Genomic DNA, 225767 nt, shown 5'->3' on the forward strand with positions numbered 1-225767 from the left:
AAGATGCTCGAGAGCGCCGACGTGCTGATCGAGAATTTCAAGCCGGGCACGCTCGACAAATGGGGCATCGGCAACGACGTGCTGCGCGCGAAGTTTCCGCGCCTCGTGCATTGCCGGATCTCCGGCTTCGGCGCCGACGGCCCGCGCGGCGGCAATCCCGGCTATGACGCGATCATTCAGGCGATGACCGGCATGATCGCAGCGACCGGCTCGCCGGAGAGCGGCCCGATGCGGATCGGCGTGCCGCTGGTCGATATCACGACTGGTCTTTATGCCGCGATCGGCATCCTGATGGCGCTGTCGGAGCGGCAGCGCTCCGGGCTCGGCCAGTTCATCGAGACCACGCTGTACGAGACCGGGCTTGCGATCATGCATCCGCACACCGCGAACTACTTCATGCATGGCAAGCCCCCGTCGCTCACCGGCAACGAGCATCCGAACCTCGTGCCTTACGCGATCTTCCCGACCAAGACCGACAACATCTTCATCGGCGTCGGCAATGACGGCACCTTCCGCAAGCTCGCCAAGGAAGTCGGCAAGCCTGAGCTCGGCACCGATCCGCGCTTTGCCCGCAACAAGGACCGCATCGCCAACCGCGATGCGCTGCGCCTCGAGCTGGCTGCTGTGTTCAGCCAGCACGAGGCCGAGCCGCTCTGCAACCGGCTGCTCGCCGCCGGCTTGCCGGCCGGCCCGGTGCAGAAGATCGACCAGGCGCTGACCAACCCGCACACGATCCATCGCGGCGATGTCATCGAGAAGGATTGGTACAAGGGCGTCGCCTCGCCGATCCGCCTCGAGCGCACCAAGCCGAGCCTGCGCCGCACGCCGCCGAAATTCAGCCAGCACGCTGCGGAGGTGCTCGGCGAGTTCGGCTACTCCAGGGATGAGATCAATGGCCTGGTCGACAAGGGCGTGGTCTGCGGTCCGCAGCGCAAGCGCTGACGCGTCCATCCGTTAACCCTGCGGTGCAGCGACGCGTCTGGCGCTGCACCGCACGACGCCGGCTGCGATCTTCGCCTTTTTTACCGCTTCCCTTTGTCGCGGCTTCCCCCCTACGATGGCTTTCGTTTATACGGTCATTTGAACGTCATCCGGCGCTGATAACGCGCGCAACGAAAGATGACGTTCCAACCGGGAGGGGCTTTGATGATTTTTCGACGATTGGGCGCTGCTGCTGTCGCCGCTGCTACGCTTGCATTCGCGTCGCCTGCATTTGCGGTGACCGAGATTCAGTGGTGGCACGCGATGACCGGCGCCAACAATGACGTCATCGTCAAGCTGGCCAACGACTTCAACGCCTCGCAGTCCGACTACAAGGTGATCCCGACCTACAAGGGCGGCTATGCCGACACCATGAATGCCGGCATCGCGGCATTCCGCGCCGGCAACGCGCCGCACATCATGCAGGTGTTCGAGGTCGGCACCGCGACGATGATGGCCGCCACCGGTGCCGTGAAACCGGTCTACAAGCTGATGGCCGATGCCGGCGAGAAATTCGATCCGAGCGTCTATCTGCCCGCGATCACCGGCTACTACTCGACCTCGAAGGGCGAGATGCTGTCGTTCCCCTTCAACTCGTCGTCGACCGTGATGTGGGTCAATCTCGACGCGCTGAAGAAGGCCAACATCGCGGAGATTCCGAAGACCTGGCCGCAAGTGTTCGAGGACGCCAAGAAGCTCAAGGCGGCCGGCTACACCACCTGCGGCTTCTCCGGCTCGTGGGTCACCTGGGTCAATCTCGAGCAGCTGTCGGCCTGGCACAACGTGCCGCTCGCCAGCAAGGCCAACGGCCTCGACGGCTTCGACACCGTGCTCGAATTCAACGGCCCGCTGCAGATCAAGCATCTCGAGAACCTGGTCGAGCTGCAAAAGGACAAGACCTACGACTATGCCGGCCGCACCAACACCGGCGAAGGCCGCTTCACCTCGGGCGAATGCCCGATCTACCTGACCTCGTCGGCGTTCTTCGGTAACGTCAAGGCGCAGGCCAAGTTCAACTTCACCGCGGCGCCGATGCCGTATTATCCCGACGTCAAGGGCGCACCGCAGAACTCGATCATCGGCGGCGCCTCGCTCTGGGTGATGGGCGGCAAGTCGGCCGAGGAATACAAGGGCGTGGCCAAGTTCCTGACCTTCCTGTCGGACACCGACCGCCAGGTCTGGATCCACAAGGCCTCGGGCTATCTGCCGATCACCAAGGCCGCCTACGCCAAGGCCAAGGCAGAGGGCTTCTACAAGGACCAGCCCTACCTCGAGACCCCGCTGCTCGAGCTCACCAACAAGGAGCCGACCGAGAACTCCCGTGGTCTGCGCCTCGGCAACATGGTGCAGCTGCGCGACATGTGGTCGGAGGAGATCGAGCAGGCACTGGCCGGCAAGAAGACCGCCAAGCAGGCGCTGGACTCCGCCGTCGAGCGCGGCAACCAGATGCTGCGGCAGTTTGAAAAGACCGCCGTCCACTGACATGATGTCGTGAGACTTCAACCGGCAGGCCGCACGCGCGGCCTGCCCTTTCTTCCGAGATCATGCAAAAGCAAGCGATTTTCCAATCAAAGCTGTTGCCTTACGCGCTGGTTGCCCCGCAACTCGCGATCGTCCTGATCTTTTTCTACTGGCCGGCCGCGCAGGCGGTGATCCAGTCGTTCCTGCTGCAGGACGCCTTCGGCCTGTCCACCAGCTTTGTGTGGTTCGACAACTATCTCGAGCTGTTCAAGGACCCGGCGTATTTCGCCGCGATCATCCGGACCTTCGCATTCTCGTTTGCGATCGCGGTGTCCTCGCTGTCGTTCGCGTTGCTGCTCGCGGTCATGGCCGACAAGCCGCTGCGCGGCTCGACGCTCTACCGCACGCTGCTGATCTGGCCCTATGCCGTCGCCCCGCCGGTGGTCGGCGTGCTCTGGGTGTTCATGCTGCATCCCTCGCTCGGCGTGCTGTCGCGCTATCTGCGCGCCATGGGCGTTGACTGGAATCCGCTGCTCAACGGCGACCAGGCGGCGGCCCTGATCATCCTCGCCGCGGCGTGGAAGCAGATCTCCTACAATTTCCTGTTCTTCCTCGCCGGCCTGCAGAGCATCCCGAAGAGCGTGATCGAAGCCGCGGCGATCGACGGCGCCCGCCCGATGCGGCGGTTCTGGACCGTGATCTTCCCGCTGCTGTCGCCGACCATCTTCTTCCTGCTGGTCATCAACATCGTCTACGCCTTCTTCGACACTTTCGGCATCATCGACACCATGACCCGCGGCGGCCCCGGCAAGGCGACCGAAACGCTGGTCTACAAGGTCTATACGGATGGCCTGCTCGGCGGGAACCTCGGCTCGTCGGCGGCGCAGTCGGTCATCCTGATGGTCATCGTCATCGTGCTGACGGGCATTCAGTTCCGCTTCGTCGAACGCAAGGTGACCTACTGATGGTCGAGGAGGAGGGCTTCCAGCGCTATCTGGCTCACGCCATCCTGTGGATCGGGATCGCGATCGTCGCCTTCCCGGTGTATCTGGCGATCGTCGCCTCGACCCAGGACAACGCCGTCATCGCCAACGGCCAGATGTCGCTGTTGCCCGGCGGCCATTTCTTCGAGACCTACTACCAGACGCTGTTTGTCGGCACGAGCGGCTCGACCCGCGAGCCGGTGCTCAACATGATGCTGAACTCGCTGGTCATGGCGCTGTTGATCGCGGTCGGCAAGATCGCGATCTCGATCATCTCGGCCTATGCGATCGTGTATTTCCGCTTTCCGTTCCGGATGGCGATCTTCTGGATCATCTTCATCACCCTGATGCTGCCGGTCGAGGTGCGCATCTATCCGACCTACAAGATCGTCGCCGATCTGCATCTGCTCGACAGTTACGCAGGCCTGTCGCTGCCGCTGATTGCATCCGCCACCGCGACGCTGCTGTTCCGGCAGTTCTTCATGACGGTGCCAGATGAATTGCTGGAGGCCTCGCGGATCGACGGCGCCGGCCCGTTCCGCTTCTTCTGGGATACGCTGCTGCCGCTGTCGCGGACCAACATGGCCGCGCTCTTCGTGATCCTGTTCATCCTCGGCTGGAATCAATATCTCTGGCCGCTGTTGATCACCACGCGTGACGACATGCAGACCATCCAGGTCGGCATCCGCAAGATGATCACCACGACCGATGCGCTGACCGAATGGCCGATCGTGATGGCGACCGCGCTGCTCGCGATGCTGCCGCCGGTGTTCGTCGTCGTCGTGATGCAGAAACTGTTCGTGCGCGGATTGGTGGAGACGGAGAAGTAATGGCCAACGTCACGCTGCGCAGCGTCCGCAAGACCTATCCCGGCGGCTTCGAGGCCATCAAGGGCGTCGATGTCGACGTCGGCGACGGCCAGTTCTGCGTGCTGGTCGGGCCCTCCGGCTGCGGCAAGTCCACCTTGCTGCGCATGGTCGCCGGACTCGAGACCATCACCGGCGGCGAGATCGACATCGGCGGCCGCGTGGTCAACCAGGTCGAGCCCGCCGATCGCGACATCGCGATGGTGTTCCAGAACTACGCGCTCTATCCGCATATGAGCGTCTACAACAACATGGCCTACGGCCTGCGCAACCGCGGCATGGCCGAGGCCGAGATCAGGACCCGGGTCGAGGAAGCCGCGCGCGTGCTCGAGCTGTCGCCGATGCTGGAGCGCAAGCCGCGGCAGCTCTCCGGCGGCCAGCGTCAGCGCGTCGCGATGGGCCGCGCCATCGTGCGCCAACCGAAAGTGTTTCTATTCGACGAGCCGCTGTCGAACCTCGACGCCAAGCTGCGCATCGCGATGCGAGTCGAGATCCGCAAGCTGCAGCGTCGGCTCAACACCACATCGATCTACGTCACCCACGACCAACTCGAGGCGATGACGCTGGCCGACATCCTGGTGGTCATGAATGGCGGCCAGGTCGAGCAGATCGGCAATCCGCTCGACATCTACCAGAAGCCGGCGACCACCTTCGTTGCCTCCTTCATCGGCGCGCCGCCGATGAACCTGATGCCGCTGCGCTCGGACGAGCTGACCTCCCAGATATCGGGCGCCGACGGCGCCGGCATCGTCGGGATCCGGCCGGAGGACTTCGTCATCACCAGCGAGACCGCCTCCGGCGGTGTCGCGCTCGACCTGACGGTCGAGGCGATCGAGCATGTCGGCGCCGAGACCTTCGTCTATGGCAGCCGCCAGCGCGAGGAGCAGGGCATCGCCGCCAATCCGGGCGAGCTGCCGCCGGGCGAGGTGATCGTCCGGGTTCCCGGCGCCACCGGCCCCGCCATCGGTGAGCGGATCCGGGCAGTGGCCCCGCGGGACAAACTGCATCTTTTTACCGCCGATGGCCGGAAGCGGGTCGCGGGGTAACCGATCGAGAAGAATTTGCCCTCATGTTGCGGGCGTTTAGGCTGGTTTCGGGGCTGCTTGAACGCTATCCAGTTCGCCCCCATATCCCTCACTGACCGGAGGCCAGACGGCCCGCCGGTTGCATGGGGCGCCGCAAGGGCCCCTCAAAGTCGCTTCGAGAGGACTTTGTAATGTCTCGTGTTCCATCGTTGTCCAGTCCGTTCCTTCTGGGATTCGACGAGATCGAGCGTGCGCTCGACCGCGTCGTAAAGGGCGCCGACGGCTATCCTCCGTACAATATCGAGCGGTGCGACCGGTCCAACGGGCAGCCTGAAAAGCTGCGCATCACGTTGGCGGTGGCGGGCTTCACCCGTGACCAACTCGATGTAACTATTGAGGAAAATCAGCTCGTCATCCGCGGCCGCCAGCAGGACGACAAGGCTCGGCAATACATCCATCGCGGCATTGCCGCGCGCCACTTCCAGCGCACTTTCGTGCTGGCGGAGGGGATGCAGGTGCTGGGCGCGGATCTGAAGAACGGGCTGTTGTCGATCGACCTGGCCAGGCCAGAACCTGAACGGGTCATTAAGACAATCGCTATCAATGAGCACGAATAATAGAAACAACGAGCGGACTCGACCGCTTATCTGACTGAGGAGTCGAGACCATGAGTGAAGCGAGTATCATCTACCAATCCGACAGCGTCACGCCGGAAGCACTGGCTCATCTGGGCGAGGGTCATATCGCCTATGTGAAGCAGGTCCGTTCCGAGGACGTGCCCGACCTCTTTCCGCAGGCGCCCAAGATCGCGCCCGGCCTCAAGCTGTTTGCACTGCATGCCGCCGACGGCACGCCGATCATGCTGACCGACAGCCGCGAAGCCGCGATCGCCAACGCCTGGAGCAACGAGTTGCAGGCCGTCAGCGTCCACTGACGCACGGCTGAAGCATCCGCGAATACAGATGCGCGGGCATGCCTCGACACCGAGGCGGCCCGCGCATTTTTTTATGACGATGTTGTCGATGGAGTGAGCAGCGGCCCCATGCTGAGCTGCACCTCGCCGGGAACGCCATAGTCGCGCATCAACATGCGGTTGTTGCGCAGCCCGCAAGCCTCCCGCTGCACCACGAACATCCAGAGCGCGTGACCGGCTTCCCGCACCAGGGTGCGCCGCGCCTGCTGCCTTGCTTCGGCGTTCGGGTGAGCAGCATCGAACTCGCGCAATTTGGCGAGCGCCTGTTCCAGTGCGCGGCCCATGCGCCCGAGCGCGCTCGCACTTTCTTCGGCGAGCTCGTAAGCAAGAACGTCGACTGGAACGCGATCGAGACGAAAATCGCGGGACATCGGTTATCCCCTGGGTCGCATGCGCAACATGCGCCCACTGTCTTCGTCGGCGCTCCAATGTCAATGGACGCCCGATCATTCGATCACGGTCTGTCGTGCTCCTCGGAAATGTCCTTGTTGGTGTAGTCGGGCATCAACGCGGTTGCGACAATGCTGACCACCGCGCAGAACAGAATGTAGAGCGCGATCACGTAGCCGGAACCGGTCGCGGCCAGCAGCGCCGTGGCGATCAAAGGTGCCGGTCCGCCCGATATGACCGAGGAGAGCTGGTAGCCGATCGAGCAGCCGCTGTAGCGCAGCCGCGGCGTGAAGCATTCGGCGATCAGCGCCGCTTGCGGGCCATACATCAGGTCGTGCGGCACGAATGACAGCACGATGGCGATGAAGATCAGCGCGGGCGCAGCCGTGTTCAGCATGCCGAAATAGGCGAAGCCGAACAGCCCGGTCAGGACCGAGCCGATCAGATACATCCGCTTGCGCCCGATGCGATCCGACAAATGCCCGGCCAACGGGATGGTAACGAGCGAGACGAGACCGGCACAGATCAGGCAGATCAGCAGGAAGTCGCGGTCTTGATGGATGACCTGGGTGCCGTAAGCGAACACGAAGGCGAGATAGATATAAGCCGGCGCCTGTTCGGCCATCCGCGCCAGTGCCGCGAGGATGATCGATCGCGGCTGCCTCCTGATCACCTCGATGACCGGAACGCGCGCGACGCGATTCTCGGCCACGATCCGGCGGAACGTCGGCGTCTCCATGATGCCGAGTCGGATGTAGAGCCCGATCGCGATCATCACGAGGCTGAGCAGGAACGGAATGCGCCAACCCCAAACCAGGAACTGGTCGCCGGATATCCGGCTGAACACCAGCACCGCGATGTTTGCCAGCAGCAACCCGGCGGGGCCGCCGAGTTGCGGCCACGAGGTGATGAAGCCGCGGTGCTGATTGGTTCGCGCCCACTCCATTGAGAGCAGCACCGAGCCGCCCCACTCACCGCCAACGCCCACACCCTGGAGGAAGCGAATGACGGTCAGGATGACGGCACCCCAGATACCGATCTGGTTATAGGTGGGGACGAGGCCGACCGCCGCGGTGGCAAGCCCGGTCAACAGCAGCGTGGCGATCAGCGTCGCCTTGCGGCCGATCCGATCGCCATAGTGGCCGAAGATCGCGGCGCCGATCGGCCGTGCGATGAAGCCGACCGTGTAGATGGCGAATGCCTCCAGCACGCCAACCAGGGGATCGGACTTCGGAAAGAACAGCTTGCCGAAGACCAGACCGGTCACCGTGCTGTAGAGCAGAAAGTCGTACCATTCGATGGTCGTGCCGACCGTGCTGGCGATCAACGCGCGACGCAATTGCGCCTGGTGCTCGGCTTCCGGCAGCGGGGCGATTGCAATGTCCAATGTCGTCATTGTGCATCTCCCTGGCCGACATATTCGGCCTTCTGGAATGCGTTGCGTCACCGTCCACGGCGATGGACGATGCTATCGATGCCCGTTTGCTAGTTTGGTTGGGGCGGCGCCGCTCATGCGCGGGTCGTACCCATGCAGGGCCTCAGGAAGCCGGTCCCTGGATTGCGAGCGGCACAACCGATCGCCATCGCGGGAGTACGACATCCCTTATGACACGGTCTTGCAAGCCGAAATCTAGCCCTCCGGTCCGCCCGGTAAATTCGACCTTGGTCTGCCTCAACTCCCTGAAAGCTCAGGTCAGCCGCGCGCGGATGTCCGGCTTCAGCACCTTGCCGACCTTGGAGCGCGGCAGGTCGTCCCAGACCTCGATCTGCTTCGGGGTCTTGATGCTGCCGATCTGCTGCTTGACGAACGCTGCCAACGCCGTCGCATCGACGGTGTGGCCGGCGCGCGGCTGCACCACGGCAACGATGCGCTCGCCCCATTTGTCGTCGGGTAGACCTATGACCGCGCAATCCTGCACCGCTGCGTGGGCGCGCAACGCATTCTCGACCTCGATCGAGTAAACGTTGAAACCGCCGGTGATGATCATGTCCTTGGCGCGGTCGACGATATAGAGGTAGCCGTCGCTGTCGATGTAACCGATGTCGCCGGTGTGGTGCCAGCCATGCGCCGAGGCTTCGCGCGTGGCCTCCGGGTTCTTGTAATAGCCTTCCATCACCAGCGAACCGCGCACCACGATCTCGCCGCGCGATCCCGCCGGCAGCAGCTTGCCGTCGCCGTCCATGATGCCGGCCTGCACCAGCGGGCCGATCCGCCCCGCGGACGCAAGACGCTCCATCGCGATGCTGCCGTCCGCATTGTAGTGATCGGCCGGCGCCATCATCGAGATCATCATCGGCGCCTCGGTCTGACCGAACAGCTGCGCCATCGGCCCGATCCGTTTCAAGGCTTCCGCAAGCCGCGTCGCCGAGATCGGCGCCGCGCCGTACCAGAAGCATTGCAATGAGCTGCGATCGGCCGCGTCGAGCCCGGGATGATCGAGCAGCATGTAGATCACGGTCGGCGGCAGGAACGTGTGCGTGACGCGGTAGCGCTCGATCAGCGTCAGGAACTCGCCGATGTCAGGGTGGTGCATGATCACGACGCGGCCGCCCAGCGTCATGATCGGAAAACACAGCACGCCGGCGGCGTGCGTCAGCGGTGCCAGCGCGAGATAGATCGGGCGACCCTTGAAGGGGTAGCCCATCAAGGTCAGCGCGGTCATCGCCTCGATGTTGCGGCCCGAGAGCATGACACCCTTGGGCTTGCCGGTGGTGCCGCCGGTGCCCGGGATCATCGCGAGATCGTCGATCGTGTCGCGCTGATAGAGATCGTCGGCGAGCCCAGAGAGCCAGCGGTCGAACGACGGCGCGAACGGCAGCTCGGCATCGAGACAGACCAGCGCGCGCAGTTTCGGCAGATCCTGCCTGACGGCCTCGACCATCGAGGCGAAGCTCGAATGAAACAGCAGCAGGTTGCAATCGAACTGATCGAGGATGAACTTGTTCTCGGCCGCCTCGTTGCGCGGATTGATCGGACACCATACCGCGGCGGCGCGCGAGATCCCGAACACGCAGGCAAACGCGAGCGGATCGTTGCCGGAGAGGATCGCGACCTTGTCGCCGGGCGCGATGCCCGATCGCTCGAGCCCGCGCGCGATCCGGTAGCTCAGCTTTTGCACGTCGCCATAGCTGAGGTCGCGTCCGTCCATGGTGAGGCACGGCGCGTCGGCACCGAGCGAGGCACCCTTGTCGAGATAATCGATGAAGCGCATGGCGGGTCTCGCGAGAGGGGGCGGGTGACGCGCGACTGCGTCACCCGCGGGTAGAGCGTTTTCGAGCAAATTGGATGCGGGCCCGTTTGACGAAAACGCTTCAGGGAACGGAGTGTCGAGCCCCGACCCGATCGGGGCTCGAGCTCAATCGTGCACGGTCAGGACCGGCTTGCCGACCAGGCCGAAGCTGCGCAATTGACCGAGCAGCTCGTGATGGCCGAACGCCTGGCAACCGGAAGCGAAGCCGACGCGCTTGGGCGGCTGCTGCAGCAGATACGCTGCGGCAAAAGCCTGCATCAAGCCGGTCTGCTTGTAGTTGCTGTTGCCGTAGATGACGCAGTGCGCGCGCCCGAGCGGGCCGGAGGCATACACCGAATCCATCGACTTGTTGACGCGCGGGTTCTCGCGCGGCGGCATGGTGTTCATCACGCCGGCAGCGGTCTGTGCCAAGGCGGCGTAGCGTTCGTCGGGCTTCATGTCCTTGGTCGCCTCCAGCGCGGCAGCGACGATCTGCGGCACGCCCAGCATCAGCGCGCGGTTGAACACGCCGCCGAGCACCTTGACGTTGGCGACGCGCGGATCGCGCTTGAACCACACCGGGTGCGAGGTGCCGCCCCAGGGCAGCGCCAGCGCCAGCTCGTGCTGGCCGGGGATCGCGAGGTTGTAGAGTCCTGCATCGGGCTGATGCTCGACGTACTTGTTCTGCTCGAGATAGTAGGCCTTGGCCATCGCAGCGTTGACCAGGATGGTCTGCGTCGAGGCGATAGTCGGGCTGCCGCCCCAGAACACGGCGATATCCAGGGTGTCGAGGCCGGGCGTTTCCAAGCACAGCTGCGCGGCGATCTCACCGGTGGTGTACATCTGTGCGATGCCCGGCGCGAGCAGCAGGCCGGCATTGGCGAACTTGGTGCCGAACTCCTGTTCGAGCGTGATCAGCCAGTCCTGCTCGCCGGTCGTGTCGGTGTAGTGGCACTTGGCCGCGAGGCAGGCCTGCACCACCTCGACTCCGAACTTGGCGAACGGGCCGACGGTGTTGAGCACCACCGAGGCGCCCTTGAACAATTCGGTCAGCGCGGCCGTGGTGTGCGGCACCGTCACCACCTCATAATCGGCAGTCTCGATGCCGGCCACGTTCGACTTCATCGCGGCGTTGAGCTTGTCGGCGCTGCGGCCGGCGGCGATGAAGGGGATGTTGTACTCGCGCAGATATTCGCAGACCAGCCGGCCGGTGTAGCCGGACGCGCCATAGACGATGACGGGCTTCTTCTCGCTCATTGCGTTCCTCCGAAATGCTTGTTGTCGGCGTTGTTGCTACATGCCCATGCCGCCATCGACCGGCAGGCCGATGCCGGTGATGAAGCGGGCATCGTTCGAGCACAGGAACACCGCGGCGTCGGCGATGTCGGTGACCTCCGCGAGCTTGCCGAGCGGCGTCTGCTCCACCACCGAACCGACCGCGGCATTGACGTCGGGCGCGAGGCCAATCTTCACGATGTCATTGGCGAGCTGCAGGCCCATGTCGGTCGGAATCAGGCCGGGATAGATGCAGTTGACGCGCACGCCATAGCCGAGCTTGCCGGCTTCCATCGCGCCGACACGGGTCATGCGGTCGACCGCGGATTTGGTGCCGGAATAGACGGCTATGCTCGGGAAGGCGATCGTCGCAGCAACCGAGGCGATGTTGACCACAGCACCACCCTTGCCTGCGGCGCCGCCGGGACGCATCGCGCGGAAGGCGTGCTTCATGCCGAGCACGGTGCCGACGATGTTGACGTCGCACATCCGCCGCGCGTCCTCGGCCTTGATGTCGGCGACCAGCGAGGTGATCTCGATGCCGGCATTGTTGATCAGGATGTCGAAGCCGCCGAGGGTTTCAACGGTCGCGGCGGCGGCGCGCTCCCATTGCGCATCGTCGGTGACGTCGAGTTTGGCAAAGCCGGTCTTCACACCGGCCTTGGCGATCTCGGCGGCGGTGGCCTTGCCGGCATCGTCGAGAATATCGCCGATCATGACCGCGGCGCCGGAGCGCGCCAGTGCCTGCGCGATCGCCGCGCCAATCCCCCGGGCGCCGCCGGTGACCAGGGCTTTCCTGCCTTCAAGGCTCTTCCCACTCATGACGTAGTCCTCCCTTTGCTTGCTGATTGATGGTGCTGCGGACTGGAGGCAGCGCGGCCCGGGGCGCTTTGCGCATTTGGAGCGCATTGGTGGTCGCGGCCGGCGTCGGCGGGGCGCAGCATGAGCGCGCCCGGCGGTGCATTTCCTCCTGTTTTATCGATAGGTCAGCCGTCTTGACGGTTGTCCAAATTATTGAGCCAACCCTCGTCCAGGAACTTGACACTTGTCAAGCCTGAATTTGACAAGTGTCAAAGAGGATGCTGTGAAGGGATGGAGCACGCCGCGGTCGCCGCGGTATAAGTTGCTGAAGGGAAGAAGCAGAGGATAGGCACCGGATGGCGCGGCAAGCGACAGGAGCGGCCCAGCGTGTCGCCGTAGCGGCCGAGACGCTGCGCGACGAGAAGTTCAACGCACGGCGCATCGAGCTTGCGGAGGCCGCGCTTGAGACGCTTGGCGAACTCGGCTTCGCGCGCACCAGCCTGCGCGAGATCGCGCAGAACTCCGCCTTCACGCACGGCGTGTTTCACTACTACTTCAGCGACAAGCTCGATCTGATCTGCTGCTGCGTGCGTCACTACAAGGCGAAATGCGTGACGCGCTATGACGAGGTGGTGACGACGGCACGAAGCCGCGACGAATTGACCGAAGGCTTCCTCGCCAAGCTCGCGGCCACGCTCGAGACCGAAGCGCGCATGCACCGGCTCTGGTACGATCTGCGCTCGCAGGCGATGTTCGAGCCGGCGTTTCGCAAGGACGTGCTCGAGATCGACAAGAGCCTGGAAGCGATGATCTGGCGCATCGCCACGCGCTACGCCGAACTCGGCAACAAGCGGCCGGCATCGTCACCGGCGGCGCTCTACGCGTTGTTCGACGGCCTGTTCCAGAGCGCGCTGCTCAGGTATCTCGCAGATGACAAGAAAGCCGTTCCGGACCTGCTCGACGAGGTTCGTCGTTTGCTGCCGACGATCTGCTGAAGCGTTCGACGGCATCGACAGCGCGTTGGCGTGCGCCATCGCGTGACGAGCAGGCTATATCTTGATGACAGTTGCGCGAACGATTTCGCTGACGCCGATGATTACGCCGCGCTCGCCGGCGGCAGCGCGAGCACCGAGTAGATCGCTTGAGCGTCGCGCGAGGCGCGCAGCTTCTTGGCGACGTCCTGGTCACGCAGCAGGCGGGCAATGCGCGCCAGCGCCTTGAGGTGGTCGGCGCCGGCGCCTTCGGGCGCCAGCAGCAGGAAGATCAGATCGACCGGCTGGCCGTCCATCGCTTCGAAATCGATCGGGCGCTCGAGGCGGGCGAAGAAGCCGAACAGCTTCTCGAGCTTCGGCAGCTTGCCGTGCGGAATGGCAACGCCATAGCCGACCGCGGTGGTGCCGAGCTTCTCGCGCTGCAGCAGCACTTCAAAAACGGCGCGCTCGTTCTGCCCGGTCAACGCCGATGCGCGCGCGGCGAGTTCCTGCAGCGCCTGCTTCTTGCTGATGACTTTCAAAGCCGGCAGTATCGCCTCGGGTGCGACCAAATCGGTAATCGGCATTGGGACGTTCCGAGGTGAATGACCGTCAGGTTGCGAAATGAGCTTTACAGCGGCGGCGTCAAGAAGTTGAGGTGGGATGCGGGCTTAGCCCGGGTCCAGCTGGCAGGGCTTCTACTCCAACGTATCGGCGGTGCCAACACCTGCGAACCCTGTTCCGCCCCCCTTATTCCCGGAGGCGGCGGACCATAAGCAGGGCTGGCTTCTAACGTCAATGCCATCGGACAACTATCCTCAGGGGCTCACCGCGGGCGGATCGACCCAGCCGACATTGCCGTCCGTGCGGCGGTATATGATGTTCAACCGGCCACTGCCGCCATGCTGGAACACCAGGCAGGAGGCGCCGGACAGATCGAGCTCCATCACGGCTTCGCTGACCGACAGCCGCTTCAGCGCGGTGGTTGCCTCGGCAATGATCACGGGGCTGTATTCGGTGACCTCGTCCTCGTTCTCGGGCGCCTCGATCACGTAGCTCGGCGCGTCGAGCCCTGCGCCGTTCAATTCGGCAAGTGCTGCGGTCGCAGCGTAAGTCTTGCGGGCGGAGCGGTCCTTGAGCCGGCTCTTGTAGCGGCGCAGGCGCTTCTCGATCATCAGGAGCGCAGCATCGGCGCTGGCATAGGCGTCGGCGGCGTTGGATTCGGCTTCCAGCGTGATGCCGGAATCCAGATGCAGCGCGCAGTCGGTTCGGAAGCCGAAGCCATCCTTGCTCAGCGTGATGTGACCGGAATAGTTGCCATCAAAATACTTTCGCAGGACCTCGTCGGTGCGGTCGCTGACGCGCGCCCGAAGCGCCTCGCCGATGCTGATGCTCTTTCCCGAGATACGAAGGGTCATTTGATGCCTCAATTGCTGGATGCCTCGATCACTCTTGCAGGAGCATGATGTTTGCTGGGCTTCCGGTCACCTCCCTGTCTGGACGACGCTTTACCTGGAGATTGAGACTATTCCGATTTGGCGCGAACGCAACGAGCGCATGGCCCGCTCCGTACTCCGACGGGGGATGCTCAAGAAGTAACCTAAACGGGGGCTGTATCGCGCGAGCGGTCGGGCGAGGAGGCAGGAGCCGAGAGGGCATTACCGAGCATGCTCTGTTTGTCACGGCGGCGCTGCACCGAGGATGGTATCCGCATCGCCTCGCGATATTTCGCGACGGTGCGGCGGGCAATATCAATGCCCGAGGCGCGCAAACGTTCCACGATCGTGTCGTCGGACAGGATCGCCGACGGCGCCTCGCCGTCGATCAACTGCTTGATGTGGTGACGCACCGCTTCGGCCGAATGCGCCTCGCCGCCGTCGGCGGACGCGATCGACGCGGTGAAAAAATACTTCAATTCAAAACTGCCGCGATTGGTCGCCATGTATTTGTTGGCGGTGACGCGCGACACCGTCGATTCATGCATCTGGATCGCGTCCGCGACCGCTTTCAGATTGAGCGGCCGCAAATGCGCGACGCCATAGGTGAAGAAGCCGTCCTGCTGGCGCACGATTTCGGTCGCGACCTTCAGGATGGTGCGGGCGCGCTGATCGAGCGCGCGCACCAGCCAGGTCGCGTTCTGCAGGCAGTCGGTGAAGTAGGATTTATCACCGTCCTTGCGGATCGTCTTCGACAGCTCAGAGTAATAGGTCTGGTTGACCAGCACGCGCGGCAGAGTGTCGCTGTTGAGTTCGACATGCCAGCCACCGTCGGGACCCGGACGCACATAGACGTCGGGCACCATGGTCTGTGTCCGCGAGGTGCCGAACTTCAGCCCGGGTTTCGGATCGAGCCGGCGGATCTCCGCGATCATATCGGTGATGTCTTCGTCGTCGACCCCGCAGAGCTTTCGCAGGGCCGCGATGTCGCGCTTGGCGAGCAGGTCGAGATGCTCGACCAGCGCCTGCATTGCCGGATCGTAGCGATCGAGCTCGCGCAGCTGGATCGCCAGGCACTCGCTCAAATTACGCGCGCACACGCCCGGCGGATCGAATTTCTGCAGCACCGCGACGACCTCGTCGACCGCCTGCTGCGATGCACCGAGCCGTTCGGCGGCCTGGCCGAGATCGGCCGGCAGATAGCCGGCGTCATCGACCAGGTCGATCAGGTACTGCCCGATCATGCGCTGCGCCGGCGCCGAGAACGCCACCGCGAGCTGTTCGGCGAGGTGATCGGTGAGCGTCAGCTCGGCGGCCACGAAGGCTTCGAGATTGTACTCGTCGTCGCTGGAGGCGCCACCGCCCCATTCGGTATAGACCGACGGGGGCGCATCCTGCGCGGCGCGCGCGGCGGCTTCCGCTGGCTCCTCGGAGAATACGTTGTCGAGACCGGTATCGAGCGTCTGCTCGATCTCGGCGCGGGTGCCGAGGTCGCGGTTCAGCCACTCCTCCTGGCCGGGTTCGAAGGCGGCCTCGCCGCCCGAACCTGCGGCCATGTCGGACGAGTCGCCCTCATCCCCGTAGCTGCTGGAACCGTCGGAATCGCCGTAGTCCGCCCGCTCCATGGTCGGCTCGCCGGCCACAGGGGGCTCCGGCCCGTCGGCCGCCCGCTCGAGCAGCGGATTGCGCTCCAGCTCTTCCTCGACAAAGGTCGACAGATCCAGGTTCGACAGTTGCAGCAGCTTGATCGCCTGCATCAGCTGCGGCGTCATCACCAGCGACTGCGACTGGCGGAACTCTAGTCTTTGCGTCAGTGCCATGGAGGCAAGATCGACCCTGAAAGTTGGCTCGATTCTTGCTTATCTTAGTCCGTGAAGCTTGTACACGGCTTGACTGATGCAATTTTTGGGCTAGAGGCGGAATTCCTCGCCAAGGTAAAGCCGGCGTACATCGGGATCGTTAACGATCTCCTCCGGGCTGCCCTCAGTCAAGATCTCACCGGCATAGACGATGTAGGCGCGGTCGGTCAGGCCGAGCGTCTCGCGGACATTGTGGTCGGTGATGAGCACGCCGATGCCGCGGTTGGTGAGATGGCGGACCAGGTCCTGGATGTCGCCGACCGCGATCGGATCGATGCCGGCGAACGGCTCGTCGAGCAGCATGTAATTGGGCCGCGTCGCCAGCGCGCGCGCGATTTCGACGCGGCGGCGCTCGCCGCCGGACAGCGCGATCGACGGGCTCTTGCGCAGCCGCGTGATGTTGAACTCGTCGAGCAGCGAATCCAGCTCGTGCTCGCGCTTCTTCTTCGAGGGCTCGACGACCTCGAGCACGGCGCGGATGTTCTGCTCCACCGTCAGGCCGCGGAAGATCGAGGCTTCCTGCGGCAGATAGCCGATGCCGAGCCGTGCGCGCTGGTACATCGGCAGCTTGGTGACGTCGTGGCCGTCGAGCTCGATCGCGCCCCGATCGGCCTTGATCAGGCCGGTGATCATGTAGAACACGGTGGTCTTGCCCGCGCCGTTCGGCCCGAGCAGGCCGACTGCCTCGCCGCGGCGCACATAGATGCTGACGCCGCGCACGACCTGGCGGCTGCCGAAACTCTTTTCCACGCTATGTACAGCCAGATAGCCCGGCCGCTTGATCAGCTGGGGCGCCGCTGCGGCGTTGTTGCGGGCGGGCCGCGCACGCGCCGGGGCGGGCGCTGCAGCCGGTTGGGGTCGCAGCTCGACCGCGGGGGCCGACGCGGCGCGCGCCATCGGCGGCGCATCGCGCACCGGCGACGCCAGCATTTCGCCGAACTGGTCGTCGAGTGCCGTGATGTCGTCATGCGAGCGCGCAAATCCGGAACTGCGTTTCGCAGGGCGCCGCCGGAACATGCCGAGAAAATCCACCATCCCCGCTTCGCTTCAGCCTTTCACGGATTCCGCGACTTTTGCCTGCGGACCAATCGATTCGCACGCGAAGGCGCAAGCATGAGCCGGAAAACTGAACACCGGCCTTCCTTCGCAACAAAAGCGGACGCGTTTGCGGCGGAGATCATGCTCAAACAACACGGCAAAGCGCGATCACCCGCGCCTTGAATGAATGGATGCCCCTCCGGCCGACAAGACTCCCCCTCAAGACGCATCGTTCGGCCGGGCCGCAGCAGTAGATACAGTCTCGCCCCGCGCGCTTCAACCTCGCGGCCGCAAAATATTATCTAATGCATTGATTTATCTTGTCTTTGGTGGCTTGGCGAAAGCTGACGGGGAGCTTACGGGCCTGTTCGCGGCCAGAAGCCCTCATGGCAATCTCACTACCGGTCGTTATTTCGGCTTGCTGCCGGGAATCAGCTGAAGCGGCGCGGGGGCCGCGCCGGGGGCGGCCGGCGTTCCGCAGCCGCCCTTGCCGTTCTGCCCACCCTGCGACTGGATGAACAGGCCCTGCACCTTGCCGCTGTCGGATTCCACCCGCGAGACGCCGGTGGTCATATCGACCAGCAGACGATCGCCGCGCAGCACGTTTTGGCACTGGGTCAGCACCACCTGGCTCCCGCCGCCGCCGAGCATGGTGATCAAATTGGTCTTGGTGTCAAAGATCGCGGTCTCGCCGGTGACGACCTGATCCTTCTGGGTGACGACGACATTGCCCTTCGCCTCCAGCCGCTTGATCGAGGACGCGCCGCCGGGGCCGGGCGTCGCCGACTGCATCGGCGCCGCGCCTTTGGCGGAAGCGGCCTTGGTGCCGGCCGGCGCAGGCGCCGGCGTCTGGGTCGATTTGTCCTCGTAGAACACGACCAGGATCTTCGAGGTCATGGTGGTGTCGCCCTGCACGACCTTCACATTGCCGGAGAAGGTCGCCTCCTTCTTCTTGTCGCGCATTTCGAGCGCCGCGGCCTCGATCTGGATCGGCTGGTCGCGGTTCTGCGAAAAGCCCTGCATGGCGTTGGGAACGCCGCTCATCGTGCCCTGCGCAGATGCCGCGCCGGCTGCGAGCAGCGCAAGCAGGAAGGCCGCAATGACCGTGCCGTACGGAAAACGTCTCATCATCAAAATCATTTCGGGTTGGCGGATTTGCGCACCTTCGGCGTCGCCGGAGGAGGAGGTGGCGGTGCGGGCTCGGCTTGCGGGCTCGGATTGTTGTCGCCGAGCTTGTCGAGATACATCACGACATTGCCTTCGAAGCGCACGAGCTCGCCGCTGTTGTAGATCCTGAGCCGGTCGGATGTCAGCGTCCCCTGGAGCAGCTTGACATCAACGTGCTCGTCCGACGACACGTTGCCCTTGTTGATGTCGACGAAGGCCTGCGTCAGCTTCGCTTCATAGCCGGTGGACGACTGCAGGAAGATATCCTGGCGCAAATCGAGAAGCTGCTTCTTGTTGTCGAAGAAGCCGGTGCGCGCATCCATCGTGACCGTCGACTCGTCCTGCTGCGCCACCTTGGCGCGGATCGTCTTCAGCTCGACATGGTCGGGATCGGTGACGTCCTGGATCGCCGCCTTGGCCCACATCTCATAAGGCCGGCCGTCGGTGGAGAAGCCGGCGATGTGCGGCGATTCCATCGTGATCTTGGTGCCGGACACCACGAGGTTGTCCATCTCGACCGGCAGCTTGGGGATCATTTCGCGGAATGGATTGTAGACCGAGACGAAGATGATCGAGGCCATCGCCAGCCCGACCACCGCGGGCACCGCGACGCGCAGGATCCGCACCATGCGGCTGTGCCGCGCGGCGGCGGCAAAGCGCGCCTCGAGGCCCGTCACATAGGCTGGATTCTGAACCGAATTCACCTGAGCTCCAGAGGCACGAAATTGCCCCTATTCTAGCCGGAGCCGCCCAATTATGCAGCCCGGACCTCGCGTCGCGCCCCTGCGGGAGACCACGCGTGAACAGTTTGGCCGAAACGGGGCGGAACCGGCCCCGCCGCGAACGAATTCGCGCCTCATCATTAATAGGCGAAATCACGAATGGGCGAAGATGTCCTCGGCCTCCCAGCCATCGAGATCGAGCCTGGCGCGAGCGGGCAAGAAATCGAAGCAGGCCTGAGCGAGGTCGGAGCGTCCTTCGCGCGCCAGCATGACGTTCAACTTTTCGCGCAACGCATGCAAATGCAGCACGTCGGACGCGGCATAGGCGAGCTGGGCTTCGCTGAGGCTCTGCGCGCCCCAGTCGCTTGACTGCTGCTGCTTCGAAAGTTCGACGTTCAACACCTCGCGCACCAGATCCTTGAGGCCGTGGCGGTCGGTATAGGTGCGTGCCAGCCGCGAGGCGATCTTGGTGCAATAGACCGGCGTCGGCATCACGCCGAAGGTGTTGTAGAGCACCGCGACGTCGAACCGCGCGAAATGGAAGATCTTGGTGATCTTGGGATTGGCGAGCAGCGCCTTCAGATTCGGCGAATCGGTATGGCCCTTCGGAATCTGGATCACGTCGGCGGTGCCGTCGCCGTTCGACATCTGTACCACGCAGAGCCGGTCGCGATGCGGATGCAGCCCCATGGTCTCGGTGTCGATCGCAACGGAATCGGTGTAGCGCGTGAGATCGGGCAGGTCGCCGCGATGCAGGCGGATGGTCATGAAATAAGGCCTCGGGTCTCGGTTCGATTCGACGGGCGACACTAGCCCCCAAACGCCCGGGATGCGAGCGGATAGGCGGGCACCGGGCCGCTCAGTGGGGGTTGCGCCCGCTCTTGCCATATCCTGACAGGACTGCCCAGCACCGCGTGAACCCTGTTGCATTTGGATCACGCTGCAATTCAAACGATTGGCGACTGGATGATCCGAAGCCCCGCAATACCCATATGGAGGAACGGGTTTCTCGCGGTTCTCGATCACACTTCCGCGCATTTTTTTTGCACGTCCGCGCCGATGAAATCGACGAACGGGCGCCCCATCTGAGCCCAGCCGCTCGCACGTCCTACTCATCTTCAGAAATGAGCCTCATGTCGGAACAGACCATCGCCGCGCCGATCGATGACCAGCAGGAGCGCGGCTTTTCGCGCTATCAAACGTTTCTGATCGCGCTGCTCGCCTTCACGCAATTCACCCTGATCCTCGACTTCATCATCATGTCGCCGCTCGGCGCCATCCTGATGCCGTCGCTCAACATCACGGCCGGGCAGTTCGGCGTCGCCGTGTCGGCCTATGCGTTCGCGGCCGGCATCTCCGGCATCCTCGCCGCCGGCTTTGCCGATCGCTTCGACCGCAAGCGGATGCTGCTGTTCTTCTATGTCGGCTTCACCTTCGGCACCGTGCTGTGCGCATTGGCGCAGAATTTCCACGTGCTGCTGCTCGGCCGCATCGTCACCGGCCTGTTCGGCGGCGTGATCGGCTCCGTGGTGCTCGCGATCGTCACCGACCTGTTCCCGCTGCAGCTGCGCGGCCGGGTGATGGGCTTCATCCAGACCGCGTTCGCAGCGAGCCAGGTGCTCGGCGTGCCCGCCGGACTTTTCCTGGCCAATCACTGGAACTGGCACATCTGCTTCGTCGCCATCGTCGGCCTGTCGATCGCTGCGATCGCCACCATCGTGCTGTTCATGGAGCCGGTCGACGGCCATCTCAAGCTGCAGCACGACCGCAACCCGTTCCAGCATTTGATCGCGACCGTAGCGCAGCCGCGCTACACGCTGGCCTTCATGGTGACGACGCTGCTGGCGACCGGCGGCTTCATGCTGATGCCGTTCGGCAGCGCCTTCACCGTGCACAATCTCGGCATCGACATCGTCCATCTGCCGACGATCTACCTGGTCTCCGGCCTGTTCAGCATCCTGATGGGGCCGCTGGTCGGCCGCGCCAGCGATGCGTTCGGCAAATACCCGACCTTCATCTTCGGCTGCGTGGTGTCGGCCATCATGGTGCTGATCTACACCCATCTCGGCCACGTCTCGCTGCTGACTGCGATCATCGTCAATGTGCTGATGTTCGTCGGCATCTTCTCGCGCATGATCCCGTCGCAGGCGCTGATGTCGGCGATCCCCGACGCCAGCCAGCGCGGCGCATTCAGCGCGGTCTCAGCCTCGGTGCAGCAGCTCTCGGGCGGACTGGGCTCGGTGGTCGCCGCCGCGATCGTCGCCGAGAATGCGGACGGCTCGCTGCTGCATTTCGACCGGATCGGCTACGTCGTCGTGGCGAGCTCGATGATCTCGATGATCGCGATGTACTTCGTGCAGAAGCCGATCGCGCGGCGGAGCGGCAAGCGGGTGGTGTGAGGTAAACTCGCCCGTACTCCGCCACCTCATCCTCAGCGGGCCACGGCTTCGCCGCACCCACCCTCCGGATGCTGAGCGATTTCAATCGCTTAAAAAGGGGGTGGTGCCCAGGAAAGGACTCGAACCTTCACGGCCGTTAAGCCACTGGCACCTGAAGCCAGCGCGTCTACCAATTCCGCCACCTGGGCATGTGGAGCGGCTTAGTAAGGATCGGTTACGCGCTTGTCAAATTCGCGATCGAAAATTCAAATAGCCTGTACAGGATTGGGCTGATGGCGTATCGCGAGAAGCGCTAAATGCGCTCAATCGCTCTCGAATCCGGCAGGAATGGACCTCATGGCATCGAACCTGGAAACGCTCGTCACGGTCTTCGGCGGATCGGGTTTTCTGGGACGCAACGTGGTCCGGGCGCTGTGCAAGCGCGATTATCGCGTGCGAGTCGCGGTGCGGCGGCCCGAACTGGCCTTCCACCTGCAGCCGCTCGGCCGCGTCGGGCAGATTCATGCCGTCCAGGCCAATGTGCGCTACCCGGCCTCGGTCGAGGCGGCGATGCGTGATTCGCATATTGCCATCAACCTGGTCGGCATTCTGGCCGAGGGCGGCGGGCAGAGCTTTGACGCCGTGCAGGTGAAGGGCGCCGAGGCGATCGCCAAGGCCGCAACTGCGGCCGGTGCCCGGATGGTCCATGTCTCGGCGATCGGCGCCGATAAGGATTCGGCCTCTGGCTATTACCGCGCCAAGGCGGACGGCGAGCAGGCGGTGCTGGCGGCCCTGCCGCAGGCCACCATCATGCGGCCGTCGCTGCTGTTCGGGCCCGAGGATCAATTCACCAACCGCTTTGCGGCGCTAGCGCGGATGTCGCCGGTGCTGCCGCTGGTCGGCGGCGGGGCCAACAAGTTGCAGCCGGCCTATGTCGCCGATGTCGCCGACGCCGTGGCCGATGCCGTGGACGGCAAAGCGAAGGCCGGCGCCACCTACGAGCTCGGCGGGCCTGAGGTGCTGACCATGCGCGAGGTGATGGAGATCATCCTCCAGATCACTCAGCGCGATCGCATGCTGGCGCCGCTGCCGTTCGGCCTCGCCAAGCTGCAATCCTATGTCCTGCAATTCGCGCCGGGCCCGTTCACGCTGACGCCGGACCAGGTCGCGATGCTGCGGTCGGACAATGTGGTGTCGGACGCCGCCAAGGCCGCCGGCCTGACATTTGCCGGCCTCGGCATCACGCCGGATTCGATGGAAGCGGTGGCCCCGCAGTATCTGTGGCGCTTCCGCGCGACGGGGCAATTCCAGAAGAAGAGCGCTTAAGCAGCTCTTTCCCGTCGTCCCGGCCAAGCCAACGGGTCGCGCGAACGCGCGCCCGATGACAGGCTCCGCGCGAGCCGGGACCCATAACCACCGCTATTCAAGATGGGCGCGCTGTAGTCCAAGCTTGTTCTAACAACACAGGCCTGTGGTTATAGGTCCCTGCTTACGCAGGGACGACAGCGGAGAATGCTTACCTTCCCATCGCCAGCGCGATCAGGCCGAGGGTGCCGACGATCACGCGCCACCAGGCAAAGAAGGTGAAGCCGCGGCGGGTCACGAAGTTGAGGAACGCCCGCACCACGATCATCGCGGTGATGAACGACACCACGAAGCCGACCGCGATCACGCTGAGACCATCGGACGTGAAGTCGCCGCGGTTCTTGTAGAAGTCATAGGCGAACGCGCCGACCATGGTCGGGATCGCTAGGAAGAACGAGAACTCCGCCGCCGAGCGCTTGTCGGCGCCGAGCAGCATCGCAGCCACGATGCTGGCGCCGGAGCGCGACACGCCGGGAACCATCGCCAGGCACTGCGCGACGCCGATCCAGAAATACATCAGCAGCGGGAACCGGGTCGCATCGTCCTCGTACACTTTGAGATCGAGCTGATCGACCCAGAGCAACACGGCGCCGCCCACGATCAGCGTGAAGCAGACCACCCACGGATTGAACAGGAATTCCTTGATGTACTTGCCGGCGATCAGGCCGATCACGACTGCGGGCAGGAACGCCACCAGCACGCCGATCACGAAGCGGCGGTCGTCGGGATTGGAGAACATGCCGAGCGCGACGCGCCACAGTTTGGTGAAGTACAGCACGAGGATCGCCAGGATCGCGCCGAGCTGAATCAGGATCGCGAAGCTCTTCCAGAAATTGCCTTCGCCGAGATTGAAGAAGCGTTCTGCAAGCAGCAGGTGGCCCGTGGACGAGACCGGCAGGAACTCGGTGACGCCCTCCACGATGCCGAGAATCACCGCCCGCAGCATATCCGTCATCATGATGTGGCCTGTCCTGTGTGGAAAACGGGATTCTTCTCGCTTATTCGCACATTGGCCGCAATCGCAAAAAATCGTCAAACAATGGGTTACCCGGCCGATTTGCTGGGCTATAGCGTTTTTGTGACCCGCACCATCTGCGGGGGTGACTACCGGTTTGTGTGCTGACGCGACATAGAGACGACCGGAACTGGTCTGGCCAAGGGCACAGGTCCTGACCGCACAGGTTGATGGTTTCTTAATCGCCGTGAATCTACCAAGGGCTTCATGTACACGCTGTATCACCATCCGTTCTGTCCGCATTCGCGCTTCATTCGCCTCGTGCTCGGCGAGTACGGTCTCGATCTGCGCCTGGTGGAGGAACGGGTGTGGGAGCGGCGCGAGGCGTACCTTGCGCTCAATCCGGCGGCGACCACGCCGGTGTTGATCGCCGAGGGTTTTCCGCCGATTCCGGGCGCGCCGATCATCGCCGAATATGTCGACGAGACGCATGGGCTGGATGCCGGCGAGCGGCGGCTGTTGCCGACATCGTCGGCCGAACGCGTCGAGGTGCGCCGGCTGATGGCGTGGTTCAACGAGAAATTCTTCGAGGAAGCCTCCAACCCGCTGGTGACCGAGCGGATCTACAAGCGCTTCATGAGCGAGGACAATGGCGGCGGCCCGCCCGCGCCGGACATCATGCGCGCCGCCAAGGTCAATGTGCGCTATCATCTGAGCTATATCGGCTGGCTGGCGAAGACGCGGAACTATCTCGCCGGCGACCGCCTGACCTACGCGGATCTCGCCGCCGCGGCGCATCTCTCGGCGATCGACTATCTGGGCGACGTGCCATGGAGCGAGGACGACGCGGCAAAGGCGTGGTACGCGCGGGTGAAGTCCCGCCCGTCGTTCCGCCCGCTGCTCAGCGAGTGGCTGGCGGGGGTGCCGGCGTCGCGGACCTATGTGGATCTCGACTTCTGAACCCGGCAGTCCGGCTCTCGCCATCCGATCTCAAGGCGGCGCTTGTGCGCGAGGCGCGCGCGCTCGGCTTCGATGCCATCGGCTTCACCGCGCCTGGTGCGACCGGCGCAGCCGGAAAATACTTTCTCGAATTCCTCGGCTCCGGCGGCCATGGCGACATGGACTGGCTCGCAGCCAATCCGGAGCGGCGCGCCGACCCGCGCGTGCTGTGGTCTGGCGTGCGCTCGATCATCATGCTCGGCGTCAATTACGGTCCCGACGACAGTCCACTCGATATTCTCGGGCGCCGCTCGCACGGCGCGATCTCGGTCTATGCGCAGGGCGACGACTATCACGACGTCATCAAGAAGCGGCTCAAGATCCTCGCACGATGGCTGGCTGCGATGACCGGCGACGAGGTGAAGGTGTTCGTCGACACCGCCGCCGTGATGGAGAAGCCGCTGGCGCAGGCGGCCGGGATCGGCTGGCAGGGCAAGCACACCAATCTGGTGTCGCGCGAATTCGGCTCCTGGCTGTTTCTCGGCGCGATCTATTCGGCGACCGAGCTGCCGCACGACGAGGGCGAAGCCGATCATTGCGGCAGCTGCAACGCCTGCCAGGATATCTGCCCGACCGCGGCGTTTCCCGCCCCCTACAAGCTCGATGCGCGGCGCTGCATCTCGTATCTCACGATCGAGAACAAGGGCCCGATCCCGCACGAATTCCGCAAGGCCATCGGCAACCGCATCTATGGCTGCGACGATTGCCTCGCAGTGTGTCCGTGGAACAAGTTCGCGCAAGAAAGCCGCGAGCAGAAGCTCGCCGCGCGCGATGCGTTGCGTGCGCCTGCGCTCGCAGAGCTCGCGCGGCTCGACGACGCCGCGTTTCGCGCGCTCTTCACGAAATCGCCGGTCAAGCGCATCGGTCGCGACCGCTTCCTCCGCAATGTGCTGATCGCGATCGGCAACTCCGGCGATGCCAACCTTGCCGACGAAGCGCGACGCCTGCTCGACGATGCCAGCCCGCTGGTGCGCGGCGCGGCGGTGTGGGCGCTCGCGCAGCTGCTCGCGCGCGACGCGTTCACGGCATTGGCGTCACGGGCCGGCGCTGAGCCCGACATCACCGTGCAGCAGGAGTGGCGCGCGGCGGCCTCTTGATTTCAGCGCGCCGTTCCCGTCATGGTCGGAGGCCATGACAAACCAGCCATTTTTCACCCGGCACGGCGACGGCTTCATGCCGACATCAGTTGCCAACGGACCGTGGAGTCCGGAATCCCTGCACGGCCGCGTCGTGATCGGCCTGCTCGCCTTCGCCATCGAGGAGCGCCACGGCTCTGACGAGTTCGTGCCCGCGCGGCTGACCGTCGACATGTTCCGGCTGCCCAACATCACGACACCGATCGAGGTGACGACCAGGCTCGTCCGCGACGGCATGCGCATCAAGATGATCGAGGCCGAATTTCTCTCCGGCGGCACCAGCATGGCGCGCGCTACCTGCCAGCTGTTGCGCAGGACGGAAAATGCGCCCGGCAATGTGTGGTCGCCGCCGAACTGGCAGGTGCCTGCGCCGGCAGACATTCCGAAGCCGACCGATCCCCGGCTCGGCATGAACGGCAAATGGGAAACGCGGCCGATTATCGGCCACATGGGATCGCTCGGCGAGCGGCGGCTCTGGATGAGCGAGGTGCGCGAACTCGTCGAAGGCGTGAGGATGACGCCGTTCGTCCATGTCGCGACCGGTGCGGACTTCGCCAGCCCCTTTGCGAACGCCGGCGACCAGGGCCTCGGCTACATCAACAGCGACGTCACGATCTATCTGCACCGTTTGCCGGTGACCAACTGGATCGGCTTCGAGGTCGTCAACCACCACGCCACCGACGGCATCGCGATCGGCGAATGCTGGCTCTATGACGAGCAAGGCCCGATCGGCACCTCGACTGTGGCCGCGCTGGCACAGCGCAAGCCGATGACCAATCCGCCGCCACCGTAACCGTCATTCCGGGGCGCAGCTCACACGAGATGCCGCTGCATCTCCGGCCGCGCCTTCAGGGCAACGCCCTGCTTGCCGACGATCTTGGCGATCCGCTCCGGCGCGAAGTTCAGATCGACGAAGGCGGGCGCGGTGTTGGCGACCTCGTGGTACTCCGTGATCTTGCCGTCGCGCAGCCGCATGATCGCGACGCCCTCGAACATCGCACGCGCGCCCTTGGCTTCCGGCAGGATCGAGCGGTAGCTGAACGTGTAGCGCGCGTAGAGCGTTTTGCCGTCGCTGACGGGATCGTGCATCACCCAGCGGAAATCGGTCGCGGTCCGGTAGAACCAGTCGTCGATCATCTCGGCGATTTTGGCGTGGCCCGCGAACGCGCCGTAGAACACGTCGTGATACACGCCGTCCTCGGTGAAGAGACCGGCAAAGGCCTTGCCGTTGCGCTGCTCGACCGCGTCGCAGAACGCGCGCAGCATCGTTGTCGTGTCCATTGGTTTCTCCCTGTACAGGGATCTTAGCCGATCTCCGCCACTGCGGCGATGATGCGCGCGATGTCTTGCGGCCGCGACAGCCGGTGGTCGCCGTCCTGGATCATGGTCAGCACCACGTCCTCGGCCGGCAGGCGGTGCACCAGCGCGAAGGCGTGCTTCCACGGCACGTCGGGATCCTGCGCGCCCTGCAGGATGCGCACGGGACAGCCGACGTCGATCTTGCTGCCGAGCAGCAGGTGGTTGCGGCCCTCCTCGATCAGATTGCGGGTGATCGGATAGGGCGTGCCGTCGCCATATTCCGACGGCCTGAGCCACATGCCCTTGGTCTCGATCTCGGCGCGGATCTCCGGGGAGAAGCCCTTCCACATCAACTCCTCGGTGAAGTCGGGCGCCGGCGCGATCAGCACCAGGCCGGCGAGCTTGTCCTTGCCGCGCCTTGCGATCTCGCGCGCCAGCAGCAGCGCCATCCAGCCGCCCATCGAGGAGCCGATCACGACCTGCGGCCCGCGGCAGAACTGCGAGAACACAGCCAAGCTCTCCTCGAGCCAGCGGCCGATGGTGCCGTCGACGAATTCGCCGCCGGATTCGCCATGGCCGGAATAGTCGAACCGGACCGAGCTACGGCCGTGCTCGCCCGCCCACGCGTCGAGCGCGATCGCCTTGGTGCCGGACATGTCGGACTTGAAGCCGCCGAGCCAGAAAAGCCCCGGCGCGGCGCCGGCGCGGGCGCGCACCGCGATCCGGCGCGCCGCACTGCCCTCGCCGACCTCGATGAAGGCTGGTTCCTGTCCGGTTGCGGCGGTTTGGCTCATGGTTCGGTCACTCGCGTGTCAGAGATCTGGTTTTCAATCGTCGCGCGGCAGCGGTCAACGGCGGCAAGCCCGCCTTGCGGAGCAGAGGCACCCGCCATATGTGCCGGGCGTGGCTAAAATGCCTCGCAATTGACGGTTTTGCCGCTTAAAGGAGCGAGTTCGCTTGCCCGCCGCAGCGTCTTGCTTCAAAATATCCGCCTTCCCTTTCACAACTTTGGAGAGTTACCCATTCGCCGTCCCAATAGAGCCCCGCCCACAGTCGCAAAAGACGGGCCGCGCACCAATGATGAGATTCGCAACGCGCAGATCCAGCTGATCGATGCCGATGGTGTCAACAAGGGCACCGTCGAGACCATGGTTGCCATCAAGATGGCCATGGAAGCCGGCATGGACCTCGTCGAGATTTCGCCGAATGTCAGTCCTCCGGTCTGCAAGATCATGGACTACGGCAAGTACAAATATTCCGCGCAGAAAAAGGCCGCCGAGGCCCGCAAGAAGCAGAAGGTCGTCGAGATCAAGGAGATCAAGCTCCGCCCGATGATCGACGATCACGACTATGACGTGAAGATGCGCGCGATGCAGCGCTTCTTCGAGGAAGGCGACAAGGTCAAGATCACCTTGCGCTACCGCGGTCGTGAGATGGCGCACCAGGAGATCGGCACCAAGCTGCTCGACAAGGTGAAGGCCGACGTGGCCGAGTTCGCCAAGGTTGAGCAGGACGCGAAGTTCGAAGGCCGCCAGGTCGTGATGGTGCTGGCGCCACGCTAATTCGAATTAATTTGTAGGCCCTGTGACACGGCCCGTCAGTCGATCTGGCGGGCCGTTTCCTTTGGTAGCCGGATGTCCCGTAATCCGGTTCCGGCCCCGATTCCCGGCCTTCAAACGTTGCAAAACTGCCGATCCTCTGTCATAAGCCGGGCCTTCGCCGCCCGGCTGATCAAGGGCTGCCGTGGCGACGTTCAGTGCAGGTTCTTTCAATTCGGAAAAAACCCTAGCACTTTCAACGCTCTAACGAGCATTTTAGCCGGCCGAACGCCTCTCGGGGCGATATTCGTGCTGTGCGACAGGAGAGCCAAATGCCCAAGTTGAAGACCAAGTCGGGCGCCAAAAAGCGCTTCAAGGTGACTGCCACTGGCAAGGTCATGCACGCTCAGCGCGGCAAGCGCCACGGCATGATCAAGCGGACGAAGAAGCAGATTCGTCAGCTCCGCGGCACCCGCGTGCTGTTCAAGACCGACGGCGACAACGTCAAGAAGTACTTCTTGCCGAACGCCTGATCGCTCCGATCCGCTTGAACCCTCGCCGCGACTGCGCGGCGCCCCGTCACCTCTTCCAGATCAAGGATTTCCGTCATGTCTCGCGTCAAACGCGGTGTGACCGCTCACGCCAAGCACAAGAAAGTCTACAAGGCCGCCAAGGGCTATTACGGCCGCCGCAAGAACACCATCCGCGTCGCCAAGCAGGCGGTCGAAAAGGCCGGCCAGTACGCCTTCCGCGACCGCAAGCGCAAGAAGCGCACCTTCCGCGCGCTCTGGATCCAGCGCATCAACGCCGCGGTCCGTCCGTTCGGCATGACCTACAGCGTCTTCATCAACGGCCTGTCCAAGTCGGGTGTCGTGGTCGACCGCAAGGTGCTGTCGGATCTCGCGATCCACGAGCCGGTGGCGTTCCAGGCGATCGCCGAGAAGGCCAAGGCTGCCCTCGCAGCCTGATCCTGACCGCCGCTTCTAGCGGGCCTTCTAGCGAGTCTTGGGGCCCGCTTTCAGCGCCTTCTGCGAAAGTCGCTGGGCGACGATCGCCCGGCAGAACGCTGTGAACGAGCGGTACATGGTGCCGCTTTCGTTGTCGTATTTGTGGTCACAGCGCTTGAGCTGGCCGGCATAGGCCTTCTTCTGCGACGCTCCGAGGCCGGACAGGAAGTCCGCCTCGCATTTCTTCTCGACCACTTCGCCGAACTGGACGTCTCCGCTGGCGCCGTATTCGCACGCCTCGAAGATCTTCATCGCGCGGTTGCAGCTCGGTGCCTTCTCGAGCTCAGCGATGATGTCGTCCATCTGGGTCGATTTGGCGGGACATTCCTCGGTCGCGGCCTGCGCCGTTCCGAGCATCAACAGGACCGCCGGCACGGCCAGGCAAGATCGCAGCAACATCGCGTGGGTCTCCTCCAGCTCCCCTTGGGTAGCCCAGCCTCCGCGCGGGGTTCAATGCAGCTGGCCATAAGCCCGAAAACGACCTGGGCCCGAAATGACCGGCTTTTTGCTTGACGTTACGGCCTTCGGGCGGCGACAACCCAGCCGAATTTTCGCGCATGGTCCGCAAGGCTGGCCCCGGTCCGCTTCCCGGTTCTTTCCATCAGATCATGCTCCGCTCAAGCGCAGGAATTGACCGTGTCCGACCTCGCAACGCTCGAAACATCCATCCTCGACCAGATCGCCTCGGCCGCAGACGAGGCCGCGCTCGAGGCAGTGCGCGTCGCAGCGCTCGGCAAGAAGGGCTCGATCTCGGCCCTGCTCGCCACCCTCGGCAAGATGTCGCCGGAGGAGCGCAAGACCGAGGGCGCGAAGATCAACCTCGCCAAGGATGCGGTGACGCAGGCGCTCGCGGCCAGGCGCGACGTGCTGAAAGCCGCCGCGCTCGACGCGCGCCTCGCCGCAGAGACCATCGACGTCACGCTGCCGCTGCGCGATGCGCCGGCGGAGACCGGCCGCATCCATCCGCTGAGCCAGGTGTGGGACGAGCTCACCACGATCTTCGCCGACATGGGCTTTGCGGTCGCCGAAGGTCCCGACATCGAGACCGACGACTACAACTTCACCAAGTTGAACTTCCCCGAAGGCCATCCGGCCCGCGAGATGCACGACACCTTCTTCTTCAATCCGAAGGAGGATGGCTCGCGCATGCTGTTGCGCACCCACACCTCGCCGGTGCAGGTGCGCACGATGCTGAGCCAGAAGCCACCGATCCGCGTGATCTGCCCCGGCCGCACCTATCGCATCGACTCGGACGCGACGCACACGCCGCAATTCCACCAGGTCGAAGGCCTCGTGATCGACAAGGGCTCGCATCTCGGCCACCTCAAATGGATCCTGCATGAGTTCTGCAAGGCGTTCTTCGAGGTCGACCACATCAACATGCGGTTCCGGCCGTCGTTCTTCCCGTTCACCGAGCCGTCGCTCGAGGTCGACATCCAGTGCCGCCGCGACAAGGGCGAGATTCGCTTCGGTGAGGGCCAGGACTGGATGGAGATCCTCGGCTGCGGCATGGTGCACCCCAACGTGCTGCGCGCCTGCGGCATCGATCCCGACGTCTACCAGGGCTTTGCCTGGGGCATGGGCATCGATCGCATCGCGATGCTGAAATACGGCATCGCCGATCTCCGTCAGCTGTTCGAAAACGACATCCGCTGGCTCAACCACTACGGCTTCAAGCCGCTCGATATCCCGACCATTGCGGGCGGGCTGAGCACGTAACGTCTGCTCATGCGCGCGACATTGCGAAACGAGCGACCAAGATAACCTAGTCAACACCAACAAGAACCGAGGCATGCAGCCGTGAAGTTCACCCTCTCCTGGCTGAAGGAACATCTCGAGACCGACGAACCACTCGAGAAGCTCGCCGACAAGCTCACCATGATCGGGCTCGAGGTCGAGAACATCGAGGACAAGGCGAAGGCGCTCGCGCCGTTCACCATCGCGCGCGTGATCTCGGCCGAGCAGCATCCGAATGCCGACCGTTTGCGCGTCTGCATGGTCGACACCGGCGACGGCGGCGCGCCGGTGCAGGTGGTGTGCGGTGCCCCGAATGCGCGGGCCGGGCTGGTCAGCGTGTTCTCGCCGCCCGGCACCTACATCCCCGGCAAGAACATCACGCTCGGCATCGGCACCATCCGCGGCGTCGAGAGTCGCGGCATGCTGTGCTCGGCGGCCGAGCTGCAAATCTCGGAAGACCATGACGGCATCATGGAGCTGCCGCCCGACGCGCCGCTCGGCAAGGGCTATGCCGACTGGGCCGGACTCGGCGATCCCACGATCGAGATCAATCTGACGCCGAACCGGCAGGACTGCACCGGCGTGCACGGCATCGCGCGCGATCTCGCCGCCGCCGACATGGGCAAGTTCAAGGATCCCGGCATCAAGCAGATCAAGGGTGAATTCCCCTGCCCGGTCCAGGTCAAGGTGGAAGACGCCGCGCTGTGCCCGGGCTTCGCGCTGCGGCTGGTGCGCGGCGTGAAGAACGGCCCGTCGCCGGAATGGCTGCAGAAGCGCCTGACCTCGATCGGCCTGCGCCCGATCAATGCGCTGGTCGACATCACCAATTTCATGACCTACGACCGCGCCCGTCCGCTGCACGTGTTCGACGCCAAGAAGGTGCAGGGCAACCTCACCGTCCGCCGCGCCAAAGACGGCGAGACGCTGCTCGCGCTCGACGGCCGCACCTACACGCTCGACAGCAATGTCTGCGTGATCGCCGATGAGCACGGCGTCGAATCGCTCGCCGGCATCATGGGCGGCGAGGCCTCGGGCTGCGACGACAACACCACGGATGTGCTGATCGAATCGGCGCTGTGGAACGAGATCAACATCGCGCAAACCGGCCGCAAGCTCGGCATCAATTCGGATGCGCGCTATCGCTTCGAGCGCGGCGTCGATCCGGCCTTCATGGTGCCCGGGCTCGAGCTCGCGACCAAGATGGTGCTGGATCTCTGCGGCGGCACGCCGTCCGAGAACGTCGTGGTCGGCAAGCAGTTCGGCGAGGATCGCGTCATCGACTTCCCGCTCACCGAAGTGAAGCGCCTCGCGGGCATCGAGGTGCCGCTGGTCGAAGTGAAGCTGATCCTCACCCGGCTCGGCTTCATGCTGGCCGGCAATGGTCCCGTCGTGAAGGTCGCGGTCCCGTCCTGGCGCACCGACGTGCAGGGCAAGGCCGACATCGTCGAGGAGATCGTGCGCATCGTCGGCGTCGACAAGGTGCCGATGACGCCGTTCGAGCGGGGCGAGGAGCCGCGCAAGCCGGTGCTGACGCCGATGCAGTTGCGCACCCGCCGCGCCAAGCGCGCGCTCGGCGTCCGCGGCATGGTGGAGGCCGTGACCTGGTCGTTCATCACCAATGACGCGGCAAAGCTGTTCGGCGGCGGCCAGAGCGAGCTCGTGCTCGCCAACCCGATCGCAGCCGATCTCTCCGACATGCGGCCGAGCCTGCTGCCCGGCCTCGTCGCCGCCACTCAGGCCAACATCAACCGCGGTTATCCCGACGTCGCGCTGTTCGAGGTCGGCCAGGTGTTCCGCGGCGACAAGCCCGAGGATCAGTTGGTAGCCGCCTCCGGCGTGCGCCATGGCTTCGCCTCGTCGAAGGGGATCGGACGGCATTGGGCCGGCTCGGCTGTAGCGGATGCGATGGATGCCAAGGCCGACGCCTTCGCCGTGCTGGCCGCGGCGGGCGCGCCGATGCAAGCATTGCAGATCGTCCCTGGCGGCCCGGCATGGCTGCATCCGGGGCGTTCCGGCACCATCCAGATCGGTCCGCAGAATGTGCTCGGATATTTCGGCGAGCTGCATCCGCGTGCAGCCGAGGCGCTCGGCGCCGGCGGCCCGATGATCGTGTTCGAGGTGATCCTCGAGCGGATTCCGGCAGGCAAGCAGCGGGCGACGCGCGCCAAGCCGGTGCTGGAGCTCTCCGCATTCCAGCCGGTGTCGCGCGACTTCGCCTTCATCGTCGATCGCGGCGTCAAGGCTGGCGACATCGTCCGCGCGGCGCAGACTGTCGACAAGAAGCTGATCACCGATGTGACCGTGTTCGATGTCTACGAAGGCAAGGGCATCGATCCCGACAAGAAGTCGATCGCGATCGCGGTGACGATCCAACCGCGTGAGAAGACGATGACCGACCAGGAAATCGACGCTGTTGCGGCCAAGGTCGTCGCCGAGGTGACGAAGAAGACCGGCGGCACGCTGCGGGCGTAGTCGGGGCCGCGTGCGATGGACTGCTCCCTCGCCCCGTTCTTACGGGGAGAGGGTTGGGGTGAGGGGCTTTCTCCACGTGCACGGTGATAGTTGTTTTGCGGAGACTCCCCCTCACCCGAAATCCAAGCTCCGCTTGAATTTCGACCTCTCCCCGCCAGCGGGGCGAGGTAAGGGGCCCCTCCCATGACCTCCGTCAGCCTGATCCCCTCCGACATCTCGACCAGCATCGCACTTGCGATCTGTGCGATCGCGTTCGTGTCGGGCACGGCGCGGGGCTTCTCCGGCTTCGGTTCGGCACTGATCTTCATGCCGCTGGCGAGCAGCGTCGCGGCGCCGCGGCTGGTGGCGGCGTTGCTACTGGTCATCGACTTCATCGCCGCCACGCCGCTGCTGCCGAACGCCTGGACCCACGCCGACCGCAAGGCGACCGCAGTGATGGTCGCCGGCGCGCTGGTCGGCGTTCCCATCGGCACCTATTTCCTGACCGTGCTCGAGCCCGTGACCACGCGCTGGATCATCTCCTGCTTTGTCGCGGCGTTGCTGGTGCTGCTGCTGTCGGGCTGGCGTTATCACGGCAAGGATCACGCCGCGCTCTCGATCGGGGTCGGCGGCCTCTCCGGCTTCTGCAGCGGCCTTGCGCAGACCGGCGGCCCGCCGATCGTCGCCTACTGGCTGGGACGCCCGATCTCGTCGGTGATCTCGCGCGCCAACATCGTGCTGTTCTTCGGCGCCTCGGATTTCTTCTCGCTGGTCAGCTACTGGTTCACCGGGCTGATCACGATCGAATCGATCAAGTTCTCGCTGATCGTGGGTCCCGTCTACGGCATCGGCGTCTGGTTCGGCGCCTCGCTGTTCGGCAAGGCCAGCGAGCAGGTGTTTCGCGCGATCTGCTACGCGCTGATCGCCGCCGCCGTCATCGTCGGCCTGCCGGCGCTTGATGGCATCTTGCGCGGCGGTTAGGGTCGCCTAAAGAGTTCAGGGAGGAACCGATGATCGATCGCCGCAATGCCTTGAAACTGACGCTCGGCAGCGCCGCCGTGCTCGCGGCGCCCAGCGTCCGCGCGCAAGATGCAAAACCGCGCACCCGCATCGTGTTCCTCGGCACCAAGGGCGGCCCGCGCGTCGGCATCGGTGCCTCCAATCCTGCCAACCTCGTCGTCGTCAACGACACGCCTTTTGTCATTGATTGCGGCATGGGCGTCAGCCGCCAGCTGGTCCGCGCTGGCGTGCCGATCCCGTCGGTGAAGTACATCCTCATCAGCCACCACCATTCCGATCACAATCTGGAATACGGCAATCTGTTCTACAACGCTTGGGCGGCCGGCCTCTCGACGCCGATCCATTCGTTCGGCCCCAAGGGCATCGAGGCGATGACCAAGGAATATTGGGAGCTCAACAAGTTCGACGTCGAGACCCGGATCGAGGACGAAGGCCGCCCCGACCCGCGCAAATTGCTGATCGCGAAAGACATCACCGACGACGGCGTGGTGCTGAAGACGCCTGACGTCACCATCACCGCGTTCCGCACGCCGCATCCGCCGATCACAGACAATTTCGCCTACAAGTTCGAGACGCCGGATGGCGTGATCGTGTTCTCCAGCGACACCGCCTACAATCCGAAGCTTGCCGAGTTTGCCAGGGGTGCCGACGTGCTGGTGCACGAGTGTCTCTACGTCCCCGCGGTCGATCGCCTGGTGGCAAAGACCAAGAACGGCGCGACGCTGAAGAAGCACCTGCTCGACAGCCACACCTCGACCGAAGACGTCGGCCGCATCGCCGCCGCCGCCGGCGTCAAGACGCTGGTGCTCAGCCACTTCGTCCCCGGCGACGATCCTGATGTCACCGACGACGACTGGACGCGGGACGTGAAGACGAATTTCAAAGGCCGGATCGTGGTGGCGAAGGACCTGATGGAGCTGCGGCTGCCGGTGTGAGGGGGGCGCTCCAAACTCACCGTCGTCCCTGCCTAGTGCGCAATTGCGCACTAGGCAGGGACGACACCTGTAGTGGGGTATGCTTCAGTCGCCTTAGCGCAACGAGAAGCCTGATCTCACCCGACCATCAATTCATCGGTCTGGCGGATCGCGGTGCGCGGCGCTTGTGTTTGGCAGCGGGCGCGGCGGGCTCCGGCGTTGCCTCCCTGACGCCGCCGATCCTGCGCAGCGCGGCGTCGGCGGCGCGCTCGCCGCTTTCCCAGGCGCCGTCGACGGTCCCCCACAGCGTCTCGTGCGTGGCTTCGCCCGCAAGATACATCGCGCCGATCGGCTCGCCCAGAATTTTGCGCGAGAATTGCGCGCCGGGTACCGCTGCCGACATCGCACCCTGAATGAAGGGCTGTGCATTCCAGCGCGTCACGCTGGTCTTCTTCACGGCGCCGCTGACCTCGCTGCCGTAGAGCCTGGTCAGCCATTCCACTGCAAACGCAGCCATCGCCTGCTCGCCCTGCGCGGACAGGTCGCGGCCGAACGAGCCGGCAACGTCGATCGTGCACAGCGAGAAGCCTGCGATATTGCCGTAGAGCAATGCCGTCCTGGTCGAATTGCTCTGCTCGATGATGACGTCATCGCGCGACAGCCCGAGCGGATTGCCGGGGATCTGCAGCGCGATGCGATCGTAGCTGCCGAGGGTCAGCTTGGCGGCGGCGTCGAGCGCGCGCTTCGGCAGCTCGGGCCCGAACTTGATATTACCGCTCGCGAGCACGTTGCTCGACACGGTGACGATGGCGGCGCGCGCGGTGATCTTGCCGGATGCCGTCTCGACCATCACGTCGCGATTGCTCCACAGGATGCGCTGCGCCGGTGTCGACAGCACGAGCGGCAGCCCCTCACTAAGCTTTGCGATCAGCGCACCGAGCCCCTGCCGGCAGGCGATCGCGGTGTTGCGATCCTGCGCACGCACCTTGTCGACGGCGGAGAGATCCTTCAGATCCTTGCCGCTGAAATTGGCGCCGAGCAGGAATTCCGCGGTGCCGGCCCAATCGCCGAGATCCTTCGGCATGGCCGCGGCGCAGGCGATATCGGCCTTGCGTGAGGCATCGTCGATGGCGCGATTGGCGCGCACCAGCGCCGCCAGAAACTCCTCGGTCTCGCCGGGACGGGCGTAGCGGCGACCGATGCGAATCTTCTGGCCTGCCGGCGCGGTGACGATGTCGAGGCCGGCCGCGCGCGCCAGCCGGATCATCGGATTGGTCTCGGGATTGTGCATCCAGCGCGCGCCGCGGTCGAACGGCACGTCGAAAGTCGACGCATCGGTCTGGCAGCGGCCACCGACCTGGCCGGACGCTTCCACCACGATCACCTTGCGGTTCGCGGCGGCGATCCGCCGCGCCGCGGCGATGCCTGCGGCACCGGCGCCGATCACGACGATGTCGGCCTCGCGCGGCGGCGCCGCGGCAGCGGCCCGGCTACCCAGCACCGGCGCCAGCGCCAGTCCTGCGGACGCCGACAGGAAATCGCGGCGGGTCACTGTCATGACTTAGCTTCTGGCATGGTTTCCGGGGACTTGCAGGGAATGGGAACGCTTCGCGAACTGTGCCGCATCTCACCGACCGCAGCAACACTCATGGTAAATCAATCATGATTGATCGGTTGCAGGCATGAACCAAATTGCAACGGCTTACGACCATGATTAAGTCAAACGAAGCGGTCGTAGAACCGCTGGGGGGAATCCATGGGCGTAATGCTCGATACCGTCGGTAAATGGATTGCGGGGTACCTGCAGAAGGAGGTCCCCGGTTACGAACCGTTCACGCCGAGCGACCCGGACCATCTGCGGAGCATCATGCAGCCCGGCGATGTGCTGCTGGTCGAAGGCAACAACCGCATTTCCGGCATCATCAAGTACCTCACGCAATCGACCTGGTCGCATGCCGCGCTGTTCGTCGGACCGATCGACGGTGCGTTCGAGCCTGACGGCGAACAGCATGTGCTGATCGAGGCCAATATCGGCGAAGGCGTGACCTCCGCGCCGCTGTCGAAATATCTGGCCTATCATACCCGCCTCTGCCGCCCCGTCGGACTGTCGTTCGAGGACCGCACCACGGTGTGCCGCTACGCCATCAACCGCATCGGCTTCGGCTACGACACCAAGAACATCGTCGATCTCGCGCGCTTCCTGTTTCCGCTGCCGATCCCACAGCGTTGGCGGCGCCGCATGATCGCATTCGGCTCCGGCGATCCGACCAAGATCATCTGCTCGGCGCTGATCGCGCAGGCGTTCGACGCCGTGCGCTATCCGATCTTGCCCAAGATCACGCGGGCCGCCAGCCGCAAGGCGCGCCGCGAGATTCTGCATATCCGCGACTCCTCGCTCTACATGCCGCGCGACTTCGACATCTCGCCCTATTTCGAAGTCGTCAAACCCACCATCGTGCACGGTTTCGACTACACGGCCCTGCACTGGGCCGACAAGCAGAAGCCGCTCCAGGAGGTAGCCGGCGAATTCGGTGTGTTTCCAGAACCGCCGCCGCTTGTTCCTGAAGCGATTGACGAAGAGACGGCGCTTCCGGTTGCGGAAGTGACGACAGAGACCGCGCCGGCGTAAGAGCTCTAGAACGTCGCCGCCAGCGTCAGGCGGACGGCGAGCGGCTCGGCGGGATGGACATGGCGGTCGGCGACGCCGTCGATCGGTTCGCCCGGTAGCCGCGACAGATAGTAGTATTCGATCTGGTTGGTCTGGGCGTTGAAGAGATTGAGGACGTCGAGCTGCAGCCGCATCCCGTTGTCGAATTTGTAGCCGGCGCGGGCGTTGACGATGAACGACGACAGTGAACGGACGCTGTCGTCCTCGATCAGCGGGCGCGGCCCGAAGTAACGGGCGCGCAGGCTGCCGAACCAGCCGGTGTCGTGGCCAAAGCTGACGCCGCCGCTCGCGACCCAGCTAGGTGCGCCCGGAATGAAATTGCCGACCGGATCATAGTCGGTGAAGCGGGCGCGGGTATAGGCGAGGTCGAAGTCGAGGCTCATCCACGGCAGCAGTTTGTACTGATTGGTCCACTCGACGCCGACCCGCCGGCTCGACCGGCTCGGCTCGGTGGTGCCGGCATCACCGACGAACAGCAGCTCGGAATCGAAGTCGAGCACGAACACCGAAAGCGAGGAGGTGAGCCCGTCGACCGCCCTGGTGCGGATGCCGAGCTCGGCACCCTTCGAGCGCACCAACAGCGGCACGCGATCGAGCGGCGTAACCTTGTCGTTGGGATCGACCGTGATGGTCGCGCCACGGATATCGTTGGAATGCAGGCCGAAGCCGGCATTGCCGTAGAACTCGGTCTTGGCCCAGGGACCAAGCACGATGCCGGCCTTCGGGCTCGTCATCGCCGCCTGCGCGTTGCCGGAATTCTGCGGCGTGTCGCTCAGCACATGGCCGGCGAAATAATCCTCGCGCAGACCGACCGTGGTGCGCAGCCAGTCGGTCCAGCGCGCTGTGGTATCGGCCCAGAGCGCGACGCTGCCCTCCTGCACCTGGTCGTTGCGCACGGTGGACAGGATCTCGCGCTGCATGGTCTTGAACAGGCCGACATTGATGTCGTCGTAGCGGGTCTGCACCCCGAACCGGGTCTGGGTATCGATGCCGGCGATGCGGACATCGGCGGCGTGGCTGGCATCGAAGCCGTACACGGTACGCTTGTCGGTCTGGCTGAACTGATCGCCATTGACCGGGTCGTCGAGAAAATAGGTGAAGTCGTTGTAGAGCTGCAGCGACGAGCGGATCACATAGGCGTTGAGCTTGGTCTGCCCATAGTCGCTCGATTGCGCCCAATTGCCGGACAGGCTGAAGCGGCTGGAGGTGCCGCCATCGGTCGGATCGAGAGAACCGTAACGGTCGATCAGCCCCTGATCGATCGCGCGCTGCGCAACCTGGTCGGTCGAGTTCCAGCCGTTGGAATAGGCCATCGCAGTCAGCGAGAAGCCGTCGGTCGCGGTGCCCTGGCTGTAGCGCAGCACGCCGTTGAGCTTGCGGATATCGTCCGGCACGTCCCACGGGCCGTTGTATTTGTTGGCCTCGAAGGCCGCGAGCAGCGTTCCGTCTCCGACGCGCGTCGAGCCCGCGGCCATCGCGCGCCGATAGCCGAAGCTGCCGGCGGTCAGCTCCACGATGTTCTTCGAAAGCCGATCGAGATAATTGATGTCGACCGCGCCGGCGGAGGCGAAGTCGCCCTTGTCCGCATAGTAAGGACCCTTGCGGACATCCATCGACTGGATCAGCTCCGGGACGAGGAAGTTGATGTCGGCATAGCCCTGGCCGTGGCCATGGGTCGGCATGTTGACCGGCATGCCGTCGACCGTGATCGCGAGATCGGTGCCGTGGTCGAGATTGAAGCCGCGCAGAAAATACTGGTTGGCTTTACCTTCGCCGGAATGCTGGGTGACGATCAATCCGGGCACCGCCTCCAGCACTTCGCCGACGCGCGAGACCGGCCGTGCATTCACCTCGTCGCCGCTGATCTGCCGCGCGCTGGCGGCGGTCGGTTGCAGATTGGAATCAGACCCAGTCGCAGAGCTGCCGGTGACACCGTTGGTCACAATACTGGGCTGGCTCGCTCGCGGCGCGGCGGGCTTGCGGCCACCGGCGACGGCATGGCGCGAAGGCTGCGACGGCTTGGCACGCCTCGGCGGCGCCTGATCGGGCGACGTCACTGTCACCGGTGGGAGTTGCCCGGGTGCCGCAGCAAGTGTCTGCGCCTCGGTGGCCGGTGCGAATGCGGCAATGGATGCGGCGGCGGGAAATATCCGCCATGCAGTACGACGCAACGCCCATGCCCCCGCACGATACCTGTTACAGTCTCGCGACGACCGCACCAGTCCAACCAATCCCGGCCAGCGAACGCTAGCAAGCACAGTATGATGTTACAAGAAAAATATCATACTGACGCCCCGCAACACGGATAGTCCATGCAACGCATCACCATCACCATCGAGGATGATCTGCTCGCGGAGATCGACGCCGCCGCCGAGGCGCGCGGCTATCAGAACCGTTCCGAGATCATCCGCGACCTTGCGCGCGCCGGTCTGCAGCAGAGCGCGGAGGAAGCCCCGTCAGGGCAATGCGTCGCGGCGCTGGTCTATGTCTACGACCACGCCGCGCGCGACCTGTCGAAGCGGCTGGTGCAGAATTTTCACGGCCATCACGATTTGTCGCTGGCGACGCTGCACGTCCATCTCGACGACGACAGCTGCATGGAAGTGACGGCGCTGAAGGGGCCGAGCGGCGAGGTCCGCCACCTCGCCGACCACGTCATCGCCGAGCGCGGCGTACGCTATGGCCGCGTCGTGATGATCCCGACCGGCCCGGAGAATAAGCCGCGCAAGCGGGGGCGTGGGCACAGGCATGATTGACGGTGCTTCCCTCGCCCCGCTTGCGGGGAGAGGTCGGATTGCATCGTCAGATGCAATCCGGGTGAGGGGGTACAGGTCGTTCCCAGGAGATTGCTCGCGGAGAGAGCCCCTCACCCCGACCCTCTTCCCGCAAGAGCGGGGCGAGGGAGAAGAAAGTTACGCCGCTTTCGCCTTGGTGCCGCGCGGCAGACCGGCGCGGGCAAGGCCGCCATAGAGCTGCTCGTTCGGCATCTCGGACTTCAGGATCGCGCGCACCTCGACGAGGCGATCGAGATCGATGCCGGTCGGAAATCCCTTGCTCTCACACAGGAAGACGAGGTCCTCGAACACGACATTGCCGGTCGCGCCCGGCGCGAACGGGCAGCCGCCGAGGCCGCCGAGCGAGCCGTCGAGCACACGAGCACCCTCATCGAGCGCCGCGGAAGCGTTGGCGATGCCCATGCCGCGGGTGTCGTGCAGGTGGACGCAGACCGGCTTGGAGCCCGCGATCCTCACCGCGCCGCGCGTCAACTCGCCGACCGCCTTCGGCCCGGCATAGCCGACGGTATCGGCGATCGCGACCATGTCGACGCCGACCTCGTAGAGCTTTTCGGTGAGGCGCAGCACCTCCTTCGGATCGACGGCACCTACGATCGAGCAGCCCAGCCCCATCGAGATCGCGGCATTGACCAGCGGCTTGTGCGTGCTGGCATCGCGCAGCTCGCAGAGCCGCTTGATGTTCTCGATCGCGGATTCGCGCGAGCGGTTGGCATTGGCCTGGCTGTGCTCCTCGGTCGCCGACACCACCGAGGCGATCTCGGCGACGCCGGAGGCCAGCGCCTCGTTGACGCCGCGCTCGTTCAGCGCCAGCGCAACGCCATGCGCGCCGGGCAGCGCGGCAATGGTTGCGACGACATCGCGGACATCGACGAATTGCGGGAAGGTTTTCGCCGGCAGGAACGAGCCGACCTCGAAATGCCTGACGCCGGCGGCATATTCGTCGCGCACCCAGCGCTGCTTCGCCGCGGTCGACGGGAACGTCTTCACCAGCTGCAGGCCGTCGCGCAGACCGACTTCGCGCAGGCTCACTCTGTCGTTGGGATAGATATCGTGGACACGGGTCATGGCAGCCTCACGCAGCGTTTCCGGTTGATGACATCTTCTGATGGGAGAGCTCGGCACGCACCGCATCGGTATCGGCGCCAAGCACCGGCACTTTCAGGCCTTCGCCGATATTGCTGCCGTTCCACTCGACCGGCAACGCCGGGACGCGAAACGGCTTGCCGTCGGCGTTGACATTGTTGACCAGACCGCCGGGGCGCAGCACATGCGGGTCCCTGAGCAGATCCTCGGGCCGATTGATCGGCGAGAAGCAGATGTTGAGCGCGTCGAGCCGCGCCGAGAGGTCGGCCACGTTCCAGCCTTTGATCACCTCGGCGACGCGCGGAATGATCCGGTCGCGCGCCATGATGCGGTCGGTGGTTGAGCGCAGCGTCGGATCGTCGGCGAACTCCGTCAGACCAAACTCGCGGCAGAAGCTCTGCCAATGACCTTCGGTGACGACGCCGATGAAGATGCGATCGCCATTGGCGGCATCGAAGATATCGTAGATCGGCCAGGCATGCTCGCGCTCCGGCATCGAGCGCGGCTTGCGTCCGGTCATCTCGTACTCGACCATGTGCTGGGCAACCAGGAACAGGCAGTTCTCGAACAGGCCGATGCGGATGTCCGCGCCATCCTTGTTGCCGCCCCGTTTCTGGTAGAGCGCGGCGAGGATCGAGATCACCCCGAACATGCCGCCCATGATGTCGTTGGCGGAAGAGCCGACGCGCTGCGGCTTGTCGCTTGTCCCGGTCATCGCAGCGAGGCCCGACATCATCTGCACGACCTCGTCGAGCGCCGGGCGATGATCGTAGGGGCCGGACAGAAAGCCCTTGTGGCCGGCGATGATCAGATGCGGATATTTCGCGCGCAGCTGATCTGCGCCAAGCCCCTGCTTGTCGAGCTGGCCATCGCGAAAATTCTCCAGGAACACGTCGGCGCCGGCGAGTAGCTGGTGCATCGTGTCGCGATCTTCCGCCTTGGCGAAATCCAGCACGACGCTGCGCTTGCCGCGGTTGAACAGCGGGAAGAACGAGACGCCCATGCCGCCGAGCGAGCGGGTCTTGTCACCTGCGGGAGGTTCGACCTTGATCACCTCGGCGCCGAGTTGCGCCAGGATCATGCCGCAGGTCGGCCCCATCACCATGTGGGTCATCTCGACGACCCTTACGCCCTCCAGCGGCAGTCCGCTCCCGGTCATCGGTTTCTCCGTGCTCATGCGCTCTTGTTCAGACGCGTTTTCTTCACGCGAACCGGTACCCACTTCGCTCGAAAACGCTTTGTGATCGGCGCAGGTTAGGCTTCCGCACGCTATCTGAAAAATATAATCTGTCGAATAGTGCATTCGTCGTTCTAGAACGCTGAACAGTCATGGATTCGCGCCAGCTTCGCTATTTCATCGCGGTCTACGAGCAGCGCAACCTGTCGCGGGCGGCAGATCAGGCCAATGTCGCGCAATCCGCGCTGAGCCACCACATCGCCAATCTGGAAGCGGAATTCGCCACGCCGCTGTTCGAGCGCAAGCCGCGCGGCATGGAACCGACCGCCGCGGGCGAGCGGCTCTACGAGCATGCCCGCATCATCCTGCGCGCGATGGCGGCGGCCGAGCGCGAGATCAAGGAAGGCGGCGGCGCCATTGCCGGCGACATCTCGATCGGCATGGCCAATTCGGCGATGAAGGCGATCGGCGTACCGCTGATGCGGACCGTGCTGACGAAATATCCGAACCTGAAGCTGTCGCTGACCGAGAGCCTGTCCGGCGCGACGCTGCTGCACCTGATGAGTTCCGAGGTCGATCTCGCGCTGGTCTATAACCCCCCGTCGGAAAAGGACCTGATCGCCGAGCCCGTGCTGGAGGAGCAGATGTTCTGCGTCGGCACCGAGCAGCTGATCGGCAAGAAGGCGCCGATCAGCTTCGAGGAGGTCGCGCGGCTGCCGCTGATCCTGCTGCGGCATGGGCTGTCGGCGCGTGCGCTACTGGACGATCCGGTGCCGCTGAAGCGGCTTGAAGCCAATGCGATCATGCATCTCAATTCCACCAGCGGCATGATCGGCGCACTCACCGCGGGCCTCGGCTGCACGATCGCGACGACGCACTTCGTCAAGGAGCCGCTGAAGGCCCGGCTGCTGGTCGCCCGCGAGGTGATCGAACCGAAACTGACCCGCACGCTCTATCTCTGCCGCCTGCGCAACCGCCCGATGACCTATGTCATGGAGGAAATGTGCCGGCTGATCCGCGCGCTGATCGCCGACCAGGTCGGCCGCGGCGCGTGGGAGGCGACGCTGTTGATCTGAGATCGAAAATATCGAACGATCCCTTCGATATGTTCGTCTGGATTTCTGGCTCCCGGCTGCCAAACATGGCCTGACCGGCACGCTTTCCCAAGAAAGGCTGCCGCCAGCGCATCCGGGGAGGAGCAAGATGAGCGCCGTCGATGTCGGCTCTGCGGTCGATCTCGCCACGACGACAAGCAGGCCCGACGAGATCTCGCGGCGGCTCGAGGCGCTGCCCACGTCCGGCTATGTCTGGCGGCTGGTGGTCCTGCTCTCGCTCGGCGGCTGCTTCGAAATCTACGATCTGTTCTTCACCGGCTATATCGCGCCGGGTCTCGCCCGCAGCGGGCTGATGACCACGACGACGCAGGCCTTCTTCGGGTTCTCCGGGATCGGCGCCTTCGTCGCGGCGACCTTCGCCGGCCTGTTCATCGGCACTTTCTGCCTCGGCTTCCTCGCCGATCGCTACGGGCGCAAGGCGGTCTTCACCTGGTCGCTGCTGTTCTACAGCGCAGCATCGGTGATCATGGCGTGCCAGACCACGCCTGGCGGTCTGCTGCTTTGGCGCTTCATTGCCGGTATCGGCATCGGCATCGAGGTGATTACCATCGACGCCTACATCACCGAGCTGGTGCCGAGCTGGATGCGCGGCCGGGCCTTTGCGATCAACCAGGCCGTGATGCTGTCGGCAGTCCCAATCGTCGCCGCGCTGTCGTGGTGGCTGGTGCCGCTCTCGCCGCACGGCATCGACGGCTGGCGCTGGGTGGTGCTTATCGGTGCTGCCGCCAGCATGATCATCTGGGTGCTGCGGCTTTACGTGCCGGAAAGCCCGCTCTGGCTCGCCCGCCACGGCCGCGTAGCCGAGGCTGAAAAAATCATGCGGACCCTCGAGGCCGCATCGCCTACGGCCGCGCCGCGCCCTGCCCCGGCAGCCACGATGGCGCCGACACGCGCGGTGGTCGAGACCGGCTATGCCGACCTGTTCCGGCCGCCTTATGTGTCGCTCGTCGTTCTGTTCATGATCTTCAACCTCTGCCAGGCATTCGGCGTCTACGGCTTCTCCAACTGGGTTCCGGCGCTGCTGGTCGAAAAGGGCATCAACGTCACCAAGAGCCTGCAATATTCGTTCATCATCGCGGTCGCCTATCCGCTGGCGCCGCTGCTGGCTGCAACCTTCGCCGATCGCTTCGAGCGCAAATGGATCATCTGCGGCGCGGCCGCCGCGATCTCGGTGTTCGGTCTCGCCTTCGCGCAGCTCACCGAACCTGTGCTGCTGATTGCCAGCGGCGTGATGGTGACCGGCGCCAACATGACGCTGTCCTACGCCTATCACGCCTACCAGACCGAAGTGTTCCCGACCGCGATCCGCGCCCGCGCCGCGGGGCTGGTCTATTCGATGAGCCGGCTCAGCGCGACCTTCTCCGGTTTCATCGTGGCGTTCATGTTGAGGGAGGCCGGCGTCATCGGGGTGTTCGGCCTGATCACCGCGGCGATGGTGATCGTGATCATTGCCATTGGTGTCTGGGGACCCAACGTCCGTGGCAAGCCACTCGACGCCTAAAGCGCGATGAGATTGGGTTGAATCGTCATCGCGCTTTAGCGCCTCGTTTGAGCATGATCTTTCCGGAAAACCGCTTCGCACGTTTCCGGATCATGCTTTAGCTCGAAAACCCTGTTACCGCGACACAAGCGGCACTTGCCGAAGCCATAATGGGTGGCTACCTCTCGCACGTGAATTTGTAGAGGTAACCCGGTCATGTTCGACGCCGCCGTCAAGGCGCTTTCGCAAATCCTGTCGCCGCCGATGCGCAGCATCCTGTGGCGCTCGATCGGGCTTGCGCTGGTGCTGATCACCGTGCTGGCAATCGGGTTGCAGCGGCTGCTGAGCTGGCTTGCCGACACCGGCGAGGTCTGGGCCGAAGGCATGCTCGGCCCCAACTTCCATTCCACGCTGCACGTACTGTCGTGGGTCATCTCGATCTCGGCCGGCCTCGGCGTCGTGCTCGGCGGCATCTTCCTGATGCCGGCGATCACCTCGCTGGTGGCGAGCCTGTTTGTCGATGACGTCGCCGACCACGTCGAGCGCGAGCATTATCCGGCCGATCATCCCGGCACCGCACTGCCGGTCACGCTCGCGACCATTGAGGGCGTCAAGACCGCGCTGCTCACGATCCTGGTCTATCTGGTCGCGCTGCCGTTCGTGCTGTTCGCAGGCGCAGGCTTCATCATCTTCTTCATCGCGACCGCCTGGCTGCTCGGCCGCGAATACTTCGAGCTCGCGGCAATGCGGTTCCGCTCGCCTGATGATGCCAAGGCGATGCGCAAGGAGAACGCGGCGACCGTGTTCACCGCCGGCCTGTTCATCGCGGCCTTCGTCTCGATCCCGATCGTCAATCTGGCGACGCCGCTGTTCGGCATGGCTTTCATGGTCCACATGTACAAGCGGCTGTCGGGCCCGCGCCGCGAATTGATCGAGCCGGCGCGGCGAAGCAACGTCCGGTCCGTCTAGGGTCCGTCCGGTGGCACCTGCAGTGATGCGGGCGCACGGTCGCGTGCGAATGGCACCAGAAGCAATCCGACGATCGCGACGCAGGCAAGCATCGCCCATGCCTCGTTGACGGTGAGCGCGAGCGATGCTCGCTCCACCAGTGACCGAATGAACACCACCGTGGCATCGTCCGGCGGCCCCGGCAGACGGTTGATCAGCAACATCGGATCGAGCCCGATCGCTTGCGCCGCGCTGACGTCGCCCGCCAGCAGGCGTGCACGAAAATCCTCGCCATAGATCGGGCTGCGGCCGTAGAGGATGGTGTCGATCAAGGCGATCCCGATCGCGCCCCCCAGATTGCGCATCAGATTGAACAACCCGCTGGCGTCGGCAACCTCCGCCTCCGGCAGGGTGCCCAAGGCAATGCGTGTCGGCGGCAGCAAACAGAACATGATCGCGACGCCGCGCACGATCTGCGGCCAGAACATCTCGCCGAAATCAGCTGTACGCGGCTGAAATGCGCTCAATCCGAGACCGAGCGCGAATAAGGCAAAGCCTGTAGCAGTCAACGAAAGCGCACCTAGGCGGCTCTCAAGGATTGCCGCAAGCGGCGCGGCGACGAGCTGCGCAACCCCCGTGACCAGCATGATGGTGCCGATCTCGAAGGCATCATGGCGGCGGACGAAGCCGAGGAACACCGGCATCAGGTAGGTCGATCCATAGAGGCCGACACCGAGGCAAAAACTCAACGCACAACCGACCGCGAACGAACGCCGCCTAAACAAGGTCAGTCGCGCGATCGGATGCGCCGCACGGAGCGTCCGCCGGATCAGCAGCGCCATCCCGGCCATGCTGCCGATCAGCAAGCTCAGACAAAGCATCGAGAACCAGCCGCGTTGCGGCGCTTCCTTCAGCCCCATCATGAAGCTTGCGAGCGCGGCTGCGAGCAGGACAAGCGAGCATTTGTCCAGTCTGGCGAATGCGCTGAGATTCACGCCCTCCTTCGGAAGCAGCAACGGCGTGATCGAGGCGGCAATCGCTCCCGGAACCAGATTGATCAGGAACAACCAGGGCCACGACCAGGTCTGCGTGATCCAGCCGCCGACGAACGGTCCAACGGTCGGCGCGAGCACCGCGACGACGCCACCGACCGTGGTCGCGACCGCATGGAGCCGTGGCGGAAACAGCACGAATACTGCCGAGAACACCGCGGGGATCAGGACGCCGCCGGAAAATCCCTGCAGTACGCGGAACACGAGCAGCACCGCAAAGCCGCCGCTGAAGGCGCACGCGACCGAGGCTATGGTGAACAGGCTCACGGCGATCGTGAACAGCCAGCGCAGCGACAGCACATGGGTGAACAGTCCGGTCAGCGGGATCGCGATCACCTCCGCGATCAGATAGGCGGTCTGGATCCAGCTCATCGCGGAAGGCGAGATCGCAAGCGCACGCTGGATCGTCGGCAACGAGGTCGCGACGACCTGGATGTCGAGGATCGCCATGAACATGCCAAGGCACATCAGGAGGAAGCCGGCCCAAATCGCGGCCGATGGACGATCGGTTCGATGCTCCGCCCCGTCGCTCATGGCGTGCTGATGCGCGGCCAGTCGGAAACGGAGAGCGCGCGGGTCTCGGCGCGAATTCGGATTGCGAGCACCGCGAGATTGAGCACGGTGAAGATCAGCGCCAACGCGGGCAGATGCAGCGCGAGTGGGAGCAGAGCGATTTCGCCGACGACGACGGCGTAGTTCGGATGCGGGAAATATCGGTACGGCCCGGACGCCACCAGCGGCGCACCCGGCAACACGATGATCCGCGTGGTCCATCGCGGCCCGAGCGCGGCCAAGATCCACAGCCGCAAGCCCTGCAACATCACAAAGGCCGCCAGCGCCGCCAGGTTGACTTGCTGGTCGCGGCCCCAGATCCACAGCGCGATCAGCCAGCCGGCGTGAAGCAGCACGATGAGCGGGTAGTGATCGGCGCCGACCTCGATTGCACCCCGCGCCAGAAGCCGCTCCGTGTTACGGCGAGAGAGCACGAGCTCGCCGAGACGCTGCAGCGTGACCAGCGCAAGGATGACCGAGGCGAGGCTCATGCCACGTTCCTCAGCACCACGCAGCTCAGCGTGAAGCCGGGCCCGAGCGCCGTAAGCAGCGAACGCTGTGGCAATCCCTTGGCGAGGGCGCGTTCGAGGACAAAGAGAACCGTCGGGGCCGACATGTTGCCGCAAGCCGCGATAACATCGCGTTCGTGATCGAGCGTGCCCTGATCGAGCGCGAGCGCCCGCTCCAGCGCGGTGATGACCTTGGAGCCGCCGGGATGGCAGAGAAAGCGATCGATGTCATCGGTCGTCAATTGCATCCGAGCGAGGATTTCGGCAACGGCCGGCCCAAGATGATCGCGGACGAAATCCGGAATGGTTCGTTGAAAGACGACGCCGAAGCCTTCCGGATCGACCGTCCATCCCATGATGTCGAGCGTATCCGGCCAGAGCTTTTCGCCGGCCGACTCGATTCGCGTTGTACCGCCGTCGCCGGCACGCAGCACGATTGCGGCGGCGCCATCGCTGAACAGGCTGGCGGCAACGATGTTCGCCTTGGTCAGTTCATCGTGCCGGACCGCGAGCGTGCAGAGCTCGAGCGCAACCAGCAGCACGTTCGCTCCGGGTTGCGCTTGCGCCAGCCGCGAGGCGATCGACAGGCCCGACACGCCGCCTGCGCAGCCCAGGCCGAACACCGGCACGCGCGACACATCCGTCCGCAAACCGAGCTTGCCAGCGACGCGCGCCTCCAGCGTCGGCGTCGCGATGCCCGTCGAGCACACCGTGACGACGACATCGATGTCGTTGCCGCTCAGATCAGCACGCGCAATCGCCTTGCGGGCGGCATCGACGAATAACGCCTCCGCGCCTTCGAGGAACGCCTGCGTCCGCTCCGGCCAACCGCGCCGTTCGAGGTACCATTCGATCGGCTTCACGCCATAGCGATGCTGAATGCCGGTGTTGGCGAACAGGCTGGAGAGCGTCTCGAACTCGGGATAGCGGTCGGCCAGGAGACCACGCGCGGCCTGCAGGACTTGTCCCTGATGGAATAGATGCGGTGGCACCGCCGTCGCCATGGAAACAAGCGCGGCCGTCTGCTTGATCTCGGTCATCGTGGCTCCAGTTCCCCCGGTTGTGGAACCACGCGATGTGCAAAATATTTCAGATGTCCGCGACATCAGTCGCGCGCCGCATTCACTATAAATTGACCCAATCTGTGGGGCGCCCGTCAGGAAGCTGCGACGTCTCGCTTGCGTAGCACGTTCTTCAAAAGGCCGAACGGCACTGGCGACAGCGGACCTTGCGGCGCGCGCGTAATCAAGGCGACCAAGAATAACGCAAGGATCGCGAGCCAGAAGCACAGCCAGAAGCCGTCGATATAGGCGAGCGTATTGGCCTCGCGCTGCACCAGCGCCGCGAGCGTTCCGACGGCCCGGCCCATCGCCGCCCCGATGCCGTGGCCGGAGAATTCACCCGCCAGCCGCTTCAGCAGGTTCACGACGTCGACATCGCCGTTCCGGACGTGCTGTCCGAGATAGTTCGAATGGATCTGCTCGCGGACGCGCAGCCAGGTGCCCATCAATGCGATGCCGAATTCGGCGCCGCCGAGCCGCATGATCTGGATATAGGCCGCGAACGCCGTGGCCCGCGACGGATCGGAATTCGCCAGCGCCATGATGATGATCGGCAGCAGCGTGAAGGCCTGGCCGACCGACGTCAGCAGCACGATGCCGACGAAGTCCTCGCGCGCCCAGACATGACTCAACTGGGTGCCCCAGAGATTGGCTGCCGCGAACGCCGAGAAGCCGAGCACCACGACGATGCGCGGATCGAGATGGCGGAGCAGCAGGATCGAGACCGGCACCAGCACGAACATCGGCAGCGCGCCATAGGTGAACAGCAGCACGCCCGACTGCTCCGGCCGCAGCGCACCGACGCTGCCGAGGAAATTCGGCACCAGCGACGAATTCGACAGGCTGGTCAGCGTGTACAGCAGGATGATGACCAACGAGAGTCCGATATTGCGTGAGAACAGCACGTTGAAATGCGCCCAGGGGCGCCGCGCAACCATTTCGTTGATCATGAATCCGATGATCAGGACCCCGCCCGCGATCAGCAGCGCCATCACGGTGCCCGACGACAGCCAGTCCAGTCGGTTGCCCTGATCGAGCCCGGCATAGACCATCGACACCCCGGCGCCGAGCAGCAGCATACCGCCCCAATCGGCGTGGTGCAGCAGGTCGCGATTGACCGGCTCCTTCGGGGTACCGAGATAGACCATCAATCCCATCAGCGGCGCGATCACCGCGCCCTGCCAATACAGCCACTGCCAGCCGAGGTGATCGACATAGAAACCGACCAGCGAGCTCGACGAGTCCAGCGCGAAGCCGACGCGGATCGAGTACATCGCGATCCCCGGCAGCCACCAGCGGATCGGCAAATTGCGCAGGATGATCATCAAGGTCGCCGGCACGAAGGTGCCGAGCAGCATGCCATGCGCGATGCTGAGTGCGATCAACGCCGTGTAGTCGCGCACGAACGGGATGATCAACGAGATCACCGCATAGACCAGGCTCGGAATGCCGAGCACGCGCCGCAGGCCGAACACGGTGGCGAGCCAGGCCACTGCCGGAGCGATGAAGATCTGTGAGCCGATCGCAGCTGTCGAGAGCCAGGCGCCCTCGTCGAAGGTCAGCGAGAACGCGCCGCGCAAATCGGGCAGCCCGACTGAAGTCAGGCGGCTGTCGAAATTCGCCAGGAACGCACCGAGCAGCACGGCGACGACGGCGAACAGCGGATAGCGCGCGACGTCGCCGCGCGAGATCGGACCGCGGTCGCGGTCGTCACTTTCCGCCATTGGCGACCGCCTCGCCGGTGTTGATCCGCGTCACCACCGACATGCCCGGCAGCAGGCGGTCGAGCAGCGGCTGGCCCTTGTCGAACTGGATGCGCACCGGGATGCGCTGCACCACCTTGGTGAAATTGCCGGTGGCGTTGTCGGGCGGTAGCAGCGCGAATTGCGATCCGCTGGCCGGCGCGATGCGCTCGACGACGCCGCGCAGCCTCTGGCCCGAGAATGTATCCACCGTGACCTCGACCGGCTGACCCGGCCTGACGTTGGTCAGCTGGGTCTCCTTGTAGTTGGCGATCACATAGACATTCGGCAGCGGCACGACATTGACCAGATTGGTGCCGATGTTGACGTAGTCGCCCGGCTGTACCTGGCGTTCGCCGGTGACGCCGTCGAATGGTGCTGCGATCCTGGTGTAGCCGAGCTTGAGCTTGGCCGACGCCAGCAGCGCCTTGGCGGCGTCGAGATCGGCGGCGCGCTGCTTCTTGGTGCCTTGCAGGACCTCGAGCTGATGGCGCTGCGCTGCGATCACCGCGCGGCTGGCCTTCACGTCGGCCTCGGCCTTGGCGTAGGATGCGGTCGCCTGCTCGAGCCGCTGCCGCGTGCCGGCATCGGTTTGCGACAGCGACTGCTGACGCTCCTCCTCCTGCTTTGCCAGAGTCTGCTGCGCCTCCGCGGATAGCCGCGAGGCCTCGGCCTGCGCGATCGTCGCATATTGCAGCTCGACCTGGTTGTTGAGGTTGTCGAGCGCGGCCTGCGCACCGACCACGCCGGCCTCGGCCTGTGCGACCTGCGCCTGATAATCGGCCGGATCGATCTGTACCAGCAGATCGCCGGCCTTGACGCGCTGGAAATCGGAGATGGCGACCGTGAGCACTTCGCCGGAGACGCGGCTGCTGAGCTGGGTCAGCTCGGCACGCACATAGGCATCATCGGTGGTCTGGATCGTGGCGCTGCCGACCCATGCGTTCCAGCGGCTGGTCGCGATCGCAACGAACACAAGCGCGACGAGCACTGCAAACAGCGGGATCGCGAAGCGGCCCCAAAAGCTGCTGGCCGCGGGCTTGGCTGGCGCTGCCGCCGGAATGGGCGCGGTCTGGCTGGCTGGTGACGGACCGTCTTGAACCTGCTCTGCCACACCACACTCCTCAATCAAAACGCCGAACGAACCTAGTAGCACATCATGACGATCGTGCCTCAGACGGTCTTCTCCGGCCACCGGCAAAGATCGTTGATCAGACACACTTCGCAACGCGGCCCGCGCGCGAGGCAGGTGTAGCGGCCATGCAGGATCAGCCAGTGATGGGCGTGCAGCATGAACTCGGTCGGGATCACCTTCTCCAGTCCGAGCTCGACCTCGAGCGGCGTCTTGCCGGGTGCGAGACCGGTGCGGTTGCCGACCCGGAACACATGGGTGTCGACCGCCATCGTGTGTTCGCCGAACGCCATGTTGAGCACGACATTCGCGGTCTTGCGCCCGGCACCGGGCAGTGACTCGATTTCAGCGCGGGTGCGCGGCACCTCGCTGCCGAATTCGGCGATCAGTTTCTCGGAAAGCGCGATGACGTTCTTGGCCTTGTTGCGATAGAGCCCGATGGTCTTGATGTAGTCGCGCACTTTGTCTTCGCCGAGCTCAAGCATCTTCTGCGGCGTGTCAGCGATCGCGAACAGCGCCCGCGTCGCCTTGTTGACGCCGGCGTCGGTTGCCTGCGCCGACAGCACCACCGCAACGAGCAGCGTGTAGGGGTTGAGATGCTCGAGCTCGCCCTTTGGCTCGGGATTGGCTTTGCGGAACCGATCGAAGGCCTCGTAGACCTCCGCCGCCGTCCAAGGTTTCGGTTTCGCGGCCTTCTTGGTGGTCGGCTGCTTTGCCGCGCGTTTGGCCGGGGGCTTGGCCGCTTTCGCGGCCTTCTTCTTCGGAGCGGACCGAACACTTGACGTGCCGGCGCGTTGTGAGCGGATGATTTTGGCCATGAACGGGATATACTGATACGTCATGACCGCAGGCAACGACTTTGATCCGAGCGACGGCCTCGGGGCCAACGGCCTCGAGACGGATGCGCTTGAGGCGGAGCCGAAGCTGTTCTCGGCGCTGCTGACGCCGCACCGCTCACTGAACCGCAGCGGCTTCATCGTGCTGATGTCGTTCGTCACCGTGATCAGCTTCATCGCCGGCGCGGTGTTCTGGTGGCTCGGCGCCTGGCCGATCTTCGGCTTCTTCGGCCTCGACGTGCTGGTGATCTACTGGGCGTTCAAGGTGAATTTCCGTAGCGCCAAAGCGAGCGAGGAGATTACCGTGACGCCGTCGGAACTGCGGGTGCGCAGGATCAGCCACCGCGGCCACGTCGTCGAATGGGTGCTCAATCCGCTCTGGGTGCGGTTCGAGCAGATCTCGCATGAGGAGTTCGGCATCGAGCGGCTTTATCTGGTGTCCCGGGGCCGCCGGGTCAGCGTCGGCAGCTTCCTGAGCCCGGACGAAAAGGCTAGCTTCTCCAAAGCCTTGAACGCTGCCTTGAACGCAGCGAAACGCGGGCCCACCTACAACCCAATTGCTTGATCGAGCTTATTTTTGAGCATGATCTTGCCGGAAAACCGGTCCCCACTTTTCCGGATCATGCTTGTCAGAAATCGGGTGGTTTGGACGCGACATGGCTCCTAAATCAGATACCATGATGACACTCGCCATACATGATCAGCGCCTGGCCAAGCCGGGCCTCCAGAGCGCCGCCCTGCGCGACTACGATTCGGTGCGGCGCGCCATCGCGTTCATCTCCGAGCATTGGCGCACGCAGCCGACCATCGAAGCGATGGCCGACGCCGCCGCCGTCACGCCGGATGAACTCCACCATCTGTTCCGCCGCTGGGCCGGGCTGACGCCGAAGGCCTTCATGCAGGCGCTGACGCTCGATCACGCCAAGAACCTGCTGCGTGATTCCGCCAGCGTGCTCGACGCGGCGCTCGACTCCGGGCTTTCAGGGCCGGGACGGCTGCACGACCTGTTCGTGACGCATGAGGCGATGTCGCCGGGCGAATGGAAGACCGGTGGCGGCGGCATGACGCTGCGCTATGGCTTCCACCCCTCGCCGTTCGGCACCGCGATCGTGATCGCGACCGATCGCGGGCTCGCGGGGCTTGCCTTCGCCGACCCCGGCGACGAGCAGACTGCATTTGCCGACATGACGCGGCGCTGGCCAAATGCGACCTATGTCGAGGACATCGACGGCACCAGCGCACTTGCGCAGCGCGTGTTCGATACGAAGCTGTGGCGCGCTGACCAGCCGCTCCGCGTCGTGCTGATCGGCACCGATTTCGAGGTGCGGGTCTGGGAGACCCTGCTCAAGATCCCGATGGGCCGTGCGGTGAGCTATTCCGACATCGCCTGCAAGATCAGCAATCCGAAGGCCTCGCGCGCCGTCGGTGCCGCGGTCGGCCGCAATCCGGTGTCGTTCGTGGTGCCCTGCCATCGCGCACTCGGCAAGAGCGGCGCGCTGACCGGCTATCACTGGGGCATCACCCGCAAGCAGGCGATGCTCGGCTGGGAAGCCGGCCAGGTCGGCTTGCACTAAGCACCTCAAGCTAAACAGAGCGTCCAGTCTCTCACCGTCACCCTGAGGAGCGCAAAGCGCGTCTCGAAGGGTCGACGGCCCGACTGGTGGCCGTGCATCCTTCGAGACGCGCGCAAGAGCGTGCTCCTCCAGCGACAAAGGCGAAGCCTTTGCGCGGGGATGACGGGATTGATCGCGTCGCTTAGCCCGCCAGATCGACCTTCGACGCAACAGTGGAATCGGCGTTGAGCCGATAGACCACCGGCGCACCGGTTGCGAGTTCGCGCTTGAGGATCTGCTCCGGCGTCAGCTTCTCCAGCACCATGATCAGCGCGCGGAGCGAATTGCCGTGGGCGGCGATCAGCGTGCGCTGGCCGCGCAGCACGCCGGGCAGGATCTCCTGCACGTAATAGGGCAGCGTGCGCGCCAGCGTGTCCTTCAGGCTTTCGCCACCGGGCGGCGGCACGTCGTAGGAGCGGCGCCAGATCAGCACCTGATCCTCGCCCCACTTCTTGCGGGCGTCGTCCTTGTTGAGGCCGGAGAGATCGCCGTAGTCGCGCTCATTGAGCGCGAGATTCTTCGTGGTCGGCAGTCCGGTCTGGCCGATCTGCTCCAGCATCAGCTTCAGCGTGTGCTGCGCGCGGGTGAGATCGGAGGTGAAGGCGACATCGAACGACAGGCCCTGCGCCTTCAGCTTGCGGCCGGCGTCGTTGGCCTCGGCGATGCCCTGCTCGGTGAGGTCGGGGTCCTTCCACCCGGTGAACAGGTTCTTCAGATTCCAGTCGCTCTGACCGTGACGAACGAGCACAAGAAGACGATCACTCATTTCAGATTCCGTTTTCGCTTGGCTGGATTTGATCTCGTCGAGCGGTCTCAGTCGCTCAGGCCGAGGACGTCGGTCATCGAATACATGCCGGGCTTCTTGCCGTGCGCCCACAGCGCCGCCTTCAGCGCGCCCTGCGCGAACAGCGCGCGATCTTCGGCATGGTGCGCCAGCGTGATGCGCTCCGACGGGCCGGCAAAGATCACGCTGTGATCGCCGGCCGCGGTGCCGCCGCGCAACGAGGCAAAGCCGATATCACCCGCACGCCGCGCGCCGGTCAGGCCATCGCGGCCGCGTGCCGAATGCTGCTCCAATGCGATCTTGCGGCCGGCGGCAGCGGCCTCGCCGAGCATCAAGGCGGTGCCTGACGGCGCATCGATCTTGGACTTGTGGTGCAGCTCGAGAATTTCGATGTCAAAGCTCTGGTCGAGCGACTGCGCGACGCGCTTGACCAGTGCGGCAAGCAGATTGACGCCGAGGCTCATATTGCCCGACTTCACCACGATGGCGCGATTGGTGACGCTGCGGATCACCGCGTCGTCGGACGGTGACAGGCCGGTGGTGCCGATGACATGAACGAGGCCGCGCTCGGCCGCGATCGCGACATTGGCGATGGTCGCGGCCGGCACGGTGAAATCCAGGATACCGTCGGCATTGGCCGACATCGACCACAGGTCGGCCGACAGCTTGACCCCATTGGCCGGGAGGCCGGCGAGCACGCCGGCGTCCTTGCCGAGCAGCTCCGATCCCGGCGCCTCCAGCGCACCCACCAGCACCGCCCCCGGGGTTTCGTCAATCACCCGCACCAGCGTACGGCCCATCCGGCCGCCGGCTCCCGCAACAATCAGACGCATGTCAGCCATGGCTCACCTCTGAAAGCCGTATAGCGAGCCATGGCTGTTCCGGCAACCGAGCCGGCTGCCGCCGATCAGGGCTGCGGGCCGTCATAGCCCTCGATGATGATGAGATCGGCGATCGAGTGCGGCTGCCGCACCTTGATGTTGGCCTGGTATTCCGGCGAATTGTAGCAGGCCATCGCGGTCGCATAATCGGGGAATTCGATCACGACGTTGCGGGAGCGGCTCTGGCCCTCGACGCAATTGAGCTGGCCGCCGCGCACCACATAACGGCCGCCGAACTTCTTGAAGATTGCAAGGTTGGCGACTGCGTAGGGCTTGTAACCCTCGTCATTGTGAACGTCGACGCGTCCAATCCAGTATCCCTTCGCCATCTGTCTTCTCCCTTGTTGTTGGTTCAGGCGAGCGCCTGGGCGATCTCGGTGTGAATGGCTTCGGCGGCGGCCTTCGGATCGGCGGCTTCCAGCACCGGACGGCCGACCACCAGATAGTCGGCGCCGGCCGCAATGGCGCGGGCCGGCGTCATGATGCGTTTCTGGTCGCCGGTCGCCGAGCCCGCGGGGCGGATGCCTGGGGTCACCAGGTTCATCTGATCGCCGACGATCTTGCGCAGGGCGGCGGCTTCCTCGGGCGAGCTGACGAGGCCGTCGACACCGAGCGCCTGCGCCTGCCTGGCACGCGCCTCGACCAGCTCGGAGACGTTGAGGCGGTAGCCCGCCGCATGCAGATCGCTGTCGTCGTAGGAGGTCAGCACCGTCACCGCGAGGATTTTCAGGCCGGAGCCAGCGCGGGCTTCGACCGCCGCCTTCATGGTCTGCGGATAGGCATGCACGGTGAGGAAGGTTGCGCCGAGACCGGCGACGCTTTCGACGCCGCGCGCGACCGTGTTGCCGATGTCGTGCATCTTGAGATCGAGAAAGACCTTCTTGCCGCTGCCGGCAAGCTGCTTCGCCAGCGTAAGGCCGCCGGCATAACCGAGCTGGTAGCCGATCTTGTAAAAGGTGACGCTGTCGCCGAGCCTGTCGATCATCGCCTCGGCGCTCGCGACCGACGGCAGATCGAGCGCCGCAATCAACCGGTCTCTGGGTGCGATCTTGGCTGGCTGCATGTCACCTCACATCATGCGTTGGGAATGGTCGATCAGCTGTCGCACCAGCGCGCGCATCGCGTCGATATCGCCCTGGTGCTTCAGACGGTCCATATCGTCATAGGCCTGCTCGGCGAATGACAGCGCGAGCTGGTTCGGGATCACGCTTGCCTGGCACGCCGACAGGATCAGGCGCAGCGCCGCCAGCGCGCGCGTGCCGCCGAGCCGGTTGCCGGATGCGGATGCGATCGCGAAGGCGCGGCCGTGGAACACCTGGCCGCGGGCCTCCTGCGGATCCTGCACGCGGCTGATCCAGTCGATGGTGTTCTTCACCAGCGCCGGCACCGAGGAATTATATTCGGGCGTCACGATCAGCACGCCGTGATGGGCGCCGATCATCCGCTTCAGATTGACGGCGTGCTGCGGCACGCCCGATTTCGCCTGCAGGTCGCCGTCATAGATCGGCAGCGGAAAATCGCCGAGCGAGATGCGGGTGACGTCGGCGCCAAGCTGCGCCAATTCATGCGCCAGCACAGCGGCCAGCTTCGCGTTGAGCGAGCCGGATCGAAGCGATCCCGGGATCACGAGGATTTTCAGCGCGGACATTCTGTAATCGCTGGTGCAGGGCGTACCCAGCGCGACGGCGCTGGCGAGCATTTGCTTTGAAAATGCTCTTAGCTAAGATTCTGCGCGTATTCCATGCGCAAAACCGGTACCCACTTTTGCGGAATACGCGTCAGCCCTTGCGATACACCCAGACCCGCGCGGGCGGAAGGTTCATCCAGATCCGCTCGGAGGCCTCTGTGGACACGCCCGGCAGCGACTTTGGAATCGGGGGAGCCACCGAATAGGTAAACTGGACGAAGGGCGCGCCCGGCGCCAACGCCAGGAAGGCGTCGCGGATCAGCTTCAGGCGGGTCAGCATCGGCTTGGTGACCAACGGCAGACCCGAGACCACAGCAGAGGCCGGAGACTTCATGACATCCCACAGCGTATCGCGCAGCCTGTACGCGTCACCCTGGACCACCTTGGCCTGCGGATAGCGTTCGCGCAGCAGCGCGCAGAAGCCGGGATTGTATTCGACCAGCACGAGTCGCTTCTGATCGACGCCGTGCTCGATCAGCGCGTTGGTGATCGCACCGGTGCCGGGTCCAAGTTCGACAACCGGCCCTTCGGCTTCGGGATCAACATATTGCGCCATGGTGCGCGCAAGCAGCCGTCCGGACGGCATCACCGCGCCCATGTGCAGCGGCTTCTCGATCCATGAACGGAGGAAACGAACCTCGTCGTCGAGACGGAGGGGCTTCTTCGACGCACGCACGGACGATTGCAGAGGCATGTCGCTACCAGGCGGGACCGCGCACAATCGAGCGGTTGTCAGAAAACAGTCATAAACACGTATAGATCGAAGTCGTTACGGTCAAGCAGAACGACTGCGGCTAGGCGGATCGGTTTCCGAAGAAGTCCTTGACCTTAGAGAAGAAACCCGCAGCCTCCGGCTGGGTCGCGCCGGACGACAGTTTTTCGAACTCCATCAGCAATTCTTGCTGCTTCTTGGTCAGATTCTGCGGAGTTTCGACCACAACCTGGACATACATGTCGCCGGTCTGGCGCGAGCGCAGCACCGGCATGCCCTTTGATGCAATGCGGAATCGACGGCTGGACTGAGTGCCGGCCGGCACCTTCACCTTGGTCTTGCCCTTGTCGATGGTCGGCACGTCGAATTCGCCGCCGAGCGCTGCGGTCACCATCGAGATCGGCACGCGGCAATGCAGGTCGGCGCCGTCGCGCTGAAAGAACTGGTGCGTGGTCAGCGACAGGAAGATGTAGAGATCGCCGGGCGGTCCGCCGCGAACACCGGCCTCGCCTTCGCCGGCGAGACGGATGCGGGTGCCGTCCTCGACTCCCGGAGGAATGTTGACCGACAGCGTGCGCTCGCGCGTCACCCGGCCAGAACCGGCGCAGGAGGCGCAGGCGTCCTCGATCATCTGGCCGCGGCCCTGACAGCCGGGGCAAGTCCGCTCCAGCGTGAAGAAGCCCTGGGCCTGCCGGATACGGCCGGCGCCGCCGCAATGCGAGCAGGTCTTCGGCTTGGTGCCGGCCTTGGCGCCGGTGCCCGAGCAGGATTCGCAGGTGACCGAGACCGGGATCTCGATCTGCGCGGTCTTGCCCTGGAAGGCCTCCTCGAGCGTGATCTCCATGTTGTAGCGCAGGTCGGCGCCGCGTTCGCGGCCGCCGCTGCGGCGCTGCCCGGCCATGCCGAACAGATCCTCGAAGATGTCGGAGAAGGATGAGGCGAAGCCGGCGCCGAAGCCGGGGCCGCCGCCGCCCATGCCCTGCTCGAAGGCGGCATGGCCGAAGCGGTCATAGGCGGCGCGCTTGTCGCCGTCCTTCAGCACTTCATAGGCTTCGTTGATTTCCTTGAACCGGACTTCGCTGGAGGCGTCGCCCGGATTCTTGTCCGGATGCCATTTCATCGCGAGCTTGCGGAAAGCCGATTTCAGCTTGGTCTCGTCCGCGTTCCGCTCGACCTCGAGGGTCTCGTAATAGCAGCGCTTGGTGGACATCCTTCAATTCCGTCCGAAGTTCGTGGCCATCGCCCAGGACCAGGCGTGCAAGAACTGCGCTTGCAAGGATTGCGCCTGTCTCGAAGATGCAGCGATCGCCTTAAAGAAAAATGACCCCCACTCCTCCGAGACGCCTGGCGTGCTCATTGGTGTGAGGGTCATGATCGAAAATCCGCTTAAGCAGACTTCTTGCTGTTCTTGTCGTCGTCGACCTCGGTGAACTCCGCGTCGACAACGTCATCCTTGGCAGCGTCCTTGGCCGCATCGGCCTCGGCCTGCTGCTTGTACATGGCCTCGCCGAGCTTCATCGAAGCCTGCGCCAGCGTGTTGGTCTTGGCCTTGATCGCCTCGGCGTCGTCGCCCTTCAGCGCTTCCTTGAGGTCGCTGACGGCGTCTTCGATCGCGCGGCGATCGGTCTCCGGAATCTTCGAACCGTGTTCGGCGAGAGCCTTCTCGGTCGAATGCACCAGGCCGTCGGCATGGTTCTTAGCGTCGACTGCCTCGCGGCGCTTCTTGTCGTCGGCCGCGTTGGCCTCGGCGTCCTTGACCATCTTGTCGATGTCGGCTTCGGACAGACCGCCGGATGCCTGGATCCGGATCTGCTGTTCCTTGCCGGTCGCCTTGTCCTTGGCCGAGACGTTGACGATGCCGTTGGCGTCGATGTCGAAGGTCACCTCGATCTGCGGCATGCCGCGCGGAGCCGGCGGAATACCCATCAGGTCGAACTGGCCGAGCATCTTGTTGTCGGCCGCCATTTCACGCTCGCCCTGGAAGACCCGGATGGTGACGGCGCCCTGATTGTCTTCGGCGGTCGAGAACACCTGGCTCTTCTTGGTCGGGATCGTGGTGTTGCGGTCGATGATGCGGGTGAACACGCCGCCCAGCGTCTCGATGCCCAGCGACAGCGGGGTCACGTCGAGCAGCAGCACGTCCTTGACGTCGCCCTGCAGCACGCCGGCCTGGATCGCAGCACCGATCGCGACGACCTCGTCGGGATTGACGCCCTTGTGCGGCTCCTTGCCGAAGAACTGCTTCACGACTTCCTGGATCTTCGGCATGCGGGTCATGCCGCCGACCAGCACCACTTCGCCGATCTCGCCGGCGGTCAGGCCGGCATCCTTCAGCGCCTTGCGGCACGGCTCGATGGTCTTCTCGACGAGATCGGCCACCAACGCCTCGAACTTGGCGCGGGTCAGCTTCATCGTCAGATGCTTCGGACCGGTCTGGTCGGCCGTGATGAACGGCAGATTGATTTCGGTCTGCGTGGTCGACGACAGCTCGATCTTGGCCTTCTCCGCAGCTTCCTTCAGGCGCTGCAAAGCGAGCTTGTCGTTGCGCAGGTTGATGCCCTGCTCCTTCTGGAACTCGTCGGCGAGGTAGCCGACCAGGCGCATGTCGAAATCTTCACCGCCGAGGAAGGTGTCGCCGTTGGTCGACTTCACCTCGAACACGCCGTCGCCGATCTCCAGGATCGAGACGTCGAAGGTGCCGCCGCCGAGGTCGTACACGGCGATCGTGCCGGCCTTCGTCTTGTCGAGGCCGTAGGCGAGCGCGGCAGCGGTCGGCTCGTTGATGATGCGCAGCACTTCGAGACCGGCGATCTTGCCGGCGTCCTTGGTGGCCTGACGCTGCGCGTCGTTGAAATAAGCGGGAACGGTGATGACGGCCTGATCGACCTTCTGGCCGAGATGCGCCTCAGCGGTCTCCTTCATCTTCTGCAGAATGAAGGCCGAGACCTGCGAGGGCGAATAGGTCTTGCCATCGGCTTCGACCCAGGCGTCGCCGTTCGATGCCTTGACGATTTTGTAGGGAACGAGCTTCTTGTCCTTCTCGACCATCGGGTCGTCATAGCGGCGGCCGATCAGGCGCTTCACCGCAAAGAACGTACGCTCGGGATTGGTCACCGCCTGGCGCTTCGCCGGCTGGCCGACGAGGCGCTCGCCATCGTCAGTGAAAGCAACGATCGACGGCGTCGTTCGCATGCCCTCGGCATTCTCGATCACCTTGGCGTTCTTGCCATCCATAACCGCGACGCACGAATTCGTGGTGCCGAGGTCGATCCCAATGACCTTACCCATGGTTTTGATATCCTCTTTGCTACGGCAGGTTGGTTGGGCCCTGACGGCGCTCCGTACCGAACCCCCAGACGTTCACATACTCGCGATATTGCGACGGTGAGCCTGATATAGGAGAGAGGGTCCTGCCCGCAAGGACTGGACGCAACGTTGAGGCCTGAAAAGACTGACGTTTGAAAGATTGTGTCAGTCCGCCCGCGACATCGGTTCAAGCCCAGCACGACTGCCGGCCAAGTTAACAAATCGGCAATGATGCCGGCCGCCGTCGACCATGAATGTCCACGACGCGACGTCTGCGCTGTTGAGTGAACGCTCACAAACGTCGTATGCGAGAGCGGCGCATCGGTCGAGGGCGCGCTGTTTGGCCGCTGGCCACTCCTCTTGGAAACGTCGGGAAACTGCAAAGTGCCTGCCAATCAGGGCGAAAAGCCCATGGAATCGGGCCTGCAGACCCGGAGCGGAGATTTGGCGGCCTGTTGCAGGGCCATCAAAACCGCTAAAAGCGGTCCGACTGAAAGAGGCCATCCAGCCCTGCACCGGCCCCGTTGCGCGGCCACCAAGCAAAACCGGTAGATCCCCCATGACGCCTTTTCGAGTTCTCGTTGCGGTTGCCTTGCTGATTGCTGCCACCTGTCGTGGCTTTGCCGCCGACGTGGTGTTTCCGCCGGGCGCGCATGTCGGTATGAAACCGCTGGTGGGCCTCGTCCGCGCCAAGTCGTTCATCGGCTTCGAGACCGAGGACCAGGGCGTCAAGGTCCTGATCGCCGACCTGCCGGCGGACGCCTACAACGAGGTCGTGACCGCCTTCAAGGCCAACCCCGCCGGCACCGGAAACATCAAGCCCGAGAGCCTCGAGACGCCGGCCGGCCTCGCCTATTACACCGTCGAGAGCGCGCGCGACGGCGCCAGCAATGTACGGCGCTATTCCATGATCCTGCCGGGACCGACCTTCTCCGGCTATGTCGCGGTGCAGGTGCCGGAGAACGCGAGCAAGATCTACACCGACGACGCCGTGCGGCAGATGTTCGCCACGGCCCAGATCCGCAACGAGGTGCCGGTCGACGAGCAGCTCGGCATGATGCCGTTCAAGGTCACCGAGCTCTCAGGTTTCAAGAATGTCCGCATGCTGGCGCCGGGCGCAGCCCTGCTGCTCGCCGATGGCGACGAGAAGAGCCTCGAGACCAAGCCCTTCATGCTGCTCGGCATCATCGGCTCGGCCCCGGCCACGCCCGATGATCGCGGCCGTTTCGCCCAGCAGATCGCCACCACGATCCCCGGCGTGCGCGACGGTCGCATCACCATGTCCGAGCCGATCCGGATCGACGGTCAGCCCGGCTTCGAGACCCGGATCGACGCCGTCAGCGGCAAGGACAACACCCCAGTGACCATCGTGCAGTGGCTGCGGTTCGGCGCGCAAACGTCGATGCGCGTCATCGGCAGCTCGCCGCGCACCGACTGGGAGACCGCCTTCCCGCGCTTCCGCGCGGTGCGCGACGGCATCCAGCCGCGCGGCTGACCGGCCGTTCGCAAAGATTCGGACTTCCGCAGGTCCACGAACGGAACTAGCCTCCTCGCGCTGTAATCACACAAAGCGAGGAGGGGCGCGATGTTGGATCGACGACGGATCGTTGCAGGCCTTGGTACGATGGCGCTTGCGACGCTGGTTCCCGAAAGTCTCTGGGCGGCGGCGATCAAGCCCGATGATGGCTCCGCGCTGCTCGTGATCGACGTCCAGAACTGCTTCCTGCCCGGCGGCAGCCTCGCGGTGAAGGATGGCGAGCAAGTGGTGCCGGTCATCAACAAGATCGCCAAGAGCTTTGCCAATGTGGTGATGACGCAGGACTGGCACACGCCCGGACACGTCTCGTTTGCCTCGGTCCATGCCGGCAAGAAGCCGTTCGAGACCATCGACCTCGCCTATGGCAAGCAGGTGCTGTGGCCCGACCATTGCGTGCAGGGCACCGACGGCGCCTCGCTGTCGAAGGAGCTCGCGATCCCGCAGGCCGAGCTGATCATCCGCAAGGGCTTTCACAAGGACGTCGACAGCTACTCCGCCTTCACCGAGGCTGACGGCAAGACCACAACCGGGCTCGCCGCCTATCTGAAGGCGCGCAACGTCGAGCGGCTCTTCGTGGCCGGGCTTGCCACCGATTTCTGCGTGGCCTGGACCGCGCTCGATGCGCGCAAGGCCGGCTTCGAAACCTACGTGGTGGAAGATGCCTGCCGCGGCATCGACACGCAGGGATCGCTCGCCAAGGCCTGGTCCGACATGGACAAGGCCGGCGTCAAGCGAATCCAGTCGTCGGATATCGCGTAGGAGAGATCAGACCGTGAAGTCGGCGCTCGGGGCGGCCTTGGCGCCGCCCTTGGAGACGCCGACCAGCGCCGGACGCAGGATGCGCTCGCCGATCATGTAGCCGGCCTGCACGACCTGCACCACGGTGCCGGACGGCACCGACGCATCAGGCACCTCGAACATCGCCTGCTGGAAGTTCGGATCGAACTTCTCGCCGATCGGATCGAACTTCTTGACGCCGTTCTTCTCCAGCGTGTTGAGCAGCGAACGCTCGGTCAGCTCGACGCCTTCGAGCAGCGCCTTCAGGCCGGGATCGGCGGCTTCCTTGGTCTCGGCCGGCACCGCATCGAGCGCGCGCTGCAGATTATCGGCGATATCGAGCACGTCGCGGGCAAAGCCGGTGATGCCATAGGTCTTGGCGTCGGCGACCTCGCGGCGGGTGCGCTGCCGGAGATTCTCCATCTCGGCCAGCGTGCGCAGCGTCCGGTCGCGCGCCTCGGCGAGTTCCTTGGTCAGCGCCTCGGCCGATCCCACTTCGGGATCGTCCGGCATGATGTAGGGCTTCGAGACCACGGGCTCACCCGTCGGCGCCGAATTCTCGGTGTTGTCATTGGCCCGGTTCGGATCGGTCATGGCGTGCCTTCTCGAAAACTCGCGTCGGTTCAAATCTTGGGGATTGCTGCCCGGGATATCGTGCTTTAGGCCGGGAAAATCAAGCGCAACATACCGGTCTTGGGAACAGGGACCTCCGGTTCGGGCGACGAAAGCCCGTCAAATGAAAGCGAAATCTGCTCCGGTCAGCCGCCCAGCATCTTGCTGACGATGCGCGCGGCATAGTCGACGGTCGGGATCACCCGCGCATAGTTCAGCCGCGTCGGTCCGATCACGCCGAGGACGCCGACGATCCGGCCCTGGGCGTCGCCATAGGGCGCGATGATGGTGGAGGAACCCGACAGCGAGAACAGCTTGTTCTCCGAGCCGATGAAGATCCGCACGCCCTCGCCGCGTTCGGCGCGGCCGAGCAGATCGATCACGCCGCGCTTGGTTTCGAGATCGTCGAACAGTGACTTGATGCGCTCGAGATCGTCCAGCGCATGCAGATCCTCCAGCAGATTGGCGTGGCCGCGCACGATCAGCTGGCGGTCCTCGCTCTCGCCGCCGGACCAGCTCGCGATGCCGGCGGCGACCACCTTTTGCGTGAGCTGGTCGAGCTCGGCGCGGTTCTGCGTTAATGCCGTCTCGAGCTCGAGCCGCGCTTCGGCCAACGTCCGGCCGCGGATCCGCGCATTGAGGAAATTGGTCGCCTCCGTCAGCGCCGAGGATGGAACACCCGGCGGCAGCGCCAGCACCCGGTTTTCGACCTGGCCGTCTTCGCCGACCAGCACGACCAGCGCCTTCTCCGGTTCCAGCCGGACGAACTCGATATGCTTCAGCCGCGCATTCGACTTCTGCGTCAGCACCACTGCCGCGGCACGGGTCAGCCCCGATAGCCGCGTCAGCGCCTCGCCAAGCGCCGCCTCGACGGATTGCGCCCGGCCGACGGCCGCGAGCTGGGTCTGGATCGATTGACGCTCGGCCTCGGTGAGGTCGCCGACCTGCATCAGGGCGTCGACAAAGAAACGCAGGCCGAGCTCGGTCGGCAGCCGGCCGGCGGAGGTGTGCGGCGCATAGATCAGGCCGAGCTGTTCGAGATCCGACATCACATTGCGGACCGAGGCCGGCGACAGCGGCAATGCGATCAGGCGCGAGATGTTGCGCGAGCCGACCGGCTCGCCCGTCGCGAGGTAGCTTTCGACGATTTGACGAAAAATGTCGCGCGAACGCTCGTTGAGCTGGGCAAGCCCGGCATGCGGCGCGATCAGGCCGATCGGATCGTGGTGAGTCACACTCCAGTCCCTCACAATTACTGCCTAATTTGTCGATCCGGGAGGCCGGTGACAAGCATGCATTCGGCCCCCTGGTACCGAACCTTACCGGGGCCGAAAACCCTCGCCAAAACCCTTTCCAAAGCCCTTGCCGCTGCCCGTTCCCGCTCCTACAAGCACGCCCAGCCATATCTCTCGGATTTTTGGAGGATTTCCATGCGGCCAAGCCGCCGTGCGCCCGATGAACTGCGTCCCGTGTCGCTGGAACGCGGCGTCGTCAAATATGCCGAGGGTTCCTGCATGGTGAAGTTCGGCGACACCCATGTGCTGGTGACCGCCACGCTGGAAGAGCGGTTGCCGCCATGGCTGAAGGGCCAGGGCCGCGGCTGGGTTACCGCCGAATACGGCATGCTGCCGCGCGCCACCTTGGAACGCACTCGCCGCGAGGCTTCTGCCGGCAAGCAGGGCGGGCGCACGGTCGAGATCCAGCGCCTGATCGGCCGCTCGCTGCGCGCCGCCGTCGATCTCGAAGCCCTTGGCGAGCGCCAGATCACGGTCGATTGCGACGTCATCCAGGCCGATGGCGGCACCCGTACCGCCTCGATCACCGGTGCCTGGGTGGCACTGGCCGACTGCATCAACTGGATGAAGACCCGCAACATGCTGAAGACCAACGTGTTGCGCGACAATGTGGCGGCGATCTCCTGCGGCATCTACCAGGGCACGCCGGTGCTCGATCTCGATTATGCCGAGGACTCCGAAGCCGACACCGACGCCAATTTCGTCATGACCGGCGACGGCCGCATCATCGAGGTGCAGGGCACCGCCGAGAAGACGCCGTTCACCCAGGACGAATTCCTGGCCCTGATGGCGCTGGCGCGCAAAGGTGTCGCGCGTCTGGTCGACTTGCAAAAGATCGCCGTGGCGTAGTCAGATTGGCCATGCATCGCCGAATCACCGGAAGGCTCGTGATCGCCACCCATAATCCCGGCAAGCTTGCCGAGATGCGGGAACTGCTGGCGCCGCATGGCGTGGAGGCGGTGTCGGCCGGCGAGCTCGGCCTCGCCGAGCCCGAGGAGACCGGCGATAGTTTTCGTGCCAATGCGGCGATCAAGGCGGTTGCGGCGGCGAAGGCGACCGGATTGCCGGCCTTCGCCGACGATTCCGGCCTCGTCGTCGACGCGCTCGACGGCGCACCCGGCATCTACTCGGCGCGCTGGGCCGGCGAAGGCAAGGACTTCATGGCGGCGATGACGCGGATCGAGCGGCTGCTGCAGGAGCGCGGTGCCACCACACCCGAGCAGCGCAAAGCGCATTTCGTCTCCGCGCTGTGCGTGGCCTGGCCGGACGATCACCTCGAGGAGGTCGAGGCCCGCGTCGATGGAACCCTGGTTTGGCCGCCTCGCGGCACCGCCGGCTTCGGCTATGATCCGGCATTCCTGCCCGACGGTTACACGCGGACCTTTGGCGAGATGACCAGCATCGAGAAGCACGGCCTGCCGCCGCTCGGACTCGCGCTGTCGCATCGCGCCCGCGCCTTCGTGAAGCTCGCGGAGATCTGCCTTGAGCCACGCTGACCGAGAAGCTTTCGGCGTCTACGCGCACTGGCCGTTCTGCCTGTCGAAATGCCCGTATTGCGATTTCAACAGTCACGTGCGCCATGCGCCGGTCGACGAGGCGCGCTTCGTCCGCGCCTTCGCCCGCGAGATCGAGACAACAGCCGCGCGGGTGCCGGGGCGCGAGGTCACCTCGATCTTTCTCGGCGGCGGCACGCCCTCGCTGATGCAGCCACAGACTGTCGGCGCCGTGCTCGATGCGATCGGCAAGCACTGGCAGGTCTCGCGCGACGTCGAGGTCACGCTCGAGGCCAATCCGACCAGCGTCGAGGCGACGCGTTTTCGCGGCTATCGCGCGGCCGGCGTCAACCGCGTCTCGCTCGGCGTGCAGGCGCTGGATGATGCGTCATTGAAGGCATTGGGCCGCCTGCACACCGCGCGCGAGGCGCTCGACGCGGTTGCGATCGCGCGCTCGGCGTTCGATCGTTACTCGTTCGATCTGATCTACGCCCGCCCCGACCAGACGCCACAGATGTGGGCCGATGAGTTGAAGCAGGCGATCTCGGAAGCGGCCGAGCACCTGTCGCTCTATCAGCTCACGATCGAGGAAGGCACACCGTTCTTCGGGCTGCATGCCGCCGGCAAATTGCAGACCCCGGACGAAGCGACCGCGCGCGCGCTCTACGACGTGACGCAGGAGGTCTGCGCCCGCGAAGGATTGCCGGCTTACGAGATTTCGAACCACGCCCGCACCGGCGCGGAGTGCAAGCACAACCTGGTCTACTGGCGAGGCGAGGAATATGCCGGCATCGGCCCAGGCGCGCACGGCCGGCTCGACATCGACGGCATCAGGCATGCGACCGCAACCGAGCGGCGTCCCGAGGCCTGGCTGCTGAATGTCGAGGAGCGCGGGCACGGCGTCGTCAGCGACGACAGCCTCAACAGCGAAGAACGCGCCGACGAATTCCTGCTGATGGGGCTGCGGCTCGCCGAGGGCATCGATCCCAAGCGCTATGCTGCACTCTCCGGCCGCCAGCTCGATCCGCACCGGATCGCCCTGCTGCGCGAGGAAGGTGCGATCGCCGTCGATGCCGACGGACGGCTGCGCGTGACGAAATCCGGATTCCCGGTGCTCGACGCGGTCGTGGCGGATCTCGCAGCCTAGCTCCACGCTGCCAAATATCGAAAACAACCCCATGCAAAGTAGCCGGCGGGTGCCGGCGCTCGACAAGGCAGCTCGACCGCCTGACGAAAATTAAGCGCCAAAACTCTTCGGCGAGCCTGCGACCGGCGTGCTGCCGCCCGACGCCACCTTCATGACGGCAAGGCCACGCTCATTGGTGCCGTCGGAGCGGAACCGAAACAGCCCGTCGATGCCGGCAAAGCCCGACGGATTGGTCAGCGTCTCCGGCGCGAAGCGCTGCGCGCCTTGCGTGCGTGCCAGCGCCGCCATCAGCGCGACGGCATCATAGGCCAGCGTTGCGGTGCGCACCGGCTCACCGCCATATTTGGTGCGGTAACGGCCGGCGAAGCTGCGGAACCCTGACGGATCGGGCGCGGCATAGAGCCCACCCTGCAAGACCGGGCTCGCGAACACCCGCGGATTGTCCCACAGCCCGGTGCCGAGCAGCTGGATGTTGCGCAGGTTGGCACCCGCTGCGGTCAGCGCATCGGCGGTCGCGACCACTGAATCGCCGTCATCGGCGATCAGCAGCGCGTCGGCCTGGCCGAGCGCCTGCGCCACGGTCCGCGCCGGCGTCGCGCGATCGGCGCCATACTTCTCGAACGCGACGACGCGGCCGTTCTTGCGGCCAACCGCCTGCTTGAACGCGGCCTCGACCACGTTGCCATAGGCGTTGTCCGGCACCATCGCAGCGAACGAGCGTTTTCCGATCCCTGAGGAATAGTCGACGATGCGATTGATGTCGGACTCCGGCAGGAAGCTCAGGAGGTAGACGCCGCGTCCGGCGACGCTCGAATCGGTCGAGAAGGCGATCACCGAGGTGCCGCGCGGCCGCGTCAGTTGCGCGACGGCGGGCACCGAGCCTGCGAACAGCGGTCCCAGAATGATCTCGGCGCCTTCGGACAGCGCCTGCTGGGCACCCTGCGACGCGCCCTGCGGGCTGCCGCCATCGTCCTTGATCAGGAGCTGGATGTTCGGGTTCTGGAATTCGGCCAGCGCCATTTCGGCGGCGTTGCGCATCGACTGCGCGGCGAGCCCGGCATTGCCGGACGCCGACAGCGGCAAAATCAATCCAATCTTGACCTGCCCGGTGCCAACCGACTGCGGCTGTTGCTGCGGGCCGGCGGGAAGGTCCTTCTGGCCCTGATCGTTAGAGAATTGGCTCAGGCTCTGCTGGATGCCGGAGCAGGCCGTCAGCAACGGCGCGCCGACGATCAGGCCGAGCGCGGTCCGCCGGGTCGTGCCCAACGGCAGGGAGTTGCGGTGATGCGGGCCTTCCATCGTCTCTCTTCTCTTGGCCGACCAGGACCGGCCAGGACTCAATCGACCTCTGATGAGGCCGGTGGATTTGGGCATATTGTCGGCGAATAGTGAACTAAAACAAAAGGATTATGGCCTCGCGGCGCCGCTGCCGCGGCCTTCATGCCTCTCCTCGGGCAGCGTTCCGCACCGCTCTTTGCGGATGTGGCGCAAGCGCTGCCATCCCTCTAGATTGGCATTATGCGCGCAAAAGCTAGTTCCCTCCACAGTTCGGATGCCACGACAGGCGCTGCGGCCAAAACGTTTGCGATCGGCGGCCAGCAGCTGGCCGCGCCCAAGGCCAGGCCCGGGCTCCATCTGGTTGCGACCCCGATCGGCAATCTCGCCGACATTACCCTGCGCGCGCTGGAGACATTGGCGGGCGTCGACGTCATCGCCTGCGAGGACACCAGAATTACGCGCCGGCTGACCGAGCGTTACGCGATCACCGCAGAGCTTGCGCTCTACCACGAGCACAATGCCGCCCAGGCGCGGCCCAAGATCCTGGAACGGCTTGCGCAGGGCGCCGCGATCGCGCTGGTGTCCGACGCCGGCACGCCGCTGATCTCAGATCCCGGCTTCAAGCTGGTGCGCGAAGTCTGCGCCGCCGGGCACGCCGTCGTCGCGGTGCCCGGGCCGTCGTCGGTGCTGACGGCGCTGTCGGTTGCGGCGCTGCCGACCGATCGGTTCTTCTTCGAGGGATTTCTGCCGGCCAAGGAGCACGCGCGTCGCGCACGGCTCACTGAGCTCGCCCGGATCGATGCGACGTTGGTGATGTTCGAATCCGGCAATCGCGTGCAGGACACGCTGCGCGATCTCGCCGCGATCATGGGCGGACGCGATGCCGCGATCTGCCGCGAGCTGACCAAGCTGCACGAGGAGGTCAAGCGCGCGCCCGTCGCAGAGCTCGCGGCAGGCGCGGATGCGCTGGAGACCCGCGGTGAATTTGTGCTCGTGATCGGACCGCCGGCCGATGACGCCGGGGTGATGGATGAGAATTCGCTCGACGACCTCCTGCGCGCGCAGCTCGGGCGCGGCAGCGTCAAGGATGCGGTCGCGCACGCGGTCGAACTGTCGGGCCGGCCGCGCCGCGAGGTCTACGCCCGTGCGCTCGAGCTTGCGAAAGCCATCGGGGACGGCGATGGCCAAGACTGATAGTGCCAAAGCTGACAGTGCCAAGACTGACAGCGCCTCGCCCGAGCGCGTCGCCGCATTCCGCACCGGCATCTCGGCCGAAAGCCGCGCCGCGGCGCTCCTGATCGCCAAGGGCTATCGCATCCTGGCCCGGCGCTTCCGCACTCCTTATGGCGAGATCGACCTGGTGGCGCGCCGGCGCAACCTCGTCGCCTTCGTCGAGGTCAAGGCCCGGGCCAGCCTCGACGAGGCCGCTTATGCGGTGACGCCGCGCCAGCAGCAGCGCATCGTCAATGCCGCCCAGGCCTGGCTGATGACGCATCCCGAGCATGCCGAATTTGATCTCAGATTCGACGCCGTACTGATTGCGCCGAAGAGCCTGCCGCGCCATCTGTTAGCGGCATTCGACGCAAGCCCATAGATTTTACCCTCAAGACCTCGCGGGACACGCCTATGAAACTGAAGATCGCCGTCCAGATGGATCCTATCGCGCGCATCAACGTCCGCGGCGATTCCACCTTTGCGCTGCTGCTCGAAGCGCAGAAGCGCGGCCACGGCATTTCCTATTACACGCCCGACAAGCTGTCGCTGCGCGGCGAGGAGCTGGTGGCGCCGGTGCAGTCGCTCACCGTGCGCGACGAGGTCGGCGATCACTTCACCTTGGGCGAGCCGAAGCGCGAGGCGCTCAACGGCTTCGACGTCGTGCTGCTGCGCCAGGATCCGCCGTTCGACCTCGCCTATATCACCTCGACCCATCTGCTCGAGCGCATCCATCCGAAGACGCTGGTCGTCAATAATCCGGCCAGCGTGCGCAATGCGCCGGAAAAAATGTTCGTGATGAATTTCCCGCAGCTGATGCCGCCGACCCTGATCTCGCGCGACCTCGACGAGATCAATGCCTTCCGCGACCAGCACGGCGCGGTTGTCATGAAACCGTTGCACGGCCATGGCGGCGCCGCCGTCTTCCGCGTGATGCCGCAGGACATGAATTTCGGCTCGCTGTTCGACATGTTCTCGGTCACCTTCAAGGAGCCCTGGGTGATCCAGCGCTTCCTTCCCGAGGTGAAGCATGGCGACAAGCGCATCATTCTGGTCGACGGCGAATTCGCCGGCGCCGTCAACCGCGTGCCGGCGGCGGACGATCTGCGCTCCAACATGGTGCGCGGCGGCGCGGCCAAGGCGACCGAGCTGTCGGATCGCGAGCGCGAAATCTGCGCCACTGTCGGGCCCGCGTTGCGCGAACTCGGCCTGATGTTCGTCGGCCTCGACGTGATCGACGGCAATCTGACCGAGATCAACGTCACCTCGCCCACCGGCATCCGCGCCATTCAGCGGCTCAACGGTCCCGATGTCGCAGCGATGATCTGGGATACCATCGAGAAGAAGCGCGCCGCGAAATAATCCTCTCTTGTGCAATGCACATATAGGTTGAACTCTGGCCAGAGTTCGACCGTGCCTGCGTTCGCCTTATTCTACTTGCCAGCTTGCGCAGGCGCGGGCAGCATCCTCTTGCCTGCGTCAGGTCAAGCGGCGGGTCAACGCGCGGGCAACAACGCGACAAACTCATAAAAATTGTGGAGGAAGACGTTATGACGCTCAATGTCTCACGACGATCCTTGCTCGCGCTCGGTGCCGGTCTCGGCGCCAGCACACTGCTCGGTAGCACCGCACAAGCGCGCGCGCCGAAACTCGGCACACAGACTCCCTATTGGCACCGCTTCGAGCTCGGCGATGCCGAAGTGACCGTCGTCTCCGACGGGCCGCTTCCGCTCGGCGATCCCTCCGGCACCTTCACCGGCGTGCCGAAGGAAGAGGTGAAGAAGATGCTCTCCGACAATTTCCTCTCGCCCGACAATGTCGTGCTCGAGCAGAATTCACCGATCGTCAACATGGGCGACAGACTGATCCTGTTCGATACCGGCATGGGCACCTCGAAGGCGTTCGGTCCGACCACCGGTCGGCAGCAGAAGAGCATGAAGGAAGCCGGCATCAAGCCGGAGGACATCGACGCCGTCGTGCTGTCGCACGCGCATATCGATCATATCGGCGGCATCGTCGATGCCGACAACAAGCCGCTGTTCCCGAATGCGCAGTACTACATCGCGCAGAGCGATCTCGATTTCTGGACCGACGAAGGCAAGATGGGCAGTCCGTTGAAGGACTTTATCGTGCATGCCCGCAAGAACCTGCTGCCGGTGCGCGATCGCATCGTGTTCTTCAAGGACGGCCAGGAATTCCTGCCCGGCGTGCAGGCGATCGCAGCGCCCGGCCACACCGTGGGTCACTCCATCTTCATGGTGAGCTCGGGCGGCAAGTCCTTCGCCTTCCTCGGCGACCTCTCGCATCACGCGGTGCTGCTGCTGGAGCGGCCGCGGATGGAGTTCTCCTACGACACTGATCCGAAGCAGGCGGCGGCGTCGCGGGTCAAGCTGCTGGAGATGCTGGCCGCCAACAAGACGCCGGTGATGTCCTATCACTTCGCGTGGCCGGGCTATGGCCACGTCGCCAAGGCCGGCGAGGGCTTCCACTATTATCCCGAGCCGATGCAAATGACGCTGTAACCAGCTGATCATCCGGGGACGGCGCGCGTCGCCCCCGGATGTTCTCTTAATGTTCTTGCGCCGGACAGCCCGCTCCGCTACCTTGGGTGGCGAAAGACAGGGGCAGCATGGTCCAGCGGGTTTCCACCGTCGCATTCGAGGGGATTGAGGCCCGCGCGGTCGACGTGCAGGTCCAGGTCGCGCCGGGCCTCCCGGCATTCGCGATCGTCGGCCTGCCCGACAAGGCGGTGTCGGAGGCCCGCGAGCGGGTGCGCTCGGCGCTGATCGCCTCTGGCCTGGCACTTCCCGCCCGCCGCATCACCGTCAACCTCGCGCCGGCCGACCTGCCCAAGGAGGGCAGCCATTACGACCTGCCGATCGCGCTCGGCCTGATGGCGGCGATCGGAGCGATCCCGCCGGATGCGCTCAGCGGCTTCACGGTGCTCGGCGAACTCGGGCTCGACGGCTCGATCGCGCCGGTGGCGGGTGTGCTGCCGGCGGCGATCGGCGCCAATTCGCGCGACGAGGGATTGATCTGCCCGGCCGCCTGCGGCTCAGAAGCCGCCTGGGCGAGCCCGGACATCCAGATCATCGCGGCTCAGTCGCTGATCCAGATCGCCAATCACTTCAAGGGCACGCAGGTGCTGTCGCGGCCGCAGCCCAAAGTGCATGAGCGCGAGGAAGCGCTGCTCGACCTGCGCGACATCAAGGGCCAGGAAAGCGCCAAGCGCGCGCTCGAGATCGCGGCTGCCGGCGGACACCATCTGCTGATGATCGGCTCACCCGGCGCCGGCAAGTCGATGCTGGCGGCGCGGCTGCCGTCGATCCTGCCGCCGCTGTCGCCATCGGAACTGCTCGAAGTCTCGATGATCGCCTCCGTCGCCGGCGAGATCCGCGACGGCGCACTGACCGCGCGGCGTCCGTTCCGCAGCCCGCATCATTCCGCCAGCATGGCCGCGCTGACCGGCGGCGGGATGCGCGCCAAGCCCGGCGAGATCTCGCTGGCGCATCAGGGCGTACTGTTCCTCGACGAATTGCCGGAGTTCGATCCGCGCGTGCTGGATTCGCTGCGCCAGCCGCTTGAGAACGGCGAGGTCTCGGTGAGCAGGGCCAATCATCGCGTCACCTATCCGGCACGCTTCATGCTGGTCGCTGCGATGAACCCGTGCCGCTGCGGCCACGCCTATGAACCCGGCTATTCCTGCAAGCGCGGCCGGCTCGACCGCTGCACCGCCGACTACCAGATGCGGATCTCCGGCCCGCTGATGGATCGCATTGATCTCAGGATCGAGGTGCCGGCCGTGACTGCGGCAGATCTGATCCTGCCGCCGCCGGCGGAAGGCTCGGCCGAGGTCGCCGCACGCGTCGCGGCCGCACGCGACATCCAGCTTGCGCGTTACGCGGCGGCCGGCATGCCGCATGTCCGCACCAATGCGGAAGCGCCGAGCTCGCTGCTCGAGACCATCGCGCAGCCCGACGCACATGGGCAAAAGCTGCTCCGCGAGGCCGCCGACACCATGCACCTCACCGCCCGCGGCTATCACCGCGTGCTGCGGGTGGCGCGCACGCTCGCCGATCTCGACGGCACTGATACGATCGGCCGGCTGCACCTCGCCGAGGCGCTATCCTATCGTGCATTGGCCGACGACCTGCGTCGCGCGGCGTGAGTTCTCGTGTTTTGCAACCGCGGCCCACCGCGTCAACGTCACAGTAACCACTCTCATTTACGCTCCGCAAACCATAAGCACCGCGATCCGCGGGTGCTTGGGTCGAGCGAGTTGTGTCATGTTGCGTATGAAGGTTTTGGCCTCGGTGGTCCCCCTTGCCGTGGCCGCGGTATTTGCCCGCGCTGAATTCCTGCCGGGTCCCCGGCCCTGCATCGACGTCGGCGGCGCCACGATGCAGATCGCAGCAGTCCCCTGGCAGGCCCAGCTTCACGTCAGCTTCACCGACGACCCCAGCCTTGCCACCGTCCGGGTCGGGATCGCCGACAGCGCGGACGCCGCCGACTTCACCGTGATCGACGACATCGACGATGCCGAAGCCGGGGCGTGCGAGAGCAACGGCACGCCGCAGCTGATCGGGATCTCGGACGACCCGTCGGCAAACAGTCCCGTGATCTATCTGTCCCGTGACGATGGGCCGTCCGATTACCGCGTCTTCGTGCAGTCCAGGACGTTTTCGGCGCGCGATGCCGCGGCGCTGATCGTCAGCGCCCGCGGCGGACATCGCCGCCTCGAAGCGGCATCGATCGAAACCGACACCCGCTTGCACCGCCGGGTCATCGCGGAGTTAACCTCGCGCTAACCCTGTTCCGAGGGCAACGCGAAACGGCCATCAAGCTCAAGCACTTTTCAAGGTGGCCGACGCATCGTCATTGCCAGACCAAGCCATTTCAGGGCCACCATTGATGGGGCGTTTCTTCCGGATCAAGTTACGCTTTCGCCGCTTCCTGCGCCGCCATTCCTGGGTCGCGACGATCATCCGCTCCTTCACGATCTTCTCGGTCGCGTTCGGCGGCGCGTTCGGGTTCATCTCGGGCGCCCTCTCGCCGCACAGCGGCTACGATCCCAATTCATTCGCGATCGGGGTCAGCTTCCTGTTCGCGCTGGCCTGTCTCTGGATCGTGACGCTCGGCATCCGCCTGCGGCTGATGCGCAAGAGGCTGCGCACCGTCGCCATGCACAATGAGGCGATGGCCGACCGCAACTGGGAACTGCAAGAGGCCGAACAGCGGGCCGGCAAGCTGTTCGAGGCGCAGGGCGATTTGATCGTGCTGCACGACCTCGAAGGACGGATCACCTACGCCAACGACGCCTATTGCGAACTGGCCCAGGTCTCGCGCGACAATCTGATCGACAGCACCGCCACGCTGACAGTGCTGGAGCAGAGCGAGACCGCGCTCGAGCCCAGCGGGACCCGTGTCTACGACCAGAAGGTCGAGGGACCGCTCGGGCCGCGCTGGATCGCCTGGCGCGAGGGGCTCGTACGCAACGATGCCGGCGCGCCGGCCGAGATGCAGAGCGTCGGCCGCGACGTCACCGACCGCACCGAGAGCGAACGCGCGCTGGCCGAAGCCCGCGATCAGGCCGACGCCGCCAACCGCGCTAAGTCGCGCTTCCTGGCGATGGCGAGCCACGAGATCCGCACGCCGCTGAACGGCATCATCGGCATGAGCGGACTGCTGATGGACACCCAGCTGACGCCGGAGCAGACGACCTACGTCAAGGCGGTCAAGACGTCGGGCGATGCGCTGCTCGCGCTGATCGAGGAGCTGCTCGACTATTCCAAGATCGAGGCCGGCAAGATCGATCTCGAACACCGCCCATTCGCGCTGTCCGGCCTGATCGAGGACATCACCGAACTGCTGGCGCCGCGGGCGCAGGCCAAGGGCATCGAGATCGCCGCCTATGTCGACGAGCGGCTGCCGATGCAGGTGACCGGCGACGCGGCGCGGCTGCGCCAGGTGCTGCTCAATCTCGCCGGCAATGCCATCAAGTTCACCGCGAGCGGCGGCGTGGCGCTGATCGTCGAGCCCGGCATCTGGCCGAACGAGATCAGTTTTCTGGTCCGCGACACCGGCATCGGCATCGCGCCGGAAGCGCAGCAGCGCATCTTCCGGGAGTTCGAGCAGGCCGACGACCGCATCGCGCGCAGCTATGGCGGCACCGGTCTCGGGCTTTCCATCAGCGACCGCATCGTCAAGCGCATGGGCGGCCGCATCACGCTGGCGAGCACGCCGGGCGCAGGCTCGACCTTCGAAGTCTCGATCCCGCTGACCGCCGCCGACACCGGCGAGGCCAACAGCTTCGCCGCACCCGACCTCGCCGGCCAGTCGATCATGCTGGTGGCGCCGCAGAGCATCGAGGTCTCGCTGATCTCGCGGCGGCTGCAGCGCTGGGGCGCACAGACCTGCATCGTATCGGATGCCGATGTCGCCGCGGCGTTGCTGCCGGAGCGGAGCTGGCACGCGGCCCTGATCGACCACACGCTCGGCACGGCGGCGATGGAGGCGTTCGCCAACGCCGCCCGCATCCATGCGACCCACCGGATCGTGATGTTCACGCCGGCGACGCGGCAGGAGCTGTCGGCCGCCGAGACCGCGATGTTCACCGGCTATCTGGTCAAGCCGTTGCGCGCAGCCTCGCTCGCCGCACGCCTGACCGCGCAACCCGAGATCGCCGCGCCGAGCCTTGCGATGCCGACACCGGGCCTCGCGATCGAGGCGGCCGCCGAATCCGTGCCCTCAGCGCCAGCGGCCGCGCCGCCGGACAGGGGGCTCTCGATCCTGGTCGCCGAGGACAATGAGATCAACGCACTGCTCATGCGTTCACTGCTCACCCGGCTTGGCCACAACGTGGTCATCACCACCAATGGCGAGCAGGCGATGGAATCCTGGCTCTCGGCAACCTCGGCCGGCACGCCCTATGATCTCGTGCTGATGGACATCCAGATGCCGCGCCTCAACGGCATCGAGACCACCAAGCAGATCCGCGCGCATGAGGCCGGGCAGTCCATCCGCCGAACCCCGATCCTGGCGCTGACCGCCAATACGCTAGTGGAGGACCGCTATGCCTGCTTCGAAGCCGGCATGGACGGCTTCCTGATCAAACCGCTCGACCGCGAGAAGCTGGAAGAAGCGCTCGCAGGCCTTGCCGCCGCGCGGCATATCGCGGCGTAGGCCAGCTCTCCAAAACAGCAAGGCTGGACGTCGATCATATTGTGTGCGGACGACCGCGCCGCGGTCCGCCGCTCTAATCATCTTTCTCGACACCGTCGAAACGCGTGATGGACGGATCGAATGCGTATCCCAGCGCCAGCATCAGCAAGATGATCGGGATCGAGAGACCCACGGAGAATTGCCAGGTATCGCTGATGCCCGCGAGCTGCACCCTGTACTTATAGATGAGAAGCGCGCCAAGCAGTGCGACCGTGACGGCAAGGGCGCCGAGCAGGGCGAGTGCCCACCGCTTGTACTTGACGACAAGACCGAGCGACAAAAAGCTGTAACAAATCAGCAAGCTCACGGCCAAAACCATGTCGACGAAGTAGAGCTTTGGATCCACGCTGTGGCAAGCTGGAGAGTCTGTGCAGGAATAGAGATATTTGAAGTAGTCCGTGTTGATGCGAAACGGCACCCATATCATCATCGTGATGAACGTATAGGTCAGATAGATGTAAGCGCGCTCACTCGGGAGGCGCAGGATGGAAAAATCATCCGGACGTCGAATCTGCACCATGACGTAGAAGATCGACATCACCACCCCGGTCCCCAGTAACCAAATAAGGACCGAGAACGAAATCACGTAAGGATAGAAGACCATTGAGTGCGGAGCGCCGCCATCCCTCAGCATGCTGTTGAACGAATGCGCGATGGCAGGACGCCTCGCAAGATATTCTGAAGACGCGGACGCTGAGTACAGCGGCACGGTCAGATAGTAGAATACGTTCGGCCAACAACTGTCCTTCATCCAGAACTGGTCGCCGAAATCCTGGGTGAAGGCCGCGTCCGGGGCTGCATTGTAGTGTGACAGCGGCTGAAACCGTGTCGCCGATGACGCGCGCGGACAGTCCGGCAATGCCGGATGAATCGACCACGGTGTTTCTTGCCCTCCCAGTTCGATCGCGATCGCGAGGCCGGCCAGAATCGTGCCGAAGATCAACGGCGTGAGGTAAACAATCTTGTCATGAAAGCGCGACGTGCTGGTCACGCTTTCGATGATCGACAGGATTGGAGGACGAAGTGCGAACAGCGCCAAGGGCAAGAAGAAGATCGGCCAGATAAAGAACCCGCTCCAGATGGCGGCCATTGCACCCCATGATTTGGGGCCGAACTCCAAAAATCCGACGATGTGCGGCTGGATCGCGCAAAAATACCAGGCAAGGCAAGCTACGATGAGGTAGGCACGGAACCACCATGAAGCACGCTGGCGCCGCCAGGTGATCTTGCCTGCGATACGCGCCATGGGCCCCACGATCTTCTGTTCGAAGTCCGCCGATTTCGTCGACTGTGCATTTCGATCGTGAAATGGCCGGATCGATTCTGGCAGGTCCGACTCGTTCGGCATGCTCGCGCCGTCGACGAGCAGCGGCACAATCTCCTTTTCTCGATCGAGAGCAATTTTGATCTCGTCCAGCAGAATGTCATATTCGCCGGACTTCTCTTTCTCCCGCAGGATGTCGAGCCAGCGGTTGCCTACAACGGCGACCACCAGGTCCGCGTCCGACACCGCATCGTAGATCTTGGTCTTGTAGTCCTCGGAAATTTCAATGTTGCCGGTATCGAGGAATACTTCGTTGAACCCAGCCTTGCGGAGGGCACCCTGCAGCCCGATTACCAAAGAATTGTCTGCTTCGCCGTTTTTAAACGATACGTATGCATCGCGACGGCGATAGGAAATGAATGCCTTTAAAATTTGCCCCATGGCAGAGCCCTGCCTCAAATAGGGCAATCGTAGCATCAACCTTAAGTAGATGCACCTTCAAATTGTCCTGTCGAGGGCGTCAGGCAGCCGAGATTACAGCCGCCGCAACGCGACCGACTGCACCACGTGGTCGGCGCCCTTCTTCAAGACCAGCGTCGCCCGCGGGCGGGTCGGCAGGATGTTGTCCTCGAGATTGGCGAGGTTGGTGCGCTCCCAGATCGCGATCGCGGTCGCGGTTGCTTCCTCGTCCGACAGTGGCGCGTAGCGGTGGAAGTAGGACCGGGGATCGGTGAATGCGGTGTCGCGCAGCGCCAGGAAGCGCTTGATATACCACTGCCGCAGCGCGGACTCGTCGGCGTCGATATAGACCGAGAAATCGAAGAAGTCGGAGACGAACGGCACCGCCTTGCCGTCGCGCGGCAGCCGCCCGGTCTGCAGCACGTTGACGCCTTCGACGATCAGGATGTCCGGCTGGTCGATCTCGACCCATTTGTTCGGCACGATGTCATAGGTCAGATGCGAATAGACCGGCGCGCGCACGCGCCGCCGTCCCGCCTTGATGTCGCTGAGGAACGACAGCAGCGTCGGCAGGTCGTAGCTTTCGGGAAAGCCCTTCTTCTGCATGATGCCCTGCCGCTCGAGCACGGCATTGGGAAACAGGAAACCGTCGGTCGTGATCAAATCGACCTTCGGCCGCGGCGACCAGCGCGCCAGCAGTGCCTGCAGCACGCGGGCCGTGGTCGACTTGCCGACCGCGACCGAACCCGCGACGCCGACGATATAGGGCATCTTGCGATCGCGGATGTTGAGGAACTGGCGCTGCGAATAATACAGCCGCTGGGTCGCATCGACATAGATCGAGAGCAACCGCGACAGCGGCAAATAGATGTCCTCGACCTCTTGCAAATCGAGGCGGTCGTGCATCGAACGCAGGCGATCGAATTCGCCCGGCTCCAGCGTCATCGGCGTATCGTCGCGCAGATGCGACCATTGCTGACGCGTGAAGGTGCGGTAGGGGTTGTATTGCTGATCTGGTGCCCGGATGTCCATGAGGCCCTCCCCGTGATCAATCGCGCTTGCGCGACGCCTTCTCTTCCAGTCCCGACATCGCGGTGCGCTTCTCCAGCGCGGCCTCGACATCCTCCAGCTTCACGCCGCGTGATTTCAACAGAACCAGCAGGTGAAACACGAGATCGGCACTTTCCGCGATGAGATGATCGCGGTCATTCTCGACTGCAGCGATCACGGTCTCGACCGCTTCCTCGCCCAATTTCTTGGCGCAGTGCTCGGCGCCCTTGTCGAGCAGCTTGCGGGTATAGGACGCCTCGCCGCCCGATGCAGCGCGGGCGTCGATGGTGGCGGCCAAATCGTGGACCGTGAAACGCGACATCAACTCAACTCAAGCATGCGCAGCAGCACCGGACGGTGCCATCCCTAAGTTGGGGCTTAGCATTTTTGTGACAAGGAGTCCCAGACCACTCTGTTTCCAGACCGTGCCCTAGGGATCGAGGCGCATCGGCAGGCCGGCGCGCACCATGTGATCCTTGGCCTGGCGGATGGTAAATTCCCCGAAGTGGAAGATCGACGCGGCCAGCACGCCGGTGGCGTGACCCTCACGGACGCCGTCGACCAGATGATCGAGATTGCCGACGCCGCCGGACGCGATGACCGGTACGGGGACACTGTCCGCGATCGCCCGGGTCAGCGGCAGGTCAAAACCTTGCCTCGTGCCGTCCCGGTCCATCGAGGTCAGCAGGATTTCGCCGGCGCCGAGCGCGACGACCTCCTGGGCATATTCGATCGCATCGATCCCGGTGGCATTACGCCCACCATGGGTGAAGATCTCCCAGCGGTCCGAGCCACCGGCACGCTTGACCCGCTTGGCATCGATCGCGACCACGATGCACTGCTCGCCGTACTTCTCGGCAGCTTCCTTGACGAATTCGCGCCGGCTGACCGCCGCCGAATTGATCGAGACCTTGTCGGCGCCGGAGCGCAGCAGGGTCTTGATGTCGTCGACGGTGCGGACGCCGCCACCGACGGTAAGTGGCATGAAGCAGGCCTCCGCCGTCCGCCGCACCACGTCCAGCATGATGCCGCGGTTTTCATGAGTGGCGGTGATGTCGAGGAAGGTCAGCTCGTCGGCTCCGGCGGCGTCATAGGCAACCGCGGCCTCGACCGGGTCGCCGGCGTCGCGCAGATCGACGAAGTTGACGCCCTTGACCACGCGCCCGTCCTTGACGTCGAGACAGGGGATCACCCGAACCTTGAACATGTGTCCCTCCTACGCCGCGCGGATCAGCTTGAGCGCGGCGGCCGGATCGAGCCGCCCGTCATAGAGCGCACGGCCGACGATCGCACCGGCGAGTTTTTTGGCACGAGGCTCCAGCAGCGCCTTGACGTCGTCGATCGAGGCAAAGCCGCCGGAAGCGATCACCGGAATCGAGATGCGATCGGCGAGGCCGATCGTGGCGTCGAGGTTGAGGCCCTTGAGCAGGCCGTCACGGGCGATGTCGGTGAAGATGATCGCGGCAACGCCGGCGTCCTCGAAGCGCTGCGCGATCTCGAGCGCAGTCACATGCGAGGTCTCGGCCCAACCCTCGACCGCGACCTTGCCATCGCGCGCATCGAGGCCCACGGCGACGCGGCCGGGGAATTTTTTCGCCGCGCCCTTCACGAGCTCGGGATCGCGCACCGCCGCGGTGCCGATGATGACGCGGGTAATGCCCTTGTCGAGCCAGGCCTCGATGGTCTTGAGGTCGCGAATGCCGCCGCCGAGCTGCACCGGCATGGTGACGGCCTTCAGCATCGCCTCCACCGCGTGGGCATTCATCGGCTTGCCGGCGAAGGCGCCGTCGAGATCGACGACGTGGAGATATTCGAAGCCCTGCGCGGCGAAGCTTGCCGCCTGCGCCGCCGGATCGAGATTGAACACGGTGGCGCGCGCCATGTCGCCCTGCTCCAGGCGCACGCAATGGCCGTTCTTCAGATCAACCGCTGGAAAAAGGATCACGGCTTCCACTTCAAGAAATTGGAGATCAAAGCGAGGCCGAAGCGCTGGCTTTTCTCGGGGTGAAACTGGGTGCCGATCGCAGTGTCCTTGCCGACGATCGCGGTCACCGGCCCGCCATAGTCGGCACGCGCCAGCACGTCCGCCTCGTTGGCGGCGTTGAGGTGATAGGAGTGCACGAAATAGGCGTGGCGCCCCTTCGGCCCGAGCGGCAGCCGCTCCAGCACCGGATGCTCGCGCACCATGTCGAGCGTATTCCAGCCCATATGCGGGACCTTCAGGTTCTCGTCGCGCGGCTCGATCTTCACGACGTCGCCGCCGATCCAGTCGAAGCCCTCGGTGATGACGTGCTCCTTGCCGCGCGTCGCCATCAGCTGCATGCCGACGCAGATGCCGAAGAACGGCCGCGCCTTGACCCGCACCGCCTCGGTGAGCGCTTCCAGCATGCCGTCGACCGCGTCGACGCCGCGGCGGCAATCGGCGAACGCGCCGACACCGGGCAGCACGATCCGATCGGCGCGATACACCGCGTCGGGATCGCGCGTCACCTTGATGGCCTGCGGATCCTCCATGCTGCGCGCGGCGCGCTCGAAGGCCTTGGCTGCCGAATGCAGATTGCCGGAGCCATAATCGATGATTGCAACGGTCATCGCGATCCTCCTGGCTCTGGAAACAATCCGATGATGCCGCCTTGCGGCATCGGTGGGGGCTTTGAGAATGATTGACCGGGAACGTCCCGGGTCGGCGGCGGGCCGCCGCGATCGACCGAGCGCTGGTCATTGACGACACCGCGATGCCGCGCGGTCCAGCGCTCGAAGAAGCGCCGCTCGGCGGCATCCGCATTGTCAGCGACCACGATGTCGAGCTGGCGCCATTTGCGCCGCGACAGCGTCCAGCGTTGCAGCGTCGCGGCCTCGAGCCCGAGCAGCACCATCAGCACCAGGTCGACGAGGAAGATCGCGCCGCGGCCGATGCCAAGCTTGGTCAGCGCATAGTCGATCACGAAGGTGACGACGAGCCAGCCGATCAGCGCCAGCCAGAGCCTGTTCCAGGCCAGCCACACCACGCCGGCAACCGCGGCCCAGAACCGGAAACCATCGCGCACGAAGACGAACTTGTCGGTCGCCGCGAGATCGGCGCCGTTGGCCACGGGGGCATGCACTGTATAGACCGGCATCGAACGCTCCGCCGACGATGGATTCTTAACTGCAGCATGATCTCCGGGAAGACCGGTTACCACCGTTTCCGGATCATGCTTCCGGGATCAGCCGCCGAGCTGACCCTTGGTCGAGGGCACCTCGCCCTGGGCACGCGGATCGATCGCAACCGCAGTCCGGAGCGCCCTCGCCAAACCCTTGAAGCAGGATTCGGAGATATGATGGCTGTTCTCGCCATATAGGGTCTCGACGTGGAGAGTCACGCCGGCGTTCATCGCGAAGGCGTGGAACCATTCGCGCACCAACTCGGTGTCGAACTCGCCGATCTTGTCGCGCGGGAAATCGACCTTGAACACCAGCACCGGGCGGCCGGAAATATCGATCACGACGCGCGACAGCGTCTCGTCCATCGGCATGTGGATCGAGGCATAACGGGTGATGCCGGCCATGTTGCCGAGCGCCTGCTTCACGGCCTGCCCGAGCGCGATTCCGACGTCTTCGGTGGTGTGGTGGTAATCGACATGGAGATCGCCATCCGCCTTCACCGTGATGTCGATGCGCGAATGCCGGGCCAGGAGGTCGAGCATATGATCGAAGAAGCCGATCCCGGTCGAAACCGTGGATACGCCTGCTCCGTCGAGGTTGACCGTCACCTCGATGTCGGTCTCCTTGGTCTTGCGCTTGATGGTTGCCGTGCGCATGAAGATTAAGCTTTCCCGTGCCGAAAACGCCGGTCTTTTAACAGGCTGATGTCACCTTCGCTACTGCGGGATGACCTCGAAATGACCCAACTTCTGGCCATGGTGACCGGAAATCATTGCTAAATCGGTCCCGATTGTAACCCCCTGCCCGACCACCTAAATCTGCCCCGGAGAGAGGTAACCTATGCAAGCATCCCAAAATGAGCTGCCGGTCTGGCATGGCACCACGATCTGCACGGTCCGCAAGGGCGGCAAGGTGGTGATCGGCGGCGACGGGCAGGTCTCGATCGGCCAGACCGTGATCAAGGCCAATGCCAAGAAGGTCCGCCGGATCGGCAAGGGTGACGTGATCGGCGGCTTTGCCGGCGCCACCGCCGACGCTTTCACCCTGTTCGAGCGGCTGGAAAGCAAGCTCGAGCAATATCCGGGGCAGCTGACCCGGGCGGCCGTCGAGCTCGCCAAGGACTGGCGGACCGACCGCTATCTGCGCCGGCTGGAAGCCATGATGATCGTGGCCGACAAGGACGTCTCCCTGGTGCTGACCGGCACCGGCGATGTGCTGGAGCCCGAATCCGGCGTCATGGCGATCGGTTCCGGCGGCAATTACGCCCTCGCCGCGGCCCGCGCGCTGGTCGATACCGACAAGGACGCCGAGACCATCGTCCGCCGCGCGCTGGATATCGCCGCAGATATCTGCGTCTACACCAACCGGAACGTGACGATCGAGACGATCGGCGGCTGAGCATGGCCGGCGCCTATCAGTTCCGCCCGATGACGACAGCCGACCTGCCGCAGATCAAGCGCTGGCTGGCGTTGCCGCATGTCCGGGAATGGTGGGGCGATCCGGCCGAGCAATCCGCCCTCGTTGGCGGCGATCTCGATGAGCCGGCAATGGACCAGTTCATCGTCATAACCGGGGGCGCCGATATCGGCTACATCCAGTGCTACGATCTCACGGCGTGGAATTCGGGCTTCGGCGCCCAGCCGGAGGGCACGCGCGGCATCGACCTTTTCATCGGCGAGCCCAGCATGATCGCCAGCGGCCACGGCTCGGCGCTGATCCGCGCCTTTGCCGACCAACGGCTGGCAGAGGGTGTGCCGCGGATCGTCACCGATCCGGATCCGGCCAACGCCCGCGCCGTGCGCGCCTATGAGAAAGCGGGCTTTCAAAAGGCAGGGACAGTCGATACGCCGGACGGATCGGCGCTGCTGATGGTCCGCGACAGATGATGACCCTGACGTCGCAGGCGCGGACCGGCGCTTGCCGAGACTGTTCTTTCAACCTAGCTAGAGCCAATGACCGACTTCTCCCCCCGCGAAATCGTTTCTGAACTTGACCGTTTCATCGTCGGCCAGGCCGACGCCAAGCGCGCGGTGTCGATCGCGCTGCGCAACCGCTGGCGGCGGCTGCAGCTTGCCGGTTCCCTGCGCGAGGAGGTTCTGCCCAAGAACATCCTGATGATCGGGCCGACCGGCGTCGGCAAGACCGAGATCGCGCGGCGGCTGGCCAAGCTCGCCGGCGCGCCATTCCTCAAGGTCGAGGCCACCAAATTCACCGAGGTCGGCTATGTCGGCCGCGACGTCGAGCAGATCGTCCGCGACCTCGTCGAAGTCGCGATCGCGCAAACCCGCGAGCGCAAGCGCAAGGACGTCCAGGCCCGTGCCCAGCTCGCCGCCGAGGAGCGCGTGCTGGATGCGCTGGTCGGCCCGGGATCGAGCCCCGCGACGCGCGAATCGTTCCGCAAGAAGCTGCGCGCCGGCGAACTCAACGACAAGGAAATCGAGATCGAGACGCAATCGGGCGGCAGCGGCATGCCGATGTTCGAGATCCCTGGCATGCCCGGCGCCCAGATGGGCGCGATCTCGCTCGGCGACATCTTCGGCAAGATGGGCGGCCGCAGCAAGACTCGCCGCCTGACGGTGGAAGGCTCGCACGAGATCCTCGTCAACGAGGAATCCGACAAGCTGCTCGACACCGATCAGCTGGTGCAGGAGGCGATCAGCGCAGTCGAGAACAACGGCATCGTCTTTCTCGACGAGATCGACAAGATCTGCGTGCGCGAGAACCGCGCCGGCGGCGACGTCTCGCGCGAGGGCGTGCAGCGCGATTTGCTGCCGCTGATCGAGGGCACCACGGTCTCGACCAAGCACGGCGCGGTCAAGACCGACCACATCCTGTTCATCGCCTCCGGCGCCTTCCACATCGCCAAGCCGTCGGACCTGCTGCCTGAATTGCAAGGACGCCTGCCGATCCGCGTCGAGCTGCAGGCGCTGACCCGCGACGACATGCGCCGGATCCTGACCGAGCCGGAAGCATCGCTGATCAAGCAATATGTCGCGCTGATGAAGACTGAAGGCGTCACCCTCGACATCACCGACGGCGCGATCGACGCGCTGGCCGATGTCGCGGTCGCGGTCAATTCCACGGTCGAGAACATCGGCGCGCGGCGGCTGCAGACCGTGATGGAGCGGGTGCTGGACGAGATCTCCTTCACCGCCCCCGATCGCCACGGCGAGACCATCCAGGTCGACGCCGACTACGTCACCAAGCATGTCGGTGACCTCGCCAAGAACGCCGATCTGAGCCGGTTTATTTTGTAGGCGGCCACCACCGTCGTCCCGGCGAAGGCCGGGACCCATAACCACCGATCCCGCGGTGACCAAGACTCGGGCCGACATTCCCCTTAGAACTCCCTTCGGTGGTTATGGGTCCCGGGTCGCGCTTCGCTTGCCCGGGACGACAAGAGTGGGCGACCGATGAGTCTGCAAATCTGGCAAAACCCCTGGCGCCTGATGCTGGCCGTCAACGCGGCGGTACTGGTCGGGGTGTTCCTGCACAAGATCGCGCTGCCGCCGTTCGTCCCCTACATCCATTTGCTGGTCGACTATCACTACGGCTTCACCAAGCGCGCGCTGGTCGGCGCGATCGTGTCGCTGTTCACCGACAAGGTCCCGGTGTGGCTGGTGTTCGCGCTGGCCGGCGCGGCCTGGCTCCTGACGCTCGGACTGTTCGTCAAACTGTTTCAGCGCACATTCGGCTTCGACGACGCGCATTGGCCGTTGTTCGTCTTCATTGCGGGCTCGCCGTTCTTCCTGAAGAATTTCATGCACACGCTCGGCCATTTCGACATCTATGGTTGTGCGCTGGCGATCGTGCTGCTGCTGATCCCGGCGCGCTCGATCGCCTACGTGCTGATTGCGGCGCTGTTCTCGATCGTGCTGATCCTGGTCCATCACATCTTCGTCCTGATGTATCTGCCGACCATCGCGACGATCGTGGTGCTGCGCTTCTACCTGATGCAAAACGCGACGCCGCGAAACATCGCGATTGGATTGGTGACGCTCGCGGCCGTCGGCATCCTGTTTCTGGTCGCGCAGTTCGCCGGTACCGTCGACGTGCCCTACGACGAATTTCTCCGTCATCTGCAAAGCCGGATGGCTGATCCGTCACGAACCGATCTGCTTCAGTTCGGTTACATCTGGTACCAGCCGCTGTCGAAGGAGTTCGCCGACACCTGGGCACGGATACCTTCGAACATCCTTGGCGTGCCGGTGTTCGCGCTTTTGATCTGGCTGCACACGCCGCTGTGGCGCTATTTCGCGCGGCTGATCGAGGCACTCGCGAGTGAGCTGCATCGCCGGATCGTGCTAGCCGCACTTGTCGTGATCAGCGCCGGCTATCTCGTGATGTTCGTGACGGTGTTCGACTATTCGCGCTGGATCTCAAACTGGGCGGTCTGCATGTTCCTGATGCTGCACGCCGTGAAGATGCTGCCGGCATCGAAGGACGTGCCGATGATCCCCTCAGACGATCGCAAGACGACAATCCTCGGCTGGATCGTGACGCTGATCCCGCGCGTCGGGATCGTACGCCCGTTCTGATCTTCCGGCTCGTGCTCAGCGCGCGCGCCGGACACGAACATAGAGTGCGCCCTCGCCGCCATGGCCGATATGCGCTTCCTCGAAGCCCACGACCAGCGAGCGGAATTCCGGCAGGCTCAGCCATTCCGGCACCTGTCGGCGCAACACGCCGCGCTCGGATTCGAGGCCGCCGACCTTGCCCTTGCCGGTGATGACGAGCACGAAGGTGAGCCCGTCAGAGTGCGCGCGCTGCAGGAAGGCGAACAGCACCCGATGCGCGCGCAGCTGCGTCATGCCGTGAAGATCGAGCCGCGCATCGATCTCCTGCCGCCCGCGCGACAGTTTTGCACGCTCGCGGCGGCCGATCGGCGCCAGCGGCGGCACGTGTGGACGCGGCGCCGGCGCGGGCTTCACCGATGTCACCGGCTTGACCGGGATGGGCTTTGTCGCGGCGTGATGGGTGGCCGGTTCAGAGACGGCGGCGTGAGCTTTCGCTGCGGCCGGCTTCTTGCGCAGCGGCTTGACTTGCTTGGCCACGCTCTCCCAGAGCGCACGCTCCTCCTCGCTCAGCGCACGTTTGCGCCGCGACGGAGCGGACAGATCGGGGATCGGCGCGGGTCGTTTCATTGATCGCGGTGATGGCGGGAGCGCCGAGTGCGCCGCTTCTCCGGTTGCTGCGGAATGTCGGGCCGGGCGGCCGGCAATGGCACCGGTTCTGCCACAGGCGCCGCCTGCGCGACAGGGGTCGACGCTTGAGGCGCCGCGGGCGCGGCATCCTTCGCGGCCGGGTTCTTGGCGCCGCTATTGCCGCCGTCCTTCGCCGGTCTCCCAGCAATACCGGACGTCGGCACCTCCGCGGGCTTCGCCGCCGCCTTGTCCTTCAGCGGATCGGTCTGCGGAAACTGCTTTGCGATCTTGGCCGATGGCCGCTCGTCCGGGATCGGCAGCTTGTGACCGCGCGCGACCGGGTCGAGACCCTTCGGCACCAGCATCACGAACTGCATGTTGTGCCGCAGCCGGCCCGAGACCTTTCCGGCATCGGCGCCGGCACCGAAATAGAGATCGGCGCGCGCCGGGCCGACGATCGCCGAGCCGGTATCCTGCGCGATCATCAGCCGGTGGAACGGCGTCTTGGATTGCTCGGATTCGATCGGCAGCTCGCCGGCAATGAAGAACGGCGTGCCATAGACATGCAGCGCCTTGTCGACCGCGATCGAGCGGCCCGGGGTTAGCGGCACGCCCTGCGCGCCGACGGCCTCGTCCTTGTCGGACAGCGGCACCTCGCGGAAGAACACATAGGCGCGGTTCTGCCGCCGGACCTCATTGGCGCCCTCCGGGTTCTGCTCCATCCATTCCCTGATCTTCTGCATCGACATCTGCTCCCTCGGGATGATGCCGCGGTCGATCAGGACGCGCCCGACCGGCGTATAGGGGTAGCCATTATGCGCGTCGTAATTGATGCGCAGCGTGGTGCCGTCGTCGAGCTTGATCCGCGCCGAACCCTGGATCTGGGCGAACAACAGATCGGTCTGGCTCTTCAGCCAGCAGATCTCGAGCCCGCGGCCGGCGATCGCGCCGTCCTCGATCTGGGCGCGGTCGTAATAGGGCACCAGCTTGCGCCGGCCGATTTTGCGGTACACCGGTCCGCTGTTGGGCAAGCCGACCGAGGCTTGCGTCTTGCCGCGCACGAACAGGTTGGACGGGCGACGATAGACCGGAACGTTGTAGACATCGGTCTGGGTCTTCGATCCGTCGAGCACCGGCTCGTAATAGCCGGTGACGAAGCCAGCCTCCTCGCCGAGCCGTGAGATGCGCAGCGGCACGAAATTCTGCTCGAAGAATTCCTTCGCCTTGCCGCCGTCGCTGAGTGCGAGGCCCTTGGCGATCCGGCAGGGATCGCGCAACGAGCTTCCCAGCGCCTTTGAGTCCGCAGGTGCCCCCTGTTGCGCCGCGATCGGCTTGCAGCTGGCACGAAACGCGTTGTAGGCGGCGAGATGATCGTCGTCGTTCCAGCCGGAGACGTTGGGCCAGGCCAGCGGCTCATACTGGCTGCCGCTGACCTGCAGCGGCAATTCCAGATTGGGATAGGGGATCGGGTGACTATGCTCGTGCCGCGGCGCAGCGTGCCAGCTCGCCCTGTAGCGTGCGGCGATCGCCGCCGTGGAGCATAGAACAGCCAGCGCGCAGCACGCGACCGCGAGGCGCCCGTAGCTGAGATGTTTAGTGAGCGCTTCCAGTTCCAACCAGCTTCCAGTTCGGATCGCGGGAAGTCGAGTCGCGGGCGAATGTCCAGATGTCGGTGATGTCGGCGACCTTGTCCGGGCTACCGTCGACGATGGTTCCGGCCTTGTCGCGCGTGACCGAGATCATCTGCGACACGAAGCGGACGGTGAGCTGGGTCGAGCGATCGCGCGTTTCCGCGCTGACGATCTCGGCCTTGTCGATCGAGACGAACCGCGTCTCGGTCTTCTGCTCGTGCTTCTCGCGATCCTTGATCGCGGCCTCGAAGCTTTCATAGACCTCGGTCGACAGCAGGTCGCGCAGCGCGCGGCGGTCGCCATTGGCGAAGGCCAGCACGATCATTTCATAGGCCGAGCGGGCGCCTGAGAGGAAATGCCGCGGATCGAACGAGGAATCCTGGGCGGCCACCGTGTCGAGACCCTGCGCCAGCGGCGTGCCGGGCTCGGCGATACCCTTCCAGCGTTCCGCGGGCTCGACCGGTTCGGTGGGCGCGGCCGGAGCCGGCTGATCGATCACCGATCCCGGGATCGGCACGACGTTGTTATCCTGGCCGCGCTGCAGGACGTTGGGTGCTGCACGATCATATGGCGGCCGCTCGCTTCCCGTGCGCTGCCCGAGAACGCTGCGCAGGCGCAGGAAGATAAACACGGCCAGCGCCAGGAAGATGATGGTGTAGATATCCACGTCGAATTCGCTTTCTGGTCTCTGCCGGCAACTGGCCGGGGATCAAAGCGTTCCCGGTCGGGAACGGCAGAGATTACATCGCCGAGTGAGTCCGCAGCATGTAGGCACGAAACTATGCCCGGCCAATGGCGCTTTTTGGCACGGGCAAGTGTAGCGCGTTTTAACCCCGGGGGGAAACCCGTTCCTTCCCGGAAATCGCGCATCTTCAATAATTTAGGAAGCCGTTAAGAGATTGGGCGGAGTTGCGCTCGCGCGCCGATTGCCAAAGATTTGGCCGCCGCCGCACCGCCCCGCGCGTGCTCGTCGTCCTTGTGGACCGAGCCGGGCCTATGATAGCCACTCGCCCGGAATCGGCATTTCCAACACCTTAACGCGTGCCGTCGGACATCCTGTCCCGAGCGCCGCTCCAGGAGACATTTTCATGACCAATGGCAACGGCACCCCCGTCGAGCAGGCCGCTCCCCAGCTCAACGTGCTGGCGCAGTACACCAAGGACCTGTCGTTTGAGAACCCGAATGCGCCGGCCTCGCTCGGCCAGCAGCAGCAACAGCCGGCGATCAACATCCAGATCAACGTCTCCGCCAACAACCTGTCGGAGAACGAGTACGAGGTGATCCTCTCGATCGAGGGCAAGGCCGAGACCGGGGACAAGGTGATGTTCAGCTTCGACCTCGCCTATGCCGGCGTCTTCCGGATCGTGAATGTGCCGAAGGAAAACCTGCACCCGCTGGTCATGATCGAGTGCCCGCGGCTGCTGTTCCCGTTCGCGCGCGAGATCGTCGCGACCTCGGTCCGCGACGGCGGCTTCCCGCCCTTGCTGCTCGATCCGGTCGATTTCGTCGGTCTCTACCGCCAGAACATGGAGCGCCAGGCAGCCGCCCAGGCCGCCTCCGGCGTCAAGCCGAGCTGATCCGAGTCAGAGAATATCGGAGCCTAACCCGTCATCCTGAGGAGCGCATAGCGTCTCGAAGGATCGACGGGCTACCGGCCAGGCCGTGCATCCTTCGAGACGCCGCTTCGCGGCTCCTCAGGATGACGGAGAAATAGCGAAATCTAGATCAAGCCGCCGGGACTTCAGCAGGTGCCGGCGGCGGCACATAGTCGTTCCAGATCGGCTTGTCGCCGAGCGTGGCGACGAACGCCCTGTGGGCTTCCCGATCCGCATCGCTGACCCGCGCAACCAATGCCGTCTCGCGCTGCCGTCGCGGCGTATCACCAAAGCTGCCGGCACGCGCATCCGACGTTTCCGACGCCAGGATGAGCTGCGACTGCCGTGCCCCGATCAGGTCGATATAGACCTCGGCCAGCAGCTCGGCGTCGAGCAAGGCACCGTGTTTGGTGCGGCGGGAATTATCGATCTGATAGCGCGAGCAGAGGTCGTCGAGGCGGTTCGACACGCCGGGATGCTTGCGTCGCGCCAGCAGCAGCGTATCGACCAGCCGGTCCTTCGGGATCGCCTTCCGCTTGATGCGGTCGAGCTCGGCGTTGATGAAGCTGATGTCGAACGACGCGTTGTGGATCACCAGCGGCGTATCGCCGATGAACGCCAGGAACTCGTCGACCACTTCCGTGAACAGCGGCTTGCCGGCCAGGAACTCGGTCGACAGCCCGTGCACGTTGAACGCTTCCAGCGGCATGTCGCGTTCGGGATTGATGTAGACGTGGTAGGTCTGCCCGGTCGGCATGCGGTTGAATATCTCGACGCAGCCGATCTCGACCAGCCGGTCTCCGCGCAGCGGATCGAGGCCAGTGGTTTCGGTATCGAGAACGATTTCGCGCATGACGTGAGGGAATCCGAAAAAGCGGGCGAATCAGGCCCGCCGCTGCGGCATCTTAACAACCTCGGCCAGAATGTCGCGGATACGCGCCCGCACCGGATCAAGTCCGTGCGAGGTATCCACTATGAAATCCGCGCGCTTGCGCTTCTCGGCGTCCGGCATCTGCTTGGCGATGATGGCATCGAGTTTCGCCGCATCCATGGTACCGCGGGCCAGCACGCGCTCACGCTGCAGTTCCGGCGAGGTGGTGACGACGACGACGGCATCGACGCGCTTCTCGCCGCCGGTCTCGAACAGCAGCGGAATGTCGAGGATGACGATCGGATTGCTCGCGACCTCCGCATCGGCAAAGAATTTCTGCCGCGACGCGCCGAGCATCGGATGCACGATCTGTTCGAGCTGCTTCATCGCCGCGGGATCATGGACCACGCGCGCCGACAGCTTGGCGCGATCGACCTTGCCGCCCGTCGTGGTACCGGGAAACGCGGCCTCGATCGCCGGCGCGGCCTCGCCTTCGTACAGCTGATGCACGGCCGCATCGGCGTCGTACACCGGCACGCCCGCCTCCATGAACAACTTGGCCGTGGTGGATTTCCCCATCCCGATCGAGCCGGTCAGTCCAACAATCAACATGTGATCAACATCGGTTCAGTATCTCGTCGCCTCGCCTTCATATCTCACACCGCGAGCAGCTTTTCGCGGCGCAGGAATGCGAGCAGCGACAATAGCGGCAGGCCGAGGATGGTGAAATGGTCGCCTTCGATCCGCTCGAACAGATGCACGCCGAGGCCCTCGAGCTGATAGGCGCCGACGCTGGTCGTCACCGCTGCCCCGGCCTGGTCGAGATAGGCCTCGATCTCACCGGTGTCGAGCCACCGCATCGTCATGCGAGCCACGCAGACATCGTCGAACAGGGCTTTCCCGTCGCGCGCAACCGAGACAGCGGAGTGCAATTCATGGGTCTGTCCTGCGAGCAGACCAAGCTGTTCGGCAGCCTGCGCGCGGCCGGAGGGCTTGCTGAACATCCGTTGGCCGAGAGCAAGGGTCTGGTCGGCACCGATAACGTATTGACCCGGCTTCTGCCTGGAAATGAACAGCGCCTTCTCGCGCGCCAGCAGCAATGCGATCTCGCCCGGCGCGGAGAGACCGGAATTCTTCTGCACCGCACGTTCGTCGATATCGGCCGGCAGCGCCTCGAAATCGAGGCCGGCATTTTCCAGCAGCATCCTTCGCGCACGGCTTTGCGAGGCCAGAATGAGCTTCTGTGGTCCGCGCCAGATGCTCATGACGAGACGATCATTCCGACGGCCGCGCGCGCTGGCGGTCATTGTAGAGCTTCATGATCGCGGCAGCCGTCTCCTCGATCGAGCGACGCGTCACGTCGAGCAAGGCCCAGTTGAATTTCGCGCTCAGGCGCCGGGCAAACGCGACCTCGTCGGCCACCGCCTGCTTGTCGATGTAGGTGTCGTTGTCACGGTCGCCCATGGTCAGCAAACGGTTCTGCCTAACCTGGATCAGTCGTTCCGGCGTCGCATGCAGGCTGACCACCAGCGGCTTCTTCAAGGTCTCGAGCTGGTGCGGCAGGGGAATGCCGGGCACCAGCGGTACATTTGCAGTCCTGATGCCGCGGTTGGCGAGATAGATCGAGGTCGGCGTCTTCGAGGTGCGGGACACGCCGACCAGAACGACATCGGCCTCCTCGAGGCCTTCGACATGCTGACCGTCGTCATGGATCATCGTGTAGTTCAGCGCGTCGATCCGGCTGAAATATTCCGCGTTCAGCACGTGCTGTGCGCCGACGCGCCCAGTCGTCGCGGCGCCCAGATAGGCCTCGAACAGCTGCATCACCGGCCCGATGATCGACAGGCTCGGAACGTTGATCTCCTTGCACTTGCCCTCGAGCCGGCCGACCAGATCCTTCTCCAGCAGCGTGAACAGCACGATGCCGGGTGATTCCTCGATCTCGTCGAGCACCCGGTCGAGCTGCTTCTGGCTGCGCACCAGGGGATAGACATGCTCGACCGCGGTCACGTTGGCGTATTGCGCGGCGACCGCGCGCGCCACGGTGATCAGCGTCTCGCCGGTCGAGTCGGAGACCAGATGGAGGTGGAAATAATTCGAAGTCGTCGGCACCAGAGCCCCTGTCTATCCTGTGAATCCCTGTGGAGGTCGGGGAGGAGAATCCGGGCCCGCCGCCCGGCCGGTGAATATCTCACCCCTCTCTTCACAGCACCCCGCAAAAGGATAAGTCGGCGTCATGGGCAGGATGATAGTGAACCGGTGTGGATTTGTCTCTTCATAAGCTGGCCACAGAGTTGCGCAACCAATTGAGCCGAGCGGCAGATTCCGGATGTCCGCCCTCGCCTGCCGGAATGTTGAGGGATGTGAACAAGCCAGCGAAAGCCGCTGGACCGCATTGCATGAGTCAAATTCACCGCCATTAAGACTCAAACCTTAGATTCTAAAATTAATTAGGTTTAGGAGAGCCGTGTGTGCGGATATGTATCCGTCCCTCGCTTGCGGAGCTTTGTTCGCAACGTCGAGGCTGTCCGAGCTGTTCCCTGCCGAGCTATTCCCCGAAAGGCATCGCTGCGATGTTGTATGACTGGATCAAGGCGCTGCACGTCATTGCCGTCATCTCCTGGATGGCGGGCATGCTCTATCTGCCGCGGCTGTTCGTCTATCATTGCGAAGCCGAGGCCGGCTCAAAACAGTCCGAGACCTTCAAGGTCATGGAGCGACGGCTTTTGAAGGCGATCATCAATCCCGCGATGATCGTGACCTGGCTCGCCGGGCTTTATCTGGTCTGGGCCGGACACTGGTACCTTTCCGGCTGGTTTCACGTCAAATTTACGCTGGTCCTCATCATGTCGGGTATCCACGGCTTTTTGTCCCGCTGCGTGAAGGATTTCGCCGCCGACCGGAATCAGCGAAGCCAGAAATTTTATCGTATTATCAACGAGGTGCCGACGCTGCTGATGATCCTGATCGTCATCATGGTCGTCGTGAAGCCGTTCTAGACATCGCGATGCCTAAGACGCATGCTTCAGTCCTTCTTGCGAAGGACGGATCGATTTTCTATATAGGTTTTATCCCACCCCACGCAGGCGGATGTGGTCGCGTTCCGGTTCTTTTCGGACCGGCGCCGCATCAGGTTTGAAAGCCCAAACGGCACTTTCCTGGCTGAGACCTGCGGACCTTCCTTTGGCGTCCGCTTTTTCCAGAGCCACCTCGCACCCCTTCCCTACTTACTTCCTCACAGGACGACCCCGATGCGGGAAATCAAACTCCAGGACCTCAAATCGAAAACGCCGGCCGAGCTCGTCTCGTTCGCGGAAGAGAATGGGGTCGAGAATGCCAGCACCATGCGCAAGCAGGAGCTGATGTTCGCAATTCTCAAGCAGCTCGCGATCGCCGAGACCGACATTATCGGTGAAGGCGTTGTCGAGGTGCTGTCCGACGGCTTCGGCTTTCTTCGTTCGCCCGATGCGAACTATCTGCCCGGGCCCGACGACATCTACGTTTCGCCGTCGCAGATCCGCCGTTTCGGCCTGCGCACCGGCGACACGATCGAAGGCCATATTCGCAGCCCGAAGGAAGGCGAACGCTATTTCGCGCTGCTGAAGGTCAACACGCTCAATTTCGAAGACCCGGAAAAGTCGAAGCACAAGGTCAATTTCGACAACCTCACGCCGCTGTTTCCCAATCAGCGTTTCCGCATGGAGCTCGAGGATTCCACCAAGAAAGACCTGTCTGCCCGCGTGATCGACATCGTCGCGCCGATCGGCAAGGGCCAGCGCGCGCTGATCGTGGCGCCGCCGCGCACCGGCAAAACGGTGCTGATGCAGAACATCGCGCACTCGATCACCGCCAATCATCCTGATTGCTATCTGATCGTGCTGCTGATCGACGAGCGCCCGGAGGAAGTCACGGACATGCAGCGTTCGGTGAAGGGCGAGGTGGTGTCATCGACCTTCGACGAGCCCGCCGTGCGTCACGTCCAGGTCGCCGAGATGGTGATCGAGAAAGCCAAGCGCCTCGTCGAGCACGGCCGCGACGTCGTGATCCTGCTCGATTCGATCACCCGCCTCGGCCGCGCCTACAACACCGTCGTGCCGTCATCCGGCAAGGTGCTGACCGGCGGTGTCGACGCCAATGCCTTGCAGCGTCCGAAGCGCTTCTTCGGCGCCGCGCGCAACATCGAGGAGGGCGGTTCGCTGACCATCATCGCGACCGCGCTGGTCGATACCGGCAGCCGCATGGACGAAGTCATTTTCGAAGAGTTCAAGGGCACCGGTAACTCCGAACTGATCCTCGACCGCAAGGTTTCGGACAAGCGGACCTTCCCGGCGATCGACATTGCGCGCTCCGGCACCCGCAAGGAGGAGCTCATCACCGATCCGCAGGTGCTGAAGAAGATGTACGTCCTGCGCCGCATCCTCAATCCGATGGGCACCATGGACGCGATCGACTTCCTGCTCGACAAGCTCCGGAACACCAAGAGCAATTCGGAATTCTTCGATTCCATGAACACCTGAGGCCGCAGCGAAATAGTAGCTGAAGAGAACAGGGCGCTCCGCACAAACGGGGCGCCTTTTTTCATGCTGCGGATTTGCTGCAGTAGAGTGCAGCATGAATTGAGCTGGCGTAGACCGTCGAACGTTCATTTAACTGATTGATATAATTCATACTTATAATCTAGCCTCGCGATGAGGCCGGCATTCTTGCAGCAAAATTGTTGCGCGGTTGCTGCGACCAAATTTCGCTTTGTTGCACCGCAGCATTTTCGGAATGGCCTGCGAAATGAATGCGGCATTGCCTTTGCCGATTTGCTTGGGAAGAAATAGGCGATGCATCCGCGCGACCAAACCATCTTCGCATTGTCCTCAGGACGGCCACCGAGTGCGATCGCCATCGTCAGGCTGTCTGGCCCAATGGCCGGGTCGGTCATTGAGGGACTGGCCGGCAAGACGCCGGCGCCGCGGATGGCGACCCGCGCGCTGCTCCACGATTCAGACCATCAACCGATCGACGACGCGGTCGTGTTATGGTTCCCCGGCCCGGCGAGCGCGACCGGCGAAGACGTTGCCGAATTTCACGTCCATGGCGGGCGCGCGGTGTTGTCGGCAGTGTTCGACGCCATCGTAGCGTTCGAGAATGTGCGGCCGGCGGAACCGGGCGAGTTCACCCGGCGAGCATTCGAGAACGGCAAGCTCGACCTGACCGAAGCCGAAGGCCTCGACGACCTTATTCACGCCGACACAGATCGACAGCGGCGCCAGGCGCTGCGCCAGCTGAAAGGCTTGCTCGGCGATCGCGCGCGTGACTGGCGCGAGCGGATCATCGCGGCGTCCGCGCTGATCGAGGCCGGCATCGATTTCTCCGATGAAGGCGATGTGCCGGCGGAGCTGATCGCGCCGGCGCTCGAGAAGGTCCGGGCGCTGCACGATGAGATCAAGCACGTGCTTGCGGGGCAGGGGCAAAGCGAACGGTTGCGCGATGGCCTGGTGGTCGCGATCGCCGGCCCGCCGAATGTCGGCAAATCGACGCTGATCAATCAGCTCGCCAAGCGCGAGGTCGCGATCGTCTCGCCGCATGCCGGCACGACCCGCGACGTGATTGAGGTGCAGCTGGATCTCGATGGCTATCCCGTGACGGTGATCGACACGGCCGGGATCCGTGAGACGAGTGATCCCGTGGAGCAGGAAGGCGTCCGCCGCGCCCGGGCCCGCGCCGCCGAAGCTGACCTCGTGCTGTGGCTGGCCGACAGCGGCGGCGCGAAGGTTGGGCATGGCGGGACCACGCCAACCTGGCTGGTGCGAAACAAGATCGACTTGGTCAGGACTCCGGCGGGTGAGGGGAGTAGTTATCCCGAATTCAGGATCTCGGCGGCTCGCGGCGACGGCCTCTCTGAGCTGATCGCCGCACTGGTCGGCTTCGCGCACGACTATTTCGCGACCAGCGAAGGCGGTCTGATCAGCCGGACCCGGCAGCGCGGGTTGCTCCAAGAGACTGTTGAGTCCCTCCAGCGCAGCATCGAGGTGGTCGGGCAGGGCGAGGAGCTGGCGGCGGAGGAACTTCGCAGGGCTGCGACCTCACTTGGTCGTCTGCTCGGCCGGGTCGATGTCGAGGACATCCTGGACGTCATCTTCCGTGAGTTCTGCGTCGGGAAGTGATCGGGTTCTCCTCTGTTTCACGTGAAACATGGTTTCCATCTGGTTAAGGAGCCCTCCTCTCCCGTTTCACGTGAAACAATCGCTGTCCGGCGGCAACGCTGTTTCACGTGAAACAGCTCCGTTCTGGCATTGCGAACGAGAAGACCCAATCCATATCTGCCTCGAACGTTCGGTCTCCTTAGCCAGACCCAACTTCGTTCTTCCGGCTTTCATCACTCCACGATAGAAGTCCCGCCATGACCATCAGGGCAGACTCATTCGACGTCATCGTCATCGGCGGCGGCCATGCCGGCTGCGAGGCCGCGAGCGCGGCTGCCCGGATGGGCGCGAAGACCGCCCTGGTGACCCATCGTTTCGCGACCATCGGTGCGATGTCCTGCAATCCCGCGATCGGTGGGCTCGGCAAGGGCCATCTGGTCCGCGAAGTCGATGCCCTGGACGGTTTGATGGGCCGGGTCGCCGATGCAGGCGGCATCCAGTTCCGCATGCTCAACCGCCGCAAGGGTCCTGCCGTGCGTGGCCCCCGGGCCCAGGCCGACCGCAAGCTCTATGCGGCCGCGATGCAGGCGGCGATCACTGAGACCGCGAACCTCAACGTGATCGAAGGCGAGGCGGATGCGCTGATCGTCGTCGATGGCCGCGTCACAGGGATTCGCCTGGGCAACGGCCGCCAGCTTTCGGCGGGTGCGATTGTCATCACGACCGGCACCTTCCTGCGTGGTCTGATCCATCTGGGCGAGAAGAACTGGCCGGCCGGCCGGGTCGGCGAGGCGCCTGCCATGGGCCTGTCCGACTCGTTCGAGCGGGCGGGTTTTGTGCTTGGCCGGCTCAAGACCGGGACGCCGCCGCGCCTCGACGGCACCACGATCGACTGGTCCGCGGTCGAAATGCAGCCCGGAGACGAGCCTCCGGAGCCGTTTTCGGTCATGACCGACCGGATCACGACTCCGCAGATCCAGTGCGGCATCACCCGGACCACGCCTGCGACCCATGAGGTGATCCGGGCCAATGTGCATCGCTCGCCGATGTATTCCGGCCAGATCAAGAGCTCCGGACCCCGCTATTGTCCTTCGATCGAGGACAAGATCGTCCGCTTTGGCGACCGCGACGGCCATCAGATCTTCCTGGAGCCCGAAGGGCTCGACGACCCCACAGTCTATCCGAACGGCATCTCGACCTCGCTCCCAGAAGAGGTCCAACTCGCGATCCTGGCCAGCATTCCCGGCCTCGAGCGGGTGAAGATGGTCAGGCCGGGCTATGCGATCGAATATGACCACGTCGATCCCAGGGAGCTCGATCCGACCCTGCAGACCAAGCGTCTGCATGGGCTTTTCCTGGCCGGTCAGATCAACGGCACCACGGGCTATGAGGAGGCGGCGGGGCAGGGCATTGTCGCAGGACTCAATGCCGCGCTCGCAGCCGGGGATGCGGACCCGATCGTATTCGACCGCGCCGACGGCTATCTCGGTGTGATGATCGACGACCTGGTGACCCGCGGGATCACCGAACCCTATCGCATGTTCACCTCGCGCGCCGAGTATCGACTGACGCTGCGGGCCGACAATGCCGACCAGAGGCTCACCGATAAGGGCATTGGGCTCGGATGCGTCGGATCGGCGCGCGCAGAGCGCCACCGGACCAAGATGGCGGCGCTGAACGCGGCCAAGACCTTGGCGAAGTCGCTTGCGATCACGCCGAATGAGGCCGCCAAGCATGGTCTGGCGCTCAATCGTGACGGCAATCGCCGCTCTGCCTTTGAGTTGCTGGCCTATCCGGAGATCGAATGGCCGGCGGTCCAGGCGATCTGGCCGGAGCTGTCGGCCATTGACCCCGCAATCGCGGTGCATCTCGAGATCGATGCCAAATACGATGTCTATCTGAAGCGCCAGACCGCTGATGTCGATGCCTTCCGGCGCGACGAGGGCTTGGTCCTGGCCGATGTCGACTACGCCGATGTACCGGGTCTTTCGAATGAAGCGCGCGCCAAACTGCAGAAGGCGCAGCCGCGGACGGTCGGGCAGGCCGGCCGGATCGACGGCATGACGCCGGCTGCGCTGGGTATTCTGGCCGCCTATCTGCGGCGCGAGGCCCGGCGGAAATCGGCCAAGGCGAGCGCCTGACGTTTCACGTGAAACGGGCAGCCGACCCCGTCATTGCGAGGAGCGGAAGCGACAAAGCAATCCATTGCTTCCGCAAGTGACATGATGGATTGCTTCGCTCCGCTCGCAATGACGAGCTCGACCGGCATTTCAGTGAATGGCCCCAGCTCCGCAATCCGTTGAACTCAACGTGTCCGCCAAGGACAAGGCGGCGGCGCTCGCGCTGACGCCTGTTTCACGTGAAACAGAGGCACGGCTCGATCGGTACGTCGCCCTCCTCCTGGAATGGCAAGCCAAGACCAACCTCGTCGCGCCCTCCACGCTGCCGAACCTCTGGACACGCCACGTCTCCGATTCGCTGCAGCTGCTGAGTCTCGCGCCGACGGCAAAATCCTGGGTCGATCTCGGCAGCGGCGGCGGCTTCCCCGGCGTCGTGCTTGCCTGCGCGCTGGCCGAGACGCCGGGCGCGTCGATCCATCTGGTTGAGCGAATCGCCAAGAAGGCCGCATTTTTGCGCGAGGCGATTCGCGTCACGGCATCTCCCGGGACGGTGCATCTGGCTGATATCGGGGATACTGTGGATAGAATCGCCGGCCCGATCGATTGCGTCACCGCGCGGGCGCTGGCTCCGTTACATCAACTGATCGGCTTTGCAGAGCCGTGGGTCAAAAAGGGCGCCAAGGCGCTGTTTTTGAAGGGTCAAGATGTAGAGGCCGAATTGACCGAGGCCACTAAATATTGGAATATTGAGCCAAAGCTGCACTCCAGCCGGACCGGCGGACAGGGCTGGATCGTCGAACTCGGGTCAATCGAGCGGCGCTAGGGGAACTCCGCGAGAGTAAATGGTATTTTGGTATGACCGTGATGGACGAGGTTTATCAAGAAGATAGGACGTCGCAGCCGCCCGGCCAGCCACGCATCCTGTCGCTCGCCAACCAGAAGGGCGGGGTCGGCAAGACAACCACAGCGATCAATCTTGGAACTGCACTCGCCGCGATCGGCGAGCGCGTCCTGATCGTCGATCTCGATCCGCAGGGCAACGCCTCGACCGGCCTCGGCATCGATCGCCGCAACCGCAGCTGCTCGACCTACGACGTCCTGATCGGCGAAGCGCCGCTGCGCGATGCGGTGGTCGCGACCGCGGTGCCGCGGCTGCACATCGCCGCCTCCACCATGGACCTCTCCGGCCTCGAGCTCGAGCTCGGCACCACGCCGGGCCGCGCCTTCCGGCTGCGCGATGCGATCGCAGGGCTCAACAACAACGTCTCGCCGGAAGCCGATTACACCTATGTGCTGATCGACTGTCCGCCCTCGCTCAACCTTCTCACCGTCAATGCGATGGCCGCGTCGGACGCGATCCTGGTGCCGCTGCAATGCGAGTTCTTCGCGCTCGAAGGCCTGTCGCAATTGTTGCAGACGGTGGAGCAGGTGCGCTCGACGCTCAATCCGACGCTGTCGATCCACGGCATCGTGCTGACCATGTTCGACTCGCGCAACAACCTCTCCAACCAGGTGGTTGCCGACGTGCGCCAGTTCATGGGCAACAAGGTCTACGACACCATGATCCCGCGCAACGTGCGCATCTCGGAAGCGCCGTCTTACGGCAAGCCGGTCTTGGTCTACGATCTGAAATGCGCCGGCAGCGATGCGTATCTCAAGCTCGCCACCGAAGTGATCCAGCGCGAGCGCGAGCTGCGCGCGCATTGACGATGCACAGGATGGGCGCAGTGAAGCGAACCCCATCCCGGCATGCAACGAGAGCGATGGGTTTCGCCGCGCGCGGCCCATCCCGCGATTCTGAAATTCAAGTCTGGAGTACTGCGTGTGAATCCAAGGGAGCTCGCAACAATGGCCGATGAAGCGCGTTCGCGACTGGGGCGCGGGCTGGCAAGCCTGATTGGAGATGTCGGCGGCGAGGCGGCTGCGCATGTCGAGCGGCCGCGCAACCAGCGCAAGGTGCCGATCGAATTCCTCAAGGCCAACCCGCGCAATCCGCGGCGGACCTTCGCCGATGCCGAACTCGGCGAGCTCGCCGATTCGATCAAGGCACGCGGCGTGATCCAGCCGATCGTGGTGCGCGCGATCAAGGGCACGCAGGACCGCTTCGAGATCATCGCCGGCGAGCGTCGCTGGCGCGCGTCGCAACTCGCCGGCCTGCACGAAGTGCCGATCGTGCCGGTCGAGGTCAGTGATTCCGACGCGCTCGAGATCATGATCATCGAGAACGTCCAGCGCGAAGACCTCAATGCGATGGAAGAGGCGCTAGGCTATCATTCGCTCGCCGACGAGTTCAAGCGTAGCCAGGAAGACATCGCCAAGATCGTCGGCAAGAGCCGCAGCCATGTCGCCAACATGATGCGGCTGACCAAGCTGCCGGCTGAGGTGCAGGCGCTGATCTCGAAGGGCGATCTGTCCGCCGGACACGCCCGCGCGCTGATCGGCGTGCCGGATCCGCTCGCTGCCGCGAAGCGCATCGTCGCCGAGGGGCTCAACGTCCGCCAGGCCGAGGCGCTGGCGCATGAGGAGGGTGTACCGGAGCGCAAGCCGCAGAAGGCCCGCACCGGCAGCGCGCCCAAGGTCGACAAGGACGCCGATACGCTGGCGCTGGAGAAGCGCGTCAGCGATGCGCTCGGACTTGCCGTCACCGTCAGCCACCGCGATCCCGGCGGCACCGTCCAGATCAACTACCGCAACCTCGAGCAGCTCGACGAAGTGGTGCGGCGGCTCGAGGGCGGTTAGTTCTTCCGACATTCCTCCGCGTCATGGCGAGGAGCTCGCGACAAAATTGCAGAGCAATTTTGCGCTGAAGCGACGAAGCAATCCATCGTCCCGCGCGCGCGGAAAGATGGATTGCTTCGCTTCGCTCGTAAGGTCGGTTGTGTCGACACTTCGACTAGCCCCGCCGCTTCGCATTCACCGCGATCGAGAGCAGTGCGCGTTGCGCGATCACGGCGGCAAGCGAGGCCTGCTTGCGCATGTCGAGTGCGGCGGTGGCAAGCTGGTCGATGATGTTCACCAGCCGCGGCGGGGTAAAATTGCGCAGCGCGATCTCGACCGCGGGCTTGCGCGAGAAATGCAGCCGCGGGAAGCCGCCTTCGAGCACGGCCGATGCCGGCGTGCCGTCCGCGATCGCCAGCGCCGATTTGTGCAGCCACGCCGCCTGGCGCTGCGCGGCCGAGATGATCACGCCGGGATAGGTGCCGGCGACCATCGCCTTGGTGAACTCGCTCTCGACCAGCGCCGCGTTGCCGGCGAAGGCACCGTCGACGATTGGATCGAGCTTCAATTCGGACGCGTCGGAGACCACGGTCATGACGTCGTCGAGCGTGATCTCGCCCTTGCCATGCGCGAACAGCGCGAGCTTGCGCAGCTCGTTGCGCGAAGCCATGCGGTCGCCGCCGAGTAGCGACATCAGCACCGCACGCGCATCGCCCGCAAGCCGCAGATTGGAGACCCGCAGCTCATCCTCGATCAGCTTGGTCAGGTCGCGTTCGGTGTCGGGATAGCAGCCGATCGCTACTGCATTTTTCGCGCGCTCGCAGATCTTGCGCAGCGGCGATTCCGGCCGGAGTTCGCCGGCCTCGATCACGATGCGGCAATCCCTCAGGCCGGCGGTCTCGGTCAGCGTCTCGACGCCGCTCGAAAAATTGCGCGAGCCGGCGCGGACGCGGATGGCGCGGCGGCCGCCGAACAGCGGCACCGTCATGGCTTCATCGACGAGCCGGGACGGTTCGGCGGCGAGCTCGTCGCCATCGAGACGCACCAGCGAGAACGGATCGTTGGGGTCGTCGACGGCCGAGGCCATCAGCGCGTCGGCGCGCTCGCGCACCAGGCCCAGATCCGGGCCGTAAAGCAGGATGATCGGACGGCCGGCATCGGGCCGGGCGAGGAAGCTGTCGATCTCTTTTCCGCGAAGGGCTGCCAATGCGGCGATCAGGTCCCGCTGGAGAAGAACGAGGCGAGCCGGGTCTGGATGTTGTCGGCGATTTCCTGCGCGGCGCGGTCCTCGGCATCGCGGAAGGCGCGGGCGCGGGCGTAGCGCTGGTAGGAGCCCGGCATGTCATAGGACACGCGCGAGAACGTGGTGCCGGTCATGACCGATTGGTTGGAGGCGATGTCGATCAGGTTGAACTGGGCGTCGATGCCATAGTTCTCGCTGGTCGGCAGCGCGGTGGTCGGGTCGATCATCAGCGAGGAGCGGCTGGTGGTGAAGCGCAACACCAGCCGATGCGTCGGCGGCGCGCCGGTGGCATTGCCGTAGAGTTTGAAGGCGAGGGCGTTGCGGACCTCGACGCCGACCCGGGCCTCGCGCGAGGCGTTCGGCTTGTCGACCGGCGGAACCTCGACGCCCAGCAGCTTTTCGCGCAACTTGGACGACTGACCGTCGAGCGTGCGCTCGGCATACATCGGCTGGAAGCATCCGGCCGTCAGCGCGGCCAAGGCGGCCACGGCCACGAGCCGGGCGGCGATCCTGATCCTAGCCGACAACATTGACGATCCTCATGGGCACCACGATCACCTTGCGGACGGGTTTGCCGCCCAAGGCGGCTTTTACCGCATCGAGCGCCAAAACGGCAGCCTCTATATCCGCATTTTGCGCCGTCCGTGGCACGGTAACATCACCTCGTTTTTTACCGTTGACCTGGACGACCAGGGTCACGCTGTCTTCGACCAGCAAATCGCGTTCGATTTGCGGCCAATCGGCCTCGGAAACCAGTCCCTGCTGGCCCAGAACCACCCAGCACTCCTCAGCCAGATGCGGCATCATCGGCGAGAACAGCTGGACCAGGATGGTCGCGGCTTCCTTGACCGCCCAGGCGACGTCCGGCGCCGGCTTGTCGGCCTTCGCCAGCACCTCGGCCAGCGCGTTGGCGAATTCGCGGATGTGGGCGAGACACACGTTGAAATGCAGCCGTTCGATCCCGGACGACACCTTGTCGAGCGCGCCATGGGCGGCCTTGCGCAGCGCCAGCGCCTCAGGTCCGAACGTGCCCGGCCGGGCCGCCGGCGCCAGCTTGGCGATTTCGGCGGATTCGTTCACCAGCCGCCACAGCCGCTGCACGAAACGCGAGGCGCCCTGCACGCGCTCGTCGCTCCAGATCACATCGCGGTCGGGCGGGGAGTCCGACAGCATGAACCAGCGCGCGACGTCGGCACCGTAGCTTGCAATGATGTCGTCGGGGTCGACGGTGTTCTTCTTCGACTTCGACATCTTCTCGATCGGGCCGATCTCGATGTCTTCGCCGGTCGCCAGCAGCACCGCGCGGCGGGCGTTACCATCAACCTCGATCTTCACCTCGGCCGGGGTGACCCAGGAGCCGTCGGCTTTCTGGTAGGTCTCGTGCACCACCATGCCCTGGGTGAACATGCCGGCGAACGGCTCCGACATGTCGATATGGCCGGTCGCCTTCATCGCGCGGGTGAAGAAGCGGCTGTACAGCAGATGCAGGATCGCGTGCTCGACGCCGCCGATATACTGGTCGACCGGCATCATCCGGTTGGCGACCGCGGGCGTGGTCGGCGCATCCTTGTTCCAGGGATCGGTGAAGCGCGCGAAATACCAGGACGAGTCCACGAAGGTGTCCATCGTGTCGGTTTCGCGCACCGCCTTGCCGCCGCACTTCGGGCAGGTGACGTGCTTCCAGGTCGGATGATGGTCGAGCGCGTTGCCCGGTTTGTCGAAAGAGACATCCTCCGGCAGCGTCACCGGCAGCTGGTCGTCCGGCACCGGCACCACGTCGCACTTTGCGCAATGGATCACCGGGATCGGGCAGCCCCAATAGCGCTGCCGTGAAATACCCCAGTCGCGCAGCCGGAAGTTCACCTGCCGCTCGCCGACCGGCATATTGCCGCGCAGCTCGGTTTCGAGCCGCTTTGCGACGTCTTCCTTGGCCGCTTCGATCGTCATGCCGTCGAGGAAGCGCGAATTGATCATGCGGCCGTCACCGTCATAGGCGACGTCGGTGATCACGAACGTCTTCGGGTCCTGGCCCTCGGGGCAGACCACCGGCGTGTTGCCGAGATTGTACTTGTTGACGAAGTCGAGGTCGCGCTGGTCGTGCGCCGGGCAGCCGAAGATCGCGCCGGTGCCGTATTCCATCAGCACGAAGTTCGCGACATAGACCGGCAGCTTCCAGCTCGGGTCGAACGGATGCACCGCCTTGATGCCGGTGTCGAAACCCTGCTTCTCGGCGGTGTCGATGATCGACTGCGCGGTGCCGATCTTCTTGATGTCGGCGATGAACTCGGCCAGCTTCGGGTTCTTCGCGGCAGCCGCCTGCGCCAGCGGATGATCCGCCGAGATCGCCATGAACTTGGCGCCGAACAGCGTGTCCGGCCGCGTGGTGAAGATCTTCAGCTCGCTCTCGCCGGCCGGCGTGGTCGCCGGATCCAGCGCGAACCTGATCAGCAGGCCCTCGGAGCGGCCGATCCAGTTGCGCTGCATCAGCCGCACCTTGTCGGGCCAGCGGTCCAGACCATCCAGCGCTTCCAAGAGCTCCTGCGAGTACTTCGTGATCTTGAAGACCCACTGGCTCATTTCCCGTTGTTCAACGACGGCGCCCGAGCGCCAGCCGCGGCCGTCGATCACCTGCTCGTTGGCGAGCACGGTCATGTCGACCGGATCCCAGTTCAGCTTGCGCTTCTCGCGCTCGGCGAGGCCGGCGCCCAGCATGTCCAGGAACATCTTCTGCTGATGCTTGTAGTAGCTGGGGTCGCAGGTCGCGAACTCGCGGGCCCAGTCGAGCGACAGCCCGATCGACTTGAGCTGCTTCTTCATCGCGGCGATGTTGTCGTAGGTCCAGGCCTTCGGCGCCACCTTGCGTTCGATCGCGGCATTCTCCGCCGGCAGGCCGAACGCGTCCCAGCCCATCGGGTGCAGCACGTTGAAACCCTTGGCGCGCATGAAGCGGGCCAGCACGTCGCCGAGCGTGTAATTGCGGACATGCCCGATATGGATGCGCCCCGACGGATAGGGGAACATTTCGAGCACGTAGTATTTCGGCCGCGGATCGTCGTTCTTGGAGGCGAAGATCGCCTTTTCGTCCCAGGTGGCTTGCCAGCGGGGCTCGGATTCACGGGCGTTGTAGCGTTCGGCGGTCATGAAATCGCAGGGATTCTGGGTGGCTTTGGGTGGTTTTCAGGTCCCATCCGGGGACGGCGGACTAGGCCACAAAAACGCCCATGGGGTCAACGGCTTGGGGACTGGCAAATACTCATGGCTCGCCGTCGGTGAGGGGTGGGGTTGGGTAGGGCTGGACACCCTCTCAGGAGCCCGCTCGGTGTCGTCACCCGGCTTGACCGGGTGACCCAGTACGCCGCGGCCCATCGGTTCAATTACCGCTGTCTCTGGAATACTGGATCGCCCGGTCGAGTGTTCAGCCCGGGGACATGACCGACGGGTGTTCGGGGACATAGCCGACACTTTTCCCGCTCGCCAGGTCGATGACAGCGCAATGTGGGGCGCGACCGGTCAATGTCTGCGCGAAGCGTCGGTCGCGTTTGACGCCAAAGGGACGACGGTTGATCGCGCCGATCTCGGGGGCGCAAGATCCTGGATGAAATCTCTCAGTGCCTCGGTATCGAACGGCTTGCGGAGTATCTTGAGGCTTGGCGGTGCCGCGTTTGCAGCATCACTGTAGCCGGTTGTCAGGGCGATCGGCAAACCCGGGTAGCGCGACCGCACCTCTCTCGCGAGTCCGACGCCATCGATGGTTCCTGGCATGACGATATCGCTGAAGACGAGATCGATCCTCGTGCCGGCATCGAGCAGTTTCAGCGCCGCTTCGGCCGAATCCCGATAGATCGTTTCATAGCCCAGATGCTCGAACAGCGAGGATGTCACATCCGCCACTTCGGGGCTGTCGTCGACAACAAGCACAGTCTGCCGCTGCGGCTGCCTTGGTCTTGCTCTGGCGGCGGCGGGGTCTTTGCTGGCGGTTTGCTCGTCTGCACTTGATGGCAAGTAGATTGTAATCGTTGTTCCCTGTCCAACCTTGCTGTCCGCCGTCACCGTTCCACCCGCCTGGTGCGCGAAACCATAAACCTGGGACAGACCGAGCCCGGTCCCTTTGCCGACCTCCTTGGTCGTGAAAAACGGATCGAACATTTTGGACAGAAGATGAGGCGGAATGCCGGTGCCGGTATCGCCAAGCGCGATCGCAAAGAACGCCTTTGCGCGGCGATCGCCCCCGGCTTCCTGGTTCGCCGTCACGGCGTGGACGGACAAGGTGAACGTGCCGCCGTTCGGCATCGCATCGCGCGCATTGACGGCGATGTTGACGATCGCAAGCTCCAGCTCGGCGAGGTCCACCTTGATCGACGCTATGCCCTCACCGACGTTCTCATTGTACACGATGTTGCCGCGCAGTGAGCTCTCGATCATGGTCCGCATGTTCTTGATGGACGCATTCAGATCGACGACCGTCGGGCTGAGATGCTGATGACGAGAGAAGGTCAGCAATTGGCGGGTGAGACTTTCGCCGCGTTTGGCCGCGGTCTGGATGGCTTCGATCGCTTTCGGCAGTTTCGGATCGAGCAGGCGCGTGAAGATCTGGGCGCTGCCGCCGATGATCATCAATAGATTGTTGAAGTCGTGCGCAATCCCGCCGGTCAGTTTGCCGATCGCCTCCATTTTCTGCGACATCGCGAGCTGTTCGCGCGCCTGCACCAGCTTCTCCTCCGCGTCGCGTCGCTCGGTTGCGTCGCGCAGGATGCTGATGAAGCCGATCAGATTTCCTGCGTCATCATGGCTCGATGAGACGGAGCCCGTGATGAAGAACGGCGTACCATTCTTTCTGATGCGCCAACCCTCTACGTCATACTTGCCTCGTTCGATTGCCGTCTCCAGCGCGTGTGCCGGCGAACCCGCGCGGCGCTCGTCTGGCCGATAGAAAATTCCAAAATGCTTGCCGATGATTTCGTCCGAACTGTAGCCGATGATGTTTTGTGCAGAGCTATTCCAGCTCGTAACGTGCCCCTCACGATCAAGCGCAAAAATTGCATAGTCGACGACGCCTTCGATAAGGGTTTGGAAGTGCCGCCTGATGCTGTCGAGCGCCAAGGCTTTTCGCTCGAGTTGACCGTTCAGTTGGTCCTGAACAGAAAGCAGATGGACTTCCGTGGTCTGGCGCGTCGCAATTGCCGCCGCCAGGGCAAGGGGAGGCGCCGATACGCTGATCGAAAGCACGAGCAGCGATAACAGTGCGCCACTCGGATCCATCTTCGGAAATGGATCGTTCCCCACCGAGAACCCCCACACGGCCATTCCGACAAAAATGAACGCAGCCGTCGACACGGTGCGTCGATCGCCGCGCAGGCCGGCCCAGACCAAGGGTAGTAAAACCAGAAAGCCCAGAAGGCTCCGATGCGGCAGCAATACGTCGAGGTCAGTGCTGACGAGGTCGCTACCGATGAGCGGGCTGTAAGCAACGATTCCAACGATGCCCGCGAGAGCGGGGACAGCGATCGACTCCAGCAGCTTCCATTTGGAGGAAATGCGTAAGGGCATCGTCGCCCAGAGCACGATGAGCGGAGCAATCACCAGCGCCGCGGCAGCGTCCGCAAGCCACCAGGTCACCTCGGCGACGACGGAATCGGAAACGCTCGATTCGTTGGCGAGCACAAGGCTGGCCGAGGCGATGGTCGAACTGATGATCGCAGTCGGCGCAAAGCAAATGATCGCAAACTTCACGACACCGACAGGCGTGGCAAACGTCTGGCGACCGTTCGACCAACGGCCGATCAGCCATGTCCCGGCACAAGCGGCAAGCAGGCTGCCGATCCCGGCGGCGCCAAACTCCAGGAGCGATCGGTCGGCCATCAGGTAAGGAGAAACGGCCCCCAGCAGGATCGCCGGCCAGATCCGGTATCCGCGCAGCAGGACCAGCGCGAGTGCAAGCCCGGTCGGTGGCCATAGCGGTGTTCCGGTCGGATTGATCGCGGGAAGCAGCCGCGCGGCTTCGGCAAGGCCGCCATAAATCGCGGCAATGATCAGGACTTCGACCGCGCAGGTCGCAATGCTCCGGGCGTCGCCAAACGCGAGAACCCTGGCTTTGTCGAACGTTGCCCTTTCCATCGCAAGCCTTTGCCGAGGGCATCTCAAGAATGCGGTGGTGACCTGTCCCCTGATCCAGTGTCACCAAAAGAGGCGAATCGCATTGTCATGACGTCGGTGTTCCCGCCAAGCACTCAACGCAGTTTTGACCAAAGCATGGCCGCACGATGGTGAGGAGAGGGATGCCAGGCAACTTCGGAAAAAAGGGTCTATCGGGCAGCACCACTGACCTAATGGCAGTGGCGGACCAGGAGCCGCCACGATGCTTCGTCGTCAGCAGCGAATCTTCATGAGCAAGCGCCCGAGTGGTGGAATGGATTGGGCTGATCCGCCCGGCGCGGCGATACAGTTAGCTCGCCAGCGCCATCCCGGCTTCATCCAGCGTCTGCAGGAAGCCGTGCTCGATCACGGCATTGCGGCCGCGCCGCTTGGCGGCGTAGAGGGCGGCGTCGGCGGCTTCGATCAGATCGCCGGGGCGCTGGGTCTCGTTCGGCTTGGTCGTCGCGACGCCGACGCTGACGGTGACGACGCAATGGCTCGAGGATGCGTGCGGCACGGCGAGGCCGAGCACTGCGGTGCGCACGGTCTCACCGATCGCGAGCGCATGCGCGGCGTCGGTGTTCGGCAGCAGCAGGCAGAATTCCTCGCCGCCATAGCGGCCGGCAAAGCCCATCGTGTCGGCGGCGATCCCCGCCAGCGTTTCGCCGATCCTGGTCAGGCAGGCGTCGCCTTCGGGGTGACCGTAGGTGTCGTTGTAGAGCTTGAAGTGATCGACATCGATCATCATCAGCGACAGCTCGCACTCATATTGCTGCGCCCGCATCCACTCGAAATCGAGCCGGCTCTGGAAACCGCGGCGGTTGGCGAGGCCGGACAGCGCGTCGATCGAGGCCATCACGGTGAGGCGATCGTTGGAGGCGACGAGCTCGCGCTCGCGCTGGCTGAGCTGCGCCGCCATCGCGTTGAAGGCACGCGCGAGCGGCACGAATTCCGCCGGTAGCTTCTGCTTGGCGACGCGCGCCGACCAGTCGCCTTCGCCGAACCGCCGCGTCATGCTGGTCATCAGCTCGATCGGATGGATGACGAGCCGCTCCGCGCCGACCAGGGCGCCCAACAAAACGAACAGGCAGACGAAACCGAGCTGCAGATAGGCGGTGCGGATCTCGCGGTTGATCGCCGCGGTCACCTTGGCCTCGTCCATGCTGACGATCAGGCGGGATTGCGTGCCGGCGATGCGCGCAAAGCTCAACGTGCGCTGGCCGCCGTCGGATGCGGTGAACGACACCGAGCCTGATGGTTCGTCGTAGCTCAGCGCCTTCTCGGCAATCGCCGCCATCAACGGGATGGTGTCGAGCGAGCGGCCGATCAGGCTGGCATGATCCGCAGGCGCCGCGATCACGACGCCGGTCGAGTCGACGAGGACCGCCGACATGCCGGGCTGGCCGCCGAGATTGGCCATGATCTGCGACAGCCAGTCGATGTTGATGCCGGCGACGACGACGGCATCCTGCTCCGGATTGATCGCGGCCACCGGATAGGCCGCCATCATCATCGGACGGCCATTGGTCCGGCCGCGCAGGTAATCGCTGAACACGAAGCCGCGATTATCCTGCGCCTTCTTGAAATATTCGCGATCGCCGACATTGAGCCCGACCTGGACGTTGAGGGTCGAGCACTGCACCAGCCCGTCCCGGGAAACGAACATGATGCTGCGGATCCAGGGCAGCACCGTCGGCAGGCTGGCGCGCAGCACCTCGCAACTCTGCGCGACACCGCCGGAGGCACGGATATAGGCGGCGGATTTCAGCATGGTCTCGACCGAGGAGACCACTTCGCGCTGGGTTTCGGCGGCGTGTGCGGTGAGGTTGGCGTAGCCGGCCGCGGCCTGCGCGATCTGCGAGGTGCGGAAATTCTCCAGCGTACGGATCCGATCGAGCATCAGGGGTGCGACCAGCATCAGCGCAAGCAAGGCCAGCCGGGCGCGAATGCCCAGAACCTTCTTGAGTTTGACCCGGTTGCGGTTGAAAGTGACGCCCGACATTCTAGTCCCTTGCCCGTGCGCCAAGGTAGAATGCAGGGCTTCAAAAAGCCTTTCCCGAATTTGGTAAAATTCGAGCCAACCCCCGCATCTGTCAGAGAACGGCACAAGCATGACCCAAAGCCCGACCGCGCCGTTATCGGCTGATTCACCACAGGGTCTCGCCGCCGTGGAGCGCGAGATCGCGCACGCCTGCAAGGAAGCGCGGCGCGACCGTGCCTCGGTGACTCTGATCGCAGTGTCGAAGACATTCGCGGCCGACGCAATTTTGCCGATTATCGGCGCCGGACAGCGCGTATTTGGCGAAAATCGCGTGCAGGAGGCCAAGGGTAAGTGGCCGGAGTTGATCCAGGCTAATCCCGGCGTGAGACTTCACCTGATCGGGCCGCTGCAGTCGAACAAGGCCAAGGAGGCGGTTGCGCTGTTCGATGCGATCCATTCGGTCGACCGCACCAGCATTTGCGAAGCGTTAGCCAAGGAAATCAAAAATCAAGGCAAGCACCCGGAACTGTTCGTCCAGATCAATACCGGCGAGGAGCCGCAGAAGGCCGGCGTCGCACCGCAGGATGCAGATACCTTCATCGCGGCGTGTCGCGAGACCTATGGCCTGCAGATTTCAGGACTGATGTGCATCCCGCCGGTCGACCAGGCGCCGGCGCCGCATTTCGCGCTCTGCGCCAAGATCGCCGCGCGCAACGGCTTGAAGAATCTCTCGATGGGCATGAGCGCCGATTTCGCGGTCGCGATCGCGATGGGCGCCACCCACGTGCGGGTGGGCTCGGCGATTTTTGGCACGCGCACCGTGCCGCATAACTGAAGCCGCATAACTAGTGTCGTGTGCGGCGAGCGCGCTGCCTACGCGAACTGCACCGACACCTTTCCGATTGCGCCGAAGTCGGCCGCGAAGACATCCCCCGCTGCAATCGGCAGCGGCGGGTGGCAGGTGCCTGTCGTGACGACTTCGCCGCCCCGCAACGTCAGCCCTAGCGCGCGCAGCTCGTTGGCGCACCAGGTGAGCGCGACGCGGGGATCGCCGAGCACGTTCTTGCCGTGGCCGATATAGCGCTCGCCGCCCAGCGTGATGGTCGGGCGCTCCTCGACGAGATCGATCGCGCGCCAGTCGGCCGGTGTCGCAGGTCCGAGCACGAACAGATGCGCGCAGGCATTGTCGGCGATTAGCTGCGCCTCGCCGGCGGAGACGAAATCGGCGAAGCGCGAATCCGGAATCTCGATCGCCGGATGCAGCGTGCCGACCGCGTCCAACACCTCCTGCACGCTGTACGGCGTGGTGCGCGGCGCGAGATCGCGTGCCATGCGGAAGGCATATTCCGGCTCGCCGACCCGCATCTCGTTGCCCGTCATCGATGCGGTGCCGCGGTCCGGTATCAATGTCTCGGCGAGGATGCGTCCGGCGAGCGGGCCCGCGACGTTGATGTGCTTCTGGCCGGCCGCGCTGGTTGCCGCGATCTTCCAGCCGAACAGTTTTTCGCGCGAGGTCTTTTCCAGCTGAGCCTGCACCGCGTAGCCCTCTGCGCGATCGCGCGGCCGCATTGCGCTATCGAGTGCGCCGAGTTTCGTTCCCGCGCGCCAGTGCTCGCTGAGGACTTTCGAGGCGGCGGTGATCTGGTTGCTGTCGAGCATGCTGGTTTGCTCCCGCGGGAATTATTCTTTGTTGCGCGTGATCTCAGCACAAACGCGTCGCGTCTGTCGCGTGGGAAAACCAATGGCCTGCCATCTATTCAATGATGATGTTCGTCTTCGGCGACATCCGCCGCAACAGCCGCAGCATCGAGGCCTTGGTCATCGAGACGCAGCCCGCGGTCGGCGAGAAATTCGGCCGCGCCAGATGCAGGAACACCGCGCTGCCGCGGCCGGCGATGCGCGGGGCGGTGTTGTGGTCGATCTCGACGATGAAGTCGTAGAGGTGATCCGCGCGGGTCAGGCGGTCGCCGGCCTGTTCCCGGTCGAGCCGGATCGGCTGGTTGTAATGGCGGTCGGTGGGATCCTCGCACCAGGCGTCCTCGCGGCGGATCGGCCGCGTCGGCAGGAAGGTCACGGGGCGCCGGTGCCGATCGGCGCGCCACCACAATTGCCGCGGATGGAACACGCCGCGCGGCGTGCCGCCGTCGCCCTCGCGCTTGTTGGCGAGGATTCCGCCGCGTCCAAGCGCCACGGGAACCGTCCAGCCATCGGCCGTCAGCCAGCCCCGGCGCGGATCGCCGGCGGCGCTGCGGACCTCGATGGCCGTGAGCGGACGATCACGTTTGACTGTCATATAAGTGATTGAAATGGCTGACCTTCCTTTAAGAATCATTCAAAACTGAACTTGCCTTGGCTGAGCAGATCATTCTATCTCCCGGCATTACAGGACATTCACGTCCTGCCCCGCCGGATTTGAGGTAGACTGCGCTGCCTTGTGAATCGGTAACAATCGCCTACCTGTGACGATATCTAGCCGATGCTACGGCCATGAGCGCCCTCCGCTTCTGACCGCCCCGCCCCCGAAGGATTGTACCTATGGCCAATGCCCGCAAGATCTTGATCGTGGATGACGATACCGATCTGCGCGATACGCTGGTCGAGCAGCTGTCCCTGCACGAGGAATTCGAAGCCTCCGCAGTCGACACCGGCGCCAAGGGCGCCACTGCCGCCAAAGCCAATTCCCCCGATCTGGTCCTGATGGATGTCGGCCTGCCCGATACCGACGGCCGCGAAGTGGTCCGCAGCCTGCGCAAGGGCGGCTTCAAGGCCCCGATCATCATGCTGACCGGCCACGATACCGATTCCGACACGATCCTGGGGCTCGAATCCGGCGCCAACGACTATGTGGCAAAACCGTTCCGCTTCGCTGTGCTGCTGGCCCGGATCCGGGCTCAGCTGCGCCAGCACGAGGCCAGCGAGGACGCGGTGTTTTCGGTCGGGCCCTACTCGTTCCGGCCTGGCTCGAAGATGCTGACCGGCGCCAACGCCCGCAAGGTGCGGCTGACCGAAAAGGAAACCGCGATCCTGCGCTTCCTCTACCGCGCTGGCCAGATGCCGGTGTCGCGCGAGACCCTGCTCCAGGAAGTCTGGGGCTACAATTCCGGCGTCACCACCCACACGCTGGAAACCCACATCTACCGCCTCCGCCAGAAGATCGAGAAGGACGCTGCCAACCCGGAAATCCTGGTCACGGAAGCCGGTGGCTACAAGCTGGTGCCGTGATACGCTTCGCGCTCAACGATTCGTGAAATCGAGGCGCACCGCGGTTACCGGCCCTGAATGTCGATCGATGATGACGTAGCCCTGCTCGAGCGGGTCCCGACGATGCGTCTGTTGGGCGACAGCTCCTTGCGCATGCTGGCGATCGGCTCCGAGCAACGCGACTTCAATGCAGGCGAAGTGCTGTTCAAGACCGGCGACACTGCGGACGCCGGCTATGTCGTGCAGCGCGGCACCTTCCGGGTCGAGGAAGGTGGTGCCGAGATTATCGCCGGTCCCGGCGCGCTGATCGGCGAGCTCGCATTGATCGTCGCGATGAAGCGGCCCTCGACCGCAACCGCACTGGAGCGCGGCTCGGTGATCCGCGTCGCGCGGAGCCTGTTCCAGCGCGTGCTGGAAAGCGATCCCGCCGCCGCCCGCCGCCTGCGCGACGAACTCGCGCTGCGCACCAGCCAGCTGGCGAGCGATATTCTGATGGCGGGCGGGAAGCTGAGTACGTGATTTCTCGTTGTCCCGGACAAGCGAGCATCGCGAGCGCGATCCGGGACCCATACGCCGCGGCCTCTCTTTGGGCACGCGGGTCGACGGCTTTGCCAGTTTCAAGACCCTGTGGTTATGGGTCCCTGCTCCCGTGCGCAATTGCGCACTAGGCAGGGACGCCACCCCTAAACCTCCATCACCGCGGTCACCGGCACATGGTCCGACGGGCGCTCCCAGCTGCGGGCGTCGCGGGTGATCTTGAAATCGCTGACCTGATCCTTCAGCGCGCGCGAGACCCAGATGTGATCGAGCCGGCGGCCGCGATCGCCGACGGTCCAGTCCGCGGCGCGGTAGCTCCACCAAGTGTAGACCTTTTCCGACATCGGGATCCGCTCGCGCGCGATGTCGAACCATTCGCCATGCGCTTGCGCGGCGAGCAGCTTCTCGGTCTCGACCGGCGTGTGCGAGACCACCTTCAACAGCTGCTTGTGCGACCACACGTCGTTCTCATGCGGCGCGACATTGAGGTCGCCGACCAGGATGTGGCGGTCGTCGCCGCGCGGATGCAGCGGCTCGCACGCCTTCATCTCGTCGAGGAATTGCAGCTTGTGCTCGAACTTCGGGTTGAGCGCGGGATCGGGAATGTCGCCGCCGGCCGGCACGTAGAAATTATGCAGCACCAGCGGTTTTGACAGCTGCGCTTTCTCGCCGAAGGAGACCGAGATGTGCCGTGAATCGATCTTGTCGCAGAACGTCCTGATGTCGGTGGTCTCGAACGGCAGACGCGAGACGATGGCGACGCCGTGATAGCCCTTCTGTCCGTTCAGCGCCACGTGCTCATAGCCGAGCCGCTTGAAGCGCTTCAACGGAAACGCATCGTCGATGCATTTCGTCTCCTGCAGGCACAGCACATCCGGCCGCGCGCTCTTCAGGAATTTGGCGACGATGTCGATGCGCAGGCGCACCGAGTTGATGTTCCAGGTGGTGACGGAGAACCGCATGAGAACGGCGTCTTAGCACGGTTCTCAGCGTGGATTGGCGCTTTGTCCACAGCAACGGTGCGTAGGGTGAGCTAGCGAAGCGTAACCCACCATGCTTCCGCGGAGGGAACGGCGGGTTACGCCTTCGGCTAACCCACCGGACGCATCTCGATTAGCCCGGCGAAGACCCCGGATAGGTCGTGAAGTCGATCTTGAACAGGCCCGGATCGGGCTTCTGCGTCGCGTCGAGATTGTAGACCGCAACCGTCGTGTCGTAGCCCTGCGGGTCGGTGACGGTCCACTGCTTGAGCTTGCCGTCCTTGGCGCCGATCATCAGCAGGAAGCGGCTGGTGCCGACCAGCGCCTGCTTCTCCTCGATCGTGATGCTGACGAACACGTCGTCGGCAGTGACGCTGATGACGTTGGTGTCCTTCATCAGATCGATGCGGTCCGACAGCAGATAGCGCAGCGGGGTCTGCGACAGCGGATAGATGTCCTGGGTGGCGAGCCTGCGGTCGCGCACCGCGACCGATGAGCCGTCGGCGATCACCTCGATGGTGCTTGGATTGTCGTATTCGAAGCGCAGCTTGCCGGGCTTCTGGATGTAGAAATCGCCCTTGGTCTTGGTGCCGTCAGGGCCGACCTGGACGAAATTCCCGACCAGCGTCTGCAGCGACGACAGATAGGCCGAGACCTTGGCGGCCTGCGCCTTCTGATTGGCGTCGAAGGTCTGGAAGATGTTGGCGGGCACGTTGCGACGCGGATCGGGAATCACCGGGTCCGGCGGCGGCTGGGTGGCGCCCGTGGTGGTCGGGCCCTTGTCCGCATTGCTCTGCGCGCCGGCGTCCTTCTTCGGCGCTGACTTGGGTGCGGGTTTCGGCGACGTCGGCGCATTCTGCGCCGTCGCGGCGCCGGCGATCGCGGCGGTGACGAGAAGAACCAGCGCAGTGCGCGCGCCGCGGTCAATGAGGTGTTTTGCCATCAGATATGTCAGGTCTCTGTTCGACGCGCGTCCCGCTTGGCCGGATTTTATCCCGCCTCTTCCGAGGGAGATATGGTTTTTCCGTGATGATCATCCCCGATCAGAACTGGCCTTCTTCCTCCCCGACCAGGATTTCGCGTTTTCCGGCGTGATTCGCCGGTCCCACGATGCCTTCGAGTTCCATCCGCTCCATCAGTGAGGCGGCGCGGTTATAGCCGATCTGCAGCCGGCGCTGGATGTAGGAGGTCGACGCCTTGCGGTCGCGCTTGACGATCGCAACCGCCTGCGTGAACAGGTCGCCGCCGCCGTCGCCACCCATGCCGGTGGCATCGAACACGGCGCCGTCTTCGTCGGTCGGCTCTTCCGCGGTGACGGCTTCGAGATATTCCGGCTGTCCCTGCGTCTTCAGGTGACGCACGACCTTCTCGACTTCCTCGTCGGAGGCGAACGGGCCGTGCACACGGCTGATGCGGCCGCCGCCTGCCATGTAGAGCATGTCGCCCTGGCCGAGTAGCTGCTCGGCACCCATCTCGCCGAGAATGGTGCGGCTGTCGATCTTCGACGTCACCTGGAAGGCGATGCGGGTCGGGAAGTTCGCCTTGATCGTGCCGGTGATGACGTCGACCGACGGACGCTGTGTGGCGAGGATCACATGCAGGCCGGCGGCGCGCGCCATCTGCGCCAGGCGCTGCACCGCGCCTTCGATGTCCTTGCCGGCAACCATCATCAGGTCGGCCATTTCGTCGACGATGATGACAATGTAGGGCAGCGGCTCGAGATCGAGCTTTTCTTCCTCGTAGATCGCCTTGCCGGTTTCCTTGTCGAAGCCGGTATGCACGGTGCGTGTCAGCTCTTCGCCCTTGCCCTTGGCTTCGACCAGACGCTGGTTGTAGCCGTCGATGTTGCGCACGCCGAGCTTGGCCATTCGCTTGTAGCGCTCTTCCATCTCGCGCACGGCCCATTTCAGCGCGACCACCGCTTTCTTCGGGTCGGTGACGACGGGCGTCAAGAGATGCGGGATGCCGTCATAGACCGAGAGTTCGAGCATCTTCGGGTCGACCATGATCAGGCGGCACTGATCCGGTCGCAGCCGGTAGACCAGGCTCAGGATCATGGTGTTGATCGCGACCGATTTGCCGGAGCCGGTGGTACCGGCGATCAGCATATGCGGCGTGCGCGCGAGGTCGATGATGACGGGATCGCCGCCGATGGTCTTGCCGAGACACAGCGGCAGTTTCGCCACCGAGTCGGTGCTCTCTTTCGCGACCAAGAGTTCGCGCAGGTAAACCTTCTCGCGATGTGCGTTGGGCAGCTCGATGCCGATCGCGTTGCGGCCGGCGACGACGGCGACGCGGGCCGACAACGCGCTCATCGAGCGCGCGATGTCGTCGGACAGTCCGATCACGCGCGACGACTTGATGCCGGGCGCGGGCTCCAGTTCGTACAGCGTGACCACCGGGCCTGGATTGGCCTTGACGATCTCGCCGCGCACGCCGAAGTCCTGCAGCACGCCTTCCAGCGCGCGCGAATTGGTTTCGAGCTCGGCCTTGCTCAGCGGCTGGCGATCGCTCGCCTTCGGCGCGCTGAGCACCGAGACCGACGGCAACTCGAACTTGTCGGAATTCTTCTTCTTCGGCTTCGGCTCGGCCTTCTTGCGCGGGGCGCGGGCGGCGGGAGCTTCCTCCTCCTCCTCGTCCTCTTCTTCCTCGTCGTCGAAAGCCTCGGCCTCGTCTTCGTCCTCGTCGTGATCGTCATGCGCGGGCGCGATCGAGGGTGCCGAACGGCCGCCGCCGATATTGGGCTCCTGGCGCTCGAACGCCGCGCTGCGGCCCTGCGCGCCGCTCGACACCAGCGATTTATAGGCGGTGCCGAACAGCCAGCCGAGCCGCGCCTTCGCGCTCATCAGCGCGTGGAACAGCCAGCCCAGCGAGACCGAGCTGCGGTCATTGTCTTCGTCCTCGACGAACGGCTCGTCGTCGTCGGAGATCGGCGTCAGCTCCTCGTCCTGCTCCTTGGCGCCCCAGCCGCAGGCGAACAGGAAGCAGGCCGCCATCGCGACGAACAGGATCAGGCCGAGCACGACGCGGTAGATGAAGCCGGGCGGGCCGAACACCACGGCCGGTGCCCGCAGCAGGGCGTCGCCGACCACGCCGCCGAGCCCGGTCGGCAGCGGCCATGAGGTGTTGTGCGGCCAGCAGCTGGCAAAACCCGCCGCGATCACCGTGCACAGAACCCAGCAGCCGAGCCGCAGCGCCTCGCGGTCGAATGGCCGATGCGTCAGCATCCGCCAGCCCCACACCGCGACCGGCAGCAGCAGCATGATGGCGCCGAGCCCGAGGATCTGCATCAGGAGATCGGCGCCGATCGCGCCGGGATAGCCGAGCACGTTGCGGATCGCGCGCGAGGTGGCGTGGCTCAGCGAAGGATCCTGCACCGACCATGTCATCAGCGCAGCCGTGATGGCGCCCGACAGTGCGATCAGGCCGAGCCCGGTGAGTTCGCGCAGTCGCCGCGCCAGCGCCTCGCGCAACGAGAGCGGCAGATGGCCGACCAGGGGGATGACACGTTCGATCGCTGGCATACTCAATCTTCGCGCTTGGCGATTAACCCAGGGTTTCGACCAGGCGATGCATCGCCTCGGCCGTTGATTCACTGTCGGAGACCAGCGCAAGGCGGATATAGCCCGCGCCCGGATTGGAACCGTCGCTCTGCTGGCGCGCCAGGTAGCTGCCCGGAATCACGCGGACGCCGGCGTCGCGATACAGCCTGACCGTCGTCTCCTCGTCGCCGCCGCGGTCGGAGACGTCGAGCCAGACGCAGAAGCCGCCGGCGGGGCGCTTGTAGCCGTAGCGATTGCCGAGGATCTGATCGGCGAAATCGAACTTGATGCGATAGAGCCTGCGGTTCTCCTCGACATGCGCCTCGTCGCCATAGGCGGCGACCGCAACATGTTGCAGCGGCACCGGCACCTGAGGTGCGGCGACATTGCGCAGCTCGAGGAAGGCGGCGAGAAACCTCCGGTCACCCGCGGCGAAGCCGACGCGCATGCCGGGCAGGTTGGAGCGCTTCGACAGCGATTGGAACGCGGCCACATTGGTGAAGTCGGGTCCGGCGCATTCGAGCATGCTGCCCGGCGCTTCGCGGGTGTAGATCTCCGAATAGCACTCGTCGCTCAGGATCATGAAGCCATGGCGATCGGCGAGCTGCTTCAGCCGCGTGAAATAGGCGCGTGAGGCGACCGATCCCTGCGGATTGGCCGGCGAAGCGATGAAGAACGCCACGGTGCGGGCCCATGTCGCCTCGTCGATCGAATCGAGATCGGGCAGGAAACCGTTGGCAAGCGTGGTCGGCAGATGGATCTGCTCACAGCCGGCCGCGCGTGCGCCGGCGCCGTAGGCCGGATAGAACGGGTTCGGCATCAGGACGGCGGGCCGGCCCTTGCGCGGCGAGACGTAGCGTGCCGCCGTGATCGCGGCAAAGAACAGCCCCTCGCGGCTGCCGTTCAGCACCATCACCTCGCTCTCCGGATCGACCGGGCGCGGCAATTGGAACCGGCTCGATAGCCAGGTCGCGGCCGCGCGGCGGAACGGCTCGATGCCCTTGGCCATCGGGTAGCGGCCGAACTCGGCGGTGTGCTTTGCGAGCACCGGCCCGACGAAATCGGGCACCGGGTGCTGCGGCTCGCCGACCGACAACGTAATCAAGGGCTTAGCCGGCTGGTACGGGGCCAGCAGCTCGGTGGTACGCACGAACGGGGAACGCTCGGCCTGGCCGGCGGATGCGGCATCGGCGGCGCCCTGCGCCAAGCCGGATGAGGCGGTCATTGCCATGATTGAAATGCCAGCACTTTCACTGCGGTCGGAGGATAGGGGCGCCGACCGTAAACCGATCAAATCACCATAGATAGGGCGAGGTTAAGACGCGATTAACCATCGGCGGCGCGCACGATCGGCTGGCGCGTGATATCAGCGTCGACCCCAAAAAATCGAACCGAAAATTGCTCCGGGACATGATCCACCGCCGCGCCGTCAGGGCGCTCATCATCACGGGCGCCCGCGAAGTCCTGCTGCTGCGGATCCGTCCGCCGCATGGCGGCGACTGTTTCTGGATCGCGCCCGGCGGCGGCATCGAGGGCGACGAGACGGCCGAAGCGACGTTGCAGCGGGAGCTCGCCGAGGAACTGGGGCTGGTCGATTTTGCGCCCGGCCCCGCCGTCTGGCGCCGTCACCACACGTTCAACTGGGGCGGCCGGCGGATCTCCCAGAAGGAAGAGTACCGGATCGTTCATGCCGATCGATTCGTGCCTGTGATGACCGACGAGGCCGAGGCGAAGGTGCTCGATTGCTTCCGCTGGTGGCCGATCGTCGATCTCGCGAGCGCGGACGAGCGTCTCACGCCGCTGTCGCTTGCCGATATCCTGGAAAGATATTTGCGCGACGGCGCGCCCGGCGAATTGCCCGCCGAGGAGATCTTGATCGACTGAGCGGTGTGAGCACCGTAGCCCGGATGGCTCGATCCGGAATACGCGCGCGATGGGCGGCGATTACCGCGCCGGCAGCTTCTCGAATGACGGCTTGCCGTCGGGCACGTGGTGGAAGGTCTGCTTGTCGCAGGTGTAGATCGTCATCTGCGGGGTGAACACGCTGGGATCGTCGAAGGTGCCGACCTTCAGGATGGTGGCGGGCAGGCCCGGCACCTTGGTCACCAGATGGGTGCCGCATTCCGGGCAGAATTCCCGCGTCACGGCGCGCTCGAGATCCTTGCGGGTGAATTGCTTGGGCTGGCTTGCGGTGTATTTGAAGCCGGTGGTCGGCATCGCCATGAACATGTTCGGGCCGCCGCCGGTGATGTACTGGCATTCGCGGCACAGGCATTGCGCCGCCATCATCGGTTCGCCCTCGGCCTCGTAGCGCACGTTGCCGCAATAGCACCTGCCTTGCACCTTCATGACGTCCTCCCGTTTTTGTTATCGGTTTCGTTGTTTGTAGCCTGTCATTCCACAATGGCAGGCCATTCCGACATTATTTTCTCAAGCGAGAGAAAAAGAAAGGGGCTCCAACTTGCGCTGGAGCCCCTCAACGGTCCGGACATTGCCGGGTATGTGCCCGGACCGTAGTTCTGGACCCGACCCCGGAGGGAGCCAGAGTCCCGGGAGAACTTACATGTTGTAGGCGCGCTCCGTGTGCTCGGTGATGTCGAGGCCTTCACGCTCGCTCTCGACGTTGGCACGCAGGCCGACGATCACGTCGACGATCTTGTAGAGGATCGCCGAACCGATGCCCGACCACACCAGCGTGGTGCAGACGCCCCAGCACTGCGAAATCATCTGCGCCGCGAAGTCGTAATCGGCAACCTTCGGCGGGATCGCGGTGTAGTCGATGATGCCAGCGCCACCGAGCGCCGGGTTGACCAGGATGCCGGTGCCGAGCGCGCCGACGATGCCGCCGACGCAGTGGACGCCGAACACGTCGAGCGAGTCGTCATAGCCGAGCGCGTTCTTCACGACGGTGCAGAAGAACAGGCAGACCACGCCGACCACGAGGCCGAGCACGATGGCGCCCATCGGACCGGCATAGCCGGCCGCCGGCGTCACCGCGACGAGGCCCGCGACCGCGCCCGAGAGCGCGCCGAGCAGCGAGGGATGGCCCTTGATGATCCATTCCGCGAACATCCAGGCCAGCGCCGCCGCGGCCGTCGCCACGAAGGAGTTGGTCATGGCGAGCGCAGCGCCGCCATTGGCTTCGAGGTTCGAACCAGCGTTGAAGCCGAACCAGCCGACCCAGAGCAGCGAGGCGCCGATCATGGTCATGGTCAGCGAGTGCGGAGCCATCAGCTCCTTGCCGTAGCCGGTGCGCTTGCCGATCAGCAGCGCGCCGACGAGGCCGGCGATGCCCGCGTTGATGTGCACGACGGTGCCGCCGGCGAAGTCGATCGCACCCTTCTTGAAGATCCAGCCGGCATCGGCGTTGATCTCGTCGAGCTTGGCCTGCGCCGCGGTCTTCGCCGCACCGTCAGCCGCAGCGGCGAGCGCCTTGGCGGCATCCTGGATCGCGTCCGGGCCCGGCCAGTACCAGACCATGTGCGCGATCGGGAAGTAGATCAGCGTCACCCAGAGCGGGACGAACAGCGCGACCGCCGCGAACTTCATGCGTTCGGCGAAGGCGCCGACGATGAGGGCGGGCGTGATCGCCGCGAAGGTCATCTGGAAGCACATATAGACGAGCTCCGAGATGTTGGCGTCGACCGAGAAGGTCGCTGCCTTCGAGTCGGGGGTGACACCCATCAGGAAGGCCTTGGAGAAGCCACCGATGAAGTCGGAGCCGCCGGTGAAGGCAAGGCTGTAGCCGTAGAGAGCCCAGAGCACGGTGACGAGGCAGACCGTGTAGAACACCTGCGCCAGCACCGAGAGCATGTTCTTGGAGCGGACCAGGCCGCCATAGAACAGTGCGAGGCCCGGGATGGTCATCAACAGCACCAGCACCGTCGAGGTCAGCATCCAGGCGTTGTCGCCCTTGTTGACGGTTGGCTCGGCGTAGGCGGCGGTCGCGGCGAAGAGGCCGACTGCAAGGGCCGCCAGTCCCGCGCCATAGGGACGCTTGAACGTCATGTTATTTCACTCCTGAGGTCTTATGGTTTGAGCGCGAAATCAGAGGGCCGCGGCATCGGCCTCGCCGGTGCGGATGCGCACGGCGTGCTCGAGGCTGATGACGAAAATCTTGCCGTCACCGATCTGTCCGGTCTTGGCGGCGGAGGTGATGGCGTCGATGGTCTTGTCGACCTGATCGGAGTTGACTGCGACTTCGATCTTGATCTTGGGCAGGAAGCTCACAGCATATTCGGCGCCGCGATAGATTTCCGTGTGGCCCTTCTGACGGCCGTAGCCTTTGACTTCCGTCACCGTGAGACCGTGAACGCCAATGGCGGTCAGGGCGTCACGGACCTCTTCCAGCTTGAATGGCTTAATGATCGCCATAACAATTTTCATGAGTCCTATCCCCGCTTGGGCCCGGCGCGAACGAACGCCGGGTGCTTCGACTGAGGTTCACCACGCGGAGGACTTCCACTACGCGGGCACAGCCGGGACCCTTAGAATCAAATGCCGTGCCAACCGGCCGGAGTTCGCTAATGGATTATGAATCCGGATATTTTCCCGCATTGCGGGAGCGAGATGCCCCTGCGCTATTCCGTCGCGCCTAAATTCTAGTCAGACTGGCTCAATTCGTGAGCAAGACAGGCTCCGGACACAATTCTGCTCAGCGGCGATGCAGGCGCAGGTATTTAAGTAGGGCGGTGCCGGGGGATTAGGCGGCGGCGTCGCGTCCCGCAAACACCTTGTCGATTAGTCCCCATTCGAGCGCCTGCTGCGCCGACATGAAGTGATCGCGGTCCAGCGTCCGCTCCACGTCCGCCTCGGTGCGCCTGCAATGCTGCGCATAGAGCCGGGTGATGCGCCGCTTGGTCTCCTGCATCTCGGTGGCGTGGATCAGGATGTCGGACGCCTGGCCCTGGAAGCCGCCGAGCGGCTGATGCACGTGGAGGCTGGCATTGGGCAGCGCGGCGCGGTGACCGGGCTCGCCGGCCATCAACAGGAACGATCCCATCGAGCGCGCGGTGCCCATGCAGAGCGTATGCACCGGTGCCTTGATGAACTGCATGGTGTCGTACATCGCCAGCCCGCTGGTAATCACGCCGCCATAGGAGTTGATGTAGAGGTTGATCGGCTTGTGCGGATTCTCGGCCTCGAGGAACAGCAGCTGGGCGCAGACCAGTCCGGACATCGCATCATTGACCTCGCCGTTCAGGAAGATGATGCGCTCACGCAGCAGCCTCGAATAGATGTCGAAGGAGCGTTCGCCGCGGGTCGACTGTTCGACGACCATGGGGACGAGTTGCATCATGTCGCGCATCGGCGACCTCCATGTCTGCAGGTGATGACGTTCAGCGGGTGATGACGCCTGGGATCAGGCCGCGCGCATCAGGGGGCGGTCGTTGCTGTTGGCCGCGCGCGGCTGGTTTTCCCCGATGTCGCAGGCTTCCTGGATGATGCGAAACGTTGTGCCGCCCGCTTCGTTCGGCTCGATCCGGAAGGTGACATGGCTTTCGCGAAACGGCGGCTCCGACTCGCGCAGCCGGTAACGCACCTCTTCGCCTGTGATTGTCGATTCAGGCTCGGCGCCGGCGAGATCGGAATCCGGCAGCCAGCGTTCGCGCAGCGCCGGAATGGTGACGGCGCGCCAGACTTTCTCGGGCGGCGCATCGAGCTCATATTCCATCACCAGAGCTGCGTCGGCGTGATCAGGCTTTGCTGCGTCGCTCATTGATCCATGTCCTTCAGCAGGTCGGCGAGGGCTTCAATGCGCTTCGGCCAATAGGCGCGGTAGCGGGCGAGCCAGGTCCCGATGCTGGCGATGCCGTCCGGGTCGACTTCGTAGTTCACGAACCGGCCCTGCCGCTGCTCGCGCACCAGCCCGGCCGCGCGCAGCACGGCCAGATGCTGCGACATCGCCGGCTGGCTGATCTCCAATCCGTCGCGCAAGGCGCTGGCGTTCAGGCTGCCGCCGGCGAGCTTCTCAAAGACCTTGCGGCGGGTCGGATCGGCCAGCGCCTTGAAGATGTCAGCTTCGATCATGCCGACACATAAGCATACACTTATGTGTCGCGCAAGCCTGAACTATCCGCGTGCCGTGCAGCGCGGCACCGCGGCATGCGGGTACTTTGCATGGGGTTGTTTTGCGAGTTCGGCCCCGCGGCGCCCCATGAGTCGAGCCCGACTGCTATTGCAGCGCCTCGCCGTGCTGCGAGATGTCGAGGCCTTCCAGCTCCTGCTGCATCGAGACCCGCAACGGGACGAAGGCAGAGACCAGCTTGAGCAGCACGAAGGTGACGCCGCCGCACCAGACCAGCGTGGTGGCGACGCCATAGAGCTGGATCAGGAGCTGCTGCGGATTGCCCTCGAGCAGGCCTGAGGTGCCGCCGATCGCCGCGGTGGCGAAAATGCCCGCCAGCAGCGTGCCGGTCAGGCCGCCGATGCCGTGGACGCCGAACACGTCGAGCGAATCGTCATACTGGAAGCGATGCTTCAGCCAGGTGCAGGCCCAGAAGCAGACCAGGCCGGCAATGATGCCGATGATGATGCCGTGCCACGGCGCCACGAAACCGGATGCCGGGGTGATGGTACCAAGCCCTGCGACCGCACCCGAGATCATGCCGAGCACCGACGGCTTGCGCCGCGTCGCCCATTCGATCGCGCCCCAGGTCAGTGCGCCGGCGCAGGCTGCGAGATGGGTGGCGGTGATCGCCAACACCGCACGCGAATTGGCCGCGAGTGCCGAGCCGCCGTTGAAGCCGAACCAGCCGACCCAAAGCAGGCCGGTGCCGACCACGGCGAGCGACAGGTCGAACGGCGACAAATTATCATGGCCATAGCCGTGCCGGTTGCCCATCACCTTGGCCGCGACCAGGCCGCTGATCCCGGCGGAGAGATGCACGACGAGGCCACCGGCGAAATCCAGTACGCCCGCCTGGGCAAGGAAGCCGCCGCCCCACACCCAATGCGCCAGCGGCACATAGGCGAAGATGAACCAGCCGATCGAGAACAGCACATAGGCGGAGAACCGCATGCGGTCGGCGACCGAGCCTGCGACCAGCGCCACCGTGATGATCGCAAACGTCATCTGGTACAGCATGAACAGCGCTTCCGGGATGGTCTTCGCCGCCGGGTTGACGCTGTCCATCGTGATGCCGGCCAGGAACCAGCTGTCGAGCGAGCCGAGCCACGGGCCATTGCCGACGAATGTCAGCGAATAGCCGAACGCGACCCACAGAATCGAAATGATCGCGACCGCCGTGAGGCTCTGCGCCATCGTCGCGAGCACGTTCTTCTTGCGCACCATGCCGGAATAGAACAGCGCGAGCCCCGGGATCGTCATCATCAGCACCAGCGCGGTGGCGACGATCATCCAGGCGGTGTCGGCGGCGTTGATGCCGGGATTGGCTGCAGAATCCTGCGCTGACGCCGGCGTGCCCCACGCCAGCAGCATTGCAGCAGTGATCGGCGCAGCTGATATCGCTGCACGAAGAGCCCGTGCCCCCATCATCATTCCCCGGCGTATGGTCGTTTCTTGGTGTGGATGTTTGGCGTGCGTCGGCGTCGTTGCCGGCGACGATCTCGATAAATCTCAGAGCGCGTCGTTGTCGGTCTCGCCGGTGCGGATGCGCAAGGCGTGGTCGATCGGCGTCACGAAGATCTTGCCGTCGCCGATCTGGCCGGTGCGGGCGTGCTGGGTGATGACGCTGACCGCCTGCTCGGCGAGGTTGGAATCGACGGCGATCTCGATCCGGAGCTTGGGCAGGAAGTTCACGACATATTCGGCGCCGCGATAGATCTCGGTGTGGCCCTTCTGGCGGCCATAGCCCTTCACCTCGGTCACCGTCATGCCGTGGACGCCGATCGCAGTCAGCGCCTGGCGCACCTCATCGAGCTTGAACGGTTTGATGATCGCGACGACGAGTTTCATGGTTCAGGCCTTCATTCCCTTGAGGTTTTCCGCGTGCGCCTGTCCCCGGCGCGGCAATTTGCCGTCGCCGGCATTTCGCGCCCGCCAAATCTGGCAGCTTTCTGGGCAAATGGCATAAAAAAGTTGCAGGTTGAAGGGGAAAACGTGCGCAGCGGGTGAACTCCGTCACTGTACGGGACGACAACCGTCGGCCAGAATATGGCTTTCCCGCCCCGGCCAGCGCCTCCCGCTGGCTCGTTCTCGCCACAGCGCGTGCACCCGCGCCCCGAGGAACCAAGAAAATGTCCAACCGAAACTGGTTTTATGCATCCGAAGGCCAGCAAAAGGGCCCCCTGCCTGAAGCCCAGCTCCGCGACCTGATCACCCGTGGCATGGTGGGGGCCGATACCCTGGTGTGGACCGAGGGCATGGCCGGTTGGCAGAAGGCCGGGGAGATTCCGGGTCTCGTCCCGAGTGCCGCCGTTGCCGCGCCGCCGCCGGCATTCCCGCAGGCCGGCGGAGCGCCGCAGGTGGCAGCATCGCAGGTGACAGCATCCGGGGACTATAGCGGCGGCGCGCTGTCGGCCGACTTTCCGATCTGGGGCCTGTTCGGCCGCAGCCTGCTGATGTTCATCGGCGAGATCTTCGTCATCCCCGCGCCGTGGACCGCGACCGGGCTGTATCGATTTGCGATTCCCTATATCCGCGTGCCGGGCCGGCCGCATCTCGCCTTCACCGGGCAGCCGCTCGACATCTGGTACGCCTTCATCGTGCTCGGTCTTCTGACCTATGCCGGCGCGGCCAACAGCAGCATCGTCACGCTGCTGTCGCTGCTGTTGCAAGGCTTCCTGAGCTGGATGATCGTTCGCTGGATCATCGGCCATCTCTCCTCGCGCGGCCAGGACCTGCCGGTCTCGTTCAGCGGCAGTCCGCTCGCCTATGTCGGCTGGTATGTGGCGATGGTGATCTCGGCCATCACCATCATCGGCTGGGCCTGGGTGCTGACCGCATGGATGCGCTGGATCTGCCGCAACATCGAAGGCACGCGCCGCGAGGTCAGCTTCAATGCGACCGGGCTCGAGGTGCTGTGGCGGACCATCGTGTTCACGGTCGGCTGCAGCTTCCTGATCCCGATTCCGTGGGTGCTGCGCTGGTACGGCAACTGGATCATCTCGCAATTCGCGCTGACCGAGCGCGGCGCCATCGCGAACGCGTAAGCACCGCGCGGCGTTCCCTCTCCCCGTTGCTGCGGGGAGAGGGACGCCGCATCAACGATGCCGGCCACCCGCTCCGCCAGTTATGTCCCGCCATAGCGTCCGCCTTGAGGCACCGACATGTTCGACAGGGCCTGGTTCTACGGATCCGACGGCCAGCAGAAGGGTCCGTGCTCAGATGCCGAGTTTCGCGACCTCATCGCCAGGCGAAAGGTGACCGCGGATACGCTGGTCTGGAGCGAAGGAATGGCGGGCTGGAGCAAAGCCGGCGACGTTCCGCGTCTTCTGACCAACGCGCAGCGGCCAGTGAATTCCTTCGCCCAGGGCGAGGCCGGGCTCGATCCATCATTCGCCAACAGCGCCGCGCCGCAGGGGCAAACGCTGGCGGCGGGAAAAATCCAGGAGCTGGACGTCACGCTTGGGAGATTGCTGAGGATCTACTGGCTGTTTGTCTGGCGGTCGTTTCTCGGATCGATCCTGATCGGTGGGGTGCTCGGGTTCATCATCGGCCTTGTGCTGGGTACGTTCGGTGCGCCGAGAACCCTGCTGCAAACCACGACCAGCCTGGTTGGCGCCGTTGCCGGCCTGATCTGGTCGATTGTCTGCCTGCGGAAGGCGCTGGACAAGAAATACAGCGACTTCAGGATCGCGCTGCTGCCGCGCGAGACCGGGCGCGACTGAGCGCACCGGCGTGACGCGATTGCTATTTGCGTTCGCGCACCGAGCCTTCTTGCGCGACGGATGCCACCAGCGTGCCGTCGGGCTTGAAGATCAGACCGCGGGTCAGGCCACGGCCTGACTGCGCGCTCGGCGAATCCTGCGCGTAGAGCAGCCATTCGTCGGCGCGGAACGGACGGTGAAACCACATCGCGTGATCGAGGCTCGCCGGCATCATCCGCTTGTCGAACAGCGTGCGGCCGTAGCGCGCCATGACTGCGTCGAGCAGCGAGAAATCCGAGGCATAGGCCAGTGCGCACAGATGCAGCGCCGGATCGTCGGGCAGCTTGGCCGCGGTGCGGATCCAGACATGGATGCGGCCGTCGTCGATCTTCTGGCCGAAATAGCGGCCGAGCTCGACCGGGCGCAGCTCGATCGGCCGGTCGCTCTCGTAGTAGCGGCGGATGAACTCCGGCATCTCCTTGAACATCGGCTGCTTCGACACTTCCTCCGCGGTCAGCTTCTCCGGCGGCGGCACGTCGGGCATCTTCTCCTGATGATTGAAGTTCGTCGCTTCATCGGCATGGAACGAGACCATGATGGAGAAGATCGCGTTGCCGTGCTGGATCGCGGTGACGCGGCGGGTCGAGTAGCTCTTGCCGTCGCGCAGCCGCTCGACCTGATAGATGATCGGGATCTGCGGATCGCCGGGCAGGATGAAATAGCAATGGATCGAGTGCGGCAGGCGGCCGTCGACGGTGCGGCAGGCCGCCACCATCGCCTGGCCGATCACCTGGCCGCCGAACACGCGCTGCCAGCTCGTCTTCGGGCTGTTGCCGCGGAACAAGTTCACCTCGAGCTGCTCGAGATCGAGGATGGACAGCAGGTCGATCAGGCTCTTGGACATCGCGGGCTTTCTTCGTTGCCTTCAGCGTCATTCCGGGGCTCGCGTAAGCGAGAACCCGGAATCCATTCATCTACGGATTATGTGGCCCAATGGATTCCGGGCTCGCGCTGCGCGCGCCCCGGAATGACGTTCGTTCAGGTCGAGGGCCTTGTTTCTGCCCCCTGTTTCGCCCAGCTATTATCAGGTAGCAAGCACAGTCTGATGGCGTCAGGCGCGTAAGGAAAAGGCATGCCGGCACAACGAAGTATCGTGATCTGCGGGGGCGCATTTGCAGGGCTGGCGCTGGCCGTGGCGTTGCGCCAGGGACTTGGGCCGGACATCCCGGTCATCGTGGCCGATCCGGCGCTGAGCCAACGTCCGAGCCGCGATCCGCGCGCCACTGCCATCGTGGCGGCCTGCCGGCGGCTGTTCGAGACGTTGGGCGTCTGGGGCCAGGTCGCGCCGACCGCGCAGGCGATCACCGACATGGTGGTGACCGACTCCAAGCTGGAGGACGCCACGCGCCCGGTGTTCCTCACCTTTGGCGGCAATGTCGAGCCCGGCGAGCCGTTCGCCCATATGGTCGAGAACCGCTATCTGATCGATGCGCTCGCCGCGCGCGCCGAGGCCGAGGGCGTCGAGCTGCGCGCCACCCCGGTGTCGAGCTTCGTCTCGCGGCCCGACGGCGTCAGCGTCACGTTGGCTGACGGCACCGAGATCGATGCGAGCCTGCTGGTCGCCGCCGACGGCGCCCGCTCGAAACTGCGCGAGCGCGCAGGGATTGCGACCCATGGCTGGGACTATGATCAATCCGGCATCGTGGTCACGGTCGGGCATGAGCGCGCGCATCACGGCCGCGCCGAGGAGCATTTCCTGCCCGCAGGTCCGTTCGCGATCCTGCCGCTGACCGGCAATCGCTCGTCGCTGGTGTGGACCGAGACACGCAAGGACGCCGCGCGCATCATCGCGTTGAGCGATGAGGAATTCCATGCCGAGCTCGAGCAGCGATTCGGTCTGCATCTCGGCGAGATCAAGGCGCTCGACAAGCCGCGCGCGTTCCCGCTCGGCTATTTCGTCGCGCGCTCGTTCATCGCCGAACGCCTGGCATTGATCGGCGACGCCGCGCATGTGATTCATCCGATCGCGGGGCAGGGGCTCAATATGGGCCTGAAGGATGTCGCAGCATTGGCCGAGGTCGTGGTCGATGCGGCGCGGCTCGGCATGGATCTCGGACAGGCCGACGTGCTCGAGCGCTACCAGCGCTGGCGGCGCTTCGACACCATGGCGATGGGCGTCGCGACCAACTCGCTGAACTTCCTGTTCTCCAACGAATCGACACTGCTACGCACCGTGCGCGATATCGGATTGGGCCTGGTCGATCGCGCGCCGCCGCTGAAGAGCATGTTCATCCGCCAGGCGGCAGGGTTGTCAGGCGAAGTGCCGCGGCTGTTGAAGGGCGAGGCGTTGTAGCTCGTAGCCCGCGGATACTCTCATTTCGGTGCAATGAAAGCCGCAACTGCGTCGATCAGATCGGGATCCAGCTGTCGCTCCGGCTCATTGTAGCTCGCCACATCGTCCGCCGCGTCGGTGACGTCGACCAGCACGTGATTCATGTCCGGCAGCCACAAGGATTTGGCGGCAATGTCGGCGGTGGTGAGCGCGAGGAAGTCGAGCCGCGCCAGTTGATGGTCGCGGCCGCCTGCGATGATGAGCGTCGGCCCGGTGATCTTACGCATCGGTTCGATCGGATCCTCGGTAAAGGCGGATGCGATGGCGGGCTGCAGCGCAGGCGAGATCGCAAGCCCGGCCGGCGGCGGGTCGACGATCTGCCCGGCCATGATGTCGTCAATGGCCTTGCCGATCGGCGCGAATTTGTCCGGCGGCAGCTGCTTCTCGAGTTGCGCCTTCAACAGGTCGCCCTGCTTGCGCGCCGCCGTTGCGAGCAGCACCAGCCGGTCTATCGGCACGCGCTGCGCGGCGAGGATCGCGACCAGACCGCCTTCGCTGTGCCCGACCACCGCGACATGCGCGAACCTGCCGCTGCCGCGCAGATAGTCGATCAGCGCCACGGCGTCGCCGACGAAGTCCTTGAAGCGAAATTCCTCGGGACGGCCGAACTCCTTCTTCCACTCGCCGGCGCCGCGCTTGTCGTAACGCAGCGTCGCGATGCCGCGCGCGACCAGTTGCTCGGAAAGCTTCTTCAGCGTCGCCGGCTTGAGCTGCGGCCCGTTGCCGTCATGATCGGTCGAGCCGGAGCCGGCGATCAAGAGCGCCACCGGCGGCTTTGCGGCATCGGGCGGGACCGTCAGCACCGCGTCAATCGGGCCGATGCGCAGTCTGCTCTCGTCGGCTGCCGCACTCCCCAGCGAGACGAGCAGCAGCAGCCATGTGACGAGGGCGCGCATGTAGTCCTTTTATTGGAGCATGAACTTTTCGGAAAACCGCTTCACACTTTTCCGGATCATGCTCTAGTCGATCTTGCGGGCCTCTTCCGGCAGCATGATCGGGATGCCGTCGCGGATCGGATAGGCGAGCCTGGCGGAGCGTGAGATCAGCTCCTGCCGCGCGGCGTCGAATTCCAGCGGCCCCTTGGTGATCGGGCACACCAGGATTTCGAGCAGCTTCGGATCGGCGGTGCTGTCGAGATGATCGGGCGAGGAATTCATTGTGGTCTCCGGCTCGCCGTCCTGTAGCACATCCCGGCGTGCGCTGTCAGCGCCTGGCGATGCGCAGCAGCTCGTCGATCGCGGCCTGCTGCCGTGCTTTCGGCAGCGTCTGCTCGGATAGCGCGTAGCCGATGAAGGCCCAATAGAAGATCTGTGCCCGGCCGCGCGCCACGTCGTCGGGGAAACCGGCCTGCCGGAGCAGGGTCTCGATATAGCCGATCCGGCGCTGGTCGACCTCGAGCACGGCTGCGCGCGCCGCGGCATCGGCGGTGGCCCAGCTGCGCACCGCGCGCTCCAGCCCCAGCCGCGCGGAAAAGGTCCGGCGCAGCAGCAGCGCCAGCGCATCGCCGCCCTTCGGAATGGTCTCGAGCTCGGCGATCACCTGCTCGGCAGCGATCGCGCGCCAATGGGTCAGGATCGCCGCGCGGTAGGCGCCGATATCGGCGAAATGCCAGTAGAAGCTGCCGCGTGAGACGCCCATGGCCTTGGCCAGCGGCTCGGCCTTCAGCGCCGTGAAGCCGCGCCGCGCCAGCGTCTTCAGGCCCTGGTCGAGCCAGTCCCTGGCTGAGAGTTGTTCCGTCATGGTTCCCCGTCCGCGACGACCATACACAAGTGTATTGACAGGCGCCAGCGGCGGGTGTCTCATCCATACAGTACTGTATGGAGACTTCGCGATGCGTGATCTTCTGCTGCAAGGCGCCGGGCTCATCGCCATCCTGGTCAGCCTGATCCATGGCATTCTTGGCGAGACCAAAATCTTCGCGCGGGCCACCGTCGAGCCGCCGCGGCTGCGCCTGCTGCTTCGCCTGGTCTACCAGGCCGGCACCGTCGCCTGGATCGGCGGCGGCGTGCTGCTGATCGCCGCACCGGCGATGGCCTCCGATGCCGCGCGGCACTGGATCGTGGCGACGCTCGCAGTCGTGTTCGGCTTCGCTGCGCTGGCGAATGCGATCGCGACCCGCTTCCGCCACATCGGCTGGATGGCGATGAGCGCCGTGGTGGCGCTCGCCGCTGCCGGTTACTAGCGAGCGCCGCCATGACGACCGATCGTGTCAGCCTGAGCATCGCCAACGGCGTCGCGGACATCAGGCTCAACCGCCCGGACAAGCTCAATGCGCTCGATCCCGACATGTTCACGGCGATCGCCGACGTCGGCGCACAGCTCGCGGCCAACCCGAAGGTCCGCGCCGTGGTGTTGTCGGGCGAAGGCCAGGGCTTCTGCGCCGGCCTCGACATGGAGCGGTTGATCGCAACGACCGAGGGCGAATCCATCCTGCCCTTTGCCGATCTCGGCCAGCGGACCCATGGCATTGCCAATCTCGCGCAGCATCTGGTGTGGCTTTGGCGCGAGCTGCCGGTGCCGGTGATCGCCGCCGTCCACGGCATCGCGTTCGGCGGCGGCTTCCAGCTGATGCTCGGTGCCGACATCAGATATCTCGCGCCGCGCACGCGCCTTGCCGTCATCGAAGCGAAATGGGGATTGGTGCCCGACATGGCCGGCACGCAACTGATGCGCCATCTCGCGCGCGAGGACGTGGTCCGCGAGCTGACCTACACCGCGCGGGTGTTCTCCGCCGACGAAGCGCTCGGCTACGGCTTCGCGACCCGGATCGTCGAAGACCCGCGCGTCGCTGCGCTTGAGACGGCGCGTGCGATCGCGGACCGCAGCCCGGACGCGATCCGGTCCGCCAAGCGGCTGCTCAATCTCGCCGCCGATCGCGACGCGGCAACCGCGCTCGCGGCCGAAACGGCCGAGCAGGCACTGCTGCTCGGCACGCCCAACCACGTCGAGGCGGTCAGGGCGAATCTCGAGCGACGCGCCCCGCAATGGAGCTTTGCATGAGCACCGGCCAGGGATTCGATCTGGATCGTCTCGTCGCGACGAATGCGTCGGCGGCGTTCAACCGGCTTGCCGGCTTCGAGGTGGTCTCCGCTGGTGCCGGCGAAGTCGTGCTTCGCATGGCCTGGCGTGACGATCTCACCCAATATGCCGGTCACCTGCACGCCGGCATGATCGCGGCACTGCTCGATACGGCTTGCGGATTTGCCGCCGCGTCGATCGTGGGCTCGGTCACCGCATCGCATTTCTCGATGAATTGCCTGAAGCCAGCGGTGGGCCGCAGCTTCACCGCCAAGGGCGCATTGCTGCGCGCCGGCCGCCGGCAGGTCTTCGCCCGTTCGGAACTCTTTGCCGAGAACGAGCAGGGCGAAGCGGTGCTGGTTGCGACCGGCGAGACGGTGCTGATTCCGCTCGCCGGCTGACCGGTCAACATTGGAGCTTGAATATGTCTCTCGTTCTCGTCACTGGCGGGACGGGCCATCTCGGTCGCGATCTCGTCGATCACCTCGTCCAGGCAGGGCACCCGGTGCGTGTCTTTGCCAGGTCGCGGCAGGCACGGACCGATGTCGAGTGGGCGATCGGCGATCTCGCCACCGGGCAAGGCTTGCGTACCGCCCTGAACGGCGTGCAGATCGTGATCAATGCCGCAACGGATTCGCCGATCGTTCGACGCGGTGGCTTCAGGCCGATCGACTTCTTCAAGTCACCATCGGCGGTGGATGTCGAGGGGACCGCGCGGTTGCTCGCCTTCAGCCACGACGCCGGCGTGCAGCATTTGCTTCACGTCTCGATCGTCGGGCTCGACGAAGCGACACTGCCCTATGCACGCGTCAAGCTTGCGGGAGAGCAGTTGGTCCGGCAGTCGCGCGTTCCATGGTCGGTGGTTCGCGCCATGCCGTTCCACTATCTCCTTTGGGATCTGCTGGCAGGCATGTCCGCTCTCCCGGTGTGGCCGATACCTCGTGCGACATTCAATCCGGTCGATACGCCGGACGTTGCGGACTATCTCGTCAGATGCGCCTTCGACGGAGGACGAGGCATGCGCGCCGAGATCGGCGGACCTGACGAGCTCAGCCTGATCGAGATCGCCCGGCAGTTTCAGGCCGCACGCAGCCTGCGCCGTGCGATCCTGCCCGTACCGCTGTCGGATCGGGCTGCACGCGGAATGGGCTTCGTCGTGAGCCAAGGGGTCCGCGGCACACGGTCATGGGCGGATTGGTTGAAGCAAGCGTCTGCGCAGCGGCGGTCGGCCGCCTAATGGGTTGCTGCCAGCAAGTAAACGCCGGCGTGTAAGGCTTAAGCCAAAGGCAGAATAAGTCCGCGCCATTGCAGAGCGTCGGCAAAATTTATGGAGCCATCAATTTCCGTGCGGAATCGGCTTACGCGCGGATAACCATGCCACCGAAAGTTGCAGAAAATTATCGAGAAGACAACTCAATCGGCCTAGCCTGTTCGTGCGGAAAACCATGGACCGGCGCATGTTTCGTGTTCTGACGTGTCTTTCAGGTGAGCATGACTGGCGGCTCGTTCTGCTCGCCGGACTGGTCTGTTTCGTTGCCAGCATCGTTGCCGTCAACATCTTCCACCGCGCGATCGCGTCGCAAGCGCGGACGCGGCTGATCTGGATCGCAATCGCGGGCGCGGCGATCGGCTACGGCATCTGGGCAACGCATTTCATCGCCATGCTCGCCTACGAGCCGGGCGTGCCGACCGGCTACGGCATCGTCCTGACGGCGCTGTCGCTCGCCGCGGCGATGACGCTGACCTCCGGCGGCCTCGGCCTCGCCGCCAGCGATTCCAGTCCATGGCGCGCCCCGGTTGGCGGCGCGGTGATCGGCGCCGGCATTGCCAGCATGCACTATCTCGGGATGTGGGCGCTGGAAGTGCCGGGCCGCGTGGTCTGGTCGCTTGACCTCGTGGCGGCGTCCATCCTGCTCGGCATGTTGTTCGGCTATGCCGCGCTGGCGATCGCGGTCCGCTATCAGGACCGTTGGATGTCGCTCGTCGCGTCGCTGCTGCTGACGCTTGCGATCGTCTCGCATCACTTCACCGCGATGGGCGCGGTCGAGATCGTTCCGGATCCGCTGCAGACGCCGGCGGCGCTGTCGCTCTCGCCTGCCTTCCTCGCCATCGTGATCGCCGGCGTCGCGCTCTCGGTGCTCGGGATGAGTCTGGTCGGCGTGCTCGCGGACCGGCGCCTCGCGCTTCGCACCCGCCGCTTCGAGGAGATCATCAGCCAATTGTCGCTGGCGCGTCAGCAGGTCGAGGCATCGCAGAAGGAGCTGGAGGAACAGCGGCTGCGGCTGGATACGGCGATCAACCACATGGGCGAGGGCCTCTGCATGTTCGATGCGGAGAAACGCCTCGTGGTGTGCAACGAGCGCTATGCCAAGATGTACCGGCTGCCGGCTGAGCTGCTGCTGCCGGGCACGGCGCATCGCGCGATCATCACGCATCGCATCGCCAACGGTATCCTCAAGGGCGAGACCAGCGACCGCGCGGCAACGCAAGTGCTCGCGACACTGAATGCGCTGCCGGCCGGCGAGATCAGCAGCCGGGTCGACGAGCTCTCCGACGGTCGGTTGATCTGCGTAACCCGACAGCCGATGCCCGGCGGCGGCTGGGTGGCGACCCATCGCGACGTCACCGAGCAGCGGCGCGCCGAGGCCAAGATCACCCATATGGCGCAACACGACGCACTGACGGACTTACCGAATCGCGTGTTGCTCAAGGAGTGGATGGAGCAGGCGCTCTCCGGCGCGCGGTGCGGTGGGCCGAGCCTTGCGGTGCTGATGCTCGATCTCGATCGTTTCAAGGACGTCAACGACACGCTGGGACATCCGGCTGGCGATGCGCTGCTGAAGTCGGTGGCAGCGCGGCTTCGCCGGTGCGTCAGCGACACCACGCTGGTCGCGCGGCTCGGCGGCGACGAGTTCGCGGTGATCGACTATGTCATCGATCCGGTTACGGAAGCGGGCTTGCTCGCGGAGAAGATCAGAAAGGCGCTCAGCGAGCCGATCGATCTCGGCCATCATCGGGCGACCACCACGACCAGCATCGGGATTGCGATCGCGCCGCGCGACGGCACCGATTCGGATGAGGTCCTGCGCAGCGCCGACCTTGCGCTCTATTCGGCCAAGAGCAGCGGACGCGGCTCGTTCCGCTTCTTCGAGCCGGAGCTCGATCGGCTGCTGCAGGCCCGGCGCAGCCTCGAGCGCGACATGCGCAGTGCGCTCGCCAACGGCGAGTTCGAGTTGCACTATCAGCCGTTCATCCATGTCGCGAGCGGGGAGACCTGCGGCTTCGAGGCGCTCTTGCGATGGCATCACCCGCAGCGCGGCATGGTGTCGCCGGTGCAGTTCATTCCGCTGGCGGAAGAGACCGGCCTGATCGTGCCGCTTGGCGAATGGGTGCTGCGCACCGCGTGCGCGGAAGCCGCCAAATGGCCCGATCATCTGAAGATCGCGATCAATCTGTCGCCGGTGCAGTTCAGGAGCCCGGAGCTGGTCCCGGTGATCGTCCACGCGCTGGCGAGCGCGGGAATATCGCCCGACAGGCTCGAGCTCGAAGTCACCGAAACCGCCATCATCCAGGACAGCGAAGCGGTGTTCGCGGCGCTCAGCCAGCTGCACGATCTCGGGGTGCGGATTGCGCTCGACGATTTCGGTACCGGCTACTCGTCGCTGAGCTTCTTGCAGAAGTTTCCATTCGACAAGGTCAAGATCGACCGCAGCTTCGTGTCCGAACTCGCGAGCGCAACCGACGAGTCGCGCCGGATCGCGCGCGCGATCGTTCGCTTTGCGGTCAGCCTCGGCAAGACGACGACCGCCGAAGGCGTCGAAACCAGGGAGCAGTTCGACATCTTGCGCGCCGACGCCTGCGTCGAAGTGCAGGGCTTCCACTTCAGCCCGCCGGTGCAGAGCGAGAAGGTCGCCCAGATGATCGGCGGGCGTGTCCAGCCTGCGGCCGAACGCCCCGTGGTTCGTCGCGCAATGGCGGGCGCCGCGTCCTGATTGAGAGGATGAGGCGTAAGGCCGCAGCACGCGGACAAAGCTGAATTGCGCGTGGAGCGCAAAGCGGTTTTCGCTACCGTTAGAATTTCTCTAAAGCCTGTCTCTGCCGCGCTTGCTTGACTTGGCAATCGCCCCAGCATTGTTCACGCATGTGTCCTGCGCGATGGCGTCGTGGGCATGATCGTCAACGGAGGGGAGATGCGCGTGAGAGTGATTTTGAGCGCTGCGCTTGCAGTGTGCGTACTTGGGGGCGCTGTGGGGCTGACCGGATCGGCGGCGCTTGCCGACGGCTACAAAACCTGCACCAAGCTCGACAAGGCGTCGTGGAAGCCGGCAAGCGATGCCGAAGCCAAGGCCAAGGCGGCCGGATACGAGGTGCGGCGCTCGAAGGTCGAGGGCTCCTGCTACGAAGTGTACGGCGTCAAGGAAGGCAAGCTCTACGAGCTGTTCTACAGCCCGGAGGATCTCAGCCTGAAGCACACGATCGCGAAGTGAAGCCGGCGCGATGACGGAGGCGGCGCCGGGCGCCCGCGGCGCGACTTATGTGCGGGTCTGGGACCTGCCGCTGCGGCTCTGGCATTGGGCGCTCGCCATCCTCGTCCTGGTCGCGTGGGTGACGCCCAACGTCCATGACCGGCTGCATCGGCTGGCGGGTTATTCCGTGATCGCCCTGCTGGCGTTTCGCCTGGTCTGGGGCTTTGCCGGCACGCGCTATGCGCGTTTCGGCAAGCTCATGGTTCGCCTGCGCGCGGCGCCGCGCTACATCTGGAATCTCCGGCGCGGCATCACCGGGCGCTATATCGGGCTCAATCCCGCCGGCACCGTAATGCTGGTCGCCTTGCTGCTGCTGCTTGCGGTCTCGGCGATTTCAGGTGCAATGGAAGTCACCGTGACCTTCTTCGGCGTCTGGTGGGTCGAGGATACTCACGCCTATGCCTCGGATGCGGTCATCATCCTCGTTGGCCTGCACGTGCTCGGCGTCATCGTGGTGGGACTATTGCAGCGTCAGAACCTGGTGCGTGCGATGTTCACCGGACGCAAGCGGCTCCGCAATCGCTGACGGGCGCGGAGCTTACTGGACGGGCGGGTCGCCCGAGGTGCGCTTCTTGGCGAGGTCCATCTCGGTGACGGCGATCAGGATCTCGGCGCGGGTCTTCAGGTCGGGCGCTTCGAGCATCGCCTGCTTCTCGGCCGGGCCGTAGGGCGACATCATCGCCAGCGCGTTGACCAGCGCCTCGTTGGGCGCGGACTCAATGCCCTCCCAGTCGACCTTCAGATTGTTGGCCTCCAGGAAATCGGCGAGCACTTCGAGCAGCGCCTTGCGATCCACGGCGTCCTCGCCCTTGCGCGCGGTGAAGTCGCCGGTGAAGGAGAAGAAGTCGACCTTGCACTGCCGGTACGCCGTCTGCACGGTCAGCTCCTCGACCACCTTGAAGCGCGCAACGCCGGTCAGTTCGAGGATGTAACGGCCGTCGCCGGATTCGGCGAGCTGGGTGATGCGGCCGACGCAGCCGATCCGGAACAGCACCGGCTTGGACTCTTTCTGCGAATGCGCCACATCGGGCTGGATCATGCCGATCAGGCGATGGCCGTCGCGCAGCGCGTCGTCGATCATCGCGAGATAGCGCGGCTCGAAGATGTTGAGCGGCATCTGGCCGCGCGGCAGCAGCAGCGCACCGGGCAGCGGGAACACCGGGATGATCTCCGGGAGCTCGCCGGGCCCGCGATATTCGGCATTGATCGGCATTTGCGGTCCCGCTGCTGTGACGGGCGTGCGTTACGAGAACAGGATCGTCGACAACCGCCGGCGCCCCTCGACGGTTGCCTCATCGGTGCCGCCCCACGCCTCGAAGAACTGCACCAGCTGCTTGCGTGCGCCGTCGTCGTTCCACTTGCGGTCGCGCTTGACGATGGCGAGCAGTTGCTCGGTCGCTTCGCTACGCTTGTTCATCGCGTTGAGCGCGGTCGCGAGATCGAAACGGGCCTGATGATCGAGCGGGTTGGCGGCGACTTTCTGTTCCAGCTCGGCGATCGGGCCGACCGACTGCGCCTGCTCGGCGAGATCGATCGCGGCCTGCACCGCCTTCACCGCGGCGTCGTTGCGCTTGGATTCGGGCACCATCGCCAGCGTCTGCTTGGCCTGCTCGACCGCGCCCGACGTGATGTAGCACTTGGCGAGACCGGCCAGCGCGGCGATGTTGGTGGCGTCGTGCGCCAGCACCTCGGCATAGATCTGCGCGGCCTGGGCGGCGTCGCCCTCGGCCAGCACGGCGTCGGCCTCGGCCAGGATCTCCGCGAGGTTGGGCTCGCCGGCGGCGGGCACACCCTTGGTGATTTTCTCGATGAAGGCGTTGACCTGGCTCTCCGGCACCGCGCCCATGAAACCATCGGCGGGCTGGCCGTTGACGAAGGCGATCACGGCAGGGATCGACTGGATGCCCATCTGGCCCGGGATCTGCGGATGCTCGTCGATGTTCATCTTGACCAGCTTGACCCGGCCCTTGGCGTTCTTGACCGCCTTTTCCAGGATCGGCGTCAGCTGACGGCACGGGCCGCACCAGGGCGCCCAGAAGTCGATCATGACCGGCTGGCGGCGCGATTCCTCGATGACGTCCTTGACGAAGGTCTGGGTCGTCGTCTCCTTGATCAGATCGGGCGCTGCCTGGGGCGTGGGGCCGCCCTGCTCCATTATCGTCACGTTGTCCTCGCCTGCTTCTGAGGTCGGAAATCCCGGGGCGTTCTAGCACGCTCCGAGCGGCACGTTCAGCCGTTCTGTCAGGCTAAATGGCGGTCGGAAGGCAAAATTCAATCGCTTGCCGCCCGTCCCGTTCCATCGGCTGGGCCCGGCGACCGGGCTGAAATCCAACGCGACCACCTGCCGCGGCGAATTGGCGCCGCCGGCCGGCTGATCGAGAGCGGGCTCGAATCGCTGCGGGATGAGATGGCTTTGAGCCCGGTTCCGGCCGAAACATAAAAAGAAATCGTCGCCGCGGCCGGTTTCGGCCGAATCGGGGTCAATTTTTAAGGAAACCGGACGATTTCGTGAGGTTCGGACCGCGCTCTTGTGTTGCATTCACAGACGGCATTTGGCATAGGTCTGCCGTTGCCGGCGAGCGATCGCCGCCATTTCGGATGCGGGTGTAGCTCAGTGGTAGAGCACGACCTTGCCAAGGTCGGGGTCGAGGGTTCGAGCCCCTTCGCCCGCTCCAAAATATCTCGCTGACCGAGCTGACAGTCTGATGAAGGCCCGCCCATTGGTGCGGGCTTTTTGTTGTTCGGCGGTTCTCGTGGTTGCCGCGATCTCGGGGGCAAGATGCCGCGGCCAGCGACGGCCGCTTGCGGCTTTCGTCAACCGTCAAACGGTGCATTCTCAAAACTGAAGGAAATCTGTGGTTGTGTCGGTGTCGGAATGGCTGCCGCTCGCCCTCCGACGCGGCACGCAAGTGAATGATGTCGATCAATTGGACGCCAGATCCCGGGTTGAACCGCCGCTTGGCTCGCGCATGTGTTGCAGCGCTGGCCGTGCTCGCCGGCAATTGGATCTGCGCGCCGGCCTCGGCGCAGCAGTTACCGAGCGATTCGGCGTACGCCCCGGCGCCCAGTTTTTCTCCCATGCCCGGCTTTGCGCCGGCGCCTGACTTCGAACCCGCCGAACGACCAAGACCCCGGGTCTACGTCACGACGCGGTCGCACTGGGGCGGTCGACAGCAGTTCTGCGTCCGGACCTACGACGGCCGCTTCTTTCCGCTGCCGCGCGTGAGCGAGGCGACGGATCTCCGGGCATGCGAGGCGGCCTGTCCCACTGCCGAGGTGAAGCTGTACTCCGGCTCCGATATCGACAGCGCCAGAACGGAAGCGGGCGACACCTACAAGGAGCTCGCTAACGCATTCCGCTTCCAGCGCGAGATCGTGCCGCAATGCGCGTGCAGCGCCAGTGCATCCACCGGCCTGTCGCCGATTTCGATCGAGGACGACATGACCTTGCGGACCGGCGACATCATCGCCGCCGATGACGGCTTCAAGATCGCGGCGATCACCAGTGGGCAAAAACGCAGTGTGATGTTCAGGCCGCTGTCGAGTGCCAAGGCGCAGGCGCTCGGCCTGGCGCGCCCTTCATCACGATAGTGGCGATCGCGAGCGTTAGCTTCATTCGAATATTACGCTGCGGTGCAGAATGCCTTGTTATCAGGCAGGGCTTTGCAGGAAAATTTCGTTCGAATTTTCGTCTCACCTTGTTTTGACGCAGCGCACACCATCGCATGCGCTTTTCAGCGTCGATGGATGTGCTACCATTTTGCCGTCTGACCTACCTCACAGACCGCCACCATCATCTCTCAGGGCGTTCAAAATCAATAACAGGCAAGCTGCAATGGCTTGCGTAGGGGAGTGACGCGATGAAGTCCGCTTTCAACCGATCAATACTTGCGTTCGCGGCGATTGCGCTGCTGGCGGGGACGACCTTCGCCAGTGCGCAGCAACAAACGGACAAGAACCGGGCGTTGAAGAAGTACGAATCCGGCAACAAGGAATTCTGGACCCATCCGCCGGATGACTGGTTCCTCGGCGACGAGACCGAGGCGCAGAAGGGCCTTGCCCCGCCATCCGGTCCGCCGACCGGCGCCTCCGACGCCGAACTCGCCACCATGATGAAGAAGATCAAGCTGCCGCCGGGCTTCAAGATCGAGGTCTATGCCTCGAACGTGCTCGCAGCGCGGCAGATGGCCTGGGGCGACAAGGGCACGCTGTTCGTCGGCTCGTTCGGCCTCGGCAATGTCTATGCGATCAAGGACAACAACGGCAAGAAAGAGGTCAAGACCATCCTCAAGGGCCTCAACATGCCGACCGGCCTCGCCTTCCGCGACGGCGCGCTCTACGTCATCGCGGTCGACAAGCTGATCAAGTACGACAATGCCGAAGCCAATCTCGACAATCTCGGCAGCGGCAAGGTGGTGTATGACGACATGCCGTCCTATGCGGCGCATGGCTGGAAATACATCGCCGTCGACAAGGACGGCTGGTTCTACATTCCGTTCGGACCTCCCTTCAACATCGGCATCCCGCCGACCTCGGTGTCGCAGATCCGCCGCGTCGATCCGAAGACCGGCAATGCGGAAATCTGGGCGCTTGGCGTGCGCAATTCGGTCGGCGGCGACGTCGATCCGCGCACCGGCAAGTACTGGTTCACGGAAAATGCCCGCGACTGGATCAGCGACGATCTGCCGAGCGACAAGCTCAACATGATCTCGAAGATCGGCGAGCATTTCGGCTATCCCTATTGCCACCAGGGCGACCTGCCGGATGCCAAGTTCGCGATGGGTCACAAGTGCTCGGAGTTTACCCCGCCGGTCTACAAGCTCGGTGCACACGTGGCTCCGCTCGGCATGAAGTTCTATACCGGCAGCCAATTCCCGGCCGAGTACAAGAACAGCATCCTGATCGCCGAGCACGGCTCCTGGAACCGGCACAAGTACCAGGGTGGCCGCATCGTGAAGATCACCGCGAGCCCCGACGGCAAGAACGCCAAGCAGGAAATCTTCGCCGACGGCTGGATCCAGGGTGACCAGGGTTATCTCGGTCGTCCCGCCGACATCCTGCTCGACAAGGATGGCTCCATCCTCGTCGCCGACGACTGGGCCGGTGCGATCTATCGCATCAGCTATAGCAAGAAGTAACGACTGAACGCGCGAGGGGGCTGCGGTGGCCAGGAGGCGGCCGCAGCCCCTGTTGCGATCGGATAACGGAACCACCTCGTCATGCCCGGACTTGATCCGGGCATCCATCGAACCAAGAAACCTTCATCAAACCAGATGGATTGCCGGGGCATCCTCGATCAACGCGAGGACAGGCGCCCGGCAATGACCGCCGGAGAAACTCACAATGCGCGTTGTGTCCCTCGGAATGCTGTTTGCGTCGGCGATCGCGCTGACTTCGTCCGCCCAGGCCGCGGACAATGCCGCCGTCAAGGAGAAGGCCGAAGTCTGCGCCGGCTGCCATGGCGAGAACGGCATCTCGCAGACCGAGAACATTCCCTCGCTGGCCGGCCAGCTCGACCAGTACATTCAGTGGCAGCTGGTGTTCTTCCGCGCCGGCGCGCGCAAGAACGAGCAGATGCAGCCGATCGTCGAGCAGCTCAGCAACGAGGACATCCGCAATCTCGGCGCCTATTTCGCCTCGCTGACGCCGTTCAAGGGCGGCAAGGACGACAATCCGGACTTGTCCGAGAAGGGCAAGCAGGCCGCTGCCGGGCGCCGCTGCGCCTCGTGCCATGGCGATACCTTTGCCGGCACCAAGGCGGTCGCCCGCATCGCCGGCCAGCGCGAGGAATATCTCGTCAAGGCGCTGCACGACTACAAGTCCGGGCAGCGCTCCGGCGGCGCGCAGGCCGCGATGGCCGACGTCGCCTATCCGCTGAGCGACGAGGAGATCACCGCGCTCGCGCATTATCTGGCGCATCTGTAACCGCAAAGACAGTGTCGTCCCTGCGAAAGCAGGGACCCATAACCATCGGCTTCAATTGTCTTGAACGGATATCAACCCGCACCGCCTCAAATCGAGAGGCCGCGGCGTATGGGTCCCTGCTTTCGCAGGGACGACGGGGACAGTGCGTAGCCCGGATGAAGCGAAGCGCAATCCGGGGCCGCTGTCTCAGTTGAACGACCATACCCGGATTTCGCTTCGCTCCATCCGGGCTACAGGACTTAGCCGCCCCGCTGCTTCTCATACGCCTTGAGATGCGTATACGCGGTGCGCAGCTTCGGCACCGGAATCTTGGCGGCGTCGGCGCGCACGATCAGGTCGCCGATCACGTGGTCGGCCTCGACCGGCAGCCCGGCCTTGATGTCGCGGAACATCGATGCGGTCATCGGCGAGCCTTCGGTGGTCAGGAGCCCGCGGGTGCGCTGGAAGAACGGACCGGCCGGACCGTGGCCGGCGTCGGCGGCGATCGCGCTGCATTCGTCGAGGATGCCGAGCAGGAAATCCTTGCCGCCGGGCGCCGCCAGAATGTTCCCTACTGAGGTCCGCATCAGGCTGGTGGAGGCGGCGAGCGAGGCCAGGAACACCCATTTCTCCCACATGTCCTGCATCACGTGCTCGCTGGCGGCCGCGCCATTGATCGCGGAGAAGGTCTCTGCAATCGCGCGTACGCGGTCCGAGATGCCGCCGGCGCGCTCGCCGAAGCCCAGCGCCTGCATCGGCTGCAGCTGCACTACCTCGCGCTTCTCGTTCAGCGTCGCCGCGATCGCACAGAGACCACCGAGCACATGCTGGGCGCCGAACGTCTTGTCCAGCGCATCGAGATGCTTCATGCCGTTGAGCAGCGGGATGATCGCGGTTTTGTCGCCGATCGCTGGCGCAAACGACTTGATCGCGTCCTCGAGATCGAACGCCTTGCAGCTCAGCAGCACGACGTCGAACTTGTCCGAGAGCTTGTCGGCCTGCACGGTCGGCGGGTTGTTCAGCGTGACATCACCGTTAGGGCTCTTGATCACGAGCCCGGCCGAGGCGAGCTCGGCGGCGCGGCGGGGGCGCACCAGGAAAGTGACGTCGCGGCCGGCCTGAAGCATCCGGCCGCCGAAGTAACCGCCGATCGCACCGGCGCCGACCACGAGAACGCGCATGGGAATTTGTCCTTCTTTGTTGTCACCCGGGTGAGGGGGCGAATAATGAATGCGGGTAACGAATAGAGTGGGATGTCAGTGCGACATTCGCTACGCGAACTTCACCGTCCGCTCATCTCACTTTCCCGACACCAGTTCCTCGACTTCGCGCAGCTGCTCCTTGCCGAAGAAGATCTCCTTGCCGACGAAGAAGGTCGGCGAGCCGAACGCGCCACGCTCGACGGCGGATTGGGTGTATTCGATCAGCTTGCCCTTGACGTCGGCGTCCTGCGCCCGGGCGAACAGCTTGGCGGCATCGAGGCCGGAGGACGCCAGCGCTTTGCCGGCGATCTCCGGGTCGTCCATCTTCTTCGGCTCGACCCACATGTGGTGGAAGGCGGCTTCGACATATTTCTCGAACACGCCTTCGATCTGGGCGGCGACCGCCGCGCGCATCAGGTTCAGCGTGTTGACCGGGAAGAACGGGTTCCAGACGTAGGGCTTGACGTTGAAGCGCTTGAGGAAGCGCTCGGTCTCGATCTTCATGAACTCGGGCTTGTTCTTGACCCCCGCCAGCGTCTCGGCCGGCGACTTGTTGTTGGTGGCCTTGAAGATGCCGCCGAGCAGGACCGGGACATATTCGAATTTGACGCCGGTGCGCTGTTCGATCGCCGGGATCGCCTCATGGCTGAGAAAGGCGTTGGGGCTACCGAAATCGAACAGGAATTGCGGTTTCTGGCTCACGGCGGTCTCTCCCTCGGCTTGTCTCATTTTGGCTTGTCTAGTCTGGGCTCGTTGTAGCATGGGCCTGCTGAGGCAGGCGCCATTCGTAGAATATGATAATCATCATGTGAGCCGCGGCGCGCGATGTCAAATCAGCCGCTTGATGGTCTGCTTGCGCCATACCAGGGCGTAATAGGCCATCTGCAGCACGAACATGGTTGCGAAGGTGGCGGGATAGGCGATCCAGATGCCGCTGATGCCGATGGTCCGGCTGAGCAGGATCGCGACCGGCACCTCGACCAGCCCGATCGCCAGCATCGAGATGAACAGCGGCATCCACACCGTGCCGCCGGCGCGCATCGCGCCCGAGAACACGGTTGCCATGCCGAACAGCACCATGCTCCAGAGCACGATGTACAGCAGCTGCTGCGCCAGCGCGAGCACCGCGCCGTCGACGATGAAGAAGCCCATCAGCGGCCGTGCAAAGAGATAGCCCAGCACGACAAGTCCGCCGGTCAGTGCGAGATTCATCTCGATCCCGGTCCGGACGATGGCGCCGACCCGGGCGGAGTCGCCGCGGCCGATCGCCTGCGCGCCGAAGATCGACACCGAGATCGCGATCGAGATCGCCGGAAATTGCACGTAGCCGATCACTTGGTTGACCGCGCCATAGGCGGCGGTGGCGTCCGAGCCGAAGCCGTTGACGAGGCCGAGCAGCACCAGTTCGGCGAGCGAGACCACCACCATGCCGATCGCCGTGGGAATGCCGAGCCGCAGCACGATGCGCAGCAGCGCGCCGTTCGGCCGCATCGCGCGCAGGAACGCGGCGTCGAAGGCAAGCGCATGCTTGTGCCTGAGCATATGGACATGCAGCCACAACAGCGTCACCACGCCGGAAACCGCGGAGGCGACGGCCGCGCTGGCGACGCCGAGCTTGGGCAGGCCGAGCCAGCCGTGGATCAACGCCGGCGTCACGACGAGGCCGACGATGGTCGAAACCGTCAGCGCCACCAGTGGGGTCACTGTGTCGCCGACACCGCGCATCATGGCGGTGAGCAGCAGGAACGCGAACGTCACCGGCATCGCGATCATCATGATCCGCGCATAGGACGCCGCGGCGTCGAGCACGTCAGGCGGCGTCGCCAGCGCGATCAACAGCGGGCGGGCGAACGAGCCGCCGAAGATCGCGATCGCCAGCGCCAGCAGCAGCGTCACGGTCATGGTGGTGCCGGCGACGGCCTTGACGCGGTCCGGTTCGCCGGCGCCCCAGGCCTGGCCGATCATGACCGAGGCGCCGGCGCTCAGCCCGATCACGAAGGAGATGAAGAAGAACATCACCGGGAAGAACACCGACGCCGCGGCGAGTGCGTCGACGCCGATCATCTGGCCGAGATAGATGCCGTTGATGGTGCCGAACAGCGATTGCAGTACGTTGCTCAGCAGCATCGGCGCCAGGAACGACAGGAAGGCTTTGCGCAGGGACGGGGGATTGGACACGTTCAACTTCCAGATCTGAGTTAGCCGGGACGGCGCGCAGGTCGAATCACGACCCGCGCGGTCACCATTTCGCGCGAGAGCGCGCTAGTCCGCTTGATCGCTATAGGCGAGCTTGACCGTGTGATCGCGGATGTCGACCGGCCAGTCCGCGATCAGCGTCGTAAAGCGGCGCCGGTCGTGCGCGAACAGGGCGCGGATCGCGTCCTCGTAGTTCGGACGGTTGCCGGCCATCGTGGTCATGAAGCGATAGGCGGCCTCCTGCGCTGCGCGCGTGCGGTCCTTGTCGCCGCTCGAGCGCCGGGCCTCGTCGATCAATTTGCGAATCGCAACCGAGGCGCCGCCCTTCTGCTGCGCGAGCCAGTCCCAATGCCGCGGCAGCAGCGTGATCTCGCGTGCGACGACGCCAAGCTTGGGACGTCCTGGGCCGCGTGGCGCGGCCGGCGCCGCCGGCTCCTCGCTAGGCGGCGGCGCGAGCTTCGGCAGCCGGGCCAGCACGTCGTCGACCGAGCCGCGGTAGTCGATGTCGACCAGCGCCGAAGTGCGGCCGTTGAACACCAGGATCGCGGCGTCCTTGCGCCGCTCCAGCAGTTGCTTGGCGGCGCGGGCAACGTCGCTGAGGTCGCCGGCTGCGATGCAGTGCTCGTTCTCGAAGGCAACGTAGGCTGGGTTCATAGCTGATCTCTTTGGTTACGCGACATATTGCCCGGGTAATTTGGGGTAACCCGGGCGCATTCATCTCGACTTTCTTGTGTCAGGCTGGCACCAAGCGCGGCCCAACTGCGCTGCCACCCGAGAGGACGCCCATGCTGACGGTTCATCACCTCAACAATTCCCGCTCGCAGCGCGTGCTGTGGCTGCTCGAGGAATTGGGCGTGCCCTACGAGATCGTGCGCTACCAGCGGCAGCCCGACATGCGCGCGCCGAAGGAGCTGCGCGCGATCCATCCGCTCGGCAAGTCGCCCGTCGTCACCGACAATGGCAACACCATCGCGGAGTCCGGCGCGATCCTCGAATACATCATCGCGACTTACGGCAATGGCCGCCTGATCCCGCCGGCCGATACGCCGGAGCGGCTGCGCTACACCTATTGGCTGCACTATGCCGAGGGCTCGGCGATGACGCCGCTGCTGCTCAAGCTGCTGTTCACGCTGATGCCGAAGCGCGCGCCGGCGCTGCTGCGGCCCTTGGTGCGCAAGGTGTCGAACACGGCGCTGTCCACGCTGGTCAATCCGCAGCTCAAGCAGCACATGGCCTATTGGGAAGGCGAGCTCGGCAAGAGCGAGTGGTTCGCCGGCAGCGAGTTCTCCGGTGCCGACATCCAGATGAGCTTTCCGCTCGAGGCTGCCGCCGCGCGCGGCGGGCTCGAGGACGGTCACCCCCGGTGTGTTGCGTTCCTCGAGCGCATCCACGCCCGTCCGGCCTATGCGCGGGCGCTGGAGAAGGGCGGGCCGTACCAGGTCGGCCGGTAACAGCTGGCTCATCGCGGCAACTCGACCAGCGGCAGCAGGCGCGAATCCGCCAGCGCTGCCGTGCGATGCCCGGTGCCGGCGAGATAGGCCTCGGCCACCGCGAAGGCGAGGAAGGCACCGCGGCTCTTCTGCCGGATCAGCATCGCGCGGTCCCAACGCTCGCCCTCGGGCCCGATCAGGAACGCGCCGGCTTCAGCCATCAACAGGATGTCGCCGCCGCTCTTCCGCAGATGCGGCAGCGTGTGCGCGACATATCGGTCGTAGGCCTCCGCACCCGTGATCGGCTGCGATGGGGTGAGCTCAGGGTTTTGCGAATAGTCGGCGATCTCGCGGAAGCGGAGCAAATTGAGCATCACCAGCTCGCCCATGATCTCACGCTGGGCGAAGTCGCGCCCGGCATTCCAGGTCGGTTCGAGATAGCAGGCGGTGTCCATTGTCGGTCGTCCCATCGGGGTTCGGATGGCGCCGTTTTACCCGGGCATAATTGCCTTGTCAATAATACCCGGATATAAATGGTGCGACCGTGATAACAGGAGCCGCCATGAAGACCGAGGACCGCAAGCAAGCCATCGCCGACTACAAGAAGCGCGCAAGCGCAGCCGGCGTGTTCGCGATCCGCTGCCGCGCCACCGGCGAGGTCTGGGTCGGGCAGGCACTCGATCTGGAAAAAATCCAGAACCGCATCTGGTTCACGCTGCGGATGGGCAGTCATCGCAATGCCGAGCTGCAACGCGCCTGGACGGCGCATGGCGCAGACAGTCTCTCGCTCGACACGCTGGAGCGGATCGAGGACGAAGAGCTCGCTTATGTGCGCGATGCGCTGCTCAAGGAACGCGTGCAGCACTGGCGCACGGAGCTGAAGGCGTTCGCGGTCTAGCTTAGTGTGACGGCAGCGCCTGCACGGTGACCTCGGGTGGCGGCACGTCGTCGTCGGGTACGAAGAAGTCCGACATCAGCGGCACCGAGGGATCGACCCGATAGCGCTCGAAGTCGCGCACGCCATTGGCATAGAGCACCTTGTCGTCGATGCAGAAATGCCCGGTGAATTCGCGCGATGGCCGGGTGATGATCGCATAGGCCGCATCGCCCATGATCTCCGGCGTGCGGCTGGCGCGCATCATGGCGTCGCCGCCCAGCAAATTGCCGACCGCGGCGGTCGCGATCGTGGTGCGCGGCCACAGCGCGTTGACGGCGACGCCGGCCGGTTTCAACTCGCCCGCCAGTCCGAGCACGCACATGCTCATGCCGAACTTCGCCATCGTGTAGGCGGTCGAGTTCTCGAACCATTTCGTCTTCATGTCGAGCGGCGGTGACAGCATCAGGATGTGCGGATTCTCCGCCTTCTTCAGGTGCGGGATGCAATATTTCGACACCATGAAGGTGCCGCGGGTGTTGATCCCCATCATCAGATCGTAGCGCTTCATGTCGGTCGCCTGCGAATTGGTCAGGCTGATCGCGCTGGCGTTGTTGACGCAGACGTCGATGCCGCCGAACTCGGCGACGGTCTGCTCGATCGCCGCCATCACCTGGGCCTCATCCCTGATGTCGCAGATCACGGGCAACGCCTTGCCGCCGGCAGCGCGGACCTCGTCGGCGGCGGTGTAGATCGTGCCCTTCAGCTTCGGATGCGGCTCGGCGGTCTTCGCCGCGATCGCGACATTGGCGCCGTCACGCGCCGCCCGCAGCGCGATCGCGAGCCCAATGCCGCGGCTCGCACCCGAGATGAACAGCGTCTTGCTTTTGAGCGATGTCATGAGAACCTCCTGTGAGGGACGCACGAGACGATGGCTCCCTCTCCCCCTGTGGGAGAGGGTTGGGGGTGAGGGGTATCTCTCCGCACGGCGTACGGCATGGATAGACCGCGACCCCTCACCCGGATTGCATCCGCCGATGCAATCCGGCCTCTCCCACAAGGGGAGAGGCGAAGCGGAGCAAGCGGGATGGTCATCGCATCACCTCACGTCCTACCCATCTGCATGCAACACGCGCCCGCGCGTTTCCGGCAGCGCGTAGGCGGCGATGAAGAACACGCCATAGGCCGCCACCGCGAAGATCGCGATCGCATTGGCGAGCGTGGTCGTGGTCGAGAGCGCGCCGACCAGGAACGGAAACAGCGCGCCGACGCCACGGCCGAAATTGTAGCAAAAACCCTGGCCGGACCCGCGCAGCCGGGTCGGGTACAGCTCGGTCAGGAACGCGCCCATGCCGGAGAAATAGCCGGAGGCGAAGAAGCCGAGCGGGAAGCCCAGCACCCACAGCACCTCGTTGGACAGCGGCAGCTGGGTGTAGAGCAGCACGATCGCGATGGCGCCGATCGAGAAGATCAGGAACAGGTTGCGCCGGCCGATCCGGTCGGCGAGCCAGGCGCCGACGAGATAGCCGATGAAGGAGCCGATGATCAGCGTCGCAAGATAGCCGGTCGAGCCGACCACGGAGAGCTTGCGCTCGGTGGTGAGGAAGCGTGGCACCCAGAAGGTGATCGCGTAATAGCCGCCCTGCATACCGGTGCCGACCAGCGAAGCGAGCAATGTCGTCTTCAGGATCGGGCCTTGAAATATCTCCAACAGCGAGGCGGGCCCGCTGCCGGATGCCTGCTGCTGTGCCATCGTCGCTGCCGAGATCTCCGGCTCGGTGACATAGCGGCGCAGATAGAACACCAGCAGCGCCGGCAGCGCGCCGATCACGAACATCCAGCGCCAGGCGTTTTCCGGCGGGAGCACCGAGAACAGGATCGCCTGCGCCAGCACCGCAAGGCCCCAGCCGATCGCCCAGCCCGACTGCACCGAGCCGACCGCGCGACCGCGATATTGCGGCCGGATCGCCTCGCCGATCAGCACGGCGCCGGCGGCCCATTCGCCGCCGAAGCCCAAGCCCAGCAGCGCGCGGGCGATCAGCAGCTGGTCGAAATTCTGCACCACGGCGCAGACCAGCGAGAAGAACGAGAACCAGATGATGGTGAGCTGCAGCGTCTTCACCCGCCCGATCCGGTCGGAGAGATAGCCGCCGAGCCAGCCGCCCACTGCGGAGGCCAAGAGCGTCACGGTGCCCGCGAGGCCGGCGGTGCCGGCATCGACCTTCCACAGCGTGATGATGGTGCCGATGACGAGCGGATAGATCATGAAATCCATGCCGTCGAGCGTCCAACCCGACGCGCAGGCCCAGAACGTACGCCGCTCCTGCAAGTTCATGTCGCGGTAGAAGGCGAGGAGGCTGGTGTCCTCGATCTCTGCGACTTCCATTGATTTGGATTCGGCCGTGCTCATGCGCGTTCCCCGGAGAAATCTTTCACCGGCTCTTTGCGATCCGCGGCCGGAGTTGCGCGGACCGACAATCTATCGCGATGTTGCAGGCAGGGCAAAGGCGCGCTTGCTGGCCTAGGTCTTTAGTTTGAGCATGATCTTTTCGGAAAACCGCTTCGCACTTTTCCGGATCAGGCTCTAGTATCCCGCGGCCTCCGAGCCGCGCGTGCGCGGATCGGGCGCGCCGAGCAGACCGCTGGTCGTGACCACGATCGAGTTCGCGGAGGAGTAGCCGAGCGGCTCGACCAGTTTGTGGCCCTTGGCCTTCAGCTCGGCGAGCACCTCGTCGGGAAAGCCCTTCTCGATCCGGACCTCGTCGGGCAGCCATTGATGGTGCATGCGGGGCGCGGCGACCGCGGCCGCGATGTCCATCTTGTAGTCGATGATGTCGACGATGATCTGGGTCACCGCGGAGATGATGCGGCTGCCGCCGGGCGATCCGGTCACCAGCACCGGCTTGCCGTCCTTCAGCACGATGGTCGGCGACATCGACGACAGCGGCCGCTTGCCGGGTCCCGGCAGATTGGCCTCGAAGCCGACCAGGCCGAACGCGTTGGAGGCGCCGGGCGCGGCGGTGAAATCGTCGAGCTCGTTGTTGAGCAGCACACCGGTGCCGTCGGCGACGAGGCCGACGCCATAGGGGAAGTTCAGCGTGTAGGTGTTGCTGACGGCGTTACCGGCGGCATCGACCACCGAATAATGCGTGGTGTTGTCGCCCTCATGCGGCTGCTTTGCGTTGCGCACATCGGTCCAGGGCGTGGCGCGGGCAAGGTCGATGGTCGCGCGCTGCCTGGCGGCATAGTCCTTGTTGATCAGCAGCTGGGTCGGCGCCTCGACGAAGGCGGGGTCGCCGAGATAGCGGGCGCGATCGGCATAGGCACGCTTCATCGCTTCGATCATCACATGCAGCGAGGCTGCCGAGCCCTGCTTCATGTCGGACATCTGAAAGCCCTCGAGGATGTTGAGGATCTCCAGCAGTACGACGCCGCCCGACGAGGGCTGCGGCATCGAGACGATGTCGTAGCCGCGATAGGTGCCGCGGACCGGCGTACGGATCACCGGCTGATAGGATTTCAGGTCCTCAAGCGAAAAGATGCCGCCGGCCTTTTTGATGCCGCTGACGAGCTTCCCGGCGACGGCGCCCTCGTAGAAGCCGCGTGGCCCCTGTTCGGCAATCGCAGTCAGCACGCCGGCGAGATCACCCTGGATCAGGCGGTCGCCCTCACGCAGCGGCGTACCGTCGGCGTGCGAGAACGTCTTGGCCGAATTCGGCCAGCGCGACATGCGGCGATACATGTCGTTCAGCGTGTCCGATGTATCGTCGGTGACGATGAAGCCGTCGCGCGCCAGATCGATCGCCGGTTTGAGGATCTGCGCCAGCGTGAACTTGCCGGAGCCGTATTTCTCCAGCGCCAGGGCAAGGCCCGCGACCGTGCCGGGCACGCCGATCGCGAGCGCGGAGTTGCGCGACTTGTCCGGATCGGGCTTGCCCTCGGCGTTGAGGAACATGTCGCGGGTCGTGGCCTGCGGCGCGGTCTCGCGATAGTCGATCGCGACATCCTCGTTGCGCGCGGCAAGATGGATCACCATGAAACCGCCGCCGCCGATATTGCCGGCGCGCGGATAGGTCACCGCCATCGCAAAGCCGGTGGCGACCGCAGCATCGACCGCATTGCCGCCCTGCCGCAAGATATCGGCGCCAACCCGTGCCGCGAGTTTCTCCTGCGCCACCACCATGCCGTGTTCGGCGCGAACGCTGCGAGCAGTGTCAGTGGCTGATGGCTCGTAGGCGCGGCGCTGCACCTGGCCGAGGGCTGATGTCGCGATGCCGGTCACCAGGAGAGCGGCAAACAGCCGCCGCGACATCATTGCTGTCAGCGCCATCGAAATGTCCTGCCCTGTCCATCGCCGTATCAGTCAAACCGGCTCATGCTATATGGGAGCGGATTGAAGCGGCAAAAGCCTGCCTGCGGTTCGAGTTGGGGAATATCTTTCGCGATGACGGCAACACGACAGACGGGCGCCGGTGAGGCCCACACCAAGGTCTATCCGGGCCGCGCCGCCGTCGTCAGCTGGATCTTCTTCGACTGGGCCGCGCAGCCTTATTTTACGCTGATCACGACCTTCGTGTTCGCGCCCTATTTCGCGAGCTTCGTCGCGCCCGATGCCGCGAGCGGGCAGGCGCTATGGGGCTTTGCCACCGCAGCCGCAGGACTTGCGATCGCGCTGCTGTCGCCGGTGCTGGGCGCGATCGCCGATGCCAGCGGACGGCGCAAGCCATGGATCGCGGTCTTCGGCGCGCTGCTCGTGATCGGCTCGAGCGCGATGTGGATCGGCACGCCCGGCAATCCCGGCATCATCCCGATGTTGCTGCTCGCCTATGCGATCGCAAGCGTCGGCGTCGAATTCGCGACCGTGTTCAACAATGCGATGATGCCGACGCTGGTGCCGCCGGACAGGATTGGGCGGCTCTCGGGCACCGGCTGGGCCACCGGCTATGTCGGCGGCATCCTCAGCCTCGTGCTGGTGCTCGGGTTTCTCGCCGCCAATGCCGAGACCGGCAAGACGCTGTTCGGCTTCACGCCGCTGTTCGGTCTCGATCCGGTCATGCATGAAGGCGACCGCATCACCGGACCGCTGACCGGGCTGTGGTTCATCATCTTCGTGACGCCGATGTTCCTGTTCACGCCGGACTATCCGGCGAAGCGTCCGCTGCGCGAGGCGCTCGGCGAAGGCCTGCGCGAGCTCAGGGAATCATTCGCGAGCCTGCCGAAGCAGAAGTCGCTGGCGCGATTCCTGCTGGCGAACATGATCTACACCGACGGACTGGTCTCGCTGTTCGCGTTCGGCGGCATTTATGCCGCCGGCACGTTCGGCTGGGACACGATCCGGATCGGCACCTTTGGCATCATTCTCGCGATCGCGGGGACGTTCGGCGGCTGGATCGGCGGCAAGCTCGACGATCGGTTCGGGCCGAAGCGCGTGATCACCGGCAGCCTTGTGATCCTGCTATTTGCGATCGTCGTGATCCTCACCGTGAACAAGGATTCCGTCCTGTTTATCCCGGTGGCGCCGCCGGTGCCCGGCGGTCCGCTGTTCGCGGGCGCCGCCGAGCGCGCCTACATCGTGCTCGGCTGCCTGATCGGCGCGACCGGCGCGCCATTGCAGGCGGCCTCGCGCTCGCTGCTGATCCGGCTCGCGCCGAAAGATCGCATCGCGCAGTATTTCGGTTTGTTCGCGCTGACCGGAAAGGTGACGTCGTTCATCGGGCCACTGCTGATCGGCGTGATCACCGCGGCCACCGCGAGCCAGAAGGCCGGCATGGCGGTGCTGGTGGCGTTCTTCGTGGTGGGATTGGCGCTGCTGGCGAAGGTGCGGGAACATTAACGACCGCCGTCGTCCCGGCGAAGGCCGGGACCCATACCGCGTGATCCATCGAAGGCGCGCTGGGGTTAGTCGCCCCTCACCAAGCAAGCCCGGTGGTTATGGGTCCCTGCTTTCGCAGGGACGACATCCAGATGGATCAGTGCCGGAAATGCCGCACGCCGGTGAACACCATGGCGATGCCGTGCTCGTCGGCGGCCTTGATCACCTCATCGTCGCGCATCGAGCCGCCGGGCTGGATCACGGCGGTGGCGCCGGCCTCGATGCAGGCTAGCATGCCGTCGGCGAACGGGAAGAACGCATCCGATGCGACCACCGAGCCCTTGGTCAGCGGCTCGGCGAGCTTCAGCTCGGCCGCCGCATCCAGCGCCTTGCGGGCGGCGATGCGCGCGGAATCGACCCGGCTCATCTGGCCGGCGCCGATGCCGACGGTCGCGAGATCCTTGGCATAGATGATGGTGTTCGACTTGACGTGCTTGGCAACCCGGAAGGCGAATTTGAGATCGCGCAGCTCGGCGTCGGTCGGCGCACGCTTGGTCGCGACCTTCAGGTTCATGTCCTCGATCACGGCATTGTCGCGGCTCTGCACCAGCAGGCCACCGGCGACGGTCTTGGCCGTGAGCCCGACTGCGCGCGCGTTCGGCAGGCCGCCGGCGAGCAGGAGGCGCAAATTGCGCCGGCCGGCGATGATCGCAATCGCCTCCTCGGTCGCGTCGGGCGCGATGATCACTTCGGTGAAGATGCCGATGATGGCGCGCGCAGCATCCGCATCGAGCGTGCGGTTGACCGCGATGATGCCGCCATAGGCCGAGGTCGAATCGCAGGCCAGCGCGCGGGCATAGGCCGTCGCGAGATCCGGGCCTTCGGCGACGCCGCAGGGATTGGCGTGCTTGACGATGACGCAGGCCGCGGTGCGCTGCGGATCGAACTCGCCGACGCATTCATAGGCCGCGTCGGTGTCGTTGATGTTGTTGTAGGACAGTTCCTTGCCCTGCAGCTGGCGCGCGGTCGCAACACCCGGCCGCTTCTCCGGCGTGGCGTAGAAGGCCGCGGTCTGGTGCGGGTTCTCGCCATAGCGCAGCGACTGGATCAGCTTGCCGCCGAAGGCGCGGAAGTCCGGCGCCTTGGTGTCGAGCTGCACCGCGAACCAGTTCGAGATCGCGGCGTCATAGGCCGCGGTGCGGGCATAGGCCTTGGCGGCGAGCCGGCGGCGCAGGCCAAGCGAGGTTGCGCCCTTGTGTGCGGCGAGCTCGTCGAGCACGGCCTGATAGTCGTTCGCCTCGACCACCACGGCGACGTCGTCATGGTTCTTGGCCGCGGCGCGGATCATCGCGGGGCCGCCGATGTCGATGTTCTCGATGCACTCCTCGAAGCCGGCACCTTTGTCGACGGTGGCCTCGAACGGATAGAGATTGACGACCAGGAGGTCGATCGGGGCGATGCCGTGCGCGGCCATCGCGGAGGCATGTTCCTTGTTGTCGCGGATCGCGAGCAGGCCGCCATGCACCTTCGGATGCAGTGTCTTGACCCGGCCGTCCATCATCTCCGGAAAACCGGTCAGCTCGGAGACGTCCTTGACCTTCAGCCCGGCCGCCGCGATCGCCTTGGCGGTGCCGCCGGTCGAGACCAGCTCGACACCCTGGTCGGCCAGCGCCCTGGCAAAATCGATCAGTCCGGTCTTGTCGGAAACGGACAACAGAGCGCGGGTCACGCGGCGAAGCTGCTCGGTCATATCGGAAAATCCCTGGCTGTTAAGGCAGCCGGGTAGCATGGTTTTGGGCGCTATGAAACCGGTGCTCAGGACCGATTCCCCTGAAAATGGCGATGATCTGGGTTGAATGCCCGGCTCCCTGCCCGTCGTTATCGTCCGGGCAGCATATCTATCCCCGTCATCCTGAGGTGCGAGCCTCTTCGGCGAGCCTCGAAGGATCGACGGCCATCGGCCGGGCCGATTCATCCTTCGAGTGCTCGCAAGGGCCCGCACCTCCAGCGACAAAGGCGAAGCCTTTGCGCGGGGATGACGGTTCAGATAGCGTGACAGTGCCCTACAGCGGCAGTTCCGGCTCGCGGCGGGCGTTGCGGCGGGCGTTGGTGGCGGTGGCCGAGGTCGAGGAGCGCATGAAGCTCCAGCGGATGGTGCCGGCCTGGCGGGCGTCCTGTCGGATCACGATCTGGGAGGTGCGGCGCGGGCCGTCATTGCCGGCCAGGAACACGCTGTCCTCGAGATCGACCTTGTCGTCCATCGCCTCGAAGGTCCAGACGTCGCGGTTGGGCAGCACCAGCATGACGCCGCGGGCATCCGACAGCCGGCTTGCCTTCACCGAGGGGTGCAAATGGAAGCGTAGCGCGAAATCGGCCTCGCTGCCCTTGATGCGGCCGCCCGGTGCCGGCGTCAGCTGGTCCTCGCCTTCGAGCCGTGTGCCGTCTTGCGAGATCATCAGCACGCGGCGGTGGATCACGCCGAAGCGCGAGAGATAGCCGTCATGCGAGGCGGTCAGCACGTCGCCGTCGGGAATGGCTTCGCGGTAGCTCTCGACGTTGCTCGGGCCGCTGGTGATCGGCGCGCCGCGCAGCAGCCGCTTCATCGCCGACAGCTCGACGAACTGGCACGACGAGGTCTCGCGATAGGTCAGTGTCGAATGCGCCGCGGTGGAGCGCGCGAACGGCCGCCAATTGTCGCGGCCGGTGTTGGGCATGCCGCAATTGACGACGATACGGCTCACCCCGGAGGACAGCTCGAACGACAGGCAGCCGGCATGCGCATCCTGGCTGACGCTCGCCGGCGGCGGCGCACCAGTGTCGATGATCAAAGCTGTGTTGCCGGCGTCGAGCCGCTGGAAGCCGGTGTGCGGCATGCTGGCCATCGGCACGCCGCGGGTATCGTCATAGGCGAGCAGCGTCGCGACCAGATCGGACGGTGCGGTCGACATGCCGTTGAACAGCGCGAAGCTGCCGTCGCCGTGCCGGAAGAAGCGCAGCATCGGCATCATGCGGTCGATCGCGTTGAGCAGCGCCGGCGGCGGCGCGATATTCCGTGCAGCAAAGGTCTGCCGCAGCGGCAGCAGATCGCTGAGCAGTTCGACCAGCGCGCCGGGATTGCGCGAGATGTGGCCGCCATCGGGCAGGATCTGGCGCTGCAATTCGTCGGACAGCTTGCGCGTCGCGGATTTGATGTTGCGCGCCTGGTTGGCCAGGCAGAGTGAGGCGTAGCACAGCGCGATCAGCACCTGCAGCCGCGGCACGCCGTCATTGTCGAGCGTGGCGTGGCGCAGATAGCGGATCTCGCGCGCCAGTCCGCGCAGATATTTGCGGTAGAATTTTCCGTCGGTGTCGCCGAGCACCAGTGGCGCCTGCGACAGCAGCGAGATCACCCGCCGCGCGCGCACATCGGCGCGGCGCTCCAGCGGCCGCCTACGGGCCTGGTTGGAGATCCAGTCGTCGACCAGCGAGCGGGCGTTGGCGCGGGTCAGCGCGGTGTCGGCGGCGCGCAGATGGCGCAGCCAGCCGAAGCCGAGCAGGGCGGCTTCCCAATCCTCCGACGGCGGCTCGAGATCGAAGATCGAGCGGCCGTGGCAGGTGACGATCTTGCCGGCGAACACGAATCGCCCGGCATAGATCTCGGCAGCGCGGGTGGCATCGGCGGTTCGCAGATCATGCGGGGCGATGATCAGCCGGTCGGTGCGGCCGGGCCACAGCCGCGACAGCGCAACCGTGCTGCCGCTGGCGCGCGCGAGCATGCTGCGGGCGAAGCGGCCAGCAATCAGCGTCGAGATGCGTCTGCTTTGAGCGACCGACACGCCTAACCTTGCGGGGAGGGAATTTTCAACGAATCCCTATTTAATCCGGAAACGCGGCCAAGACACCTTCTTGATATCCAAGACACCCTCTTGATACCGCACGAATCACTTCACGAAGCATCTGGAGCTTAGAAGACTGGAGTTTAAAATCAGGCCTTAACCAGCCGGGCCGCGTAAAAGCCGTCCAGGCCGCCCAGCCGCGGGTCGGCGTTGGGCAGATGGCTGGGCAGGGTGCGCAAATCGCCGTCGGCGGTAATGATGTCCTCGAGGCCGGCGACCTCGTCCTTCTCGATCGGCGCACGGCGCAGGCCTGATTCGCCGGCCAGCAGCGCGGCAATCGCCTGCTCGCCTTCCTCCGGCTCCAGCGAACAGGTGCAGTAGACCAGCGTACCGCCGGGCTTCAGCAGATGGATGGCCTTTTGCAGCAGCCGCTTCTGCAGCGCAGTCAGCGCAGCGATGTCGGCTTCCTGCCGCAGCCACGCGACGTCGGGATGGCGGCGAATGGTTCCCGTCGAGGTGCAGGGCGCATCGACCAGGATACCGTCAAAGCTCGCAGCTTCGGCCGGCCATTCCGCGGCGTCGGCGACCACGGTCTCGGCCTGCAAGGCCAGCCGGGTGAGATTATCGCGCAACCGCGCGACGCGCGCCGGCGAGCGGTCGATCGCAGTCACGTGCGCGCCGGCCAGCGCGAGCTGGGCGGTCTTGCCGCCTGGCGCCGCGCAGAGATCCGCGATCGTCTTGTCCTTGATGTCGCCGAACAGCCGCACCGGAAGTGCGGCGGCGGCGTCCTGCACCCACCATTGGCCTTCGGCAAAGCCGGGCAGCATGGTGACGGAACCCTGCAACAGCGTGCGCACGGTTCCCGTCGGCAGCGTCTCGCCGTGCAGCCGGCTCGCCCATTGCGGCGCGTCCGACTTCACGGTGAGATCGAGCGACGGTTCGTGGCCGAGCGCCAGCGCCATGTCGCGCGCGGTGGCTTCGCCGTAATGCGCGTTCCAGCGCGCCAGCATCCATGGCGGCAGGTCCAGTGTCTGCATGCTGATCTCGTCGATCAGCCCCTGGCCCTCGCGCGCGCAACGGCGCAGCACGGCGTTGACCAGCCCGGCATATTTCGCGGCGCGCCGGTCCGACTGCACCAGCCGCACCGATAGGTCGACCGCGGCGTGATCGGGCACGTCCATCCAGAGAATCTGTGCGGCGCCGATCAAGAGCGCGCTCTGCGCGCGCGGCGCATCGGTCGGGATGCCGCGATCGAGCAGGCGCGACAGCAGGTGGCCGAGCGTGCCGAGCTTGCGCAGGATGGTCGAGACCAGCCGGCGCATCAGCGCGCGGTCGCGATCGGCAAGCGATTTCAGGCCGGGATGCGCGCCGGCACCGTCGAGCTGATCGTCGAGCGTGCGATGCTTGTGCAGCACGCCGTCGAGGATGTCGGCTGCGATACGGCGTGCCGTGAGACCGGGGACTTCGGCAGGAACTGCAAATCTTGAAGGAGGCATGGAGCGGAGATATCTCGAAGGTGCTGAGTTTACATTCGGCTCATGCCATCAACTCGAAAACACCTCTGGCATGCGAATATGCCAAATGTAAGAATCGCCTTGCGGATTTCTTGATCGTGATGTCGTCACTGAGCCAGCACAGAGATACGAAACTCGCAGGCGGAAAGTTTAGCCAAGAAGGCCTGTCATGTCTGAGAAATCGCCATTGCCGACGCCGCCGGAACCCGCGCCGCGCAAGCCGCTGACGCCGGCCGCGCAGCGCGCGCTCGCCGAAGCCGCGGCGCGGCGCAAGGCTGCCGAGGAATTGGCGGCGCAGAATGCAGCCGCGCGGCCGAAGGAATTCCAGGGCCCGAAGGGGCCGGAACCGACGCGTTACGGTGATTGGGAGACCAAGGGAATTGCCTCGGATTTTTGAGGGTCTCTTGAGCGGTCTTGCCTGACGGTTCGACTCGGGCCAGTCTGGGAATATGTCCCCATACGAGAGAATAAATCCTTATCGTGGGACGGGACGCCCGCCCTTCCGCCGCTCACCATGGGGCCGCCGCGTCTCGGCGGCGCTGCCATGGGTGTTCGTTCTCGGCATCGCCGTCGGCAGCACATTGCCGATCCGCCAATATGTGCCTCACTGGATGCCGCTGCCGTCGCACTGGTCGCTGAACCGCGCGCGCGACAGCGACGCGATCTGGCAGCGGGGCGGCGCGCCTGACGCGCGGCACGCCGTCGATGTGATCCGGACGATCGATGGCGACACGTTCGAGGCGCGGGTGCATCTTTCGCCAGGCCCCGATCTCACTACGCGGGTGCGGCTGCGCGGCATCGATGCGCCGGAGCTGAAGGCGTCTTGTCAGCGTGAATTGCAAATGGCGCAGGCCGCGACGGTGGCGCTGCGCGATCTGCTCGGTCAGGGCGATGTCGCGATCTACAATGTCGGTCCCGACAAATATCAGGGACGCGTCGTCGCCGACGTTGCAACGAAGAAGACCGACAACGTCTCGGCAGCGATGCTCGCGGCCGGTCAGGCGCGGGCCTACAATGGCGGCCATCGCTTCGGCTGGTGCGGCTATTCTGCGCGCTAAGGTATGATCCGGAAAAGCGCGAAACGGCTTTCCGAAAAGATCATCTTCAAACGGCGTCGCGACGACGGCACAGGCGGCCAAACAAAAAAGCCGCGCGTCTGCGCGGCTTTCTCTGGAAGCGTTGTTCGCGATCAGCGGGTGACGACAACCGTGGTGCCGACCGAGACGCGCGAATAGAGATCGGTGATGTCGGTGTTCAGCATGCGGATGCAGCCGTAGGACACGAAGCCGCCGACCGAGCCCGGCACGTTGGTGCCGTGGATCGCGTATTCGCCGCCGGCCAGCGTCATCGCCGCGACGCCCATCGGGTTACGCGGCGAACCGCCGGCGATCACGTCCGGGATGCTCGGCTTGTCGCGCTTCACCTCGGCGGGCGGCGACCAGGCCGGGTTGCGATACTTGCCGTCGATGCGGGTGGTGCCGGCCCACTGCTTGCCGGACTTGCCGACGCCGACCGGGTAACGCATCGCGTGGCCGGAATCGAGAATGAGATAGAGCCGTCGTTCGTTGGTCTTCACCACGATGGTGCCCGGCTCATAATTGTCGGCGTGGATCCCGACCATTTCCGGCCGCGCTTCGGCCGTCTGCGACATAACAACAACAGCACCAAGGGTGGCAGCCAGCGCCACCGCAAACTTCATCGACATCAACCTCTCCACTTCCCAACAGCTCCCGCGAGGAAGCCAAAAACGAAGGTGCAGAGCCCTGAAAAAAAACCGGGCCCGCCGGTCTCACGCACGCAATATTAACCGCGTGTCTTAACCGAGTGGTTTCACGCCGGCCGCGAGACACGTCCAGATGGCGGGAGAAAAGGAAAACTTCGGATCAAAGTAAATGACTTGAAAACAACACTTGGCCACAAACACGCCGCAATGGCGCCTCGCCTCTGACAATCCCGTGAAATGCCCAATCCGATAGCGTTTCAAGCCAGCCGACGCCGGATCGCATGAAGAAAAGCGAAGGGCCGCGGCGGTGATCGCGCGCGGCCCTGCATGTCTTGATATTGCTGTCGCCAGCCTACTTTTTATTCTGCCGGTTCTGCACGAGGTCGTCGACCACGGCCGGATCGGCCAGGGTCGAGGTGTCGCCGAGGCTCGACGGCTCGTCCTCGGCAATCTTGCGCAGGATGCGGCGCATGATCTTGCCGGAGCGGGTCTTCGGCAGGCCGGGCGCGAATTGAATGAGGTCCGGCGAGGCGATCGGGCCGATGTCCTTGCGGACCCAGGCGACCAGCTCCTTGCGCAGCGCCTCGGTCGGCTCGGTGCCCTTCATCAGGGTCACGTAAGCGTAGATGCCCTGGCCCTTGATGTCGTGCGGGTAGCCGACCACGGCGGCTTCCGAGACCGCCTCATGCGCGACCAGCGAGCTCTCGACCTCGGCGGTACCCATGCGATGGCCGGAGACGTTGATGACGTCGTCGACGCGGCCGGTGATCCAGTAATAGCCGTCGGCGTCGCGCCGGCAGCCGTCGCCGGTGAAATACTTGTTCTTGTAGGTCGAGAAATAGGTCTGTTCGAACCGCGCATGGTCACCGTAGACGGTGCGCATCTGGCCCGGCCAGGATTTGGTCAGGCAGAGATTGCCCGAGGTCTCGCCGTCAAGCGTCTTGCCATCGGCGTCGACGATTTCGGGCACCACGCCGAAGAACGGTCGCGTCGCCGAACCCGGCTTCAGCTTGGTCGCGCCCGGCAGCGGCGTGATCAGGATGCCGCCGGTCTCGGTCTGCCACCAGGTGTCGACGATCGGGCAGCGATCGTCGCCGACCACGCGATAGTACCACTCCCAGGCTTCCGGATTGATCGGCTCGCCGACCGAGCCGAGCAGCCGCAGCGACTTGCGCGAGGTCTTCTTCACCGGCTCGTCGCCGCCCTGCATCAGCGCGCGGATCGCGGTCGGTGCGGTGTAGAAGATGTTGACCTTGTGCTTGTCGACCACGTTCCAGAAACGGGAGTTGTCCGGATAGTTCGGCACGCCCTCGAACATCAGCGTGGTCGCGCCGTTGGCGAGCGGCCCGTAGAGGATGTAGCTGTGGCCGGTGACCCAGCCGACGTCGGCGGTGCACCAGTAGATGTCGCCGTCGTGATAGTCGAACACGTATTGATGCGTCATCGACGCGAATACGAGATAGCCGCCCGAGGTGTGCAACACGCCCTTCGGGGTGCCGGTCGAGCCCGAGGTGTAGAGGATGAACAGCGGATCCTCCGCGTTCATGTGCTCGGCCGGGCATTCCGTCGTCACCATCTCGGCGGCCTCGTGATACCAGAGGTCGCGCGTCGGGTTCATCTCGATCTTGCCGCCGGTGCGCTTCACCACCACGACCCAATCGACGCCGCCGACTTTTTCGATCGCGGCATCGACATTGGCCTTCAGCGGCACCTTCTTGCCGCCGCGCAGGCCTTCATCGGCGGTGATGACCACCTTCGAGTCGCAGTCCTTGATGCGCTGGGCGAGGCTGTCCGGCGAGAAGCCGCCGAACACCACCGAGTGGATGGCGCCGATCCGCGCGCAGGCCAGCATGGCGTAGGCCGCTTCCGGGATCATCGGCAGATAGATCGTGACGCGGTCGCCCTTCTTGACGTTCCTTGTGCGCAGGATGTTGGCCATCTTGCAGACTTCGTCGTGCAGCTGGCGGTAGGTGATGTGCTTGGATTCGGAGGGATCGTCGCCCTCCCAGATGATCGCGGTCTGGTCACCGCGCTTCTCCAGATGGCGGTCGATGCAATTCCAGGCGACGTTCAGCTCGCCGTCCTCGAACCATTTGATCGAGATGTTGCCTGGCGCGTAGGAGACGTTCTCGACCTTGGTGAAAGGCTTGATCCAGTCGATCCGCTTGCCGTGCTCGCCCCAGAAGCCGTTGGGGTCCTTGACCGACTGCGCGTACATCTCGCGATATTTGGCGTCGTTGACATAAGCGCGCTTGGCCCAGTCGGCCGACACGTCATAGATCTTCTCGGACATCGCTTTCCTCCACTCATTGCCGATCGCATACGACGCGACGACAAGCCTTTATAATTCAAGCCGTCTTGATCATTGCCGCGATTATGCGTTGGCGCATTCCGGCCCGGCAAGGAAAAAGGACTGTCACTTTTGTCGCGTCGAAGCCAGCGGACGTCCGGCCGGCTTCCGTTTGTGACGGGACGATTTACCGTGCCTCATCGACGATGGAAACCTATGCTCCATCGTTCACCTGGGGTCACTGGTCTCTTGGTCGTAGTGATGTTGTGCTGTGCGCCGCGGGTCAGCCATTACAACAATGCCGGGCTCGACGACGATATTCCGGTGCCGATCTTGATCGATCGTGCCGCGCGATTGAGCGAACGATCGGGCGCCGCCGCAATGATCCGCGTCAACAATTCGCCGTTCGGCGATTTGCGTGACCCGAGGCCCGCCGGTCGAAATGTGTCGAGGCGACGCCTGTCGTGAGGCGGTCATCCCTGCTGCCGGGCAAGCTGTTCGGCCAGTCGATGACCGCGACATCCGGCGGCGCCGCGAGAAGGGCACGATCTCTGACCTGTCCGGCGCGGCAGATCGTCCGGGCCCGCCTGTCGGGAAGCGGTTCCAGGACCGTGCTCTCGTCATTTTGACCGATCTCGGAGGGGCTAAAATCAAGGTTAGCGGGCGAATGGCACCCATGAAAGGTAATTAGAGACCGTCAATAACCGATTCGCGACTCGCAATGTCAGTCCTGACGCCCTAAATCGCCAAACCGAGGCCCGACGGCCCACCGGAACGAAGCCCGAAGCAACGGCATTACCGGGAGAACAGCGGAACAAGGCGTCTAGTCAATATGATGGATCAGCAGAACATCGCGGCTGTGCGGCCCATGTCCGCCGATCCCGCTGTCGCCCTGGCGAAGGCGCTGGGCCAATGGCCCAACCCAAAGCCGTCCAGGATCAAGCTCGACGCTCCCGCCGCCATCAAGACCTCGGTCGAAGACCTGGCGCGCGATCTCGGCCTGCGGCTCGGCGACCAGAACGAGCTGACCATCCGCCGGGTCAAGCGCGGCAAGACCTATTCGTTCGTTCGCGCCAATGGCTCGCGCGTCCGCGACGCCCGCACCATCCGCCGGCTGCACGCGATGGCGATGCCGCCGGCCTATCGCCGGGTGCGCTACTCCACCGATCCGAACACGCATCTGCAAGCGGTCGGCCTCGATGCGGCCGGGCGGCTGCAATATCGCTATCACGCCGATTGGGAGAAGGTCCGCGAGCAGCGCAAGGCGCATCGTCTGGGCAAGCTGGTGGCCGCGCTGCCGAAGATCCGGCGCAAGGTCTCGGCGTTCCTGTCCGGCGACGAGCCGACGCGCGAGTTCGCGCTGTCGGCGGTGATCGAGCTGATCGCGCGCACCGCGATCCGGCCCGGCAACGAATCCTATGCCCGTCTCAACGGCACCCGCGGTGCCACCACGCTTTTGAAGTCCAACGTCACGCTGGAAGACGACAGTCTGGTGCTGACCTTCAAGGCCAAGGGCGGCAAGGCAGTGCGCAAGGAATGCGACGCGGCCAAGCTGGTGCGCGCGATCGGCATTCTGCGCGACGTCCCGGGCAAGCGCATGTTTCAGTATTACGACCGCTCCGGCGTCGTCCGCGCCGCCTCGACCACCGCGGTGAACGCGTTCCTGCGCGAGCTCGCCGGCATCAAGATCTCGCTGAAGGATTTCCGTACCCTGATGGCGTCGGCCGTCGTGGTGGAATCGCTCTCGCGGATCACGCCGGCCGCCAGCCAGCGCGGCCGCAAGCGCCAGGTGCTGGACGCGATCCGCGCCGCCGCCGACCAGCTCTCCAACACCCCGGCGATCTGCCGCAAGAGCTATGTCCACGACACCATCGTCACCGCCTTCGAGGACGGCATCCTCGAACGCTTCGCCGCGACGATGGGTGGCTACCGCACCCAAAGCAAGCGCGAGCAGCTGCTGGCGCAGGTGGTGATGGCGGCGGGGGCGTAATTCTCCGTCGTCCCGGCCTTCGCAGGGACGACGACAGAGAACGCTACAGCCCGCCCATCTTGCAGACGTACTTCCATTCCTCAGGGGTCACCGGCTGCACCGAGAGCCGCGAATATTTCACCAGCGCCATGTCGGCGAGTTTCTTGTCGGCCTTGATCGCGGCCATCGTCACCGGCGTCTTCAGCGGCTTGTCGGCCTTGATGTCGACGCAGACGAACTTGACGGTCTTGTCGGTCGGATCCGGATAGGCTTCCTTGATGATCTCGGCGATGCCGACGATCTCCTTGCCTTCATTGGAATGATAGAAGAACGCCTTGTCGCCCTTCTTCATGTTGACCAGGTTCTGCCGCGCCGTGAAGTTGCGCACGCCGGTCCAGGCTTCACCCTTCGCGCCCTTGGCGACCTGCTGGTCCCACGACCAGACCGACGGTTCGGATTTCACCAGCCAGTAATTCATCGCGACTCACCCCGTTCCTGAACGCCGATTGCGCGGCAATCTACAGGCAGGCGGATGCCAGCGACAAGCGCGCTCACTGCTTCAGATACCGATCGAAGAATTTGGCGATGTCGGTGAACGCCTCCTTCGTCTCGGGCGCATCGATGTTCATCTGGTACTGCGCGTGCGACTGCCCCTCATAGACATTGAGATCGGCAATCACGCCGGCGCGGCGCAGTTTGCGATGGGTGCGAACCGTGTTGCTGAGGAACAGGTCGCGTGTGCCCGAGGTCAGGATGGTCGGCGGAAAGCCTTTGAAGTCGCCATAGATCGGCGAAATGTAGGGATTCTTCAGGCTGGTCCCGTTGGCGTAAAGCCTGGCCGCGCGGCCGAGCCAGCCGTCCCAGGTCACCAGCACATTGTCGACCCATTCATTGCTGGCGTAGCTGTCGCCGATCTTGTCGATATCGGACCATGGCGTGCCCGGCGCGATCGCGGCCGGCAGCGGCAGCTTCTCGTCCTTCGCCCGCAACACCATTGCCAGCGTCATCGCGCCGCCCGTCGAGGTGCCGAAGATCGCCAGCCGGCGGTGCTCGTGCGACTTCAGGACTTCCTTCCACACCGCCATCGCGTCGTCCATCGCGGCCGGATAGGGGAAGTCCGGCGGCATCCGGTAGTCCACCGAGATCACCTTGTAGCCGCCGAAACCGGCCATCATGATCGCTTCCGGCAGCGCCGCTTCGCCGGGGCCGAATACATAGCCGCCGCCGTGCACGTGGATCAGCAGACGCCGCCGGTTCTCGAGCGCGATCTTGTTCGGCGTCACGACGTAGCAGTGCACGCCGGCGATCCTTGTTTCCTCGACCTTGACGCCGAGCTTCGCCTTCATCGCCGGAATACCCGCGATGGCGAGCTTGGCGCGGCGATCGATCAGCTCCTTCCATTCCGCAGGCGTCTTCGGATCGGCGTTGAAGTGCGGCGGATAGGGCGTGCCGATCATCGCCTGCATTTCGGGAGAAACATCGGCGGAGGGATTGCCGATCGACTTGAGCGGCGCGACCCGCTTGCCGTTGTCGGCATTGGCGGCGGCTTCGCTTTTGGCGAGCTCGTCATAGGAGGCGGCGGTTTGGGCTTGAGCGGCGGCGGATGAGACGGCGAGGGCGAATGCGATGCAGATCGGAACGATGGCGCGTTGCGGTTGACGCATGTGTTTTCCCTTGGGATCCATTGCTCGACTGCTCAGACCGGGATCCGACGGTTCGCCGCCACGCTAGTACGGCGCGCGCGGATCGTGAAGCTCCACCTCGCGCACCTGTGACGCGCGTTACTCGGCCTTGAATGGCCGCGTCAGCAGGCCCTCGATCGCCGCGTCGATCGTCAGCCGGTCGCTCAGGATCGCGGCTACCGCGTTCGACACCGGCATGTCGACCTTCTGCGCCGCGGCGAGCTCGCACAGCACCGGTGCGGTGAACGCGCCTTCGGCGAGCTTGCCGACCGGCGCTGCTTCACCGCGTCCGAGCGCAAGGCCGAGCGAAAAATTGCGCGACTGCGCGGTCGAACAGCTGAGCAGCAGATCGCCCAATCCCGACAGGCCGGCGAGGGTCTCGGTGCGGGCGCCGCAGGCGCGGCCCAATCGCGCGAGCTCGCTGAAGCCGCGCGTGGTCAGTGCGGCAAGCGCCGAGGCGCCGAGATTCCGGCCGACGACAATGCCGGCGGCGATCGCCAGCACATTCTTGGCCGCGCCGCCGATCTCGACGCCGCGCACATCGGTGGAGTGATAGGGCCGGAAGGTCGCCGAGCCGAGTGCCTGCACCAGCGCCCTCGCCAATGCCTCATCCTTCGTGGCCAGCGTCACTGCCGTCGGCAGTCCGCGCGCGACGTCGTCGGCAAAGCTCGGTCCCGACAGGATCGCAGGTGTGGCGCGCGGCGCGGCCTCAGCGATCACCTCGGTCATGAATTTGTGCGTGCCGTGCTCGATGCCCTTGGCGCAGGCGATGACAGGCGTGTCGGACTTGAGATGTGGTGCAAGATGGCTGACCGCCGCGCGCAAATGCTGCGCAGGGGTGACGGCCAGGATGATGTCCGCGCGCGCTGCAGCGGCGATATCCGATGTCACCGCGATACCTGAATAGAGCTGCACACCGGCCAGCTTCGGATTGACTCGCGTCGCCTCGATCTGCGCAGCGTGTTCGGCATTGCGCGCATACAGCGTCACCTTGCGCCCGGCGCGTGCCGCGACCTCGGCCAATGCCGTGCCCCAGGCGCCGGCACCGATCACGCTGACTGAGCTATGCGCGGGCATCAAAAACCCTCAGTTCAATATCCGGCGCGGCTGTTGGCGTGGCCGGCCGGCGCCTTGGCGTTGGCATCGAGCAGCCAGCGCGCGCGCGGCGGTGCTTCCATCGTGTCGGTGAGGCCGAGCGCCATCCGCTCGGCGCCGGCCCAGGCGATCATGGCGCCGTTGTCGGTGCAGAGCGCCGGCGGCGGGATGATCAGCGTGGTCTGCGCTTTCGCCGCGACATCCTGCAGCGCGCTGCGGATCGCATGGTTGGCGGCAACGCCGCCGGCCGCGACCAGCGCGCGCGGTGTGCCGAACCGCTCCTCGAACAACCTCAGTCCGACGGTCAGCCGGTCCGCGGTCGCTTCGAGCACCGCGGCCTGGAAGCTCGCGCAGAGATCGCTGATGTCCTGCGGTTCCAGGGGCTCCAGCCGGCTCGCTTCATTGCGCACCGCGGTCTTCAATCCCGACAGCGAGAAGTTCGCGTCCGGACGGCCGAGCATCGGGCGGGGAAAGGCAAACCGCGTCGGGTCGCCGCCGGCTGCCGCGCGCTCGACCTCCGGTCCGCCGGGATAGGGCAGCGACAGCATCTTCGCCACCTTGTCGAACGCCTCGCCCATCGCGTCGTCGACCGTGGTGCCGAGCCGCACATATTCACCGACGCCGACCACGGCGACGATCTGGGTGTGGCCGCCCGAGGCCAAGAACAGGCAATAGGGAAACGCCAGCGCGCAGGTCAGCCGCGGCGTCAGCGCGTGCGCCTCGAGATGGTTCACCGCGATCAGTGGCGTGTCATGCACCATCGCGATCGCCTTCGCGGTGGTGAGGCCGACGATCACGCCGCCGATCAGGCCGGGGCCGGCGGCTGCCGCGACCGCCGACAATTGTCCGTAGCCGACGCCGGCCTCCTTCATCGCGCTGTCGACGATCCCGTCGAGCAGGTCGACATGGGCGCGCGCCGCGATCTCCGGCACCACGCCGCCGAAGCGGGCGTGCTCGTCGGTCTGCGAGCGCACCACGTTGGAGAGGATTCTCGCCTGTCCGTCAGCCTGGCGCTCCACCACGGCGGCTGCGGTTTCATCGCAGGTGGTCTCGATCCCCAGCACCAGCATCGGTGGTTCGTGTCCCAATTTCGGCCCTTGTGCTACCAGCATGATCCGGACGGGCCGGAACCGTTTCCGGCGGGATCATGTTCATCAAAATGTCCCCTCCGGGGTAGCATTGCGAGGTCTGAAAGTGCAATCGGTCGGCCAGGTCCAATTTGCAAGGTCCAATTTCGCAAGGCTGGAGGCCTGACCTCGTGACCATCCTTGTCACACGACCGCATCCGGACAGTGACGCGACGCTTGCGGCGCTGCGCCAGCGCGGCTTTGAGGCCCTCGCGGCACCGGTGCTGCGCTTCGAGCCGCTGCCGTTCCATGACGACGATGCGGACTACGACGCCGTGGTCCTGACCAGCGCCAATGCGCTGCGCGCGCTCGATCTCGCGGCCAGCCGGCTGTTGCGGCTGCCGCTGTTCGCGGTCGGGGCGCACACCGCCGATGCCGCGCGCGCCGCGGGCTTTGACAAGGTGATCGTGGCCAAGGGGGATGCGGTGAGCCTGCGCGATCTCGTGTTGGCGCGGGTCAAGGCCGGCGAACTCGAGGCGTCGGCCACGTTGCTCTATCTCGCCGGCGCCGACCTCTCGCGCGATCTCGCCGGCGAACTCAGTGAAAGGGGATTGAGCGTGGTCACCCAAACCACCTACCGGATGGCGCCGGTGGCCGCCTTCCCGAGGGAGGTCAGCGACGCCTTCATGGCGAACCGGATCACGGCGGTGCTGCATTATTCCCGCCGCAGCGCGCAGGCGTTCCTCGACGCTATCCGGGCCGACGGCATCGAGATCTCGGCGCTGGCTTTGCCGCAATGCTGCATCTCGGCGGCGGTCGCCTCCGTGCTCCATGACGCCGGCGCGACCAAGGTGGTGGTGGCGGCGCGGCCGGATGAGGCCGCCCTGCTGGAGGCGCTCGGCCGCGCGATGCGGCCGTGACTGGATTAATTCTTTCGTCTGACCATGATGTTAGGCAATGCTCCGTTTTTCGGATCGTGCTCTAAGAACTGGCGCCGATTCTGCTACAATGTGCGGCCAATAGTTTTGAGGACCCTCTGCGATGGCTGAAGAAAGGCCCGACGACACAGGACCTTCGCCGGATTCCCGGCCCAAGCGCGCGCCGCCGACCATCGATCTTCAGGCGACCGAGATCTCGAGCAGCGAGCCGGCAAAGACCGAGGGGGCCGAGGAAGCGGCCAAAGAAACCGCCAAGGACGCGAAGGATACCGGCAAGCCGTCTGTGGACGCGGCAGCCCTTGGGGTGGAGCCCCAGGCCGATGCCGCGCCTCAAGCGGAGTCGCAGGGCGAGACCGCTGCCGTGGCGCCGGACGCCGAGCCTGCTCGGCCGGTGTCGCCCTGGGTGGTGGCGCCGCTGTCGGGCGCCGTCGCAGCAGCCCTTGTGATTGGGGTCGGCTGGCTACTCGGTTGGCCCGCGGTGCAGCAGCCCTCCGCGGCGCAGCCCGGTGCTGCTGCGGTCGACGAACTTGGCACCCGCGTCAGCGCGCTGGAATCGAAGGCCAGCCGGCCGCTCGCCGCGGCCGCCGATCCCGCGGCAACCGCGCGGCTCGAGGCGCTCGACAAATCGATCGCCGCGCTGCGCTCCGAACTCGCCGCAGCGCGCGCGCAATCCGACAAGCTTGCCGCTGCCGTCAATGACGCCAAGGCCGCGCCGCGCGACGGCGCTGCGCCCGACATCTCCGGCATCACCGCGCGCATCGACAAGGTCGAGGGCGCATTGAAGGCGCAGGGCGCTGCGATCGCCAAGCAGGACAACAAGATCGCCGACACCAAGGCCGAGGCGAAGGCGGACGATGTGCCGCTGCGCCGCGTGGTCGCGGCATCGCTGCTCGATGGCGCGGTTCGTCATGGCGATCCCTATGCCAGCGCACTCGAGGCCGCGAAGTCGCTCTCGGATGATGCCGCGGTGTTGAAGCCGCTCGAGACGTTTGCGACGTCGGGTGTGCCGAACCCGGCCGCGCTGTGCCGTGAGCTGATCGAGATCGTGCCGCAGCTCGCGCCGCCGGCGCCGGAAGCTGCGGCGGCGAATGCGGGGCTGGTCGATCGTTTGCAGGCCGGTGCCTCCAAGCTGATCCGCATCGAGCGCGCCGATGGCACCGGGACCGATCGCAGCAGCATCGTCGCGCGCCTGACATCGGCCGCCGTGCATAATGATCTCGCATTGACCGAGCGTGAATTGAAGTCGCTGCCGCCGGCTGATCGCACTGCGGCGCAGGCCTGGCTCACCAAGGTGGACGCGCGCCGCGCCGCGCTCGACGCGTCGCGGAAATTTGCCGACAACGCCATGGCGGCGCTCGCCACGGTCAATCAATAGCTTCTTGCAATAGGTTCTTGATGATCCGGATCATTCTGTTCCTGCTGCTGATCGCGCTCGCTGCAGCGGGTGCGGCCTGGTTGGCCGATCAGCCCGGCGATCTCGTGTTGAATTGGGGCGGCCTGCGGCTGACGTCGAAGCAGCCGATGTATCTGCTCGGCCTCCTCATCATCGTTGCGATGGTCGCGGGTGTCATCCTGCGCGGGCTATGGAAGATCCCGGGCCACATCCGCCGCGGCCGGCGCGAGCGGCGCCAGGCGCGCGGGCGTCACGCCATCACGCAAGGCCTGCTCGCGATCGGGCATGGCGATTCATCGGCGGCGCGCGCCCATGCCGAGACGGCGCGGCGCCACGCCGGCGGCGATCCGCTGGCGCTGCTGCTGCATGCGCAATCGGCGCAGCTCGACGGCGACCGCGACGGCGCGCAGCGCGCCTTCCGCGCCATGGCCGAGCGCGCCGACACGCGGCTGCTCGGCCTGCGCGGCCTGTTCATCGAGGCGCAGCGCGCCGACGATCCGGTGGCGGCCGTGATGATCGCCGAAGAGGCGCTGAAAATGTCGCCGTCGTCGTCATGGGCGTCGCATGCGGTGCTCGGCTTCTGCTGCGCCAAGGGCGATTGGGCCGGCGCGCTGACGATCATCGACAACAATCAGTCGGCCGGGCTGATCGACAAGGCGACCTATCGGCGACAGCGCGGCGTGCTGCTGACGGCGCGCGCGCTGGAGTTCGAGACCATCGACCGCGACCTGTCGCGGTCGAGCGCGATGGAAGCGCTGAAGCTGGCTCCGACCTTGATTCCGGCCGCGGTGCTCGCCGCGAAGTTCGAGAGCGAGGCGCATCAGGTGCGCCGCGCGATGCGTATCGTCGAGACCGCTTGGCTCGTGCAGCCGCATCCCGATCTTGCCGATGCCTATTCGCATGTCCGGCTCGGCGATGCCGCGCGGCAGCGGCTGGTGCGGGTCGAGACGCTGGCGGCGAAGACGCCGGGCCATATCGAGGGCGCACTGGCGATCGCGCGCGCCGCGATCGATGCCGCCGAGTTCGCCAAAGCGCGTGCGGCGCTGGAGCCGTTCATTGCGGCGCCGACGCAGCGCGTCGCGCTGTTGATGGCCGAGATCGAGCGCACCGAGCATGGCGACAGCGGCCGGGCACGGGCCTGGACCGTGCGCGCGGTGCGCGCGCTGCACGATCCGGTGTGGACCGCGGACGGCTATGTCTCCGACCGCTGGCGTCCAGTGTCGCCGGTCACCGGCCGTCTCGATGCCTTCCAGTGGCAGACCCCGGTCGCGGCGCTGCCGTCCGACAAGGGCCATGCGATCGAGCCCTCGCCGTTTGAGGAGGCGATGCTGGCGCCGCGCCGGGTAGAGCCGCCCAAGGAGCTGGCCGGCGTGCCGGAGGCAGCCAAGCCGCCGGAGGCCGTCAGGCCGTTTGAGCCGGTCGAGGTGAAGCCGGCCGAGATCAAGCCCGCGGAGCCGGCCGCCCCGGCCGCACAGGATAACGCTCCGCTGCCGGTGGCCGTTGAGCCCGAGCCGGCCCCGCCCGAATCTGCCGAGCCTGCTCTGCCGCCAGCAGCCGCCGAACCGGCGCCGCCGGCCCCGGCGCCCTTGTTCCGCCCCCGGACCGACCTGCCCAAGGCGGCGCCGGCGCCGATTCCGGCCGTGATCCCGATCGTCCGGGCCCCCGACGACCCCGGGGTCGACGAGGATGGCCCGGTCGATGAATTTGCGGAACAAATCGGCCCGCCCAAGGCCCAGGCGGGCGGTTGGCGCGGATTTCTGTCACGTTTGGGAAGCTAATTCGCGGTTAGATAACCGCTGGGCGGTTAAATACCCGCGTCATCTTGCCAATCGGGGTCATGCCCGATATCAGGTGGCACGCGTTGTCAGGCAGTTGCCGAACGGTTCGCCGCAATAGCTCAGTTGGTAGAGCACGTCATTCGTAATGACGGGGTCGGGGGTTCGAGTCCCTCTTGCGGCACCAGTTTTCAGAACATCTCCGCCTAAATCCGCACCCCGCACAGTCCGCTCATGATCGCAATCGCGATCATTCCGCCTGCCACGAGCCCGGCCGCCCAGATCCGGTTGGCGAGCGTGATGGTCACACCATGCGCGAGCAGGACGCCGCGCAATCCTGATGCGAGATGCGCGAGGACGAAGAACACGCCGAGCACGTAGTGCGGCACCAGGCGAATGCTCCAGGCGTCGTGGATCAGGCCGGTCGGTGCACCCGATGCCCAGGCCCAGTTGGTGTCGATGTGGTGCACGGCCCGCGCCGAGACCAATGCCGAATTCAGATGGGTGACGATGAATGCGGCGAGGTAGACGCCGGAGCCGATCTGAAACACACGGTACGCATCGGCAGGAAGCGCGCTCCCGCGCCAGGCGAGCCGCACGCCGATGGCGACCTGCAACAGCATCAGGCTGATGAAGATGGGCTCGATCACGGGCGATCGATAGACCGTGCGCCCCAGCTTCATCACGCCGGCATGCACTTCGGGTCCGAGCAGGCCCAGCAGGTGATTGGTGAGGTGAAACGCGACGTACAGGAGAATCACGGCCGCGGCCACGCCATGCACGACGCGCCATCTGGCGATGGAGGGCGCAATCGCGGTCGATGTCGCCGCCGGTTCCTGCTCGCTGCCGAGCAGCAGGTAGAGACAAGCGGCGAGCCAACTCGCGATCCAAAACAGCTCGTCGCTGAAAGAGATGTGCAGCAGTCCGAGACCGACGCCGGTCAGCACGAACAGTGGCGGCGCAGCGATGCTGACATAGGCGAGGCGCCGCGCGCGCAGCTCGAACGACGACGGTGCGGCCTTGGTGAGCCGCCAGGCGCAGACGAGTCCCAGCAACGGTGTGGCCGTCGCGGCGAACAGGCAGAGCGCCGCGAGGACCAGCCGCGCAGCCGAGATCTGGCCGCTCGCCGGAGAAACGGCGAGGTGAAATGCATCCAGCAGGAACGGATAGGCCATCGCGGCGGCCGCCGGGGCCAGCCAGCGGAGTTTTTCGGCGGTCGTATTCGCCAGGCCGTTGTCGCTGGTCCGAATGCGACCTTGTTCCAATGCACTCACGGAGTTTCTCCGGTGTTCGGGCATCGCGCGCAAAGGAGAAGGCCAAACCGCCGAATCTATTCCCGAGCCTGCTCGGAGGCCCTGCACACAAGCCTGTGCGGCCAACGCTGGTGCGGGCAAGCGGCGTTGCGCCGAGACCTTGTCTCAAGGCGCATGACCGTACAGCAATGTGAGGTGATCCATAGGACCAAGTTTCAACAATCCGACTGGACCAACCGTCGGCTTCCTCACCGGGAGCGGAAGATGGCTCCAGTCATTGCTTCGCGTTCACAAGCGATTCAATGCGCCGTGATTGCACGATGGCATCGCCGAGATCGACGAACGCCGCCAGATCCCGAGGTGCCGCCGCCAGGCCAAGTCCGTCGGCATCACCGGAACGGGGAGCCCATATCGCGCGGCTCTCCAAAAGATAGACGCCGTAAGCCGCTTCGATCCCGATGTAGGCGTTGGTCCTCAGTTCTTCCTGGATCGAGTAAGCCGCCAGCGCGGCGTTGGTGGCAATCGATGTCTCGATCAGGGCTTTTCGATACCCGGGGCGGTGCACCACACTTGGCCCGAACGTGGCGACCAGCTTCCTCTCGGACGTCTGGACCACGACCAGCGCCCCGTCAAGGATGCTGCGGAGCGAAGGCTTGGTCGCGAGCGGCAAATATTCACGCGGATTGAGGAAGACGTTGACGGCTGTCGTGAGCGCGCCGCATCCGCTGTGGCCGAGCACGACGATGAGCTTGAGGCTGCCGCCAAGATTCTCGACGGCGTATTTGAGGCTTCCAAGCACCTCAATTCCGAGCCCGTTGCCCGCGACGCGGACCACGAACAGGTCATTGGGCCCTTCATTGAAAATGAGTTCGACGGGCACGCGGGCGTCGGAGCAGCCGAGCACGGCTGCGAACGGTTTTTGCTTCGGCACGGCGCTGCCGGCCGGCAGGCCCAGGTCGCGCAGATCGACCGGGATGATCTGCTGGACTCCGCTCGCTTCCTCATCGTGGTCAAGGAGTGTGGCGAAGCTTTTGTTGCCCTGCTCCAGACGGAGCAAAGCCGATTGACTGTCCGGCGGGGTCGGCCGGATCGCGACATCGTCGTTGCGGTAGCGATACGTGATATCGAAGGTCTTCATGGTGGCCGCGCTATGCTGGGACCGTTCGGGCAAGCAAATGCCACTAGGACAGCAAACAGGGACCTGCGATCCGATTGAAAGGCCCATCGGGAGGCCGCCATTGATCCAGATCAAGACTGTGTCGGGCGATCACGGGGAGCTGAAGACAGTCACGATGGCTGCGTGAAGCAGCTCACATAGCCGATCCTGCGGCGTCGCTAGTCTCCGGGCCACCCACGGGAGAACAACAATGCGCAAACTCACCCTGATCGCGGCCATGGTTTTGGCCTCCGCGTCCGCGCAGGCCGGCGAACGAAGCCTGTCGTTGGGCGGGGCCGCGTCGCTACCGGCAGCCGCATCGAATTCGGTCACGACGGCGGGGAAGTCTGCTGATGCGCCGGTGGCGCCGGCCGTCGAAGTGCCGCCGAAGCCACCGGAGGCGCCGAAATATGTCGAGCGCACAGCGCCGGTCGCCGCGCCACAGCCGCAAGTCCCGCCTGCCGTGCAGCAGGCGCCAGTGCAGCAGGCCAATGTCCAGCCGTCAGCGACGCCAGACGCAAGACCGACGTCGGACCAGCCCACGACCGCACACCGGTCAAGCCATCGCCGCCACGCAGGACGCTGGACCGAGGGCCGCATCATCGGCGAGCTGCATAGCTACGGGATCTATTGGTAGCCATCACCGGCTACTGTGCATGGGGTTGTTTTCGATATTTTGGTGAGAGCCCGCGCCCCGCCGGGCGCGATGGCGCCCTTGAAGACGCATGGGTTGCGCCACAAACGAAAGCGCCCCTGGACCGGATCCAGGGGCGCTTTGCGTTTGATGTGTTCGATGCGTTGGCTGCGCTAATCCGCGATGGTCTGCACGACGTTGCCGATCGGCCGGCCCGTTGCGATCGGTTTCTCGGTCTTCGCCATCATCGCGTCGTATTCCGGCAGCGTCTCGATCTGGGTCTTGGCCTTCATCCAGACCACCTTGTAGCCGCCCGCCTTCAGCTTGCGCAGCAGCGTCGGCAGCGCCTGCGCGGTGTGCTTCTGCAGATCGTGCATCAGGATGATGCCCTTGTGCTCCTTGTCGAGCTTGGTCATCACGTTGTTGATCACCTCGTCGGAGCTCTTCGATTTGAAGTCGTTGGAATCGACGTCGACCGAGAACATCGCGATGTTGCGGGTGCCGAGATAGGCCGTGGTCGCCGGCGTATGCGCCAGCGCTGGGAAGCGGAAGAACGGGGCGGGGTTAGTGCCCAGCGCCATCTTCACCGCGCTAAAGCCCTTCTCGATCTCGTCCTTGGCCTGCTGCTCGGTGATCTTCTTGCTCGCCAGATGCGCATGCGACCAGGTATGTGCGCCGATGGTATGGCCGGCGGCGGCGACCTGACGCAGGATGTCCGGGTGATAGGTGGTGTGCAGGCCGATCGGGAAGAACACCGCCTTGGTGCACTCGTCCGCCAGCGCCTTGAGCACCGCGGGCGTGGTCGGCCACGGACCGTCGTCGAAGGTCAGCACGACCTCATGGTCGGTCAGGAAGTCATATTGCTTGTACTGCAGGAAGCCGAAGCCCGGGCCGCCCGTGGTGTCGACCACGACGGTGCGGCTGATGCCGAGCGCATCGGGATTGTTGCATTTGGGCGCTGCCGCGACAGGTGCCGGCATCGGCGCCGGTGCGGGGGCGGCGGCCGGGGCTGCCGCCTGGGTGGCGTCGGCGCGCTTCGACAGCGCGGCGGTCGTCTCGACATCATCCTTGGCGGCCTGCTTTGCCGCGGCCGCTGGAAGAGGATCGGCCTTCGCTGCGGCAGTTGTCTGAGGAGGTGCCGCGTCGGCACGCGGGGAGGAGGTCCAGAACCACACGCCGGCGATCACGATCGCCGCTACAACACTGGCCAGCATCAGGCCCAACGCACTACGCATCGCTACACACTCTCTCGGAACTTAAGGATACGCCACAGCCGTAACGAGCGATTAATGCCAACAAGGTCTTAACGCGGTCCCAACAGGGCGCCGGAACGACAAGAAAAAGTGCGGCTTACGCGTGCGTGATCACCATCACAGTGTGCTGGCTCGCGCCCGTGCAGGATCGGAGCCATCAAACAACGGGCCCCGCCATTTGCGGTGCCGATGGGAGCCGATCATGACCACCATCTCCGGAAACCGGCATCACGTCCGCAGGGTCAGCGTCGCGCTGGCTGTCGCGGCCACGGTGTCCGTGCTGACGTCGACCGCGAGCTTTGCGTTCAGCGCCGAGGCGCAGCAGATGTGCACGGGCGACGCGTTCCGCCTGTGCAGCGCGGAGATCCCGAACATCCCCAAAATCACCGCCTGCATGGTCAGGAATCGTTCCCAGCTGACCAGCGGCTGCCGCGTCGTGCTGGACCGCGACCTTGCCGCGCAGCGCCGGGCGGCCGCCGAGTGATTTGCGGCAGGCCCGGCCCGGATGGTCACCTCAGGCCGGAACCGATCAACTCGCCCCGCCGTTTCAAGCTTCTTCGCGACCCTGAAACGCTATAGAACCAGCGTTCTGTTCCTTAGAGGCTTTGAGAGATGACCCGATTTCTGTTCGCCGTCGTACCATTGGTTCTGTTGGCGTCGGCCGCCTCGGCACAGCAGCAGGGGCGTGATGCCTGCTCCCGCGATGCTTCGCGGTTCTGCCGTGCCCATCTCAGCGAGGGCGATCAGGTCGTGCTGGCCTGCCTGAAGGAGCATCGCAGCCGCCTCAGCAAGGCCTGCCTGCAGACGCTCATCGATAACGGGCAGTAATACGTTTCGCTACGTACTGCTCCCCGCTGCGGTCGCGACCACCGGGATCACCTCCTTGGCGGCGCGGTCCGGGGTCTCGTCCTTCCAGCGCACCGAGCCGAACGGGCGCTCCAGCATCCGGCGCACCCGGATCGGTTCGGCACCGATGTGAAAGTCGGCCGCCTTCTGATGCAGCTCGCGCTCGATCTGGGTGGCGCGGTTGCGCTGGCGAAGGAAATCGAGCCAGGTCGGGCAATGATAGCGCTCGGTCCACAGTTCGGGATCGGCAATGTCGCGCGCGATCGACCAGCCATAGGCGCCGTTGCGCTGGCGGCTGAGCTGCACGTCCTGCATCACATTGTGGAAGGCGCGGGCGTTGTCCTGCGCCACCCGGTATTCGATCTCGACCACCAGGGGTCCACTGCGCCCGGTCAGTTGCAACCGCACCTCGGGATCGGCCAGCATATCGGTGGCGTCCTCGTTGCGCGCACCGATCGGCGGCATCCTGAGCCAGATGCCGAGCACCGGCGACAGCAGCATCAGACCGGCGGAGATCAACAGCGCCATCTCGACGCCGCCGACGTCCGTGATGCGGCCCCAGCACCAGCTGCCGATCGCAATGCCGCCGGCGATCGAGGCCTGAAACGCCGCCAGCGAACGGCCCGCGACCCAGCGCGGTGCCGAGAGCTGCACGCCGATATTGAACAGCGCGATCGCGAGCATCCACACCGCGCCGGCAACCACCAGGGCTGCGGCAGTGATCACCGGCTGCCTGCTCACGGCCACGGCCGCGATCGCAGCGCCCATCGTCAACGCACAGACGCGGATCGCGGCTTCGCCGCTGAGCCGGCTGCGGATCTCGCTGATGTTGAGCGCGCCGATCACCGCGCCCATGCCGAAGGCGCCGAGCATGATGCCGTAGGTCTGCGCACCGCCATGCAAGAGGTCGCGCGCCACCAGCGGCATCAGCGCCGAGACCGAGCCGCCGATGATGCCGGTTACCATGGTGCGGGTCAGCACGATCCTGATCGACGGCGAATTGGTGATGTAGCGCACGCCGGAGACGATGGCGCGGTTCAGCCGCTCGCGCGGCAGCCGCGACGGCTCGCTGACGCGATTCCACAGGAACAGCACGACGAGCAGCGGCAGATACAGCACCGCATTGGCGGCGAATGCCGCGACGGCGCCCGCGGAGGCTACCACGATGCCGCCGATCGCAGGACCGAAGCTGCGTGCGATGTTGTAGCTGATGCCGTTCAGCGCGACCGCGGCGGGCAGCGTCTCCGACGGCACCTGCTCGCTGACCGAGGATTGCCAGGCCGGGCCGAACAGCGCCATGCCGCTGCCGACCACGAAACACAGCGCGAGCAGGATGTTCGGCGTGACCAGATTGAGCCAGGCCAGCACCGTCAGCGTGGTGGCGCCGGAAAGCGCGATCATAAGCGACACCAGCGCCACGACGCGGCGGTCATGCATGTCGGCGATGGCGCCGGCCGGCATCGCGATCAGCATGACAGGCAGCATCAGCGCGGTCTGCACCAGCGCGACCTTGTCGGCCTCGGCGGTCATCTGGGTCATCGCCCAGGCGGCGCCGACGCCCTGGATCAGGATGCCGAGATTGGAGAGCAGGCTGGCGAGCCAGATCCGCCTGAAGATGGAATGCCGCAACGGTGCGGTGATACTGTCGGTGCGCGTCGGCAGTTCGGTCATATCCGGTTCCGTGAGACCTGCTATGGCTTGCTGATGATTCCGGCAGCATCAACTGATGCCTGCGAAAAGCGTGTCCTGTCCAGCAATTCCCGGAACAAGGCACAGCTAAAGGCCTGAAAGACTTGAGGAAGGGACAATGGACCTGTCGCGACGAACGATTCTGCTGGGGGCCGGCGCCCTGTCTGTGCTCGGGAGCCGTCTTGGTAGCCCGGCCTTGGCGCAGCCGGCGCCCTCGGCGCAGGGTGCCGATCTGCCGCCGATCCTATTCTTGCACGGCAATGGCGAGCAGGCGCCGCTCTGGGTGACGACGATCTGGCGAATGGAGTCCAACGGCGTCGCGCGCGCGCGGCTGTTCGCGATCAACTTCACCGATCCGCTGGCGCGCACCGACGACAAGGTCGAGCAGGCCAATCACTCCTCGACGGAGGACCAACGTCGCGAACTCGGCGAAGCGATCAGGCAGCTGAAGCAGGCGACCGGCGCCGCCCGCGTTGCGCTGGTCGGCAATTCGCGCGGCGGCAACGCGATCCGCAATTACATCAAGAACGGCGGTGGCGGCGACGTCAGCCATGCCGTGCTGTGCGGCACGCCGAACCACGGCGTCTATGCCTGGGACGACAGGCTCGGCAACGAGTTCAACGGGCGTGGTCCGTTCCTGCGGGGCCTGAACGACGGCGACAGCGAGGTCACCGCGGGCACCGCGTTCCTCACGCTGCGCAGCGATGGGCTCGACAAATTCGCCCAAGGCGACGGCCGCTTCGTCGGCAAGCCAGGGACGCCGACCAACATCACCGCCGACGGTCCGGCCCTGAAGGGTGCCACCAATCTGGTGCTCGGCGCGCTCGATCATCGCGAGACTGCGTATCATCCGCGCGCCTTCCGCGAGATCTACAAGTTCATCGCCGGGCGCGAGCCGTCGCGGATCGACATCGTGCCGGAGACGACCGTGAAGTTGAGCGGCCTCGTCACGGCCACGCCGGGCGGCGTGCCGACCAATCATCCGGTCTCGGGCGCGTCGGTCGACATCTACCATGTCTCGGCAGAAACCGGCGAACGCATCGGCGGACCGCTGCACAGTTCGCAGACCGGCACGGACGGCCGCTGGGGCCCGGCGCAGGTCGATCCCTCCTGGCCGCTCGAATTCGTGCTGACTTCGCCCGATGCGGTGACGACGCACATCTATCGCTCGCCGTTCCCCCGCTCGTCAGACATCGTGCATCTGCGCGCGGCGCGGCCGCTCACGCCCGCCGATGCCGGTGCAGGCGCCATCGTGCTGATGTCGCGGCCGCGTGGTTATTTCGGATTACCGCGAGACATCGTGCTGTTCGACGGCAAGGAGCCGGCGGACATCAAATCGGGCGTGCCGGCCGATGCGGTGACGACATTGCGGCTCGCCGCGGCCGATATCGGCCGTCCGGTCGCCGCGATCTTCAACACCGAGCGCATCGTGATGCGGACCTGGCCGGCATCGGAGAACCGGATTGCGATTGCCGAGCTGACTTATTAGGTCTTGTGAAAGGGTCCGCGCGCCTTCATGGCGCCGGGATCGCGTGGCCGGATCGGCCGTTGCGTGAGGCAGGAAGCGAGGACCATGAGCATAGCCGAAGTCTACGATATCACGGTCACGCGGCGTCCCGTGGTGCCGCCGGCCCCGCCACGCGCGCCCGCCGACATGGGCGCCTTCCAGCGAATGCGAGTGATGCGCAACTCGCCGATCGAGACCTGGGGCCAGCGCGCCTATGAGGACGACATCGTCCAGGGCCGCTTTCTCAACCACTCGAGCTTCATTCTCAACACGCCGGATGCGATCCGCCACGTGCTGGTCGATAATTATGAGAACTACCACCGCACGCCGGCCGGCCTTCGCGTGCTGCGCCCGATGCTGGGCGAAGGATTGCTGATCGCCGAGGGCCGCGCCTGGAAGCATCAGCGCCGCACGCTGGCGCCGGCATTCACGCCGCGCGCGGTGACGACGCTCGAGCCCTACATGATCGCGGCGGTCGACGAGACCATTGCCAAGCTGAAGTCGGCGAGCGGCGGTCCGGTCGATCTGCGCGAGGTGATGCAGCGCATGACGCTGGAGATCGCAGGCCGCACCATGTTCTCGTTCGGCATGGATCGCCACGGCGCCGCGCTGCGCGACTTCGTGATGGAGTATGGCGACACGCTGGCGCGGCCGCACATGCTGGACCTGATACTTCCCTTGAACTGGCCGACCCCGCAGGATTTCCGGCGCGCCCGCTTCCGCAAGCGCTGGACTGCGTTCGTCGGCCAGCTGATGGCCGAGCGCCGCGCCGCCGGCAAGGACGACAACGCGCCGGCGCGCGACCTGTTCGATCTGATGGGTGCCGCGCGCGATCCGGAAACCGGCGAGGCCTTCACTGACGCGCAGCTCGGCGACCAGGTCGCCACCATGATCCTGGCCGGCCACGAGACGACCGCGACCGCGCTGTTCTGGGCGCTCTATCTGCTGGCGCTCGATCCGGAGACTCAGGAGCAGTTGGCAGCAGAAGTCAGGAGCGCGCAAACGTCGGGCGCGCTCGACATCGAGCGGCTGAAATTCACCCGCGCGGTGGTCGACGAAACCATGCGGCTCTATCCGCCGGCATTTCTGATCGCGCGTGCGGCAGGCGGTCCCGACACCATCGCGGGCCGTCCGGTCAGGAAGCATGACGTAATCCTGATCGCGCCGTGGCTGCTGCACCGGCATGAAAAACTGTGGCGCGATCCGAATGCGTTCGTGCCGCAGCGTTTCATGACGGGGACGCCGCCGGATCGCTTCGCCTATCTACCGTTCGGCGTCGGCGCGCGGGTCTGTATCGGCGCGCATTTCGCACTGGTCGAGGCGACGCTCGCGCTTGCGAAGATCATCGGCGCGTTCCGCGTCGCGCTGGCGGACAAGGAACCGGTGTTGCCGATCGGCGTGGTGACGACACAGCCGAATCGCTCCCCGGCATTCACGATCAAGGCGCGCTGATCTTGCGCGGCGGTGTTCCGATGCTCATCTAGACCGTGATGCGATCCTACGGAATCGCATCACGATTTCATCTCCTTATTTGAGCAAGATCTTTTCGGAAAACCGGTCTCCACTTTTCCGGATCATGCTCCAGGGGCTCACCATGAGCGATACGCAGGCCCATTTCGCAGTCCTCAGGCAGACGGCCGATCCGGCCGTCGCCGATGCCTTGCAGCAGCTGATCGCCGATGGTCATGATCGCGAGCTCAACCGCATCAACGCTCTGGAGTTCGCTGATCGTACCGGGCTCGACCAGGAGAAGGTGATCTCCGGCTTTCTGCATGCCTCCCGGCTCGGCCTGTTCGACATGAGCTGGAACGTGCTGTGTCCGGGTTGTGGCGGTGTGCTCGATGCCCACACCACGCTGAAGTCGCTGCGCCATGACGACTATAATTGCGCGCTGTGCGCGGCCGGTTACGAGGCCTCGGTCGACGAGCAGGTCGAGGTTGCCTTCACCGTCAGCCCGCGGGTCCGCCACATCGCCGCGCACGATCCCAACACGCTGCCGATCTGGGAATACTTCCGTCAGATGTTCTGGAGTTCGGGGATCGAGTTCGACGAGAGTTCAGTGTCGACCCTGATCAACGAGGTGACGCTGGAGGGGCTCGAATTGCCGCCCGGCGAGAAGGCGATCCTGTCGCTCAACCTGCCTAACCAGTTCATCATCGTGTTCGAGCCGGTGACGCATTCGGCGCATTTCTTTGCCGTCGAGGGCGAGCCGACCACCGAGCGCCAGCAGTTTTCGATCACGTTCAACAAGTCGCATGCGCCGACCGGCACCTCGACGATGCGGCCCGGGCCGCTGCGGCTCTCGCTGGAGAATCACGCCGACGTTCGCGTGCTGCCTTCGGTGTGGATCGCCGGCGATCCGCTGCACAAGCTGCTCGGCAGACGCAAGCCGATCCTCACGGCGAAGCGGATGCTGTCGAACCAGACCTTCCGCGATGTGTTCAGGGCCGACAACCTCACCGTCGACCAGCGGCTGAAGATCACCGCGCTGACCTTCCTGTTCACCGATCTGAAGGGCTCGACCGCGCTCTACGAGCGGGTCGGAGATCTCGCCGCATTCGATCTGGTGCGCGCGCATTTCCACGCGCTGCTCGAGATCATCGCCTCCGAGCGCGGCGCTGTCGTGAAGACGATCGGCGATGCCGTGATGGCGACCTTCATCCGGCCCGAGCACGCCTTGTCGGCGGGCCTGCGGATGCGGGCGGCGATGAAGCAGCTCAACACCGAGCGCGGCAAGGAAGATCTGATCGTCAAGATCGGCATTCATGAGGGGCCGTGCCTCGCGGTGACGCTGAACGAGCGGCAGGATTATTTCGGCCAGACCGTGAATATCGCAGCCAGGGTACAGAGCCTGTCGACGTCGCAGGAAATCCACCTGACCCAGCCGGTGATGGAATCGGCTGAAGTGGCCGGGATCCTCGACCGTGCTGCGATCAAGCCGATCCAGAAGGAAGCGGCGCTGCGCGGCATTGCCGACAAGCTCGTGGTGTACGAGATACCGTAGTCATATTGCCGACATGTAATGCTTGCCGAAACGTAATGCCGCAGCGGGAACCCGCGCGGATTGCGCCGGTTCTGTTTCCACGCCATATACGTTTCAGCTTCATTCCATAGAGAGAGCGATGCTCGACGGACTCCGCCAATTCATTGCCGATATCGTCTCCCCCGATGCAAAGGCCGACCGCGCTTTCGATGACGGCGACTATCGCCTGGCGGCGACCGCGCTGTTGGTGCACGTCGTGTCGCTCGACGGCGAGCCGACGCCCGCCGAGACGCGCAAGCTGCACAGCCTGATCGAGAGCCGTTTCCAGCTCGATCCCGGCACCGCCGACAAGCTGATCGCCTCCGCCATGCGCGTCGAGGGCGAGGCCGTGGATCTCTATCACTTTACCAGTGTGATCATGCGCTCGGTGAACGAGGAGGGCCGGCTGCGTATCGTCGAGATGATGTGGGAACTGGTCTATGCCGACGGCCAGGTCAGCGAATTCGAGGACAATGTGGTCTGGCGTGCCGCCGATCTGCTCGGCATCTCCTCGCGCGACCGCATCGACCTCAAGCACCGGGTCGCCGAGAAGCAGGCGGCGCTGCCAAAAGGCCCCTGGGGCACCGCGGACGCGGCAATCTGACACAGGCGCCCGCGCAAGCGGATGCATCGTCGCCGGCGTCACGGATGACGAAACTTTAATGTCCGCCGCGATTGTGGGCGATCCGACTGAAAATCTGGCGTTTCACCGCCGAATCAGCCGGTCGCGACTGTCGACAAGCCCATACGCGGCTTGCGTCCCACCGCATGCCTATGCTCTCGTCGCCTCGTTGGGGACCTCACTAGAATTTGCAGTAAGAGTTTGAACGTGACTGAGCGTGTGACGCTGATAACCGGGGCATCGGCGGGCATAGGCACCGAACTGGCGCGCGTGTTTGCATCGAATGGTCATCGCGTGGCGCTGGTGGCACGGCGCGCCGATCGCCTGAAAGCGCTCGCCGACGAGCTCGGGGCCAAGGCAGGCGCGGCGGGCGGCGCGACACCGATCGTGATTCCCTGCGACCTCCAGCAGACTGATGCGGGCGACAAGATCGCCGAGGCCCTGACCGCGGCCGGGGTCGAGGTCGAATATCTCGTCAACAATGCCGGTTTCGGCCTGTTCGGCCTCGCCATCGAGCGCGACCGTGCCGAACAGCTCAACGTGATCAACGTCAACATCCGCGCATTGACCGATTTGACGCTGCGCTTTGCCGATCAGCTGATCCGCAACCGCGGCGGCATCCTCAATCTCGGCTCGATCGCCGGATTCCTGCCGGGTCCCGGCATGGCCGTGTACTACGCCAGCAAGGCCTATGTGCTCTCGTTCTCCGAGGCGCTGCGCTGTGAGCTGGCGCCGAAGGGTGTGCGCGTCACCGTGGTTTGTCCGGGTCCCGTGCCGTCCGAATTCCAGGATCGCGCCGGCTTTGCCCCCGGATTCGATTCGGCGATCCTCGACGTCGCGCCGGCGGAGGTCGCCCGCCAGGCCTATCGCGGCCTGATGGCCAACAAGCGCGCCGTGCTGCCCGGCGCCTTCATCAAGCTGGTGCCGTTCCTGCTCCGGCTGTTTCCGCGCTCCTTCATCCTGACCGCGGTCGGTGGTTTCCAGCTCCGCAAGCGCTAAGCGCTCCTTCATCGCCGTTAAGGCTGTTTCTGGCCCGCGATTTGCTTCGCCTGGGTGTGCGCAAACTCACACGATGTTAACGACCACTTAGCTATGATCGCGCCTTACGTGCCGAAACTTTTGGCAGAGGCCAAACCTTCAAGCAGAGGCAATGTCGTTCCGGTCTGACCAAACCCGTGTCGTGGTGCCCTTCGCGAGCCGAAGGCCGGCCGTGGTCACGCCGGTAGATCGGACCCCGCTGCGGCCGGTGCTGATCGTGCTGCATCAGGAGACATCGACCCCCGGCCGGATCGGCAACGCGCTGCGTGCGATGGGTTACCCCCTCGACATCCGCCGTCCACGCTTCGGCGACGAGCTGCCCGACACGCTCGAGGCGCATGCCGGCGCGGTGATCTTCGGCGGCCCGATGAGCGCCAACGATCCCGACGATTATGTCCGGCGCGAGATCGACTGGATCGCAATCCCCTTGCGTGAGCAGCGCCCGTTCCTCGGCATCTGTCTTGGCGCGCAGATGCTGGCGCGGCAACTCGGCGCCAAGGTTGCACCGCATCCGCAAGGCCGGGTCGAGGTCGGCTACTATCCGGTCAGGCCGACGGCAGCGGGTCGCGCGCTATGCCCGGACTGGCCGGCGCGCGTCTATCACTGGCATGGCGAGGGATTTCAACTGCCCGCCGGCGCTGACCTGCTCGCAGCGGGCGATGATTTTCCGGTGCAGGCGTTCCAGTTCGGCAACGCGTTCGGCCTGCAATTCCATCCCGACGTCACCTACGCGATGATGCATCGCTGGACCGCGCGCGGTTGCGCGCGGATGGATTCGCCGGGCGCGCAGCCGCGTCATCAGCACTTCGCGGAGCGCGCCGTGCACGATGCCGCCGAGCGCGCGTGGCTGACGCATTTCATCGATGGCTGGACCGCGCGCGTGCCGCAGCCGATGATGCTGCAGGCCGCGGAATAGCCGCGCGGCGGAATTTCACGCCGCCTTTTCATTCTGATGGATGTGCTACTCTCGGCTGCCGCGCGGGCCGTATCGCCACGCGTATCAATAACAACAAGGCACAGGGAGATCGCCGTGAGCTATCAACATATCCTCTATGAGGTCAGCGACCGGATCGCGACCATCACGCTCAATCGTCCCGACCGCATGAATGCCTGGACCGCGATCATGGAGCGCGACGTGCGCCACGCGATGGAGGCGGCAGCAAACGACGACGATGTTCGCGTCATTATCTTGACCGGCGCGGGCCGCGGCTTCTGCGCCGGCGCCGACATGGAGGCGTTGCAGGGCATCGATCCCAACGAGGTCCGGCGCGGCGAAAGCATTCCGTTCGACATGAACCGCCGTGCCGACTGGCAGACGCGCTACGCCTATTACCCCGCGATCAAGAAGCCGGTGATCGCGATGCTCAACGGCGCCACCGCCGGCATCGGCCTGGTCCACGCGCTGTATTGCGATCTGCGCTTCGCGGCCGACAGTGCGGTGTTCACCACCGCCTTTGCGCGGCGCGGGCTGATCGCCGAGCATGGCATCAGCTGGATGCTGCCGCGCATTGTCGGCCACGCCAATGCGCTCGATCTGTTGATGTCGGCGCGGCGCGTCTCCGCCGCGGAGGCGCTGCGCATCGGCCTCGTCAACCGGCTCTCATCGCCGGACAAGCTGCGCGAGGAAACCTACGCCTATGCCCGCGACCTCGCCGATTTCGTCTCGCCGAGCGCGATCGCTGTCATCAAGCGCCAGGTCTACGACGTGCCATTCCAGACGCTGGCCGAAGCCACCATCGACGCCAATCGCGAGATGCAGATCGCGCTCAAGGGCAATGATTTCCGGGAAGGCGTCGCGAGCTTCGTGGAGAAGCGGCCGCCGAGGTTTACCGGGACGTGAGGGGGATTGGGTCGGGGTTTGCTGATCCGGTCCGTCTTCGCCCGTTGGGCTACGCCGGACACCACGCTTCGCCCTTCAGGCTCCTGCGTGGCTGCGCCACGCGTAGCCCGAAGGGCGGAGCGTGGTGGAGCCAGGCGGGATCGAACCGCCGACCTCGTCATTGCGAACGACGCGCTCTCCCAGCTGAGCTATGGCCCCATCGCGACCGGGTGTTGCTGAGTGTCCCGGCCGTCAGTCGGGCGCCATTTACAGTCCCGCCCAAGGCCAAGTCAAGAACGGTGAAACAGCGGTTTTCGGCCTTTTCCGTCCGGAACTTCCCTTGTTTGCGGGGGGATGAACCGATATTTAGAGCATGATCCGGACCCGGCGGGCCGCGTTAGCGAGAAGTGCGTAGCGGTTTTCCGATAAGATCCTGCTCAAACAAGAAGCGCGCTGGCGGTTCAAGTCCGGTTTCGTTGCGCTTTACCTGGTCGTCCCACCCGCGAGCCCCCATCATATGCGCGCTGTTCTCGACATCGTTATCATCGTCCTCGACCTCTACGTCTGGCTCCTGATCGCCTCCGCCATCCTGTCCTGGCTGGTTGCCTTCAATGTGGTCAATACGCGCAACCAGTTCGTCTCTGCGGTGGCCGAGTTCCTCTACCGGATCACCGAGCCGGTGCTGCGGCCGATTCGCAACGTGATGCCGAATCTGGGCGGGCTCGATATCTCGCCGATCATCGTGATCCTGATCATCATGTTCCTCCAGCGGGTGATCGCCTATTACATCTATCCCAACGTGATCTGATCCGTGGCGATGGACCGCTGCTGATGGATCCTTGGCGCTATTCCACCGAGGGCATCAGCATCGCGTTGCGCGTGACGCCGCGCGGCGGCCGCGACGGCATCGATGGGATCGAGACGCTGGCCAACGGCCGCTCGGTGGTGAAGGTGCGAGTCCGTGCCATTGCCGAGGGCGGTGAGGCCAACCGGGCGGTGACCGAGTTATTGGCCAAGGCGCTCGGCGTGCCCAAGGCCAGGGTGAAGCTGCTGTCGGGTGCGACCTCGCGGCTGAAACAATTGGCGGTCGACGGCGATCCGCGGCAGCTTGGCGACACCTTGAAGAAGTTGACTGCGACCGGGCCGAACCAAGACACGAAGGACTGACATGACTGCCCGCATCATCGACGGAAAAGCCATCGCCGCCGAGCTTCGCACCCGCGTCGCCGACGAGGTCGCCCGCGTCAAGCGCGACCATGCGCTCACGCCGGGCCTCGCCGTCGTGCTGGTCGGCCACGATCCCGCGAGCGAGGTCTATGTTCGCAGCAAGCACACCCAGACCAAGGCCGCCGGCATGGCCTCGTTCGAGCACAAGCTGCCGGAGGACGTGTCGCAGGCCGATCTGCTGGCGCTGATCGCGCGGCTCAACCGCGATCCGCTGGTGCACGGCATCCTGGTGCAACTGCCGCTGCCGAAATCGCTGCACACCGAGACCATCATCAATGCGATCGACCCGGCCAAGGATGTCGACGGTCTGCATCCGAACAATGCCGGCCGGCTCGCCGGCGGCCTCGCGGCGCTGTCGCCCTGCACGCCGCTCGGCTGCATCATCCTGACCAAGAGCGTGCACGCCTCGCTCGAGGGCATGAACGCGATCGTGATCGGCCGCTCCAATCTGGTCGGCCGTCCGCTGGTGCAATTGCTGTTGAACGAGAACGCCACCGTGACGATCGCGCATTCGCGCTCGCGCGATCTGCCAAAAATCTGCGCCCAAGCCGATCTGGTCTATGCCGCGGTCGGCCGTCCCGAGATGGTGCGTGGCGACTGGCTGAAGCCGGGCGCGACGGTGATCGATGTCGGCATCAACCGGATTCCGGTGCCCGGCGGCAAGCCGAAGCTGGTCGGCGACGTCGCATTCCAGGAAGCGCTTGGCGTCGCCGGCGCCATCACGCCGGTGCCCGGCGGGGTCGGGCAGATGACGGTGGCGTGCCTCTTGGTCAACACGCTGCGCGCGGCCTGCGCGATTCACGGCCTGCCGGCGCCGGCGGTGTGAACTGCTCCCTCCCCCCGCAAGAGTGGGGCGAGGGAGTCTTGGCAGCGAGTCCTACTTCTTCTTCGCGCGCTCGATGCCTTCGAGGATCAGCTTACGGGCTTCCTCGGCGTCGCCCCAGCGCAGCACCTTCACCCACTTGCCCTTCTCGAGATCCTTGTAGTGCTCGAAGAAGTGCTGGATCTGCTGCAGCGTGATGTCGGGCAGGTCGCTATAGTTATGCACCTTGTCGTAGCGCTGGGTCAGCTTCGACGATGGCACCGCGATGATCTTCTCGTCACCGCCGGCCTCGTCCTCCATCAAGAGCACGCCGACCACGCGGACGCTCATTACGGCGCCCGGCACGATCGCGCGGGTGTTGACGATCAGCACGTCGCAGGGATCGCCGTCGCCCGACAGCGTGTGCGGGATGAAGCCGTAATTGCCGGGATAGCGCATCGGCGTGTAGAGGAAGCGGTCCACCACGAGCGTGCCGGCCTCCTTGTCCATCTCGTACTTGATGGGCTCGCCGCCGACGGCAACCTCGATGATGACGTTGACGTCGTGGGGCGGATTTTTTCCGATCGATATGGCGTCGATACGCATGGATTGCTCCGCGTGGCCTTTGGAAGTTGAGAAACGATGTGATTTTTTGTTGGCGCTGCCGGGCCGCGAACAACATCAGGCCCGGCCTTGGGAGCCGGGCTGGCCGTCGCGCGCAAACGCTCAGGCTGGTTTAGCCTTGCTGCAGCTGCGAGAGAAGCAGGATTTTCAGTTCGCCCAGGCGAAAGCGACCTTGTCGAGCGACTTGGGTCCGAACCGCTCCGAGGAGCGCGCCACCATCCGGCCGCCCAGCGCACGGTAGAACTCGGTCGCCGGCTCGTTATCCGAGAGCGCCCAGATCACCATGCTCTTGAGGCCGCTTTGCAGCAGGTCGCGGCGGGCGGAGGCAAACAGGCGGCGGCCGAAGCCGAGGCCCTGGAATTCCGGCCGCAGATAGAGCTCGTAGATCTCGCCTTCGAAATGCAGGCTGCGGGCGCGGTTGCGGCCGTAGTTGGCGTAGCCCGCGATGCGGTCGCCGAACACCAGCACGCTGACGCGGCTGCCCTTGCGGATGGCGCTATCCCACCACTGCGGGCCGCGGCGATTGATCAGCTTTTCGAGTTCGGCGCCGGGGATGATTCCCTGATACGCCGAGCGCCAGGCTTCGTCATGGGTAGACGCCACCGCAGCCGCGTCTGCAGCTTTGGCCGGCCGGACCTCGATTAGCGTTGTGCTCATGCATCCAATCAAAGCAAGTCAGCGGGCCGCCTTCAAGGTCCATCGTTAATTATCGGTTAAGCTGTGGATTTTTTGCATCAGTGTCATGAAAACTTGTTCCGAAAGAGGACACTTGCCGGGTTCAAGCGACCAAACGCTGGTCCGGCCCTGTGCAAAGCGTGAATCGCGCGCGCAGTACGACACTGCCGTCGTTTGGAAAATGCTCTTTCGGGGCTGATTCGCCGGGAGAATTTGGCGTGCGATCCAGACGCGATGTGGGTACTCCGGGTGCGCCGCCGCAGTGGATTTTCGCGCGCGCGCGGCCTATGGCAGCAGCGGTATCTGTGCGTGCCGAAGCCGGCCCGATGGCGAGCGGACTGCGATGACGCTCTACTTCCTGATCAAATATCTGCATGTGCTCGGCGCCATCGTGATCCTCGGCACCGGGACCGGCATCGCCTTTTTCATGCTGGCGGCGCATCGCACGCAGGATGCGGCGTTCATCGCACGCACGGCGGCGACCGTCGTGATCGCGGACATGATCTTCACGCTGAGCGCCGTGCTGCTGCAACCGGTCAGCGGCGGATTGTTGATGCTGCTGTCGGCAACCAGCGTCACCGAGCGCTGGCTGTTGGTGTCGCTCGCGCTCTATGCACTGGCCGGCGCGTTCTGGGTCCCCGTCATCTTCATGCAGATGGAGATGCGCGACCTCGCGCAGGCCGCTTTTGAAAAAGGTCTGCCGCTGCCGCCGCGCTACCATGCGCTGTTTCGCCGCTGGTTCCTGTTCGGGATTCCCGGCTTCGGCTCGGTGATGATCATCCTGTGGCTGATGATCGCGAAACCATTTTAGAGCATGATCCAGCCCTTATGAGTGACGACGCATCACACAACATCCTCGTGCTCGGCGCGTCGGGCCTGATCGGGCGTTATCTCACCGACGATCTGAGGGCGCGCGGCTTTCACGTGATTGGGATCGCGCGGCATTTCACGCTTGCGCAAAAGATGAGCGCGGCCGATCTCGAGCTGCCTGTGATGTCGCTGAATGCAGCTGATCTGACGCAGCTGCTGCGTACGCATGAGGTCGATGTCGTCGTGAATTGCCTCGGCGTGCTGCAGGACGGTCCGGGCAGCGACACGCGCGCGGTACATCGCGATTTCGTGGCGCGGTTGCTCGAGGCAATCCGCGACAGCCATCGCGCGACCCGTCTCGTGCACATCTCGATACCCGGTGCCGCCAATGAGGACCGCACCGCCTTCAGCACCACCAAGCGCGAGGCCGAACGGCTGATCGCGGCATCAGGGGTCGCGCATGCGATCCTGCGCCCGGGTTTTGTGATCGCGCCGTCGGCCTATGGCGGCAGCGCCATGTTGCGCGCGCTGGCGGCGCTGCCGATCGAGTTGCCGGCCGACGAGGCGGCGACGCCGTTCCAGCCGGTCGCGGTCGAGGACATCGCCGCCACCATCGCATGGCTTGCTTCGCGCGACGTCGGCGATGAAGCGGTGCGCTCGGTGACATGGGACCTGATGCAGCCGCAGCCGGTCTCGCTCGGCGGCGTCATCGCCCAGTTCCGCTGGTCGTTCGGCACGGCGAAACATTTCCGCATCGCGTCGCCGTCATTCCTGATCGATCTCGGTGCCCGCCTCGGCGATCTCGTAAGCCGGCTCGGCTGGATGCCGCCGCTGCGGACCACCGCGATTGCCGAACTGCGCCGCGGCGTCACCGGCGATCCCTCAGCCTGGATGCAAGTGACCGGCATCGTGCCGAGGACGATCGCGCAAGCGGTCGGCGCTCGCCCCGCGACCATTCAGGACAAATGGTTTGCGCGGCTGTTCCTGATCAAGGCGCTGATTTTCGCAAGCCTGGTGCTGTTCTGGGTTGCGTCCGGCTTCATTGCGCTGGTCGTCTCCTATGACGCCGCCGCCGGCATTTTGAGCGCGCATCATTTTCCGTCCGCACTGGTCGGACCGGTCACGGTGCTGACCAGCCTGATGGACATGAGCATCGGCGTGCTGATCGCGATCCGCCGCACCGCGGCGTTTGGCCTTGTTGCCGGGATCATTGCCTCGCTGGGCTACATGGCGGGATCGGCGATCCTGACGCCGGATCTCTGGATCGAGCCGCTCGGTGCGCTGGTGAAGACGGGGCCTGCGATCGTGCTGATGCTGGTCGCGCTGTTGATGTTGGATAATCGATAGCGTTTTCAAGCGAAGTGGGACCCGGTTCGCGTGAAGAAAGCGCGTCCAAAGGAATCAAGATGAGCCTGTGGCCAGACGACGACGTGATCCTCTACGATGGCGTCTGCATCTTCTGCTCGCGCTGGGTCCGCTTCGTCGTCGCGCGCGACACAGCGCGCCGCTTCCGCTTCACGCCGATCCAGTCCGCCTACGGCACGCGGCTGGCAAGAACCTTCGGCATCGACCCCGACGATCCCGACACCAATGCCGTCGTCCACGGCGGCATCGCCTGGATGAAGTCCGACGCCGCGCTGACGGTGCTGAGCCATCTCCCCGGCTGGAGCTGGACAAGCGCGCTGTTCGCGGTCCCGAAGCCGCTGCGCGACGCGGTCTACAGCCTCATCGCGCGCAACCGCTACAGGATCTTCGGGAAGTACGAGACGTGTTTCGTGCCGGACGCGGACATGCGGGCGAGGGTGCTGGAGTAGGCTCGCAATGACGGCCTGACTACTTGCGCGGCGATGCCGCCAGCACTTCCTTCGCTGCCCTCTCCCCTGAATCCCTTGCGCCATGCGCAGTCGAGAAGAAATGCGGCGACGTCGCCTCTCCGGCGAAGAACAGCCGGCCGTCGACCGGGGCGGCGAGCACGGCGCGCTTGTCGGCGTGGCCGGGCAGCGCGTGTGAGTAGGAGCCGCGGGCGAACGGGTCGTGGGCCCAGCGAGATTCGCTGAGCGGCTGCAGCTTGCGGCGGAAATCATTGCCGAGGAAGGAGACGATCTCGTCGATGCTGTGCGCCGCGATGGCGCCGTCGCCGGCATCTTCGAGCGCTTGCGCAAAACGTCCGCCGAAGAAGCCTTCGATGCAGGGCTGGCCGAACGGGCGGATGTGATAGGTACCCATCTCGGTGCGCATGGTGGCGCCGCGCAGATTGCCTTCCTTCGGCAGTGCCTCAGGCTCGGCGAGCGCCAAGGTCACCTTGTCGGCGAGGCCGAGCGGTAGGCCGCGCGCGGCATCGAGTTTTTCCGGCAGCGCCGGCGAGAAGCGGATCGCCTCGTCGGCGATCAGATTGGTCGGCACGGTGACGATCACCCTGTCCGCCTCGATCGTGCCGCGCGAGGTCTCGATGCGCACGCGCTTGCCTGTGTGATCGATCAGCCCGACCTCGCAATTCAGCGCGACAGACACCTGTTCGCCATAAGCTTTGACCAGCGCGCCATAGCCGCGCCTGACGCGCCAATTGACGTTGCTGTCCTCATAGGCGTCGAAATCGAGGATCGAGAGCTGGTCGAGCTCGCAGCCATTCACATAGGTCGAGATCGCATCGATCATCGGGTTCCAGCGGTTGCCGGGCTCGAGATAGGGATCGGCGGGACCATCCTTGCCACCGCGCGCGGCCGCTTCGAGGCGATCGTAAAACTCGTCGAGCGCCAGCGTGAATGCGTCGCGATCAGCCTGCGGGAACGCTTTGCCATAGGCGCGCTCGCGCCATGGCGGCAGGTCCTTGTTGAGCTGAAAGCCGAGTTGCTCGGCGATGCCGACAAAACTGTTCTGATCGGCCGAATGCAGCCAGCCGCAGCCGACGTCGAACACCACGTCAGGCGCGGCCCGGATCGTATGCGCACGGCCGCCGAGCCGGTCGCGGGCTTCCAGCACGATGCTGGAAAGGCCGGTGCCCTTCAGCGCATGCGCGGCGCCGAGGCCAGCGGCGCCGGCGCCGATGATGGCGACATCGACCGTGGAGGGAAGGGAACTCATGTCCCGGCTCTAGCACGTTCGTCGCCGGGCCTGAAGCGGCCGCGTGCATGACTGTCATCGCCCGCGCATGCGGGCGATCCAGTATTCCAGAGACAGAAGTGGTTGAACCGATAGGCCGCGGCGTACTGGATGCCCCGGTCGAGCCGGGGCATGACAGACGGGCTTAGGCTACAGCCTCTCTGGCCTTCTCGGCGCGCTTGCGGTCGTTCGGATCGAGATGCTTCTTGCGCAGCCGGATCGACTTCGGCGTCACCTCGACGAGCTCGTCGTCCTCGATATAGGCGAGCGCCTTTTCCAGCGTCATCCGGATCGGCGGCGTCAGGCGCACCGCTTCGTCCTTCGAGGTGGTGCGGATGTTGGTGAGCTGCTTGCCCTTCAGCACGTTGATCTCGAGGTCGTTGTCGCGGGTGTGCTCGCCGACGATCATGCCCTTGTAGACCTTCCAGCCCGGCTCGATCATCATCGGGCCGCGGTCTTCCAGCTTGAACATCGCATAGGCCACCGCTTCGCCCTGGTCGTTCGAGATCAGGACGCCGTTGCGGCGACCCTGGATCTCGCCCTTGTAGGCGGCATAGCCGTGGAAGATGCGGTTCATGATCGCGGTGCCGCGGGTGTCGGTGAGCAGTTCGCCCTGGTAGCCGATCAGGCCGCGGGTCGGCGCGTAGAACACCAACCGCAGGCGGTTGCCGCCGGACGGGCGCATCTCGATCATCTCGGCCTTGCGCTCACTCATCTTCTGCACGACGACGCCGGAATGTTCCTCGTCGACGTCGATCACGACCTCCTCGATCGGCTCCTGCCAGACGCCGGCTTCGTCCTTTTGCAGCACGACGCGGGGGCGCGACACCGAGAGTTCGAAGCCCTCGCGGCGCATGGTCTCGATCAGGATCGCGAGCTGCAATTCGCCGCGACCCGACACTTCCATCGAGTCCTTGTCGGCGGCTTCGACGACGCGCAGCGCAACGTTGCCTTCGGCCTCACGCAGCAGACGGTCGCGGATCATGCGGCTCGTCACCTTGTCGCCTTCGGTGCCGGCGAGCGGCGAATTGTTGACGATAAAGGACATCGACACCGTCGGCGGGTCAATCGGCTGCGCCTGCAACGGGGTGTCGACGGACGGATCGCAGAACGTATCGGCGACGGTGCCCTTGGTCAGGCCGGCAATCGCGACGATGTCGCCGGCTTCGGCTTCGTCGAGCGGCGTGCGCTCGATGCCGCGGAACGCGAGTATCTTGCTGATGCGGCCCTGCTCGATCAGCTTGCCGTCGGCGCCCAGCACCTTGACGGCCTGGTTGGGCTTGATCGTGCCCGAGGAGATGCGGCCGGTGATGATGCGGCCGAGGAAGTTGTTGGCCTCGAGGATGGTGCCGATCATCCGGAACGGACCTTGCTCGACCTGCGGCGGCGCAACGTGGCGCACGATCAGGTCGAACAGCGGCTGCATGCCGGCGTCCTTCGGTCCATCCGGGCTATCCGCCATCCAGCCCTGCTTGGCCGACCCGTAAAGGATCGGGAAGTCGAGCTGCTCTTCGCTGGCATCGAGCGCCGCGAACAGGTCGAACACCTCGTTGATGACTTCGGTCGGCCGTGCGTCGGGACGGTCCACCTTGTTGATCACGACGATCGGCTTCAGTCCGACCTTGAGTGCCTTGGACACCACGAATTTGGTCTGCGGCAACGGGCCTTCGGCGGCGTCGACCAGCACCAGCGCGCCGTCCACCATGTTGAGGATGCGCTCGACCTCGCCGCCGAAATCGGCGTGGCCGGGGGTGTCGACGATGTTGATGCGGATGTCTTTCCACTGCACCGAGGCGGCTTTCGCCAGAATGGTGATGCCCCGCTCGCGCTCCAGATCGTTGGAGTCCATGGCGCGCTCCGCAACCTTCTGGTTTTCGCGGAAGGTGCCGGATTGCTGCAGCAGGCGGTCGACGAGGGTGGTCTTGCCGTGGTCGACGTGGGCGATGATGGCGACGTTGCGAAGGTTCATGGCTCTTCTTCTGGTCGTGCAATGGTCAGATGCGCGATCTCGCCGGACCAATCTGGCCGGCCGCTCGCTCGCGTGGCCCAATCGGGGCCCGGATCACGCTCATACCCAAGAAATTTGACGGGGACGCATCACCCCAAAAAGGAAGCCCGGTCAGAGGACCGGGCACCTTGCGCGTTGCGGCGCAATATAGTCAGAAAACGCCAAAAAACAATGATTTGTTGCTCGTTTGGAGGGCTGATTTTGGTTCCGGAAGCCAGTTTTGAGGGGCTTTTCGGGGGTGATTCAGCCTCGTTTCTGCGCCCGCGCGAACACGATCAGCCCGAGCCCAACAATCGTCACCAGCACAGAGACCCCGGTGAGCGGGTCGTTTGACCCACCCAGGGTGACGTTGAGCACCACGCAGAGGGCACCCGGGATCAGCAGCAGCACCCCCACGATCAGCATGAAGATCGTGCAGCCGGGCGGCAGCCGTGGTTCCGGCCGCGGCGGCTCGGTTGGCGGGGGCTCGAGACCGCTCATGGGCTCCCCTTGATCGCGGAACGGATCAGCATCACGCCGGCAAAGCAGACCGCGAGCCCGAGCAGGATCAGGAACAGAATGGAGGGGTCGTTTTTCGACTCGCTGAGGACGCCAAACCCGAACAAGAGTGCGCAGAGCCCGGGCAGCAGCAGGAACACCCCGAACAGCGCCATGAAGGCGGTCGCGCAGCCGCTGCGTGGTGCCGGCGGCGGCGGGACGTATTGATCGGGCGGCTCCGTCGGGAGCGGCGGTGGATTGGTCTCGCTCATGGCTGTTGGTCCATCAGTGGGTCGCGATGTCAGCCGGATCCAGGTCTGCGGATGGCCCACCAGATCAGGGCCACGCCGAAGCACGCCACAAGCAGGCAAGCGCCGACGAACTGACGGTCATCGGACGCCATCTTGGCGACGCCGGCAAATACGAAGATCAGCGCGCAGAGGCCGGGCAGCAGCAGAATGATTCCGGCGACGATCATCAGCGCCGTCACGCAACCGTTGCGCTGCTGCGGAGGGCGGGGCGGAGGCGGCGCGCTGGTATCGCTCACCTTGGCACCTCCTCCTCCGTCCGGCGCGCCTCGCGGTAGGTCTGCCCGGCCAGCGCGGCGCGGATGCCGTCGATCTTTCCGTCGCGGTAGAACAGATTGTAGGTGTCGAACGGGATGATCGCGCCGCTCTCGGTGACGAAGTGGATGCAGCTTCGCTTGACGTTGCCGACACAGAAATTGAAGCGATCGAGAAACTGCACGATGGTGACGCGGAACACGTTCTCGTAACTGAGGCCCTCCGGCACCTCGAAGCTCGGCAGGCAGCACAGCAATTCGCAGACCCGCTCGCTCGTGTTCAGCGGCCCCGACGACAGCGAGAACAAATCGACGAACTTTTCCCGCAACACCGGATATTTCTCCGGGCTGATCGTGTTGGGCATCACGGCGACGAGCTGCTCCTGCGGGATCAGCGAGGTCAGCGGCAGCACCTTGTCGGCGTTGCGCAGGCCGTAGCCGATCGAGATGCTCTCGGGATTGCAGGGCAGCGGGATCATGTCCTTGTCGCCGAACACTCCGGTCTCGATCACGCGCTTTCGGATCTCCGACAGCATGATGCGGTCGGTATCCTTGTTGAAATCCTCGTTGCGGCCGGCGTCCTGTACCGGCTGCAGGGTCACGCCGCGGACGCATGTCCAAGTGAGCGCATGGCGGACGATGTCGCCGATCTCGGCATCGTTGACGCCGCGCTTGATGGTGGCGACCAGCGTGGTCGAGACGCCCGCGCGCTCGAGATTCTCCAGCGCCTGCTGGCGGATCTTGCGCAGATCGGCGCCGCGCAGATTGACCAGCGCGTCGCGCTTGAGCGAATCGAATTGCAGATAGACTTCCAGCCCGCGCTTGTTCTCGGCGAGCTTCGCCACGAACTCCGGCTCGCGCGCGATTCTGAGACCGTTGGTGTTGATCATGACATGGCGGATCGGGCGGGCGCGCACCGCATCCAGGATGGCGAAGAAATCCGGATGCAAGGTCGGCTCGCCGCCGGAGATCTGCACCAGATCAGGCTCGCCCTCGCTGGCCACCAGCGCGTCCAGCATCTTCTCGATCTTCGCCAGCGGCGTGAAGCTTGAGCGTGTCGGCGAGGAATCCGCAAAGCACACCGGGCAGGTCAGGTTGCAGTGCTCGGTGATCTCGATCAGTGCCAGGCAGGAATGCTGCTCATGGTCGGGGCATAGCCCGCAATCATAGGGGCAGCCGAACTCGGTGTGGCGCTGGAAGGCGAGCGGCCGATCGCCGGGCTTGATGAAATCCTTGCACAGCCGCCAATAGGCGGAATCGGTCGAGACCAGCGTCGACTGCACGCCGTGCTGCTTGCAGCGCTTCTCGTACCAGACCTCGCTGCCGAAAATCTGGATCTTGGTCGGCACCAGGGTCAGGCAGGTTTCGCAGAGCGATTGGGTCTGGCCCCAGAAGATGTAGGGGCGGGACTTACGCAGCGGCGCGTTCATGCTTCAAACTCACATTTGGCGCCGTCGCCAGCATGACGGCGGCGTAAATCATGACAAACAGCGACAGCAGGTGGAACAGCGAGAACGGGCCGATCAGCGCGCCATAGGGCTTGATGAACTCCCACACGAAGCGCTGCAGGCCGTAGTAGAACAGCACGAGGTAGAATCCATTGGTGATGACAGCGGCGTTGCGGTTCAACACGGCCCAGACATAGAAGACCGCGAATGCCGCCATCGCGAGGCTCTCATAGAGTTGCACCGGGTGGCGCAGGATGCCGTCGCCGAAGTCATGGCCCCAGGGTAGCGTGGTCGGCGTGCCGTAGGTGAAATCCTCAAGGCCTGCGAAATAGCAGCCGAGCCGGCCGATCGCGACGCCGACCGCAAGCGGCAGCGCGAACCGCGCCCCGGTGCGCAGCGAAATGCCGTGCAGCCATTTGTAGAGCTCGATCGCGACGATGCCGCCGGCCAGCGCGCCCTCAACCGAGCGGGCGATGCCCGGCATGCCGGAGAACCACAGGTTTAGCGTGCCGAAAATGTAGGCGCCGATCCCGGCGCCGAACACCAGGGCCGCGATATAGGTCAGTTCAAAGGATTGCCGCGGGAATTGCAGCCCGCGCACGCGCGACAGCCACCACATCGCGAGCGCGGCCGCGCCCCATGCTGCAACGTCGAAGACGGCGTGAAGTCCAGCCCCACTCATCACGCGAGTGTAGCGTGATTTTCGCGGTCCGCGATAGTCGCTCTCCCTCTCCCCGTTGTTACGGGGAGAGGGCAGGGGTGAGGGGCTTCTATCCGGCGAGCACCCCGTGGCTTGTAGCAGTGTACCTCGCCCCTCACCCGGATCGCTGCCGCGATCCGACCTCTCCCCTCAAAGAGCGGGGAGAGGTAAGCAGTATCAATTCGCCGGGTTGTCCTCGCTCGGATAGACCCCGCGCAGCACCTCCTCGAAGTGATCCTTCACCGCCTCGTTGCACAGGCAGGAGCGCAGCTTGAGCTTGTCCGGATCGCGGATCACGATCGCGCCGCGGCGGGTATCGAGCACGCCCTCCGCCTTGAAGTTCTGGATCACCCGGCTGGTGTAGCTGCGGCCGACGCCGAGCAGGGTCGAGAGCTGTTCATGGGTGAGCGGCACCACACCGTTGCCGTTGGTGCGCTCGATCGCCGAGATGATCCATTTCGCGGCGCGCTGCTCGATCGAGTGGATCGCATTGCAGGCGGTCGACTGGAAGATCTGCGCCAGCATGCAGTCGGCGTAGCGCGCGAAGATGTTGCGCACCGAGATCGACTTCAGCTTGGCGGCGTCGAGCTTGCTGATCGGCAGCCGCACGAAGGGCCCGCCGAACTTGACGGTGATGCGGGTATAGGCCGGCAGGAATCCCTGGCTCACGATACCGCCGACCGCGCCCTCGCGGCCGACCAGGATGGTCTCGACATCGCGCCCGTCTTCGTTGCCCACCATGTAGGACGCAAGGCTCGGCCCGCACGGGAAGTGCACGATCTGGACGTCGTCGCCGGGATTGTAGAGCAGGTCGCCGGCCTCGGCCTCGACCACCGCAAGATACGGCGCGACCAACTCGTAATCGCTCGCATTCAGCCGGCGCAAAAGATTGTTGAACGGCCGGTCATTCGTCCCGGCCAACTCGGTCCGTTTTTCAATCATTGGAAAATCCTGAAAACCCAACGCGGACCATACTGAAAAAGTTCCCACTTTTATGTTCACTAGTGAACAGACGCGGTCGCTTGCGATGTGATGGTTTCATCCTGGGAACAGCCGGCGTGCTTTCGGGCGCCGGTCGCGGGCCATCCGGCCGGATCGATCCGGTCTCTCATCCATCATCAAAGAAATGGACACCGAGCCATGGACTCCGCTCCCAATGCCGGCATGCCCGGCGACGTTCTGGTCGTCGAGGACGATCCGATCATCGCGCTCTATTTCGAGGATACTATCCTCGGCTTCGGCGCCCGCACGGTGCGCACCGCCGCGAACGTCGCCCGCGCGCTCGAGCTGATCGCCGAACGCGCGCCGGATTTCGCGCTGCTCGACGTCGGCCTGGTCAGGGGCGAGAAGACGTTTGCGATCGCCGAGCGGCTCGATGCACTGAAGGTGCCGTTCGCGTTCGTCACGGGTTATGGCGCCGATATCAGGCTGCCGGATTCGCTCGCCGGCAAGCCGCGGCTGGCCAAGCCGTGTTCGAGCGAGACGCTGGAAGCCGCGCTGCGAAGCGGACATTGACGGATTGCCGGGCTTCGGCCTCGCCGTCGAAGCGTTCCTCGTCTACGATCCAGCTTGCAAGGATTCGACGAGGCGTCGGGAAGCCGTCATGGCGATCAGGATATCTGCCGCTGCGCCCGCAGCCGCGCTCTCTCTGTGGCTTCTCGCGCTGCCGCTTGCCCCGGCCGTCGTCGGCGGCTTCGTATCTCCAGCCGTTGCTGAGTCGGCCGCATTGACGAGCACGCAATCCGCCGCGAGCGAGGCCTACGACAACGCCCTGAAGAACTTCGTCGCGATCCTGCGCCAGCGGCGCGCGCAGATCGATGCAAGGCAGCCGCTGCCCAATCTGCCGGGGCAGGCTGTGTATCTGGCCCGGGTCGAGATGATGAGCACCTACAAGGATCTCACCGATGCGTTGCCGTCCAGGATTGGAAGATCCAACAAACTCGGAATCCCTCCGGCCTATTTCGACGCCGACAACGAGCCGCTGCTCGATGAGTACAGGAAGCTGTTTGATGTCATGGAGGCGCCGCCCAGCAATGCGCAAACCTCCGAGACGCCATTCAAGGACGTGGTCGATCTGGCGACCGTGATCGCCCGCGCCAGGGGTCTCGCTGCCGCCGACGCCGCTGTCGCGGGCCGCATCAGCCTCGGGCTGTTCTTTGCCGAGACCAACGGCAAGCAGAACGCGGGAAATGCACGGTCGAACACCTATAAGGGCAGCCTGCAGACCGGCCCGTCCGAAGACCACAACGGTCGCAAGAAGTGGTTAGCCATCAAGGGATCGATCGCGGCGCTCGATCCCGCGCTGAGCCGTCGTGACGACAAGGAAGAAGCACGGGCCGGCAATCTCGATCACAGGTTCAATCACTGGACCGCAGTGCGGGACGCGCTGATGAACGCGCACGCGGACATATTCCCGCAGGTCCCGGCGATCGCAAAGGCCCTGCCCAATCCGATCGATCAGATGAAACTGTTCGAGCTGATCCAGATCATTCCGACGCCGACCAAGGCCGCGCTCCGGTCCGGCAATCTGACGGGCTATCGAATCTCCGATCCCCGGATCATGGGGTATCTGCGAAACAACAGCGTCTTCGCTTACGGTCGGGCCGACCGGACCCGGACGTCTGCAACCTTCCGTGAAATCCTCGATGCGATGTGGCTGTTCAACGCCAAGTTCGAGCAGGCGCTTGCCAAATTCGCCGAGCTCAAGGCCGGCAAGCAGCAATGAGATCAGCAGGCCGTCAGAGCGGACCGAGCAGCGCCCATCGCGGATCGCAGAACTCCTTCACCGCAGAGGCGACACCGCCGGCGATGATGTTGCGGCGCTCGGGCGAGTCCATTGCGAGCTCTTCGTCGCGGTTGATGATCGAGCCGGCCTCCAGCAGCACGGCGGGCATCGCGGTCTTCCGCAACACGATCAGCTCATCATAGCTGTAGACGCCGGTCTCCTTGTTCAGCAGCGGGTGCTGGTTGCTGCCCATGATGGGCAGGCTGTATTGCTCGGCATAGCGCAACCCCCCGGCCTTCATCTCCTTCGCGACCAGCTCGGCGAAGCGCAGGCTGGTCCTGAAGTCGGGATTCTCGCGGGAGACGAACACCGAGTAGCCGCTGAAGCGGTCGCTGAAGTGGCTTTTCTTGCCCTCGAATTCCCAATCCTCGAGCATCTTGTTGGGCACGGAATCGTGGTGGATCGATAGCAGCAGATCCGCGTGCAGATTGCTGGCGCTCGCGACCCGCTTGAACAGGCTGGGTCGCGCCTTGCCTTCGGTCAGCAGCAGCCTGGTTTCGGCAAAGCCTTCGGCCTTCAGCCTCTCCTCGATCAGCTGCGCAAGGCGCCGGTTGAAGATGAACTCGGCGACATTGCGCGCGCTGATCGCGCCTTCCGATTCGGCGGTATGTCCGACATCCAGCACGATCCGGAATGTTGCGGGATCGCATGCGGCTGCGGTCGGCTTGGGCGCGGAAGGCGGCAGGGCGATCGGCCCAAGCGCGGCAAGCCGCGTGACGTGGTGCTTGGCTGGCGCGCGGTGCTTCGCCAATCTCGCCGGTCTTGTCGACGATCTTGCCGACTTCGTGTGCTTCGACGATTTGGCGTGCTTGGAGGAGCTCTTGAAGAAATCCGGCAGCCAGCCGGCATTGCTGACCTCGATCGGCAGCAGCGCGAACATTGCGATCGCGACAACAATCAAGCGACGAGGCCGAAACCTCGCGACGATGCCACCGAGCACGCGAAAGAATTCGCAGCGCCTCATGCTCCGCCCCTCCGGGCCCCCAGCATAACGGCTCTGATATCGGTACCGGAAGAGGCCGGTCGCGTCCATCCCCTGTCAATCGCGGCGCCCTTGGCTTTGAGCCGAGGGCGTCGAGGACAGGGCGTGCGGTTCCGGCTGCGGCCGAGTTACACCGGTTTCGGATCGAGCGTGATCGCCCACAGCTCGGCGTCGACGCGGTCGCGCAGGCTGACCGTCATCTGGCCGCTCTTGCCGTCGATCTTGACGTGACCGAAGAACTGCATGCCGGCCGACGGCGGCAGGTTCTGGTTGGCTTCGCCCGGCGCCTTGACGAACTTCACCTCGGGGCCAAACGTGTTGTCGAGCTCGTTCGGACCGAACGTGCCGGCATGCAGCGGGCCGGAGACGAATTCCCAGAACGGGTCGAACTCCTGGAACTGGGCCTTGTTCGGGTTGTAGTAGTGCGCGGCCGCATAGTGCACGTCGGCGGTCAGCCACACCGTGTTGACGATCCCTGCGGTCTTGATGAAGCGCAGGATGTCGGCGATCTCGAGCTCGCGGCCGCGCGCCGGCCCGTCGCCCTGCGCGAACGCTTCCGAGCCCTTCTTGTTGGCGGCATCGTCATAGACGATCAACGAGAGCGGCATGTCGGAGGCGATCACCTTCCAGGTGGCGCGCGAGTTGAGCAGCGCGCGCTTCAGCCAGGCCATCTGGTCTGGCCCGATGAAATAGGCGTCGGGGCCGTAGGTCTCTTGCAGGTTCGGACCGTTCGGGCCGCGATAGCTGCGCTCGTCGAGCATGAACACGTCGAGATGCGGTCCGTAGCTCAGCGTGCGATAGACCCGGCCCGGTTCGACGATGCTCTCACGCATCGGATACATCTCGTGGAACGCCTTGGCCGCGCGCGCGGCGAGCACCGTGATGTCGCGCTCCTTGTAGGCCGCCGGCAACTGCTTCGACAGCGACCAGTTGTTGGTCACCTCGTGATCGTCCCACTGCACGAAGATCGGGACCTCGGCATTGAATGCGCGCAAATTCGAGTCGAGGAAATTGTATTTATGCGCGGCGCGGTACTCGTCGAGCGTCTCGGCGACCTTGGCCTTCTCCGGGATCGTGATGTTCTTCCAGATCTTGCCGTCGGGGAGCTTCACCTCGGACGGAATCACGCCGTCGGCGTAGATGGTGTCGCCGGAATGCAGCAGGAAATCCGGATTGTGCTTCTTCATCGCGGCGAAGGTGATCATGCCGCCGTCGTCGGGGTTGATGCCCCAGCCCTGGCCTGCGACGTCACCGCCCCACACAAAGGAGACGTCGCGGCGGTCGCTCGGCGCGGTGCGGAAGCGGCCGACCACGGGCTCACCGACCACGTCGATATGGGCGAGGTCGCGGAAGCGGACGCGATAGAAGATGTCCTGGCCGGACGGCAGGTTTTCCAGCAGCATCTTTGCGGTGAAGTCGCTCTCCGGCAGCGCCGTGATCGGCGGCAGCGCGCGGGCGTCCTTGAAGGATTCAGTCGTGGCGACCTCGACCATCATCTGCGACGGCCGGTCCGCACGCGCCCACACCACGCCGCCGTCAGTGCCGACATCGCCGGACTGCACGCCATGGGTGATCGCCGGACGATCGGCCGCGCGCGACAGATAGGGCATCGCGATCACACCGGCACCGGCTGCAGCCGCAGTCGAAAGAAAGCGTCGGCGAGTGAGATTTCGCGAGAACCGGATCGTCATTGGGGAGCCTCCTCAGGTCACAGCGACAATGCGCCGCGGGCGTGCCAAGACCTAGAAAAATTCCATGACGGACAGATTACAGGGCGAGCTCGCCCTGCCTTTGCTCGTCGGCTCGGAAGCGTTTCAAAGCACGTCTGCTTCTTCGTGAGGCGAGCACCCATGTCAGGCTCCCTCCCCCCTTGCGGGGGAGGGTGGGGAGAGGGGTAAGCCCGGGGCGCTAGCGTCACAGATGAAAACGACACTCGCTCAGTCGCAACGACGTTCTCGCGACCAAACTTCGACGGAGCAAGCGGCACCCCTCTCCCTAACCCTCCCCCGCAAGGGGGGAGGGAACTCTGCCGCCGGTGACTCCCTCACAAGGCTTCAGCGGACAAGAGGATGAGAAATAGAGGAGGCCTCTCCGCCAACGGAAGAAGCGAAGCAAGTCCATGGGGAGCGGATTTAAGGACCTACGCCGTGCCCGCCGCGCGAAATTGCGTCGCAGTCCGCTGCAGATTCTGCGGCATGCTCAGCAGCAGCGCCTTGCGGTCGGCGACGGCGTTGTGGAACTGCTCGAGCGCGATGTTGAACGCGGTCAGCGTGCCTTCCTCGATGGCGCCGTGCTCGAAGCAGTCCAGCGTGTGGCGCAGAATGTCGTCGGCCTCCGCCTGCATCTGGTCGAGCTCTTCGGTCGAATCGCTCTGCCGCGCTGACTTCAGCATCTCCAGCAGGCGTTCGCGCTGCGAGGTATTGGTATTGCGCTCGTCCTGCTTGAGATAGCCGGCGAACCACGCGCCGGCCGAGCCCATCGCCGAGAACGCCATCAGGCTCCACCAGATGTAGTCGCTGTAGCGGTCGAGGAAGGTCTTCTCTTCGCCGTCGACGAAGGCGGCCGCGCCCGGATGCACCGGGATGGTGGCGTCCTTGTCGGTGTCTGGGGTCTCGATCTTGGCGGCGAGCGGGAAGTCGTTCTTGAGCGATTGCCGGATCGCGAACAATTGCCGGGTGAAGGCCGCGACCGTGGAGTCCGACAGGCCTTTTCGTGCGACAATGTGATGGGAGAAGCTGATCGTCTTCACCTCGTCGTCGGGCCGGTCGGCCGAGCCGAGCGAGCCGGCGGGAATTTCCGCGGCCTCATAGGCCGGATGGTTTTGCGCAATGGCCTCCGACGCGTCGATCGCGAGGAAGGTGGGCTCGCCGCCATCCTTGGTCGACGCCGTGATCGCATCGATCGTGATCTTGCTGTTGGCCGGGCCGACCGCGAGATAGGCGTCGGCCTTCAGGTTCTTGATCGCCTCGACCGCTTCATTGGCCGGGAATTGCACGATCTCGACCTTCATCGGGTCGACGCCGTATTGCGTCAGGATCAGCTTCAGCAGATTGACGTTGGCCGGGGTGCGTCCGACGACGCCGATCTTGCGGCCGGACAGCTGCGCGATCTTGGTGATCTTGGCAGACTTCCGGACCTTGCCCTTGGCGGGCGGCACCCACATCACGACGACGTTCTTGCGCAGGGTCGCGACTGCCTGCGCATTCTTCGGCACTTCGAGGTCGCCGCGGATGATGGCGAGGTCGGCCTTGCCGTCGGCCAGCGTCTGCGCGCTGGCGGTGGCGCCGTCGGTCTGCACCGGGCGGAGCTTGACCTGGGTGTGCTGCTGGTTGTTGAAGGCCTGCGCCAGCGCCTGCACGACCTTGAGGTCATCGCTGTTGGCAGGGCCGACCGCGATCCGCAGCGTCACCGGGCGTACCGCGAAATAATAGCCGGCAGCCATCGCGCCGATGATGGCGAGCGCACCGGCGATCAAAACAAACATCAGCCGCTGCTTTGCCGAACGCAGCGGCTTGGGCGATATGCTGGCGGAGCCGTCTGTCATCGATCTCGCAAACAAACGTCGGGGCTCAATCTCGTAAAACTACCAACGTGCATACATCCTGTATTTGTAGCAAATTCCTGAATAGACAGATGTTACATCTGCGTCATGGTTACCAGCGGCGATAGGACGCGATTTCGGCCTTAATTTTGGCGTGGATCCCGCCCGCAGGCCGGTTGTTAGGCTAAGGTCGGGCCAAACGGGAGGGTTACCATGGTCGAGAGGCTGTCAGCGGAAGCAAGGAAGGCCGCGCTTTGGGAACTGGCCGGCTGGTCGGAGCTGGCCGGACGCGAGGCGATCGCAAAGACCTTCGTGTTCAAGGACTTCAACGAAGCCTTCGGCTTCATGGCGCGCGCCGCTTTGGTCGCCGAGAAGAACGATCATCACCCCGAATGGAAGAATGTCTACAAGACCGTCGAGGTCGTGCTGGCGACCCATGATGTCGGCGGGGTGACCAAGCGCGACATCGATCTCGCCAAGGCCATGAACGCGATCGCACGGCAGCTCGGGGTCAACTGACCCGGTTGCCTGTAACCTTGCACCGGGCGGCCGACATCCCCAGATTCGTCATCGTCCGCCGCTGAACTGTCGCGGCGTCGAGGAACCTTTGCAATGGCAACGTCCGACACCGGCGTGGGATTTGGGCCTGCTGACCGGCTGGCGCAGGACCCGGAAAGCGTGCGCCGCCGCTTCTGGATCAAGTTCAAGAGAGTGGTCGCGCGCCTGCCGTTCGCCGAGGATCTGCTGGCCGCCTATTACTGCGCCTTCGACCGGCAGACGCCGCGCCATGTCCAGGCCGCGCTGCTCGGCGCGATCGCCTATTTCATCCTGCCCTTCGATTTCATCCCCGACATGCTGCCGGTGCTCGGCTTTACCGACGATGCCGCGGTGCTGGCAACTGCGATCCGCATGGTGGCAAGCCACATCACGCCGGAGCACCGCGAAGCCGCCCGCGCCGCGCTGAAGCGCGGGGTGCCGGCGGAGGAGTGAGCGCGAAGCGGGGGCTGCTAACCTCGCCCCGCGTGCGGGGAGAGGTCGGATCGCATCGTCAGATGCGATCCGTGTGAGGGGGAGTCTCCGCGAACGCATTTGTTGCCGTCTATGCGGAGGCCGCCCCTCACCCCAACCCTCTCCTCGCGAAGAGCGGGGCGAGGGGGCGCGGCCCGAACGCGGACAGATATTCGCTCAGCTTCCCGGATGCAGGATCACCTTGCCCATTGCCTTGCGGCCGGCGAGTACCTTCAACGCTTCGGCAGTCTGCGACAGCGGGAAGGTGCGGTCGACATGCGAGGAGATCTTGCCTTCCGCAGTCCACTGCACGAGCTTCTCGAGGTTCTTGCGGTTCTTCTCCGGGTTCTGCCGCGCCCACGCGCCCCAGAACACACCGCGGATATCGCAGCCCTTCAGCAGTGCGAGGTTGAGCGGAATCTTCGGAATGTCGCCGGCGGCAAAGCCGATCACCAGGAAGCGGCCTTCCCAGGCGGTCGAGCGCAGCGCCGCTTCGGCATAAGAACCACCGACCGGATCGAACACGATGTCGGCGCCCTTGCCGTCGGTCAGCTTGCGCAGGCCTTCTTTCAGATCTTCCTTCGCATAATTCAGCGTCAGCTCGGCGCCGTGCTGCTTGGCGAAGGCGAGCTTCTCGTCCGACGAGGCGCAGGCGATCACCTTCAGGCCCATCAGTTTGCCGAGCTCGCACGCGGCGAGGCCGGTGCCGCCGGCGGCGCCGAGTACCGCGAGCGTCTCGCCCGGCTTCGGGCTGGCGCGATCTTCCAGCGCATGCAGCGCGGTGCCGTAGATGATGATGATCCCTGCCGCGCGATCGTAATCGAGACTGTCCGGAATCTTCACGATCGAATTCGCAGGCAGCGCGATCTTGTCGCGCGCGCCGTTGTGGCCGCATGATGCGACGACGCGGTCGCCGACCTTCAGATCGGTGACGCCCGCGCCGACGCTTTCGATCACGCCGGCGACTTCGGCGGCCGGCGAGAACGGGAACGGCGGCTTGATCTGGTACTTGCCCTGAATCATCAGGATGTCGAAGAAGTTCAGCGCCGCCGCCTTGATCGCGATCACGGCCTCGCCCGGGCCGGCCACCGGATCGGGCACGTCAGCCAGCACGAGATCGTCGGGTTGACAGTATTGCGAGCAGAGGATGGCTTTCATGGACACACCTGAGTTTCGGACGCAAAAGGACTGAAAGCTTCATGCCGGATTTGCGGCGGAGCGACAATACAGTGCGGAGGGATCAAACTATGTTTGAAAAAGGCCTGCTAGTGAAAAAGCGCATCCTGATCACCGGCGGCGGCTCCGGTCTCGGCGCTGCGATGGGTCGACGCTTTGCCGAACTCGGTGCCGAATTGATCATTTGCGGCCGGCGCGAGGGGCTGCTGGAAGAAACCGCAGCGAAATTCCGCAGTGAGCTCGGCGCCAAGGTCTCCATCGCGCGCTGCGATATCCGCGACGGCGCTGCGGTCGAAGCGATGATGGACCAGATCTGGCAGGACGCGCCGATCGACGTGCTGGTCAACAATGCTGCCGCAACCTTTATTGCGCAGAGCGAACATTTGTCATTCCGCGCGGCGGACGCGATCCTCGCGCCGACCCTGCATGGCACGATGTACTGCACGCTTGCCGCGGGCCGCCGCTGGATCGACGGCAAGCACAAGGGCGTGGTGCTCTCGATCCTCTCGACCTCGACGATTACCGGCCGCGCCTTCACGGTGCCGTCGTCGATGGCCAAGACCGCGGTGCTGGCGATGACCAAGAGCCTTGCCGTGGAATGGGGTCCGAAGGGCATCCGTACCGTGGCGATTGCGCCTGGCGCGTTCCCGACCGCAGGTGCGACCGGACAGCTGCGTCCCGAAGGGCGCAATGAGACCTGGTCGCATCGCAACCCGCTCGGTCGCGCCGGCGAGCATTCCGAGCTCGCCAATCTCGCGAGCTTCCTGATCTCGGATCAGGCCGGCTACATCAATGGCGAGATGGTGGTGCAGGACGGCGGCTCGCATTTGCGTAGTTCCGGTGCCGAGGACCTGCTGCAATGGACCGATGCGCAGTGGGAGAGCCAGCGCGACGCGCGTGCCAAGGGATGAAAGGAGATGACGCGGAGCTGATCGGCGAGAACAAGCGCTGAGGTGCGGCAACGCGTGTACGGCTTTTGGCTGACGCGTGGCCGCGCCTGACTGCCTTCCCAAAAAAACGTTTCCCGGTTATCCATCCGAGCCGGCGGAGGGGGAATCGCCGGGCCATCTTGCAGTCACAATGATGGGGGAACCAGTTGGCTGTGCGGCAGATTCTGACATCATTGGCGGCTTGTGGTCTGTGCGGGATCATCACCCTTGCACCAACGCAGGCTGCACCCAAAAAGGACGCGGCCAAGCCGGCGCCTTCGGCGGCCGCGGCTGCGGCAGGCGGCGCGGAGCCGACGCTGATCGGGCAATTCGGGACCTGGGGCGCCTACACCGCCTCTCCCAACGGCAAGAAGGTGTGCTTTGCGCTCGCCAAGCCGGCGTCGTCGAAGACCAATCCGGCGAACCGGCCGCGCGATCCGGCCTATGCCTTCATCTCCACGCGCCCGGCAGAGAAGGTCGTCAACGAAGTCTCGATCATGATCGGCTACACCGTGAAGCCGGGCTCGGAATCGACGCTGCAGGTCGGCGGCGGTACTTATGCGATGTACACGCAGGGTGACGGCCTCTGGATCAAGAATGCGGCCGAAGAGGAGCGGATGGTGGAAGCCATGCGCAAATCGGCCGATCTGACGGTAAAAGCCGTCTCGGCGAAGGGCACCGAGACGATCGATACTTTCTCGCTGAAGGGTCTGGCGCAGGCGCTCGACCGGCTGGGGTCGGACTGCCGGCGCTAGCCCGCGATCCGGCCAACAAAGTCCGCTCAGGGACACAAAATCGAGGTATTTGGAGGCTTTCCAGCACCGGCTGGAAGGCCTATTTGAGGTTTCATGACCGACACCGTGACCACCAAGGCCGTGTCCGGCGCCAGCGCGCTGGTCGAGAAGGTTCCGCTCGAGACCTATGTGCCGCCGGCCAAGCCGTCGCTGATCGGGCTGTCGCGCGCCGAGATATCAGATCGCCTGGGCGAGATCGGGGTGCAGGCAGGCCAGCGCAAGATGCGCACCCAGCAGCTCTGGAACTGGATGTATTTCCGCGGCGCCAAGAACTTCGCCGAGATGACCAACGTCTCGAAGGACATGCGCGCCGAGCTCGAGAAACATTTTACCGTCGACCGCCCCGAAGTGGTCGCCGAGCAGATATCCAATGACGGCACGCGCAAATGGCTGCTGCGGCTGCCGAGCGGCGACAAGGCCGAACGGCCGCACGAGGTCGAGTGTGTCTACATCCCCGAGACCGATCGCGGCACGCTCTGTGTGTCCTCGCAGGTCGGCTGCACGCTGAATTGCTCGTTCTGTCACACCGGCACGCAGCGGCTGGTGCGCAACCTCACCGCCGGCGAGATCGTCGGCCAGGTGATGGTGGCACGCGACCGGCTCAACGACTGGGCCGATCGCGAGGACGGCACCCGCCGCGTCACCAACATCGTGATGATGGGGATGGGCGAGCCGCTGTACAATTTCGACGCGGTGCGCGACGCGCTGCTGATCGTCGGCGACAATGAAGGCATCGGCATTTCGCGCCGCCGCATCACGCTGTCGACTTCGGGCGTGGTGCCGAACATCAAGCGGACGGGCGACGAGATCGGCGTGATGCTCGCGATCTCGCTGCACGCAGTGCGCGACGAGCTGCGCAACGAGCTGGTGCCGCTGAACCGCAAATATCCGATCAAGGAATTGCTGCAGGCTTGCCGCGACTATCCCGGCGCCTCGAACGCGCGGCGCATCACCTTCGAATACGTGATGCTCAAGGGCGTCAACGATTCGCTCGATGACGCCAGGCTGCTGGTGAAGCTGCTGAAGGGCATTCCGGCCAAGATCAACCTGATCCCGTTCAATCCGTGGCCGGGCACCGCCTACGAATGCTCGGACTGGGAGCAGATCGAAAAGTTCTCCGAGTACATCTTCAACGCCGGCTATTCCTCGCCGGTGCGCACGCCGCGTGGCCGCGACATCCTCGCCGCCTGCGGCCAGCTCAAGTCGGAGACCGAAAAGCTCTCCGCCCGCGAGCGTCAGGCGCTGCGCGCGATGGCGATGACGGATTAGGGCATGATCCCGAAAAGTGGAATCCGGTTTTCGGACAGGATCATGCCCACTCAAACGAGAATCAAATGGCCTTGATCGGCCGGCTGTTCGTCGTCGCCTTCGGCTTCCTGATGGCCTGCTTCGTGGCAGGGATCATCGTGGTGGTCGCGGTGTTGTATCCCGAGATCAGCGATTTCGGCGGCCAGATCGACCAGAGCGCGATCGATATCGTGCTCGGTTTCGGCTTCATCTTCATCTCGGGCTTTGCGCTGCTTCCGGCGCTGATCGTGGTGTTGATCACCGAGGCGTTCTACATCCGCAGCGTGCTGGCCTATGCGGTCGGCGGCGCAATCGTCGGCGCGGCCTGCTATCTCGGCCTGATCCCGTTCGATCCCGATACGGTCCAGTTCCACGGCATCGTGCGCCGGCACATGGAGATCATGACCGGCGCCGGCATCGTCGCGGGCCTGGTCTACTGGCTGATCGCCGGCCGCAGCGCCGGCGCCTGGCGCGAGCCGCGGCGCCCCTTGCGGCCGCCGCCACCATTGCCGTCGCAATCGCCGCAGCCGTGATGCCATTCTCACCCTCCCCCTCCAGGGGGTAAGGCAAGCCGACGCACTTTTCATGCCCCGCCGCCTCGGCTAAACCGCGCGCCATGAACCGGACCGGACTTTTCATCGCGCTGGCGCTGGCGCTCGTCATCTGCATCCTGTTCGGGCTCTATCCCGAACTCGACTTGAAGCTCGCCGCGCTGTTCTACGACGCCGCGCAGCACACCTTCCCCGTGAAGCTCGACGCGGTGGCGCAGTTCGCGCGCGATGCGGCGATGTGGATCGCCTGGGCGCTGGTGCTGCCGGCGATCGTGACCATCGTCTGGAAATTCATCCGACCGGACCGGCCGATGCTGATGTCCGGCCGCGCCGCGGTGTTCCTGCTCACCACGATGCTGCTCTCGGCCGGCGTGCTGACCAATTTCACCTTCAAGAATTATTGGGGCCGGCCGCGGCCGGTGTTCGTGACGCAGTTCGGCGGCGACCTGCAATTCATGCCGTGGTGGGATCCGCGCGGCGGTTGCCCGCGCAATTGCTCGTTCTTCTCCGGCGAGGGCGCGACCGCGTTCTGGACCTACGCGCCGGCGGCGCTGACGCCGCCCGCCTGGCGGCCGCTGGCCTTTGCAGGCGCCACCGTGTTCGGCATCGTCACCAGCGCCCTTCGGATGGCCTTTGGCGGCCATTTCTTCACCGACGTCGCGATCGCGGGTCTGGTGTCGTTCTTCACGGTCTGGCTGTTCTACGCGCTGATCTACCGCTGGGCCGCGACCCGGCTGACCGACGCCCAGGTCGATGCCGCGCTGACGCGGCTGGCGATGCCCGGCTACCGGTGGATGCAGCGCTGGCGCCGGGGCGGCCGGGCGGAGCCGAGCCGACCCGAAGCCTGATTTGGGCCTGATTAAAGGCGTGCCCCGGCTCCGGAAATTTGATATTCGCCCTGCCTGATCACCACCGATTTCGACCGATTGGACCGTCCCATGAGTACGATTCTGAAAAGCCTGCCCACCGGCGAGAAAGTCGGCATCGCATTCTCAGGCGGGCTCGACACCTCGGCGGCGCTGCTCTGGATGAAGCTGAAGGGCGCCAAGGTTTTCGCCTACACCGCCAATCTCGGCCAGCCCGACGAGGCCGACTACGACGCGATCCCGCGCAAGGCGATGGATTTCGGCGCCGAGAAGGCCCGCCTGGTCGATTGCCGCACCCAGCTGGTCCATGAGGGCATCGCCGCAATCCAGTCCGGCGCGTTCCACATCTCGACCGGCGGCATCACCTATTTCAACACCACCCCGCTCGGCCGCGCGGTGACCGGCACCATGCTGGTCGCGGCGATGCAGGAGGACGGCGTCAACATCTGGGGCGACGGCTCGACCTACAAGGGCAACGACATCGAGCGCTTCTATCGCTACGGCCTGCTGACCAATCCGAGCTTGCGCATCTACAAGCCCTGGCTCGACCAGCAATTCATCGATGAGCTCGGCGGCCGCGCCGAGATGTCGGCGTTCATGACCGCGCAGGGCTTCGCCTACAAGATGAGCGCGGAGAAGGCCTACTCGACCGACAGCAATCTGCTCGGCGCGACCCATGAGGCGAAGGATCTCGAGAGCCTTGCGAGCGGCATCACCATCGTCAACCCGATCATGGGCGTGCCGTTCTGGCGCGCCGATTGCGACGTCAAGCCCGAGACGGTCGTGGTGCGGTTCGAGGAAGGCCAGCCGGTCGCGCTGAACGGCAAGACCTTCGCCGATCCGGTCGCGCTGTTCCTCGAGGCCAATGCGATCGGCGGCCGCCACGGCCTAGGCATGAGTGACCAGATCGAGAACCGCATCATCGAGGCCAAGAGCCGCGGCATCTACGAGGCGCCCGGCATGGCGCTGCTGCACATCGCCTATGAGCGGCTGGTCACTGGCATCCACAACGAGGATACGATCGAGCAGTACCGCATCAGCGGCATGCGGCTCGGCCGCTTGCTCTACCAGGGCCGCTGGTTCGATTCTCAGGCCCTGATGCTGCGCGAGACCGCGCAGCGCTGGGTGGCCAGCGCCGTCACCGGCGAGGTCACGCTCGAGCTGCGCCGCGGCAACGATTATTCGATCATGAATACCGAGAGCCCGAATCTGACCTATGCGCCGGAGCGGCTCAGCATGGAGAAGGTCGAGGACGCCGCCTTCACGCCGGCCGACCGCATCGGCCAGCTGACGATGCGCAACCTCGACATCTCCGACACGCGCGCCAAGCTCGGCCTCTACAACAAGACCGGCCTGATCTCGAGCGGCGAGGGCTCGCAGATCTTCCAGCTCAAGAAAGACAAGGACTGAGGCGACGCTCTTTCACCTCGTCGTCCCGGGCAAGCGCAGCGCGACCCGGGACTCATAACCACGACCGTCAGTTGTTGCGCACGCTGGGGCCCCGGTTCGCGCAACAACAACTCTCTGTGGTTATGGGTCCCTGCTTTCGCAGGGACGACGCGCGGTGAGAGGCTGGGCTACTTCACCCTGAGCGCATCCAAGAGCGAACGAAACGCCCGCGCGTAGTCGGTGCCGGTCTTGCCGATATCCGGTCCCGCCGACACCGCGACCGCGGCTTCCGTCACCGCGCCGAGCAGCAGCCGCGCCAACGGCTCGATCGGCTGCTTGGCGATCACGCCGGCATCCATCGCCGCCGCCAGCGCGCGCGGAAACTTGCCGCCGAAATGCTTGGCGTCGATCTCGCGCCAGCGTTCCCAGCCGAGCACCGCGGGGCCATCGCGCAAAATGATCTGCCCGGTCGGACCTTTCGAGCACGCCGCGAAATAGCCCTGCGTTCCCGCCGCCATCGCCGCGAGCGGATCGTTCTCGGCGCGCGAGATGCGGTCGAGATCGGCGACGAGGTCGATCGAGACCTGCTCGAACACCGCCTCGAACACCGCCTCCTTGGTCGCGAAGTGATGATAGACCGCGCCTTTTGCAACCCGCGCGCCGCTGGCGATGTCGTCCATCGTTGCAGCCGCAAAGCCGCGCTCACCAAAGATGCGCCGCGCCGCCTTGACGATTGATGCTCTGGTCTTCTCGCGCCGTTCGGCCTGGGTTGCCATCCTCCATCTCTAGCTCAGGTTCCGCACCGGCGCCAGTTGACTTACCGACTGTCAGTCGATAAATACCGACCACCAGTCGGTAAATGGAGAGAGCCCATGCCCTCGCTCAAGACACTGCAAGCCTTCGCTGACACGGTCGAATCCAACGACCATGTCGGCGCCATCAGGAATTTCTACTCGGCCGATGCCCGCACCCAGGAGAACGACGGCGAGTGGCGTGTTGGTCGTGAAGCTCTCGCGGCGCGCGAGGCGGCGGTGCTGGCCGCGGTCTCCGGCGTGAAGACCACGCGGCTTGGGCCGCTGTTCGTCGACGGCGATCACTCCGCGATCTGCTGGCGATTCGAGTTCACCGGCAAGGACGGCAAGGTCCGCAGCATGGAGGAAGTCGCCTGGCAGACCTGGCGCGGCGAGGAGCTGATCGAGGAGCGCTTCTTCTACGATCCGGCGCAGATGGCGCGCTGACGCCGGCGGCGCTGCGCATTGATGCTCCGCTCCCTCTCCCCGCAAGCGGGGCGAGGTAAGGCAAAGCCCGTTTGCCATTGCGGCACCAAAAACGAAAATGGCCGGGATCGCTCCCGGCCATTTGGTCTCGTGATGTCGCGCCGGCTCAGCGCGGCGGGGCGGCGGAGGCGGTGCCGCCGTTGAGCAGCGGGGTGATGCGGCGAACGGTGACGCGCCGGTTGATGCGGCTCGGTCCGTCGGTCTGCTCCTTCAGATATTGCGAGCCGTAACCCTGCGAGGTCAGGTTTTCGGCCGGTACGCCGAACTGCTGTGTCAGCAGCTCTGCGGCGGATTGCGCGCGGCGATCGGACAGCGACAGATTGTCGGTGTCGTTGCCGGTCGCATCCGTATGGCCTTCGATCAGGAACACCTCGCGCGGATTGCGCTGGATGGCCCGGTTGAGGCCGTCGGCGATCACCTGCAGCCTCGCCGCCTGATCCGGCGGGATGGTCCACGATCCGGAGTCGAAGTTGATCGTGTTGAGGTCGATCGACGGCATCTGCATGCGGACATTGGGGCTGTAGCGGATCTCTTCGAGCGAGTAGCGCCGATCGATCCGCTGCACCGGCGGTGCCTCCATGGTCTCGTAGATTACGTCGGGCGACGCGTCCTGAGCGTCGACGATGTAGCGATTGTAGGGAATGTTGACCACCGGCGGCGGTACGTCGACATAGAAGCCGCCGACCGCACGCGGATCGCGATAGCTGTTGTCGATGATGACGAGCTCACGCCCGCCGGGATCCCTGCGGATTCGGCGCAGCATCTGGCCGTCGGCACCGACCACCGTGATGATCTCGCTGCCGTCGGGACGGACCACGATGGTACGGGTTTCGCCGCCGACCGTTTCGGTGCGGATGTCGCGCGCGCCATAGCGGAAACGATAGACGTCGTCGCCGCGCACATAGGCCTGGCCGCTCGGGTCGCGGATGATGACGCGGTCCGGCTCGGTGTAGATGGTGCGGCCGCCTTCGACCACCTCCTGCCGCTGGCCGCGCAGGTCGGCGATGCTTCCGCCGATGATGGCGCCGGCCACTACACCTGCACCGACCGCGGCGCCGATCGCGAGCGGCGTGATGTTGTCATGCCGCGGCGGCGGCGGCAGCGGTGCCGCGACCGCAGGCGCGGCCCGGAATGCCGGTGCAACCGTCGGCGGGGCGTATTGTGCTTGGCCGGGCGGTGGTGTTGCGGCGGCCGAGCCGGGAACGACTGTCGCGGCGGGCGGGCCGGCAGGGCGCGCCGGTGCCGCGCCGGGTGCACCCATGGCGGCTCCCTGAGCCGGCGATACGCCCGGACGTGCCGGCTGACCCGGAGCCGGTGTCGCTCCGGGGGCGCCCATTGCCGCGCCCGGGGTTGCGGGCGTTCCGGGCGGTGTCGCGGGACGTCCCTGCTGACCCGGCGCCGGTGTTGCGGCTCCCGGCGTTGCAGGTGCAGCAGGCGTCGGCGTGGCGGCTGCCGGCGGCGTGCCGGGCCGTGCAGCTGGAGCGGCGGCGCCCGGTGCTGCCGGTGTCGCGCCCGGCGCGGGCGTTGTCGGCGACGTCGTGCCAGGCGGTTGCTTGGCGCCACCGGGCCGTTCGCCGCGCAGGCGCTCGGCCGGCGCCATTGTCGGAGCTGCTGGTGTCGGTGTTGCGGCCGCGGGCGGCGTGCCGGGGCGTGCTGCCGGAGCAGCGGCACCCGGTGCCGGTGTAGCGGCACCCGGCGTCGGAGTCGTATGCGCGGCTCCCGGCGCTGGCGTCGGCGGCGTGCCCGGCCGCTGCGGTGCTGCGGCAGGCGGTGGAGTCGGCGTGGGATGTGCGGGCGCAGCAGCCGGCGGCGGCGTTGCAGGCTTCACAGGTGCAGCTGCGGGCGGCTCCGGCCGTGCAGGTGCGGGCGCCGGTTTCGCGGCTGGTGGCTCGGGCCGCGCGGGCGCGGCTGCCGGCGGCGGTGCCGGACGCGCGGCAGGCGGTTCAGGCCGCGCGGGTGCTGCGGGGGGTGTCGGATGCGCGGGGGCAGCCGCAGGCGGCGGAGGCGGCGTCGGGCGTGCAGGGGCAGCAGCCGGCGGGGTCGGTTTCGCGGGCGCGGCCGCCGGTGGCGGAGCGGGATGGGCGGGCGGCGCGGCCG

Annotated in this window: 220 protein-coding genes and 4 tRNA genes (2 of these 224 cut by a window edge); 106 read left to right on the forward strand and 118 right to left on the reverse strand. The window is 64.8% G+C overall.

The annotated features are described in order from the left end of the window. From JQ616_RS26195 to JQ616_RS26225, 7 genes are all read left to right on the forward strand, one after another. On the forward strand, window positions 1-942 hold the 3' portion of the coding sequence (locus JQ616_RS26195; RefSeq protein WP_249137277.1) for a CaiB/BaiF CoA transferase family protein. The gene continues 264 nt to the left of window position 1, outside the view; 942 of the gene's 1206 nt are visible here — the last part of the coding sequence; its start codon lies beyond the left edge, outside the window; its stop codon occupies window positions 940-942. A 204-nt stretch (window positions 943-1146) separates the two neighbouring features. After that, complete coding sequence (gene ugpB / locus JQ616_RS26200) at window positions 1147-2463, forward strand: sn-glycerol-3-phosphate ABC transporter substrate-binding protein UgpB (RefSeq protein WP_212019546.1); 1317 nt, start codon at window positions 1147-1149, stop codon at window positions 2461-2463. 62 nt (window positions 2464-2525) lie between these two features. Beyond that, window positions 2526-3407, forward strand: coding sequence for a sn-glycerol-3-phosphate ABC transporter permease UgpA (gene ugpA, locus JQ616_RS26205; RefSeq protein ID WP_212019548.1), 882 nt, complete (start codon window positions 2526-2528; stop codon window positions 3405-3407). Further along, complete coding sequence (ugpE, locus tag JQ616_RS26210; protein WP_212019550.1) at window positions 3407-4255, forward strand: sn-glycerol-3-phosphate ABC transporter permease UgpE; 849 nt, start codon at window positions 3407-3409, stop codon at window positions 4253-4255. Before ugpA ends, ugpE begins: the two co-directional genes overlap by 1 nt. Further along, window positions 4255-5337 carry a sn-glycerol-3-phosphate import ATP-binding protein UgpC gene (locus tag JQ616_RS26215; protein ID WP_212019552.1) on the forward strand — a complete coding sequence of 361 codons (1083 nt, stop codon included), beginning with the start codon at window positions 4255-4257 and terminating at the stop codon, window positions 5335-5337. The genes ugpE and JQ616_RS26215 overlap by 1 nt, the downstream gene beginning before the upstream one ends. A gap of 170 nt (window positions 5338-5507) precedes the next feature. Further along, a complete protein-coding gene (locus JQ616_RS26220) occupies window positions 5508-5933 on the forward strand; it encodes an Hsp20 family protein (RefSeq protein WP_212019554.1) in 426 nt (141 codons plus the stop codon). A gap of 50 nt (window positions 5934-5983) precedes the next feature. Beyond that, the gene (locus JQ616_RS26225; protein WP_029082491.1) at window positions 5984-6250 is read left to right on the forward strand and encodes a DUF1150 family protein; all 267 of its coding nucleotides are present in this window, start codon (window positions 5984-5986) and stop codon (window positions 6248-6250) included. Between the two features lie 71 nt (window positions 6251-6321). Here JQ616_RS26225 and JQ616_RS26230 read toward each other — a convergent pair whose 3' ends face one another. The 5 genes from JQ616_RS26230 to JQ616_RS26250 form a co-directional block, all read right to left on the reverse strand. Continuing rightward, window positions 6322-6660, reverse strand: coding sequence for a DUF6665 family protein (locus JQ616_RS26230; protein ID WP_212019556.1), 339 nt, complete (start codon window positions 6658-6660; stop codon window positions 6322-6324). An 83-nt stretch (window positions 6661-6743) separates the two neighbouring features. Further along, the gene (locus JQ616_RS26235) at window positions 6744-8075 is read right to left on the reverse strand and encodes an MFS transporter (protein WP_212019558.1); all 1332 of its coding nucleotides are present in this window, start codon (window positions 8073-8075) and stop codon (window positions 6744-6746) included. Window positions 8076-8367: 292 nt separating this feature from the next. Continuing rightward, window positions 8368-9891: an AMP-binding protein gene (locus tag JQ616_RS26240; RefSeq protein WP_212019560.1), complete on the reverse strand. Its 1524-nt coding sequence runs from the start codon at window positions 9889-9891 to the stop codon at window positions 8368-8370. 144 nt (window positions 9892-10035) lie between these two features. After that, window positions 10036-11166, reverse strand: coding sequence for a DUF5938 domain-containing protein (locus JQ616_RS26245; RefSeq protein ID WP_212019562.1), 1131 nt, complete (start codon window positions 11164-11166; stop codon window positions 10036-10038). 36 nt (window positions 11167-11202) lie between these two features. After that, a complete protein-coding gene (locus JQ616_RS26250) occupies window positions 11203-12006 on the reverse strand; it encodes an SDR family NAD(P)-dependent oxidoreductase (RefSeq protein ID WP_212019565.1) in 804 nt (267 codons plus the stop codon). 335 nt (window positions 12007-12341) lie between these two features. Between JQ616_RS26250 and JQ616_RS26255 the strand changes: the two genes are divergently transcribed. Next, window positions 12342-12980, forward strand: a complete 639-nt coding sequence (locus JQ616_RS26255; protein WP_212019567.1) for a TetR/AcrR family transcriptional regulator — start codon at window positions 12342-12344, stop codon at window positions 12978-12980. A 101-nt stretch (window positions 12981-13081) separates the two neighbouring features. Here the strand turns inward: JQ616_RS26255 and ptsN are convergent, their stop codons facing one another. The 7 genes from ptsN to JQ616_RS26290 all read right to left on the reverse strand — a co-directional run bounded on the left by ptsN (window position 13082) and on the right by JQ616_RS26290 (window position 19946). Further along, a complete protein-coding gene (ptsN, locus tag JQ616_RS26260; RefSeq protein WP_029082506.1) occupies window positions 13082-13543 on the reverse strand; it encodes a PTS IIA-like nitrogen regulatory protein PtsN in 462 nt (153 codons plus the stop codon). Window positions 13544-13774: 231 nt separating this feature from the next. After that, window positions 13775-14374: a ribosome hibernation-promoting factor, HPF/YfiA family gene (gene hpf, locus JQ616_RS26265; RefSeq protein ID WP_212019569.1), complete on the reverse strand. Its 600-nt coding sequence runs from the start codon at window positions 14372-14374 to the stop codon at window positions 13775-13777. Between the two features lie 182 nt (window positions 14375-14556). Further along, the gene (gene rpoN / locus JQ616_RS26270) at window positions 14557-16212 is read right to left on the reverse strand and encodes an RNA polymerase factor sigma-54 (RefSeq protein ID WP_212019571.1); all 1656 of its coding nucleotides are present in this window, start codon (window positions 16210-16212) and stop codon (window positions 14557-14559) included. Between the two features lie 90 nt (window positions 16213-16302). Continuing rightward, window positions 16303-17286, reverse strand: a complete 984-nt coding sequence (gene lptB, locus JQ616_RS26275; RefSeq protein ID WP_212019573.1) for an LPS export ABC transporter ATP-binding protein — start codon at window positions 17284-17286, stop codon at window positions 16303-16305. A gap of 411 nt (window positions 17287-17697) precedes the next feature. After that, window positions 17698-18420 carry an LptA/OstA family protein gene (locus JQ616_RS26280; RefSeq protein ID WP_433996004.1) on the reverse strand — a complete coding sequence of 241 codons (723 nt, stop codon included), beginning with the start codon at window positions 18418-18420 and terminating at the stop codon, window positions 17698-17700. Window positions 18421-18425: 5 nt separating this feature from the next. Beyond that, window positions 18426-19160: an LPS export ABC transporter periplasmic protein LptC gene (lptC, locus tag JQ616_RS26285; protein WP_212019577.1), complete on the reverse strand. Its 735-nt coding sequence runs from the start codon at window positions 19158-19160 to the stop codon at window positions 18426-18428. Between the two features lie 171 nt (window positions 19161-19331). Further along, window positions 19332-19946 (reverse strand): ribonuclease H-like domain-containing protein, encoded by a 615-nt coding sequence (locus JQ616_RS26290; protein WP_212019579.1) that lies wholly within the window; start codon window positions 19944-19946, stop codon window positions 19332-19334. A gap of 365 nt (window positions 19947-20311) precedes the next feature. Between JQ616_RS26290 and JQ616_RS26295 the strand changes: the two genes are divergently transcribed. Beyond that, window positions 20312-21577 carry an MFS transporter gene (locus JQ616_RS26295; protein WP_212019581.1) on the forward strand — a complete coding sequence of 422 codons (1266 nt, stop codon included), beginning with the start codon at window positions 20312-20314 and terminating at the stop codon, window positions 21575-21577. Window positions 21578-21678: 101 nt separating this feature from the next. On the opposite strand, the gene JQ616_RS26300 is transcribed toward JQ616_RS26295, so the two are convergent. Further along, window positions 21679-21765, reverse strand: a tRNA-Leu gene (locus JQ616_RS26300). Between the two features lie 148 nt (window positions 21766-21913). Here JQ616_RS26300 and JQ616_RS26305 point away from each other — a divergent pair. After that, complete coding sequence (locus tag JQ616_RS26305) at window positions 21914-22882, forward strand: complex I NDUFA9 subunit family protein (RefSeq protein ID WP_212019583.1); 969 nt, start codon at window positions 21914-21916, stop codon at window positions 22880-22882. Between the two features lie 190 nt (window positions 22883-23072). Here JQ616_RS26305 and JQ616_RS26310 read toward each other — a convergent pair whose 3' ends face one another. Next, window positions 23073-23879, reverse strand: coding sequence for an undecaprenyl-diphosphate phosphatase (locus tag JQ616_RS26310; RefSeq protein WP_212019585.1), 807 nt, complete (start codon window positions 23877-23879; stop codon window positions 23073-23075). A gap of 264 nt (window positions 23880-24143) precedes the next feature. Between JQ616_RS26310 and JQ616_RS26315 the strand changes: the two genes are divergently transcribed. Genes JQ616_RS26315 through JQ616_RS26325 form a run of 3 tightly spaced genes read left to right on the forward strand, consistent with a single transcriptional unit; the run spans window position 24144 to window position 26804 of the window. Then, a complete protein-coding gene (locus tag JQ616_RS26315) occupies window positions 24144-24836 on the forward strand; it encodes a glutathione S-transferase family protein (RefSeq protein WP_050628049.1) in 693 nt (230 codons plus the stop codon). Further along, window positions 24785-25972, forward strand: coding sequence for a tRNA epoxyqueuosine(34) reductase QueG (gene queG, locus JQ616_RS26320; RefSeq protein WP_212019587.1), 1188 nt, complete (start codon window positions 24785-24787; stop codon window positions 25970-25972). Before JQ616_RS26315 ends, queG begins: the two co-directional genes overlap by 52 nt. Before the next feature lie 34 nt (window positions 25973-26006). Then, on the forward strand, window positions 26007-26804 hold the full coding sequence (locus JQ616_RS26325) for a thioesterase family protein (protein ID WP_212019589.1): 798 nt from the start codon (window positions 26007-26009) through the stop codon (window positions 26802-26804). 20 nt (window positions 26805-26824) lie between these two features. Here JQ616_RS26325 and JQ616_RS26330 read toward each other — a convergent pair whose 3' ends face one another. Then, window positions 26825-27292, reverse strand: coding sequence for a nuclear transport factor 2 family protein (locus JQ616_RS26330; RefSeq protein ID WP_212019591.1), 468 nt, complete (start codon window positions 27290-27292; stop codon window positions 26825-26827). A 23-nt stretch (window positions 27293-27315) separates the two neighbouring features. Continuing rightward, window positions 27316-28104: an alpha/beta hydrolase gene (locus JQ616_RS26335; protein WP_212019593.1), complete on the reverse strand. Its 789-nt coding sequence runs from the start codon at window positions 28102-28104 to the stop codon at window positions 27316-27318. Between the two features lie 228 nt (window positions 28105-28332). Here JQ616_RS26335 and infC point away from each other — a divergent pair, with 228 nt between their 5' ends. The 3 genes from infC to rplT all read left to right on the forward strand — a co-directional run bounded on the left by infC (window position 28333) and on the right by rplT (window position 29816). Further along, window positions 28333-28872 (forward strand): translation initiation factor IF-3, encoded by a 540-nt coding sequence (infC, locus tag JQ616_RS26340; RefSeq protein ID WP_024584293.1) that lies wholly within the window; start codon window positions 28333-28335, stop codon window positions 28870-28872. Between the two features lie 308 nt (window positions 28873-29180). Continuing rightward, window positions 29181-29381 carry a 50S ribosomal protein L35 gene (gene rpmI, locus JQ616_RS26345; protein ID WP_008539890.1) on the forward strand — a complete coding sequence of 67 codons (201 nt, stop codon included), beginning with the start codon at window positions 29181-29183 and terminating at the stop codon, window positions 29379-29381. A 75-nt stretch (window positions 29382-29456) separates the two neighbouring features. Beyond that, window positions 29457-29816 (forward strand): 50S ribosomal protein L20, encoded by a 360-nt coding sequence (gene rplT / locus JQ616_RS26350; RefSeq protein ID WP_018269297.1) that lies wholly within the window; start codon window positions 29457-29459, stop codon window positions 29814-29816. Between the two features lie 27 nt (window positions 29817-29843). Here rplT and JQ616_RS26355 read toward each other — a convergent pair whose 3' ends face one another. Further along, a complete protein-coding gene (locus JQ616_RS26355; protein WP_212019595.1) occupies window positions 29844-30254 on the reverse strand; it encodes a hypothetical protein in 411 nt (136 codons plus the stop codon). A gap of 237 nt (window positions 30255-30491) precedes the next feature. Here JQ616_RS26355 and pheS point away from each other — a divergent pair, with 237 nt between their 5' ends. From pheS to JQ616_RS26375, 4 genes are all read left to right on the forward strand, one after another. Next, window positions 30492-31574 carry a phenylalanine--tRNA ligase subunit alpha gene (pheS, locus tag JQ616_RS26360; protein ID WP_212019597.1) on the forward strand — a complete coding sequence of 361 codons (1083 nt, stop codon included), beginning with the start codon at window positions 30492-30494 and terminating at the stop codon, window positions 31572-31574. Window positions 31575-31655: 81 nt separating this feature from the next. Further along, complete coding sequence (pheT, locus tag JQ616_RS26365; RefSeq protein WP_212019599.1) at window positions 31656-34064, forward strand: phenylalanine--tRNA ligase subunit beta; 2409 nt, start codon at window positions 31656-31658, stop codon at window positions 34062-34064. 183 nt (window positions 34065-34247) lie between these two features. Continuing rightward, the gene (locus JQ616_RS26370) at window positions 34248-35024 is read left to right on the forward strand and encodes a sulfite exporter TauE/SafE family protein (RefSeq protein WP_212019602.1); all 777 of its coding nucleotides are present in this window, start codon (window positions 34248-34250) and stop codon (window positions 35022-35024) included. 29 nt (window positions 35025-35053) lie between these two features. Continuing rightward, a complete protein-coding gene (locus JQ616_RS26375; protein WP_212019604.1) occupies window positions 35054-35998 on the forward strand; it encodes an MBL fold metallo-hydrolase in 945 nt (314 codons plus the stop codon). A 127-nt stretch (window positions 35999-36125) separates the two neighbouring features. Here the strand turns inward: JQ616_RS26375 and JQ616_RS26380 are convergent, their stop codons facing one another. After that, window positions 36126-37535 (reverse strand): flavin monoamine oxidase family protein, encoded by a 1410-nt coding sequence (locus JQ616_RS26380; protein ID WP_212019606.1) that lies wholly within the window; start codon window positions 37533-37535, stop codon window positions 36126-36128. Between the two features lie 198 nt (window positions 37536-37733). Between JQ616_RS26380 and JQ616_RS26385 the strand changes: the two genes are divergently transcribed. Beyond that, window positions 37734-38606, forward strand: coding sequence for a YiiX/YebB-like N1pC/P60 family cysteine hydrolase (locus tag JQ616_RS26385; protein ID WP_249137281.1), 873 nt, complete (start codon window positions 37734-37736; stop codon window positions 38604-38606). Window positions 38607-38611: 5 nt separating this feature from the next. Here the strand turns inward: JQ616_RS26385 and JQ616_RS26390 are convergent, their stop codons facing one another. Continuing rightward, window positions 38612-40702, reverse strand: coding sequence for a TonB-dependent receptor (locus JQ616_RS26390; protein ID WP_349630048.1), 2091 nt, complete (start codon window positions 40700-40702; stop codon window positions 38612-38614). 255 nt (window positions 40703-40957) lie between these two features. Between JQ616_RS26390 and nikR the strand changes: the two genes are divergently transcribed. Next, window positions 40958-41401, forward strand: coding sequence for a nickel-responsive transcriptional regulator NikR (nikR, locus tag JQ616_RS26395; protein WP_212019610.1), 444 nt, complete (start codon window positions 40958-40960; stop codon window positions 41399-41401). Window positions 41402-41557: 156 nt separating this feature from the next. Here nikR and JQ616_RS26400 read toward each other — a convergent pair whose 3' ends face one another. Both JQ616_RS26400 and JQ616_RS26405 read right to left on the reverse strand, forming a co-directional pair. After that, window positions 41558-42505 (reverse strand): hydroxymethylglutaryl-CoA lyase, encoded by a 948-nt coding sequence (locus JQ616_RS26400; RefSeq protein WP_212019612.1) that lies wholly within the window; start codon window positions 42503-42505, stop codon window positions 41558-41560. 7 nt (window positions 42506-42512) lie between these two features. Continuing rightward, entirely contained in the window at window positions 42513-43682 is a 1170-nt protein-coding gene (locus JQ616_RS26405) for a CaiB/BaiF CoA transferase family protein (protein WP_212019614.1), read from the reverse strand. 170 nt (window positions 43683-43852) lie between these two features. Between JQ616_RS26405 and JQ616_RS26410 the strand changes: the two genes are divergently transcribed. The 3 genes from JQ616_RS26410 (at window position 43853) to JQ616_RS26420 (ending at window position 47264) form a co-directional block, all read left to right on the forward strand. Then, complete coding sequence (locus JQ616_RS26410) at window positions 43853-44776, forward strand: LysR family transcriptional regulator (protein ID WP_212019616.1); 924 nt, start codon at window positions 43853-43855, stop codon at window positions 44774-44776. Between the two features lie 127 nt (window positions 44777-44903). Next, on the forward strand, window positions 44904-46316 hold the full coding sequence (locus JQ616_RS26415) for an MFS transporter (RefSeq protein WP_212019618.1): 1413 nt from the start codon (window positions 44904-44906) through the stop codon (window positions 46314-46316). Between the two features lie 195 nt (window positions 46317-46511). Next, window positions 46512-47264, forward strand: a complete 753-nt coding sequence (locus JQ616_RS26420; protein ID WP_212019620.1) for a sulfate transporter family protein — start codon at window positions 46512-46514, stop codon at window positions 47262-47264. Here the strand turns inward: JQ616_RS26420 and JQ616_RS26425 are convergent. The 6 genes from JQ616_RS26425 to nth form a co-directional block, all read right to left on the reverse strand. Further along, on the reverse strand, window positions 47261-48763 hold the full coding sequence (locus JQ616_RS26425) for a DHA2 family efflux MFS transporter permease subunit (RefSeq protein WP_212020170.1): 1503 nt from the start codon (window positions 48761-48763) through the stop codon (window positions 47261-47263). The two genes, JQ616_RS26420 and JQ616_RS26425, sit on opposite strands and share 4 nt — an antisense overlap. Window positions 48764-48825: 62 nt before the next feature. After that, on the reverse strand, window positions 48826-49338 hold the full coding sequence (locus tag JQ616_RS26430) for an isoprenylcysteine carboxyl methyltransferase family protein (RefSeq protein WP_212019622.1): 513 nt from the start codon (window positions 49336-49338) through the stop codon (window positions 48826-48828). Next, window positions 49335-50387 (reverse strand): type III polyketide synthase, encoded by a 1053-nt coding sequence (locus tag JQ616_RS26435; RefSeq protein ID WP_212020172.1) that lies wholly within the window; start codon window positions 50385-50387, stop codon window positions 49335-49337. Before JQ616_RS26435 ends, JQ616_RS26430 begins: the two co-directional genes overlap by 4 nt. A 125-nt stretch (window positions 50388-50512) precedes the next feature. After that, window positions 50513-52141 (reverse strand): MFS transporter, encoded by a 1629-nt coding sequence (locus tag JQ616_RS26440; RefSeq protein WP_212019624.1) that lies wholly within the window; start codon window positions 52139-52141, stop codon window positions 50513-50515. Next, a complete protein-coding gene (locus JQ616_RS26445; RefSeq protein WP_212019626.1) occupies window positions 52128-53273 on the reverse strand; it encodes an HlyD family secretion protein in 1146 nt (381 codons plus the stop codon). The genes JQ616_RS26440 and JQ616_RS26445 overlap by 14 nt, the downstream gene beginning before the upstream one ends. Before the next feature lie 59 nt (window positions 53274-53332). Then, on the reverse strand, window positions 53333-54109 hold the full coding sequence (gene nth / locus JQ616_RS26450; RefSeq protein ID WP_212020174.1) for an endonuclease III: 777 nt from the start codon (window positions 54107-54109) through the stop codon (window positions 53333-53335). A gap of 22 nt (window positions 54110-54131) precedes the next feature. Between nth and JQ616_RS26455 the strand changes: the two genes are divergently transcribed. Both JQ616_RS26455 and JQ616_RS26460 read left to right on the forward strand, forming a co-directional pair. After that, entirely contained in the window at window positions 54132-54692 is a 561-nt protein-coding gene (locus JQ616_RS26455) for a DUF2244 domain-containing protein (RefSeq protein ID WP_249137285.1), read from the forward strand. 112 nt (window positions 54693-54804) lie between these two features. Then, window positions 54805-55701 (forward strand): methylated-DNA--[protein]-cysteine S-methyltransferase, encoded by an 897-nt coding sequence (locus JQ616_RS26460; RefSeq protein ID WP_212020178.1) that lies wholly within the window; start codon window positions 54805-54807, stop codon window positions 55699-55701. A 181-nt stretch (window positions 55702-55882) separates the two neighbouring features. Here JQ616_RS26460 and JQ616_RS26465 read toward each other — a convergent pair whose 3' ends face one another. From JQ616_RS26465 to dnaK, 8 genes are all read right to left on the reverse strand, one after another. After that, complete coding sequence (locus JQ616_RS26465) at window positions 55883-56506, reverse strand: 2,3-bisphosphoglycerate-dependent phosphoglycerate mutase (protein ID WP_212019628.1); 624 nt, start codon at window positions 56504-56506, stop codon at window positions 55883-55885. 47 nt (window positions 56507-56553) lie between these two features. Beyond that, window positions 56554-57366: a 4-hydroxy-tetrahydrodipicolinate reductase gene (gene dapB, locus JQ616_RS26470; RefSeq protein WP_212019630.1), complete on the reverse strand. Its 813-nt coding sequence runs from the start codon at window positions 57364-57366 to the stop codon at window positions 56554-56556. Between the two features lie 65 nt (window positions 57367-57431). Further along, entirely contained in the window at window positions 57432-57734 is a 303-nt protein-coding gene (locus tag JQ616_RS26475) for a DUF1330 domain-containing protein (RefSeq protein WP_050424071.1), read from the reverse strand. Window positions 57735-57757: 23 nt separating this feature from the next. After that, the gene (gene pyrF / locus JQ616_RS26480; RefSeq protein WP_212019632.1) at window positions 57758-58468 is read right to left on the reverse strand and encodes an orotidine-5'-phosphate decarboxylase; all 711 of its coding nucleotides are present in this window, start codon (window positions 58466-58468) and stop codon (window positions 57758-57760) included. A gap of 6 nt (window positions 58469-58474) precedes the next feature. Then, the gene (locus tag JQ616_RS26485; RefSeq protein WP_212019634.1) at window positions 58475-59053 is read right to left on the reverse strand and encodes an NADPH-dependent FMN reductase; all 579 of its coding nucleotides are present in this window, start codon (window positions 59051-59053) and stop codon (window positions 58475-58477) included. 130 nt (window positions 59054-59183) lie between these two features. Beyond that, window positions 59184-59786: a class I SAM-dependent methyltransferase gene (locus JQ616_RS26490; protein WP_212019636.1), complete on the reverse strand. Its 603-nt coding sequence runs from the start codon at window positions 59784-59786 to the stop codon at window positions 59184-59186. A gap of 100 nt (window positions 59787-59886) precedes the next feature. Next, window positions 59887-61014 (reverse strand): molecular chaperone DnaJ, encoded by a 1128-nt coding sequence (dnaJ, locus tag JQ616_RS26495; protein ID WP_212019638.1) that lies wholly within the window; start codon window positions 61012-61014, stop codon window positions 59887-59889. Window positions 61015-61190: 176 nt separating this feature from the next. Then, window positions 61191-63092: a molecular chaperone DnaK gene (gene dnaK / locus JQ616_RS26500; RefSeq protein ID WP_212019640.1), complete on the reverse strand. Its 1902-nt coding sequence runs from the start codon at window positions 63090-63092 to the stop codon at window positions 61191-61193. Between the two features lie 577 nt (window positions 63093-63669). On the opposite strand from dnaK, the gene JQ616_RS26505 reads away from it, so the two are divergent. Both JQ616_RS26505 and pncA read left to right on the forward strand, forming a co-directional pair. Beyond that, complete coding sequence (locus tag JQ616_RS26505; protein ID WP_212019642.1) at window positions 63670-64605, forward strand: hypothetical protein; 936 nt, start codon at window positions 63670-63672, stop codon at window positions 64603-64605. 90 nt (window positions 64606-64695) lie between these two features. Next, window positions 64696-65406: a bifunctional nicotinamidase/pyrazinamidase gene (gene pncA, locus JQ616_RS26510; protein WP_212019644.1), complete on the forward strand. Its 711-nt coding sequence runs from the start codon at window positions 64696-64698 to the stop codon at window positions 65404-65406. Window positions 65407-65412: 6 nt separating this feature from the next. Here the strand turns inward: pncA and grpE are convergent, their stop codons facing one another. Next, window positions 65413-66018, reverse strand: coding sequence for a nucleotide exchange factor GrpE (gene grpE, locus JQ616_RS26515; protein WP_212019646.1), 606 nt, complete (start codon window positions 66016-66018; stop codon window positions 65413-65415). Window positions 66019-66182: 164 nt separating this feature from the next. Further along, the gene (gene hrcA / locus JQ616_RS26520) at window positions 66183-67271 is read right to left on the reverse strand and encodes a heat-inducible transcriptional repressor HrcA (protein ID WP_021078184.1); all 1089 of its coding nucleotides are present in this window, start codon (window positions 67269-67271) and stop codon (window positions 66183-66185) included. 195 nt (window positions 67272-67466) lie between these two features. Here hrcA and rph point away from each other — a divergent pair, with 195 nt between their 5' ends. Genes rph through hemW form a run of 3 tightly spaced genes read left to right on the forward strand, consistent with a single transcriptional unit; the run spans window position 67467 to window position 69971 of the window. After that, entirely contained in the window at window positions 67467-68180 is a 714-nt protein-coding gene (gene rph, locus JQ616_RS26525) for a ribonuclease PH (RefSeq protein WP_106321848.1), read from the forward strand. A gap of 11 nt (window positions 68181-68191) precedes the next feature. After that, complete coding sequence (gene rdgB, locus JQ616_RS26530) at window positions 68192-68827, forward strand: RdgB/HAM1 family non-canonical purine NTP pyrophosphatase (protein ID WP_212019648.1); 636 nt, start codon at window positions 68192-68194, stop codon at window positions 68825-68827. Further along, a complete protein-coding gene (gene hemW / locus JQ616_RS26535; RefSeq protein WP_212019650.1) occupies window positions 68814-69971 on the forward strand; it encodes a radical SAM family heme chaperone HemW in 1158 nt (385 codons plus the stop codon). Before rdgB ends, hemW begins: the two co-directional genes overlap by 14 nt. Before the next feature lie 90 nt (window positions 69972-70061). On the opposite strand, the gene JQ616_RS26540 is transcribed toward hemW, so the two are convergent. Further along, complete coding sequence (locus JQ616_RS26540) at window positions 70062-71270, reverse strand: penicillin-binding protein activator (RefSeq protein WP_212019652.1); 1209 nt, start codon at window positions 71268-71270, stop codon at window positions 70062-70064. Between the two features lie 219 nt (window positions 71271-71489). Here JQ616_RS26540 and rsmI point away from each other — a divergent pair, with 219 nt between their 5' ends. From rsmI to JQ616_RS26575, 7 genes are all read left to right on the forward strand, one after another. Further along, a complete protein-coding gene (gene rsmI, locus JQ616_RS26545) occupies window positions 71490-72443 on the forward strand; it encodes a 16S rRNA (cytidine(1402)-2'-O)-methyltransferase (RefSeq protein ID WP_212019654.1) in 954 nt (317 codons plus the stop codon). Continuing rightward, window positions 72430-72843: a YraN family protein gene (locus tag JQ616_RS26550; protein WP_212019656.1), complete on the forward strand. Its 414-nt coding sequence runs from the start codon at window positions 72430-72432 to the stop codon at window positions 72841-72843. Before rsmI ends, JQ616_RS26550 begins: the two co-directional genes overlap by 14 nt. A 32-nt stretch (window positions 72844-72875) precedes the next feature. Continuing rightward, window positions 72876-73823 carry a glutathione synthase gene (gshB, locus tag JQ616_RS26555; protein ID WP_212019658.1) on the forward strand — a complete coding sequence of 316 codons (948 nt, stop codon included), beginning with the start codon at window positions 72876-72878 and terminating at the stop codon, window positions 73821-73823. Window positions 73824-74011: 188 nt separating this feature from the next. Beyond that, window positions 74012-74983 carry an MBL fold metallo-hydrolase gene (locus tag JQ616_RS26560; RefSeq protein WP_212019660.1) on the forward strand — a complete coding sequence of 324 codons (972 nt, stop codon included), beginning with the start codon at window positions 74012-74014 and terminating at the stop codon, window positions 74981-74983. 107 nt (window positions 74984-75090) lie between these two features. After that, a complete protein-coding gene (locus tag JQ616_RS26565) occupies window positions 75091-76629 on the forward strand; it encodes a YifB family Mg chelatase-like AAA ATPase (RefSeq protein ID WP_212019662.1) in 1539 nt (512 codons plus the stop codon). A gap of 118 nt (window positions 76630-76747) precedes the next feature. Further along, complete coding sequence (locus tag JQ616_RS26570; protein WP_212019664.1) at window positions 76748-77269, forward strand: hypothetical protein; 522 nt, start codon at window positions 76748-76750, stop codon at window positions 77267-77269. Between the two features lie 103 nt (window positions 77270-77372). After that, window positions 77373-79643 (forward strand): response regulator, encoded by a 2271-nt coding sequence (locus tag JQ616_RS26575; RefSeq protein ID WP_212019666.1) that lies wholly within the window; start codon window positions 77373-77375, stop codon window positions 79641-79643. 73 nt (window positions 79644-79716) lie between these two features. Here the strand turns inward: JQ616_RS26575 and JQ616_RS26580 are convergent, their stop codons facing one another. From JQ616_RS26580 to hisB, 8 genes are all read right to left on the reverse strand, one after another. After that, window positions 79717-81414 carry a toll/interleukin-1 receptor domain-containing protein gene (locus JQ616_RS26580; RefSeq protein ID WP_212019667.1) on the reverse strand — a complete coding sequence of 566 codons (1698 nt, stop codon included), beginning with the start codon at window positions 81412-81414 and terminating at the stop codon, window positions 79717-79719. A gap of 66 nt (window positions 81415-81480) precedes the next feature. After that, complete coding sequence (gene coaA, locus JQ616_RS26585) at window positions 81481-82437, reverse strand: type I pantothenate kinase (protein WP_212019669.1); 957 nt, start codon at window positions 82435-82437, stop codon at window positions 81481-81483. Window positions 82438-82453: 16 nt separating this feature from the next. After that, the gene (locus JQ616_RS26590; protein ID WP_021078170.1) at window positions 82454-82777 is read right to left on the reverse strand and encodes a phosphoribosyl-ATP diphosphatase; all 324 of its coding nucleotides are present in this window, start codon (window positions 82775-82777) and stop codon (window positions 82454-82456) included. 108 nt (window positions 82778-82885) lie between these two features. Continuing rightward, window positions 82886-83662, reverse strand: coding sequence for an imidazole glycerol phosphate synthase subunit HisF (hisF, locus tag JQ616_RS26595; protein WP_212019671.1), 777 nt, complete (start codon window positions 83660-83662; stop codon window positions 82886-82888). Between the two features lie 9 nt (window positions 83663-83671). Further along, window positions 83672-84400 carry a 1-(5-phosphoribosyl)-5-[(5-phosphoribosylamino)methylideneamino]imidazole-4-carboxamide isomerase gene (gene hisA, locus JQ616_RS26600; RefSeq protein WP_212019674.1) on the reverse strand — a complete coding sequence of 243 codons (729 nt, stop codon included), beginning with the start codon at window positions 84398-84400 and terminating at the stop codon, window positions 83672-83674. Further along, the gene (hisH, locus tag JQ616_RS26605) at window positions 84397-85047 is read right to left on the reverse strand and encodes an imidazole glycerol phosphate synthase subunit HisH (protein WP_212019676.1); all 651 of its coding nucleotides are present in this window, start codon (window positions 85045-85047) and stop codon (window positions 84397-84399) included. Before hisH ends, hisA begins: the two co-directional genes overlap by 4 nt. Continuing rightward, on the reverse strand, window positions 85044-85574 hold the full coding sequence (locus JQ616_RS26610) for a DUF2628 domain-containing protein (protein ID WP_212019678.1): 531 nt from the start codon (window positions 85572-85574) through the stop codon (window positions 85044-85046). The genes hisH and JQ616_RS26610 overlap by 4 nt, the downstream gene beginning before the upstream one ends. Window positions 85575-85661: 87 nt before the next feature. Next, entirely contained in the window at window positions 85662-86255 is a 594-nt protein-coding gene (gene hisB, locus JQ616_RS26615) for an imidazoleglycerol-phosphate dehydratase HisB (RefSeq protein WP_212019680.1), read from the reverse strand. A 184-nt stretch (window positions 86256-86439) separates the two neighbouring features. Between hisB and hslV the strand changes: the two genes are divergently transcribed. From hslV to JQ616_RS26635, 4 genes are all read left to right on the forward strand, one after another. Then, window positions 86440-86997 carry an ATP-dependent protease subunit HslV gene (hslV, locus tag JQ616_RS26620; protein WP_024583062.1) on the forward strand — a complete coding sequence of 186 codons (558 nt, stop codon included), beginning with the start codon at window positions 86440-86442 and terminating at the stop codon, window positions 86995-86997. 2 nt (window positions 86998-86999) lie between these two features. Next, the gene (locus JQ616_RS26625; protein ID WP_212019682.1) at window positions 87000-87485 is read left to right on the forward strand and encodes a GNAT family N-acetyltransferase; all 486 of its coding nucleotides are present in this window, start codon (window positions 87000-87002) and stop codon (window positions 87483-87485) included. Window positions 87486-87551: 66 nt separating this feature from the next. Further along, complete coding sequence (hslU, locus tag JQ616_RS26630) at window positions 87552-88856, forward strand: ATP-dependent protease ATPase subunit HslU (RefSeq protein WP_212019684.1); 1305 nt, start codon at window positions 87552-87554, stop codon at window positions 88854-88856. A 156-nt stretch (window positions 88857-89012) separates the two neighbouring features. Further along, entirely contained in the window at window positions 89013-90137 is a 1125-nt protein-coding gene (locus JQ616_RS26635) for a hypothetical protein (protein WP_212019686.1), read from the forward strand. 15 nt (window positions 90138-90152) lie between these two features. Here JQ616_RS26635 and JQ616_RS26640 read toward each other — a convergent pair whose 3' ends face one another. From JQ616_RS26640 to JQ616_RS26650, 3 genes are read right to left on the reverse strand one after another with little or no spacing between them, the layout of a single operon-like run. Beyond that, window positions 90153-90743, reverse strand: a complete 591-nt coding sequence (locus JQ616_RS26640; protein ID WP_212019688.1) for a Smr/MutS family protein — start codon at window positions 90741-90743, stop codon at window positions 90153-90155. Beyond that, on the reverse strand, window positions 90740-92359 hold the full coding sequence (gene mltA, locus JQ616_RS26645) for a murein transglycosylase A (protein ID WP_249137286.1): 1620 nt from the start codon (window positions 92357-92359) through the stop codon (window positions 90740-90742). Before mltA ends, JQ616_RS26640 begins: the two co-directional genes overlap by 4 nt. Next, complete coding sequence (locus JQ616_RS26650) at window positions 92337-93041, reverse strand: Tim44/TimA family putative adaptor protein (RefSeq protein WP_212019690.1); 705 nt, start codon at window positions 93039-93041, stop codon at window positions 92337-92339. Before JQ616_RS26650 ends, mltA begins: the two co-directional genes overlap by 23 nt. Window positions 93042-93462: 421 nt before the next feature. Between JQ616_RS26650 and secB the strand changes: the two genes are divergently transcribed. Next, window positions 93463-93951: a protein-export chaperone SecB gene (gene secB / locus JQ616_RS26655; RefSeq protein ID WP_212019692.1), complete on the forward strand. Its 489-nt coding sequence runs from the start codon at window positions 93463-93465 to the stop codon at window positions 93949-93951. A gap of 148 nt (window positions 93952-94099) precedes the next feature. Here the strand turns inward: secB and dnaQ are convergent, their stop codons facing one another. From dnaQ to JQ616_RS26675, 4 genes are read right to left on the reverse strand one after another with little or no spacing between them, the layout of a single operon-like run. Continuing rightward, window positions 94100-94822 carry a DNA polymerase III subunit epsilon gene (dnaQ, locus tag JQ616_RS26660; RefSeq protein WP_212019694.1) on the reverse strand — a complete coding sequence of 241 codons (723 nt, stop codon included), beginning with the start codon at window positions 94820-94822 and terminating at the stop codon, window positions 94100-94102. Window positions 94823-94852: 30 nt separating this feature from the next. Next, window positions 94853-95452 (reverse strand): dephospho-CoA kinase, encoded by a 600-nt coding sequence (gene coaE / locus JQ616_RS26665; RefSeq protein WP_212019696.1) that lies wholly within the window; start codon window positions 95450-95452, stop codon window positions 94853-94855. A gap of 44 nt (window positions 95453-95496) precedes the next feature. Next, window positions 95497-96105, reverse strand: coding sequence for a Maf family protein (locus JQ616_RS26670; RefSeq protein WP_212019699.1), 609 nt, complete (start codon window positions 96103-96105; stop codon window positions 95497-95499). 10 nt (window positions 96106-96115) lie between these two features. Continuing rightward, on the reverse strand, window positions 96116-96952 hold the full coding sequence (locus tag JQ616_RS26675) for a pyruvate, water dikinase regulatory protein (protein WP_050627995.1): 837 nt from the start codon (window positions 96950-96952) through the stop codon (window positions 96116-96118). A gap of 464 nt (window positions 96953-97416) precedes the next feature. On the opposite strand from JQ616_RS26675, the gene hemJ reads away from it, so the two are divergent. Beyond that, entirely contained in the window at window positions 97417-97839 is a 423-nt protein-coding gene (gene hemJ, locus JQ616_RS26680) for a protoporphyrinogen oxidase HemJ (RefSeq protein WP_212020182.1), read from the forward strand. 252 nt (window positions 97840-98091) lie between these two features. Beyond that, entirely contained in the window at window positions 98092-99357 is a 1266-nt protein-coding gene (gene rho, locus JQ616_RS26685; protein ID WP_021078151.1) for a transcription termination factor Rho, read from the forward strand. Between the two features lie 125 nt (window positions 99358-99482). Here rho and JQ616_RS26690 read toward each other — a convergent pair whose 3' ends face one another. Further along, window positions 99483-99770, reverse strand: coding sequence for a hypothetical protein (locus JQ616_RS26690; protein WP_249137356.1), 288 nt, complete (start codon window positions 99768-99770; stop codon window positions 99483-99485). On the opposite strand from JQ616_RS26690, the gene mnmE reads away from it, so the two are divergent. The 5 genes from mnmE to JQ616_RS26715 all read left to right on the forward strand — a co-directional run bounded on the left by mnmE (window position 99670) and on the right by JQ616_RS26715 (window position 105833). After that, window positions 99670-100995 carry a tRNA uridine-5-carboxymethylaminomethyl(34) synthesis GTPase MnmE gene (mnmE, locus tag JQ616_RS26695; protein WP_212019701.1) on the forward strand — a complete coding sequence of 442 codons (1326 nt, stop codon included), beginning with the start codon at window positions 99670-99672 and terminating at the stop codon, window positions 100993-100995. The two genes, JQ616_RS26690 and mnmE, sit on opposite strands and share 101 nt — an antisense overlap. A gap of 236 nt (window positions 100996-101231) precedes the next feature. After that, on the forward strand, window positions 101232-103115 hold the full coding sequence (gene mnmG, locus JQ616_RS26700; protein ID WP_212019703.1) for a tRNA uridine-5-carboxymethylaminomethyl(34) synthesis enzyme MnmG: 1884 nt from the start codon (window positions 101232-101234) through the stop codon (window positions 103113-103115). 136 nt (window positions 103116-103251) lie between these two features. Then, complete coding sequence (gene rsmG / locus JQ616_RS26705) at window positions 103252-103917, forward strand: 16S rRNA (guanine(527)-N(7))-methyltransferase RsmG (protein WP_212019705.1); 666 nt, start codon at window positions 103252-103254, stop codon at window positions 103915-103917. A gap of 32 nt (window positions 103918-103949) precedes the next feature. Beyond that, entirely contained in the window at window positions 103950-104801 is an 852-nt protein-coding gene (locus JQ616_RS26710; protein ID WP_212019707.1) for a ParA family protein, read from the forward strand. Window positions 104802-104942: 141 nt separating this feature from the next. Then, window positions 104943-105833, forward strand: coding sequence for a ParB/RepB/Spo0J family partition protein (locus JQ616_RS26715; RefSeq protein ID WP_212019709.1), 891 nt, complete (start codon window positions 104943-104945; stop codon window positions 105831-105833). 154 nt (window positions 105834-105987) lie between these two features. Here the strand turns inward: JQ616_RS26715 and holA are convergent, their stop codons facing one another. The 5 genes from holA to JQ616_RS26740 form a co-directional block, all read right to left on the reverse strand. Further along, complete coding sequence (holA, locus tag JQ616_RS26720) at window positions 105988-107019, reverse strand: DNA polymerase III subunit delta (protein WP_212019711.1); 1032 nt, start codon at window positions 107017-107019, stop codon at window positions 105988-105990. Window positions 107020-107027: 8 nt separating this feature from the next. Further along, window positions 107028-107585 carry an LPS assembly lipoprotein LptE gene (lptE, locus tag JQ616_RS26725; protein ID WP_212019713.1) on the reverse strand — a complete coding sequence of 186 codons (558 nt, stop codon included), beginning with the start codon at window positions 107583-107585 and terminating at the stop codon, window positions 107028-107030. Further along, a complete protein-coding gene (gene leuS / locus JQ616_RS26730; RefSeq protein WP_212019715.1) occupies window positions 107572-110196 on the reverse strand; it encodes a leucine--tRNA ligase in 2625 nt (874 codons plus the stop codon). The genes lptE and leuS overlap by 14 nt, the downstream gene beginning before the upstream one ends. Window positions 110197-110565: 369 nt before the next feature. Beyond that, window positions 110566-113169: an MASE1 domain-containing protein gene (locus tag JQ616_RS26735; RefSeq protein ID WP_212019717.1), complete on the reverse strand. Its 2604-nt coding sequence runs from the start codon at window positions 113167-113169 to the stop codon at window positions 110566-110568. Window positions 113170-113497: 328 nt separating this feature from the next. After that, window positions 113498-115189, reverse strand: coding sequence for a sensor domain-containing diguanylate cyclase (locus tag JQ616_RS26740; RefSeq protein ID WP_212019719.1), 1692 nt, complete (start codon window positions 115187-115189; stop codon window positions 113498-113500). A 109-nt stretch (window positions 115190-115298) separates the two neighbouring features. Here JQ616_RS26740 and JQ616_RS26745 point away from each other — a divergent pair, with 109 nt between their 5' ends. Then, window positions 115299-116003, forward strand: a complete 705-nt coding sequence (locus JQ616_RS26745; protein ID WP_212019721.1) for a YggS family pyridoxal phosphate-dependent enzyme — start codon at window positions 115299-115301, stop codon at window positions 116001-116003. A 38-nt stretch (window positions 116004-116041) separates the two neighbouring features. Here the strand turns inward: JQ616_RS26745 and JQ616_RS26750 are convergent, their stop codons facing one another. After that, complete coding sequence (locus JQ616_RS26750) at window positions 116042-116827, reverse strand: 2-keto-4-pentenoate hydratase (RefSeq protein WP_212019723.1); 786 nt, start codon at window positions 116825-116827, stop codon at window positions 116042-116044. Between the two features lie 94 nt (window positions 116828-116921). Next, window positions 116922-117461: a L,D-transpeptidase family protein gene (locus JQ616_RS26755; RefSeq protein WP_212019725.1), complete on the reverse strand. Its 540-nt coding sequence runs from the start codon at window positions 117459-117461 to the stop codon at window positions 116922-116924. 242 nt (window positions 117462-117703) lie between these two features. On the opposite strand from JQ616_RS26755, the gene JQ616_RS26760 reads away from it, so the two are divergent. Together JQ616_RS26760 and JQ616_RS26765 are read left to right on the forward strand one after the other, a co-directional pair. Further along, window positions 117704-118390, forward strand: coding sequence for a response regulator transcription factor (locus tag JQ616_RS26760; protein WP_016841446.1), 687 nt, complete (start codon window positions 117704-117706; stop codon window positions 118388-118390). A gap of 57 nt (window positions 118391-118447) precedes the next feature. After that, a complete protein-coding gene (locus tag JQ616_RS26765) occupies window positions 118448-118888 on the forward strand; it encodes a Crp/Fnr family transcriptional regulator (RefSeq protein ID WP_050627983.1) in 441 nt (146 codons plus the stop codon). A 164-nt stretch (window positions 118889-119052) separates the two neighbouring features. On the opposite strand, the gene JQ616_RS26770 is transcribed toward JQ616_RS26765, so the two are convergent. The 4 genes from JQ616_RS26770 to JQ616_RS26785 all read right to left on the reverse strand — a co-directional run bounded on the left by JQ616_RS26770 (window position 119053) and on the right by JQ616_RS26785 (window position 124659). Next, window positions 119053-119868, reverse strand: a complete 816-nt coding sequence (locus JQ616_RS26770; protein WP_176534509.1) for an exodeoxyribonuclease III — start codon at window positions 119866-119868, stop codon at window positions 119053-119055. 151 nt (window positions 119869-120019) lie between these two features. Further along, window positions 120020-120829 carry an outer membrane lipoprotein carrier protein LolA gene (locus tag JQ616_RS26775; RefSeq protein ID WP_212019727.1) on the reverse strand — a complete coding sequence of 270 codons (810 nt, stop codon included), beginning with the start codon at window positions 120827-120829 and terminating at the stop codon, window positions 120020-120022. 100 nt (window positions 120830-120929) lie between these two features. Beyond that, the gene (locus tag JQ616_RS26780; RefSeq protein WP_212019729.1) at window positions 120930-123416 is read right to left on the reverse strand and encodes a DNA translocase FtsK; all 2487 of its coding nucleotides are present in this window, start codon (window positions 123414-123416) and stop codon (window positions 120930-120932) included. 16 nt (window positions 123417-123432) lie between these two features. After that, a complete protein-coding gene (locus JQ616_RS26785) occupies window positions 123433-124659 on the reverse strand; it encodes an aminotransferase class I/II-fold pyridoxal phosphate-dependent enzyme (protein ID WP_212019732.1) in 1227 nt (408 codons plus the stop codon). A 179-nt stretch (window positions 124660-124838) separates the two neighbouring features. Between JQ616_RS26785 and JQ616_RS26790 the strand changes: the two genes are divergently transcribed. Next, a complete protein-coding gene (locus JQ616_RS26790) occupies window positions 124839-125312 on the forward strand; it encodes an NUDIX domain-containing protein (protein ID WP_212019734.1) in 474 nt (157 codons plus the stop codon). A 60-nt stretch (window positions 125313-125372) separates the two neighbouring features. Here JQ616_RS26790 and JQ616_RS26795 read toward each other — a convergent pair whose 3' ends face one another. The 8 genes from JQ616_RS26795 to JQ616_RS26830 form a co-directional block, all read right to left on the reverse strand. Then, entirely contained in the window at window positions 125373-125777 is a 405-nt protein-coding gene (locus tag JQ616_RS26795; protein ID WP_207834147.1) for a GFA family protein, read from the reverse strand. 210 nt (window positions 125778-125987) lie between these two features. Then, entirely contained in the window at window positions 125988-127436 is a 1449-nt protein-coding gene (locus JQ616_RS26800; protein ID WP_212019736.1) for an ammonium transporter, read from the reverse strand. Window positions 127437-127475: 39 nt separating this feature from the next. Continuing rightward, entirely contained in the window at window positions 127476-127814 is a 339-nt protein-coding gene (locus tag JQ616_RS26805; protein ID WP_024583097.1) for a P-II family nitrogen regulator, read from the reverse strand. 316 nt (window positions 127815-128130) lie between these two features. Further along, window positions 128131-128736 carry an ATP-dependent Clp protease proteolytic subunit gene (locus JQ616_RS26810; RefSeq protein ID WP_212019738.1) on the reverse strand — a complete coding sequence of 202 codons (606 nt, stop codon included), beginning with the start codon at window positions 128734-128736 and terminating at the stop codon, window positions 128131-128133. Window positions 128737-128790: 54 nt separating this feature from the next. Then, a complete protein-coding gene (locus tag JQ616_RS26815) occupies window positions 128791-129147 on the reverse strand; it encodes an SRPBCC family protein (RefSeq protein WP_212019740.1) in 357 nt (118 codons plus the stop codon). After that, window positions 129144-129458 (reverse strand): ArsR/SmtB family transcription factor, encoded by a 315-nt coding sequence (locus JQ616_RS26820; RefSeq protein WP_212019742.1) that lies wholly within the window; start codon window positions 129456-129458, stop codon window positions 129144-129146. The genes JQ616_RS26815 and JQ616_RS26820 overlap by 4 nt, the downstream gene beginning before the upstream one ends. Before the next feature lie 145 nt (window positions 129459-129603). Further along, entirely contained in the window at window positions 129604-130923 is a 1320-nt protein-coding gene (locus tag JQ616_RS26825) for an ammonium transporter (RefSeq protein ID WP_212019745.1), read from the reverse strand. An 84-nt stretch (window positions 130924-131007) separates the two neighbouring features. Then, window positions 131008-131346 carry a P-II family nitrogen regulator gene (locus JQ616_RS26830; RefSeq protein ID WP_024583102.1) on the reverse strand — a complete coding sequence of 113 codons (339 nt, stop codon included), beginning with the start codon at window positions 131344-131346 and terminating at the stop codon, window positions 131008-131010. Between the two features lie 281 nt (window positions 131347-131627). Here JQ616_RS26830 and JQ616_RS26835 point away from each other — a divergent pair, with 281 nt between their 5' ends. After that, on the forward strand, window positions 131628-132542 hold the full coding sequence (locus JQ616_RS26835) for a DUF4339 domain-containing protein (RefSeq protein WP_212019747.1): 915 nt from the start codon (window positions 131628-131630) through the stop codon (window positions 132540-132542). 117 nt (window positions 132543-132659) lie between these two features. Beyond that, a complete protein-coding gene (locus tag JQ616_RS26840) occupies window positions 132660-133220 on the forward strand; it encodes a DUF4339 domain-containing protein (protein WP_212019749.1) in 561 nt (186 codons plus the stop codon). A 22-nt stretch (window positions 133221-133242) separates the two neighbouring features. On the opposite strand, the gene tesB is transcribed toward JQ616_RS26840, so the two are convergent. Then, window positions 133243-134103: an acyl-CoA thioesterase II gene (gene tesB, locus JQ616_RS26845; RefSeq protein ID WP_212019751.1), complete on the reverse strand. Its 861-nt coding sequence runs from the start codon at window positions 134101-134103 to the stop codon at window positions 133243-133245. A gap of 228 nt (window positions 134104-134331) precedes the next feature. Between tesB and JQ616_RS26850 the strand changes: the two genes are divergently transcribed. Continuing rightward, on the forward strand, window positions 134332-135552 hold the full coding sequence (locus JQ616_RS26850; protein WP_212019753.1) for a ubiquinone biosynthesis hydroxylase: 1221 nt from the start codon (window positions 134332-134334) through the stop codon (window positions 135550-135552). A gap of 20 nt (window positions 135553-135572) precedes the next feature. Here the strand turns inward: JQ616_RS26850 and JQ616_RS26855 are convergent, their stop codons facing one another. From JQ616_RS26855 to JQ616_RS26865, 3 genes are all read right to left on the reverse strand, one after another. After that, the gene (locus JQ616_RS26855) at window positions 135573-136487 is read right to left on the reverse strand and encodes an alpha/beta hydrolase family protein (protein WP_212019755.1); all 915 of its coding nucleotides are present in this window, start codon (window positions 136485-136487) and stop codon (window positions 135573-135575) included. Between the two features lie 63 nt (window positions 136488-136550). Continuing rightward, window positions 136551-136748, reverse strand: coding sequence for a Trm112 family protein (locus tag JQ616_RS26860; protein WP_212019757.1), 198 nt, complete (start codon window positions 136746-136748; stop codon window positions 136551-136553). Between the two features lie 46 nt (window positions 136749-136794). Beyond that, window positions 136795-137331, reverse strand: a complete 537-nt coding sequence (locus tag JQ616_RS26865; protein ID WP_212019759.1) for a TetR/AcrR family transcriptional regulator — start codon at window positions 137329-137331, stop codon at window positions 136795-136797. Window positions 137332-137422: 91 nt separating this feature from the next. On the opposite strand from JQ616_RS26865, the gene JQ616_RS26870 reads away from it, so the two are divergent. From JQ616_RS26870 to JQ616_RS26900, 7 genes are all read left to right on the forward strand, one after another. Continuing rightward, on the forward strand, window positions 137423-137773 hold the full coding sequence (locus JQ616_RS26870) for a hypothetical protein (protein WP_212019761.1): 351 nt from the start codon (window positions 137423-137425) through the stop codon (window positions 137771-137773). 11 nt (window positions 137774-137784) lie between these two features. Further along, entirely contained in the window at window positions 137785-138591 is an 807-nt protein-coding gene (locus JQ616_RS26875) for a crotonase/enoyl-CoA hydratase family protein (RefSeq protein ID WP_212019763.1), read from the forward strand. Then, window positions 138588-139010, forward strand: coding sequence for a PaaI family thioesterase (locus tag JQ616_RS26880; RefSeq protein WP_212019765.1), 423 nt, complete (start codon window positions 138588-138590; stop codon window positions 139008-139010). The genes JQ616_RS26875 and JQ616_RS26880 overlap by 4 nt, the downstream gene beginning before the upstream one ends. 23 nt (window positions 139011-139033) lie before the next feature. Then, window positions 139034-139846 carry an SDR family oxidoreductase gene (locus JQ616_RS26885; protein ID WP_212019767.1) on the forward strand — a complete coding sequence of 271 codons (813 nt, stop codon included), beginning with the start codon at window positions 139034-139036 and terminating at the stop codon, window positions 139844-139846. 220 nt (window positions 139847-140066) lie between these two features. Beyond that, window positions 140067-142601, forward strand: coding sequence for a bifunctional diguanylate cyclase/phosphodiesterase (locus JQ616_RS26890; protein ID WP_212019769.1), 2535 nt, complete (start codon window positions 140067-140069; stop codon window positions 142599-142601). Window positions 142602-142799: 198 nt separating this feature from the next. Then, window positions 142800-143096, forward strand: coding sequence for a PepSY domain-containing protein (locus tag JQ616_RS26895; RefSeq protein ID WP_249137288.1), 297 nt, complete (start codon window positions 142800-142802; stop codon window positions 143094-143096). Window positions 143097-143106: 10 nt separating this feature from the next. Further along, window positions 143107-143661 carry a cytochrome b/b6 domain-containing protein gene (locus tag JQ616_RS26900; RefSeq protein WP_212019773.1) on the forward strand — a complete coding sequence of 185 codons (555 nt, stop codon included), beginning with the start codon at window positions 143107-143109 and terminating at the stop codon, window positions 143659-143661. Between the two features lie 12 nt (window positions 143662-143673). Here JQ616_RS26900 and JQ616_RS26905 read toward each other — a convergent pair whose 3' ends face one another. The 3 genes from JQ616_RS26905 to JQ616_RS26915 are packed head-to-tail and all read right to left on the reverse strand — an operon-like array spanning window position 143674 to window position 145674. After that, a complete protein-coding gene (locus JQ616_RS26905; protein WP_212019775.1) occupies window positions 143674-144348 on the reverse strand; it encodes an LON peptidase substrate-binding domain-containing protein in 675 nt (224 codons plus the stop codon). A gap of 30 nt (window positions 144349-144378) precedes the next feature. After that, window positions 144379-145299, reverse strand: coding sequence for a thioredoxin (trxA, locus tag JQ616_RS26910; RefSeq protein WP_212019777.1), 921 nt, complete (start codon window positions 145297-145299; stop codon window positions 144379-144381). Window positions 145300-145341: 42 nt separating this feature from the next. Then, window positions 145342-145674 carry a hypothetical protein gene (locus JQ616_RS26915; RefSeq protein ID WP_212019779.1) on the reverse strand — a complete coding sequence of 111 codons (333 nt, stop codon included), beginning with the start codon at window positions 145672-145674 and terminating at the stop codon, window positions 145342-145344. 61 nt (window positions 145675-145735) lie between these two features. Here JQ616_RS26915 and JQ616_RS26920 point away from each other — a divergent pair. The 4 genes from JQ616_RS26920 (at window position 145736) to JQ616_RS26935 (ending at window position 149060) form a co-directional block, all read left to right on the forward strand. Then, window positions 145736-145810: transfer RNA gene (locus JQ616_RS26920), tRNA-Gly, on the forward strand. A gap of 238 nt (window positions 145811-146048) precedes the next feature. After that, window positions 146049-146726 (forward strand): DUF2865 domain-containing protein, encoded by a 678-nt coding sequence (locus JQ616_RS26925; RefSeq protein WP_249137290.1) that lies wholly within the window; start codon window positions 146049-146051, stop codon window positions 146724-146726. Between the two features lie 269 nt (window positions 146727-146995). Then, window positions 146996-148273, forward strand: coding sequence for a PQQ-dependent sugar dehydrogenase (locus JQ616_RS26930; RefSeq protein ID WP_212019781.1), 1278 nt, complete (start codon window positions 146996-146998; stop codon window positions 148271-148273). A gap of 205 nt (window positions 148274-148478) precedes the next feature. Then, the gene (locus tag JQ616_RS26935) at window positions 148479-149060 is read left to right on the forward strand and encodes a c-type cytochrome (RefSeq protein WP_212019783.1); all 582 of its coding nucleotides are present in this window, start codon (window positions 148479-148481) and stop codon (window positions 149058-149060) included. A 239-nt stretch (window positions 149061-149299) separates the two neighbouring features. Here JQ616_RS26935 and panE read toward each other — a convergent pair whose 3' ends face one another. From panE to JQ616_RS26955, 4 genes are all read right to left on the reverse strand, one after another. Beyond that, window positions 149300-150220, reverse strand: a complete 921-nt coding sequence (gene panE / locus JQ616_RS26940; protein ID WP_212019785.1) for a 2-dehydropantoate 2-reductase — start codon at window positions 150218-150220, stop codon at window positions 149300-149302. Between the two features lie 117 nt (window positions 150221-150337). Beyond that, on the reverse strand, window positions 150338-150943 hold the full coding sequence (locus JQ616_RS26945) for a 2-hydroxychromene-2-carboxylate isomerase (protein WP_433996005.1): 606 nt from the start codon (window positions 150941-150943) through the stop codon (window positions 150338-150340). Window positions 150944-151069: 126 nt separating this feature from the next. Then, a complete protein-coding gene (locus JQ616_RS26950; RefSeq protein WP_433996006.1) occupies window positions 151070-152419 on the reverse strand; it encodes an MATE family efflux transporter in 1350 nt (449 codons plus the stop codon). A gap of 84 nt (window positions 152420-152503) precedes the next feature. After that, window positions 152504-153091: a DUF2239 family protein gene (locus JQ616_RS26955; protein ID WP_212019791.1), complete on the reverse strand. Its 588-nt coding sequence runs from the start codon at window positions 153089-153091 to the stop codon at window positions 152504-152506. 131 nt (window positions 153092-153222) lie between these two features. Between JQ616_RS26955 and JQ616_RS26960 the strand changes: the two genes are divergently transcribed. Then, window positions 153223-153888 carry a glutathione S-transferase family protein gene (locus JQ616_RS26960; protein ID WP_212019793.1) on the forward strand — a complete coding sequence of 222 codons (666 nt, stop codon included), beginning with the start codon at window positions 153223-153225 and terminating at the stop codon, window positions 153886-153888. Window positions 153889-153896: 8 nt separating this feature from the next. On the opposite strand, the gene JQ616_RS26965 is transcribed toward JQ616_RS26960, so the two are convergent. Beyond that, window positions 153897-154322 (reverse strand): DUF1330 domain-containing protein, encoded by a 426-nt coding sequence (locus JQ616_RS26965; RefSeq protein ID WP_249137291.1) that lies wholly within the window; start codon window positions 154320-154322, stop codon window positions 153897-153899. Window positions 154323-154429: 107 nt separating this feature from the next. Between JQ616_RS26965 and JQ616_RS26970 the strand changes: the two genes are divergently transcribed. Then, entirely contained in the window at window positions 154430-154765 is a 336-nt protein-coding gene (locus tag JQ616_RS26970) for a GIY-YIG nuclease family protein (RefSeq protein ID WP_212019797.1), read from the forward strand. A 1-nt stretch (window position 154766) separates the two neighbouring features. Here JQ616_RS26970 and JQ616_RS26975 read toward each other — a convergent pair whose 3' ends face one another. The 3 genes from JQ616_RS26975 to ggt all read right to left on the reverse strand — a co-directional run bounded on the left by JQ616_RS26975 (window position 154767) and on the right by ggt (window position 159071). Then, a complete protein-coding gene (locus JQ616_RS26975; RefSeq protein WP_212019799.1) occupies window positions 154767-155642 on the reverse strand; it encodes an SDR family oxidoreductase in 876 nt (291 codons plus the stop codon). Window positions 155643-155852: 210 nt separating this feature from the next. Further along, complete coding sequence (locus tag JQ616_RS26980) at window positions 155853-157151, reverse strand: MFS transporter (RefSeq protein WP_212019801.1); 1299 nt, start codon at window positions 157149-157151, stop codon at window positions 155853-155855. Window positions 157152-157325: 174 nt separating this feature from the next. Next, on the reverse strand, window positions 157326-159071 hold the full coding sequence (gene ggt / locus JQ616_RS26985) for a gamma-glutamyltransferase (protein WP_212019803.1): 1746 nt from the start codon (window positions 159069-159071) through the stop codon (window positions 157326-157328). A gap of 114 nt (window positions 159072-159185) precedes the next feature. Between ggt and JQ616_RS26990 the strand changes: the two genes are divergently transcribed. Beyond that, window positions 159186-160574 carry an MFS transporter gene (locus tag JQ616_RS26990; RefSeq protein ID WP_212019806.1) on the forward strand — a complete coding sequence of 463 codons (1389 nt, stop codon included), beginning with the start codon at window positions 159186-159188 and terminating at the stop codon, window positions 160572-160574. A gap of 136 nt (window positions 160575-160710) precedes the next feature. Here JQ616_RS26990 and purH read toward each other — a convergent pair whose 3' ends face one another. The 3 genes from purH to JQ616_RS27005 all read right to left on the reverse strand — a co-directional run bounded on the left by purH (window position 160711) and on the right by JQ616_RS27005 (window position 165864). Continuing rightward, window positions 160711-162303: a bifunctional phosphoribosylaminoimidazolecarboxamide formyltransferase/IMP cyclohydrolase gene (gene purH / locus JQ616_RS26995; RefSeq protein ID WP_212019808.1), complete on the reverse strand. Its 1593-nt coding sequence runs from the start codon at window positions 162301-162303 to the stop codon at window positions 160711-160713. Window positions 162304-162616: 313 nt separating this feature from the next. Then, window positions 162617-164368 carry a heparinase II/III family protein gene (locus JQ616_RS27000; protein ID WP_212019810.1) on the reverse strand — a complete coding sequence of 584 codons (1752 nt, stop codon included), beginning with the start codon at window positions 164366-164368 and terminating at the stop codon, window positions 162617-162619. Between the two features lie 149 nt (window positions 164369-164517). Next, on the reverse strand, window positions 164518-165864 hold the full coding sequence (locus tag JQ616_RS27005; RefSeq protein WP_212019812.1) for an RsmB/NOP family class I SAM-dependent RNA methyltransferase: 1347 nt from the start codon (window positions 165862-165864) through the stop codon (window positions 164518-164520). Between the two features lie 187 nt (window positions 165865-166051). On the opposite strand from JQ616_RS27005, the gene JQ616_RS27010 reads away from it, so the two are divergent. After that, window positions 166052-166279, forward strand: coding sequence for a DUF1674 domain-containing protein (locus tag JQ616_RS27010; RefSeq protein WP_212019814.1), 228 nt, complete (start codon window positions 166052-166054; stop codon window positions 166277-166279). A 52-nt stretch (window positions 166280-166331) separates the two neighbouring features. Next, entirely contained in the window at window positions 166332-166940 is a 609-nt protein-coding gene (locus JQ616_RS27015) for a thermonuclease family protein (protein WP_212019816.1), read from the forward strand. Between the two features lie 131 nt (window positions 166941-167071). Here JQ616_RS27015 and JQ616_RS27020 read toward each other — a convergent pair whose 3' ends face one another. Further along, a complete protein-coding gene (locus JQ616_RS27020; protein WP_212019818.1) occupies window positions 167072-167587 on the reverse strand; it encodes a L,D-transpeptidase in 516 nt (171 codons plus the stop codon). Window positions 167588-167957: 370 nt separating this feature from the next. Beyond that, window positions 167958-169898: an acetate--CoA ligase gene (gene acs / locus JQ616_RS27025; RefSeq protein WP_212019820.1), complete on the reverse strand. Its 1941-nt coding sequence runs from the start codon at window positions 169896-169898 to the stop codon at window positions 167958-167960. 829 nt (window positions 169899-170727) lie between these two features. Between acs and JQ616_RS27030 the strand changes: the two genes are divergently transcribed. Then, entirely contained in the window at window positions 170728-171885 is a 1158-nt protein-coding gene (locus tag JQ616_RS27030) for a DNA topoisomerase IB (protein ID WP_212019822.1), read from the forward strand. A 43-nt stretch (window positions 171886-171928) separates the two neighbouring features. Here the strand turns inward: JQ616_RS27030 and JQ616_RS27035 are convergent, their stop codons facing one another. The 4 genes from JQ616_RS27035 to tsaD all read right to left on the reverse strand — a co-directional run bounded on the left by JQ616_RS27035 (window position 171929) and on the right by tsaD (window position 175711). Beyond that, window positions 171929-172342, reverse strand: a complete 414-nt coding sequence (locus JQ616_RS27035; RefSeq protein WP_212019824.1) for an EVE domain-containing protein — start codon at window positions 172340-172342, stop codon at window positions 171929-171931. 73 nt (window positions 172343-172415) lie between these two features. Beyond that, the gene (locus tag JQ616_RS27040) at window positions 172416-173528 is read right to left on the reverse strand and encodes an alpha/beta hydrolase (protein WP_212019826.1); all 1113 of its coding nucleotides are present in this window, start codon (window positions 173526-173528) and stop codon (window positions 172416-172418) included. Between the two features lie 117 nt (window positions 173529-173645). After that, on the reverse strand, window positions 173646-174623 hold the full coding sequence (locus JQ616_RS27045; RefSeq protein ID WP_212019828.1) for an NAD(P)H-dependent glycerol-3-phosphate dehydrogenase: 978 nt from the start codon (window positions 174621-174623) through the stop codon (window positions 173646-173648). 14 nt (window positions 174624-174637) lie between these two features. Beyond that, entirely contained in the window at window positions 174638-175711 is a 1074-nt protein-coding gene (gene tsaD, locus JQ616_RS27050) for a tRNA (adenosine(37)-N6)-threonylcarbamoyltransferase complex transferase subunit TsaD (RefSeq protein WP_212019830.1), read from the reverse strand. 188 nt (window positions 175712-175899) lie between these two features. Between tsaD and JQ616_RS27055 the strand changes: the two genes are divergently transcribed. From JQ616_RS27055 to JQ616_RS27070, 4 genes are all read left to right on the forward strand, one after another. After that, window positions 175900-176628: a uroporphyrinogen-III synthase gene (locus JQ616_RS27055; protein WP_212019832.1), complete on the forward strand. Its 729-nt coding sequence runs from the start codon at window positions 175900-175902 to the stop codon at window positions 176626-176628. A gap of 121 nt (window positions 176629-176749) precedes the next feature. Next, window positions 176750-178021 carry a COG4223 family protein gene (locus tag JQ616_RS27060; protein ID WP_212019834.1) on the forward strand — a complete coding sequence of 424 codons (1272 nt, stop codon included), beginning with the start codon at window positions 176750-176752 and terminating at the stop codon, window positions 178019-178021. 20 nt (window positions 178022-178041) lie between these two features. Then, the gene (locus JQ616_RS27065; protein ID WP_212019836.1) at window positions 178042-179817 is read left to right on the forward strand and encodes a heme biosynthesis HemY N-terminal domain-containing protein; all 1776 of its coding nucleotides are present in this window, start codon (window positions 178042-178044) and stop codon (window positions 179815-179817) included. Window positions 179818-179925: 108 nt separating this feature from the next. Then, window positions 179926-180001, forward strand: a tRNA-Thr gene (locus JQ616_RS27070). Between the two features lie 19 nt (window positions 180002-180020). On the opposite strand, the gene JQ616_RS27075 is transcribed toward JQ616_RS27070, so the two are convergent. Together JQ616_RS27075 and JQ616_RS27080 are read right to left on the reverse strand one after the other, a co-directional pair. Continuing rightward, on the reverse strand, window positions 180021-181088 hold the full coding sequence (locus JQ616_RS27075; protein WP_212019838.1) for a hypothetical protein: 1068 nt from the start codon (window positions 181086-181088) through the stop codon (window positions 180021-180023). Between the two features lie 253 nt (window positions 181089-181341). After that, window positions 181342-182205 carry a carbonic anhydrase gene (locus JQ616_RS27080; protein WP_212019840.1) on the reverse strand — a complete coding sequence of 288 codons (864 nt, stop codon included), beginning with the start codon at window positions 182203-182205 and terminating at the stop codon, window positions 181342-181344. 229 nt (window positions 182206-182434) lie between these two features. On the opposite strand from JQ616_RS27080, the gene JQ616_RS27085 reads away from it, so the two are divergent. Next, a complete protein-coding gene (locus JQ616_RS27085) occupies window positions 182435-182860 on the forward strand; it encodes a hypothetical protein (protein ID WP_212019842.1) in 426 nt (141 codons plus the stop codon). Between the two features lie 170 nt (window positions 182861-183030). Here the strand turns inward: JQ616_RS27085 and JQ616_RS27090 are convergent, their stop codons facing one another. Next, window positions 183031-184092 (reverse strand): polysaccharide deacetylase family protein, encoded by a 1062-nt coding sequence (locus tag JQ616_RS27090; RefSeq protein WP_212019844.1) that lies wholly within the window; start codon window positions 184090-184092, stop codon window positions 183031-183033. A 220-nt stretch (window positions 184093-184312) separates the two neighbouring features. Here JQ616_RS27090 and JQ616_RS27095 point away from each other — a divergent pair, with 220 nt between their 5' ends. Together JQ616_RS27095 and JQ616_RS27100 are read left to right on the forward strand one after the other, a co-directional pair. Next, on the forward strand, window positions 184313-184594 hold the full coding sequence (locus JQ616_RS27095; RefSeq protein ID WP_212019846.1) for a hypothetical protein: 282 nt from the start codon (window positions 184313-184315) through the stop codon (window positions 184592-184594). A gap of 128 nt (window positions 184595-184722) precedes the next feature. Further along, a complete protein-coding gene (locus JQ616_RS27100) occupies window positions 184723-184938 on the forward strand; it encodes a cysteine rich repeat-containing protein (protein WP_176534450.1) in 216 nt (71 codons plus the stop codon). A gap of 9 nt (window positions 184939-184947) precedes the next feature. Here the strand turns inward: JQ616_RS27100 and JQ616_RS27105 are convergent, their stop codons facing one another. Continuing rightward, window positions 184948-186627 carry an MFS transporter gene (locus JQ616_RS27105; RefSeq protein WP_212019848.1) on the reverse strand — a complete coding sequence of 560 codons (1680 nt, stop codon included), beginning with the start codon at window positions 186625-186627 and terminating at the stop codon, window positions 184948-184950. 136 nt (window positions 186628-186763) lie between these two features. Between JQ616_RS27105 and JQ616_RS27110 the strand changes: the two genes are divergently transcribed. The 7 genes from JQ616_RS27110 to JQ616_RS27140 all read left to right on the forward strand — a co-directional run bounded on the left by JQ616_RS27110 (window position 186764) and on the right by JQ616_RS27140 (window position 194674). Next, entirely contained in the window at window positions 186764-188134 is a 1371-nt protein-coding gene (locus JQ616_RS27110) for a hydrolase (protein WP_212019850.1), read from the forward strand. Window positions 188135-188218: 84 nt separating this feature from the next. Beyond that, a complete protein-coding gene (locus JQ616_RS27115; protein WP_212019852.1) occupies window positions 188219-189604 on the forward strand; it encodes a cytochrome P450 in 1386 nt (461 codons plus the stop codon). Window positions 189605-189746: 142 nt separating this feature from the next. After that, window positions 189747-191156 carry an adenylate/guanylate cyclase domain-containing protein gene (locus JQ616_RS27120; protein WP_212019854.1) on the forward strand — a complete coding sequence of 470 codons (1410 nt, stop codon included), beginning with the start codon at window positions 189747-189749 and terminating at the stop codon, window positions 191154-191156. 118 nt (window positions 191157-191274) lie between these two features. Then, window positions 191275-191778 carry a TerB family tellurite resistance protein gene (locus JQ616_RS27125; RefSeq protein ID WP_212019856.1) on the forward strand — a complete coding sequence of 168 codons (504 nt, stop codon included), beginning with the start codon at window positions 191275-191277 and terminating at the stop codon, window positions 191776-191778. Window positions 191779-192003: 225 nt separating this feature from the next. Further along, complete coding sequence (locus JQ616_RS27130) at window positions 192004-192795, forward strand: SDR family NAD(P)-dependent oxidoreductase (protein ID WP_212019859.1); 792 nt, start codon at window positions 192004-192006, stop codon at window positions 192793-192795. Between the two features lie 151 nt (window positions 192796-192946). Then, complete coding sequence (locus JQ616_RS27135; RefSeq protein WP_212019861.1) at window positions 192947-193750, forward strand: glutamine amidotransferase; 804 nt, start codon at window positions 192947-192949, stop codon at window positions 193748-193750. A 114-nt stretch (window positions 193751-193864) separates the two neighbouring features. Next, window positions 193865-194674, forward strand: a complete 810-nt coding sequence (locus tag JQ616_RS27140; protein ID WP_212019863.1) for an enoyl-CoA hydratase — start codon at window positions 193865-193867, stop codon at window positions 194672-194674. Window positions 194675-194796: 122 nt separating this feature from the next. On the opposite strand, the gene JQ616_RS27145 is transcribed toward JQ616_RS27140, so the two are convergent. After that, window positions 194797-194872, reverse strand: a tRNA-Ala gene (locus tag JQ616_RS27145). Between the two features lie 298 nt (window positions 194873-195170). On the opposite strand from JQ616_RS27145, the gene JQ616_RS27150 reads away from it, so the two are divergent. The 3 genes from JQ616_RS27150 to folD are packed head-to-tail and all read left to right on the forward strand — an operon-like array spanning window position 195171 to window position 196706. Beyond that, entirely contained in the window at window positions 195171-195461 is a 291-nt protein-coding gene (locus JQ616_RS27150) for a YggT family protein (protein WP_050425753.1), read from the forward strand. A gap of 23 nt (window positions 195462-195484) precedes the next feature. Next, entirely contained in the window at window positions 195485-195820 is a 336-nt protein-coding gene (locus JQ616_RS27155; RefSeq protein ID WP_212019865.1) for a DUF167 domain-containing protein, read from the forward strand. A 1-nt stretch (window position 195821) separates the two neighbouring features. Beyond that, window positions 195822-196706 carry a bifunctional methylenetetrahydrofolate dehydrogenase/methenyltetrahydrofolate cyclohydrolase FolD gene (gene folD / locus JQ616_RS27160; RefSeq protein ID WP_212019867.1) on the forward strand — a complete coding sequence of 295 codons (885 nt, stop codon included), beginning with the start codon at window positions 195822-195824 and terminating at the stop codon, window positions 196704-196706. A 51-nt stretch (window positions 196707-196757) separates the two neighbouring features. On the opposite strand, the gene ppa is transcribed toward folD, so the two are convergent. Then, window positions 196758-197288: an inorganic diphosphatase gene (gene ppa / locus JQ616_RS27165; RefSeq protein ID WP_024583161.1), complete on the reverse strand. Its 531-nt coding sequence runs from the start codon at window positions 197286-197288 to the stop codon at window positions 196758-196760. 165 nt (window positions 197289-197453) lie between these two features. Then, window positions 197454-197963, reverse strand: coding sequence for a GNAT family N-acetyltransferase (locus JQ616_RS27170; protein WP_106326641.1), 510 nt, complete (start codon window positions 197961-197963; stop codon window positions 197454-197456). Window positions 197964-198324: 361 nt separating this feature from the next. On the opposite strand from JQ616_RS27170, the gene JQ616_RS27175 reads away from it, so the two are divergent. Genes JQ616_RS27175 through JQ616_RS27185 form a run of 3 tightly spaced genes read left to right on the forward strand, consistent with a single transcriptional unit; the run spans window position 198325 to window position 200605 of the window. Continuing rightward, a complete protein-coding gene (locus JQ616_RS27175; protein WP_212019869.1) occupies window positions 198325-198792 on the forward strand; it encodes a DUF2269 family protein in 468 nt (155 codons plus the stop codon). 17 nt (window positions 198793-198809) lie between these two features. Beyond that, complete coding sequence (locus JQ616_RS27180; RefSeq protein WP_212019871.1) at window positions 198810-200138, forward strand: SDR family oxidoreductase; 1329 nt, start codon at window positions 198810-198812, stop codon at window positions 200136-200138. 59 nt (window positions 200139-200197) lie between these two features. After that, complete coding sequence (locus JQ616_RS27185) at window positions 200198-200605, forward strand: thiol-disulfide oxidoreductase DCC family protein (protein ID WP_212019873.1); 408 nt, start codon at window positions 200198-200200, stop codon at window positions 200603-200605. A 19-nt stretch (window positions 200606-200624) separates the two neighbouring features. On the opposite strand, the gene JQ616_RS27190 is transcribed toward JQ616_RS27185, so the two are convergent. The 8 genes from JQ616_RS27190 to JQ616_RS27225 form a co-directional block, all read right to left on the reverse strand. Further along, entirely contained in the window at window positions 200625-201872 is a 1248-nt protein-coding gene (locus JQ616_RS27190) for a flavin monoamine oxidase family protein (protein WP_212019874.1), read from the reverse strand. Window positions 201873-202035: 163 nt separating this feature from the next. Next, window positions 202036-203859: a translational GTPase TypA gene (gene typA, locus JQ616_RS27195; RefSeq protein WP_212019876.1), complete on the reverse strand. Its 1824-nt coding sequence runs from the start codon at window positions 203857-203859 to the stop codon at window positions 202036-202038. Between the two features lie 282 nt (window positions 203860-204141). Further along, window positions 204142-204378 carry a hypothetical protein gene (locus JQ616_RS27200; protein WP_212019878.1) on the reverse strand — a complete coding sequence of 79 codons (237 nt, stop codon included), beginning with the start codon at window positions 204376-204378 and terminating at the stop codon, window positions 204142-204144. Next, window positions 204375-204647 carry a hypothetical protein gene (locus tag JQ616_RS27205; protein ID WP_212019880.1) on the reverse strand — a complete coding sequence of 91 codons (273 nt, stop codon included), beginning with the start codon at window positions 204645-204647 and terminating at the stop codon, window positions 204375-204377. The genes JQ616_RS27200 and JQ616_RS27205 overlap by 4 nt, the downstream gene beginning before the upstream one ends. A gap of 29 nt (window positions 204648-204676) precedes the next feature. After that, complete coding sequence (locus JQ616_RS27210) at window positions 204677-204922, reverse strand: hypothetical protein (protein ID WP_212019882.1); 246 nt, start codon at window positions 204920-204922, stop codon at window positions 204677-204679. Next, window positions 204919-206367 carry a radical SAM protein gene (locus tag JQ616_RS27215; RefSeq protein ID WP_212019884.1) on the reverse strand — a complete coding sequence of 483 codons (1449 nt, stop codon included), beginning with the start codon at window positions 206365-206367 and terminating at the stop codon, window positions 204919-204921. Before JQ616_RS27215 ends, JQ616_RS27210 begins: the two co-directional genes overlap by 4 nt. Next, window positions 206348-207067, reverse strand: coding sequence for a prolipoprotein diacylglyceryl transferase (locus tag JQ616_RS27220; RefSeq protein ID WP_212019886.1), 720 nt, complete (start codon window positions 207065-207067; stop codon window positions 206348-206350). Before JQ616_RS27220 ends, JQ616_RS27215 begins: the two co-directional genes overlap by 20 nt. Before the next feature lie 195 nt (window positions 207068-207262). Continuing rightward, window positions 207263-208027, reverse strand: coding sequence for a Crp/Fnr family transcriptional regulator (locus JQ616_RS27225; protein WP_212019888.1), 765 nt, complete (start codon window positions 208025-208027; stop codon window positions 207263-207265). 198 nt (window positions 208028-208225) lie between these two features. Here JQ616_RS27225 and JQ616_RS27230 point away from each other — a divergent pair, with 198 nt between their 5' ends. Together JQ616_RS27230 and JQ616_RS27235 are read left to right on the forward strand one after the other, a co-directional pair. Continuing rightward, window positions 208226-208600 carry a response regulator gene (locus tag JQ616_RS27230; protein WP_212019890.1) on the forward strand — a complete coding sequence of 125 codons (375 nt, stop codon included), beginning with the start codon at window positions 208226-208228 and terminating at the stop codon, window positions 208598-208600. A gap of 88 nt (window positions 208601-208688) precedes the next feature. After that, complete coding sequence (locus JQ616_RS27235; protein WP_212019892.1) at window positions 208689-209810, forward strand: hypothetical protein; 1122 nt, start codon at window positions 208689-208691, stop codon at window positions 209808-209810. A 13-nt stretch (window positions 209811-209823) separates the two neighbouring features. Here the strand turns inward: JQ616_RS27235 and JQ616_RS27240 are convergent, their stop codons facing one another. From JQ616_RS27240 to JQ616_RS27250, 3 genes are all read right to left on the reverse strand, one after another. Further along, window positions 209824-210834 (reverse strand): N-acetylmuramoyl-L-alanine amidase, encoded by a 1011-nt coding sequence (locus tag JQ616_RS27240; RefSeq protein WP_249137295.1) that lies wholly within the window; start codon window positions 210832-210834, stop codon window positions 209824-209826. Between the two features lie 146 nt (window positions 210835-210980). Further along, window positions 210981-212543, reverse strand: coding sequence for an alkaline phosphatase D family protein (locus tag JQ616_RS27245; protein ID WP_212019894.1), 1563 nt, complete (start codon window positions 212541-212543; stop codon window positions 210981-210983). 449 nt (window positions 212544-212992) lie between these two features. After that, a complete protein-coding gene (locus JQ616_RS27250; protein WP_249137298.1) occupies window positions 212993-214396 on the reverse strand; it encodes a TAXI family TRAP transporter solute-binding subunit in 1404 nt (467 codons plus the stop codon). A gap of 210 nt (window positions 214397-214606) precedes the next feature. Between JQ616_RS27250 and JQ616_RS27255 the strand changes: the two genes are divergently transcribed. Next, window positions 214607-214912, forward strand: coding sequence for a 4a-hydroxytetrahydrobiopterin dehydratase (locus JQ616_RS27255; RefSeq protein WP_166213205.1), 306 nt, complete (start codon window positions 214607-214609; stop codon window positions 214910-214912). A gap of 93 nt (window positions 214913-215005) precedes the next feature. Beyond that, entirely contained in the window at window positions 215006-215383 is a 378-nt protein-coding gene (locus JQ616_RS27260) for a YkvA family protein (RefSeq protein ID WP_212019896.1), read from the forward strand. Between the two features lie 195 nt (window positions 215384-215578). On the opposite strand, the gene JQ616_RS27265 is transcribed toward JQ616_RS27260, so the two are convergent. Beyond that, entirely contained in the window at window positions 215579-216559 is a 981-nt protein-coding gene (locus JQ616_RS27265) for an NADPH:quinone oxidoreductase family protein (RefSeq protein WP_212019898.1), read from the reverse strand. A gap of 89 nt (window positions 216560-216648) precedes the next feature. On the opposite strand from JQ616_RS27265, the gene JQ616_RS27270 reads away from it, so the two are divergent. The 6 genes from JQ616_RS27270 (at window position 216649) to argG (ending at window position 222414) form a co-directional block, all read left to right on the forward strand. After that, window positions 216649-217488: an SDR family oxidoreductase gene (locus JQ616_RS27270; RefSeq protein ID WP_212019900.1), complete on the forward strand. Its 840-nt coding sequence runs from the start codon at window positions 216649-216651 to the stop codon at window positions 217486-217488. A 185-nt stretch (window positions 217489-217673) separates the two neighbouring features. Beyond that, window positions 217674-218261 carry an invasion associated locus B family protein gene (locus tag JQ616_RS27275; protein WP_212019902.1) on the forward strand — a complete coding sequence of 196 codons (588 nt, stop codon included), beginning with the start codon at window positions 217674-217676 and terminating at the stop codon, window positions 218259-218261. 93 nt (window positions 218262-218354) lie between these two features. Beyond that, on the forward strand, window positions 218355-219569 hold the full coding sequence (rlmN, locus tag JQ616_RS27280; protein WP_212019904.1) for a 23S rRNA (adenine(2503)-C(2))-methyltransferase RlmN: 1215 nt from the start codon (window positions 218355-218357) through the stop codon (window positions 219567-219569). A gap of 65 nt (window positions 219570-219634) precedes the next feature. After that, entirely contained in the window at window positions 219635-220120 is a 486-nt protein-coding gene (locus tag JQ616_RS27285) for a hypothetical protein (protein WP_212019906.1), read from the forward strand. Window positions 220121-220203: 83 nt separating this feature from the next. Then, on the forward strand, window positions 220204-220986 hold the full coding sequence (locus tag JQ616_RS27290) for a phosphatase PAP2 family protein (RefSeq protein WP_212019908.1): 783 nt from the start codon (window positions 220204-220206) through the stop codon (window positions 220984-220986). Window positions 220987-221076: 90 nt separating this feature from the next. Next, a complete protein-coding gene (gene argG, locus JQ616_RS27295) occupies window positions 221077-222414 on the forward strand; it encodes an argininosuccinate synthase (RefSeq protein ID WP_212019910.1) in 1338 nt (445 codons plus the stop codon). Window positions 222415-222581: 167 nt separating this feature from the next. On the opposite strand, the gene JQ616_RS27300 is transcribed toward argG, so the two are convergent. Beyond that, window positions 222582-223169, reverse strand: a complete 588-nt coding sequence (locus JQ616_RS27300) for a TetR/AcrR family transcriptional regulator (protein WP_212019912.1) — start codon at window positions 223167-223169, stop codon at window positions 222582-222584. 96 nt (window positions 223170-223265) lie between these two features. Between JQ616_RS27300 and JQ616_RS27305 the strand changes: the two genes are divergently transcribed. Then, window positions 223266-223631, forward strand: a complete 366-nt coding sequence (locus JQ616_RS27305) for a nuclear transport factor 2 family protein (protein ID WP_212019914.1) — start codon at window positions 223266-223268, stop codon at window positions 223629-223631. Between the two features lie 145 nt (window positions 223632-223776). On the opposite strand, the gene JQ616_RS27310 is transcribed toward JQ616_RS27305, so the two are convergent. Beyond that, window positions 223777-225767 carry the 3' portion of an OmpA family protein gene (locus JQ616_RS27310; protein ID WP_212019916.1) on the reverse strand. Its footprint extends 220 nt past the window's final position, so 1991 of the gene's 2211 nt are visible here — the last part of the coding sequence; its start codon lies beyond the right edge, outside the window — the gene reads right to left on this strand; the stop codon is at window positions 223777-223779.

It is taken from the genome of Bradyrhizobium tropiciagri (assembly GCF_018130545.1).
Classification (GTDB): Bacteria; Pseudomonadota; Alphaproteobacteria; order Rhizobiales; family Xanthobacteraceae; genus Bradyrhizobium; species Bradyrhizobium tropiciagri_A.

Bases quoted from the DNA above. Each gene is read 5' to 3' on its own strand.
- JQ616_RS26290 (WP_212019579.1), bottom strand. From the start codon at position 19,946: ATGACCATCCGCCTGCATCGCGGCGACCTGCCCGATCTCACGCGCTAC.
- JQ616_RS26400 (WP_212019612.1), bottom strand. From the start codon at position 42,505: ATGACCCGTGTCCACGATATCTATCCCAACGACAGAGTGAGCCTGCGC.
- JQ616_RS26560 (WP_212019660.1), top strand. From the start codon at position 74,012: ATGACGCTCAATGTCTCACGACGATCCTTGCTCGCGCTCGGTGCCGGT.
- JQ616_RS26575 (WP_212019666.1), top strand. From the start codon at position 77,373: ATGGGGCGTTTCTTCCGGATCAAGTTACGCTTTCGCCGCTTCCTGCGC.
- folD (WP_212019867.1), top strand. From the start codon at position 195,822: ATGACTGCCCGCATCATCGACGGAAAAGCCATCGCCGCCGAGCTTCGC.
- JQ616_RS26215 (WP_212019552.1), top strand. From the start codon at position 4,255: ATGGCCAACGTCACGCTGCGCAGCGTCCGCAAGACCTATCCCGGCGGC.
- JQ616_RS27220 (WP_212019886.1), bottom strand. From the start codon at position 207,067: ATGAGTGGGGCTGGACTTCACGCCGTCTTCGACGTTGCAGCATGGGGC.
- JQ616_RS26690 (WP_249137356.1), bottom strand. From the start codon at position 99,770: ATGACCGACCCGGCCATTGGGCCAGACAGCCTGACGATGGCGATCGCA.
- JQ616_RS26550 (WP_212019656.1), top strand. From the start codon at position 72,430: ATGGCCAAGACTGATAGTGCCAAAGCTGACAGTGCCAAGACTGACAGC.
- JQ616_RS26325 (WP_212019589.1), top strand. From the start codon at position 26,007: ATGACAAACCAGCCATTTTTCACCCGGCACGGCGACGGCTTCATGCCG.
- JQ616_RS27235 (WP_212019892.1), top strand. From the start codon at position 208,689: ATGGCGATCAGGATATCTGCCGCTGCGCCCGCAGCCGCGCTCTCTCTG.
- JQ616_RS26330 (WP_212019591.1), bottom strand. From the start codon at position 27,292: ATGGACACGACAACGATGCTGCGCGCGTTCTGCGACGCGGTCGAGCAG.
- JQ616_RS27290 (WP_212019908.1), top strand. From the start codon at position 220,204: ATGAACCGGACCGGACTTTTCATCGCGCTGGCGCTGGCGCTCGTCATC.
- JQ616_RS26965 (WP_249137291.1), bottom strand. From the start codon at position 154,322: ATGGACACCGCCTGCTATCTCGAACCGACCTGGAATGCCGGGCGCGAC.
- JQ616_RS26925 (WP_249137290.1), top strand. From the start codon at position 146,049: ATGATGTCGATCAATTGGACGCCAGATCCCGGGTTGAACCGCCGCTTG.
- hisH (WP_212019676.1), bottom strand. From the start codon at position 85,047: ATGACCGTTGCAATCATCGATTATGGCTCCGGCAATCTGCATTCGGCA.
- JQ616_RS27065 (WP_212019836.1), top strand. From the start codon at position 178,042: ATGATCCGGATCATTCTGTTCCTGCTGCTGATCGCGCTCGCTGCAGCG.
- pyrF (WP_212019632.1), bottom strand. From the start codon at position 58,468: ATGCAGCCAGCCAAGATCGCACCCAGAGACCGGTTGATTGCGGCGCTC.
- JQ616_RS27260 (WP_212019896.1), top strand. From the start codon at position 215,006: ATGGCAACGTCCGACACCGGCGTGGGATTTGGGCCTGCTGACCGGCTG.
- JQ616_RS27190 (WP_212019874.1), bottom strand. From the start codon at position 201,872: ATGAGTTCCCTTCCCTCCACGGTCGATGTCGCCATCATCGGCGCCGGC.
- JQ616_RS26240 (WP_212019560.1), bottom strand. From the start codon at position 9,891: ATGCGCTTCATCGATTATCTCGACAAGGGTGCCTCGCTCGGTGCCGAC.
- rho (WP_021078151.1), top strand. From the start codon at position 98,092: ATGCGGGAAATCAAACTCCAGGACCTCAAATCGAAAACGCCGGCCGAG.
- mnmE (WP_212019701.1), top strand. From the start codon at position 99,670: ATGCATCCGCGCGACCAAACCATCTTCGCATTGTCCTCAGGACGGCCA.
- JQ616_RS27035 (WP_212019824.1), bottom strand. From the start codon at position 172,342: ATGAATTACTGGCTGGTGAAATCCGAACCGTCGGTCTGGTCGTGGGAC.
- JQ616_RS26415 (WP_212019618.1), top strand. From the start codon at position 44,904: ATGAGCGCCGTCGATGTCGGCTCTGCGGTCGATCTCGCCACGACGACA.
- JQ616_RS27085 (WP_212019842.1), top strand. From the start codon at position 182,435: ATGCGCAAACTCACCCTGATCGCGGCCATGGTTTTGGCCTCCGCGTCC.
- JQ616_RS26785 (WP_212019732.1), bottom strand. From the start codon at position 124,659: ATGGCAATGACCGCCTCATCCGGCTTGGCGCAGGGCGCCGCCGATGCC.
- JQ616_RS26735 (WP_212019717.1), bottom strand. From the start codon at position 113,169: ATGGAAAGGGCAACGTTCGACAAAGCCAGGGTTCTCGCGTTTGGCGAC.
- JQ616_RS26670 (WP_212019699.1), bottom strand. From the start codon at position 96,105: ATGAGCATCTGGCGCGGACCACAGAAGCTCATTCTGGCCTCGCAAAGC.
- JQ616_RS26245 (WP_212019562.1), bottom strand. From the start codon at position 11,166: ATGAGCGAGAAGAAGCCCGTCATCGTCTATGGCGCGTCCGGCTACACC.
- JQ616_RS26355 (WP_212019595.1), bottom strand. From the start codon at position 30,254: ATGTTGCTGCGATCTTGCCTGGCCGTGCCGGCGGTCCTGTTGATGCTC.
- JQ616_RS26255 (WP_212019567.1), top strand. From the start codon at position 12,342: ATGGCGCGGCAAGCGACAGGAGCGGCCCAGCGTGTCGCCGTAGCGGCC.
- JQ616_RS26455 (WP_249137285.1), top strand. From the start codon at position 54,132: ATGACCGCAGGCAACGACTTTGATCCGAGCGACGGCCTCGGGGCCAAC.
- JQ616_RS26805 (WP_024583097.1), bottom strand. From the start codon at position 127,814: ATGAAAATTGTTATGGCGATCATTAAGCCATTCAAGCTGGAAGAGGTC.
- JQ616_RS27080 (WP_212019840.1), bottom strand. From the start codon at position 182,205: ATGAAGACCTTCGATATCACGTATCGCTACCGCAACGACGATGTCGCG.
- JQ616_RS27205 (WP_212019880.1), bottom strand. From the start codon at position 204,647: ATGAGCGAGACCAATCCACCGCCGCTCCCGACGGAGCCGCCCGATCAA.
- JQ616_RS26760 (WP_016841446.1), top strand. From the start codon at position 117,704: ATGGCCAATGCCCGCAAGATCTTGATCGTGGATGACGATACCGATCTG.
- JQ616_RS26890 (WP_212019769.1), top strand. From the start codon at position 140,067: ATGTTTCGTGTTCTGACGTGTCTTTCAGGTGAGCATGACTGGCGGCTC.
- gshB (WP_212019658.1), top strand. From the start codon at position 72,876: ATGAAACTGAAGATCGCCGTCCAGATGGATCCTATCGCGCGCATCAAC.
- JQ616_RS26305 (WP_212019583.1), top strand. From the start codon at position 21,914: ATGGCATCGAACCTGGAAACGCTCGTCACGGTCTTCGGCGGATCGGGT.
- dnaJ (WP_212019638.1), bottom strand. From the start codon at position 61,014: ATGTCCACCAAGCGCTGCTATTACGAGACCCTCGAGGTCGAGCGGAAC.
- JQ616_RS26915 (WP_212019779.1), bottom strand. From the start codon at position 145,674: ATGCAACACAAGAGCGCGGTCCGAACCTCACGAAATCGTCCGGTTTCC.
- JQ616_RS27240 (WP_249137295.1), bottom strand. From the start codon at position 210,834: ATGAGGCGCTGCGAATTCTTTCGCGTGCTCGGTGGCATCGTCGCGAGG.
- JQ616_RS26860 (WP_212019757.1), bottom strand. From the start codon at position 136,748: ATGAATTCCTCGCCCGATCATCTCGACAGCACCGCCGATCCGAAGCTG.
- argG (WP_212019910.1), top strand. From the start codon at position 221,077: ATGAGTACGATTCTGAAAAGCCTGCCCACCGGCGAGAAAGTCGGCATC.
- JQ616_RS26770 (WP_176534509.1), bottom strand. From the start codon at position 119,868: ATGCGGTTCTCCGTCACCACCTGGAACATCAACTCGGTGCGCCTGCGC.
- JQ616_RS26375 (WP_212019604.1), top strand. From the start codon at position 35,054: ATGATCGATCGCCGCAATGCCTTGAAACTGACGCTCGGCAGCGCCGCC.
- JQ616_RS26640 (WP_212019688.1), bottom strand. From the start codon at position 90,743: ATGAAACGACCCGCGCCGATCCCCGATCTGTCCGCTCCGTCGCGGCGC.
- JQ616_RS26960 (WP_212019793.1), top strand. From the start codon at position 153,223: ATGCTGACGGTTCATCACCTCAACAATTCCCGCTCGCAGCGCGTGCTG.
- JQ616_RS26385 (WP_249137281.1), top strand. From the start codon at position 37,734: ATGGGCGTAATGCTCGATACCGTCGGTAAATGGATTGCGGGGTACCTG.
- typA (WP_212019876.1), bottom strand. From the start codon at position 203,859: ATGAACCTTCGCAACGTCGCCATCATCGCCCACGTCGACCACGGCAAG.
- JQ616_RS26935 (WP_212019783.1), top strand. From the start codon at position 148,479: ATGCGCGTTGTGTCCCTCGGAATGCTGTTTGCGTCGGCGATCGCGCTG.
- JQ616_RS26970 (WP_212019797.1), top strand. From the start codon at position 154,430: ATGAAGACCGAGGACCGCAAGCAAGCCATCGCCGACTACAAGAAGCGC.
- JQ616_RS26800 (WP_212019736.1), bottom strand. From the start codon at position 127,436: ATGACGTTCAAGCGTCCCTATGGCGCGGGACTGGCGGCCCTTGCAGTC.
- JQ616_RS26280 (WP_433996004.1), bottom strand. From the start codon at position 18,420: ATGATGAGACGTTTTCCGTACGGCACGGTCATTGCGGCCTTCCTGCTT.
- rlmN (WP_212019904.1), top strand. From the start codon at position 218,355: ATGACCGACACCGTGACCACCAAGGCCGTGTCCGGCGCCAGCGCGCTG.
- tesB (WP_212019751.1), bottom strand. From the start codon at position 134,103: ATGTCCAAGAGCCTGATCGACCTGCTGTCCATCCTCGATCTCGAGCAG.
- JQ616_RS26420 (WP_212019620.1), top strand. From the start codon at position 46,512: ATGTTCGACGCCGCCGTCAAGGCGCTTTCGCAAATCCTGTCGCCGCCG.
- lptE (WP_212019713.1), bottom strand. From the start codon at position 107,585: ATGTTGTCGGCTAGGATCAGGATCGCCGCCCGGCTCGTGGCCGTGGCC.
- JQ616_RS27020 (WP_212019818.1), bottom strand. From the start codon at position 167,587: ATGTCGATGAAGTTTGCGGTGGCGCTGGCTGCCACCCTTGGTGCTGTT.
- JQ616_RS26955 (WP_212019791.1), bottom strand. From the start codon at position 153,091: ATGAACCCAGCCTACGTTGCCTTCGAGAACGAGCACTGCATCGCAGCC.
- rpoN (WP_212019571.1), bottom strand. From the start codon at position 16,212: ATGGCACTGACGCAAAGACTAGAGTTCCGCCAGTCGCAGTCGCTGGTG.
- JQ616_RS26610 (WP_212019678.1), bottom strand. From the start codon at position 85,574: ATGCCGGTCTATACAGTGCATGCCCCCGTGGCCAACGGCGCCGATCTC.
- rplT (WP_018269297.1), top strand. From the start codon at position 29,457: ATGTCTCGCGTCAAACGCGGTGTGACCGCTCACGCCAAGCACAAGAAA.
- JQ616_RS26980 (WP_212019801.1), bottom strand. From the start codon at position 157,151: ATGAGCACGGCCGAATCCAAATCAATGGAAGTCGCAGAGATCGAGGAC.
- nth (WP_212020174.1), bottom strand. From the start codon at position 54,109: ATGGCCAAAATCATCCGCTCACAACGCGCCGGCACGTCAAGTGTTCGG.
- JQ616_RS27150 (WP_050425753.1), top strand. From the start codon at position 195,171: ATGCGCGCTGTTCTCGACATCGTTATCATCGTCCTCGACCTCTACGTC.
- JQ616_RS26425 (WP_212020170.1), bottom strand. From the start codon at position 48,763: ATGTGCCTTGGCATGTTCATGGCGATCCTCGACATCCAGGTCGTCGCG.
- JQ616_RS26220 (WP_212019554.1), top strand. From the start codon at position 5,508: ATGTCTCGTGTTCCATCGTTGTCCAGTCCGTTCCTTCTGGGATTCGAC.
- panE (WP_212019785.1), bottom strand. From the start codon at position 150,220: ATGCGCGTTCTCGTGGTCGGCGCCGGTGCGATCGGCGGTTACTTCGGC.
- JQ616_RS26820 (WP_212019742.1), bottom strand. From the start codon at position 129,458: ATGATCGAAGCTGACATCTTCAAGGCGCTGGCCGATCCGACCCGCCGC.
- JQ616_RS26370 (WP_212019602.1), top strand. From the start codon at position 34,248: ATGACCTCCGTCAGCCTGATCCCCTCCGACATCTCGACCAGCATCGCA.
- JQ616_RS26990 (WP_212019806.1), top strand. From the start codon at position 159,186: ATGACGGCAACACGACAGACGGGCGCCGGTGAGGCCCACACCAAGGTC.
- JQ616_RS27045 (WP_212019828.1), bottom strand. From the start codon at position 174,623: ATGCCCGCGCATAGCTCAGTCAGCGTGATCGGTGCCGGCGCCTGGGGC.
- JQ616_RS27105 (WP_212019848.1), bottom strand. From the start codon at position 186,627: ATGACCGAACTGCCGACGCGCACCGACAGTATCACCGCACCGTTGCGG.
- acs (WP_212019820.1), bottom strand. From the start codon at position 169,898: ATGTCCGAGAAGATCTATGACGTGTCGGCCGACTGGGCCAAGCGCGCT.
- JQ616_RS27040 (WP_212019826.1), bottom strand. From the start codon at position 173,528: ATGCGTCAACCGCAACGCGCCATCGTTCCGATCTGCATCGCATTCGCC.
- JQ616_RS26880 (WP_212019765.1), top strand. From the start codon at position 138,588: ATGAGCACCGGCCAGGGATTCGATCTGGATCGTCTCGTCGCGACGAAT.
- JQ616_RS27200 (WP_212019878.1), bottom strand. From the start codon at position 204,378: ATGAGCGGTCTCGAGCCCCCGCCAACCGAGCCGCCGCGGCCGGAACCA.
- JQ616_RS26740 (WP_212019719.1), bottom strand. From the start codon at position 115,189: ATGTCGGGCGTCACTTTCAACCGCAACCGGGTCAAACTCAAGAAGGTT.
- JQ616_RS27115 (WP_212019852.1), top strand. From the start codon at position 188,219: ATGAGCATAGCCGAAGTCTACGATATCACGGTCACGCGGCGTCCCGTG.
- pncA (WP_212019644.1), top strand. From the start codon at position 64,696: ATGTTGGATCGACGACGGATCGTTGCAGGCCTTGGTACGATGGCGCTT.
- JQ616_RS26810 (WP_212019738.1), bottom strand. From the start codon at position 128,736: ATGCGCGACATGATGCAACTCGTCCCCATGGTCGTCGAACAGTCGACC.
- JQ616_RS26315 (WP_050628049.1), top strand. From the start codon at position 24,144: ATGTACACGCTGTATCACCATCCGTTCTGTCCGCATTCGCGCTTCATT.
- JQ616_RS26540 (WP_212019652.1), bottom strand. From the start codon at position 71,270: ATGGAAGGCCCGCATCACCGCAACTCCCTGCCGTTGGGCACGACCCGG.
- JQ616_RS26405 (WP_212019614.1), bottom strand. From the start codon at position 43,682: ATGACCGGGAGCGGACTGCCGCTGGAGGGCGTAAGGGTCGTCGAGATG.
- JQ616_RS26475 (WP_050424071.1), bottom strand. From the start codon at position 57,734: ATGGCGAAGGGATACTGGATTGGACGCGTCGACGTTCACAATGACGAG.
- dnaQ (WP_212019694.1), bottom strand. From the start codon at position 94,822: ATGCGCGAAATCGTTCTCGATACCGAAACCACTGGCCTCGATCCGCTG.
- ugpA (WP_212019548.1), top strand. From the start codon at position 2,526: ATGCAAAAGCAAGCGATTTTCCAATCAAAGCTGTTGCCTTACGCGCTG.
- JQ616_RS27255 (WP_166213205.1), top strand. From the start codon at position 214,607: ATGGTCGAGAGGCTGTCAGCGGAAGCAAGGAAGGCCGCGCTTTGGGAA.
- JQ616_RS26410 (WP_212019616.1), top strand. From the start codon at position 43,853: ATGGATTCGCGCCAGCTTCGCTATTTCATCGCGGTCTACGAGCAGCGC.
- JQ616_RS27230 (WP_212019890.1), top strand. From the start codon at position 208,226: ATGGACTCCGCTCCCAATGCCGGCATGCCCGGCGACGTTCTGGTCGTC.
- JQ616_RS26570 (WP_212019664.1), top strand. From the start codon at position 76,748: ATGTTGCGTATGAAGGTTTTGGCCTCGGTGGTCCCCCTTGCCGTGGCC.
- JQ616_RS26900 (WP_212019773.1), top strand. From the start codon at position 143,107: ATGACGGAGGCGGCGCCGGGCGCCCGCGGCGCGACTTATGTGCGGGTC.
- hisF (WP_212019671.1), bottom strand. From the start codon at position 83,662: ATGTTCAAGGTTCGGGTGATCCCCTGTCTCGACGTCAAGGACGGGCGC.
- JQ616_RS27005 (WP_212019812.1), bottom strand. From the start codon at position 165,864: ATGCCTCCTTCAAGATTTGCAGTTCCTGCCGAAGTCCCCGGTCTCACG.
- JQ616_RS27095 (WP_212019846.1), top strand. From the start codon at position 184,313: ATGACCACCATCTCCGGAAACCGGCATCACGTCCGCAGGGTCAGCGTC.
- JQ616_RS26505 (WP_212019642.1), top strand. From the start codon at position 63,670: ATGACGCCTTTTCGAGTTCTCGTTGCGGTTGCCTTGCTGATTGCTGCC.
- JQ616_RS27180 (WP_212019871.1), top strand. From the start codon at position 198,810: ATGAGTGACGACGCATCACACAACATCCTCGTGCTCGGCGCGTCGGGC.
- JQ616_RS27015 (WP_212019816.1), top strand. From the start codon at position 166,332: ATGTCCCCATACGAGAGAATAAATCCTTATCGTGGGACGGGACGCCCG.
- JQ616_RS26750 (WP_212019723.1), bottom strand. From the start codon at position 116,827: ATGCTCGACAGCAACCAGATCACCGCCGCCTCGAAAGTCCTCAGCGAG.
- hslU (WP_212019684.1), top strand. From the start codon at position 87,552: ATGACCGACTTCTCCCCCCGCGAAATCGTTTCTGAACTTGACCGTTTC.
- JQ616_RS26310 (WP_212019585.1), bottom strand. From the start codon at position 23,879: ATGATGACGGATATGCTGCGGGCGGTGATTCTCGGCATCGTGGAGGGC.
- JQ616_RS27090 (WP_212019844.1), bottom strand. From the start codon at position 184,092: ATGCGTAGTGCGTTGGGCCTGATGCTGGCCAGTGTTGTAGCGGCGATC.
- JQ616_RS27305 (WP_212019914.1), top strand. From the start codon at position 223,266: ATGCCCTCGCTCAAGACACTGCAAGCCTTCGCTGACACGGTCGAATCC.
- JQ616_RS27100 (WP_176534450.1), top strand. From the start codon at position 184,723: ATGACCCGATTTCTGTTCGCCGTCGTACCATTGGTTCTGTTGGCGTCG.
- JQ616_RS27120 (WP_212019854.1), top strand. From the start codon at position 189,747: ATGAGCGATACGCAGGCCCATTTCGCAGTCCTCAGGCAGACGGCCGAT.
- rsmG (WP_212019705.1), top strand. From the start codon at position 103,252: ATGGCCCCAGCTCCGCAATCCGTTGAACTCAACGTGTCCGCCAAGGAC.
- secB (WP_212019692.1), top strand. From the start codon at position 93,463: ATGACCAATGGCAACGGCACCCCCGTCGAGCAGGCCGCTCCCCAGCTC.
- JQ616_RS26335 (WP_212019593.1), bottom strand. From the start codon at position 28,104: ATGAGCCAAACCGCCGCAACCGGACAGGAACCAGCCTTCATCGAGGTC.
- JQ616_RS27010 (WP_212019814.1), top strand. From the start codon at position 166,052: ATGTCTGAGAAATCGCCATTGCCGACGCCGCCGGAACCCGCGCCGCGC.
- JQ616_RS26635 (WP_212019686.1), top strand. From the start codon at position 89,013: ATGAGTCTGCAAATCTGGCAAAACCCCTGGCGCCTGATGCTGGCCGTC.
- JQ616_RS26755 (WP_212019725.1), bottom strand. From the start codon at position 117,461: ATGACAGTCAAACGTGATCGTCCGCTCACGGCCATCGAGGTCCGCAGC.
- rdgB (WP_212019648.1), top strand. From the start codon at position 68,192: ATGCATCGCCGAATCACCGGAAGGCTCGTGATCGCCACCCATAATCCC.
- mnmG (WP_212019703.1), top strand. From the start codon at position 101,232: ATGACCATCAGGGCAGACTCATTCGACGTCATCGTCATCGGCGGCGGC.
- JQ616_RS27155 (WP_212019865.1), top strand. From the start codon at position 195,485: ATGGATCCTTGGCGCTATTCCACCGAGGGCATCAGCATCGCGTTGCGC.
- JQ616_RS27060 (WP_212019834.1), top strand. From the start codon at position 176,750: ATGGCTGAAGAAAGGCCCGACGACACAGGACCTTCGCCGGATTCCCGG.
- JQ616_RS27125 (WP_212019856.1), top strand. From the start codon at position 191,275: ATGCTCGACGGACTCCGCCAATTCATTGCCGATATCGTCTCCCCCGAT.
- JQ616_RS26775 (WP_212019727.1), bottom strand. From the start codon at position 120,829: ATGGCAAAACACCTCATTGACCGCGGCGCGCGCACTGCGCTGGTTCTT.
- JQ616_RS27285 (WP_212019906.1), top strand. From the start codon at position 219,635: ATGGCCTTGATCGGCCGGCTGTTCGTCGTCGCCTTCGGCTTCCTGATG.
- JQ616_RS26815 (WP_212019740.1), bottom strand. From the start codon at position 129,147: ATGAGCGACGCAGCAAAGCCTGATCACGCCGACGCAGCTCTGGTGATG.
- JQ616_RS27215 (WP_212019884.1), bottom strand. From the start codon at position 206,367: ATGAACGCGCCGCTGCGTAAGTCCCGCCCCTACATCTTCTGGGGCCAG.
- JQ616_RS27250 (WP_249137298.1), bottom strand. From the start codon at position 214,396: ATGACAGACGGCTCCGCCAGCATATCGCCCAAGCCGCTGCGTTCGGCA.
- dnaK (WP_212019640.1), bottom strand. From the start codon at position 63,092: ATGGGTAAGGTCATTGGGATCGACCTCGGCACCACGAATTCGTGCGTC.
- JQ616_RS27225 (WP_212019888.1), bottom strand. From the start codon at position 208,027: ATGATTGAAAAACGGACCGAGTTGGCCGGGACGAATGACCGGCCGTTC.
- JQ616_RS26795 (WP_207834147.1), bottom strand. From the start codon at position 125,777: ATGAAGGTGCAAGGCAGGTGCTATTGCGGCAACGTGCGCTACGAGGCC.
- JQ616_RS26830 (WP_024583102.1), bottom strand. From the start codon at position 131,346: ATGAAACTCGTCGTCGCGATCATCAAACCGTTCAAGCTCGATGAGGTG.
- JQ616_RS26870 (WP_212019761.1), top strand. From the start codon at position 137,423: ATGCGTGATCTTCTGCTGCAAGGCGCCGGGCTCATCGCCATCCTGGTC.
- JQ616_RS26930 (WP_212019781.1), top strand. From the start codon at position 146,996: ATGAAGTCCGCTTTCAACCGATCAATACTTGCGTTCGCGGCGATTGCG.
- rpmI (WP_008539890.1), top strand. From the start codon at position 29,181: ATGCCCAAGTTGAAGACCAAGTCGGGCGCCAAAAAGCGCTTCAAGGTG.
- JQ616_RS27185 (WP_212019873.1), top strand. From the start codon at position 200,198: ATGAGCCTGTGGCCAGACGACGACGTGATCCTCTACGATGGCGTCTGC.
- JQ616_RS26230 (WP_212019556.1), bottom strand. From the start codon at position 6,660: ATGTCCCGCGATTTTCGTCTCGATCGCGTTCCAGTCGACGTTCTTGCT.
- JQ616_RS26850 (WP_212019753.1), top strand. From the start codon at position 134,332: ATGCCGGCACAACGAAGTATCGTGATCTGCGGGGGCGCATTTGCAGGG.
- JQ616_RS26380 (WP_212019606.1), bottom strand. From the start codon at position 37,535: ATGACAGTGACCCGCCGCGATTTCCTGTCGGCGTCCGCAGGACTGGCG.
- rph (WP_106321848.1), top strand. From the start codon at position 67,467: ATGCGGCCAAGCCGCCGTGCGCCCGATGAACTGCGTCCCGTGTCGCTG.
- JQ616_RS27245 (WP_212019894.1), bottom strand. From the start codon at position 212,543: ATGACGATCCGGTTCTCGCGAAATCTCACTCGCCGACGCTTTCTTTCG.
- hslV (WP_024583062.1), top strand. From the start codon at position 86,440: ATGCAAGCATCCCAAAATGAGCTGCCGGTCTGGCATGGCACCACGATC.
- ptsN (WP_029082506.1), bottom strand. From the start codon at position 13,543: ATGCCGATTACCGATTTGGTCGCACCCGAGGCGATACTGCCGGCTTTG.
- JQ616_RS26440 (WP_212019624.1), bottom strand. From the start codon at position 52,141: ATGGCGGAAAGTGACGACCGCGACCGCGGTCCGATCTCGCGCGGCGAC.
- JQ616_RS26885 (WP_212019767.1), top strand. From the start codon at position 139,034: ATGTCTCTCGTTCTCGTCACTGGCGGGACGGGCCATCTCGGTCGCGAT.
- JQ616_RS26430 (WP_212019622.1), bottom strand. From the start codon at position 49,338: ATGAGCCTCGCCTCGGTCATCCTTGCGCTGGTCACGCTGCAGCGTCTC.
- coaA (WP_212019669.1), bottom strand. From the start codon at position 82,437: ATGGACATCCGGGCACCAGATCAGCAATACAACCCCTACCGCACCTTC.
- JQ616_RS26485 (WP_212019634.1), bottom strand. From the start codon at position 59,053: ATGTCCGCGCTGAAAATCCTCGTGATCCCGGGATCGCTTCGATCCGGC.
- rsmI (WP_212019654.1), top strand. From the start codon at position 71,490: ATGCGCGCAAAAGCTAGTTCCCTCCACAGTTCGGATGCCACGACAGGC.
- JQ616_RS27300 (WP_212019912.1), bottom strand. From the start codon at position 223,169: ATGGCAACCCAGGCCGAACGGCGCGAGAAGACCAGAGCATCAATCGTC.
- JQ616_RS26835 (WP_212019747.1), top strand. From the start codon at position 131,628: ATGTCCAACCGAAACTGGTTTTATGCATCCGAAGGCCAGCAAAAGGGC.
- JQ616_RS26975 (WP_212019799.1), bottom strand. From the start codon at position 155,642: ATGACATCGCTCAAAAGCAAGACGCTGTTCATCTCGGGTGCGAGCCGC.
- JQ616_RS26460 (WP_212020178.1), top strand. From the start codon at position 54,805: ATGATGACACTCGCCATACATGATCAGCGCCTGGCCAAGCCGGGCCTC.
- JQ616_RS27110 (WP_212019850.1), top strand. From the start codon at position 186,764: ATGGACCTGTCGCGACGAACGATTCTGCTGGGGGCCGGCGCCCTGTCT.
- purH (WP_212019808.1), bottom strand. From the start codon at position 162,303: ATGACCGAGCAGCTTCGCCGCGTGACCCGCGCTCTGTTGTCCGTTTCC.
- JQ616_RS26710 (WP_212019707.1), top strand. From the start codon at position 103,950: ATGACCGTGATGGACGAGGTTTATCAAGAAGATAGGACGTCGCAGCCG.
- JQ616_RS26295 (WP_212019581.1), top strand. From the start codon at position 20,312: ATGTCGGAACAGACCATCGCCGCGCCGATCGATGACCAGCAGGAGCGC.
- JQ616_RS26235 (WP_212019558.1), bottom strand. From the start codon at position 8,075: ATGACGACATTGGACATTGCAATCGCCCCGCTGCCGGAAGCCGAGCAC.
- JQ616_RS26590 (WP_021078170.1), bottom strand. From the start codon at position 82,777: ATGTCGCGTTTCACGGTCCACGATTTGGCCGCCACCATCGACGCCCGC.
- JQ616_RS26825 (WP_212019745.1), bottom strand. From the start codon at position 130,923: ATGGGGGCACGGGCTCTTCGTGCAGCGATATCAGCTGCGCCGATCACT.
- hpf (WP_212019569.1), bottom strand. From the start codon at position 14,374: ATGACCCTTCGTATCTCGGGAAAGAGCATCAGCATCGGCGAGGCGCTT.
- JQ616_RS27175 (WP_212019869.1), top strand. From the start codon at position 198,325: ATGACGCTCTACTTCCTGATCAAATATCTGCATGTGCTCGGCGCCATC.
- lptB (WP_212019573.1), bottom strand. From the start codon at position 17,286: ATGGTGGATTTTCTCGGCATGTTCCGGCGGCGCCCTGCGAAACGCAGT.
- JQ616_RS26250 (WP_212019565.1), bottom strand. From the start codon at position 12,006: ATGAGTGGGAAGAGCCTTGAAGGCAGGAAAGCCCTGGTCACCGGCGGC.
- JQ616_RS27030 (WP_212019822.1), top strand. From the start codon at position 170,728: ATGATGGATCAGCAGAACATCGCGGCTGTGCGGCCCATGTCCGCCGAT.
- grpE (WP_212019646.1), bottom strand. From the start codon at position 66,018: ATGACCGATCCGAACCGGGCCAATGACAACACCGAGAATTCGGCGCCG.
- leuS (WP_212019715.1), bottom strand. From the start codon at position 110,196: ATGACCGCCGAACGCTACAACGCCCGTGAATCCGAGCCCCGCTGGCAA.
- JQ616_RS26225 (WP_029082491.1), top strand. From the start codon at position 5,984: ATGAGTGAAGCGAGTATCATCTACCAATCCGACAGCGTCACGCCGGAA.
- ggt (WP_212019803.1), bottom strand. From the start codon at position 159,071: ATGGCGCTGACAGCAATGATGTCGCGGCGGCTGTTTGCCGCTCTCCTG.
- JQ616_RS26865 (WP_212019759.1), bottom strand. From the start codon at position 137,331: ATGACGGAACAACTCTCAGCCAGGGACTGGCTCGACCAGGGCCTGAAG.
- nikR (WP_212019610.1), top strand. From the start codon at position 40,958: ATGCAACGCATCACCATCACCATCGAGGATGATCTGCTCGCGGAGATC.
- coaE (WP_212019696.1), bottom strand. From the start codon at position 95,452: ATGTTGATTGTTGGACTGACCGGCTCGATCGGGATGGGGAAATCCACC.
- ugpE (WP_212019550.1), top strand. From the start codon at position 3,407: ATGGTCGAGGAGGAGGGCTTCCAGCGCTATCTGGCTCACGCCATCCTG.
- JQ616_RS27135 (WP_212019861.1), top strand. From the start codon at position 192,947: ATGTCGTTCCGGTCTGACCAAACCCGTGTCGTGGTGCCCTTCGCGAGC.
- JQ616_RS26565 (WP_212019662.1), top strand. From the start codon at position 75,091: ATGGTCCAGCGGGTTTCCACCGTCGCATTCGAGGGGATTGAGGCCCGC.
- ppa (WP_024583161.1), bottom strand. From the start codon at position 197,288: ATGCGTATCGACGCCATATCGATCGGAAAAAATCCGCCCCACGACGTC.
- JQ616_RS26790 (WP_212019734.1), top strand. From the start codon at position 124,839: ATGATCCACCGCCGCGCCGTCAGGGCGCTCATCATCACGGGCGCCCGC.
- JQ616_RS26490 (WP_212019636.1), bottom strand. From the start codon at position 59,786: ATGCCTCTGCAATCGTCCGTGCGTGCGTCGAAGAAGCCCCTCCGTCTC.
- JQ616_RS26905 (WP_212019775.1), bottom strand. From the start codon at position 144,348: ATGCCGATCAATGCCGAATATCGCGGGCCCGGCGAGCTCCCGGAGATC.
- JQ616_RS26840 (WP_212019749.1), top strand. From the start codon at position 132,660: ATGTTCGACAGGGCCTGGTTCTACGGATCCGACGGCCAGCAGAAGGGT.
- JQ616_RS26895 (WP_249137288.1), top strand. From the start codon at position 142,800: ATGCGCGTGAGAGTGATTTTGAGCGCTGCGCTTGCAGTGTGCGTACTT.
- JQ616_RS26765 (WP_050627983.1), top strand. From the start codon at position 118,448: ATGTCGATCGATGATGACGTAGCCCTGCTCGAGCGGGTCCCGACGATG.
- ugpB (WP_212019546.1), top strand. From the start codon at position 1,147: ATGATTTTTCGACGATTGGGCGCTGCTGCTGTCGCCGCTGCTACGCTT.
- JQ616_RS26875 (WP_212019763.1), top strand. From the start codon at position 137,785: ATGACGACCGATCGTGTCAGCCTGAGCATCGCCAACGGCGTCGCGGAC.
- tsaD (WP_212019830.1), bottom strand. From the start codon at position 175,711: ATGCTGGTGCTGGGGATCGAGACCACCTGCGATGAAACCGCAGCCGCC.
- JQ616_RS26715 (WP_212019709.1), top strand. From the start codon at position 104,943: ATGGCCGATGAAGCGCGTTCGCGACTGGGGCGCGGGCTGGCAAGCCTG.
- JQ616_RS27270 (WP_212019900.1), top strand. From the start codon at position 216,649: ATGTTTGAAAAAGGCCTGCTAGTGAAAAAGCGCATCCTGATCACCGGC.
- JQ616_RS26855 (WP_212019755.1), bottom strand. From the start codon at position 136,487: ATGCGCGCCCTCGTCACATGGCTGCTGCTGCTCGTCTCGCTGGGGAGT.
- JQ616_RS26745 (WP_212019721.1), top strand. From the start codon at position 115,299: ATGACCCAAAGCCCGACCGCGCCGTTATCGGCTGATTCACCACAGGGT.
- JQ616_RS26465 (WP_212019628.1), bottom strand. From the start codon at position 56,506: ATGAGTGATCGTCTTCTTGTGCTCGTTCGTCACGGTCAGAGCGACTGG.
- dapB (WP_212019630.1), bottom strand. From the start codon at position 57,366: ATGGCTGACATGCGTCTGATTGTTGCGGGAGCCGGCGGCCGGATGGGC.
- hisB (WP_212019680.1), bottom strand. From the start codon at position 86,255: ATGCGCACGGCAACCATCAAGCGCAAGACCAAGGAGACCGACATCGAG.
- JQ616_RS27265 (WP_212019898.1), bottom strand. From the start codon at position 216,559: ATGAAAGCCATCCTCTGCTCGCAATACTGTCAACCCGACGATCTCGTG.
- JQ616_RS27170 (WP_106326641.1), bottom strand. From the start codon at position 197,963: ATGAGCACAACGCTAATCGAGGTCCGGCCGGCCAAAGCTGCAGACGCG.
- JQ616_RS26625 (WP_212019682.1), top strand. From the start codon at position 87,000: ATGGCCGGCGCCTATCAGTTCCGCCCGATGACGACAGCCGACCTGCCG.